We start from the raw sequence: 230,686 nt of genomic DNA on the forward strand, positions 1-230,686 counted from the left end.
AGTAGGTTATCGTCAGGCTTGTTATTCGCAGTAAGAGAAAAACCCGTCAAGCAATTGGCGGGTTTTTTTTCGTCTGGTGGTTTTGTGCCGGTGCTTGTCGGCTTACGCTGCGCTAAGCCGACCTACGCTGACCTACGCCGACGGACATCGGCCAGCATCAACCATACCGGGTAGGTCGGATTAGCGCGCAGCGCGTAATCCGACAACATTGTTGGTATGGTGGGAGATCAGCTACCGCGATAGGTCGAGTATGACCACGGCGACACCACCAGCGGCACGTGGTAGTTCTCATCCGTATGTGCAATGCCGAAGGACAGCGTCACCAGATCGATGAAGCGGGGCGAGGGCAATTCCACGCCTTGGGCGGCGAAATAATCGCCGGCATTGAATACCAGCTCATACTGGCCCGCTTTCATGCTGTCTCCTTCCAGCAAGGGGGAACTGCAGCGGCCGTCGCTATTGGTTATATCCATCTTCAATAACACTTTACCTTCCGGCGCGACCGAAAACAGGGCCACCTTGACGCCGGCTCCCGGCCTGCCGTGGGCGATATCGAGTACATGCGTGCTGAGTTTTCCCATTTGCTATCCTGTATATAGGGTGAGTGAATGTGCTTATCGTGCAAATCATATACCTGCGTCAGCACCTGGCTATATGATTGGGCGTATAACCAACATTGTCTCCTATAGGCGAGCCACCGCATGAGCACTTATGAAAATTATCCGCGCGACTTGATCGGCTATGGCCGCACGCCACCGCATCCTCAATGGCCGGGCAAGGCCCGCATCGCCCTGCAATTCGTTCTCAATTACGAGGAAGGGGCGGAAAACAGCGTGCTGCATGGCGATGCCGCCTCGGAAACGTTTTTGTCGGAAATGATCGGTGCGGCCGCTTTTCCTGCGCGCCACCTGAGCATGGAGTCGATTTATGAATACGGTTCGCGTGCCGGACTCTGGCGTTTGCTGCGCATGTTCGAGGAGCGGCGCCTGCCATTGACGGTGTTTGGCGTCTCGATGGCCCTGAAGCGCAACCCGGAGGCGGTAGCTGCCTTCCAGCAACTGGGGCATGAAATCGCCTGCCACGGCTTGCGCTGGATTTCCTACCAAAACATGGACGAAGCGACGGAGCGCGAACACATGCACGAAGCCGTGCAGATCATCCGCGAATTGACGGGTTCCTCCCCGCAAGGCTGGTACACGGGGCGCGACTCTCCGAATACGCGCAAACTGGTGGTCGAGCATGGCGGCTTCCGCTACGACGCCGATTATTACGGCGATGACCTGCCATTCTGGGAAAAGGTGGCGTACACGGACGCGGCCGGCATGCCGGCCATGCAGCCGCAGCTGATCGTGCCCTACACCCTGGATACGAACGACATGCGCTTTGCCGCCATGCAGGGCTTTAATTCGGGCACGCAGTTTTTCGATTACCTGAAGGATGCCTTCGACGTGCTGTACGCGGAAGGCGATCCGAACGGCTTGAACCAGCCGAAGATGCTGTCCATCGGCCTGCATTGCCGCCTGGTGGGGCGGCCGGGACGGGCCGCGGCGCTGGCGCGCTTCCTCGACTATATACAGCGCCATGAGCAGGTCTGGATCACGCGCCGCATCGATATCGCCGAACACTGGCATGCGACGCATCCCTGCACTATCTGATGCATATTGATATTGAGTGATAAGTAAAATCAGTCTTTGCATATAGTTGTCCCATATGCCGGTGTTAATCTCCTATACTGGGACTATACCGAGGCCAGCATGTCAGAACCGATCCGCTTTTACTACCGTGGTGCCGTACAGGAAGTACGCAACGCCGCCCCTACGCAGACTGTGTTGCAGCACCTGCGCGAGGATTTGCATTGCACGGGCACCAAGGAGGGTTGCGCCGAGGGCGATTGCGGCGCCTGCACCGTCGTCATCGGCAGCCTGGTGGATGGCCAGGTCGAGATGAAAGCCGTCAACGCCTGCATTCAGCTGACGCCCACGCTCGATGGCAAGGCCCTGTTTTCCGTGGAAGACTTGCAGCAGCCTGATGGCGCCTTGCATCCGGTGCAGCAGGCGATGGTCGAGTGCCACGGTTCCCAGTGCGGTTTTTGCACGCCCGGCTTCGTCATGTCCTTGTGGGGCATGTATCTGGAGAAAAGTGGCGCCACGCCCACGCGCTGCGAAATCGACGATACGCTGTCGGGCAATCTGTGCCGCTGCACCGGTTACAGGCCCATCATCGACGCCGCCAGGCGCATGGGGGAGTTGCCGCACGTCACGTTTGACCGCGATGCCTTGGCGCAGCAATTGCAGGCGCTGCAGCGCGTCAGCGTGAGTACCTATGAACATGGCGGCCAGCACTTCCACGCGCCGCGTACCATCGATGAACTGGTGGCGTTGCGCGCGGGAAAACCGCGGGCCTGCCTGCTGGCCGGTTCCACGGACGTGGGCTTGTGGGTCACCAAGCAACTGCGCGACCTGGGCGACATCATTTATCTGGGCAATGTGGCCGCGCTCAAAACCATCGGCATCGTTGACGGCAAGCTGCAGATTGGCGCCGGCGCCAGCCTGAACGATGCGTATGCGGCGCTGTGCCGGCATTATCCGGACGAATTGTCGGAACTGTGGCAGCGTTTTGCTTCCTTGCCGATCCGCAACGCGGGTACTTTGGGCGGCAATGTGGCGAATGGTTCCCCCATCGGCGACTCGATGCCGTGGCTGATTGCGCTGGGCAGCGATATCGTGCTGCGCGGCCCGGCCGGGCAGCGGATCATGCCGCTTGAAAAGTTCTATTTGGGCTATCAGAAGAAAGACTTGCAGCCCGGTGAATTCGTCGAAGCCGTGCGGGTGCCCTTACCCCGTGCCGATGTGTATTTCCGCACGTATAAACTGGCCAAGCGCTTCGACCAGGATATCTCGGCCGTGTGCGCCGCGTTCGCCTTCCAGCTCGACGGCGAGCGCATCGTCGATGCACGCATCGCCTTTGGCGGCATGGCAGCCACGCCGCAGCGTGCCGCGCAGACGGAAGCGTTTCTGCGGGGACAGGCGTGGAGTGAGGAAAATCTGACTATCGCCATGCGCCTGCTGGCTGACGATTACGCTCCCATGTCGGACATGCGTGCGTCGAACACCTACCGCATGACGACGGCGCAGAACCTGTTGCGCCGCTTCTGGCTGGAAACCCGTCCCGGTGCGCCTTTGCCCCCGACGTCCCTCAACGCCTACGCTTGCCGCGCCTGAAAGGACCAGCATGAATTATCCTGCCACGCCCGAACTGCAAGCGGCCGCCTGGGCCGCCGTGGGCAAGCCCAGCCCCCATGAATCGGCGCAACTGCATGTGCTGGGGCAAGCCACGTACACGGACGATATTGCCGAACTGCAGGGCACCTTGCACGCGGCGCTGGGCCTGTCGCAAAAGCCGCACGCGCGCATCACGGCCATGGATATCTCCGCCGTGCGCAGTGCGCAGGGGGTCGTCGCCGTCTACACGGCGCAGGACATTCCCGGCACCAATGATTGCGGCCCCATCATCCACGATGATCCCATCCTGGCTTTTGATCTGGTGCAATACGTGGGCCAGCCCATCTTTATTGTGGTGGCCGATACGCACGACCATGCGCGCCGCGCCGCCCGCCTGGCGCAAGTGTCGTATGACGAGTTGCCCGCGATCATGACGCCGCAGGCGGCCAAGGCGGCGCAATCGTATGTGCTGCCGCCCATGCAGCTGACACGCGGCAACTACCAGGCCGCATTCGAGGGCGCGCCGCATGTGGTCAAGGGCCAGCTGTATGTGGGCGGTCAGGAACAGTTTTATCTGGAAGGACAGATTTCCTACGCCATCCCGAAAGAGGCGCAGGGCATGCTGGTGCTGTGTTCTACCCAGCATCCGAGTGAGATGCAGCACGTGGTGGCGCATGCGCTGGGCGTGCATTCGCACAACATCACGGTCGAATGCCGGCGCATGGGGGGAGGTTTCGGCGGCAAGGAATCGCAGTCGGCCCTGTGGGCGGCGGCCGCGTCGATCGCGGCGGCCAAACTGAAGCGTCCCGTGAAACTGCGCGCCGACCGCGACGACGACATGCTGGTGACGGGCAAGCGCCACTGTTTTTACTATGAATACGAAGTGGGCTACGACGACGATGGCAAGATCCTGGCCGCCAAGGTCGACATGACCACGCGCGCCGGCTATTCGGCGGACTTGTCCGGCCCCGTCGCCACGCGCGCCGTCTGCCACTTCGATAACACCTATTATTTGTCCGACGTGGACATCCGCGCCGCCTGCGGCAAGACGAATACGCAGTCGAATACGGCTTTCCGGGGCTTCGGCGGGCCGCAGGGCGCCATCGCCATCGAGTACGTCATCGATGAAATCGCCCGCCATTTGCAACGCGATGCGCTCGATATCCGCCTGCTCAACTTCTATGGCCGCAACGATGCGGAAGGGCGCAACGTCACGCCGTACGGGCAAAAAATCGTCGACAACGTGATCCATGAACTCGTCGCGGAACTGGAAGAGAGCAGCGATTACCGGGCGCGCCGCCGCGCTATCGACGCCTTTAATGAGGCCAGTCCTGTCCTGAAGAAGGGGCTGGCATTCACGCCCTTGAAATTCGGCATCGCCTTCAACGTCACGCATCTGAACCAGGCCGGCGCCCTCGTCCACGTGTACGTGGATGGCTCCGTGCTGGTCAACCATGGCGGCACGGAAATGGGGCAGGGCATCAATACCAAGGTCATGCAGGTAGTGGCGCACGAGCTGGGACTGGACCTCGAATGCGTACGCGCCACGGCTACCGACACCAGCAAGGTGGCGAATACGTCGGCCACGGCGGCATCCACTGGCGCCGACTTGAACGGCAAGGCGGCGCAGGACGCGGCACGCCAGATCCGTGAACGCCTGGCCGATTACGCGGTCAAACTGTACGGCGGCGAATCCGCTGGCGTGCGCTTCTTCGACAAGCATATCCACGTCAATGGTCACGTCGTGCCGTTTGCCGAGCTGGTGCAGAAGGCGTATCTGGCCCGCGTGCAACTGTGGTCCGATGGTTTTTATGCCACGCCCGGGCTGTCGTGGGATGCGAAGACGATGACGGGCCATCCGTTTTCCTACTACGCGTATGGCGCGGCCGTGGCCGAAGTGGTGGTCGATACCTTGACGGGCGAATGGAAACTGCTGCGTGCCGATGCCTTGTACGACGCGGGCCAGTCATTGAATCCCGCGATTGATCTGGGTCAAGTGGAAGGCGCGTTTATCCAGGGCATGGGCTGGCTGACGACGGAGCAGCTGTGGTGGAATGGGGCAGGCAAGCTGATGACGCACGCGCCGTCGACGTACAAGATTCCCGGCATTTCCGATTGCCCGGAAGATTTCCGTGTGAAACTGTTCCAGAACAGCAATGTGGAAGACAGCATCCACCGTTCCAAAGCCGTGGGCGAGCCGCCGCTGCTGTTGCCGTTTTCCGTGTTCTTTGCCATCCGCGACGCCATTTCCAGCGTGGGCCATCACGCCGTGCAGCCACCGCTGAATGCACCGGCCACCAGCGAGGAAATCCTCAAGGCGGTCATGGCCGTCCAAGCGGCGCATGTCGACGCCTAGGAGCAGACGATGAGCGACTGGCTGACAGCAATCGAGAACGACACGCAGGCATCCGTGCTGGTGACGGTGGCCCTGGTGGAAGGTTCCGGGCCGCGCGAGGCGGGCGCGAAGATGCGCGTCACCCTCGAAGGCCAAGTGGACACCATCGGCGGCGGCCACCTGGAATTGCGCGCCGTGGAAATCGCCAAGACCATGCTGGCGACAAAAGACACGCATGCGCGGCTCGAGCGTTTTGCGCTGGGCCCCAGCCTGGGCCAATGCTGCGGAGGCGTTGTTTATCTTGCCTTTGAACCTGTCGATGCCAGCTTGAACGATGTATTGTCCGCCTTGCGCGAGCGCCGCCAGCAGGATAGCTGGCGCCTGACGGCGCTCGATGGCACTGCCGCGTCGGCCTTGTTCGATGTCGCCGGTAGCTTGATCGCCGGCACGCCAGGCCAGGCGCCCGATACGTTTTCACGCGAACGCAGTACCCATGTCGCGCAGGGGAGTGAAGGGCGGCGCTGGCTGGTCGACCCCTGCCTGGCGCCGCGCGCCCATCTGACCCTGTTCGGCGCTGGCCACGTGGGCGCGGCCATCGTGCGTGCGCTGGCCCACTTGCCCTGCAATGTCACCTGGGTCGATGAACGCGAAGACATGTTTCCCCTACAAATGCCAGATAATGTGCGCATCGCCGCCACCGACACGCCCGAAGAATTCGTCGCCATGGCGCCGCCAGGCGGCAGCTATCTGGTCATGACGCATAGCCATGCGCTGGATCAACGCTTGACGCAAGCCATCATGGCGCGCGAGGATGCGGGCTGGTTCGGGCTGATCGGTTCGCACACCAAGCGCAAGCAGTTCGAGCACCGGCTGCAGGCGCGTGGCGTGCCGGACGAGCGCATTGCGGCCATGGTGTGTCCGATCGGCATGCCCGGCATCCGCAACAAGGCACCGGCCGTGATCGCCGCCTCCGTTGCCTGTCAATTACTCATGGTGTGGGAGGAAGCCGCCAGCGCGGCCCTGGCCGCACCGCTGCGGCTGACGTCTGCCAGCACGCCACCGCGCCGCAAGCAGCGCGCGGTCAATCATCTTTTATAGAAAGAAGTCATGCCGATTGTTCCTGCCACTTTGCAAGCTTACCGTGCCAGCTTGCTGCACTTCCACGCCGATCCTGCTTTCAGCGAAGAGGCGCACGCCTGGCATGCGGACGGCTTGCTGATCGTGGCCGATGGCAAGGTGGTGGCAGCCGGTGATTACGCGCAGCTGCAAGCGACATTGCCGCCGATCACGCAGATCGTCGATTACCGGGGCAAGCTGATCGTGCCCGGCTTTATCGACACGCATGTGCATTTCCCGCAGACGGAAATGATCGCCTCGCCCGCGCCCGGTTTGCTGCCGTGGCTGGAAACGTATACTTTTCCTACCGAACGCGCGTTTGAGAACCCAGAGCATGCGCGCGATGTCGCCGAGTTCTTTCTCGATGAACTGCTGCGCTGCGGCACCACGACGGCGATGGTATATGGCAGCGTGCATCCGCAATCGGTCGATGCCTTTTTTGGCGCCAGCGAGGCGCGCGGCTTGCGCATGGTGGCGGGCAAGGTCATGATGGACCGCAACTGCCCCGAGTTCCTGCGCGACACGGCCGAGTCCGGCGCGCGCGACAGCGAGGAGCTGATCCGCCGCTGGCACAAGCGCGGCCGCTCGCTGTACGCGATCACGCCCCGTTTCGTGCCGACGTCCACGAATGAACAGATGCATCTGGCGGGCGAGCTGGCGCGCGCTTATCCGGATACGTACTTGCAGACCCACGTGTCGGAAAACGAGGATGAATGCCGCTGGGTGCGCGAACTGCACCCGCAGGCGCGCAGCTACCTCGATGTGTATGACCAGTACGGCATGCTGCGCCCGCGCGCCATGTTCGGCCACTGCATCTGGCTCGACGAGCGCGACCGCGCGCGCATGGCGGAAACGTCTTCGGCAGCCGCCATTTGTCCTACATCAAACCTGTTCCTCGGTAGCGGCTTGTTTGATTTCGAGCGGGCCGATGCGGCAAGAGTGCTGCTGTCACTGGCTACGGACGTGGGTGGCGGCACCTCGTTCTCGATGTTGCAAACAATGAACGAAGCCTATAAAGTAGCACGCTTGAAAGGCAGCTACCTGCCCGCCTTGCGCATGTTTTACCTGGCGACCCTGGGCGCCGCGCGCGCCATGCAGCTGGAAGGCACCCTGGGCAATTTCACTGCCGGCACGGAAGCGGACTTCATCGTGCTCGACAAGCAATCGACGCCGCTGCTCGAACGCCGCACGGCTGGCTGTCAAAGCCTGGAGGAATTGCTGTTTGCCTTCGCGCTGCTGGGCGACGACCGCGCCGTGGCCGCCACCTATTCAGGCGGGCAATGCGTGCATGTGCGGGGGCAGGGCTGACCTACCCGTTGTTCAACACGAATTATCCTGAGCGAGTACGCGAATGCACAAGAAACTCACTGGCCTGGCGCTTGGCGCCGCGCTGGCATTGACCGGAACGGCGCAGGCCGCCAAGGCGGTGGCCACCCCGTCTTCGAATGAGGCGGCCACCGCGCGCCATTTTGCCGCCCTGGTTGGCGGTGCGCAGCCGAAGACCGCCGAGTTGAACCTGTTCTTTTCCATGATGCCCAAGGGCGGTGATCTGCATCACCATTATTCGGGCGCCATTTACGCCGAGCAATTCCTCGACTGGGTCGACAAGGAAAACTATTGCGTCAACAAGACGACCTACCGCATCGAAAGCAACAAGGACGTCGTGGCGGCCGAGCGCGCCAAGCCGGCCGGACAGCGCAGCTGCCTGTCGTCCACGGAAGTGTTTGCCGACGCGGGCCTGTATGCGGAGTTGCTGCAGCGCTGGTCGACCAAGGATTTTTATAACCACGGCGCCGTCCAGACGCCACCGGACCGTACCTTCTTTGATACCTTCGGCTACTTCGGTCCCGTGGCATCGACGAATACGGCGGATGGCCTGAAAACCCTGAAGCAACGCGCCATCGCGGAAAACCTCAGCTACATCGAGACGATTTTCGAACTGTCGCCATTCGTGCAAAACGCGCAGTTCGACCAGCAGGTGCTGGCGCCGGGCTTGCCGCCGGCAGCGTTGCAAGCCGTGCTGGCCAAGTGGGCAGCCAGCCTGGAGCAGGATGCCAGCTTCCAGAAAAGCATCACCGCGTATAACGACAACGTGAACGCCAGCAGCGCCGGCATCGACGATGCGCACTTCACCATGCGCTACCAGGCGTATGTGCTGCGTTTCCTGTCGCCATCGCAAGTGTTCTCGTCCATGGTGGCCGCGTTCAAGGCAGCGAGCCTCAATCCGTTGCTGGTGGGCGTGAACATCGTGGGCCAGGAAAGCGTGAACGTGTCCATGCGCGATTACAGCCTGCACATGGAAATGTTCAAGTTCCTCAAGACGAAATATCCGAACGTCAAGATCGCCCTGCACGCGGGCGAGCTGGCGCTGGGCATGGTGCCGCCGGAAGGCATGGCGTTCCATATCGCTGAAGCCGTCGACGTGGCGGGCGCCGACCGTATCGGCCACGGCATGGATATCGCCTACGAGCACAATGCGCTGGCGACCATGCAGAAGATGCGCGAACGGGGCATCCCCGTGGAAGTGAACCTGACCAGCAACGATTACATCCTCGGCATCAAGGGCCAGGCCCATCCGGTTACCCTGTACCGCAAGTATGGCGTGCCATTCGTCATCTCCACCGACGACGCGGGCGTGTCGCGCAATACCCTGTCGAATGAATACGTGCTGTTTGCCAGCCAGTACAAGACCGATTATGCGGAAATCAAAAAGCTGTCGTATAACAGCTTGCGTTATTCCTTCCTGGCGGAGGCGGACAAACAGCGTTTGCTGAAAGCGCTCGATGCCCGTTTTACCCGTTTTGAAGCGCAAATTGCCGCGGCCGACAAGGCCGGCAAGAGCAGCAAACCGTAAGTTGCGCGACCTTCGCAACTGATACTCTCAGAGCGGCCGGATCTTCCGGCCGTTTTCCATTTCCCCCCTCCAATACCCGCAATGTTGTTTTGTTAATGTTGTGGCGGCCATGCGACACAATTGACGGCAGATACGCGACTTTATCCAATTTCCTGGATGAATCAATTTCAAGTACATATTGCTCATTTATAATCTCGCGCCATAAGCCCGAACGCTGTCAGCACGATATCAATCTCGCTCCTTACCCTATGCTATTTATATTTTAAATATATAAATATGTAAAAAAAATCGTATTTGTCATCCATTTTTTGATGATGCATAGTGGGATGAAGGTGATATTAAAAAGTCACAATTCATCTGGGCGATATCGTATGAAGCTGGGTATTTGCAGTAAATAAAGGTGAGATGCAGAGTGAAACAAACAGTCGCGCAGCTAAATGACGACATTCCTCTGTATTTTTCCGCCGTGTCACAGTCTTGAAATATTTAACAATTACACTCGCGGCTTGCCATGTTGGCCGGCTCAGCATGTCGGGTGAATGACACAGATGCTAGCGCGCTGTGTTGTACGGCCAGGAGACCTCGTTTTCCGTCGTTATTGCTTGAATTGCCAGGGGCTGTGATGTGTGGAGAGGCGTTTGTGATGGTCTTGTCAGGACCGCAGCCAGTCCAGCCGGCGTAACAGTTGCAGCATCGTAAAGAGGAGATCTTGTGTTTGTGTTGCTGTGCGGCGCAGCCGGACGGTGGGGCAATCCAGGATTTTCAAAAATAATAGTCTTTTCTGGGGTTAAAGATGATCAATCACAAGCGACTTCGGCTAACGCAAATCGCGTTCAGCCTGTCTATTGCACTGGCGGCGGCACCATCGTTCGCACAGAACACTACGTCGGCCATCAGCGGACGTATCTCGGCCAATGACGGCAAGCCTGCAGCTGGCGCGCAGGTCAATATCGTTCACGTTGAATCTGGCTCCGTCAGCAACGTGACCACCGATGCCGAAGGCCGTTATGTTGCACGTGGCTTGCGCGCAGGCGGTCCCTACACGATCACCATCACCAAGAATGGCGAAGTGGAAAAACGCGAAGGTGTCTTCATCCAACTGGCTGAAACGGCCAGCGTCGATGCGACCCTGGGTGCGCAGATGCAAGTGGTGAAAGTCAGCACGAATGCCATCCGCAATCAGGTATTTAACCGTAACAACATGGGCGCCGGCACCAATATCAGCCCGACAGAACTGGCAACCCAGGCATCGATTTCGCGCAGCTTGCAGGATTACGCCCGCGCCGACCCGCGCCTGTCGCAAACGGACAAGGAGCGCGGTGAAATTTCCGTCGCTGGCCAGAACTCGCGCTACAACTCGATGACGATCGACGGCGTGGCCGTGAATGACACCTTCGGCCTGGAAGCTTCCGGTACGGCTACCGGCAAGCAACCGATCTCGATCGAAGCGATCCAGTCGGTGCAAGTGAACGTCGCCAACTATGACGTGACGCAAAAAGGCTACACGGGCGCCAACATCAACGCCGTGACCAAATCCGGCACCAACAAGGTCAAGGGCAGCGTTTACTACGTGTTCCGCAATGACAGCACCGCTGGCGACCGCTATAACGATACGACGGGCGCGTACTACGCACCGCCAAAATCGAAGGACACCACCAAGGGCATCACCCTGGGCGGCCCGCTGATCGAAGACAAACTGTTCTTGTTTGCTAACTACGAAGAAACCAAGAGCTCGCGCGGCGCCCCGGCCTTCGGTCCGGTCGGCAGTGCACAGACCAACGTAGCGATCACCCAATCGGCCATCGATGGCGCCATCGCCATCGCCAAGGACAAGTATGGCATCCCTATCGGCAGCCTGGCGATCCCTGACGGTTCGGCATTCACGGCCAAGGAAAAGCTGCTGAAACTGGACTGGAACTTGACCGATACCCAACGCATCATGTTGCGTTACGCCAAGACCGAGCAAGCTGAACCTATCTACACGGGTTTCTCGCCGACCGGCCTGTCGCTGAGTTCTTACTGGTATAACCAGGAAAAGAACCTGGAAACGCTGGTTGGCCAATGGACGTCCGAGTGGACGCCGACGTTCTCGACAGAGGTCAAGGTATCGTCGCGCAAGTATGATAGCGTGCCGAAAAACAATGCTTACCTGCCATCCATGGGCTTGCAGTTCTCGGGTGCGCTGCCGGATGGCGCGCCAGCCAGCTTGGCTACCGGTAACCGCTTCCTGAACTTCGGTACGGAACAAAGCCGTCAGATGAACGTGCTGGGCACCAAGACCAAAGATTTCTATGCGGCCGGTACCTGGGCGCTGGGCGATCACGAAGTCAAGTTCGGCACGGACTACAGCAAGAACGATGTCTACAATGCATTCTTGCAAAACGTTAACGGTAACTACACCTTTGGCTGTATCAACAGCAGCACCAAGGTGACGTATTCGTTCGGTGCTATCGATTGCGGCAACAAGGCCACGACCGCGGCGCAGATCCAGGCCGCCGTACTGGAAAACTTCCGCCTGGGCCGACCAAGCTCGTACAGCTATCAGGTACCGCAGCCGGGCCGCACGCTGGCAGACGCCACTGCAACGTTCTCGCTGAAAAACATCGGTTTGTTCGTGCAAGATACCTGGGACGTCAGCAAGCAGCTGACCATCAGCGCGGGCTTGCGCATCGATGGTACCCGCATCGGCGAAAAGCCCATCTACAATCCGACCGCGGCGCTGCCAACGGTCGCACGTACCAGCCAGTTTGGTCGTCAAACGGGCGGTTTCGGTGTGGATAATACGCGTACCATCGACGGTGAAAACCTGTACCAGCCACGCGTCGGCTTCAACTACAAGTTTGACTCGGCACGTCCGACGCAAGTGCGCGGCGGCTTCGGCCTGTTCCAGGGCGCGGCAGCCAGTGTCTGGCTGGGCAATCCATACCAGAACACCGGCATGGCCACGCAAAACTACACCTGCTCGTCTTCGGCCGGTACTTGCCTGGATACGCCTGGCTTCTTCAATCCAGATCCAACCAAGCAGCCTACCAATCTGGGTCCTGTGATCCCGGCGATGAAAGTGGACTTGCTGAGCACTGATTTGGCGCAACCTTCGGTGTGGAAAGCCAACCTGGCATTCGAACATGAATTGCCATGGATGGGCCTGATCGTAGGTGCCGAATACCTGCGTCTGCAAACCAAGAACTCGATCTACTACCAGGAGCTGAATCTGGGTGCGCCAACGGCAACTGGTAGCGATGGCCGTCCTCTGTACTATGGCAAGAATGCTTATGACGCCACGTGCTGGAATGCTTCGGGTAGCTTGAAAGGTGGCGCATCTTGCAGCGCCTTGACCAAGGCGGGCAGCAATGCTGCGTTCGGTCAAGTCCTGATGGCCACGAATACCGACAAGGGCGCATCGAACGTGCTGACCCTGTCGCTGCGTAGCCCGCTGCGCGAAGGCCTGTCGTGGGGTTCGTCGTACACGTACAGCGATGCCACGGAAGTGTCGCCGCTGACGTCTTCGACCTCGAGCTCGAACTGGGGTGGCCGTGCTGTCTTCAATCCGAACGAGAATGTCGCGTCGAACTCGAACTACATGGTCAAGGACCGCTTCACGGCAAACGTCAACTGGCAAAAACGCTTCTTCGGCGAATACAAGACCACCTTCGGTCTGTTCTATGAAGGCCGTAGCGGCAAGCCATACAGCTGGACCATCAACAATGACTTGAACGGTGACGGTCTGGCCGGCAATGACTTGATGTACATTCCTAGCGCGCCAGGTTCGGGCGATGTGGTGTTTGCCGGCGCCACGGCGGCGGCAAAGGCTGCCAATGAGGCGGCGTTCTGGAAGGTCGTCAACGCGAATGGCGACCTGCGTAAAGCCAAGGGCGGCGTGATTGGCCGTAATGAAAGCTTTGCACCATGGACCAACAGCTTCGATGTGCGTCTGAGCCAGGAAGTACCAGGCCTCTTCAAGGGCCACAAGGGTATCTTTACTTTCGATATCTTGAACGTTGGCAACATGATCAACCGTAAATGGGGCCGCATCAATGAAGTGGCTTTCCAGTCGGCCGGCGGTCAGGTACGCAGCTTCGTCGACTACGTGGGTATGGAAAACGGCAAGTACGTCTATAACACCCGCCCTGTCGTGGAAGACCTGGAAACGCGCCAAGCCAAAGGCGAATCGCAATGGGCGCTGCAAGCAACGATCAAGTACGAGTTTTAATGTCGTAGTTGCCTCGTAGTTTGGCAAGATAAAAAACGGCTGGTGGCGACACCAGCCGTTTTTTTTATAGACCAGATGGTTTACTCTTTCCCCTTTTCAATACATATCATTCCATGGCTCACTTCCTACGCAATCCGGTCGCCAGCGCGGCCCTGATCCTCAGCCTGTCCGGCTGCAGTAATTTCGCTTCCGTGCCACAGCTTGCGCCCAGCGGCCCGATTGAAGTGAACCTGGTCGCCTTGAACGATTTTCACGGCAACCTCGAGCGCAGCAAATTTACCTATACGAGCGCTGGCGATGCCGGGCGCAAGACGGTGCAGGCCGGCGGCATCGACACCTTGTCCGGCGCATTGAAGGCGTGGCGGCGCGAAGATGCGCAGCTGATCTTTGTCGGCAATGGCGACCTGGTCGGCGCCAGCCCCGCCATGTCGGCGCTGTGGGCGGACGAACCGAGCATCGTCGCCATGAATATGCTGGGTATGAAGGCCAGTTCCGTCGGCAACCACGAATTTGACCAGGGCAAGGCGGAATTGCTGCGCCAGCAGCGCGGCGGCTGCGAATCCGCGCGCGCCGACAAGGCGTGCAAGTTCACGCCCGACTTCAAGGGCGCCAGCTATACCTATATGGCGGCCAATGTCATCGACACGCAAACGGGCAAGTCGCTGCTGCCCGCCTACCGCATCGAAGAGGCGCATGGCGTCAAGGTGGGCCTGATCGGCGCCGTGCTGAAAGATACACCGTCCGTGGTGACGGCCGCCGGCATTGCCGGCCTGCAGTTCGGCGATGAAGCGGACGCCATCAACGCCACCTTGCCGCAGTTGCGCGCGCAGGGAGTGGGGGTGTTCGTCGTGCTGCTGCACCAGGGCGGCGAGACGAAGGAAGCCGTCGACCAGCCCGATTGCAGTCACCTGAAGGGCGAAGTGGTCGACGTGGTGAAGCGCCTCGACCCGGCCATCCAGCTCGTCATCAGCGGCCATTCGCACCAGGGCTATCTGTGCCGCGTCGATGGCCGGCTGGTGACCCAGGCGCAGATGGGCGGACACATGCTGACGCGCATCAAGCTCAAGGTCGATCCCGTCAAGAATGCGCTGATCGATGCCAGCGCGCAAAACGTCGTCATGCTGCCAGGCATGTATGAGCCGGACCCGGCAGTGGCAGCCTACCTGGAATCGGTCAAGCAACGCAGTGCGGCCGAATTGTCGCGTCCCGTGGCCGCCATCGCCGTATCTAGCGTGGGCCGCAGCACCAAGGGCGGCGGCGCTTCCCCATTGGGTGACCTGGTGGCAGACAGCACCCTGTTCGGCGCGCGCGCTGCCGGCGCGCAAATCGGCTTGATGAACAATGGCGGCATCCGCAAGGACCTGGAAGCGGGTGCCGACCTGATGACGAACGTGGGTCAGAACCAGGCTGTGGTGCCGTTTGGCAATACATTGATCGTCGTCAGTCTTTCCGGCGCGCAAATCCGCACCTTGCTCGAACAGCAATGGCCGGGCGAAGAGGCCGGCGAAGGCAATTTGCTGCAAGTGTCCGAAGGTTTTACTTATCGCTGGGACAGCACGCGGCCCCAGGGGCAGCGCGTGCTGCCCGGCAGCATCATGCTGAATGGCAGCCCTATTGACGATAATCAACAATACCGTGTCGCCGCCAACAGTTTCCTCGCCGGCGGCGGCGACCGCTTCACCGTGCTGGCGGCCGGCACGCGCCGTCTGGATACGGGCGTGCGCGACATCGACGCCTTCAGCGATTACCTGATCGCCCGCGCGCGCGCCGGCAAGCCGGCCGGCAGCGCCACGTCGGCGGGCCGCATCGTGCGCGTCAAATAACATTACAAGGAATAACCATGCGTCGCTTATTTGTTTCCGTTCTTCTTTCCAGCCTGTTCGCGGGCACGGCCCACGCCGATTTCACGATACCCGGCTTTGAACTCGTGCACACCTCGCCCGTGGAAACCACGTTGACCAATCCCGACCTGCGCGAACCCGTCGCCGTGTGGAGCGAGCTGTTCGATGGTGCAAAAAAAGAGATCGTCATCGCCCAGTTCTATGCCGTCAGCAAGCCGGGCACGGCTTTTGAAAAGGTGCTGGCCAGCCTGACGGCCGCCGGCCAGCGCGGCGTGAAGATCCGCTTCCTGCTGGACCAGAAGGGCGTGGGCCTGTCGGAAGCGGCCACCATCGCGCAGATCAAGGCGATTCCCAACCTGGACTTGCGCCTCATCGATTTCAATAAAATCACGGGCAATGGCATCGTGCACGCAAAATACCTGGCCGTCGATGGCCAGGTCGCGTACATCGGCAGCCAGAACTTCGACTGGCGCTCGTTCGAGCACATCCATGAAACGGGCTTGCGAATCACGGAGCCAGGCATGGTCAGCCAGGTGCAAGCCATCTTCGAGCAGGATTGGCAAGCCCAGGCGCTGACGTCGCAAGGCAGCCGCGCCACGGTGCTCAACAGCAAGGTGGTGCCGGCCAATTACGCGCAAAATGCTTTCTTGCTGGCCAGCCCGAACGCCTACAACCCCGCTGGCGTGGGCGATTCGGAAACGGGCTTGCCCGCCTTGCTGGCGCAAGCGCAAAGCGAAGTGCGCATCCAGCTGCTCGATTACGCGCCCCTGTCCTACGGCCCTAACCGCACGCGTCCGTACTACGCCGTGATCGACAACGCCGTGCGCGCGGCCGCCCAGCGCGGCGTGAAGATCAAGCTGATGGTGTCAAGCTGGAACACGGAAGCGCCGGCCATCGTCTACCTGAAGAGTTTGGCCCTGGTGCCGAACGTGGAAATCCGCATCGTGACGATTCCCACGGCCTCGACGGGCTTCATCCCATTCGCGCGCGTGATCCACAGCAAGACCATGAGCATCGACGGCAAGCTGGCCTGGGTCGGCACGAGCAACTGGGCGGGCGGCTATTTCGATTTGTCGCGCAACCTGGAAGTGGTGCTGCGCAACGAGCAGATGGCGCAGCGCATCGCTGCGCTGCATGAGCAGACGTGGAGCTCGGCGTACGCGCAACCCATCGACATCAACAAGCAGTATCCGAAGCCGGCCAAGGCCGCGCCGCAAGGCAAGGAGTAATGGTGAGCATGAAAAAATTACTCTGCGTGCTGGCGCTGGGTGCCGCATTCGCTTCCGGCAATGTGCTGGCCTGGGGCAATGACGGCCACCGCGCCGTAGGCGCCATCGCCGATCAATTGCTCAAGGGCAGCGTGGCCCAGGCGCATATCTCCCAATTGCTGTTGCCGGGTGAAAGCCTGGAAAAGATCGCCAACTGGCCCGATTGCGTGAAGGGCACGTATTGCGGCCCCCAATCGCCGGAAATGTTGACGTATGTGGCGGCGAATCCCAAGCATGGCGAATACCACTACACGAATGTACCGTTCCAGAACGTGCACTACCACGACCATGGCGTGGGCACGGCCGACGACGATATCGTGCAAACCTTGAAACAAGCGATCCTGGTGTTGCAGGGCAAGGCCGATGCGGCCAGCAATCCGCACGGCTTCAGCCAGCGCGAAGCGCTGATCCTGATCACGCACCTGGTGGGTGATATCCACCAGCCGCTGCATGTGGGCAATGCGTTTCTCGGCAAGGATGGCCAGTTTTTCGTGCCTGCCACACAGGCGCAGATCGACGACGTCGCCGTTTTCAATGCGCGCGGCGGTAACGACTTGCTGCTCGACGATGCGAAGATGACGGCCCTGTCGGATGCCGTGATTCCCGCGCCGCTGCCGGCGGAAAACGGCACGGCCAAGCCTGCCAGCAGCTATCCGAAGTCGCCCACCAAGCCCCTGCATTCCTACTGGGATACGACCGTGGTCGATTACGCCATGCGCCGTTTGAGCACGCGCACGCCGCAGCAGTTCGCCAGCACCGTGATCGCCAGCGCGCCCGTGGTGAGCGCCAACAGCGGCGACCCCGTCACCTGGCCGTATCAGTGGGCCGATGCCGCGCTGGCGGCGTCCAAGATTGCCTTCACGGACGTGGTGGCCGGCCCGGCCACGCAGCAGACCAGCCGCAAGGGTGACGTCTATAACGTCTGGAGCTTGACGGTGCCGGACAACTATCCGGTACCGAGTTCTGCGCTGGCAAAGCAGCAGCTGATCGAGGGCGGCTATCACCTGGCTGCCGTGCTGCAGGCGATCTGGCCACAGTAAGGTGTCATGCGAAAGCGGCCTGCGGGCCGTTTTTTTCATGCCAGGGTGATGGCGATTCCCATCTCGCGGAAGGGCGCGACCAGGGCGTCTTCCACATCGCGGTGCACGATGATATCGTTGACCTGGCTCAAGGGCGCGATTTGGAACGGTGACGCCGTGTTGAACTTTTCCGGCGAGGCCAGCACGACGGTGCGGCTTGACGCCTCGCTCAACGCGCGCTTCACGCATGCTTCTTCGTAATCGCCCGTGGTGATGCCCGCTTGCGGATGCAGGCTGGATACGCCCATGAAATACAGGTCGGCGCGGATGCGGCCGATGGCTTCCACGGTCGCGGCGCCGACGCCCACGATCGAGTGCTTGTACAGGCGCCCGCCCAGCATCAGCACCTCGATGAACGGGTGATGCACCAACTCGACGGCAATCGACGGGCTGTGCGTGACGACGGTGGCGCGCAAATCGCGCGGCAGCTGGCGCGCCAGCTGCACGGCGGTCGTGCCGCCATCGAGAAACACCACTTGCCCCGTTTGTATCATGGCGCCCGCCGCGCGGCCGATGGCGGGCTTGGCTTCCGCGGAAATCTGTTCGCGCCCCGCAAACGGCGCCAGCGCGGGCGAACGGGGCAGCAGGGGCAGGGCGCCGCCATGCACGCGTTCCAATAGCCCTTCTTTCGCCAGCTCGCGCAGGTCGCGCCGTATCGTGTCTTCCGACAAGCCCAGGGCGTCGCTGACGGCCTTGGCGACGATTTGCCCTTCGCGCTGGAGCATGTCCAGCAGGTATTGTTTGCGTTGATGTGTCAGCATGGCTTTTCTTGAGTATTCTTGTATTTTCTTGATATTGCACGAGTTTGCATGATAAAGTCGTCGGACGCAAGCACAAGGAGACACTATGCGCGAAGAAAATAGCAAGCAGGAACGGGTCCGCATCCAGCAGGTGCAGACGCTCTCGCACGACTGGTACTTATTGCAGAAGACCACGTTCGATTACCTGCGTCACGATGGCCAGTGGCAGACGCAGACGCGGGAAACCTATGACCGCGGCGATGGCGCCACCATCCTGCTTTACAACAAGGTCAAGCGCACGGTGATCCTGATCCGCCAGTTCCGCTTCCCCACCTACCGCGAGGGCCACGATGGTTTTCTCATCGAGTCGGCGGCCGGCTTGCTGGAAGAGGCCAGCGCGGAGCAGCGCATCCGCGCCGAGGTGGAAGAGGAGACCGGTTACCGGGTGGGGCAGGTGCACAAGATATTTCAGGCCTTCATGAGTCCCGGCTCCGTGACGGAGCGTTTGCATTTCTTTGCCGCCGAATACGATCCCGCCAGCCGCATCGGCGACGGCGGCGGCCTGGCCCATGAAGGCGAGGATATCGAAGTGCTGGAACTGCCCCTGGCGCAAGCGATGCGGATGGTGGCGGACGGGCGCATCTGCGACGGCAAGACCATCATGCTGCTGCAGCATGCGCAGCTGTATTTGATGCCAGCCAAACGGGGGCTGCAGATTCTGATTGCCGGCCCCTACCGCTCGGGTACGGGCGACGATCCAGTCTTGATGGCGCGCAATGTGGCGGCCATGGAAGCCGTCTGCCTGCCGCTGTATGAAAAGGGCCACATGCCCGTGCTCGGTGAATGGCTGGCCTTGCCCATGCTGGCGCTGGCCGGTTCAACCGGGGTGGGCGATGCCGTGTATGAGGAACTGTTCCACGCGCATGCGACGCGTTTATTGAGCCATTGCGATGCCGTGCTGCGGCTTGGCGGCGCCTCCCAAGGGGCCGACCAGATGGTCGAAGTGGCGCGCGGCTTGGGGCTGGCCGTGTTTTTCTCGCTGGACGAGATTGCCCAGGCGTAAAAAAAGCGAAGCCTGCGGGCTTCGCTTTTTGTCATTTCAGGGAGCGCCTGAAAAATGCCCAGGGCTAGGCGTCTTGCCGAAGGCAGTACGAATGTACGACGAGGCAAGGCAACGACGCCATGGGTATTTTCTCAGGTGCTCTTAACGCGATTTTACAAAGGGGATACCGATAGCTTTCGGCGCGATGGATTTCGCCATCAAGCCCGCCAGCACGATCACGGTGACGACGTATGGCACCATCTGGATCAGCGAGCCGGGGATGCGGCCCACGACGGGCAAGTCCACGCCTTCAATCTGGATCTGGATGGCGGCGAAGAAGCCGAACATCAGGCAGCCGAGGAAGGTGTAGACGGGGCGCCAGTTGCCGAACACCATGGCCGTCAGGGCCAGGTAGCCGGCACCGGCCGACATGTCGCGCAGGAAGAAGCCGCTTTGCACGATGGCCAGATACGCGCCCGAGAACGAGCACAGGATGCCGGCCACCAGCATGGCCAGGTAGCGCGTCGCTTCCACGCTCACGCCGGCCGAGTCGGCCGCATGCGGGTTTTCGCCGCAGGCGCGCAGGCGCAGGCCGAAGCGCGTGTGGTACAGCAGCCAGTGCACGAGCGGAATCAAGAGGAAGGCTACGTAGACGAGGATGGAATGGCCGCCGATCAAGTGGGCATACACCCAGCCGATGAAGGGGATGTGTTCCACGTACTGCGTGCCCGGCAAGACCACGTCGAACAGCCGCGCCGAACCGAGGTCGGGCGTGCGGCCGCCTTGCTGGAAGAAAAATTGCGCCAGCACGAAGGTCAGGCCGCTCATGGCGATGTTGATCGCCATGCCGGCCACCAGCTGATTACCCTTTTGCGTGATGCTGACATACGCCTGCAGCAGGGCCAGGGCGACGCAGACGAGCATGCCGGCCGCCATGCCGTAATACGGGTTTTGCGTCGTGTAGGCCACGGCGGCGGAAGCGAAGGCGCTGGCCAGGATCTTGCCTTCCAGGCCGATGTCGATCATGCCGCTGCGTTCGGCGAACAGGCCGGCCATGGCGGCAAAGATCAGGACGGGCGCATTGCGCACGGTCGATACCAGGATGCTGGCGAATTGGAAGTCGTCGAGTGTCATGGTGTTAGCCTTTGGTGCGCTTGAGCAGGGCGGAAATGGCCGGTGCGTAGAAGTTTTCCATGGCGCCGCAGAACAGGATGATCAAGCCCTGGATGAAAATGAAGGTTTCCGTCGGGATATTCGGTTTTTCCAGCGACAGGTCGAAGCCGCCCTGAATCAGGGCGCCGAACAGCACGGCCGACAAAAAGATGCCGACCGGATGCTGGCGGCCCATCAGGGCGATGGCGATGCCGATGAAGCCGGCGCCGCCGACGAAGTTGAGCGACAGGTAATGGGTCGAGCCCATGATGGAATTGACGGAGCCGAGGCCCGCCAGCGCGCCCGAGATCAGCATGACGACGATGATCATCTTGCTGATCGACACGCCCGCATAGTGGGCCGCGTGCTTGTTGAGGCCCGTGGCGCGCAGCTTGAAGCCCCACGACGAACGCCAGACCATCACGCCGTAGATGACCAGCGCGGCGATCGCCAAAATAAAACTGATGTTCAGCGGCGTGTCGCCCAGCGACGGGAACCAGGTGGAGAGGCGCGGCATTTCGCCGCTTTCCGCAAACACGCGGCTGGCCGTGTTCTGCTCGCCCGGCGGAATCAGGTACTTTACGATAATAAAATTCATCAGACTGGCGGCGATGAAGTTGAACATGATGGTGGTCACCACGATGTGGCTGCCGCGCTTCGCCTGCAGATAGCCGGGCAAAAAGCCCCACAACGCGCCGAACAGGGCCGCGCCGATCATGGCGGCGGGAATCAGGAGCCAGGCGGGCAGGGTCTGGTCGAAGGCCAGCATGGCGACAGTCAAGCCCAGGCCGCCGATATACATCTGGCCTTCGGAACCGATATTGAACAGCCCGGCCTGCATCGCCACGGAAACCGACAGGCCCGTGAAGATGAAGGTGCTGGCGTAGAACAGGGTGTAGCTCAAGCCTTCCGGATTGAGGATGGCGCTGTGGACCAGGATCGACAGCGATTCGGCCGGGTCTTCGCCCAGCATATAGATCACCAGGGCGGCGACCAGCAAGGCCGACAGCAGGTTTAACATGGGCATGACAAAGGCTGTCGCCCAGCGTGGCAAGTCGTTATTCATGATTTATGCATTCCCCCCATCAACAGACCGATGCGGGTGGTATCGAATTCTTCAATTTTCAGTTCGCCGGTGATGCGCCCGCCGCACATGACGAGGATGCGGTCGGCCAGCGCCCGCACTTCTTCCAGTTCGACGGACACCAGCAGGATCGCCACGCCCGCGTCGCGCAGGGCCAGCAATTGCGTATGGATGCTTTCGATGGTGCCGATGTCGACGCCGCGCGTGGGCTGGCCCACCAGCATCAGTTTCGGCTTGGCCAGTACTTCGCGCGCGATCACCACCTTTTGCTGGTTACCGCCGGACAATAAGCCGATGCGCAGGTCCGGGTTGGCCGGGCGCACATCAAACGTCTTCAGCAGTTCCGCGCAGCGCGCGCCGATGGCCTTGAAGTTGAACAGGCCCCAGCGGTTCTTCAGGTGGTCCTGATAGCCGAGGATGGTGTTCTGCATGACGGAGAAATTTTTCACCACGCCATCGCGCAAGCGGTCTTCCGGAATGTGGGCGATGCCCAGCTCGCGGAAGGCCAGCGGCAAGCCGTCGGCATCGTGCCGCTTGGCAAACGGCAAGTCCTTGTCCAGGAAGCGCAGCGTGCCGGACGTGGGCAAGCGCATGCCCGAGAGGATTTCCAGCAGCTCGCTCTGGCCATTGCCCGAGACCCCCGCGATGGCGACGATTTCGCCGGCGCGCAAGTTGAAACCTATGTCGGCCAGCAATTTGACCTGCTGCTCGTCGGCCAATTGCAAATCAGCCACTTCCAGCACCGTGGCACCGGGATTGTACGGTGCACGGGGCAGGTGGCTCTGGATGGGGCGGCCCACCATCATGTTGGCCAGTTCCTCTTTCGAGGTGCCGGCGGTCGCCACGGCGCCCACCACCGTGCCGCCGCGCATGACGGTGACGTTGTCGGTGATTTCCAGGATCTCTTGCAGCTTGTGCGTGATCAGGATGATGGTCTTGCCTTGCTCCTTGAACAGGCGCAGGATTTCAAACAGCGATGCCGTTTCCTGTGCCGTCAGCACGGCCGTCGGCTCGTCGAGGATCAGGATATTGGCGCTGCGGTAAATCTGCTTGAGGATTTCCACGCGCTGCTGCGCGCCGACGGACAGGTCTTCGATCTTCGCCAGCGGGTCGACGTCGAGGCGGTAGCGCGCGCAAATCTCGCGCAATTTCGCTTCCGCTTCCGTGCGGTGGCTGGCCAGGCGAAAACCGCCTTCCGTGCCCAGCATGATATTGTCGAGGACGGTGAAGTTCTCGACCAGCATGAAGTGCTGGTGCACCATGCCGATGCCGAGGTTGATCGCTTCCTGGCTGTTGCGGATAGGCTGTACTTTACCGTCGAGCAAGATTTCTCCGCCGTCGGCACGGTAATACCCGTACAGGATGCTCATCAAGGTCGATTTGCCGGCGCCGTTCTCTCCCACCAGGCCGTGGATACTGCCCTTGGCGATGGAGAAGCTGACGTCGGCGTTCGCCTTCACATGTCCAAACTGCTTGGAAATGCTGCGAAATTCTACTGCTGGCTGCATAGGTTCATAACTGGATAGTTTCATGGAAACGCGCCGCGCGGAGACAGGCCCCGGCGGCGCGCTAAAAGATACGGAGAAAAATTAAACCGGGCAGCTGCTGCCGACGCGGTAATCGATCACTTTGATCTTGCCATCGATAATGTCCTTACGCGCACCCAACACGCGTTTTTCGATTTCCGGCGTGATCAGCTTGCGGTTGTTCGCGTCGAGCGCCCAATCCACGCCGCCTTCTTTCAAGCCTTTATAGCTGACGCCGCCCTTCCAGGTGCCGTTCTTGACTTGCATGAAGCTGTCGTAGACGGTGTTGTCGACGCGTTTGACCATCGAGGTCAGGATGCTGCCTGGATACAGATGGTTCTGGTTCGAATCGACGCCGATGGCCAGCTTGCCTTTTTCCTTGGCCATCTGCAGGGTGCCCATGCCGCTGCCGCCAGCGACGGCGAAGACGACGTCGACGCCGCGCTCGAATTGCGAGCGGGCCAGTTCGCCACCCTTGGCCGGGTCATTCCAGGCGCCGGACGTGGTGCCGACCATGTTTTGCGTGATTTCCGCCTTCGCGTTCACTGCCTTGACGCCTTGCGCGTAGCCGCAGGCGAAGTTGCGGATCAGGGGAATATCGATGCCGCCGATGAAGCCGACCTTCTTGCTCTTGCTGGCCATGGCCGCGGCCACGCCCACCAGGTAGGAACCTTCTTCTTCCTTGAAGACGACGGAATTGACGTTGCTGCCGGCGGCCTGGCCGTCGATCAGCACGAATTTCACGTTCGGGAATTCCTTGGCGACCTTTTGCACGGCTTGCGTTTGCGCAAAGCCGATGGCGGCGATCATGTCGAGTTTCTTGCGGGCCAGGCCGCGCATGACTTGCTCGGCCTGCGTATCGCTCGATGCCTGCACTTCGATGAAGGAAATGCCCGTGTCTTTTTTGAAGCGCGATGCGCCTTCGAAAGCGGATTGGTTGAACGACTTGTCGAACTTGCCGCCCGCGTCATACACGACACCCAGTTTTGGGGTAGCCGCGGACGCTTGAGCAGTCAGAAAAACGGCTGCGATCGTCAAACTAAATTGTGTAAGTTTCATGAATTGGCTCCTGGAAGATCGATATTGTATATTTTTTATAGGTGAAACATATAATTTGGGGCCGATTTAGCCTGTTTTTGATGCACGAGGTGATGATTCCTTATCAACATTGCACTGTATTGCACAAGATCATTGCTGGCCTCGTATGCTTTTATGTCGACAGTGTGATGCTCATGCAACAGTCGCGCCCCGTCTCTTTTATAGGTACAACATCGAATGGGGCGGCCGGAGCGGGCTGGGATGCGCCGTCAGTGGACGGGCAGGGCAAGCACGGGACCGGCGCCGCGATGGGCGTCCGAATCACTATGCATCATGCCAGATATGTATGACAAATACGTTTTTGTTTATGTATTTATATGCGGCGCATATAAATGGCCTGTCAGGCGGATGGGGGATTAATAATATTCAAGAAAGCCCGCACGACGGGAGCGTCGTCGAGCGTGGTGTAGCTGATGTACAGGTTGGCCGACGGCGGATTGGTTTTGATCGGTAGAAATACGACGCCGGGCCAGCCGATGCGGCTCGTCGTTTCCGGCACCAGGGTCACGCCCAGGCCCGCGCCCACCATGGCCAGCAGGGTTTGCGGTTCGCTCGCTTCCTGGAAGATCACGGGTTCGAAACCGGCGTTGATGCAGCATTGCACCAGGTAGCGGGGAAACGCGGATTTGTCGAGGTTGAGGGTCAGCATGGGCTCTTGGGCGATGTCGATCAGCTCGATGGCCGTGTTTTTCGCCAGCGGATGGTGTTCATTGACGGCCACGCACACGTTCTCGCGGAAGCACAGTTCCTGGCGCAGGTTGTCGTGGCGCAAGTCGTCGTCGTTGAGTTTGGGTTCGCGCCAGAAGCCCACGTCGATCTGCTTGGCGCGCAAGGCTTCGTATTGCACCGTGGGACCGAATTCATGGATGGTCCAGGTGACGCGGGGAAATTTGGTCTGGAATTCTTCCAGCAGGCTGGGGATGGGGCCCCACATGGCCGAGCCGACGATGCCCACGCGCAAGCGGCCCACTTCGCCCCGGTCGATCTGGCGGATGGTGTCGATGGTCATGCGCATCTTGGCCAGCAGTTCGGCCGCCTCGTTCATCAGCGCCTTGCCCGCCACGGTCAGCTCGAAGGTGCGCGTGGTGCGCGCAAACAGGCGCACGCCCAGTTCGCTTTCCAGTTTCATGATCTGCTGGCTCAGGGGCGGCTGCGAGATATGCAGGCGCTCGGCGGCGCGGCTGAAGCTTTTCTCCTCGGCAACGGCAAGAAAATACTTTAACTGTTTCAGATCGATGGACATGCTTTCCTTGGCGTTGCGTGGTGCTTGGCGATGGAACGGCGCGCGGACCGTGCAGGCGCGCGCGCTTTCTTTACAGCAGTCCTATTATCGTGCCACGACCGCCTGCATGGCAATGGCCAGCGCGGTGCCGACTTGCGCATTGTGCTTGACCAGGGCGATATTCGTCGCCAGGCTGCGGCCATCCGTCAGCTGCTTGATGCGCGACAACAGGAAAGGCGTGACTTGCTTGCCCTTCACGCCGCCCGCGTCCGCTTCCTGCAAGGCTTGCGTGGTGATCGCATCGATTTCTTCCTTGGGCATCGCTTGCGCGGCCGGTACGGGATTGCTGACGATCACGCCGCCTTTCAAGCCCAGCTGCCATTTCGTGCCGATGAAGGCGGCCTGCTCGGCTGCCGTATCGAGGCGGAAATCGGCCTTGAAGCCGCTTTCGCGCGTGAAGAAGGCAGGGAAACCTTCCTGGCCCACGCTGATGACGGGCACGCCATGGGTTTCCAGGTATTCCAGGGTCAGGCCGATGTCGAGGATGGATTTGACGCCCGCGCAGACGACGGCCACGGACGTGTGCGCCAATTCCTGCAAGTCGGCGGAAATGTCGAAGCTCGTTTCCGCGCCGCGGTGCACGCCGCCGATGCCGCCCGTGACGAACACGGCAATGCCGGCCAGTTCCGCGCAGATCATGGTGGCGGCCACGGTGGTGGCGCCCAGTTTGCCCTGCGACAGCACGAACGGCAGGTCGCGGCGGCTGACCTTCATGGCGTCGGGCGAGGTGCCCAGCAATTCCAGCTGCTCCGGCGACAGGCCCACGCAGATCTTGCCGCCGATGATGGCGATGGTGGCCGGCACGGCGCCGCCGTCGCGGATGATCTGTTCCACTTCGCGCGCCATCTCCACGTTTTGCGGATACGGCATGCCGTGCGAAATGATGGTCGATTCCAGTGCCACGATGGCCTTGCCGGCGGCGCGCGCGTCGAGGACTTCTTGCGAGAACGAGAGGAAGTTATTCAGTTGCGTCATGTGTCAATCCTGTTGAAAGAGGGTGGGGGGAGGCGGCGCCAGGTCGGCGTCGTCAATGTCGTCGAGGGCGCCGGCCGAGATCAGTGGCGAGACGGTGGCGTCGGATTCCAGGGTCATGGCGGCCAGCTTCAGGCCGCGCCGGCAAGCCAGTTTCAGGTCGCTGCTGTCGTGGTACAGCGACCAGCAGACGGCGGCGGAAAACGCGTCGCCGGCGCCCGTCACATCGACGGCGTCCACCTCGCGCGCGGCCAGGTGGACGATGGGCGCATCAAGATTGTCGCCATCGGTGAAGTACACGCCTTCGCCGCCGCAGGTGACGATCACCTGGCGCGCGCCCTGGCGCTGCACTTCGCGGCAGGCGGCGCGCACCTCGAATGCCGTCGGCAAGGCCCGCGCCACGCGCGTTTCCAGTTCGCCCCGGTTGAGGATCAGCAGGTGCAAGCCCGTCAGGTCTTGCGGCAGGTGCGCCATCTTCGGCTGCGAGACGGCGACGATGACGAGCGGCGTCGCGTGGGCCGCGTCCTGGCGCGCATCGGCCAGCAGCGCCTGCACGCTGTCGTGACCCAGGTTCAGGTCGCAGACGGTGAGGGCGGCGGCGGCGCGCTGCGGCTGGCGGCTGTGCAAAAAGGCCGGTGTCAGCTGTTCATAGAGTTGCATGTTGGCCATCGCCAGCAGCATTTCGCCATGTTCGTCGAGCACGGCCGTGTAGGTGCCGCTGCTGGTGTTGCTTAAATGCAGGCTGCCGCGCATGTCGATGCCCGCGTCTTCCGCGTGCGTCTGCAGCGCATGGCCGGCCGCGTCGTCGCCCAGCGCCGTCAGCAGGGCGACGGGAATCGACAATCGGGCCAGGTTTTCCGCGATGTTGCGGCCCACGCCGCCAAACACTTCTTCCGAGCGCACGGGATTCGAGGTGCCCATCTGCAAGGTCGCCAGCGTGCGCATCTTGCGGTCGAGGTTGGCGGCGCCTATGCACAGCACGGGGCGGCTGTCGGGCAGCACGTAGGCGCGTCCCAGCAGGCGTCGCTCGCGGATCAGCCCGGCGATGTGGCCGGCAACGGCCGAGCGCGACAAGCCCAGTTCGCTCGCCAGGTCTTGCTGCGAAATGAAGGGGTTGTTGCGGATCAGCGCATATAGCTGGTCTTTTTTATTGGTATCGGTCACAAGTTTTCGATGAAGGTTTAAACATTTGTCTGCGACTGTAAACATTTGTCTTGCAGGTGTCAAGCGGGTGTCAAGCGTGCATAAAAAACCTTCGTATGGAGCTTGTATGCATGCATTTCCAGGGCATGGCAGGCCTGGGCTAGCCTCGACTATAATATCGGCCATTTATATTTGAATTGTATAAATGGGCAAGAAAAATGGTATTTGCCATACATATTCCGTTTGATGCATAGTGGCGGCAAATAGAGGCAATACGCATCTGGATAGTCCAGCAACACCCATACATACCCGATACCTGGGCTGCGGCACCGTGCCGCTGCGCAGGCAGCAACCATCATCATTAGTCATTACGAGGATAACCATGTCGAACAACGCCCCTTTCCACGCCGCCGAAATCATCCGTGCCCGCGCTCCTGAAAATTTCAAGCCGCGCGTGGCGATGATCCTCGGCTCCGGCCTGGGTGTGTTGGCCGAGCAGATGACGGACGCCGTCAGCATCAGCTTTGACGAATTGCCAGGTTTCCCGATCAGCACCGTGCACGGCCATGCGGGCGAACTGGTGGTTGGCACCCTGTCGGGCGTCGCCGTCGTCTGCATGAAGGGCCGTGGCCACTTCTATGAAGGCTATGGCATGGGCGTGATGACGAGCGCCATCCGCACCTTGAAACTGCTGGGCTGCGAAATGCTGTTCGTTACCAACGCCGCCGGTTCCCTGCGCCCTGAAGTGGACGCCGGCAGCCTGGTGGCCATCAGCGACCATATCAACCTGCTGCCAGGCACGCCGATGGTCGGCCCGAACGACGACCGCTTCGGCCCGCGCTTCTTCAGCATGGCCAATGCCTACGATGCGGACCTGCGCAAGCTGGTCAAGGACACGGCCGCGTCGAACGGCATCACCCTGCACGAAGGCGTGTTCGTCGCCTACCCTGGCCCGAACTTCGAGACGGCCGCCGAAATCCGCATGATGGCCCGCCTGGGCGCCGACACGGTCGGCATGTCCGTGGTGCCTGAAGTGGTCTCGGCCCGCCATTGCGACCTGAAAGTGGTGGGTGTGTCCGTCATCACCAACCTGGCCGAAGGCATGTCGCCATTCGCCCTGTCGCACGAACAAACCCTGAAATACGCGGCCATCGGCGCGAAAGACCTGGTCAAGCTGATCCTGGCCTTCCTGGCGACCGTATCGGCTACGCCGCAAGCCTAAGTACTTTTTTACGCAGCAGCGGCGCGCCGGCCATCGGCGCCGCCGCGCGGCAGGCCGGGAAAATCCGGCCTACACTGTCCGCATCATCTTTGCATCATTCCATAAAGCGAGCCTTATCATGTCACGCGCATTTATCCTCCTGCTTGATTCCTTCGGCCTTGGCGCAACGCCAGACGCCGCCAAGTATGGCGACGCAGGTGCCAATACCTTTGGCCACATTGCCAGCACTGTCGCCAAAAGCGGCAAGACCTTGAAACTCCCGAACATGGAACGCCTGGGCCTGGGCGCCGCCGCGCACCTGGCCAGCGGCGAATGGGCCACCGGCTTCGACCAGCGCGACGGCTTCACCGGCGCCTACGGCGCGGCGCGCGAGCGCTCCACCGGCAAGGACACGCAGAGCGGCCACTGGGAAATCGCCGGCGTGCCCGTCGAATTCGACTGGGGCTACTTCCCACGCACCATGCCATCGTTCCCGGCCGACCTGACCGATAAATTGAAAGCCCTGTCCGGCGTGCCCGGCTTCCTCGGCGACTGTCATGCCTCGGGCACGGACATCATCAACAAGCATGGCGATGAACACGTCGCCACCGGCAAGCTGATTATCTATACCTCGGGCGACTCGGTGATGCAGATCGCCGCGCACGAAGAATCGTTCGGCCTCGAGCGCCTGTATCAGGTGTGCGAAATGGCCTTCAAGCTGGTCGAGCCGTACAACATCGGCCGCGTCATCGCCCGCCCGTTCACGGGCAGCAATGGCAACTACACGCGTACTTCCAACCGCCACGACTATGCGGTGGCGCCGCCAAGCAAGACCCTGCTCGACCACGTCAAGGATGCGGGCGGCGAAGTCGTCGGCCTGGGCAAGATCAGCGACATTTTCGCGACCCAGGGCATCTCGCGTGTCGTGAAGGGCGTCGACAACATGGCGCTGTTCGAAGCGCTGCTGAAGACGGCCGATGAAGTGCAGGACAAGTCGCTCACTTTCGTGAACTTCGTCGACTTCGACCAGGCGTTCGGCCACCGCCGCAACGTCGACGGCTATGCCGACGCGCTGCGCGAAATGGATGCGCGCCTGCCGGAATTCATGGCCAAGCTGAAGGAAGGCGACCTGGTCGTGATCACCGCCGACCATGGCTGCGACCCCACCTGGCACGGCTCCGACCACACCCGCGAACACATTCCGATGATCTTCTTCGGTCCCGGCGTCGCCCCGCGCGCACTGGGCATTTCCGAGACGTTCTCCGATATTGGCCAAACCCTCGCCAAGCACCTTGGCGTACCACCACTTGCTAATGGAACCAGCTTGTTATGACACTCATGCACCCCGAATTCAAGCGTAACGAGGCCGTCGGCCTCGACCTGGGCTGGATCAACCAGATCCGCGTCAACCGCGCCGCGACGGACCGCCGCGCGGCCAGCCTGGCGAACCGCCGTACCGTGAAAAAGGAATACCAGGCCGCCTGGCTGGTGAAAGCCATCCAGATGATCGACCTGACCACCCTGGGCGGCGACGATACGCCGGGCCGCGTGGAACGCCTGTGCATGAAGGCCATGCGCCCGCTGCGCGCCGACCTGATGGACGCGCTGGGCTTGACGCAGCTGAGCACCGGCGCCGTGTGCGTGTACCACGAGATGATCCAGCCGGCCGTGAAAGTCATCCAGGACCGCCTGCCCATCGCCGCCGTGTCGACGGGTTTCCCGGCCGGCCTGACGAGCATGGAAACGAAGCTGCGCGAGATCGAACTGTCGGTTGCCGCTGGTGCTTCCGAAATCGATATCGTCATCACGCGCCAGCATGTCCTGAACGGCAACTGGCAGGTGCTATACGACGAAATGCTGGCTTACCGCAAGGCGTGCGGCGAAGCGCACGTGAAGGCGATTCTCGCCACGGGCGACTTGCTGACCATGGAAAACGTGGCCAAGGCATCGTGGGTCTGCATGATGGCGGGCGCCGATTTCATCAAGACCTCCACCGGCAAGGAAGGCGTGAACGCCACCATTCCCGTGGCCCTGACGATGGTGCGCACGATCCGCGAATACCACGAGCAGACGGGCTTCCAGGTGGGCTTCAAGCCGGCCGGCGGCGTCAGCTCGGCCAAGAGCGCGCTGCAATACCTGACCCTGATGAAGGAAGAACTGGGTAACGAATGGCTGCAGCCGCACCTGTTCCGCATCGGCGCTTCCAGCCTGCTGACCGACATCGAGCGCCAGCTCGAGCACTACGTCACCGGCAGCTACTCGGCCAATCATCGTCACGCACAACCTTAAAGAACAATCGTCATGCCTACAATTAACGAGATTCTCACTACTATGGACTACGGCCCTGCTCCCGAAAGTCAAAAAGAAGCGCAGGCGTGGCTCGACGGCCACCAGCGCACATTCGGCCTGTTTATCGACAATGCATGGAGCGAGCCGGCCGAACTGTTCGCCTCGACCAATCCTGCCGACGGCACGCAGCTGGCCGAACTGACGCAAGCCACCGACGCCGACGTGGAACGCGCCGTGGAAGCGGCGCGCCGCGCGCTGCCCGTATGGCAAGGCATGGGCGGCCATGGCCGCGCGAAAGTCATGTACGCGCTGGCCCGCTTGCTGCAAAAGCATTCGCGCCTGTTCGCCGTGCTGGAAACCCTGGACAACGGCAAGACCATCCGCGAAACGCGCGATATCGATTTGCCGCTGGCCGCGCGCCACTTCTACCATCACGCAGGCTGGGCGCAGCTGCAGTCGGAAGAATTCGCCGACTACCGCGCCGTGGGCGTGGTGGGCCAGATCGTGCCGTGGAATTTCCCCCTGCTGATGCTGTCGTGGAAAATCGCCCCGGCACTGGCGGCCGGTAACACGGTCGTCTTCAAGCCGGCCGAATTCACGTCGCTGACCGCCATGCTGTTCGCCGAATTGTGCCTGCAGGCCGGCGTGCCTGCCGGCGTGGTCAACATCGTCACCGGCGACGGCCGCGTGGGCTCGGCCATCGTCAACCATCCTGGCGTCGACAAGATCGCCTTTACGGGTTCCACCGAAGTGGGCCGCCTCATTCGTGAAGCGACGGCCGGCAGCGGCAAGAAGCTGTCCCTCGAATTGGGCGGCAAGTCGCCGTTCATCGTCTTCGAAGACGCGGACCTGGACGGCGCCGTGGAAGGCCTGGTCGATTCGATCTGGTTCAACCAGGGGCAAGTGTGCTGCGCCGGTTCGCGCCTGCTGGTGCAGGAATCGGTTCAGGAGCGCTTCCTGAACAAGGTGCGCGCGCGCATGGAAAACCTGCGTCTCGGCTCACCGCTGGACAAATCGATGGACGTGGGCGCGCTGGTCGACCCCGTGCAGCGCCAGCGCATCGCCGCGCTCGTCGATTCGGCCCGCGCCGAAGGCTGCGACGTGTGGCAACCGGCGTGCGAACTGCCGGCTGACGGCTCGTGGTTCCCGCCCACCCTGATCACCGGTGCGTCGACCTCGGCCGCCGTGGCGCAGGCTGAAATCTTCGGCCCCGTGCTGGTGGCCATGAGCTTCCGCACGCCGCCTGAAGCGGTGCAGCTGGCCAACAACACGGTGTACGGCCTGGCCGCCAGCGTGTGGACCGAGTCGATCAGCCTGGCCCTCGATATCGCGCCCGCCATCAAGGCTGGCGTGGTGTGGATCAACAGCGCGAACCAGTTCGACGCCGCTTGCGGCTTCGGCGGCTACCGTGAATCGGGCTTCGGCCGCGAAGGCGGCCGCGAAGGCATGCTGGAATACATGACGGCCCTGGCCGAAGATGCACGTCCGGCCCTGCCGGTGGTGGAAGCGAAAACCAAGGCCAACGTGAAGCCGGCGGCAGCCGACCCGTTCGCCATCGACCGCACGGCCAAGATGTACATCGGCGGCAAGCAGGCACGCCCCGACAGCGCCTACAGCACTCCGGTGTTCGGCGCCAACGGCGCCCTGCTGGCCGAAGTGGGCGTGGGCAGCCGCAAGGACATCCGCAACGCCGTCGAGGCGGCGCACAAGGCGTCCGGCTGGACCAGCGCCACGGCGCACAACCGCGCGCAAGTGCTGTACTACATCGCTGAAAACCTGGCAGCGCGCGCCGACGAATTCGCCGCCCGCATCGCCGCCATGACGGGCAATAAAAATCCGGAGAAGGAAGTGCAGGCATCGATCGAACGCCTGTTCTACTACGCCGCCTGGGCCGACAAGTACGACGGCCTGGCGCACCAGCCGCCGACGAAGGGCATCACCGTGGCGCTGAACGAAGCGGTCGGCGTGATCGGCATCGTCTGCCCGAATGAAGCGCCTTTGCTCGGCTTCATCTCGCTGGTGGCGCCGGCCATCGCGCTGGGCAACCGCGTGGTGGTGGTGCCGTCGGAAGCGCATCCGCTGTCCGCACTGGACCTGTACCAGGTCTTCGACACGTCCGATCTGCCGGGCGGCGTCGTCAACATCATCAGCGGCAACGCCGATGAACTGGCGCGCACGCTGGCCACGCACGCCGATATCGACGCCGTCTGGCGCCATGACGGTTCCGCCGACGGTTGCGCCGAAGTCGAGCGCCTGTCTGCCGGCACCCTGAAACGCACCTGGGTCGGCGGCGCCAAGGGCCGCGACTGGTACAGCGCCGCCCAAAGCGGTGGCCGTGCCGTTCTGGCGCATGCGTCGCAAGTGAAAAACGTGTGGATTCCTTACGGCGTCTGATTGACAACTGGAGTTGCAAAGCTGGGGTCAGAACCGTAGGGACTGACCCCAGTCTATTATGATCGGAGTTAATTCATGTTTTTGACCCAGGAAATCATTCGCAAGAAGCGCGACAAGGGCGTCTTGAGCGCCGAGGAAATCCAGTTTTTCGTGCGCGGCATCACTGACGGCAGCGTCAGCGAAGGGCAGATCGCGGCGCTGGGCATGGCCGTCTATTTCAACGACATGAACATGGACGAGCGCGTGGCGTTCACCCTGGCCATGCGCGATTCCGGCCAGGTGCTGGACTGGCGCTCGCTGAACCTGCCGGGTCCCATCGTCGACAAGCATTCGACGGGCGGCGTGGGCGACGTCGTCTCCCTGCTGCTGGGGCCCATGGTCGCCGCGTGCGGCGGCTACGTGCCGATGATCTCGGGCCGCGGCCTGGGCCACACGGGCGGCACCCTGGACAAGTTCGACGCCATTCCAGGCTATTGCACGGTGCCGGACAATGAGCTGTTCCGCAAAGTCGTCAAGGAAGTTGGCGTGGCCATCATCGGCCAGACGGCGCAGCTGGCGCCGGCCGACAAGCGTTTCTACAGCATCCGCGACGTCACCGCCACGGTGGAATCGGTGGCGATGATCACCGGCTCCATCCTGTCGAAGAAACTGTCGGCCGGCCTGGACGCGCTGGTGATGGACGTGAAAGTGGGCACGGGCGCCTTCATGCCGAGCTACGACAAGTCGGTGGAACTGGCCGAGAGCATCGTCGCCGTGGGCAATGGCGCGGGCATGCAGACGTCGGCGATCCTGACGGACATGAACGAGTCGCTGGCGCCGTACGCCGGCAATGCGCTGGAAGTGCGCGGCGCCATGGATTATCTGACGGGCCGTTCGCGTCCCGCGCGCCTGCATGAAGTCACCCTGGCGCTGTGCGCCGAGATGCTGGTGCTGGGCGGCCTGGCCGCCACCGAAGAGGAAGCGCGCGTGAAATTGACGGCGGCCCTCGATTCGGGCGCGGCGGCCGAGCGCTTTGCGCGCATGGTGTCGGCCCTGGGCGGCCCGGCCGACCTGGTCGAGCATCCGGACAAGCACCTGGAACAGGCGCCGTTCGTCGTGCCGGCACCGGCGCTGTCGGCCGGCTACGCCAACGTGCGCGATTGCCGCGCCATCGGCCTGGCCGTGGTGGCATTGGGCGGTGGCCGCCGACGTCCGAGCGACAGCATCGATTTCGCCGTCGGCCTGACGGACCTCGTGGGCCTGGGCGAGCAGGTGGCGATCGGCCAGCCGCTGGCCATGGTCCACGCGCGCACGGAAGCGGCGGCGCAGCAAGCCGTCAGGGAAATCCAGGAAGCGTATGCCATCGGCGCCGTGGCGCTGGCGGGCAATCCGGTGATTTATCGTACCATTCGTCCATAATTTAAATCTGGGGTCAGACCCCCGTTTGCGATGGCGTAGAGCTATGTGTCAGCGGTGTTGAGGGTCTGACCCCGGTAGTTGTCTAGTGTAGAGAGAACAAATGAACAACCAAGAACTGATCGCCGAAGCCAACGCCGGCCGCGAACTGGCCTACGCGCCATACTCGCGTTTCAAGGTGGGCGCGGCATTGCTGTGCAAGGATGGCCGCGTCTTCCGCGGCTGTAACGTGGAAAACGCCGCGTATGGCCTGTGCAACTGCGCCGAACGCACGGCGTTTTTCAGCGCTATCGCGCATGGCTGCAAACCGGGCGACTTCGCCAAACTGGCCGTCACGGGCGACACGGCCGAGCCGATTTCGCCATGCGGCGCCTGCCGCCAGGTGATCTTCGAGATGGGCGGCGCCGACCTGCCGGTGATCCTGACGAACCTGAAAAACGACGTCATGGAAGTGACGGCGGGCTGGCTGCTGCCGCACGGCTTCGGCAATTCCGACCTGGACATGAAGTAACAGGACCCGCTTGAACAAGACGATCGACATCCAGGCCGCCGTGGCCATCGCCGCGGCCGAAGCCATGGCGGCCAAGACGCAGGGTACCTTTGGCGTGGGCGGCGTGCTGCTCGATGGCGCCGGCAACGTGCTGCAATCGATGCACAACAACGTCGTGCGCCAGGGCCTGGTGTTCGACCCCACCGCGCATGGCGAGCGCCAGCTGGTGGACTGGTATTTCGCCGAGCGGGCCAAGGGCACGCCCTTGCCGCCGCCGGGGGAACTGACCATCGTCACGTCGCTCGATCCCTGCTGCATGTGCACGGGCGCCATCCTGGCGGCCGGTTTCAACGTGGTGGTGGCCGCGCCCGACGTCAAGGCGGGCATCAATTACGATGGCAGCGCCACGTTTACGGCCTTGCCGGCGCCGCTGCAGGCGCAGGCGGGCCGCAGTTTTTGCTATCCGGCCGTGCGCGGCGCCACGGAGTATGCGCGCCTGCCGTCCGGCGCCGTGCCCAAATCTTTTTTCATCGGCAAGAGCATCCACGAGGCGACGCAGGCACTGTGCTCGCTCGTGTTCGAAGCAACATCGGCGCAGGTGATGCAGCTGCTGAACGCCGGCGACGACGTGCCCCTGCGTGATCCGGCCGCCTTGCCGTCCGAGCATGCGGTGGTGCGCGCCTTGCGGCGCCGCTATCCCGACGCCCTGACTTACCGCTGCGACCCGCACGCGCCCGATGCGGGCCTGGCGCCATTCCTGCAGGCGGCCATGGAGCAGGACCTGCGCGATGGCGGCCAGGGCGATGCGGCCGCCTTGCTCGATTCCTTCGGCAACCTGCTGCTGTGCATGCCGGGAAAGTTGAGCCAGTCGGCCATCCGCACGCCGTTCATGGAATGCACGCGCCAGTACGCGCAGCTGCGCTATGAATTGATGGCGAATGCGGCGCCGGCGCTGCAGGAGGAAATCAAAAGCTACCTGGGCCACCCCAAGCACGGTACCTTCGTGCTGGCCATCGGCCCGGACGACAGCGCCGCCAGTTTCATGACCCTGGGCGCCTACGGCTCCACCATGGAAGGGGCGCTGCCGGAGAATAATCCCGCACAGTTCCAGTACGTGCGCCCGGCCATGGCGCCAGACGCGCTGCTGGCGCTGTGCGGGACGATGCCGCCCCTGTACCGCAAGCTGATACGCATCCGGCCGCGCCAGGTGGCGGACCAGGCCCTGGTCCAGGCGCTAGGCTAGTTTAGGCGTCATCGTCGGGCAGGTTTTTCAGCAAGAAGTCGCGCACGTTCGCGCCGGCCACGCGGCGGATCTGCGCTTCCGACAGGCCAGCATCCAGCAGCGCCTGCGTCAAGCGCGGCAAGCCCGCCGCGTCGATGGCCGTGGTGACGGCGCCGTCGAAGTCCGAGCCATAGGCCACGTGTTCGGCGCCGATCAGCTTGACCGTATACTTGATGGCGCGCGCGATCGATGCCACGTCCTTGCCGCAGACGGCCGTATTCCAGAAACCGATGCCCACCAGGCCGCCCTGGGCGGCGATGCGTTTCAATTGGGCGTCGCTCAGGTTGCGCCCGTTGGCGCAGGTGCCGCGCACGCCCGTGTGCGAGACCATCACGGGGCGTTTCGCCAACGTCAGCACGTCGTCGATGGTGGCCGGCGAGGCGTGCGCCAGGTCGACGATCATCTTGCGCTGCTCCATGTCGCGCAGCCATTGCCGGCCCAGCGGCGTCAGGCCGCCTTTCTTCAGGCCGTGCTGGGAGCCGGACAGTTCCGTATCGAAGAAATGCGTGGGCGCGGCCATGCGGAAGCCGGCCTTGTACAAGGTATCGAGGTTGTCCAGCTTGCCTTCGAGCGCATGCGCGCCTTCCAGTGTCAGCCAGCCGGCCAGCAGGGCGGGGTCCTTTTCGCGCGCGGCGATGAAGCTGCGCAGCTGCGCGCGGCTGCCGATGACGCGCACCTTGCCATGGCTCTTGGCTGTTTGCTGGCGCAGCTCGTCGGCCTGGTAAGTAGCGCGCGCCAGCAGGCTGTTCCAGGTGGCGGGCGGCAAGCCTTGCGCCACCACCAGCGCCGTGATGTTGTCCGTGTCGCCGCCGTTGCGCGCGATATTCATCTTGCGCGGCGTCTTGGTGACGACGGAAAAGGCTTGCAGCGCCACGTTGGCCCGCTGCAGGCGGGGGAAGTCGACATGGCCGCGCTGGCTGTCGCGGTTCAGATTGCGTTGCCACAGCAGGCTGTCGGCGTGCAGGTCGGCGATCCACAGGCTCTGGTGCAGGGCCATGGCCGCTGGCGACGGCGTCTTGCCGGATGGTGCGTGGATGCGGTTGAGGTGCTCGTCGACGAGGACGGGAGCGGACAGGAAACCGCCGATCAGCGCAAGGCTGGCGGCGGTGAGGGTAGCGACAATCATTGTTCTCCGTTTTACCATGGATCGTAGGTGCCCAGGCTCCAGATGTGGCCTTCCGGGTCGCGGCAGGTAAAGCCCCGTCCGCCGTAATCTTCATCCTTGATGTCGAGCACGATCTCGGCGCCGGCTTCACGCGCGCTGCGGTAGACGGCATCGGCGTCGCTGACGACCAGGTAGCAGTTTTGCGTGTTGGCGCCGCCGACGTCGCTTGGCAGTTTCATCAGGCGGCCGTAGTCGCTGTCGAGGGCGGGCGCCACCATGACCATGCCGTTGCCAAAGCTGAGCTGGGCGTGCGCGACACCGCCTTCGCCATCGGGCACGATCAATTGCTTTTCAAAACCGAGCGCCTTGCACAGCCATTCGATGGCGGCGGGCGCGTCGCGGTAGCGCAGACAGGGGATGGTGGTCGCGGTTGTCGCTTTTGCTGTAATGGTCATCTGAAAACTCCTATGGCAGGTGGGGAGTAGCTTCGATCGTCCAGGATGCGCGGCGTTCCGCGTTCGCACCATCCATCGGGATGGTATTGACGCCTGTCAATGCTGCGCGCATCCATAGTGCCATAAAACAATCATGACACTCCTGCCACAACGCAAATTTTACTGCGGTGGCTGCTGAGCGCCCGCCGCCTTCGTGTCCGCGCCCGTATCGTCGCTGTTGCTCGCCCATCTGAGCAGCATGACGAGGGCAAACAGCATGATGGCCAGCGGCAAGATGGTGATCAGGAACGCCAGACCCAGGCAGCACGCCAGCAACATGGGCCAGGACATGGCGCGCATGGCGGCCATGCCCTGGCGCGCATAGGCGCACAGCTCGTTCCAGAAAGCGCTGAAGGAAGTGCTGCCCGGTGCCGGATTGATGTCTTTCATGCCGTTCTCCTGTCGTGTGGGTGCCGCTGCCGTATGCATGCTGGCGATGAAACCACTATAGGCAAATCCTTGCTGCCGGGCATTGCGTATGCGACGAATCGCAGGAATGGCGGACCGAACGGCGACAGGCCGGGACAAACGGTTAGTCGAATACCTTCAGTTTCAGCTGGAAACTGAGGGCGCCATACAGGCGGTCCTTGTAGGACGGCACGATGGCGATATTCACGCCCACGCGCTGGTATTCATAGCTGATGGTGGGGACCAGGGCCGGGAACCAGCCGCCGTCGCGCATCTTCGGATAGCCGCTGAAGCCGCCAACGACGGCGCCGATGCGCAGCGGGCCCACCTTGATCGGCTGGTAGTACACGCCCAGGTAGTTCGAGTAGGCGCGGTCGCTATTGTAGAAGCGGCCGGCCGTGACCGACGCGACCGTGGAAAAGCGGTATTCGGCGCCCAGGCCCGGATTGCTGTCGTTCAGGTTCTTGTCGCGCTGAAAGTGATACGAATAAAAGCCCGCGTTGAGCCAGGTTTCGCTGAGCGGCTGGTTGTCGATCATGTTAAACACATCGGCGTGCGCGCCGCAGGCATATGCCAGCATCAGTGCGCCTAGGGACAATCGTTTCATGCGTGCTTCATCCTTATGATTTCGTACTCTGTGGGCTGGCCTGGTCTGGCGCTGCCGCGATCGTATCACCAAGTTGGCTGCGCTTCTAAGCAATATTGAACGTGCAGAACAGACGGCTGTTTGCCCGTCTGTTCCAAGCGTCATCCGGATGCCTGGGGCGTTCTCCGGGCAGCGCGAGGAGAATGATTCTCATTGTGCAACTATGTTTTCATTATTGTTACAAAAGTTGTTGATTTGCGACATGTCAAACACGATGGATATGATATTCTGGCGTCAAGTTAATTTTCTTTTTGGAAATAAAATGTCAATCATGCTCAAATCATCATTCGTTCTCGTTCTGTCGACCGCGTTTGCCGCCGGCGCCGCGCAAGCCGGTGTTGTCGATTTGGGCATCGGTGGCGCCAATTTGTATTCCCTCAGTAACTTCAGCGCGTCCGGCAGCGATGTCGAAGGCGGCGTATTGGTTGCCGGTAACTTGACGGCATCGAACTATTCGGTCAATGACAAGAACAAGGATGCCTACGTCACGCATGGCAACACCGGTTATGCGCTGGTCGTTGGCGGCAACCTGAACTATAGCTCCGGCTCGATCAAGAACGGCAATTACTATGTGGGCGGCAGCACGACGACGAGCAGCGTGGGCCTGAACACGGCAAGCAAGACCACGGCCTCGCCCGTATCGTTCGCCGCGACGTCGGCCCAGCTGAAAAACACTTCGACCTCGCTGGCCAACGTGGCATCGACGGGCAGCAGCTCGGTGGCCTATGGCGGCATGACCCTGAAGGGCGGCACGGGCAATGTGCAAGTGTTCGACCTGACTTCCGCGGCGCTGGGCTCGGTGAACAACTTCAAGTTCAGCAACCTGCACACGAACGACACCCTGATCCTCAATATCAGCGGCACGAATGTGAATCTGTCCGGCGGCTACGGCGATTTCAGCAAATACAATGTGCTGTACAACTTCTATGAAGCGAAAACCATCACCTTGAACGGCGTGGGCCTGTACGGCAGCGTCCTTGCGCCGCTGGCGACCCTGGCCGGCGGCAATGGCCAGATCAACGGCAGCGTGGTGGTGGGGAACTGGGCCTCGAACATCCAGGTCAATGCGAACCATTATTTCAACGCCACCAATGTAGCCGGTTATGTGTCGGCCGTGCCGGAACCGGAAACCTATGCGATGCTGCTGGCAGGCCTGGGCCTGGTCGGCTTCATGGCGCGCCGCCGCAAGGGCAGGACGGCAGCGTAAGCGTTCGCGCCGTTCAGGAAACCGCCTGTCGAGGCGGTTTTTTTTCACCCGCTGGCGGCATGGCCACTGCCGCCAGCACCATGTGCGCGATCAGGGCTTCCGCATCCTCGTAATCCTTGCGCGTGAGCTGCTTGCGCTCCAGCACCAGGGCCATCTGCGCCGAAAAATCCGCATACGATTGCGTCATGGCCCAGATGGCGAACATCAGGTGCGTGGCGTTGACGGGCGCGATCTTGCCGGCCGCGATCCACGCTTCGAAGACGGCGATATCCTTGCGCAGCAGCGGCACGACCCTGTCGCGTATCTGCGCGCCGTACAGGGGCGCGCCATTGATCACTTCGAGCGCATACACGCGCGAGGCCCACGGCTGTTCGCGCGAAAAACGCAGCTTGGCGCCGATATACGCGCGCAGTACGTCGCGCGGCTCGTCGTCTTCATTGGCCAGCGATTCCATGCGCGCCAGCCAGTCGTCGAGCACGTCGTCGAGCACGCGCTGGTACAGCAGCTGCTTGGACGGGAAGTAATACATCAGGTTTTGCTTCGACAGGCCGGCCCGCTCGGCGATGCTGGCGATCGACGCGCCCTCATAGCCGCATTCCGCGAAGGCGCGCACGGCTTGCTCGAGGATGTCCGCTTCCAGGCGGTCGCGGTTTTGCAAACGCCGGCCGCCGGCATTTTTCACGGAGAGGGCAGGGGATTTGTCGCTGGCCATGGCGGATTCTCTAGCGTGGGCGTATCGATTGCAGGAAGGCCTGCAGCACGGGGGTATCGGTGTAGGCCACGTTGAAGCGGAACCATACCGTCTCGGGCGCGCGCAGCATGAAAAACTCGTTCGGCGACAGCAGGATGCCCGCCTTCAAGGCCATGTCGGCGATGATCTTGCCATTCCATTCCGGCGTTTGCACGTCGGGCCAGCCGGCGCTGACGAACATGCCGCCGCGCGGGCGCGCCACTGGCGCCATGCCCGCCTGCGCCAGGCAGTCGATGCTGCGCTCGCGGGCCGCTTCGAGTTGCGCCACCAGCCGCTCCACCATGCGCTTGTAGGGCCGCGCAGAGATGGCGTGGTAGACGGCGCGCTCGTTGATTTCCGACGTCGTCAACCCTGCCAGCATTTTGACGCGCACCAGTTCTGCCACCAGCGGCGGCGAGGCGCAAATCGATCCCACGCGCAGCACGGGCGACAGGGTCTTGGAAAAACTGCCCACGCGGATCACGCGGCGCAAGCCGTCCATCGCCGCCAGCGACGCTTCGCCGCGCGCCGCCAGTTCGCGGTAGATATCGTCTTCCACCAGCCAGAAATCGAATTGCTCGGCCAGCGCCAGCAGGCGGTGCGCCTGCGCCTGGCTCAAGGAAGTACCGAGCGGATTTTGCAGCACCGTGTTGACGAACATGAGTTTCGGCTGGGTGCGCGCGGCTTCAACGGCCAGCGCATCGAGATCGAGGCCCGCTTCGCCGCGCTGGACGCCCACTGGGATGCAGCCATGGTGGCGTATCAGCGACTGCAGGTTGCTGTAGCCGGGGTCTTCCACCAGCACCGTGTCGCCCGGCTTGGTCAGGCTGCGCAGGATCAGGTCGAAGGCATGCGTGGCGCCGTGCGTCAGCAAGACCTGGTCCGGCTCCACCTGGAACAGCTCTTCCGACAGGCATGTTGCCAGGTGTTGGCGCAGCGAAGGAAAACCCAGCGGGTGGCCATAGCCGCGCAGGCGGCTGGCGGGAATGCGCATGGCCTGGCGCACGGCGTCGAGCACCGTCGCTTCGCCATACATCTCGGGAGGCAGCCAGCCCGCCCCTACGGGCAGGGCGTCGGACACGCCCGAATACAGGTCCGGCGTGAGGGCGTCGATGGCGGTAGGACTCGCAAGGGTGTTGGCAATGAGGGCCGCCTGCGGCGAGGCGGCGATGTCGTGGCGCGCGACGAAATAGCCGGAGCCGCGCCGCGACGACAGCAAGCCCAGATTGACCAGGCGGTCATACGATTCGACGACGGTAAAGGTCGACACGCCATTGCAGCGGGCGAACTGGCGCACGGACGGCATGCGCGTGCCGATACGCAGGGCGCGGCTGCCCACCATGACGCTGATGGCGATGACGATCTGCTCGACGAGGCCGCCCTTCTTCTGGCGGTCGATGTCCAGCACGGGCCAGCCGCTGGCGTGACCTTCGCCCTCGTCCTGCTTCACGTTGTGTGTCACCGGTGGCTCCTTTGCTGCCTTGCACAAAACTGTAGTGGTTTTTCGACCTGTACGGTTGGGGTACTTTGCCGTTTGTGTATCTGTGCCATTGGGGATGGCCTGTCTATTATTACATCAGCTTTTTGCCAACTGGTAAATTATTTTACGCTTCGTCAAAAACGATCCTGGCCCCGCGCCAGCCCATCCCAAGGAGAAGGTCATGAACGAAACAAGGCCGGAATCGATGTCGGCATTCTGGATGCCGTTTACGAACAACCGCGATTTCAAGGCCCATCCGCGCTTGCTGGTGTCGGCCGAAGGCATGTACTACAAGGACGTCGATGGCAACGCCATCCTCGATGGCACGGCGGGCCTGTGGTGCGTGCCGTGCGGCCATGCGCAGCCGAAAATCGTCGGCGCCATCCGCGAGATGGTGGGCCAGCTCGACTTCGCCCCCACCTTCCAGATGGGCCATCCGGCCGCCTTCGATCTGGCGGAAAAACTGATGGATTACACGGGGCATAAATTTGGCCACGTGTTCTATACGAATTCCGGCTCCGAGGCCGTGGACACGGCGTTGAAGATCGCGCTGGCCTACCACCGGGCGCGCGGCGAGGGCGCGCGCACCCGCCTGATCGGCCGCGAACGCGGTTACCACGGCGTGGGCTTCGGCGGCATTTCCGTGGGCGGCATCGGCGGCAACCGCAAGACCTTCGGGCCCTTGCTGCCCGGCGTCGACCACCTGCCGCACACGCATAACCTGAACCAGAACGCCTACACGGTGGGCGAGCCCGAATACGGCACCCACCTGGCCGACGAGCTCGAGCGCATCGTCGCCCTGCACGACGCTTCGACGATCGCCGCCGTCATCGTCGAACCGGTGGCCGGCTCCACGGGCGTATTGATTCCGCCGAAAGGCTATCTGAAGCGCTTGCGCGAGCTGTGCACCAAGCATGGCATCCTGCTCATCTTCGATGAGGTGATCACGGGTTTCGGCCGCATGACGACGCCGTTCGCCGCCGACTATTTCGACGTCGAGCCGGACCTGATGACGACGGCCAAGGGTCTGACCAACGGCATGGTGCCGATGGGCGCCGTATTCAGCAAAAAGTATATCCACGATGCCTTCATGGATGCGCCGCCGGGCATCGAACTGTTCCACGGCTATACGTATTCCGGCCACCCGCTCGCTTGCGCCGCCTCGCTGGCCACCTTGCAGGTGTTCGAGGAACAGGACATCCTGGGCCACGCGAAAGCGATGCAGGCGTATTGGAGCGACGCCGTGCATTCCTTGAAAGGCTTGCCGCACGTGATCGACCTGCGCAGCATCGGCCTGATCGCCGGCATCGAGCTCGATCCCATCGCCGGCAAGCCGGGTACGCGCGCCTTCAACGCCTTCAAGCAGGCCTTCGCCGACGGCGTGCTGATACGCACGACGGGCGACATCATCGCGCTGTCGCCGCCGCTGGTGCTGGAGAAACAGCATGTCGACGAGCTGTTCGGCAAGCTGGCCACGGTGCTGAAGAACCTTGATTAAGCCCCGGGGGCAGACCCGCCGGGTCTGACCCCAGAATTTGCCCTTGGGGTAAAGAGAGGAAATAACGTGAACCAAATTAACACACAGCTCGACACCATCACCCACTACATCAACGGCGCCAAGGTCGACACCCAAAGCGGCCGCTACGGCGACGTCTATAACCCGGCCCTGGGCGAACCCGTCGCCAGGGTCGCGCTGGGCACCGTGGAAGACGTGGACGCGGCCGTGCAGGCGGCGGCCGCCGCCTTCCCCTCGTGGTCGGCCACGCCGCCGCTGACGCGCGCCAGGGTCCTGTTCCGCTACCTGCAGCTGTGCCAGCAGCACACGGATGAATTTGCCGCCATGCTCACGCGCGAGCATGGCAAGACCTTTGCCGATGCCCAGGGCGAAGTGGCGCGCGGCATCGAGATGGTGGAATTTGCCGTCGGCATACCGCAACTGTTGAAGGGTGAATTCACGGACCAGATTTCGCGCGGCATCGACGCCTGGTCCATGCGCCAGGCGCTCGGCGTGGTGGCCGGCATCACGCCATTCAATTTTCCCGTGATGGTGCCGATGTGGATGTTCCCGGTGGCGATTGCCTGCGGCAATACCTTCGTCTTGAAACCATCCGAGCGCGATCCGTCGGCCTCGCTGCTGCACGCGAAGCTGCTCAAGGATGCAGGCTTGCCCGACGGCGTTTTCAACGTGGTGCAGGGCGACAAGGTGACGGTCGACGCCTTGCTCGACCACCCCGTGGTGCAGGCGATCAGCTTTGTCGGCTCGACGCCGATCGCGGAATACATCTATGCGCGCGGCAGCGCCAGCGGCAAGCGCGTGCAGGCTTTGGGCGGCGCGAAGAACCACATGGTGGTGATGCCCGACGCGGACATGGACATGACGGTCGATGCGCTGATCGGCGCGGCCTACGGTTCGGCGGGCGAGCGCTGCATGGCCATCTCCGTCGTCGTGGCCGTGGGCGACGCGGGCGACAAATTGATCGATGCACTGGCAACGCGCACGGCCGCACTGAAAGTGCGCGACGGCATGGAAGATGGTGCGGAAATGGGACCGGTCGTATCGCTGGCAGCCAAGCAGCGTATCGAAAAACTCATCGCCTCGGGCGTGGAGCAGGGCGCGACTCTTGTCGTCGATGGACGCAACCATGTGGTGCCTGGCCGCGAGAACGGTTTCTTTGTCGGCGGCACCTTGTTCGACCATGTCACGCGCGACATGAGCATCTACAAGGAAGAGATTTTCGGCCCGGTGCTGTGCGTGCTGCGGTGTCCTGACGTGGTGCAGGCGGTGGAGCTGATCAACGCCAACGAGTATGGCAACGGCGTGGCCATCTACACGCGCGACGGCGGCGTGGCGCGCGAATTCGTGCGCCAGATCCAGGTCGGCATGGTGGGCGTCAACATCCCCTTGCCCGTGCCGATGGCCTTCAACAGTTTCGGCGGCTGGAAGCGCAGCATGTTCGGCGACCACCACGCGTATGGCCCCGAAGGCGTGCGCTTCTACACACGCCACAAGGCCGTGATGCAGCGCTGGCCGAACACGGCAAGCGCTGGTGTGGAATTTGCTTTTCCCCAGATGAAGTAAGGGTTTTAAGTCAAACATCGGCCGCACAAAAAAAGGAAACCGCGATGATCGAGTCCTTGAACTATTTACCGCATCCCGCCTTGCCCAACGAGGAATTGGCGGGCCATTTCACGGACCTGGCGCCGCCCCTGACGGCGCGCCAGGCCGCCATCGAAAGCGCCCGCTGCCTGTACTGCTACGACGCGCCGTGCAGCCGTATCTGTCCGTCGGAAATCGACGTGGCCAGCTTCATCCGCAATATCCACGACAAGAACATCAACGGCGCCGCCGCCGGCATCCTGAAACAGAACATCCTGGGCGGCAGCTGCGCCCGCGTCTGTCCCACGGAAATCCTGTGCGAAGACGTCTGCGTGCGCAATCACGACGCCGAAGGCCAGCCCGTCAGGATCGGCCTCTTGCAGCGTTACGCGGTCGACCACATGCACTTCACCAGCCACCCGTTCCGGCGCGCGGCCGCCACGGGCAAGACCGTCGCCATCGTCGGCGCGGGACCAGCCGGCCTGTCGTGCGCGCACCGCCTGGCCATGCTGGGCCACGATGTGGTGATCTTTGAAAAAGAGGACAAGGCCGGCGGCCTGAATGAATACGGCATCGCCAAGTACAAGCTGACGGACGATTTCGCGCAAAAGGAAATCGACTTCCTGCTGGGCATAGGCGGCATCACCATCCGATGTCGCCAGGCGCTGGGCGAAAACGTGCAGCTGCGCGACTTGCATGCGCAGTACGACGCCGTCTTCCTCGGCCTGGGTCTGGGCGCCAGCCGCAAGCTGGGCTTGACGGGCGAAGATGCGCCGGGTCTCCTGGCCGCCGTCGACTATATCAGCGCGCTGCGCCAGGCGGACGACCTGGCCGCGCTGCCCGTACCGAAACGCGCGCTTGTGATTGGCGCCGGCAATACGGCCATCGACATGGCCGTGCAAATCCAGCGTTTGGGCGCCGAGGAAGTCACGCTCGTCTACCGGCGCGGTTTCGACGCCATGACGGCCACGCACCACGAACAGGAGATCGCCAAGGCCAACCAGGTGCGCATGCTGACGTGGGCCCAGCCGCAGCAGGTGCTGCTCGATAGCGGAGGCAAGGTGGCCGGCATGCGCTTCGAAAAAACCGCCATGCGGGGCACGCGTCTGGCGGGCACGGGCGAAACCTTCGACGTGGCGGCCGACGCCATCTTCAAGGCCATCGGCCAGAGCCTCGATACGCAGGTGCTGCATGACCCGATGGCATCCCTGTTGCAGCGCGAAGGCGACAAGATCGCCGTCGATGCGGGTTTTCGCACGGTGCTGCCGGGGATCTATGCGGGCGGCGACTGCGTGGCGCCGGGGCAGGACCTGACGGTGCAGGCCGTCCAGCATGGCAAGCTGGCCGCACTGGCCATCCATTCCGATTTGTTGAATAAAGTGGAGGCTGCATAATGGCTGATCTCAGCATCGAATTTTGCGGCATCAAGGCGCCGAACCCCTTCTGGCTGGCGTCGGCACCGCCGACCGACAAGGCCTACAACGTGGTGCGCGCCTTCGAGGCGGGGTGGGGCGGCGTCGTGTGGAAGACGCTGGGCGAAGACCCTGCGGCCGTCAACGTCTCGTCGCGCTATTCCGCCCTGTACGGCAAGAACCGCGAAGTGGTTGGCTTCAATAACATCGAACTGATCACCGACCGCTCGCTGGAGATCAACTTGCGCGAAATCACGCAGGTGAAAAAGGACTGGCCCGACCGCGCCATGATCGTCTCCCTGATGCTGCCCTGCGAAGAGCACTACTGGGCCGACATCCTGCCCAAGGTCGAGGCGACGGGGGCGGACGGCATCGAACTCAATTTCGGCTGCCCGCACGGCATGCCGGAGCGGGGCATGGGCGCCGCCGTGGGCCAGGTGCCCGAGTACGTGCAGATGGTCACCGCCTGGTGCAAGAAGCACAGCAAGTTACCCGTCATCGTCAAGCTCACGCCCAACATCACGGACGTGCGCATGCCGGCGCGCGCGGCCAAGGCGGGCGGCGCGGACGCCGTCTCGCTGATCAACACCATCAATTCCATCACCTCGCTGGACCTGGACCGCATGGTGGCCTTGCCGATTGTCGGTGGCGCCAGCACGCACGGCGGCTATTGCGGTGCGGCCGTGAAACCGATCGCCCTGAACATGGTGGCGGAAATCGCGCGCGATCCGCAGACGCGCGGCTTGCCCATTTCCGGCATCGGCGGCATCGGCAACTGGCGCGACGCGGCCGAATTCCTCGCCCTCGGCGCCGGCTGCGTGCAGGTGTGCACGGCCGCCATGCTGCATGGTTTTCGTATCGTCGACGAGATGAAGGATGGCCTGTCGCGCTGGATGGACGAGAAGGGCTATGCACGCATCAGCGATTTTTCCGGCAAGGCCGTGGCCAACACGACGGACTGGAAATACCTGGACATGAATTACCAGGTGATCGCGCAGATCAACCAGGACGACTGCATCAAATGCGGCAAGTGCTACGTGGCTTGCGAAGATACCTCGCACCAGTCGATTGCGCAGCTGATCGACGCCGCCGGCACGCGCACGTATGAGGTGATCAAGGAGGAATGCGTGGGCTGCAACCTGTGCGAAATCACCTGTCCGGTGCAGGGCTGCATCACGATGGTGCCGCAAGCCACGGGCAAGCCGTACATGAACTGGACGCAGGATCCGCGCAACCCTCGGGCATTGGCGGAGTCGGTATAGGGCACGTTTTTTGCGTACATATATTTTATAAACAGTTGCCCAACTTTGCAGTAAGCTAGGCCGCAGCCGTTTTTAAAACGCCCAACCTCCCAACCGATGGAGCAACCCTGTGAACCACGACTATTCAGGCAACACGCAACTCTGGAATGAAGACCTGGCGCCCACCACGGCGGCGCAGCGCACCTGGCGCTGGTATCACTTTGCCGCGCTGTGGGTGGGCATGGTGATGTGCATTCCCGCCTACACCCTGTCGGCCAGCCTGATCGACAGCGGCATGTCCGGCTACCAGGCCGTGCTCACGGTATTTCTCGCCAACGCCATCGTGCTCTTGCCGATGCTGCTGATCGGCCATGCGGGCACCAAGTACGGCATCCCGTATGCCGTGCTGGCGCGCGCCTCGTTCGGCACCATGGGCGCGCGCCTGCCGGCCCTGATGCGCGCCATCGTCGCCTGCGGCTGGTACGGCATCCAGACCTGGTTCGGCGGACAGATGATCTACACGCTGATGGGCGTGCTGGTGGGGCATGAACTGGGCGGCGAAAAGATCGCGGGCCTGGGCATCAACGGCAGCCAGCTGCTGTGCTTCCTGGCCTTCTGGGCCATCCAGTTCTATTACATCCTGCATGGCATGGAATCGATCCGCAAACTGGAAACCTATACGGCGCCGCTGAAAATCCTGATTTGCTTCGTGCTGCTGTACTGGGTGCACAGCAAGGCCGGCGGCGTGGCCAGCCTGCTGGACCAGCCATCGCAATTCATCGCCGGCGGTAAAAAGGCTGGCCAGTTCTGGAGCGTCTTCTGGCCATCGTTGACGGCCATGGTGGGTTTCTGGGCCACCCTGGCCTTGAACATCCCCGACTTCACGCGCTTCGCCAAGACGCAGCGCGACCAGATCGTGGGGCAGTCGGTCGGCTTGCCCGTGCCCATGGGTTTGCTGGCCATGCTGGCCGTGATCGTTACCGCCGGTTCGGTCGTCATGTACGGCAAGGCCATCTGGGACCCCGTCGATCTGGCCAGCCGCATGACGGGCGCCGCCGTGCTGATCGCCCTGATCATCCTCCTGATCGACACGGTCAGCGTCAACCTGGCGGCCAACCTGGTGGGGCCGGCGTATGACTTTTCCTCGCTGGCGCCGAAGCAGATTTCGTACAAGATGGGCGGCTACATCACGGCCTTCATCGCCATCGTCATGATGCCGTGGAAGGTGCTCGAGTCGACGCAGGGCTATATCTTCACTTGGCTGATCGGCTACTCGGCCCTGCTGGGTCCCATCGCCGGCATCCTCATCGTCGACTATTACTTTGTGCGCAAGACGCAGCTCGACGTCAGGCAACTGTACCGCGACGACGGGGTCTACTCGTATGGCAACGGCTGGAACATGGCGGCGCTGATCGCCTTCATTATCGCCGTGCTGCCGAATATCCCGGGCTTTCTGAACGCGGCCTTTCCCACGGCGTTTCCCGGCGTGGGCGAAGGCTTCAAAACCATCTATACCTACGCCTGGTTCGTGGGCGTGGCCATCGCCGCCGTCGTCTACGGCGTCATGATGAAGGGCAAGGTAGCTGCGCGCGTACAGCAGGCGACGCAGTCCTGATCTTTTCGAGAAGGAGACAAGATGACTACACTGATACGTGGCGGTACCGTCGTCAACGCCGACCGCGCGTTTCGCGCCGATGTGCTGATCGAGGGCGACACGATTGCCGCCGTCGGCGAGAACCTGGCGCTGCCGGCCGGTGCCACCGTGATCGACGCGGGCGGCCTGTACGTGATGCCGGGCGGGATAGACACCCACACGCACATGAATTTGCCTTTCATGGGCACGGTGACGTCCGACGATTTTTTCACGGGCACGGCGGCGGGCCTGGCGGGCGGCACCACCACCATCATGGACTTCGTCATCCCCGCGCCGAAGCAGTCGCTGATCGAGGCATATCACCAGTGGCGCGAGTGGTCGGCCAAGGCGGCCGGCGACTATACCTTCCACGTGGCGATCACCTGGTGGAGCGAGCAGGTACATGAAGAGATGGGCACTCTCGTGCGCGAGCATGGCGTGAACAGCTTCAAGCACTTCATGGCCTATAAAAACGCCATCATGGCCGACGATGAAACCCTGGTGAAAAGCTTTACCCGCTCCTTGGAACTGGGGGCGCTGCCCACCGTGCATGCGGAGAATGGCGAGCTGGTTTTCCAGTTGCAGCAAGCCTTGCTCAAAAAAGGCATCACGGGGCCGCAGGCGCACCCGCTGTCGCGCCCACCGGCCGTGGAAGCGGAGGCGGCCAACCGCGCCATCGCGATCGCCAACGTTTTGAATACGCCCGTGTACATCGTGCACGTCTCGTGCGCGGAGTCGCTCGACGCCATCACGCGGGCGCGCGCCAACGGCCAGCGCGTGTATGGCGAAGCGCTGGCGGGCCACCTGGTGATCGACGACAGCGTCTACCAGAGCGATGATTTCGACTACGTGGCGGGCCACGTCATGAGCCCGCCGTTCCGCGGCAAGCACCATCAATCGGCATTGTGGCACGGCCTGCAAAGCGGCAACCTGCACACGACGGCCACCGATCACTGCACCTTCTGCGCCGAGCAGAAGGCGGCCGGCAAGAATGACTTTACGCGCATCCCGAACGGCTGCGGCGGCGTCGAGGAACGCATGGCCGTGGTGTGGGACGCAGGCGTCAATTCCGGCATGCTCACGCCCTCCGAATTCGTCAAGGTGTCGTCGGCCAATGCGGCGCAGATCTTCAATATGTATCCACGCAAGGGCGTCATCGCCGCAGGCAGCGATGCCGATATCGTGCTGTGGGACCCGCAAGGCACGCGCACCATTTCCGCCGCCACCCAGTTCGCCAAGGGAGGCTTCAATGTCTTCGAAGGGCGCACCGTGCGCGGCATCCCCCGCACCACGATTGCCGCCGGCAAGGTGGTGTTCCAGCAGGGCGAACTGATGGCCGTCGAAGGAGCGGGGCGCTATATCGAACGCCCCGCGTTTGCCGCCACCACCGCATAAGGAGTTGACGATGGATGCATTGCGTATCAATGGCGAGCGCCTGTGGGCGGCCCTGATGGAACTGGCGCGGATCGGCGCCACGCCCAAGGGCGGCGTCAAGCGCCTGGCCCTGACGGACCTCGACAAAGAAGGCCGCGACCTGGTCGTGCGCTGGGGCCGCGAGGCGGGCATGAGCATCACGATCGACCAGATCGGCAATGTCTTCATGCGCCGCGACGGCATGGACAATACCTTGCCGCCCGTGATGACGGGCAGCCATATCGACACCCAGCCCACGGGCGGCAAGTTCGACGGCAATTACGGCGTGCTGGCGGGCCTGGAAGTGGTGCGCACCCTGAACGATCTGAAGATCAAGACGCAGGCACCTATCGAAGTGGCCTTCTGGACCAACGAGGAAGGCTCGCGCTTCGTGCCCGTGATGATGGGCTCGGGCGTGTTTTGCGGCGCCTTCTCGCTCGAAACCGCGTATGCGGCCAAGGACATGGAAGGCAAGACCGTAGGCGAAGAACTGGCGCGCATCGGATACAAGGGCGAGCAGGTACCGGGCGACCATCCCATCGGCGCCTATTTTGAGACGCATATCGAACAGGGCCCTGTGCTGGAAGACGCGGACAAGGTTATCGGCGTGGTGCCGGCCGTGATGGGGCTGTCCTGGTACGACTGCGTGGTGACGGGCATGGAAGCGCATGCGGGTCCCACGCCCATGGGCTTGCGCAAGGATGCGCTGCAGGTGGCCACCACCATCATGCAGGAGGTGGTGGCGATTGCCAACCGCTACCCGCCGTACGGGCGGGGCACGGTGGGCATGGTGCAGGTCTTTCCGAACAGCCGCAACGTGATCCCCGGCGAGGTCAAGTTCAGCATCGACCTGCGCAACGTGAACGACGAGCTGCTCAACACCATGCACGGCGAGATCACGGCTTTCATCGATGCCACGCGCGAAAAAACAGGCTTGGGCATTTCACTGGAAAGAGTCTCCTACTACCCGCCATGTCCGTTCCACCCCGACTGCGTGGGCGCCGTGCGCAACGCCACGGCCAAACTCGGCTACTCCGTGATGGATGTGGTGTCCGGTGCCGGCCACGACGCCATCTACGCGGCCCGGCTGGCCCCGGCCGGCATGATCTTCGTGCCGTGCAAGGACGGCATCAGCCACAATGAAATCGAGGACGCCAAGCCCGAGCACCTGGAAGCGGGCTGCAATGTGCTGCTGCATGCGATGCTGGAGCGGGCCGTGGCCGTGTAACCACGACCGCTATCCCTGCGGCTTGGGCTGGAAGTTGCGCAAAAACGCCAGCAGCGCGCGCGCCGCGATGTCGGCGTCGTCGGCCGTCATGGTTTCCAGCGGGTTGTGGCTGATGCCGCCATTGCCGCAGCGGGTAAACAGCATGGCCACGTCGGTGATGGCGGCCATGGCCATGGCGTCGTGGCCGGCGCCCGACAGCAGCGCATACTGTGCGATGCCGACGGATTCCACGGCTTGCGCCAGCTGTGCCATCAGCCATGGCGCGCATGGCGCCGCGCGCGCCGACAACAGCAGTTCCAGCTGGTAGTCGATCTGGCGCCGCGCGCAGATGGCGGCGATGCCATCCAAAATATCGTCGACGGCAGCCTGGCGCACGCTATCGCTGGCCGCGCGGATATCGAGCGACAGGGTGCAGGCGCCGGCGATCACGTTGACGGAGCCGTTGGGCACCTGCAGCTGGCCCACGGTGCCCACCAGCGCTTCGCCGTGGCTGCAGCGCTGTTCCACCAGCAGGATGATTTCGGCGGCCGCGCTGGCCGCGTCCTTGCGCATGGACATGGGCGTGGTGCCCGCGTGGCTGGCCACGCCCCCAAGATTGACCAGGTAGCGCGAGCTGCCGGCGATCGCCGTGACGATCCCCAGCGGCAGGTCGCGCTCGAGCAGCACAGGGCCCTGTTCGATGTGCACTTCGACATAGCCGAGCAAGTCGGCCGGGTCGCGCGCGATGGCGCCGATGGCGCTCGCCTCGTGGCCGGCGGCGGTCAGCGCGTCGCGCATGCTCACGCCATCCGCATCCAGCTGCTCCAGCAACGACACGTCGAATTTGCCCGTGACGGCCGTGCTGCCCAAAAACGTGCTCTTGAAGCGTACGCCTTCCTCTTCGGCGAAGCCGACGACCTCGAAATGAAACGGCAGCTTTTCGCCCCGCTCATGCAGATGGCGCACGACGGCGATCGGCAGCACGATGCCCAGGCGGCCGTCGTACTTGCCGCCGTTGCGCACCGTGTCGTAGTGCGATCCCGTCATCAGGGTCTTCGCGCCGGGCGCGTCGGACAGATAGCGCCCGACGACATTGCCGACGGCGTCGATGTGCACCTGCATGCCCGCGTCCCGCATCCAGTCGGCCAGCTGCGCGGCCGTCTTGCGGTGCGCCGGCGTCAGGTAGGCGCAGGTCAGGTTGTAATCGCTGTCGCTCCAGCCGGCCAGGGTTTCCGCCTGCTGCATGATGGCGGGGCCGAAGTCCAGGCGCACGTCGAACAGGTCGTTCAGGCGCAGCTCGGCGATGCGCTTGATCTGCCGCAGCGATTCGGCCAGTTCATCGGCGCGCCGGTTCTTCAGGCGGCGCGCAAACGTGGCGATGATGTCCTGGCGCGTCAAGCCTTGGCCCGTCGGGCCCTTCACGGCCAGGATGAAGGGAAAGCCGAACTTGGCGTTGTATTCGCTGTTGAGGCGCTGCAGGGTGGCAAATTCCTCAGGGCTGCACAGGTTCAGGCCGGACTTGGCCTGTTCGCGCGTCGATTCCGCCGTCAGCTGCCCGGCGATGGCGGCCTTGCCGGCCAGTTCCGGGTGGGCGCGTATCAGTCCCAGTTGTTCTTCTGGCGAGGCTTGCGCCAGCACGCGCTGCAGCTCCGTCTTGAGTGCCGTCAGGCTGGCAAACGGCCGGGCGGCGGCCGCGCGCTGGGCGATCCAGGGCGAGTGTTCGTAGATGCCGTGCAGGTGGGCGATAAAATCGGCCTGGCTGCCGGCGTTCAGGTCTGAAAGGGTGGTCATGGTTTTCCGATCATGCAAGCGGTGATGATAGCGCCCCGTTCCTGCCTCCATTATATGCGCGTGCTGATAGCGGCTATCGCTGCACCAGCGCCTTGGCGGCCGCGCTGACCTGGTCGCGCAGCCATTTGTGTTCGGGCGCCTGGTGCACGCGCTGGTGCCACAGCTGGTAAAAGCGCATGGGCGGGAATTTCAAAGGCACGGTATATGTTTTCAGCGGCAGGGTCTTTTCATAGAAGCGCATGAATTGCCGGCCCGTGGTGAGCACCAGGTCCGTCTGCGTCAGCATGTAGGGGATCAGGCCGAAATACGCCGACTCCACCACCACGTTGCGCTGCAGGTTTTGCCGTTCGAGGAAGGAATCGATCACGCCGTGGTAGCCGGGCATCATCTGCGACGGCGCCACGTGGGGCAGGCTCAGATAATCGTCGAGCGTCATGGCGTCGCTGGCGGTGCGGCGCGCATAGGCGTTTTCCGCATGCATGGCGCAGATGATGGGGTCTTCGAACAGCTTCGAGATGTGCAGGTGGGCGGGCGGCTCGTCCCAGTTGGCGATCACCAGGTCCAGGCCACCGTCGGAGAGCTGGCGGATATGGTCGATGCCCGGCCCCAGGCTGTGCAGCACGACGCGGCTTTTCGGCGAACCGCGGCGCAGCAGGGCCACGACGTTGGGCAGGAACTGGCTGTCCAGGTAGTCGGGCGCGGCGATATGGAAGGTGCGCGCCTCTTCCTGCGCCACGAACGGCGTCTTCTTGACGAACAGGCTTTCCGTCTGGTCGAGGATGCGCTTGGCCGGATTGAGCAGGCTTTCGCCATGCTGGGTCGGCACCATGCCGCGCGCGCCGCGCACGAGCAGCGGGTCGCCCGTCAGTTCGCGCAGCTTGCGCAGGGAGGCGGAAATCGAGGGCTGCGGCTGATTGAGTTTCAGTGCCACGCGCGAGACATTCTTTTCCACCAGCAGCAGGTAGAGGATGCGGATCAGGTGCAGGTCGAGGTGTTGCGGCAGGCTGGACATGTGGCGGCGCCTCTGTTGTATATCGATTTGAATATGTCAAATATACGATATTTTTCATGTGATGGGCGGTAAATCCGTTTATCTTGTGTAGATTGGCACGAATATGGGTTCGGTCTGACTAGAGGAAATTTATGGAAGTATTTGCCTACCTGATTCCGTACGGCCTGGAGTGGCTGAACCTGATCGTCCGCTGGCTGCACGTCATCACGGGCATCGCCTGGATCGGTGCTTCCTTTTATTTCGTCTGGCTCGACAATTCAATACGTCCGCCCGCGTCCGGCTCCGAGCTGGCGAAGAAGGGCGTGTCGGGAGAATTGTGGGCCGTGCATGGCGGCGGCTTCTACAACCCGCAAAAATACCTGGTGGCGCCGGCCGAACTGCCGAAGGAGCTGCACTGGTTCAAGTGGGAAGCGTATTCCACCTGGCTGTCCGGTTTTGCGCTGCTGACCATCGCCTATTATTTCAATGCCCAGGCCATGATGATCGACAAGGCCGTGGCCGATATCTCCAGCGGCCAGGCCGTCGGCATCGGCATCGCCACCCTGGTCATCGGCTGGACCGTGTACGACCTGCTGTGCCGCTCGAAGCTTGCGCAATATGAACTGTGGTTCGGCGTGACGGTGTTCGCGCTGATCGTCGGCGCCGCGTACGTGCTCACGCATTTGCTCAGCGGGCGCGCCGCCTACATCCACGTGGGCGCCATGATCGGCACCATCATGGTGGCCAATGTACTGATGCTGATCATTCCCGGCCAGCGCAAGATGGTCGAGGCCATGGCTGCCGGCAAGCTGCCCGACCCGAAGCACGGACTGAAGGCCAAGCAGCGCAGCGTGCATAACAATTATTTTACCTTGCCCGTGCTGTTCATCATGATCAGCAACCACTACGCGATGACTTACCGCAACGACCACGCGTGGCTGGTGCTGGCGCTGATCATGGCGGCCGGCGTCTTCATCCGCCACTTCTTCAACCTGCGCCACAAGGGCCGCGTCGAGTGGCGCTACCCGGCGCTCGGCGTGGCCTTGCTGGTGGGCGTGGCCGTGGCCATCGCGCCGAAGGCGCCCGTGGCCAGCGCGCCCGTGGCGGACCCCGCCGCCCAGTTCGTGGCCGTGCATGCCATCATCGCCCAGCGCTGCGCCACCTGCCATTCGGCCCAGCCCACGCAGCCGGGCTTCGCCACGGCGCCGGCCGGCATGATGCTGGATAATGAAACGGAGATTCGCCAGCACGCGGCGCAAATCTACAAGCAGGCCATCGAGCTCAAAGCCATGCCGATCGGGAACCTGACCAATATGACGGAGGCCGAGCGCAGCGAATTGGGCGCCTGGCTGCAACAGACCATGCGAGGAGCAAAATGACGACGCACGCGGAAAAAATCACGGCCTGGATCGACGAGCACTTCGACGAGGAGATCGCCTTTTTACAGCAGGTGGTGCGGCAGCCGACGGATACGCCGCCCGGCAATAATGCGCCGCATGCGGAGCTGGTGGCGCAGCTGCTGCAGGCGTATGGCTGGAACGCCGAAAAGCACGCCGTGCCTGCCGATCAGGTGGCAGCCTACGGCATGCAGAGCATCACCAACCTGATCGTGCGCCGCCCGTATGCGGCAGGCGGGCCGACGGTGGCCCTGAATGCGCATGGCGACGTGGTGCCGCCCGGCGACAACTGGACGTATCCGCCATATGGCGGCCAGATCGACGGCGGCTATATCTACGGCCGCGCGACGGCCGTCTCGAAAGGCGATTTCGCCACCTATGTGTTTGCCGCGCGCGCGCTCGAAGCGCTGGGCATTCCATTGAAGGGGCAGCTGGAACTGCATTTTACCTACGACGAAGAATTCGGCGGCTTGCTGGGGCCGGGCTGGCTGCTGGAACAGCAATTGACGAAGCCCGATTTCGTCATCGCGGCCGGTTTCAGCTACGGCATCGTCACGGCGCACAACGCCTGCCTGCAGCTGGAAATCACCGTGCACGGCAAGTCGGGCCACGGCTCCATGCCGGAAACGGGCCACGATGCGCTGCAGGCGGCCAACAAGATCCTCAACGCCATCTATGGCCAGCTGCCGGAGCTGAAAAAGATCAAATCGAACGTGGCGGGCATCGACTCGCCCACCATGCTGGTGGGCCGCATCGACGGCGGCACGAATACGAATGTGGTGCCGGGCAAGGTCGTCATGAAGATGGACCGCCGCATGATTCCGGAGGAAGATCCGGTGGTGGTGGAAGCGCAGGTGCGCGCCCTGATCGAGGACGCCGTGCGCGGCGAGCCCGGCATCCGCATCGAGATCCGCCGCCTGCTGCTGTCGCATGCGCTGCGGCCCTTGCCCGGTTCCGGGCAGCTGGTCGGCAGCCTGCAAAAGAATGCGCAAGCCATCCTTGGCGAAACGATTCCCGCCGTCGGCACCCCTCTGTATGCGGATGCGCGCCTGTATGGCGAGCGGGGCATCCCGGCCGTGCTGTATGGCGCCGGCCCGCGCACGGTGCCCGAATCGAACGCGAAGAAGGCCGACGAACGCCTGGCGCTCGACGATTTGCGCAAGGCCAGCAAGATCGTCGCCCTGACCCTGCTCGACTTCCTGGCCGCCTGACTGGACCGCGACCATGCCGCTGGCATCCGGTAAGATGCATGCCTGGGAAATCGGGGAGGCAGCATGGATTTGACTGGCAAGAAGACGATAAGGGAACTGGCGGCCGACCTGGCCGCCGGCCGCATCACCAGCGTGGCACTGACGGAGCAGATGCTGGCGCGCGCCGAGGCGCACCGGGCGCAGGGCGGCCATGCCTATGTCAGTCTTGATGGCGAACAGGCGCTGATGGAAGCCCGCGCCAGCGACGCGGCGCGCGTCGCCGGCATCATTGCCTCGCCCCTGGCCGGCGTGCCCATTTCGATCAAGGACCTGTTCGACGTCAAGGGACAGGTCAGCAGCGCCGCCTCGCTGGCGCTGGCCGGCGCGCCGCCCGCCGTGGCCGATGCGCTTGCCGTGGCGCGCCTGCGCGCGGCCGGCGCCGTCCTGCTGGGGCGCACCAACATGAGCGAATTCGCGTTTTCCGGCCTGGGCTTGAATCCCCACTATGGCACGCCGCGCAATCCGCTGGACCGCGAACGGGTCGCGGGCGGCTCGACATCGGGCGGCGCCTTGACGGTGGCGCTGGACATGGCGGCCGGCGCGCTGGGCACGGATACGGGCGGCTCGATCCGCATTCCCTCCGCCTTTTGCGGCCTGACGGGCTTCAAGCCGACGGCCGCTTCCGTGTCGCTGGCCGGCACCGTGCCCCTGTCGCGCTCCCTCGATTCGGCCGGCCCCATCGCGCGCAGCGTCGATTGCTGCGCCATTTTGTACGCAGCGCTGTCGGGCCAAGACATTCGCGCGCAGGCGCCGGCACTGAAAGGCTTGCGCTTCGGCTTTACCCTTGACTATGTCGGTACGCACGTGGCGCCGCAGGTGCAGCGGGCGTTCGATGCCGCGCTGGACAAACTGCGGCAAGCCGGCGCCCTGGTGGAACGGTTCGATTTTCCCGAATTGCTGGAACTGCCAACAATCAATGGCGGCGGTGGCCTGGTGGCGGCGGAAGCCTGGCACTGGCACAGGGCGTTACTGGAAGAGAAGGGCGCGCAGTACGACCAGCGCGTGGCGGCGCGCATCCGCCGCGGCCAGCAGCAGGGCGCGTTTGACTACATCGACTTGCTCGACGCGCGTGCGCGCCTGATCGCCGTCGCCGGGCAGCGTCTGGCGCCGTTCGACGCCTGGCTGATGCCCAGCGTGGCTATCCTGGCGCCGCAGCTCGCGCCGCTGGAAGCGGACGACGCCACTTTTTTTGCCACGAACGGCCTGGTGCTGCGCAATGCCAGCGTGATCAACTTCCTCGACGGCTGCGCGCTGTCGCTGCCTTGCCATGCCGACGGCGAGCTGCCCGTGGGCCTGGGCATCTGCGGCCTGGCCGGCGCCGACGATACGGTGCTGCAAATCGGCCGCGCCGTGGAGGCGCTGCTACGGAGGAGTGCAAATGAATAGTGCTGTAGTGCAGGAAGATGCCAATTCTGTCATGATGGCTGGCATTGACATGGGATAGTCGCGCTTCCCCGCGCCGGCAAACTTCACACTGTGCACCGATACGACCTGATTAGCTGTCATGACTGCGGCGTGCTGTACCGCAAACGTCCGCTGCGTCCCCGCGAAAAGGCGCGCTGCATCCGTTGCCGCTCGGTGCTGTACCGGGGCGCCCACGCGCGCGGCGCATCGGCCGAATTGAGCAAGGTGGTGGCGCTCACCCTGGGCGCCGCCTTTGTCTTCCTGATCGCCCAGTTTTTCCCCATCGTCGAACTCGACGTCAATGGCCTCACTTCCAGCGCCACCTTGCTCGGTTCCATCCGCGTGCTGTGGTACGAGCAGATGCACATCGTGGCCACGATGGTCTTCCTGTTTACCATCCTCTTTCCCGCCATCGAACTCGGTTCGCTGCTGTATGTGGCACTGGGCTTGCGCGGCGGCGTCAAGGTGCCGGGCTTTAACCGGGTGCTGCGCGCCGTGCAGACGGCGCGCGAGTGGGGCATGACGGAGGTGCTGATGATCGGCATCCTGATCACCGTCGTCAAGATGACCAGCCTGGCCACGGTGCTGCCGCAACCTGGCCTGTTCGCATTTGGCGCGCTCACCGTGCTGCTGGCCATCGTCGTCTCGTTCGACCCGAAGGCCCTGTGGAACCTGGGCGACGACCTGACCCGGCAAGCGCTGCCCGGCATCCGTTACAAGGCCTTCGCGCCCGGTGAAAAGGTGGTGCCCTGCCATGCCTGCGGCCTGGTGGCGCCGCCCTTGGGCAAGGGCAGGCATCTGGCGTGCGTGCGCTGCGGCACGGCCCTGCACGTGCGCAAACCGGACAGCATCAACCGCACCTGGGCCTTGCTGATCGCCGCCATGATCCTCTACATTCCCGCCAACCTGCTGCCCGTGATGGTCACGCAATCGCTGTTCGGCGCGCAGGACGACACCATCATGAGCGGCGTGGTGCTGTTCTGGACCAGCGGCTCGAAGGGCCTGGCCATCATCATTTTCATCGCCAGCGTGGTCGTGCCGATGCTCAAGCTGGGCGTGCTGGCGCTGCTGGCGTTCACGGCGCAGCGGCGTTCGCGCTGGCGGCCGCGCCAGCGCACCATCTTGTACCGCATGGTCGAATTCATCGGCCGCTGGTCCATGCTCGACATCTTTGTCGTCACCCTGACGGTGGCGCTGGTGCGCTTCAAGTCGCTGGCCGTGATCACGGCCGGTCCCGGCGCGCTGGCCTTTGGCGCCGTGGTGGTGCTGACCATGCTGGCGGCGATGCAGTTCGACCCGCGCCTGATCTGGGATCCCGTCGACGGGCAGGTGCCTGGCGAGGAAGAACCCGTGGTGGTGGCAAATACCGGAAACAATACAGTGATTGGAGAACAGCATGTCTGACAAAGAAGCGGGCGGTCTTGCCGAAAAGGGCGGCCAGGGCGTCCCCCCGTTGCCGGAACCCGATGTGGAACAGGGCAGCCGCTGGCTGCCGTCGCTGGTGTGGCTCATTCCGCTGCTGGCCGCGCTGATCGGCGCCGGCCTGGCCGCCAAGTCCATCCTCGACCAGGGACCCACGGTGACGGTCAGCTTCAAGAGCGCCGAAGGCCTGGAGCCGGGCAAGACCAAGGTCAAGTACAAGGATGTCGACATCGGCCAGGTGCGCGCCATCACCCTGGGCGACGACTTGAGCAAGGTCCTCGTGACGATCGACATGAGCAAGGAAGCGCGCCGCTTCGCCACCGCCGATTCGCGCTTCTGGGTGGTGCGGCCGCAGATCGGCGCCAGCGGCGTGACGGGCCTGGGCACCTTGCTGTCGGGCGCCTACATCGGCGTCGACACGGGCAAGTCGGAACAGAAGAAGGAGAACTTCATCGGCATGGAGAGTCCGCCCGCCGTGGCAGGGGACCAGAAGGGCAAGCTGTACACGCTGCATGCGGACAGCCTCGGCTCCGTCGACGTGGGCTCGCCCCTGTTCTTCCACCGCCTGAGGGTGGGCAAGGTGGTCAGCTTCGCGCTGGACAAGGATGGCAACGGCATCACCATGTCGGTCTTCGTGAATGCGCCGTACGACCAGTTCGTCGGCAAGGATGCGCGCTGGTGGCATGCCAGCGGCGTCGACGTGCGCCTCGATTCCAACGGCTTCAAATTGAATACGCAATCGCTGGCCGCCATGCTGGTGGGCGGCATCGCCTTCGAGGCGGAAAACGGCCGCAAGCCCGTCGAACCGGCGCCGGCCGGCACCAATTACCGCCTGGCGGCCGACGAGGCGAGCGCCATGCGCGAGCCCGATGGCGAGGCCATCACCACCGTATTCTATTTCGACCAGTCCCTGCGCGGCTTGCAGCCCGGCGCCACGGTGGATTTCCGCGGCATCGTGCTGGGCGAGGTGCGCTCGGTCGGCATCGAGTTCGACCCCGTGAAGAAGAACTTCCGCATGCCCGTCACCGTCAATCTGTACCCGGCCCGCCTGGGCATGCGCTTCAAGGCGGCCGTCGACGATGAGGAAGGCTCGGCCGGCCACCAGCTGCTCGAACGCATGGTCAGCCGCGGCTTGCGCGCGCAGCTACGCACGGGCAACCTGCTGACCAGCCAGTTGTATATCGCGCTGGACTTCTTCCCGAAAGCGCCGAAAGTGGCGCTCGATTCGAACAGGTATCCGCTGGAAGTGCCGACCGTGCCGAACACCCTCGATGAATTGCAGACGCAGATCGCCAGCATCGCCCGCAAGCTCGATCAGGTACCGTATGCGGAGATCGGCAATAACCTCAACGCCACGATCAAGCAGGCCAATGTGCTGTTCAAGCAGCTCGACGGCCAGGTGGTGCCGGAAATGCGCGACACTCTGACGGCGGCGAAGCAGACCTTCGGCACGGCCGAACAGGTGCTGCAGAAGGATTCGCCGCTGCAGTCGGACGTGCGCCAGGCCTTGCAGCAGCTGACGCAAACCCTGCAATCGCTCAATGCCCTGTCGGATTACCTGGAACGCCACCCCGAGTCCCTGATCCGCGGTAAAAAAGGAGATGAAAAAAAATGATGAAGCCGATGTTTGCCGCGCTGCTGGCGGCCAGCCTGCTGGGCGCCTGCTCCACGCCCCAGCCCGAGCATTTCTATACGCTCAGCGGCGGCGCCGACGCGCAGCCGGCCAAGCCCGTGAAATACTATGTCGAGGTGCTGGCCGTCAGCGTGCCGCAGCAGGTGAGCCGCAACCAGTTTGTCGTGACGGCGCCGTCGGGGCGCATCGAATTGCTGGAGCAGCAGCGCTGGGCGGGGCCGCTGGCCGGCGAGATCGGCCAGGCCCTGTCGACGGCCGTGACGAACGACCTGGGAGCCATCGACGTGTTCCGCACGCCGCATCCGGACAATCTGCCCGTGTACCGCATCAGCACCAATGTGCAGCGTTTCGAGTCCGTGATGGGCCAGTATGCGCTGATCGATGCCGTGTGGAGCGTGCGCCAGCTAGCCAGCGGCAAGGTGGTCACTTGCCGCACGATCGCCAATGAAAAGGTGGGCGCCGGCTATGATGAACTGGTGCTCGGTCACCGCCGCGCCGTGAACCGCATCGCCGCCGATGCGGCCAGCGTCGTGCGTGCTTTTGACAACGGCAGCGCCGCCTGCCCGGCCGCCTGAGCCGCTTTCCGCTACCCAGTCCCGGCGGCCGCTGGTAAAATGCGGCCATGGGAATGACCTTGTTCACGCGCCGCTTTGCCGCCTGGATCGCCTGTTTCGCGATCCTGCTGGCGGCGCTCGCGCCGTCGATTTCCCAGACCGTCGCCAACGCCAAGCAGGAATCAGGCTCCGGCTGGGCGGAAATCTGCTCGGTGGCCGGCATCCGTTTTGTGCAGCTTGATCCAGCCGATGACGGCGCCGCCGATGGCAAGTCCGGCGGCAAGGCCATGCAGATGGAGCATTGCGCCTTCTGTTCCACGCATGCGGCTTCCGTTGGCCTGCCGCCCACTCCAGTGATGCCGCTGCTTGTGGCCAGCGGCACGGCTATCTTCCCGGCCCTGTACTACCAGTCACCCGCTCCGCTGTTCATCTGGTCCACCGCGCAGTCGCGCGCGCCGCCCGGTCTCATTTAAGTTTTTGCATTTTCAATGCTGGCGCTGTCCACCTTGCGGTGTGACGCGCCGCATCCGCACACTTAAACGAGAATCACATGAACAAGACATTATTGGTGCTGGCCGTCGCCATCGCCCTGGCCTATCCCTGCGCGCAGGCGCAGCAACTTGACCACGCCATCGACACCGTCGTCGTTTCCGGCTCGCGCGCGCAATCGTGGCTGTCCGAGACGCCGCAGGCGATCGGCGTCGTCAACGCCAAGACCCTGGAGCGCGACAAGCCCAGGACCATGGGCGATATCCTCAACCGCGTCGCCGGCGTGTACTGGAACGACCTGGGCAACGAGCAGCACAGCATGAGCATCCGCCAACCCATCGGCACGAATGCCGTCTACCAGTATCTGGAAGACGGCATTCCCATCCGCCCGCTGGGCGTCTTCAACCACAACTCGCTCAACGAGATGAACATGGCGGGCGCCAGCGGCGTGGAAGTGGTAAAGGGCGCCGCCTCGTCGCTGTACGGCAGCAATGCCGTCGGCGGCGCCGTGAATTTCCTCACGGCCGGCGCCAGCGCGACGCCGACGGCCAAGGTGGGCGTGCGGCGCGACAACGTGGGCGGCTTTACCCGCTACGACACATCCGCCAGCGATACCTGGGGGCCGCTGGGACTGCGTTTTTCCCATTACAGCTCGCGCCGCTCGCGCGACAACTGGCAAGAGTACAGCTATGGCGACAAGGATTCGTTCTCGCTGCGCGCCGACTATGCGCTCGGCCCCGCGTCGCAGCTGCGCGCCACCCTCGTGCACACGGATCTCGATGCGGCCATGACTGGCAGCCTGTTCGAGAACGATTACCGCAGCAATCCCGGCAAGAGTCTCAATACATTCACCTACCGCAAGGACAAGACCACGCGCATGAACCTGGCATGGGAGGGCGCGACGACGGCCAATGGCACGAGCACCGTCACCGTGTTTACACGCAAGAACGACCACGGGCAGCTTCCCGCGTATTCCATCGGCAGCTGCGCGGGCATGCTGTGCAAGGGCGTCATCAACAACAACCATGTCGATTCGCTGGGGCTGGACGTGAAACACCAGCAGGAATTCGCGTGGCTGCGTTCGCGCCTGGTCGCCGGCGTGTACGTGGACAGGAGCGACAATCCCTTCGTCAGCGACAATCTCTCCATCGTGCGCGACGTGGCCACGGGCCGCTATCTGCGATACACGCTGGCCAATGCCAGCAATCCGCAGGGCGTGCGCGACTACCAGACGGACATTTTGAACACGGCCGTCTTCGCGCAGTGGGAATGGTCTCCGCTGGCGGGCACGCGCGTGGTGCTGGGCGGACGCTCGGACGCCATCCGCTACGATTACCGCAACAATCTGGCGCCGGGCGGCAGCGTCAATTACGGCGCCCCCGACGAGTCGCGCAGTTTTTCGCACGCGAGCCCGAAGCTGGGCGCCACCTACGCCATCGGCCATGCGGGCAGCGCGTATGCGAACGTCAGCCAGGGCTTCACGCCGCCCGAAGTGAGCCAGCTGTATGGCAAGACGGGCATCGCCGACCTGCAGCCGTCCGTCTACAACAACTATGAACTGGGCCTGCGCTGGGCCTTTTTGCAGGGCCGCTTGAAACTCGACACGGCCCTGTACCGGCTCGACGGGCGCGACACCATCGTCAGCTACACGCTCTCGCCGGGCAACAGCGAAAACCGCAATGCGGGACGCACGCGCAGCGAAGGGCTGGAGCTTGGCCTGAACTACGACAGCGGCCCCTTCGACGCGCGCTTCGCCACGGCCATCGCGCGCCACCGCTACCTGCGCTATCAGGTCTCCAGTACCCTCGATTACAGCGGCCGGACCATGCCGCAGGCGCCGCGCGACATCACCTCTTTCGAGATCGGCTACAAGCCCGTGGCCGGCGCGCGTATCGCACTCGAAGCCGTGCACCAGGGCCGCTACTGGATGAACAATGCCAACACGGTGGAGTATGGCGGCCACGCGCTGCTGAACCTGCGCGCCAGCTATCAGCTCGCGCGCGGCCTGGAAGCGTGGGCACAGGTGCGCAACCTGGCCGATAAACGCTATGCCGATTCGGCCAGCAGCAGCTATGCGGGCACGGGCAGCTATGCGCCGAACAGCCAGAACCAGTACACGCCCGGCGCGCCGCGCAGCGTGATGCTGGGCCTGGCCTATACCTATGGCGGACTGTGAGGATGGCCATGGACGACGCAACTTTTCTTGTCGCACGGCGCAAGAGCCTGTACTGGCGCATCCACTTCTGGGCCGCGCTGATCGCCTCGCCGTTTGCCTTGCTGGCCACCCTGACGGGTATTTTGTACGTCTTCACGCCGCAGATCGAGGCACGGCTGTACCAGCACCTCGATCACGTGGCGCCGCAAGCGTCCATGCTGCCGCTGGACGCCGCCGTGGCGGCAGCGGAGCGGGCGGCCCCGCGTGGCTGGACGGTGCAGCACGTGGTGCCGCCGTTTCAGCAGGACGATGCGGTGCAGGTGGCGTTCGCGCCGCCCGGCGGCGCGCCCGATGAACATGCGGGCCATGGAGGACATGCCGCGCCGGTCAGGCCGGCATTCGGCCTGCCCGCGCAAGCCGTCATCGTCTACGTGAACCCTTACGATGCGCGCGTCTTGGGCCGCCTGGCCAGCGGCGAACGTTTCGGCAACTGGGCCAAGAAGCTGCATTCGCGCCTGCTGCAAAACGATGGCTGGCGCTGGATGATCGAGCTGGCCGCCAGCTGGCTGATGGTGATGCTGGTGACGGGCGTGGTGCTGTGGTGGCCGCGCGGCGCGCAAGCGGGTTTGCCGAAGCGGGGGGCGCGTGGGCGCAACGGCTGGCGCCAGTGGCATGCTTTTCTCGGCGTCGCGCTCGGCATTGTCAGCTTCGTGATCCTGACGACGGGCCTGACGTGGAGCCAGCAGGCGGGCGGGCGCATCCGCGCGCTGCGCGACGTCAGCGGCCAGGCGCCGCCGCCCGTGCCGCGCGGCCTGCATTCGCGCGAGGAGGGCGCTCCACTCGACTGGCAGGATGCGTGGCAAGTGGCGCGCAGCCATGCGCCCGCCATCGCCGTGCAACTGACGGCGCCGGCCAGCCAGGACGATGTGTGGCGCGCCACCATGGCCGACCGCAGCCAGCCCACCCTGCGCTTCGACCTGCAGTTCGACGCCTACAGCGGCAAGCCTTTGTACTATGCGGGCTGGGACGCGCAGACGGCGTTCGGCAAGGCCACCGCCATCGGCATCCCGTTCCACCGCGGCGAATTCGGCTGGTGGAACCAGGCCTTGCTGCTGCTGTTCGGCGCCAGCGTGCTGTTCTCGCTGGTATCGGGCTGGCTGATGTTCTTCAAGCGCCGCTTGCCAGGCTCGCTGGGCTTGCCCAAGTTGCTGCCCGGCGCCTGGACCTCGCCGTCCGCGCTGGCCTGGCTGGTGGCGGCCGGCATGTGCGCCCTGATGCCGCTGCTGCTCGTGTCGGGCTGTATGCTGATGCTGCTGGAACTGGGGCTGGCAAAATGTGGGCCGCGTGTCGGCCGGATGTGGCTGCGCTAGAATAGGGGGCGCGGCCAGGCTCGTTGCCAAGGGCCGCCCCTTTGCCTTGGCTGAACATGATATTCATCGACTTCCCCGCCCTGTCCACGCTGGCCGCCGCGTCGGCAGGCGTCACGCAAAAATGCAGCTGCTGCGCCGTCCCGCTCGATGCCTGGCAGCGTCTTCCCACCTCGCTGGAGCTGGACCGCTTTGAAGAAATCGGCACCCTGCGCGAAGACCCGTACGAGGAACCGACGTTTGCCGAATTCCACCCGCACGGCACGCGCTACGACAGCGCTGACGCGCCCATCGCGCCGCGCTATTATCCCGCGAACCTGAGCCAGGTGGCCCGCTGCCTGGACTGCGGCCGCCACTACCTGCGCTATAACGAGGCGGGCGGCTATTTCACGGAGCTGCGCATCCGCGCGCTGCGCCCGGCATTGCTGGCCGACGCGCCGCTGTCAGCGTGAGGGCGACAGGCTTTCCTTGACGTGCGCGATGCCGTGTTCATCGTAGATCGAATACACGGCGGCGAGGAGATTTTCCAGTTCCGGCGAGCGGTCCATATGCCGCATGCTGAATAAAATGGGCGAGAACGCATGCTTGTCGTCCAGCTTGCGGTACACGACGTTCCGGTGATGCATGGCTTGTACGCTTTCCGGCACGATGGAAATGCCCTGGCCGGCCGCCACCAGTCCCATGGAAATCTGCAGCTCCCGCACTTCCGTGACGGGACCGGGCGTGACATTGCCTTCGCTGAACATGGCCAGCACCTGGTCGGCAAAGCTGGGGCGGGGTGCTTTCGGATACACGAGCAGGGTTTCATGCACCAGCTCCGTCAGGCGCAATCCGCCTTCCCCCTTGGCCAGCCGGTGGCCGGGCGGGAGCGCGACCACCAGCCGCTCTTCGCGCAGCAGGATGCGGCGGATGCTGGGGTCTTCGCTTTTCAAGCGCCCGAAGCCCACGTCGATGCGGCCTTCCTTCAGGGCCTTCAACTGCTGCACCGTCGTCATTTCATGCAGGGTCACGTCGACCTCGGGATGGCACTCGCAAAAGCGGTGCACGATGTCGGGCAATTCGCCATACAGCGTCGAGGCGACGAAGCCGATCGACAGGGTGCGTTCCAGCTTGCCCACGCGCTGCGTCATCGCCTGCAGGTCGCGCACCTGGTCGAGCAGGGGCCGCGCATGGGCGAGGAAAAACTCGCCCGCTTCCGTCAGCCGCAGTGGCCGCGAGCCCTTTTCGATCAGCGCCACGCCCAGGGTTTCTTCCAGCTGCTGCATCTGGCGGCTCAGCGGCGGCTGCGCGATATGCAGGCGCGCGGCGGCCCGCGTGAAGTTCCTTTCCTCTGCGACCGCAACGAAGTAGCGCAAGTGCCGTAATTCCATCTTCATACCTTTCAGGTATAGGTTTGATACCAACTCGGTGTTGGACGTGGGGACATTCGGGGAATATCGTGTCACCACTCCACAGAATTATACGGAATAAATATGATTCAAAATATCGAGACCTACCTGGTCGATGTGCCAACCATCCGTCCGCACCGGATGTCCGTCGCCACCATGAATACGCAGACCCTGGTGCTGGTGCGGCTGCGCTGCGCCGACGGCATCACGGGCTGGGGCGAGGCGACCACCATCGGCGGCTTGGGCTACGGCGGCGAAAGCCCGGAAAGCATCAAGACGAATATCGATACCTATATCGCACCGCTGCTGGTCGGCATGGAAGCGAGCGAAGTGGCCAAGGCCATGGCCAGGGTGCGCAAGGCCATCCAGGGCAACCGCTTCGCCAAGTGCGCGATCGAGACGGCCCTGCTGGACGCCCAGGCGCGCCGCCTGAACGTGCCGCTGTCTGAATTGCTGGGCGGCCGCGTGCGCGATGCGCTGCCCGTGGCGTGGGTGCTGGCCAGCGGCGACACGGCGCGCGATATCGCCGAAGGGGAAAAGATGCTGGACCTGCGCCGACACCGCATCTTCAAGCTGAAGATCGGCCTGCGCGACGTGATGGACGACGTGGCACACGTGCTGGAAATCAAGCGGGCGCTGGGCGAGCGGGCCAGCGTGCGGGTCGACGTCAACCAGGCCTGGAGCGAGACGGACGCCGTGCGCGGCATCGCCGCGCTGGAAGCGGGCGGCATCGACCTGATCGAACAACCGGTGAAGGCGGGCAACCGCGCCGCGCTGGCGCGCCTGAAACAGCGCTTCGACGTGGCCATCATGGCCGATGAAGCCTTGCACGGCCCCGCCGATGCGCTGGCGCTGGCGCAGGCCGATGCGGCCGATGTGTTTGCCGTCAAAATCACCCAGTCGGGCGGCTTGCTGCCCGCGCTGGAAGTGGCGACCGTGGCGCGCCTGGCGGGCGTCGGCCTGTACGGCGGCACCATGCTCGAAGGCGGCGTCGGCACGGCCGCCACGGCCCACGTCTGCTCGACGTTTGCCGAACTGGCCTGGGGCACGGAACTGTTCGGCCCCTTGCTGCTGACGCAGGAAGTCTTGCGCGAGCCGCTCGTGTACCGCGACTTCATGCTGCAGGTGCCGACTGGCCCGGGCCTGGGCGTCGAGATCGACCTGGACAAGCTGCGTTCCATGCAACGCCAATAAGGAGAGACCATGTTATTCCATGTACGCATGAACGTGAACCTGCCGTTGAACATGCCCGCCGAGCAGGCGGCGCAGCTCAAGCAAACGGAAAAGGAACTGGCGCAGCGCCTGCAGCACGAGGGCAAATGGCGCCACCTGTGGCGCATCGCCGGCCAGTACGCCAACATCAGCGTCTTCGACGTGGACAGCGTGGACGAGCTGCATAATTTGCTGACCTCGCTGCCGCTGTTCCCTTACATGCAGATCGACGTGATGCCGCTGTGCCGCCATCCTTCGTCGGTGCGCGACGACGATTCCTGAGGAGACAGGCGATGACGCGTACAGGCAACGACACTGCCGGGAAAACGTGCGAGGTGGACGGTATCGGCCTGCATTACCGCACGGATGGCGAGCGCGGCAAGCCCTGCCTGGTCCTGTCGAATTCCCTCGGCACGGACCTGTCCATGTGGGAGGCGCAGGCGGCCGCGCTGGCCGGCGACTTTTTTGTCGTGCGCTACGACACGCGCGGCCATGGCCAGTCCGGCAGCGCCGGCGCGCCGTTCGGCATCGGGCGGCTGGGCCTGGATGTGGCGGCGCTGCTCGATCACCTCGATATCGCGCGCGCCGCCTTCTGCGGCATTTCCATGGGCGGCTTGATTGGCCAGTGGCTGGGCATACACCAGCCGCAGCGCCTGACGCAGCTCGTGCTGGCGAATACGGCGGCGCGCATCGGCGGCGCCGCGCCGTGGCAGCTGCGGGCGGAGCACGTGCGCCGCGACGGCATGGCCGCGGTGGCCGCGAGTGCCGCCACGCGCTGGTTCACGCCGCAGTTTATCGCGCGCGAGCCGGACACGGTGGCGCGCATGGTGGCCACCTTGCGCAGCCAGGATGCCGGCGGTTACGCGGCCTGCTGCGACGTGCTGGCCCAGGCGGACTTGCACGCCTGCGTCGGCACGATCAGCGTGCCGACCCTGATCATCGCGGGCGAGCACGATCCCGTGACCACCCTCGACGACGGCCGCTGGCTGCAGCGGCAGATCGCGGGCGCCCGCCTGGCAAGCCTGCCCGCCTCGCATATCTCGAACGTCGAGGCGGCGGACTTGTTTACGGCGCAGCTGCGGACCTTTTTGTTGTGAGGCTTGCTGTACCGTATCGGTATGGCAGGAATTTGACTTTCCCCTGAGCACCGCCACCGGCTCATCCGGCATGCGGCAGGGGAAGCTTTCTTGAAAAATAATAATAAGAAAAGCAGACTTGGAGTAGACGGATGGAAAACAGATTGATCATCATCGCGGCGATCACGGTGGGCTATTTCGCCCTCATGTCGTACATTACCTATAGCGTGCGCAAGCATGCCAACAGCGCCGAGGGCATGACGGCGGGCGGACGCAACTATCCCGCCTACCTGATCGGCGCGTTGTTATTGTCGGAATTCATCGGCAGTTCCGTCAGCATCGGCACGGCCCAGAAGGGTTATGAACTGGGCATTTCCGCCGCCTGGAATCTGGTGGCGCTGTCGCTGGGCTTCTTGCTGCTGGCCATCGTGCTGGTCAAGAAATACAAGGAAAGCGGGCAGTCGACGATTTCCGGCATCCTGGCGCAAACGTATGGCGAGCCCGTGCGTTATGCGGCGTCCATCCTCACCATCGTCGCGCTGAGCATCGTTGCCGTGGCCCTGTATGCGAGCGGCGGCGCCGTGCTGGCGGCAGTGCTGCACATCAACAAGACGGTGGCCATCTTGCTGGTGGGCGCCATTACCGTGATCTACGTCAGCCTGGGCGGCATGCGCTCGGTCGTGTACACGAATTTCGCCCACTCCATCGTCAAATACCTGGGCGTGATCCTGGCGCTGGCGTATGCGCTGGAAGCCTCCGGCGGCATCGGCGCGCTGCAGGCGCAATTGCCGGCCAAGATGTTCAACTGGGTCGAGATCGGCTGGGGCCAGATCGTCGCCTGGATGATCGGCGGCATCGGTTCCATCTTCGCCACGCAGTACGTGATCCAGGCCCTGGTCAGCACGGACAACCCGGCCGTGGCCAAGCGCGCCTGCTATTACGTGTCCTCGCTGATGATCCCGTTCGGCCTGATGGCGGCCCTGATCGGCATGTGCAGTGCCGTGCTGTATCCGGGCATGAAGTCGATCGACGCCTTTCCGACATTGATCGCGCACATGCCCGCGTTTTCCGCCAGCATCATGATCGTCGGCCTGGCCGGCGCCTTGTTCGGCGGCATTTCCGCCACCACCCTCGCATCGGCCACCCTGGCCATGAAGGATTTTTATGATCCCTGGTACAACAAGGCGAAGAATGACGCGAAATCGCTGATGTTCCTGCGCATCGCCATCGTCGTGGCCGGCCTGCTGCCGCTGGTGCTGGCGCTGTATGCGGAAAAACTGCTGATGATCGCCTTCCTCGGCAAGGCCCTGCGCGCCACCCTGGCCGTGCTGGTGCTGATGGCCTTCTACGCGCCGAAATTCGGCACGCCGCGCGGCGCCTTCGTCGGCGTGATCGTCTCCGTGATCGCCACCATCGGCTGGTTCCTGGCGGGCAATCCGTATGGCGTGGACAGCTCCTACCTGGCGCTGGCCGGCCCGCTGCTGACGATGGGCATCAGCCACTTGTTCAAGCCGGCGTTGGCGAAATCGTCCGTCTCGCTGCCTTGATTCAGACCAGCCCCGTCATGTAATAGATGGCAATGACGAGGAACACTGCCACCGTCTTGATGACGGTGATGCCGAAGATATCGCGGTAGGACTGGCGGTGCGTGAGGCCCGTGACGGCCAGCAGTGTGATCACGGCGCCATTGTGCGGCAAGGTATCCATGCCGCCGCTGGCCATGGCCACCACGCGGTGCATGACTTCGAGCGGAATATGGGCCTGTTGCGCGGCCTGGATAAAACTGTCCGACATGGCGGCCAGCGCGATGCTCATGCCGCCCGAGGCCGAGCCCGTGATGCCGGCCAGGGTCGTCACGGACACGGCCGCGTTGACGAGGGGATCGGGCACGCTGCGCAAGGTATTGCTGACGGCAAGGAAACCGGGCAGCGCCGCGATGACGCCGCCGAAGCCGTATTCGGACGCCGTATTCATGGCCGCCAGCAGCGCGCCCCCGACGGCCGCCTTGGTGCCTTCGGCAAAGGCGGCGCGGATGCGCCCGAAGGCGGTAATGCACACGAGCAAGATGCCCAGTAACAAGGCGCCTTCCACGGCCCAGATACCGGTCACGGAAGCGATCGACGTGGACACGGGCGCATGCAGGCCCGGCAGGGCCTCGGCGGTGAGCACGTAGCTGGCGCCATACCAGTGGGGAATCAGCTTGGTCAGCGCAAAGTTGGCCACGCCCACCAGCACCAGCGGCGCTACCGACAGCAGCGGATGGGGCAGGTCGCCCGCGTCGGCCGTGGCCTTTTCGGCCTCGGCCCCATAGCCTTCGCCCGTCGCCATGACGGAGCGGCGGCGCCATTCCAGGAAGGCCAGGCCCATGATCACCGTCAGCACGGCGCCGATGGTGCCCAGCCACGGCGCGGCCCAGCCGGTCGTATTGAAAAAAGTGGTGGGAATGATGTTCTGGATCTGCGGCGTACCAGGCAGGGTATCCATGGTGAACGAGAACGCGCCCAGGGCGATGGCGCCCGGCATCAGCCGCTTGGGGATATTGCTCTGGCGATACAGTTCGGCCGCGAACGGATACACGGCAAACACCACCACGAACAGCGACACGCCGCCATACGTGAGTGCGGCGCACACGGCGACGATCACGGCATTCGCGCGCGCGCTGCCGATGTAGCGGATGGCCGCCATGACGATGGACTGGGAAAAGCCGGACAGTTCAATCAGCTTGCCGAATACGGCGCCCAGCAAAAAGACGGGGAAATACAGCTTGATGAAGCCCACCATCTTTTCCATGAAGATACCGCTGAAGACGGCCGGCACGGCGGACGGATCGGTCAGCAGCACGGCGCCGAGCGCGGCCACAGGCGCAAACAGGATCACGCTGTAGCCGCGGTAGGCGGCCAGCATCAGGAAGGCCAGTGCGGCCAGAACTATCAGGAAAGACATCGGTCAGGCCCTTGCGCGAGAAGTGATCAGGATACTAATGATGCAATTAATATCATACTTCCCGGCAACACGCCAACGCGTGGGTCAAGGAGTGCGCAGTGCAGGCAGGGGGGAATGCTGGTCGGGGTGAGAGGATTCGAACCTCCGGCCTCTGCGTCCCGAACGAAAATACCTGCCGTAAAACCGTACTCAGATTGATTAGTTATTCATTATAAATCAAAGACTTACGTAAAATCAAATTCTCTCATTTCTTCGTCCTTGGTGGCAGGTAAGTTTGAAATTGCCACCTAATTGCCACCAGTTTTTCAAGCTGAGGACAATCGCGCGCTGGCGTCACAAAATTGCCACCATGCACTGTTAATTTCCTCTCTGACTTGAGTATGAGCGAACTTCCTGCGTGGCTAGTGCCCACTGACAGGCGGCGGCATTGCTGTCGGGACAGGGCGTCAATCGCGACCGACGTCCTGGTTGCGTTCTTTTTGCAGGTTGTAGAGTGTTGAGCGCGATACGCCCAGGTGCTCAGCGATTGACGCCACCGACATTTCCCGATTCTTCATCATGGCAAGTGCAATACGTTGCTCGCATGCTTTTAGGAGCGGTGGCCTACCGCCTTTGCGGCCGCGGGCTCTCGCTGCAACCAGGCCAGCTAGCGTTCGCTCCCTGACCAGCTCTCTCTCAAACTGGGCGAGCGCTGCAAACATGTGAAAGACGAGCTTGCCTGTGGGACCGGAGGTATCAATCGATTCGGTCAACGATTTGAATTTCACACCGCGCGCTTCGATGTCGGTGACGATTTGGACCAAGTCCTTGAGATTACGCCCAAGGCGGTCCAGGCGCCAAACCACCAGCGTATCGCCGTCGCGCAAAGCTTTGAGACAATGCGCTAGCTCGGGCCTGTCTGTCGACTTGCCGCTGGCCTTCTCTTCATACATGCACCCGACGCCGGCAGCGGTGAGCGCATCCCTCTGTAGGTCAAGTGTCTGTTCGACAGTGCTGACCCGAGCATATCCAATTACCGACATTTCATACCCTTTCATGGATGTAGATAGTTGAACTGAATGTTCGACATCTAAAGGGGTATAGACATGCACGGTGGCGTCGGGGTCAACACTGTCTAACAATTCATCGTTTGTTGGATAGTCGGGGCCTCCCATCGCGGCGGCAGGACGCAATGGGCCGCCGCCGCTCGCGCACGCCTCGACTTAGCGGTTTTCCTTGCTTAATGACGCTCTGCGTGAATTACTTTTCAATGATTCCGTCTTCGCTGGCGAACTCACCTGTTCTATTTTCGATAGCCCGTCTTGCATCTTTAACTAACCATTCGGCTGTTTCCTTGTCTCGAATGGCCGCCAATGCTATAGATTTAAAGTCTTCGAAGGATTTGGATTTTTCAAGTGCAGCTTCGATTGCGCACAGTCGAGAGCTTAGACTCTTAAGGTACTTTTGAGTCTGGTCTTCAAGTCTATGAATCATCACAGGTAGGGTGTCGAAGTTGGCGCTTCGCCATTCATTCAGCCTTCGCTCCTCGCCTAAAATTTCGTTCGTGGCGAAGTTGACGCTGTGCCTGTTATCAACTTCAGCCGACCATGCTCTGCTGAAGGACGAATCCGACGTACGGTGTTTGCGCCCCTGGTCTAAGTAGGCGTTATTGTCGGGGTTTGAGACATATGTTTTGAGCGCTTGAAGAGCCCACTCAGGACATGTTCTACTGCTAGGCTTATCTACATCCATTAGCCAGGCTTGGACCGTTCGATTAGAAACGGACTTTTTCGTGATATCGGAAAGTGTGTATGCAACCCAATGACGGTCCCCACCAAAATCTTGTTCTACTATGTTTCGCATTTCGGAACGAGTATGGCTTTGCATAATCACCATCCAAAGTTCACTTTTTAGTTTCGTTAAAATCTGGGGAGTAAATTTTGCTTTTGAGTCGACGGTAGGAGCGATTTCGATATCGTCCTCAGACTGCACATTGCGCCCAAACTTCACCGTAAAAGTTGTGTTCGTCGTCGTTTCCAAGGCTTTGCTGCTTGGGAATACGTATTGCCATGCCATATCATTAACCTTGAAATTAGTATCAATGCGCACATTGTGCGCGCACAATGTGCGTGCGTCAATACTGTCGTGCTGCGTTCGTCAAACCTTTTGCTTGAGTTGCCTGAGGGCGCAGCCTTCTCCACCAAAGCATAACGAACGCGTAGAATGATGCCCAATGGAATTTGTCTAATATGCATGACTTGAAAGCCTAAATGAATCATCAAGCACTCTCATCCTTCATCTGGTCCGTTGCGGACCTTCTTCGCGGCGATTACAAACAGTCTGACTACGGCAAGGTCATTTTGCCATTCACAATCTTACGGCGTCTTGACTGCGTGCTGGAAGCCACGAAACCGGCGGTGCTTGCTGAGTTTGATGCCAAGACCAAGGCGGGGCTTAACCCAGAGCCGTTTCTTGTGAAAAAAGCTGGGCAGTCCTTCTACAACACGTCATCGTTGGACCTTACAACGCTGCTGGGTGACCAAGACCATATTCGGCAGAACCTTTACGCTTACATACAGGCGTTCTCGCCAGCCGCGCGGGACATCTTTGAGCGGTTCGACTTCTACACCCAGATTGAGCGGTTGGCAAAGGCAGGCTTGCTTTACCTTGTAGTTGAGAAGTTCGCGACCATCGACCTGCACCCAAATGTCGTAGACAACGCCGATATGGGCCTGGTTTTTGAGGAGCTGATTCGCAAGTTCGCCGAGATTTCAAACGAGACTGCAGGGGAGCACTTCACCCCGCGCGAAGTCATTCGTCTGATGGTGAATTTGCTGTTCATCGAGGACGATGATGTGCTCACGCCAGGGAATGCTGTTGTGCGGACTATCTATGACCCGACGGCCGGTACTGGCGGTATGTTGTCGGTAGCAGGGGAGTACCTGTCTGAGCACAACCCGGACGCCCGATTGACCATGTTTGGGCAGGAATTGAATGACGAGTCATATGCCATCTGCAAAGCAGACATGCTTATCAAGGGCCAAGACGTTGGCAACATCGTCGTCGGTAATACGCTTTCCGAGGATGGCCACGGCGGCAAGAAGTTCGACTATATGCTCTCCAATCCTCCATTCGGTGTCGAGTGGAAGAAGGTCGAGAAGGAAATCCGCAAAGAGGCTGCGGAAAAGGGCTTCGATGGACGCTTCGGGCCGGGTCTGCCGCGCGTATCCGATGGCTCAATGCTGTTCCTACTGCACCTCATCGCCAAGATGCGTCCAGCCGTGGATGGCGGTAGTCGTATCGGCATCGTACTGAATGGCTCGCCGCTGTTTACCGGTGGTGCCGGCTCGGGTGAAAGTGAGATTCGTCGCTATGTGCTGGAGAACGACCTGGTCGAGGCCATCATTTGCCTGCCGACAGACATGTTCTACAACACCGGCATTTCGACTTACATCTGGATTCTTTCAAACAAGAAGCCTGATGACCGTAAAGGCTGGGTACAGCTTATTGACGCCAGTGGCTTCTGGCGGAAAATGCGCAAAAGCTTAGGTAGTAAGCGGAAAGAGCTATCGGACGAGCATATCGATGACGTCACGCGCTTGTTCGGTGATTTCAGCGAAGGTAATTTGTTCACTGTACTTGATGCAAAGGGCAACGAGGTGGAGCGCAAGCTATTGGCGCCGGGCGATAAAGTGCCGAAAGCTCCGGAAGGCGGTAAGGTTAAAGTCGTGCCGATATCGCGCGTGTTCAAGAATCACGAATTTGGCTACACCACCATCACCGTTGAGCGCCCGTTACGCGATGAGGAAGGAAACGTCATAGTTGGCTCGAAGGGCAAGCAAAAGGGCTTGCCGCAGGCTGATAGTTCGCTGCGTGACTCTGAAAACGTTCCTCTGAACGACGAGGTCCAGGCGTACTTTGAGCGAGAGGTATTGCCGCACGCGCCCGATGCTTGGATAGACCACGACAAGTCCAAGATTGGCTTCGAGATTCCATTTAATCGGCACTTCTATGTATTTGAGCCGCCACGTGACTTGCATACCATCGACGAAGAACTTAAGGGGGTCACAGCAACAATTATGAAGATGCTTGAGGAGTTGGCAGAATGAGTTTGCCACGCTATCTGACCCATAAAGACAGTGGAATTGATTGGCTTGGTCAATTGCCTAGTCATTGGGAAGTGAAACCCTTGAAGTATGCATGCGATGTCTTTCCGTCGAACGTGGATAAAAAGTCATATGATGATGAGGTTGGTGTTGCTCTATGCAATTACACCGACGTCTATTACAACGAGCGGATTACTAGCGATATTCAATTTATGGCCGCCACGGCAACGAAAGAGCAAATCGAGAAATTTTCTCTGAGGTCTGACGACGTCATTATTACGAAAGACTCAGAGACGGCTGATGATATCGCCATCGCTGCGTATGTGCCAAACGATTTACCGGGTGTGGTTTGCGGCTATCACCTTTCCATGGTCCGGGTCAAATCAGGCAATGACGGACTCTACATAAAGAGACTATTCGATAGTCATTATCTTAAATCAAAATTTGCAGTACTTGCTAATGGCTTAACTCGAGTTGGTCTATCCCAGTCTGCGTTGGATAATGTGACAATTCCTTTGCCGCCGGTTGAAGAGCAGCTGGCCATCGCTGCCTTTCTTGACCGAGAAACCGCCAAAATCGACAACCTGGTTTCCGAACAGGAAAAACTCATCACGTTGCTTACCGAAAAACGCCAAGCCACCATCTCCCATGCTGTGACCAAGGGATTGAATCCAAATGCGCCGATGAAGGACTCTGGCGTGGAGTGGTTAGGGGAGGTGCCGGGCCATTGGTTAGTAAAACCCTTGAAATTTCTCGTACGCGAGGCTATTTCCGGACCTTACGGTGCATCACTTACCAAGTCTATGTACTCGAGTTCTGGTTACCGTGTGTACGGGCAGCAGCAGGTAATTCCTGATGATTTTTCCATTGGTGACTACTACATCTCAGCCGAAAAATTCTCGGAGATGCGCCGCTACCAAGTAAGTTCAAAGGATATTCTGATTAGCGTCATGGGTACAATTGGAAGGGCTGCTTTAGTTCCGGAAAATGTTGAGCCTGGGATTATTAATCCTCGCTTGGTTTTATATCGAGCTAGGGAGGAAGTAATACATTCTAGGTATTTGCAGGAATTTATAAATAATCCGACTAGTCAAGCTTACTTTTCATTGGCGGCACAAGGAACCACTATGCAGGGGTTGAATATGACATCAATCGGAGCATTGTATGTTCCGACCCCGCCTCCTGATGAGCAGTTGCGGATATTAGAATTCATTGACGTAGAGACGAAAAAGGTCATGGGACTCGCTGCTGAAGTGATGCGAGGTATCGACCTATTAAAAGAACGCCGCTCCGTTCTCATATCCGCCGCCGTGACTGGCAAAATTGACGTCCGCCAAGCTGTCCAACAGGAGCAATCGATAGTGCAGGAAACCGTCTAATGTCTAGCCTGCACAAGGAGGTCCATTTTGAAGTCGCAATCTGCGAACACCTGCTGGCGAACGGTTGGCTTCATGCCGAAGGCGACGCTGCCAATTACGACAAGCAGAACGCGCTCTACATGCCGGACTTGTTGGCATGGGTCGAGAGCACCCAGCCAGAAAGCTTACAACGCCTGAACAAAACGCATGGGGTCGCGACCGGGAAGAACTTAGCTGAGCGCGTACGTAAGAACCTGAACGACCGCGGCACTCTAGACGTGCTGCGTCGTGGCGTTGAAATGCTTGGCTTGGCCAAACCGCTGTCCTTGGTACAGTTTAAGCCAGCTCTTGCCATCAACCCGGTCATCCAGCAGCACTATGCCGCGAACAGATTGCGCGTTGTGCGTCAAGTGCATCACTCGCTCAATAAAGGGCACGAGTCTATCGACCTGGTGTTGTTCGTGAACGGCATTGCAGTTGCTACTTTGGAACTGAAGTCTGACTTCACGCAAAGCGTAGAGGATGCCGTTGACCAGTACCGCTATGACCGCGACCCTGCGCCTAAAGGAGGAATGGTTGAGCCGCTGTTGTCGTTCCCAGGTGGTGCGCTGGTGCACTTCGCCGTTAGTCAGGCAGAAGTGCAGATGACGACCCGTCTCGCAGGTACTGCGACGCGGTTCCTGCCTTTCAATAAAGGCAATCATGGTGCCGCAGGTAATCCGCCTAACCCTGATGGCTACGCGACATCCTACCTTTGGGAAGAAGTCTTTTCTCGAGACAGCTGGTTGGAGATTCTTGGTCGTTACCTAATCGGGAAGCGCAACGACAAGAAGCAGATGACAAGCGTGATTTTTCCACGCTACCACCAGCTCGATGCTACGCGAAAATTGGTGGCCGATGTCCTTGCTAATGGTGAAGGTGAACGGTATCTTATTCAGCATTCCGCTGGCTCGGGCAAGACGAATTCGATTGCTTGGACTGCTCATTTTTTGGCGGACTTGCACGGCACGGACAACAGGAAATTGTTTGATAGCGTGCTGGTGGTTTCTGACCGTACGGTGCTCGACTCCCAGCTACAGGAGGCCATCTTCGACTTCGAGCGCACTACGGGCGTGGTCGAGAGCATCACCAACGAGAACGGCAGCAAGAGTGCTCAGTTGTCGCAAGCGCTGAAGAACGGCAAGAAGATTATCGTTTGTACGATACAAACTTTCCCGTTCGCGCTGAAGGCTGTTCAGGAGTTGTCCAGCACGGAAGGGAAAACGTTCGCGGTCATCGCTGATGAGGCTCATAGTTCACAAACAGGTGAGGCTGCATCAAAGCTGAAGCAGCTGCTGTCGGCTGAAGAGTTGGCTGAGTTGCAGGACGGTGGCGAAATAGGAACTGAGGATTTACTCGCGGCACAAATGGCCGCGCGCACCGGTGCTCATGGCTTGACCTATGTCGCCTTTACCGCCACCCCAAAATCGAAAACGATGGAGCTGTTTGGACGCCCAGGGCCAGATGGTTTGCCGCAACCGTTCCATGTTTACTCGATGCGCCAGGCAATAGAGGAAGGCTTCATTCTTGACGTCCTGAAGAACTACACGACTTACAAGCTCGCGTTCAAGTTGGCCAACGATGGAAAGGAATACGACGAAAAAGAAGTCGAAAAGAGTGAGGCGATGAAGGGCATTATGCAGTGGGTCAAACTGCATCCGTACAACATCGCTCAGAAGGTCAAAGTCGTAGTCGAGCATTTCCGTGAAAACGTTCAGCCGCTCCTGCAAGGGCGAGCCAAGGCCATGATAGTGGTCAGCAGCCGCAAGGAGGCTGTACGCTGGCAGAAAGAAATTGCTGGCTATATCCAAAAGCAGAACTATCCACTGGGTGTTCTGGTAGCGTTTTCGGGTGAGGTTGATGACCCGGCTAGCTTCCCTGAGCCGGTGAGTGAAGTTAGCAAGGACCTTAATCCTGGGTTGAAAGGCCGCGATATCCGCGAAGCGTTCAACGAGCAGAATTACCATTTGCTGTTAGTGGCCAACAAGTTCCAGACTGGCTTTGACCAACCGCTGCTGTGCGGCATGTATGTGGACAAGAAGCTGGGCGGCATCCAGGCCGTACAGACGCTGTCTCGCTTGAATCGCGCAGCGCCAGGCAAGGATACGACTTACATTCTCGACTTCGTGAACGATGCAGCAGAAGTGCTGGCTGCATTTAAGACCTACTATGAAACTGCTGAACTCGAGGCGACTACCGACCCACATATGGTGTACGACTTGCGTGCGAAGCTCGATAGCGCCGGTCACTATGACGATTTCGAGGTGGACCGCGTTGCTAAGGTCGCGACGGACCCGAAGGGTACCCAGAGCCAACTACTAGCTGCGATTTCGCCGGTGGCTGACCGACTGCTGAAGCGATTTACGTCGGCGCTGGCGCAGAAGGCGGCCGCAGAAGCGCAGAATGACGAGAAAAGCTTGCAGGCGGCAAAGGACACCATGGCAGCCCTGTTGTTGTTCAAGAATGACATGGGCGCGTTCGTCCGTTTGTATTCGTTCCTATCTCAGATTTTCGACTACGGTAACACTGATATCGAAAAGCGCTTCCTGTTCTACAAGCTGTTATTGCCATTGCTGGCGTTCGGCCGAGAGCGCGATACGGTCGATTTGTCCAAAGTGACACTGACGCACCACACCCTGAAGAATATCGGCAAACAGGCGCTTGCCTTGGGCCAAGGTGAGCAGCCCAAATTGCCGCCTATGGATGGTGCTGGTAGTGGTTCAGCCCAGGATAAGGAGAAGGGCTATCTTGACGAAATCATCGAAAAGGTAAATGGTCTATTTGAGGGCGAGCTGTCTGACAACGACCAACTCGTCTACGTGAACGGCGTGATTAAGTGTAAATTGCTTGAAAACGAAACCTTGATTCAGCAGGCCGCCAACAACAGCAAGGAGCAATTTGCAAACTCTCCTGACCTGTCGACTGCGCTGCTCAATGCCATCATGGATGCGCTTGACGCTCATACGAGCATGAGTATGCAGGCATTGGATTCTCAACGGGTACGTGAAGGATTAAAAGATACGTTACTTGGACCGGCGCAATTGTACGAAGCTCTTCGGGCGCGCTCCGTGGATATTCACCAAGGTCATCTGTAGGTATCCCTCTACAATATTCTTGAGAGCCGAATAAATGGGCTCTTTTAAAAAAATAAATAATATAACGAAAAATAGGACCGCGAACTTCCTTTATGAACCTTCAAATTCTCTCATCGTCAATATGGTCGGTCGCGGACATCCTTCGAGGGCACTTTAAACGCTCGGAGCACGGAAATTTTATATTGCCGTTTGCCGTACTTAGACGTCTTGATTGCTTATTGGAGGACAGTCGGTCGATGTCGCTTCTCGAATCGGGAGTCGAAGAACCTTTTCAGAAAAATGTGTCAGAGCGCCAGTATATTAGTATGGAAGATATTTTTTCTAATTCGTCCGCTGTTGATTTAATTTCTTTTTTGAAAAGTGAAGGCGATACTGAACAGGCAATTGATAATTACATTCAACAGTTTTCGCCGTCGATTATAGATATATTTGAACGACTTGAATTTAAATCCCAAGTCGAAAAATTGGTGAAAATTGGATTGCTGAGTTCGGTAGCATTTGAATTCTCCAAAATAGATTTGCATTTGGCGTCAGTCAGTCACGGAGAAATGGGTGATATTTTTGATATGCTCATTGGGAAATTTGCCGAAATTTCTAATGAAATCATCGGCGAATATTTCACACCTCGTGACATCGTAGCACTTATGGTTAACGTTCTGTTTTTCGATGAAAAAAAGGTAACTGCGGCAGAAGCGAAACAAGTCAGTGTGTACGACCCTACCGCTGGCACTGGTGGACTATTGTCCGCGTCGGTCAGCTACTTCGAAGAGAAGCATCCACGAGAATTTATTGCCGTTTTTGGTCAGGAATTGAATGATGAGTCGGCTGCTATTTGCAAAGCAAATATGTTATTCAGAGGGAAGGATGTTAAAAAAATCGTTGTGGGAAACACTCTGACCGACGATGCACATTCCGGGAGGAAATTTGATTATATAGTTTCTACCCCACCGTTTGGCGTTGAATGGAAGAGAGCTGAAAAAATCATTCGTCAAGAGTACGAAAAAAAAGGGTTTCAGGGGCGTTTTGGTCCTGGCCTACCCAGAATGAGCGATAGCAGCCTTTTATTTATATTAAATCAAATTGATAAGATGAAGCCTTCTTCCGAGGGAGGCAGTCGAATTTGCACAGTGGTAACCGGTAGTTCGCTACGGAGTGGTGGCGTTTCCTCTGGGGAAAGTGATATTAGGAAATGGATTGTTGAAAACGATTTATTAGAGGCGGTCATAGCATTGCCAAACAGTGTCTTTTTTAACGTTGCGATTCCTACATATATTCTTGTTATTAGTAATAAGCCGCGCTCAGGTGGTATTCGCCTAATCAATGCTTCCGGCTTGTGGGAGCCAATGAATGCATCAATAGGCCGTAAAAGTCGTTATATCTCTCCAGAATATATTGTTCAGATTTTATCAATTTACAAGAACGAAAACTCTGATTTGGTTCGAATGGTTTCGAAATCTGACTTGCTTTACCGGAACTTTACCAGTGACGTCGGCGGAAATCTTACTTCACGAAATGTTCCTTTAAGTAAAAACCATGCCGATTACCTTCGGCTTACTGAAAGCTTGGGAATTGCGGTAAAGATTGAAAAAAAACATGAAATAGGCTGTGAGATAGACTTCTTCTCTTTTTTCTCTAACCAAGAATTAACGTGGGCGTCAACATTACCGCTTTTTGCCTTAATCGAGGCTTGTGATAAAGATTCTAGCTGGGATATCGGCATCAAAGATTCTGGAATACTTTTTAAGCACTCTTGCGAAGGTGAAGTTGATGAGAAATCCATAAAATTTTTTAAAGTTAGAAAAGAGGTAGTCCTGCCGAAATTTTTGGAAATATATGTCGAGAAACGCTCAACTAGAGAGGATAGTCATCGCCATACGTTTCCATCTATCAGCGCGTATCTGGAAATAAGAATTGATTGCCCTTCCTTAAAAAAACAACAGGCAATTATTGATTTTTATAGTCAGAAGAGTGAATTTCTAATTCGCCTAGCCAGAATTGAACAGGAGCAGTGGGAGAATTCCACAGTCACTTCTATATTCAATAAGAGAATTGGTGAATACTCCGATGGTTCAGATTATTTGATGAAGATTTTACCTCATCCTCTAGCCTCTTTACTTTATAAAATTCAGTGTGAACGAAGTAAACGAGATGTACTTGAGGCGTATAGAGTATTCTTTGAATGTCTTGGGGCTGTTTTGTCCTCTATAGCTCTAGGGGTAATTTATGAGGATAAAGGGAAAAAAGAATGTTTTGAAGCCGTAGCCAATCGTGGAAGAATAACTCGACCGACTATGGGAAGCTATCAAAATATTCTCAGGAGGTGCCGTGAAAAATCTGTTGGGAGCGGTGGGTATGGGAGTTATGTTTTATCTTTGGTCGCTTCTAAAGAGGTCGAAGATTCTCTAGCTAACTGCACGGAAATTCGGAATGAAATTTCTCATCGAGGCTTGATAAAGCCTAGCGAACTTGGCGACTACATTGATAGATTTGAAAGTATTTTGAGTATAATGGCCGATGCAATAGGCGACTTCTTCGCGGAAAATTTCATTGCTAAACAATTGCATCAGAAATGGAATGGGCGTACATATGAAAATGATGTTTTATCGCTGACCGGAATTGCATCGTACCCGTTCGAACGTCGAATAAAGTATTCGGCTGAACCTTTAATATTTAATGAGTTGTATTTATTCCAGGGAATCGACGAAAAGAATGGTGCAAAAAATCAAATTCGTCTCTTTCATTTTATGAAGTGCGTCGAAATTATAGATGGAAGTGATAACGAGGGTTTCTACTTCCTAAATTCTATTGCTAGGGATGATTTGGATGAGAGAAATATATTTCATTTTTCGGCTTTTCAACCATTGATTGAATCGAAAAAAATTATCCCAAGCGAAATGCTTGATGAGATATCAGGTTTCAATAAGTGAGATTGACTGTCTATCCTGGATACCATTTTTGGTTGCTCTTCTCGGCGGTGTTGCGTTTAAGTTGTGGCACTGGGTTCTTGAAAATTCCTTTTCACCATTATCGGCATAATGGTGAACGTTACTTAGGTGCTGTTTGTTCGGTACCCTACCCGTAGCATCATTGAATAAAGGATGAAAATGCATATCGAAACCGACTCCAGCTATGTTACTCCTGCTCATGGAAATATCTTTGTTGACCTTGGTTTTTCTGCTGGAGAGGCGGAAAGGCTGAAAGAAAATTCCAATAGCGTAATTTTGATAGAGCGTCGAAATTCTGGGGTTGTCAAACCAGATGTAGACACGACAGCAGTCCGCCTGAACCAGCATAAAGACTAGATGGCCGTCCCCCAGCATTACGGACACTTCGATAGGTATGATGTCACTATCGGAGGTATTACATCGGACGTGAAAGGCGGTTGTTTTCTGAAGATTTTAAATTCGGAGCAGTCAAGCTGGTAGGCTATGTTCCTCAAGCCATCCTCGTGGTTGTGGACGCACTTGCCGACGTAAGTCCCGATGTTTATGTTATCTGACGCCCTTGGAACGGGTAGCAGATTTTATGGCGGCTGCACGCCGCCAGGTTGTTCAGGAATTCGAGTTCAGCCCGGAATAGGATGCCAGACCATGTTGTCGTCCATGGTTTCGATGCTCACGTGTTCCAGCGACATTGACCCGACGTGACCGAGCCAGTCGAACGGATTCGCTTTCATTTTTTTGCCGAATTTTTCTAATTTTCGCCACATCGTGCCGGACATTTTTGCTGCCTTGCGCAGTTCCTCGCCACGTTTGAGGACGGCTGTGGAGATGCCGAAGCGGACTAAGCCACCGCCCAGTTCGTGAAGTTCTTTGACAGTCAGCATCCGTACGACATTGCCATATTCGTCGCCGAGCGGCTTCAGTGCGGACGGCTCGTATTTCGAATGAGTGGAGAACCACAGAATTGGCAGTTCAGGAGGACGGATTCCGATGTCTGCCGGCAGAAGCAAGCCGCTTTGCTTGATGAGGTGGTATTTCTGTGCAGTCGTGTAGTGGTAAGCAATCATTTCAATCTCTTTTGTCCATAGGTTAGCGACTCGATGTGTAGTCAACATCGTCGCGGTCAAATGGAAAAAGAGAGAAAGGCTCGCTTTTAGGGTCTCGGGACTAAGCAATCCTCAAGCTGGGATTATTTTGCCATGCGGCAATGTTTTTCGCAAGTGGTGGGTTGAGAGGAGCTGTTGCGGCCGGGCGCTTTAATTATTGAAATGATAAAAAATGTCCTACTAGGACACTTTTCACGACGTTTTCGCTCCGGTGAGGGGATACTGCAATTGTGAGTACCCAGTCGCTAAACCGTATGAAAGATTGGCAAACAGCGCTGGCGCCCTGGTTGCCGAGAAAGTTTACTGCGCGGCTTCGATGTGGGACATGACGCGCATGCGGTCGGCTTCATTCAATCGGTGCCACGCCATAACCCACTCAGCCAGCTCGGGGCTCTCGCAGTAAAAATAGGCGGTGGGTACGTCTAATACCTTCGCAAGCAAGGCTGCCGTCCCAAAAGGAGGCTCATGCACTCCTGTCTCGTATCGACTAATCCGCGCGCTTGCCGTAGTCTCATCCAACCCGATGGCGACCCCGAGCTTGTCTTGTGGAATTTGAGCGCGCAAGCGGGCCTCCCGTAGCCGGGCCCCGAACAACGACTTACTCCACTCGAACTTACCTATCTTGCGCATTCTTCGATATTCGTAGAATACGCTTGCGATTTCTCTACGAAATACGTAGAATTTTCCTGCGAGAAATTTTTGTAACTAAATTCATAACTGCTTTGGTTGAGCAGTCTCATGCGGGGAGTTATATGCAACTGAAGAATTTGTTGAGCGTTTCAGCGGTGGCCGCAGCTCTGGCCGGCTGTGCGAGTGGACCTGACTTGACCAAGGTATCCGACCTAAAGGTCTATCCTGACAACCGTATTGGCTATACGTTGCTGAGTAACGGCACTCAGCCGGCCAGGGTTTGGTCGACAGGCGAGACGATTCTGGCTCTCCGGTTTGGTTCGCGGATTATCAACGCAAAGGATTTGGATTACGTCATCGCGCAGCGGACGAACAAGAAGTACGTACCGTTGCACATCACGGCCCAGTTGAAATCGGGGGAGGCCATGGTTGCCGATGTTTCCGATTGGGGGATGAGCGCCTATTCCGATATGACTGTGGAATGGTTGGCATGTGGTAAAGAAAAAAGTGCGTACCCCTCTTCCCTGGAGCTGGCTCTGTCAAATTCACTCGTCCAAGCAATTTCCTGGCGTTCTTTAGTGAAAACGGGTTTGAATCACTTCTCATGCCGGGCACCAAATTGCAGGACCTTGTAACCTACGAACATAGCAGGGCGTTGCCGCCCCATTCCGACTATCGGCTGAACTTTGTGGACGTGACCCAAGCCATGGACCTGAGCGCGGGCATCGAGGCCGCGCGAGTTAAAAAAGATAAGCTCGATAAATGTAATGCTGAAGCTGTCGCAACCAGGAACCGCGAGCGAAAGCTAACGGAAGAAAAAATCATCGCCACGACGCCGCCTGCGGATGTTCAGCGAAAGCTGGCCGAATGGCACGCCACCTTGCGCAACCAGACGTCGGATATGGTCGGCTGGGAAGCCGGATGTACCTCTCAATAGGAGCGGTGTCGGTATCCAACTGTGATGGTTCTGCACTGCCGGGCACCTGGCCGGGTTCGCATCGCTAGAAAGGAGACGATGAAACGAACTGGTCGCAGTATTCATCGCTTCAGTGTCTTTGAAGGCATCTTTTTGACTGATGACGGTGTCAGGTTCAGTGTCTCTCGCCACCTGTTCGAAGAGCCGCCGCATCTAGGCAAGGTCATTACTTAGTAGAACTGGCATAGGGAAATCAAACATGGCGCAGCTAGTCGTCACTGACATTGAACTGAACGGACTTTCCGCAGCAGGCGTAGTGGTATTGAAAGCCGTTGTAGCCTACGCCAGCGCGCGTAAAGATGTCAGAATCCATCGTTTATCGGTCGACGACTTCTGCACGATGGTTGGCATGGGAGCGCTTTCTGCTGAGGCAATACGATTGCTGCTCGACGATGTCCGGAAAGCGCGAGCAATTGTGGAGGTCATCGACACCGATAGCCGAAGCGGTGAGGCTGTTGCGCGAAAGACATCGCCAATGCTGGACTGGACATCGGTGAGTGATTCGGGGGTAGTCTTTGAGTTTTACGATTTTGTTCTTCTTCAACCCGTCGTGGACCAGGTGTTGAACTTGGCTTCGCCTCACCGACGATAACGAACGCGACCACCTCGCGGTCCTCAACAGCGACATTCCCGGCGTCCACGTTCGCGGCCTCAGCAACCGCGCCAGCGTGGTGCCGGCGCAGCCGACCATATAGTCCACAATGTCGAATTTGCCAACCTCAGTTCGAAAGCTGTTGACCGCACATACTCGCGGCTGCTACGGTCAGAAGGGGGGGGCTTCCTCTTGCCAATAGAATGCTCCTGGTTCCCCGTCAGGTTACAGAAGAAGTTGAAGGGGAGCACTTTTCTGATACTCATTGAAGAATGCCTTATGTCCGAACCTTCGAATTCAAGACCACGCCAGCTACACCCGGATTTTCCGAACGAGCCGATTATCGCCGCCGTGGGCGGCGCCCAACTCAAGCTGGCCCTTTGCCGCGGTGATGATGGCATGTATCGAAGCCCGCGCCGGTCGCCAGAAGAAGTCATGCATCGATTTGAAGTTGCTGACGACCTCGTAGACCAGCTCGTGACCTACTTCAAGCGCAAGAAGAGCGAATATCCGGAATGGACTGACGAGAAGAACTTTGAGCGGATTCGCCTCGCGTTGATAAACAAAGCCCGTGAGGGGAAGTGGCCTTTCACTGATGCCGAGCAAGCGTGGATTATGTGCCGCTTACGCGAGCGCAGCGTCGGACGTGAGTTACCGATTTTTTCGGCGTCTCAACTTCGTATTACCCCGCGGCGGACACCGGAAGATATCAGACGGGCAATGGAGGAAGGCCGATTTGCAGAGATGACCCCGGGCCAATCTGGATATGACGACGTTGAGAACTAAGCGTAATGCGAAGTGAGTATTTTAGCGTGCATATGGCCGACACTGCGCTGCCGGATAAGTGAGCATTGAATACGCTAGCGAGGCTGTTTCACAGCTTCAACTTGGTGAAATAAATTTCAAATTGGAGATTCAAACATGAAATTGGCTCATTATGCCGAGCGGGGATAATACGGGATAACGCTGGTTTTCACGCTATCCCATATAAGCACTGATTGCACGCAGAACAATTTGTTAGGAGTTGTACAAGGTCTTCGTGGCAACCACAGCCTAAGATACAAGTTACTGCCAATCGAGCTGGCCCGGTCGTGCTTATTTGATAATTTTAGTTTTATTCCAAGTGGAGCGTACAACCATTATTTTTTGATTATCGTCGCTGAAATGGTATGCGCTGAGTCGGCAGCACGCCGGCGTCTGTTCATCCTTAAGCTTTTCCAAGGCGCTGACCAGGCTAGCCTTGAAGTTGCGCCTGTTCGATACGTACCCGGACAGCCGATACAACCATTCCACGTCAAGGAACATTGCCGCCGAGTGTCCGGCGTAAAAGCTTGCTAGCCAGCCCTTCAACCCATCGTAGCCAACGGCGTCTTTGTCGACTGCGGTCCAGGCGCCAGGTCCGAAGAGTTCGGCAACAGATTCGGTTACCCGAAACGACAGCCGGTCACTGCCCTTAAATACGCCACTGATTGAACCATCTTCGAAGTTTGCGGTTAGGAGTTTCGGAACTTCTAAGCTCCACCCGCTATATCTAAGCCGAATCTTAGCAAAGTTCAATCTCAGTAGGCTGGCGCGAATGGCCTTATGAGGATTCAAGCCATAAGATAGCCCCATCCTCTTGGCAAATTCGTAGAACGATGCCGTTACGTACTGATGAGAGTCTTCCCGCGAGAGTGGCGTTTCCCGGTAATAGTCGAGGCAAGCTGCGTACACACGTCGGTCGAACTGACATAATTCATAACCGCTGAAGGTCAGCGTCACGCTCTTGATTGAGATGATTTCTTTACACGTCACTAGTGTGCTTTGGTCTCCAGCCAAAACCTTGTCGCTATTGGCCTGGACGTGTCGTCCCGTCGAAAATAGCGCGGACCTTAAAAGAGTATTCGGAAGCGCCAGAGCCATACCGCTCCAGCTGGGGAGAAACGTGTGTTTGCCGCGTCGAATTGCTTGACGCCGCCGCGCCTTTCGAACCTCTTCTTCGTTAGCGTCGGGTGGGAGGACGGCGACCGAGGGCTCGGCGGTCGCAGCCTTTGCTTTTCTTTCAATATTGGCGGCAATTTTGTCTAGCCGTTCGGCCCCGCGCAGCACTGCGTCCTGGTGCTCCAATGCAGTTGTCATTGCTGCATGCGAAAGTTGATTCGAAAGCGCGCGCAGATCTTCGGCGTTCTTAAGGTGCACGGCTGGGCGGAGTTGAACTTTTTCCATGGTCAGTTAAGGTTGATTGAGACCAGTGTGTATACGTGAATTCGTCATCCATGATTTCGTTGTGCCCCCCTGGCAGCACATGATTTGAGAAAACTCCCATTAAACCCGGACCAATATTTTTTGAGGAAGGAGCTTACTTACTTGACCTCCACATTGCTTCTGCTTGACGGCCATATCACTCTTACTTGACGTCTGTATCACCTGTACTTGACCTGCACCTCGCCCTGCCACCACCAGAGTTCAATAACTCCTAATGAACACAGGGTATTTTCGGAGGTGGAGGGCGTCCTTAGTATTTATAGACTCTGTAGTACCGGTAGCTGGGTTGGTCGGCTTGGGTGTTGGCGTGGCGGCAACTAATCATTGAGCTCTTCTTTCATATGCGCGGGCTTCAAGCCGCACTCCATGCGTGAGTCTCGACTTTTTCGTTTGTAAGATGCTATCTTGTGTATTCAAAGCAGAAGGCTGCTAGCCTGGCTGCCCGGTTAGAACGCATTACTTCGGAGTCGGACAATATAAGGAAAAAGAGGCTTCTCAGTTTCGAGGCATGGTGGCGAAACAACTATTGAGTTTGAGCCTTGGGCAGCCAGGGAAGGCTGTGTTGGAGTTCGCATGGATTACACTTAACCGTTCAGCATCAGCCTTTCTCCATGGCTAACCTTTTGAAGAAAAAAGAGGTGTGGGAGAGGTCCACTGTAGCCTCGCCGACGGGCCTCTTCACACAGCGACCAAGACTGTGTCCTCACTCCGCTGAAGCCTGGTTGCCGAGCGATACGCTCAAGTGTCTCCGCCATGGCTTTCTGTTGCTTGCGGTTGGCTTGGTGAGCCAGCAGCGCGTGCAACTCGCTCATCTCATCCCGCGGGCGCCGCCACGTCCAAGCCGCTCGTCCGCGTGAGCTCTGCCTGACCAGTTCATACCCCAGCCAGTTCAGCCGAGGTTTCTCATCGACGAGCAGCAGCCTCTCAGACTCAAGTCCTGTCCCGTGTGTCGCCAACAGCAGCCAGTGAACATCATCTACGCCTTCAGGCCAGTACAGTACCAAGAGTGCATTCGCGATGCCCTTTGATTTACGGGCAAGGCGCTGAGCTGGCGAACATGCGATGCCATACATGTCATGGAATTTATTCGCCAGCGCGACGGCTTTGGCAACCTTGACGGTTCCAAACATGTATCGCCAGTAGCCCTTGGGCACGCTATCGAGAATGCGGCTCAGAGCGGCGGTTTTGCTATGAGCAATTGGAGTAGAGGCAGGCATGAGGTTCCTTGTAAGAGTGATACCTCCGTATAGCAAAAAACGGCGTGAATGCGGTGTGATTGACGTTGCGAGTATGAGACGTAATGATGTTCCGAGCGAAGCTCGAAAGTTAGGCTATACGTATTCGTGGACAGAGGTGTTTTGAGGGCATGCAACCAGGCGAAAGCCTGGGTGTCTCGCATGCGCGGCGACCTGCCTTATGCGCCTTCCAGAGGACGTATAAGGCAGGCCGCCAACTGCAAACACATACACGTCGAAAGACACGCGAGGGGTCGCCAAACCCTTCATACACCGCCTTAGCTGCGTGCCGGTTAATCCTGGCTGGCGCGGCTGAAACGGGCGCTGGAAGCAGACATGCTTCCTTCGACCCAATCTGCTTGAAGCAGGTGTTGGGCGACACGGACACGGGACCTGCGGCAACGCAGACAAACCCTGTTGATTTGTGAACCGGTGGAAATCCGGGCTCTGGGACGTTCGGAACTGAACGGCGTGACAGAGACTGCGCGTGTGGGCTGCTGAGGGCGTAGAAATGCGTCAGGGCGCTGAGGGGAAACCTGGAGGCGTTGGCACCTCCCGTAATGGGGAGGGTCGCTGGATAGCTTAAGTACGTAAATAGGGGTGGGAGTCCCCTTTATCGCAGTAAGAGACCTTGGGTACGCCCTTTCGGGGGTGATTCGTTGAAGACAGTTCGAGCTGGGTAGGTGCCCGCTATGGAACATCGGGGTGCTGAAACCGGGAAACCGGGTAAGCGTATGCGATACCTTGAACTAGAGACGACGTATTCCGAAATCGTGGTTTTGACACAGTCAGCTAACGTGGGAACCTCTGACGGCCTTTTGACCAGGTTGGCACCTGGGACGGCACAAGAGGGGGAGCGGCGGATAGTAGAGTTTGAGCGAACTTCGAGACCTAATCAGTCAAGCGGGGAGCAAGCTGGGGAACCAGCACTCGAAAACTGCCAGCGGTGGAAATGTGTGTATGTCTTCCTTCTGGAAGGGGCTTGGCGGCCCGTTGTAGTGCGCCATCGTTCTCGCTTGGCGGCGTGAACGATGACTTCTGACCTTGGTCGGTTAGATAGCGAAAAAATGTATAAATCAAATCTGTTCTTTATACTCAAGACCGGGCGACACGCTCGTTGCCCGGTCTTCCTTCTTCATTATTAAATAGCGTAGACGTACATTAGCCTTACGCCTATGGAGTAATGGTGGAAGAAGAGCCACGCTAGATTTATCCGTTGCGTAGCGCGACTAATGCTTCGTCGAGAGTGACCACGGCGTGTACGACTGTACGGACAGTCACCCTATCGAAATCGTGGTCACGCTGAGAATCATGTGTGCCGGAGTTAAGGTACCCCCACTCAATTGAATTCCCGTTTACCCCTAGTAATGCATCCAATGCAGTCACAGCCCCAGCCACATTCGGATGTTGCGCCACCATCCGATTCAGTGCGCTCCGAAGTTTTAAACATTTATTATTCAGCTCCCAAGGTGAACGTGGGCCCGGTAGCTTGAGCTCTAGGCGGCCGTCACCCCGTCGGCCTAACCAAGTCCAGAGTTGGTCTGTCAGGGATTCGATGGCTGGCCGTGAGTGCCTCAGTGCATCGCGCTTTTCATCCCCTTCTAGCGCTTCGCGGGCCAAGAGAACGTAGTTCTTAGTTGGAGGTTCCGAATCTATTCTCAGTTCATGTCCGCCTGCGCGGGGTAGGAATTTGTAACGCTTTATCTTGCCAGCCCGGACGGCCCCCAGTTCCTGCTGAATTCGAAGTAAGAACTCTTCTGAGTGCGACGTCAAAATAACTTGTTTCTTTTCTAGTTGGCCATCTTCGAAGAACGTCCGCCAAATGCCATCCCGGTGTTCATCGTCGATGGCGTTTACCACGTCATCGAAAATGACCACAGGGCATTGTTGTTCAATATTTTTGGCCACTAAAATCGCCAATCCCAAACACCGGATATGGCCCTCACTTAGGATAACGAGCGCGTTATATCTAACTCCAGGGCTGCCTGCAAATTCCAACTCAATATTCTCGTTCGCCGTGATAGGAAGCCATAGCCCAGTTAGCTTTTCACTGTCGTGGTCGCTGCGGTTAAATGCGTTGTAGAGCTCCAAGGTACTGTTGGCCAGACCTTGAATTAGTTGAGCTGGTAACAACCCCAGATAATCCTGGAGCATTGGTAGAAATTGGTCGTAAGCCTTCTTGACGCGCTCGTTCAGCGCTGTGACTGTCTTCTCTTTTTCAACCTCTGCCATGAGTTCGCTGTTTGTTTCTTCGAACTGTTTAATTACCGATTGCGCGTTCTCATACGTTACCTGTAGCGCCCCCGCCACAGTGCGAAGGCGCTCGACCGAAAGGCGGTGTTCGTCCAGCTTGTTTCGCTCAGAGATGAGCTGCTCCCGTTCAGCCAAGGCGGACCGCGCAACGGCATCTTGCTGTTCAATCAGGCACACTAGGTAAAGTAGCATGGCCCAGGAATTTTGAGCTTCATCAACCCATTTGGCGAACCATTCTCCGGCATGCCCAGCGGGAAGCGCAGGTAACTGTGCGTCTGTGAACTCGGCTTGGTGGGATGTGCGAAGGGTGGCTATAACGTCGCCCATTCCGGCCCACAGGGCTCTCGATGCCTCGGTTAGGTTTTCTTTAGTATCCGCTTCCCGCTGCTGTAGTGTGGCCAGCTCTGCGAGTTCAAGTATGCCCGCTTGAGCGCGTTCAAAAGGGTTGTACTGAACATGCATTAGGCCGGTTCCACACGCTGGGCAGGAGTCTCTGCCGTCTGCCAACGCTAGGACCGCTTCGTATAGCCTTGTGTACGAAACCTCACCGGCGCGTCTAGCAAGTGTTGCTGTTACTGCTTTCCACTCCTGCACTGCGAGCTCGAATGCAGTGCGCAATTGCGCAAGCCAATCTACGGTGAAGCCTCGAATAGGCAAAGATGGGGCATCGAGTTGTGCCTGGATTATTGGCAGTCGGCCCGGCGCCTCCTGCGTCCCCAAAAGCCACGTGCAAACTTCGGCGTAGTTTTGACCAGGGCGGACTACGTCAGCCAGTGCCGCCTCGTCTTTGCTGTGGGCTTCCAGATGTTTGGGATACGTGCTAACAGTTTGTATCGAGACAGCAAGTTGTTCTCGTGCCAAACGCAGTTGCGTCGCCTTGGGCCCTACAAGTTGTAAGTTATCGTCCAACGACTGGTTGAAGCCTCGCACGAACTCGCTGAACTGGTCGATACCAAATAGTGTAGCGATGAGTTGTCGCTGGTCTGCAGGGGTTCGCGCGCTGATTCTCGCAAAATCGTCCAGTCTATTTTTTTCGATAAAGCAGAAACGGTGCAAAGCCTCATTAACCGTAAGCTGGCTTATCTTTCCATCGCCTGCCCGCACAGTCAGCATAGGCGCCGTGTGATGGCGGAGTCGCAAATTATTGCAGTAGTTGCGATGGTCGACGCGCTTAGCTTGCGCCTCGCTAATGTGTCCCAACATCGCTGTTTCGAGGGCCTCGCAAAAGCTGCTCTTGCCGGTCCCGTTCGCACCATACACCAACGTGATGTTATTGCCGAGGTCGAAGGTCTCGGGTGCCGTAAACCCCCTGAAAGGACCTACTACAAGTTCGTGAAGCCGAGGCTTGACTACTTGAGTCTGTATGGAAAGTGGGGGCGGGACGGAGATGTCAGGGTTGGTCGTTTCCAACTCCAACAACAAGAGGGGCCCCAACCGTGTTGAGCGAGCTCGTCGTGCAGAGCCAAACTCAGCCAGGTCGTTTAGGTTTGCCTTAACGCAGTTTGCAAGACGACAGACATCAGGCTCGACTTTTTTCTGATGAAGAAATTGCAGAAATCGTGTGTACTCAGCAGTGATACTCATCGTTTTTTTGTCCGTAAGTGTTGACTTGACACCTGCTCCCGTGACGCAACACATCACCCATATGAAAAGCGATAGGCGCCATTTACTGCCGGTACTTTTAATGACTGTAACTCATCTGGCGATGTCTGTCAGGCAATAAAGGAGAAGTGTTGGAACCGAGCTGGAGAACGGACCGGATGGCCGTGACGTCCTCATCCACCGGGCATCAACCAAGTCGCTCGTTATCTGCCCCCCTGTTAATCTGCTTGATTGTTAGATATGACCTTTGCGACCCGGCAGCAACTCACACGCGACCAGCTGTAGGGCCAGCGCGAGCATACTTCTGGCTCGCGGAATTACTGGCAGGGACTGAGGGCGGCGATTGAGTCCAATTGATGTTGACGACTGCGGATTTAGTTTTCTGCAACTGTGGAGTGCTACACTGGTCGGGTAGTTGCAAGTTTTATCATTAATCGAAAGGAACCGTGATGTCATTCAAAATGAATTTGGACGGGCTGGAAAAGCTCAAGCAGGGCCTGAAGAATTTGGAAGATACGCAGAGCGTTAAGGCGGGAGAATTAATGCCGCCTAGTTTCATTGCTGCGTGTTCGGAGTTTAAGGACATTCAGGCGCTTTTTGATGCTAGTCCATTTAAGGTCGATACTCTGGAAGATTTGAAGGTAATTCCTGATGCCGAGTGGGATGTTTACATTGCGGAAAAGACCACCTACTCGTCTTGGAATGAAATGCGGCATGCTGCCGTTGCAGATTGGACTAGAGGAAAACTTAACCTAGGCTAATTGTGAAAATGCCTGCACATAAGAAAAAGCCCACGGCAGTAGGCCTTTGTGTTCATACTGCGATTACACAGATTTTCCATGCACTTGCGAAGTGTCAGCTACAGAAATTTGTATATTCCTCCTATATGGGAAGGGGATATATAGGGGGGCGACCAGATGGTTTGTTTCATTTCTTTCACCGCTGGTCGCACCCTTAGTACTTTGTTCTCGCTTCCTCATGCGACCTTAGAACCGAAGTTCACATGGATGACATTGTTCGCGGGGGGCTCGTATTGTAGATGGATAATATCCGCCATCGTGATAGAAGCACCGCCCTTAAGGCGGCGACGTCCCCGATGCGTGTCAGACTCATCCGGAGAGGAAAATGCTGCGTCCAAGCGCTGCGCCAGACTTTTAGTACAAAGATGTGCATATCGCAGCAACATGCGCACGTCCCTATGTCCTGAAAAATGTTGTAGGTCAACCAGGCTAAAACCTCCGAGTGTATTGCTTCCCACTTCGGCAACGCGCGAGATTGCCTCATGTCGTAAGTCGTGCACGCGCAAATCATTTTCTCCTGTAAGGCCCGTCACGTCGCAAATTCGCTCCCAAGCCTTTCTTAATCGGATGGCGCCGAATGGAAAGACCAGTTCGCTATCTTGGGGTAAGTCTTTTAACATGTCCACGAGGTCTTTGCGAATGGCCAGTTTTCGAGGGCGTCCATTTTTCGTCTCCGGGAGGTAGGCGGTTTGCTCAATGAGGTCAAGATTCTTCCACGTTAGGGTCAAGGTTTCTGTGCGCCTAGCACCCGTCATCAGCTGGAACTGAACGAAAGTTTCAATATATGCAATGTGCTGATAGCTCGCTTCGGCTTCCTTGATGTAGTTTTTTCTTGCTCGCTTAATAATTTTTTTGTGTCGATACAAGGTTTTCGTCTCATTTGCTTCTGTCCGCTCTATAGACATCAGTTCCTCGAGCCTTTTTGATATTGATGTTTTACGGTCTTCGTTCCGTGCGGCTTCGAGCAGCTTTGTCTCCTCGGCAAGCGTTAGTCGCCGGTCTCTTTCGTTGTAATACTTCGGCCGCTCCACTCCATCCATGGGATTTTTCTCGATATGGATGCGCCATTTATCGATTGCGGTGGTACACACAGCAGAGAAAATATCGAACTCACGGTCCACCGTCGCGGGTGAAACGACTTCGCAGCGTTCGTCGGAGTACTCTTCGAAATCGCAGGGCAACACTTGAGCAAATGGCTTGCGTAGGAACTTGGTCGCCTCACATGACTGACTCATGCGTTTTCCGAGCGGCTTACGTAACTTCATCTCAGCCACTGTTTTATGTGGGGCCGGATGTGCTGCGACGACGGCGGCAAGGTCTTGGCGTTCGAGTCCGGCATCTTCGAGCATTGCATTGATTTTGTATGCAATTACTTCGAAACCTTTATGTCGGGGTGCAGTCTCTCGGAGGTAGCGAATCAGAAGGTCTGCAAAAGTAGTCTGGTAGCCTATCGCATAGTTGGTAAAAATGCTACGGCGATGTTCGCTTTCTAACCGACTCTTGATATCTTGTGCCTCGGCGATAGACGATGCGTTCAGTGTCTGTGTCTTGCGTGAAACGCTACGGTCTCGAACAATGAATGAATTGTCGAGCCGTGATAGTCGCGGCTTAAATTTTTGAGATTCAAGACTCCGACAGTATTCTTCCGCAGCTAGTTTCGCTGTGTGTGAAAAGGCTTTCGTTAAGTCCGCCCGATTCTTGACCGTAACTTCATAGTTGGACTTGTTTTCGATGGATGCCACCTGATGTACTCCAAAGTTGAGGAGTACGGTATACGTCGGCTGAGCGAGCATGTTTTCGCCTGGATGACCGTTGGTGGCAAATACTGCTAGAGACGCCGCCATATATTTTTTTTGGGGTCGCGTCAAAAATAAATTGCCACCATTCTGCCACCATCTGCCGCATAACTGAAACAATGGTTTAAATATAAGCCATTGTTTAATATGGTATTTTTTTGTCGGGGTGAGAGGATTCGAACCTCCGGCCTCTGCGTCCCGAACGCAGCGCTCTACCAGGCTGAGCCACACCCCGCTTTCCTTCATTACAGCAGATGGCGGAACGGGTTTCAAGCGGCTGCATCAAGGTCTATTTCTTTTCCTGTTGCGCCTTGTTGATGTCCGCTTCGCTGACCTTTTTCGCCGGTGCATTTGTGGCCGGCGAAGTGGGGGCCTTGCGCGTGGCGTTCGCTTGCGCCATGACGGCGGCGCAATCCGTGTCGGGGGCCTTGTCGACGTTGACCAGCGGCAGCAGGGCGGCCAGCGGCGTGACGACGGTGGCCAGGGCCACGGCGGCGCCGGCCTTTAATGCCAGCGGGCCTTTTTGCGGGCCCACATCCGGGTTCTTGAACGTGCCTTTCGCATACAGCGGCGTGCGCAGGGTGATGATGCGGGCGCCCTTGGTGCGGGGGCGCACGTCGAGGTTCAGGGTTTCGTTTGCCAGGTTGACGTTGCCCGTGATGTTCACCACGGCCGTGTCCGTGTCGAGCACGAAGCGGCGCACGTCGGCCTGGCCATTCGTGACGGCGAAATCGCTGGCCAGGCAGTTCAGGTGGACTTGCTTGTCGCCAAAGATTTTCACGAAGACGGCGTTGGCCAGGTTCAGGCCCGCCAGTTCCAGCATGAACTGGCTGACGGAGCCTTCGCTGACGGTGGCCGCCAGTTCGCCATTCGCGCTGGCCAGCATGGCGGAAATGGAATTGCCGTGGCCCGTCAGCGCCGCATCGCCATACACTTCGCCGAAGCTCGCTTGCATCGATTGCAGCTTGGGAAACAGTTCGCGTATCTTGAGGTGGCGCGCCGCCACCTTGGCTTGCGCCGCGATGGTCTTTTGACGGCCGTCGAGCGTGATGTTCGAGGTGATGTCGCCGCCGGCCATGCCGAAGTTGAGCGGCGTCAGACTCAGCACCTTGTCCTTCATGCGGATGTTGGCGACGATGTCGTTGAGCGGGATGTCATGCGTGCGCACCAGTTTCTTGCCCGTAAATTTCACGTCGGCGTCGAGCGCATCCCATTTCGCCGTGTTGAACTGTTCCACAGGCAAGGCTTTATTATCGGGTTGCACGGGCGCCTTGCCGCGCGCCTGTTTCTTCGCATTGCTGTCGGCGCCGATGGTGGGGCCCAGGTCTTCCAGACGCAGCTGCTGCGACGTCACTTCGCCGCGCAGCAAGGGGCGGGGCTGGCGCGGCAGGTATTGCAGGGTGCCGGCCAGGTCGCTCCGGCCCACCGTGCCCTTGAAGTTCTGGTAGGTCCAGTTCCAGCTGGCACCGTCTTTCTTGCCCAGCAGGCGTCCCGTGGTCGCGTAGTCCGGCGTTTCCGGCAGCAGCAGGCCCGTCAGCGGGTACAGATCGGCCATGCTGGCGCCGGCCAGGCTCAGCTGTAAATCGATGCCGGATAGCGAGCGCGGGTCGGTCAGGGTGCCATCGATGCTGGCCTTGTTCTTGCCCAGCACGGCATGCGCCTGCACGGGATAGACCGTGTTGTTGTCGGTCAGGGACAGCACGGCGCCCGCCTTGCCGCCGCCCGTCACGGGCGCATTGCGGTAGCTGCCGCCGAGGGTAAATTCGATGCCGTATTTCTGTACGGGAGCGTTGCCTGACGCATCGCCCGGCGTGGCGTCCGGTGCCGTCGAGCTGACCTTGGCGTGCACGTCCAGGGCGATGCCTTCGTCCAGGTAGCGGATGGCGCCGTCGGCGAAGGCCATGCGCTGGATTTCCACGTCCCATGCCGAGGGACCATTGTCTTTCAGAGTCCAGCTGTTGCTGCCGTCGGCGCGCCGCTGCAGGGCGATATTGGGCGCGTCGAGCGCCAGGTCCGTCAGCACCACGCGGTGCTGCAGCAGGGGCAACGGGTGAATGGCCGCGTCGATGCGTCTGGCGCTGGCCAGTTGCGGGCCGGCCGTGGCCCAGTCCGGGTTGCTCATGCGCACGTCGTGGGCGCTGATGACAGGCCGCGGCACGTAGCGGCGCCAGCCCGGTTCCGTTTTGAGGCCCTGCTTCCATGTCACCTGCAGGTCGCCGCCGATGACGAAGCTGCGGCCCGTGCTTTCCGATACCTTCTCGTTGATGTAGGGACGGGCGCGGTTCCAGTCGAAGGTCAGCACGAAGATGGCCACGATGGCGACCAAGGCGAGCAGGGCGGCCAGGCTCCAGCCGAGGATGTTGAGCGGGGTTGAGCGTGTCATGGTAAGCCAATCGCAATGATTTTTCATTAAGGTAGACCGATAGGCCACGACGGTCGGTGCGCTGGGTTACGTAAGACATCGCGCTTGAGATTATTCAATAATTCGACTATTATTGAAGTATGGAAAATGAAAAGACAATAGCGAACGGGGCGACACCGCTGACGAGTGCCTCCGCCATCGTGGCACTGGCCGCGCTGGCGCAGGAATCGCGGCTGGCCGTGTTCCGCCTGCTGGTGCAAGCGGGGCCGCAAGGCATGGCCGCGACGAAAATCGCCGACGCGCTGGCGATCGCGCCCTCGTCCCTGTCGTTTCACCTGAAAGAACTGGCGCACGCCAATCTGGTGACGGCGAGCAAGACGGGCCGTTCCATCATCTACGCGGCCAATTATGCGGGCATGAACGGCTTGCTGGCCTTCCTGACCGAGAACTGCTGCGCCGGCGCCCCTTGCTGCGTCAGCGAACCCAATGTAAAGGACATCACGACATGACGATCACGATCTATCACAACACGGCGTGCGGCACCTCGCGCAATACCCTGGCCCTGATCCGCAACACGGGCGTGGAGCCCGTCATCATCGATTACGTCAAGCATCCGCCGACGCGTGAGGAGCTGGTCGACCTGATCACCCGCGCGGGCCTGTCCGTGCGCGCCGTCATGCGCGACAAGGGCGCCCTGTACGACGAGCTGGGCCTGGCCAATCCTGACTTGCCAGACGCGGCCCTGCTGGACGCCATGCAAGCCCATCCTATTCTGATCAACCGCCCCATCGTCGTCACGGAACTGGGCGTGCGTCTGTGCCGGCCGTCGGAAAAGGTGCTGGAGATTTTGCCGCTGCCGCAGCAAGGGGCATTTGCCAAGGAAGACGGCCAGGCCGTGGTCGGCGCCGACGGCAAGCCGGTGAAATGAGCGGGACATAAAAAAAACGGCGCCAGTAGCGCCGTTTTGTATTGCATATAAGTACAACGCGATCAGTGATTGCGGTCCACGGCAAACGAGCACAGTTGCAGCATGGATTGCTTGTAGACGCTGTCGGGCCAGCCGGCGATGGCATCGGCGGCGCGCTGGCCGGCGATTTCCGCCTGCTTGCGCGTGTAGTCGAGGGCGCCACTATTGGTGATGGCGGCCAGGATGGCATCGAAATGCTGTTCGTCGCCTTGCTCGATGCAGCTGCGCACCAGTTCACGTTGCTCCGGGGTGCCGTTTTCCATCAGCCAGATCAGCGGCATGGTTGGTTTGCCTTCGCGCAAGTCGTCGCCCACGTTCTTGCCGATTTCGGCGGCGTCGCCTGCATAGTCGAGCACGTCGTCGATCAGCTGGAAAGCCGTGCCCAGCGAGCGGCCGTATTCGGCAGCCGCTTCGATATCGTCTTCGCTGGCGCCGGCGATCAGGGCGCCCAGTTGCGCCGACGCTTCGAACAGCTTGGCCGTCTTCGAGCGGATGACGTTCAGGTAGCTTTCCTGCGTCACGTCCGGATCGTGCATGTTCAACAACTGCAGCACTTCGCCTTCGGCGATCACGTTGGTGGCGTCGGAGAGGATTTGCATGACGCGCATATTATTCAGCGACACCATCAGCTGGAACGAGCGCGAGTGCAGGAAGTCGCCCACCAGCACCGAAGCGGCATTGCCGAACAGGGCGTTGGCCGTCTGGCGTCCGCGGCGCATCGACGATTCATCGACGACGTCATCGTGCAGCAGGGTGGCGGTATGGATGAATTCGACCACGGCGGCCAGTTCATGGTGCGCCGTGCCGCGATAGGCATGGGCATTGGCCACCAGCAAAATCAGCACGGGACGGATGCGTTTGCCGCCTGCGCTGATGATGTATTCCGCGATCTGGTTGATCAGAATCACATCGGAGTGCAACTTTTGGCGGATCACCGTATTGACTGCGTCCATATCGGCGGCAATCGTTTGCACGATGGTGTTTTGGTTAACGTGTTTGTTAGCGTCAGACAAGGCGAACCTGCATTAGATTGTGGGTGCCGCGATTATACGACAAGGCTTGCGCGTGCGTGACGTTTGCCTATGGCTGTAGAGCAATTGATTGATCTTGTTGGCACTGGCGCGCGTTTTCCTGTCCGCCTGGCGCAAGCCTGACATGATGGTCAGGTTGTCGACATACCACGATCGTCAAGCTTTGTGAATAGTTTTTGACGCAATTTCTCAGTCCGTGTATAATCGCTGGTTCCCCCTGTTGTGTACGGCTTGCTTTGCGTGACAGTGGGACAAATTCTTTCAACATTTGATGAGGTTTCAAATCATGTACGCGGTCATAAAAACCGGTGGCAAACAATACAAAGTTGTCGCTGGCGAAAAACTTAAAGTAGAACAGATACCGGCAGACATTGGTTCCGAAATCACCATCGATCAAGTGCTCGCAGTAGGCGCGGGCGACAGCATCAAGTTTGGTGCTCCATTGGTCGAAGGTGCAACGGTACTGGTTACGGTTGTGGCGCATGGTCGCCATGATAAGGTCAAAATTTTCAAGATGCGTCGTCGTAAGCACTACCAAAAGCATCAAGGCCATCGCCAGAATTTTACCGAAATCCAAATCGTTTCGATCAACGGCTAATCGCCGCTGTTTGACGCAGTTTGTCTACATAATCAGCTATCAAGGAGTCTTAAATGGCACATAAAAAAGGCGGCGGCACAACGCGAAACGGCCGTGATTCAGAATCAAAACGTCTGGGCGTTAAAGTCTACGGCGGCCAAGCTATCAATGCTGGCGGCATCATCATTCGTCAACGCGGCACCCCAGTGCGCGCCGGCGAAGGCGTAGGCATGGGCAAGGACCACACGTTGTTCGCGCTGATCGCGGGCAAAGTGAAGTTCGTTGTCAAAGGTGCCGGCTCGAAGCAATTCGTGACCGTTGTACCAAACGAAGCAGTACCAGCGTAATTCATCGCGGAGCGCCAGTTCGCTCCGCAATGATCGCATGATGTAAGGCGCAAGCCTTCAATCGAAAGGCTCTGCCCAAGGTAGAGCCTTTTTAGTTTTATGGCGGCAAAATTATGAAGTTTATCGACGAAGCAAAAATCGAAGTCATCGCGGGCGATGGCGGCAACGGCTGCGCATCTTTCTGCCGTGAAAAATTCCGGCCTTTCGGCGGTCCCGATGGCGGCGATGGCGGCAAGGGCGGGTCCATCTGGGCAGTCGCCGACCGCAATATCAACACGCTCGTCGATTTCCGTTTCTCCAAAATGCACAAGGCTCGCAATGGCGAGCCTGGCCGTGGCGCAGATTGCTATGGCAAGGGCGCCGATGACATCCACCTGCGCATGCCGGTCGGCACCTTGATCATCGACAACGCGAGCGGTGAAATCCTGGCCGATCTGACCGAACACGGCCAGATCGAACTGCTGGCCAAGGGCGGCGAAGGCGGCTGGGGCAATATCCACTTCAAGTCCTCGACCAACCGCGCACCGCGCCAAAAAGGCGAGGGCAAGGAAGGCGAACGCCGCGAACTGCGCCTGGAACTGAAGGTGCTGGCCGACGTGGGCCTGCTGGGCATGCCGAACGCCGGCAAGTCGACCTTCATTTCGGCCGTCTCGAACGCGCGTCCGAAGATCGCCGATTATCCGTTTACCACCCTGCACCCGAACCTGGGCGTGGTGCGCGTGTCGCACGAGAAGAGCTTTGTGATCGCCGATATTCCCGGCTTGATCGAAGGCGCTTCCGAAGGCGCGGGCCTGGGCCATCAATTCCTGCGCCACTTGCAGCGCACGGGTCTGCTGTTGCACATCGTCGACCTGGCGCCGTTCGAAACCAACGTCGATCCTGTCAAGGAAGCCAAGGCGCTGGTCAAGGAGCTGAAAAAGTACGACGAGTCGCTGGTCGACAAGCCGCGCTGGCTGGTGTTGAACAAGCTCGACATGGTGCCGGAAGAAGAGCGCAAGAAGATCGTCAAGGACTTCCTCAAGCGTTTCGCCTGGAAAGGTCCTGTTTTCGAGATTTCCGCGCTGAACCATCAGGGTTGCCCGGAACTGGTCAATGCCATCTACCAGCATCTGGAAGAGAAGAAACACAGCGAAAGCCGTGCCGAAGAAACGCAGATGACCGAAGAAGCACGCGGTATCTCGTCGATCGACCCGGATGATCCGCGTTTCAAGATCCTCGACTAAGCGCCTTACCCTGATGTCGGTACAGACGGTCGCTGCCGCGTCCGCACGCAAGCAAGCGTGGCAGCGCCGGGTATTGCATCTGATCGCGTATGCTTACGGGCTGAGCGCGGTCGCCTGTCTGCTGTTCGCCGATGAAATGGCGGCCGGCATGGGCATCTTCCTCAATGGCGTCGATGGCTACAGCCAGTTCTACGCTTCCCATGTCGGTGTCTGGGGCGCTACCGCGCTCCTGGCGCTGTTCGCGGCACGGCAGGGCGAACCGCCTGTCCTCGGCGATATCACTGCAATGTTGGTCCTGGCGCAGCCCGCCGGCCGTTTGTTTGCGGCCATCAGCTTCGGCTTGCCCCAGGGTTTTGTGTTGTTCATGTGCGCAATGGAGCTGACGGCGGGGCTGGCCTTGCTGCTGCTGCGTCCTGCGCGCTGACGTCTATTAAGTGAAGAGCGCCGCCCCATGGATTCCGTGATTCAAAAAGCTACCCGCATCATCATCAAAGTCGGCTCCTCGCTGGTCACCAACGATGGCCGCGGACTCGACCATGCCGCCATCGCCCGCTGGGCCGCGCAGATTTCCGGCTTGCGCGCCCTCGGCAAGGAAGTCGTGCTGGTGAGTTCCGGCGCCATCGCCGAAGGCATGCTGCGCCTCGGTTTCGAGCAGCGCCCCACCGATATCCACGAATTGCAGGCTTGCGCCGCCGTGGGCCAGATGGGCCTGGCGCAAATCTATGAAAGCAGCTTCCGCGCCCACAGCCTCGGCACGGCGCAAGTGCTGCTCACGCATGCCGACCTGGCCGACCGCGAACGCTACCTGAACGCCCGCTCCACCCTGACGACCCTGCTGCGCCTGGGCGTAGTGCCCATCATCAATGAAAACGACACGGTCGTCACCGATGAAATCAAGTTCGGCGACAACGATACCCTGGGCGCCCTGGTGGCCAACCTGATCGAGGCCGATGCGCTTGTCATCCTGACGGACCAGCACGGCCTGTTCTCGGCCGACCCGCGCAAGGACCCGAGTGCCTACCTGATCACGCAAGGCATCGCCGGCGATCCGGCCCTGGAAGCGATGGCGGGCGGCGCGGGCTCCAGCCTGGGGCGCGGCGGCATGCTGACGAAAATCCTCGCCGCCAAGCGCGCCGCCAAGTCCGGCGCCCACACCATCATCGCCTGGGGCCGCGACAGCGACGTGCTCAGCCGCCTCGCCCAGGGTGAAGCGATCGGCACGCAGTTGCGTGCACAAACGGGCCAATTGACGGCGCGTAAGCAGTGGATGGCCGATCATCTGCATACGGCCGGCGCCGTCGTGCTGGACGCGGGCGCCGTGCAAAAGCTGCGCCAGGAAGGCAAATCCTTGCTGCCGATCGGCGTGACGGGCGTGAACGGCGAATTTGGCCGCGGCGCCGTCATCACCTGCGTCGACGCGGATGGCGTGCCCGTGGCGCGCGGCCTGTCGAACTACACGAGCGGCGAAGCGCGCCGCATTATGCGCAAGCCGTCCACCGAGATCGAGTCCATCCTCGGCTACATGGAAGGCCATGAGCTGATCCACCGCGACAATATGGTCTTGCTGTAGGTCGGATTAGCGCGTCGCGCGTAATCCGACGCCACCACTCCATCGGCCCTATTCGGGCCGTTGCTTTACACCACGGCCGGCATCGGCGACTTGTCCTTGTAATCGCACAGGTCGGCGATCATGCAGTTCCAGCATTGCGGCTTGCGCGCCGTGCAGGTGTAGCGGCCGTGCAGGATGAGCCAGTGGTGGGCGTCGTGCAGGAATTCCTTGGGTATGAATTTCAGCAGTTTCTGTTCGACGATATCGACATTCTTGCCCGGTGCAATGCCCGTGCGGTTCGAGACGCGGAAGATATGCGTGTCGACGGCCATGGTCGGTTCGCCAAACGCCGTGTTCATGACCACGTTGGCCGTCTTGCGGCCCACGCCGGGCAAGGCTTCCAGCGAAGCGCGGTCGCGCGGCACTTCGCCGCCGTGCTGTTCCAGCAGGATCTGGCAGGTGGCGATGACGTTCTTCGCCTTGGTGCGGAACAGGCCGATGGTGCGGATGTAGCTGGCCAGCTCGTCGACGCCCAAGGCCAGTATCTTGGCCGGCGTATTGGCGACCGGATACAGCAGGCGCGTGGCCTTGTTGACGGACACGTCGGTTGCCTGCGCCGACAGCAGCACGGCGATCAGCAGCTCGAACGGCGTCGTGTATTCGAGTTCCGTTTTCGGGGAAGGGTTGGCGGCGCGAAAGCGCGTAAAGATTTCCAGGCGTTTGGCGGCGTTCATGCGTCTTTTTTCGGTGTCGTGGGGGCGGGCGGGGCGGTGTCCGTGCTGGCGGCGGCCTTGGCGCGCGCGCGCTCCATGGCGGCGGCGATGATGGCGCGCTTGCGCTCCTTCTCCGCCAGTTCATCTGGCGTGACGGGCACTTCCTGCGTCACTTCCTGCATCTTGGCGACGGCCTTGGCGGCCAGGCGCGCGTCGTTGGCCTCGGCTTCGCGGCGCAGCCGCTGCGTGCGGAAATCGTGGCGCGCGCGCGCGTCGTCGGCATCCATCTGGCTCCAGGCATCCCAGCCCGTGGCGTCGCCGCTGACGGGGTACATGACGATGCAGTCGACGGGGCACGGTGCCACGCACAGGTCGCAGCCCGTGCACAGGCTGGTGACCACCGTATGCATCTGCTTGGCGGCGCCGACGATGGCGTCCACGGGACAGGCCTGGATGCACAGGGTACAGCCGATACACAGCGATTCGTCGATATAGGCGACAGATCGCGGACGTTCGAGGCCGTTGACGGGATTGAGCGGAATGACTTTTTTGCCCAGCAAGCCGGCCAGGCGCACGATGCCCTGCGCGCCGCCCGGCGGGCACTGGTTGATGTCGGCATTGCCTGCGGCAATCGCTTCCGCATACGGGCGGCAGCCGTTGTAGCCGCATTTGGTGCATTGCGTTTGCGGCAGCAAGTCTTCGATCTGGTCGGCAAGTGAGGGAGGGGCAGGGTGCGGCACGGTCATCTTCCACGGTAAAACGCCATTATCGGCCATCCGGCGCGCGCACAAGTAAAAACCTGTTTTGTAGGAGGGGATAGCGGGTGCCAGGGCCGGCTGTTGCAGGCGCGCCGCAATCGTATTTTATTTCCCCTGGGAATGTCAAAGTGCAAATAAACAACTTTGCAATTTCTTTTTTTTGTGGGAGCATGATTTTTATCAAGGTAGTGATCAAAAAAAGCCGACCGCCAGTCCTGTTGCCGCGCCTGCATTGCAATGCGCGCCAGGCCATAGGAGCAAAACATGCGTTTCCTCCGGACAGTTGGTTTGCCCTTCTGTTTCTTCATGTCCTCTACACTTGCCCTTGCACACGGGCAGGCTGGTTCCCCCATGGCGGCGCCGGGCTCTGCCGGCTCGCGCATCGTCCGTTTCGCGGCGGAAGACTGGCCGCCCTTCATTTCCCGTAGCCTGCCTGCCGACGGCATGTCGGGCGCCATGGTCAGCGCCATCTTCGAACGCATGGGCTACGTCGTCAAATATGAGTATTTTCCATGGAAGCGCGCCATGCAGTTTGGCCTGGCCAGTCCCCGCTACGCCGGTTTTCTGGCCGTCTGGCGCACGCCCGAACGGGAAAAACTCTGCCATTTTTCTGTTCCGGTTGGCAACACGCAAGGTGTGCTGGCCTACCTGAAGGAAGATGGCGTGCCCGGTGCCACTCTGGCCGATCTGGGCCGGCTGCGCATCGGTACCGTGGCCGGCTATTCGAATGGGGAGCAATTCGATGGCATGGTGGCGCGCGGCGAGCTGAAGACGGAAGAGGGCTTGAACGACGCGACGAACCTGAAGAAACTGTTGATCAAGCGCTACCGCGTGATCGTCATCGAACGCCATGTCCTGCAGCACTTGCTGATGGGACGCAATTTCAGCAAGGCCGAACGGGAACGCATCGCCGTCATCGATACCGTCTTCAAGGAGCGCCCTGTGCACGTGTGCTTCCAGCGTGATGCCGAGGGGGCGGCGCGGCAAAAGCGCTTCAACGAGGCGGCGCGCGATATCGATACGGCCCGCCTCGAACGCGATTACTGGAAGCGGCTCGACCAGAGCCTGGCGACGGCCCCATCCTCCCCCTGACGCGCCGCGGCACTGTTGTTAGTTGCCAAAACGAAATATCTAAATACGAAACCATTCGTTCTTGTTTGTTTGTCCATCCTTTAGTCTGCAGCCACTGTGTTGACGACTTTGAAAGGATGTTTTCGTATGCCGGAATTGATTCACAAGCAAGAACCCGTTCCCCGTGTGCGGCAATTGGCGCACGCCGTCTCGCTGGCCGTGCTCGTGCTGGCTGCGCCTGGCGCGGCCCGTGCGCAAGCCACGCCGGACGGCGCTGGCGCGCTGGCTGGCGGGCCGCTGGACGCCGTTATCGTCACGGGCGCGCGCGGCACGGGCCGCACGGTAGCCAACAGTGCCGCGCCGATCGACGTGATCAGCGCGCAGCAATTGCAGGCGACCGGTAAACTGAACTTGCTCGACGCGCTCGATACGGCCTTGCCATCGTTTAACTTGCCTGCCCGCGTGCAGCCCGACCTGGGCAGCATCGTGCGCGCCGGCCAGCTGCGCAACCTCGACCCGTCGCATACCTTGGTGCTGGTCAACGGCAAGCGCCGGCATACGACGGCCATCGTCAATGAAGATGGCTTTCCCGGTTCCGTCGCCACCGACCTGGCCCTGATCCCCACAGGCGCCATCGCCCGCGTGGAAATCCTGCGCGACGGCGCCTCGGCCATCTACGGTTCCGACGCCATCGCCGGCGTCATCAACATCATCCTGAAAGCGGATGACAAGGGCAGCTTGAGCACGCAACTCGGCTCGACCTACGCGGGCGACGGCACGAACGGTTCCGCGCGCATCGATGGCGGCACGCGCCTGGGCGAACACGGCTTTGCCCACTTCGGCGCCGAAGTCCAGCGCCAGGGTATCGCCGTGCGCAATTTCGGCTTGAATCCCGGCTATCTGTCGTATCCGGCCGTGCGCAACAGCGATGGCCAGCTGATCAAACTGGGGCCGAACAACAGCTTGCCGGCCGGCGCGTCGCCGAACCCGGCCGACGCGACGCGCAACAGCAATCCGTGGCGCAATACGGGTGTGCCGCAAAGTACGACCGCCTCGCTCAGCGCCAATCTCGGCTATGACCTGTCGAACGAGGTGCAACTGTACGGTTTCGGCACCTACGCGCACCGCAATGCCCGCTCGGCGCAGAATTTCCGCTTGCCCAATACTATTTTCAATAACAACAAAGGCTTGCTGGCCGTGTATCCCGACGGCTTCACGCCATATGAAACGACGAGCGAAAACGACTTTTCCTTGACGGGCGGGATCAAGGGCGAGACGGCCGGCTGGAGCTGGGATATCAGCAGCACCTACGGACGCGACGATATCGACGTGGGCGTGGAGCACTCGGCCAACTACTCGCTGACTTATCCGGGCGGCAAGACGGATTTTGACATCGGCAATCAGCGCTACAGCCGCTCGACGACGAATGCGGACGCGCGCCGCCCCGTGCAGCTGGGCCTGAGCGAACCGGCCGACCTCAGCGTCGGTCTCGAGTACTCGCATGAAACGCAGCAGCGCAGCCCGGGTGAACCCGCTTCCTGGCAGGGCAGCGGGTCGTCGGCGCTGGCCGGCTACCTGCCCGTCGATGCGTCCGACACGGCGCGCCACAGCTATGCGGCGTATATCGGCCTGGGCGCCAAACTGACGCCGCAATGGCTGCTCGACACGGCCTTGCGTGCCGAAAAGTATTCCGATTTCGGCAGCAAGACGACGGGTCGTTTATCGGCCCGCTATGACCTCACGCCCACGGCCGCCGTGCGCGGCACCGTCAGCAACGGTTTCCATGCGCCTAGCCTGGTGACGCAATCGTATTCGAACACGTCCGACCATGCTGGCGTGCCCTACACCCTGGCGCAGCCCAATTCCGCTGCCGCGCGGGCCCTGGGTGCGCAAGCATTAAAACCGGAAAAATCGACGAATCTGTCGGCCGGGCTGACCTTCAATCCCACGCCGACCCTGCGCCTGGCCGTTGACGCGTATCAAATCAGGGTCAGCGACCGCCTGGGCGTATCGTCGAACATCGGCATCGATCGCAGCTCGGGCGTGGCGCTCGATGGCAGCGGCCGGCCGCTGACCGCGGCGCAAGCGACCGTCATTGAAAACCTGCTGCGTTCGGCGGGACTGACGGTGGGCAATGGCCTGGTCGCGCATTATTTTGCCAACGTGGGCGACACGCGCACGCGCGGCGTCGACTTGACGGCCGAGGATGTCTTGCGCGTGGCCGATGGCAAGCTGCGCTGGACGGCGGCCGCGAATCTCAACCATACGAGCCTGGTGGGCAAGGCGGAACTTCCCGCCGTGCTGCAAGGCTTGCCGAACATCGGCACCCTGAGCAAGTCGGCCGAGTACGACTTGCTGTACCGGGCCCCGCGCGACAAGGAAATCCTCACGCTGGCGTATGAAAAAGCCGGCTGGACATTCAATGTACGCGAAACGCGCTACGGCAAGCTCAAGCGTCTGAACGCCATCACGGGCGGCGATTACCAGCTGAAGGCGACCTTCGTGACGGATGTCAGCGTCGGCTACGACGTCAGCAAGCGCATCAACGTGACGGTGGGCGCCAACAATGTCTTCGACCAGAAACCGAGCCAGGTGCCACGCGAGGCGCGCAGCGCCGCGAATCTGGCGCAGTACACGGGCGCGTATGACAACTCGGGACCGCTGGGTGTGCTGGGCGGCTATTACTACGCCCGCGCCACCGTCTCGTTCTGATTTACCGCATCCCTCTACCGATCATCAAGAACAGGAAATCCTATGTCTGACAAAAATCAACACGCCGCCATCGATCTGGAATGGGCGAATCTCCTTTCTCCGCAACGCCGCACGGTCTTGCGCGGCGGCGGTCTGGTGGCAGCGCTGGCCGCCTCCGGCCTGGCGGGGACGGCCCTGGCACAGGAGGGCGCCGTCAAGCGCGCGAAACCGGCGCCCGGTAAAAGTCCATGGGGCGAGCATACGGATACGGCGCCCACGCCGCGTCCCGTCAGCGTGCGGCCCGGCGAGGAAACCTTGCCGTCGGCACCACGTGCCTATACGGATATCGAGAGCTATCACGCGCATATCTATTTTGACGAAGACAGTTACCAGAAGGCGGCGCTGATACGCAAGTGGGCGGCCGAGCGCTTTCGGATCGAGCTGGGCGACTGGAACCTGGAGCCGCGCGGCCCGCACGTGACGCCGTCGTTTTACTTTGGCTTTAGCAATGACCTGTTATCGGTGATCGTGCCATGGCTGCAGCTCAACAGCCTGGGACTGACGATATTGATCCACCCGAATACGGAAGATCCGCGCGCCGACCACCTGTATTACGCGCTGTGGGTGAACCGTTCGCAGCCCGTGAATGGCTATGCGATGAAGAAGCCGGGGCCGGGCGAGCCAAGGGTCGAGCAAATCTTTGTCAATACGCGCCCGACGGTGAAAATCGAGCGCGCGTGAGCGGGGTATAAAAAAACGCCACGCCAGTATGAACTGGCGTGGCGTTTCGATGGATATGCCGTGTATCAGCCGTGTTTTTGAATGAATTCGCCGATCTTCGGGCAAATGATCTCGCGCCAGCGGCGGCCCGAGAAGATGCCGTAATGGCCACATTTTGGCGCCACGAAATCTTGCTGCATGTCGGCAGGGATGCCGGAACACAGATCATGCGCCGCCTGCGTCTGGCCGGCGCCGGAAATATCGTCCAGCTCGCCTTCCACGGTGAACAGCGCCACGTTCGTGATGTCTTGCGGACGCACCAGCTGGCCTCCCACTTTCCACGTACCCTTCGGCAGGCTGAATTCCTGGAAAACCGTTTTAATGGTTTCCAGGTAGTACTCGGCCGGCATGTCCAGGACGGCGTTGTACTCGTTGTAGAACTGGCGGTGGCCTTCCGCTGGCTCGTCATCGCCCGTCACCAGGTGCATGTAGAACTCGCGGTGGCTTTGCGCGTGGCGGCCCGGGTTCATGGCGATGAAGCCGGCGTGCTGCAGGAAGCCCGGATACACCTTGCGGCCAAAGCCCGGGTAGTTCGGCGGCACCGCGTAGATCACGGTGTTTTCAAACCACGAGAATTTCTTTTCCGTCGCCAGGTTGTTCACTTGCGTAGGCGAGCGGCGCGGGTCGATCGGACCGCCCATCATCGTCATGGTTTTCGGCATGTGCGGATCTTTTGCCGTCGCCATCAGCGAGATGGCCGCCAGCACGGGCACGGTCGGTTGACAGACGGAAATCACGTGCAAATCAGGCGCCAGCAGGCGGATGAATTCCTGCACATAATAAATGTAGTCATCGAGGTGGAACGGGCCTTCCGTCAGCGGTACCATGCGCGCGTCCGTCCAGTCGGTGATGTAGACATCATGCTCGGCCAGCAAGCCGCGCACGGTGTCGCGCAGCAGGGTCGAGTGGTGACCGGACAGGGGGGCAACCAGCAAAACTTTGGGCTGTTGCAAGCCAGTGGCTTCTTTTTTGAAGTGAATCAGGCGGCAAAACGGTTTTGTCACGACAACGTGTTCGCGGATGTCGACGCTCTCGCCTTTGACGAGAACGGATTTGATATCGAATTGTGGTTTTTCGTAGTCTTTGCCAAGGCGGTACATCAGCTCGTAGCCGGCTGCGATGCGTTGCGAAAACGGGGTGTGGGCCAGTGGAGAAACCGGGTTGGTAAATAACTTGGAGGACATGTCTGCCCATTGCATCACCGGAGTGAGGAAAGAGCGTTGCAGTTCGTGCAGTTGGTAAAGCATATAGAGTCCTTGTTTGATTCCAAGCGCCAATATCGGCTCAAATATCATAATCCAATTTTACGATATTTGTTGAGGACAAAATGTGCTTTACCGCGCATAGGTCCACAGTTTGCGCATACTTGTGACAGCGCGCCACAGTAACGTGGATAGACCTGCAACGATGCTTTAAAAGCAAAAAAAGCAGCGTTTCCGCTGCTTTTTGTCTGTTCTTTGCCGCCACGCCCCTGCGGGGAAGAGTATCCATCCCCGCCGGAATTGCCGCCGCAGCTGCCGTGCGTTTAGCGCACCAGCATGTCGAGCTTGTCCTTGACGTCCTTGTATTGCTCGGCTTCCGGCAAGGCAGCCTTCGTCTTGGTGATCGAAGGCCAGTTACGGGCCAGATCGACGTTGATCTTGATGAAGGCTTGCTGGTCGCCCGGCACGTCCTCTTCCGCGAAAATCGCGTTCACCGGGCACTCTGCCACGCAGACGGCGCAGTCAATACATTCGTCCGGATCGATTGCCAGGAAGTTCGGGCCTTCCCGGAAACAATCTACCGGGCAGACATCGACGCAGTCGGTATAGCGACAGGCGATGCAGGATTCGGTGACAACGTGGGTCATAACAGTCCTATCAATTTGGGGGGAGGTGCTGTAGCGCCTGCAGGAACCTCGGCGGCGCATACTAAAGCAAAGCATTGTATTTTAAGGCAATTCGCTATTTCTCACAAATCCCGCTTATATACAATACATATAAGCAAATTCATTTTTTGGCAGTCGCATTGCCGCGCAGAGCGGGCAGTTCAGCGACTATCCGGGACGTTGCCATGAGGAACGCGGCAAGAACGCGACAGTCGCCCGATACTGCAGAGGGCAGGGCGGGTGACGTGCTGGCTTGCCGTGTGGTGTTTTTGTTTTACTCAAGTCAAGATCGGCACAAATAAGTGCCGCAACAATCAGGCGCTGGCGCGTATTTGCGCCAGCAATTGCTGCCACCGTGCATTTTCAGCACTGCCATCCTCGGCAAATGTGATGGTGCGGCGCGCGGTGGGCGCATCGACGGTGATCTGCCAGTGGGGAATATCGGCGCCCACCTGTTCATCCGTGGCCTGCGGATGCGTGAAAAAGCCGCTGCTGGCCAGCGCCGCTTCCAGCCTGGGGCCAGCGGGATGGGCTTGCGTATCGATCTCGTACTGTTCGCTCAGGCCGGCAAAGCCGCCGCTGCTGCGGGCTGAAATTTTCATGCTGCTCCTTGCTGTTGTGGGTGGTGTGGGCCGCGCCATGGCCTGCCGCTGCTGCGGCTGGCCTGAAGCGGACGCGCCGGTGCGCTGCCTTGTATGGGGCTGTTTACCGGGGACCGTAACTGCGGCACCAGGCCGCCAGCGCTTCGCGTTCCGCTTCGAGCAACTGGTCCGATTCGCTGTATTCCGCATGGTTCATGGTACCGCAGCAGGCGCGCCGGTCTTGCACGGCGCCGTCTTCGTCGACGATATCGGGGGCAAACGTCATTTGCCCATCCTCCGTCATGGCATTGGCCTTGAGCACTTCGCGCACGGTAAAGCTGTTGCGGATGAAATCGAGGTAGGCGCCATTGCCATCGGCCTGGGCGATCGTCAGCATGTGGCCGGCCACATCGGCATAGGTGGCGGCCTGGTCGGGCGATGCCACCAGGGCGCGCAGGACCAGACTGCGCAGGTAATCGCCGCAGCGGTGCAGCACGGCCGCGTCGTCTTCCAGCTGGGGCTGGCGTTCGTGGGCAAAGATGTCGGCCAGGATGTCGTAGATGGCGCCCGTAAATACTTGCGAGATGGCGTGCACTTCCGTGCCCGCTTCGGACAATTTGATGTCATTGTCGGCATTGCGCAAGCCATTCGGCCGGCCCAGCGCCAGACCGAACTGTTCCGCCAGGTCGGCCAGGAAGGTCTTGTCGTGCAGGTCGGATTTCGTTTGCGCGATCACCGCTTCCACCTGGTCCAGCTGCGACAGGGCCAGGAAGATGGCCGTCAGGTCGCCGAACGATTCGTGCAAGCCGCCCGTTTGCGGCGGATTGTTGCTGAGCAGCCAATTCGGCTTGAGCCCATCGAGCACGGCGTGCCCCGTTTCATGCGAGACGATGTCGAGCGAGCGGCAGGTGTAGACGCGCTCGGTGGCGCCGCTGGGGATGAAGTCGCCGAACTTGAGGGCCTTGTCGCTGCGGCTGTAATACGCATTCATGACGTTGGGCAAGCCATGCGGGAACACGCGCAGCGGTGCCGTATTGCTGGCGCTGTTCCATTGCCAGGGCAGGGGCGGCGCCGTGTCGTTGCTGGCCAGCGCGCGCTGGTACATGGTGAGCGTCATGCGCACGATGGCAAACGTGTGCACGGCGTCGAACTGGTCGGTGTTGGGCGAGACGATGAAGTCGCCGAAGGCGTTCGGACTGACCTGCGCGATGCCCGGTTCGCCAAACGTGATGCGCGCGTCGCGCGGGCCTTGCAGGATCAGGCCGGGCAAAAAGGCTTTACGGGTGCCCAGGTCGCTGACGGACGGATCTTGCTTCCAGATCAGCACGCGTGAACCGACGGGCACGGCGGCCAGGTTGCGCACCGTTGCCTCCGTCAGGCGTGGCGGGCCCGGCTGCAGGGTCAGTTGCGCATTCTTGCGGTGCTGGCGGTAGGGCGCCGAGGGGGTAGGGACATAGCCGACGGGCAGGGACACGCATTTGGTCAGTACGGCTTCGACCGGCACGATGACTTTCTGGTCCATGGTAGCTCTCCAAGACACGCGCAACTGGAACTGGAATAGTCATCCCGCTTCGGCGCGTCCGGTTTGATCGCGCGCAAACGACATGCGGGAAGGACGGGTTTTTTTAGCCGTCCGGCGCCCGCTGCGGTCGTGCCCGCCGCATGGCGGCTGGTATGATGCTGGCCGTATTGCCCCCGTTTTTATAATAAAAGGATCGTTTGATGGCGGATATAAATATAGTTCAGCAACATAAGCTGACAGCAGCAAAGGCGCGCGAAGCGGCGCAGCAAGTGGCCGACAAGCTGGCCCAGGAATATGACCTGGCGTGCGCCTGGGATGGTGATGTGCTGCGCTTCGAGCGCAGTGGCGTCGATGGTTCGCTGACCCTGGAAAAAGAGCAGGCGCAACTGCAAATCAAGCTGGGCTTCATGCTCAGCGCCTTCGCCTCCACGATTGAAGGCAAGATCGCCGAGAAGATGCGCAAGGTGTTTACCGAGTCAGCTTGACGGCGTTTCACCCGCTTGTCTGGCGCCCTGTTTGATGCTAGGGAGCGTGTCGCGGCGATGGGCGAAAAGACGATGACAACACGTCTCTTTTCGCCTTTTTTACGTCTGACTGTACGCTGGCGAACATTGCTAGCACATTTCTATTTGGAAAGCCATTGGACTTTGATGGCTTTTTGCGTTATACTTGAATCATATTTACAACAGCTACACCGCGTTTCACCTTCTGCTTCGCAGTACTCTCCGCTCGCTGAGTGGTGAATAATTCTTCGGGTTTTACACCCGCATCCAGTTTAATAGTAGCTTGGTCGATTTTTTTTCGGTCAAATACATTTGGTGCCATGTATTTGCATGGCGCTAGCGTTGTTAAAAGTCCTGAACCACAGCCTCTTTTAGCACGCACACGGCACCCCGGCACCGGCTTTGGCCATCCGCTGGTCACACGCGTGTCACCCCCTGTTTCCTGTCGCTCCCGTGCGCATTGCGCGCCGTGGCGTAGCCGACGCAACAGGGTTTGCTGATTCCCGCCGCAAGCTGGCAGCTTGCTGGGTTTCAATCCATTCGTCAAATCGAGGGAGAACCACATCGTGGCAAAACAAATCATTATCGACCATGTGTTCAAAGTGTTCGGCGACAAGCCAGAAGAAGCACTTGAACTCGTCCGTCAGGGCGCCAGCAAGCAGGACATCCTGGCCAAGACCGACTGCACCATCGGCGTATTCGACGCCACCTTTACCATTGAAGCGGGCGAGATCTTCGTCATCATGGGCCTGTCCGGTTCGGGCAAGTCGACCCTGGTGCGCATGCTGAACCGCCTGATTGAGCCCACCGCCGGCCGCATCCTGATCGACGGCAACGACATCAACACCCTGCCGGACGCCCAACTGCGGGCCCTGCGCCGCAAGGACATCAGCATGGTGTTCCAGTCGTTCGCGCTGCTGCCGCAAATTACCGTGCTCGACAACACTGCCTTCGGCATGGAACTGGCCGGCATGCCGAAAGCCGAGCGCCATGCGCTGGCCCAGCAAGCGCTGGAGCAGGTGGGTCTGGACGGCTACGGCGCCAGCTATCCCGACGAATTGTCGGGCGGCATGCAGCAGCGCGTGGGCCTTGCCCGTGCGCTGGCGTGCGATCCATCGATTCTGCTGATGGATGAAGCATTTTCCGCGCTCGATCCGATTATCCGTACGGAAATGCAATCGGAACTGCTGCGTTTGCAGCAAATCAAGCGCCGCACCATCGTCTTCATTTCGCATGACCTCGACGAAGCCATGCGCATCGGCGACCGCGTCGCCATCATGAAAGATGGTCACGTGGTGCAGGTGGGCACGCCGGAAGAAATCCTGCGCAAGCCGGCCAACGATTACGTGCGCAACTTCGTGCGCGGCGTCGATGCGGCGGCCGTCTTCAAGGCCAGCGACATCGCCCGCAAGAGCCAGATCGTCGTGTCCGAGTCGCCGAGCCGCGGCTCGCGCGCCGCGCTGTCGATGCTGGAAGAGCAGGATCGCGCGTTTGCGTATGTCGTCAATCCGCAGCGCAAGTTCCTCGGCGTCGTCTCGGCCGATTCGCTGCGCAATGCGCTCGACGGCCATGTGGGACCGCTGGGTCTGGCCCATGCCTATCTGCCCGACGTGCAGACCATCAATGCAGACGAGCCAGTCGCCGGCCTGTTCGGCCAGGTGGCGCAACTGCCTTACGCCGTCCCTGTGGTGGCCAATGACGGCAGCTTCCGCGGCGCCATCAGCAAGACGACCTTGCTGAAGTTTCTCGACCGCGACACGCCAGCCATTGCCGAACAACAACAGAAAGGACAAGCATGAACCCAAGCACCGTTTCCACAGTAGAACCTGTTGTTGAACAGGCCGTCCAGATCAATCCCTGGGCGCTGACGCCGCCCACCGACGCCAGCACCGCGTGGCTGGACGCCGCTGCGCCCGCCGTGCAGCCGGAACACGCGACCGGCTTTCACCTGACGCAGATTTTCGACGGCTCGCTGCCGCTGGAAAGCTGGATCAACCAGGGCCTGGGCTGGGTCGTGGCGCATTTCCGCCCCTTCTTCCAGGCCGTGCGCGCGCCGATCGACAGCGTGCTGTCCGGCGTGGAAGGTGTGCTGCTGGCCGCTCCGTCGCTGACGGTGATCGCCATCATCGGCTTGCTGGCGTGGCAATTCACGAGCCGCACCCTGGCCATCGGCACCGTGCTGGCGCTGCTGCTCGTGTCGATGCTGGGCATCTGGCCGGAAGCCATGACCACCCTGTCGCTGGTGTTGACGTCGCTGGCCTTCTGTCTGGCCATCGGTTTGCCGCTCGGTATTTTTCTTGCCAGCAGCGATCGCGCGCAGAATATCCTGCGCCCCTTGCTCGACGCCATGCAGACGACGCCCGCCTTCGTCTACCTGGTACCGGTGGTGATGCTGTTTGGTATCGGTAATGCGCCGGGCGTGATCGTGACGATCATCTTTGCCCTGCCGCCGCTGGTGCGTTTGACCAACCTCGGCATCCGCCAGGTGCGTCCGGACCTGATCGAAGCGGCCCGCGCCTACGGTGCCTCGCCGTGGCAGCTGCTGACCCGCGTGCAGTTTCCGCTGGCCATGCCGTCCATCATGGCCGGTATCAACCAGTCGCTGATGCTGTCGCTGTCGATGGTGGTGATCGCCTCGATGATCGCCGTGGGTGGCTTGGGCCAGATGGTATTGCGCGGCATCGGCCGCCTGGACATGGGCCTGGCAACCGTGGGCGGCCTGGGCATCGTGCTGCTGGCCATCACCCTGGACCGCTTGACGCAAGCGATGGGCCAGCCACGCCGCGGCGTGCGTCACTGGTACCAGACGGGTCCCGCCGGTTTCGTGCTGCGCCTGGTGCGCGGCAATACGGAAAAAAATAATGTTGAACAGCAAGCAACGCTGGCCAACGCACAATAAGAAAGGATTTACATGCATCAAATCGCACATTTTAAAGAGACGCAAAAATCGCAGCGCAAGTTCCAGCTGTTTTCCGCCCTGGCGATCGCCGCCATGGCCCTGACCACCAGCCTGGCCATGGCGCAGGCGCCGGCCGCCGACGTGCTGCCCGGCAAGGGCATCAAGGTGCAGCCGCTGCAAAGCTCGATTGCGGAAGAAACCTTCCAGACCATGCTGGTCGACAAGGCCCTGGAAAAGCTCGGCTACGAAGTGCAGCCGATCAAGGAAGTGGAATATCCGACCGCGCATATCGCCATCGCCAACGGTGACGCCACCTTCATGGCCGTGCACTGGGACCCGATGCACAAGGATTTCTATAACAATGCGGGCGGCGACGCCAAGCTGCTGCGCACGGGCCAGTATGCGGGTCCTGCCGCGCAAGGTTATCTGATCGACAAGGCGACTGCCGAGAAGTACAACATCACGAATATCGACCAGTTGCGCGATCCCACCCTGGCCAAGCTGTTCGACCACGATGGCGATGGCAAGGCCGATTTGACGGGTTGCAACCCGGGCTGGGGCTGCGAAGCGCTGATCGAGAACCACATGGATGCGTACAAACTGCGCGAGACGGTGACGCACGTGCAGGGCAGCTATGCGGCCCTGATCGCCGACACCCTGGGCCGCTACAAGCGTGGCGAACCGATCCTGTACTACACGTGGACGCCGTACTGGGTCAGCGGCGTGCTGGTGCCGGGCAAGGACGTGGTCTGGCTGAAAGTGCCGTTCTCGGCCAATCCCGACAAGGTGAACACCCGCCTCGACGATGGGAGCGACTACGGTTTTGCCGTCAACACGGCGCGCATCGTATCGAACAAGGCCTGGGCGGAGAAGAATCCGGCCGCGGCCAAGCTGTTCGAGGTGATGCAATTGCCCGTGGCGGACATCAATGCGCAGAACGAGCGCATGCGCCGCGGCGAAAACACGCAAGCCGATATCGCGCGCCATACGGCCGGCTGGATCAAGTATCACCAGCAAAAGTTTGACGGCTGGATCGCGCAAGCGCTGGCGGCGGCAAAAAAGTAAATTACGGCCGATACAGGCGTAAAAAAAGTGGCTACCGGTTTGGTAGCCACTTTTGCGTTAACGGCCTGTTTTGGTGGTTTTTGGTGAGTTTTCAGCCGTTTTCGGCCAGTTTCAGGTGCAAAATGGGGAAAGGCTTGCCAAAGGGGTCGCATTCCGAGCGGCTTTCCCCGATAAAACCCAGGTGGCGGTAAAAGCCGTGCGCTTGCGTGTTGTGCTCGTTGACGTCGACGGCCGTGGCGCCCAAGGCCGTGATGGCGTACCGGACCAGCGTGCGGCCGGCGCCGCTGCCGCGTTGATCGGGATGCACGAACAGCATCTCGATCTTGGCGTGCTCGACGCACAGGAAGGCGTACGGGACACTGTTGGCATCGCGTAGCACGTGAAGCAGATGGTCCGCCGTCACTCTGGCCAGCTCATCGCGAACATAGGGCATGAGGAAAGCGATATCGCTGTCGGCGAGGAAATCGTGGGTGGCGCGTACGGACAGGTGCCAGACGTCGAACAGACGGGGCAGGTCGGCGGCATGGGCCAGGGAAATCGGTGATGGTGTCATGCGGAAATAATAACATTGCCCCGGGCTGTGCCGGGGCAGGGGATGATCAGTCCTTCAAGTCTTCGATCAGGTCGATGTATTGCTGTTGCGCCTCTTCCTTCGAGGTGCCGGCCAGGGCCGCCCAGGCGTCGAACTTGGCGCGGTTGACGAAGTCGGTCATGCCGGGACGTTCGCCCGTGGCGTCGCCGCTCGATGCTTGCTTGAACAAGGCATAGATTTTCAGCAAGGTCATATTGTCCGGACGCTCGGACAGGGTCTTGGAATCGAGCTGCGCTTGGTCGAATTGCTCTTGTAAACTCATGATGGCTCCTGTGTGCTGATGGAATCGCTGGAAAAGTGCGGCAGGCCCGGCGGAGTGGCCACCGTGCGTGCTGCAGTGCCTGACATCATAGTGAAAAAAGCGTGCCGTGCATTAGAGGACACACTCAAAACAAAAAGCGCCGCCGCTGCTTGCACAGGGGCGGCGCCAGGCGCAATCGATGGATCGCGGCCTGCTCGGTTCTTATACGCCCAGCAGTTCGACGTCGAAAATCAGGGTGGCGTTCGGTGGAATCACGCCGCCGGCGCCGCGTGCGCCATAGCCCAGTGCCGCAGGGATGATCAGCTGGCGCTTGCCGCCCACTTTCATGCCTTGCACGCCTTCGTCCCAGCCCTGGATGACGCGGCCTGCGCCCAGCGGGAATTCGAATGGGTCGTTGCGGTCCTTGCTCGAGTCAAATTTCGAACCGGCGCTGCCGTCGTCGTTTTGCAGCCAGCCCGTGTAATGCACGACAACATTGTTGCCGGCTTGCGCTTCAGCGCCTTCGCCGACGACGGTGTCGATGTATTGCAGGCCGGAAGCGGTCGTGGTGGTGGTCATGATAATCCTTGTGTAGGCGATGAAAGCTACAGATTGTAGAGCAATGAGTTGCAAAGCGCCATTCCAGGCCCGGCGCAGGGGAAAATGGGGAAATGACGGCGAGTGTGGCTGCCGCTTGCATTTAAGGGGGGAATTCACACAATAAATACAGTGTTCCACGTAAAATGCATGTTTTGTATTTAACAGTGATTTCTTCCATGTTCCGCAGTCTACGCCGCCTTGTTTTTTCCTCGCTGTGCCTGGTTTCCGCAATATCGACGGCGCAAGCCGAAGTGGTGGTGGTACTCAATTCCCGTGATGCTACGGTGCAACTGCTGGACCAGAAAACCTACGCCCCCCTGTCCACCTTTGCCGTCGGCAAGGAACCGCATCATCTGATGGAGACGCCGGACGGCAAGTCGCTGATCGTCGCCAGTTCCGTCGGCAACGAACTGATCTTCCTCGACCCCGTGTCGGGCCAGATCCAGCGCCGCATCAGCAACATCCTCGACCCCTACCAGATCGGCTTTTCGCCGGATCAGAAGTGGTTCATCTCGAACTCGCTGCGCCTGGACCGCATCGACCTGTACCGCTATGACGGCAAGAACCTGACCCTGGCCAAGCGCATCCCGCTGCCGAAGCTGCCCAGCCACATGGCCTTCACGGCCGACAGCAGCATGGCGTTCATTACGCAGCAGGGCAGCAACCAGGTCAGCGCCATCGACCTGGCCACGCAGACGGTGAAATGGACCATGCCCGTCGGCCCGGCGCCGGCCGGCATCACGATGACGCCGGACGGTAAGTATTTGCTGGTCGGCATCATGGGCAGCGATTACGTGGAAGTGATCGACTGGCGCACGCAAAAGACCGTCAAGCGCATCAAGGCGGGCGCCGGCACACATAATTTCCGCGCGCTGGGTGACAATCGCATGACGTTCGTGTCGAACCGCGTGTCGAACACGATCAACATCATCGACCAGAAGACCCTGGAAAACGTGGGCACCATCAACGTGCCCGGTGGCCCGGACTGCATGGAAATCACGCCCGATGGCAAGACCATGTGGGTGACATTGCGCTGGATCAAGAAAGTGGCCGTGATCGATTTAACCACGCGCAAGGTGATCAAGACGATCCCCGTGGGCCGCTCGCCCCATGGCGTGTATTTCGCCACGCACTCGCCGCGCATGTGATGACGGGTGTGATGATGAAACGCCTGATTTCCGCGGGCCATGTGCCTGCCATGCTGCTGTGCGCCTGCGCCATGCTGCCGCCCGCGCATGCCGCCGCAGCTGCCGCAGCAGCAGTAGCAGCCGCATCTGCAGCACCTGCCGCCTGCAAGGGCACGATCTACATGACGTTCGACACGGGCAGCCAGTCGCAAGCGCAACTGATCGCCGACGTGCTGAACAAGCGCCATATCAAAGCCACGTTCTTCCTGGCCAATGAAAAGACGACGCGCGGCGACTATTCGCTCGATGCCTCGTGGGCGCCGTATTGGAAAGCCCGGGTCGCCGAAGGCCATGCGTTCGGCACGCATACGTTCGACCACGTGTACTGGAAGAAGGATCTGGCCAATGGCTTGATCCAGGTCAAGCCCCAGTTCGGCAAGGATGGCGGCAAGCTGGCGTCGGTGACGGATCAGCAGTTCTGCGAGGAATTGCGCCGCGTCGATACGCGCTTCCAGGAACTGACGGGCCGCAAGCTCGATCCGTTCTGGCGCGCGCCGGGCGGCTACACATCGCCGCGCACCCTGGCGGCCGGCAGCGCCTGCGGCTACCAGCATGCGGGCTGGGCGCCGGCAGGGTATTCCGGCGATGAACTACCCAGCGATAGGTATCCCAACGCCATGCTGCTGAAAAAGGCGCTGGCGAACTTGCGCAGCGGCGACATCTTCATTGCGCACATGGGCATCTGGTCGCGCAAGGAGCCGTGGGCGCCCGCCAACCTGGATGCCTTGATTTCCGGCCTGCAAGACAAGGGTTTCTGTTTTGCCACCCTGCGCGCGCATCCTGCCTACGCGCAGAAGAAGGGCCAACCATGATGGCCGCCGACATCGTCAGTTTCGTCACCCCGGCGATCGATGCCGTGGTCGATGCGTTTGGCGTGGCGCAAGGCTGGCTGTTCCAGACCATCGTCAACCCCCTTGTGTATCACCTGGGCTTTGGCGAATTCACGGAAGAGGCGTTCGAGGGCACGGAATGGCTGCTGATCGGCCTGTGCGAACTGGTGCTGCTGTTTCTCGTGCTGCGCCCGCTCGAAGCCTGGATTCCCGCACAAAAAATCACGGACCCGCGCGCCCGCTGGAACGACTTTATTTATACGGTGCTGCACCGCATCGGCCTGTTTTCCGTGCTGGTCTTCTTCACGCTCGATCCGTTGATGGATGCCTTGGCGGGCGCCTTGCGTTTCGACAATATCCATCCATTCAACCTGGAATCGCTGTTGCCCGACATCAGTCCCTTAGTCAGTTTTATCATTTATTTTGTGATACTGGACTTCGTCGACTATTGCTACCATCGGGCCTCGCATCATTTCGGCTGGTGGTGGGGCTTGCACAGCCTGCATCACAGCCAGCAAAACATGAACTTGTGGAGCGATGACCGCAACCACCTGCTCGACGACTTTTTGCGCGATGTGGTGATGGCGCTGGTGGCGCTCGGTATCGGCGTGCCGCCGGGCCAGTACGTGCTGCTGGTGTCGATTTCGCGCATCCTGCAAAGCTTGCAGCATGCGAATGTGAGGATACACTTCGGCCGCATCGGCGAGCGGCTGCTGATCTCGCCCCGTTTCCACCGCACGCACCACGCGATCGGCGTGGGGCACGAGTCGAAAGGCAAGGGCAGCCTGGGTGGTTGCAACTTCGGCGTGGTCTTGCCGATTTGGGATATGCTGCTGGGCACCGCGAATTTCTCGGCGGGCTATGCGCGCACGGGCGTGCGCGACCAGCTGGCCCGCATCGACAGCCAAGGCGTGGGCCGGCCGGGGCGCAACTATGGCCGCGGCTTCTGGCAGCAGCAATGGCTGGGCTTGCGCCGCATGGTGGAATTTGCAAGATTGAAACGAAAAGGACGCCGTTGATGCGTAATGTGCTGAATTCGTATGGCCGTGCCTTCCTGTCGCAATTGCACGGCAGGATATTGCTGTTGAGCATAGCACCGTTCATCCTGTCGCTGATCCTGTGGGGCGCCCTGCTGTACGTGGGCTTGCAGCCGCTGATCGACAGCCTGCATGCGCTGTTTACGCAGTATGACTTCTTCCGCACCAGCGGCCAGGTGCTGGCCACCTTCGGCCTGGGCATGCTGAAAGCCGTGATCGTGCCCCTGATCGCCATGTTCATGCTGCTGCCGCTGATGATCTTGACGGCGCTGATCTTCATGGGCCTGTTCGCCATGCCGGCCATCGGCCGCCATGTGGGCGGGCGGCATTTTCCGCAGCTGGAGAAGAAGCATGGCGGCAGTCTGCTGGGCAGTGTCGCCACTTCGCTGGTCACGTTCTTGCTGTTCATCATCGTCTGGGTGCTCATGCTGCCCCTGTACGCGTTTCCGCCGGCCGCGCTGGCGGGGCAAGCCGTGCTGTGGGGCTGGCTGACCTACCGCGTGATGGCGTATGACGCCATGGCCGATTACGCCAGCGCGGAAGAGCGCCACGCCATCATGCGCACGCAGCGCTGGCCCCTGCTGGCCATCGGCATGGTTTCCGGCGCGGCCGGCGCCGTGCCGGGCATGCTGTGGATGGGCGGCGTGATGTCGGTGGTGTTCTTCCCCTTCCTGGCGGCGTTCGCCATCTGGCTGTATGTGCTGATCTTTATCTTCACGGGTCTGTGGTTCCAGTATTACTGCCTGGAAGCATTGGCGCGTTTGCGGGGCGTAGGCGGCATGACCGACGTGGCGCCGGCGGACGCCTGACCATTTTTATTGCATTCTACGAGGAAGCTTCATGGCTATCGGATTGATCATCATCGGCGACGAAATCCTGTCGGGCAAGCGCACGGACCAGCATTTCCCGAAAGTCGTGAGCATGCTCAAGGCACGCGGCTTGCAACTGAGCTGGGCGGAATACGTGGGCGACGAACCGGCCCGTCTGGTCGCCTTGCTCAAGCGCAGCTTTGCCAGCGACGACATCGTCTTCAGCTTTGGCGGCATCGGCGCCACGCCGGACGACCATACGCGCCAGGCGGCCGCCGATGCACTGGGCTTGCCGCTGGTGCTGCATCCGCAGGGCAAGCTCAATATCCAGCAACGGATCACGGAAATGGGCGAGGAGGCGGGCGTGCCGGCCGATTTGAACTCGCCGGAAAACCTGCACCGCCTGAAAATGGCGGAATTTGTCGAAGGCGCCGAGCTGATTCCGAATCCGTACAACAAGATTGCCGGCTTTGCCGTGCGCGAACATTATTTCGTGCCGGGCTTTCCTGTCATGTCCTGGCCCATGATCGAATGGGTGCTCGACACGCATTACAGCCATTTGTTCAACCAGGTACCGCATGCGGAACATGCCTTGCTCGTGTACGAAACGGCCGAATCCCTGCTGACGCCGCTGATGGTGCGTCTGGAAGCGGAGTTTCCGCTGATCAAGGTATTCAGCCTGCCCAGCGTGGGCGATGCGCAGACGCGCCGGCATATCGAACTGGGCGTCAAGGGCGAGCCCGCGCAGGCGGCGGCCGCCTTTGCCGAGATGCGCGCCGCGCTCGATACCTTGCAGGCGGAATACACCACCATCTGACATGCCGCCAGCCCGGCGCCGGCGGCTTTTTCGCTGGCGTCCAGCCCGCCTTGCATCTATGTACGCAAGCGTACATTCCAAGACGTTGTTTTTTTGCGAAAATCTTCAATGAAGCAAGATTTTTGTGCGCGCTCGTCAGTCGTTCTCATGCCGATGTGGTGGAATGGTGAACAGGGGCCTTGCGTGTCGAACGCGGGGCCGCCTGCCTGTGCAGTAGCGCGTTTTTTGATTCACTGGTATGGACATCATGTTAAGCAAGCTTTGTTGTGACCGGCTCTTGCCGGCCCTCGTCTTATCCTGCGCGGAGCGGTATCGCTGCCGCCTTTTCCGCGCCGTCCAAACCCAACCTTACCCCAGCATCCCATGAAAGACACAGGCGTCAACCTGGCCGCGCAAGAGCGGCCCCCCTCTGATCCACTCTCCGACACGGGCGCCGAGGCGCCGCCGCCGGCGAGCCCGCCGAAGAGGCGCCGTTCGCGCATCTGGCCGATCTTTGCCATCATCGTGCTGGCGCTGATCGCCGGTGTGGCGTGGTTCGTCATGCGCGAAGTGCGCACCTCGGCCCTGCAGGCCGAGTTTTTCACACGCCTGGACCGCCAACTGGCGTTCAAGGTCGAGCCAGGCCCGGCACCGGCGGGCGCCATCCGCTATCCGCAGCACGGCCCGTATGACGAGCGGCTCGGCTATGCCAGCCTGCCCGACTTCATCGCCAAGCTGAATGCGCGCGACTATGCCGTTACGGCGCAGGCGCGCATGTCGCCGAAAATGGTGCAACTGGTCGACCGGGGCATCTTTGCCACGTATCACGAGAAAAACCGCGCCGGGCTGGCCATCCTCGATTGCCGCGCCGCGCCGCTGTTCGCGGCCAGCTATCCCGAGCGCATGTTCGACGGCTTTGCCGAAGCGCCGCCCGCGCTCGTGCAAAGCCTGCTGTTCATCGAAAACCGCGAATTGCTCGACCCGGGCACGCCCGAGCGCAATCCCGCCGTGGAATGGGACCGCCTGAGCAAGGCCATCCTCGACAAGGCGCTGAACTTGTTCGGCGGCCACCGCGGCGGCGGCGGCAGCACCCTGGCTACGCAGATCGAGAAATACCGCCATTCGGAAGACGGGCGCACCAGTTCCATGCAGGACAAGCTGCTGCAGATGATTTCGGCCAGCCTGCGCTCGTACCAGGATGGCGAAAACACCATGGAGGCGCGGCGCAAGATCGTCGTCAACTACCTCAATACCGTGCCGCTGTCGGCAAAGAGCGGCTTTGGCGAAGTCAACGGCATCGGCGACGGCATGTGGGTCTGGTATGGCCGTCCGTTTGCCGAAGTGAAGACATTGCTTAGCGGAAAAATGGACCAGCCGGGCAGCGCGCTGGCCTACAAGCAGGCGCTGAGCCTGCTGATCGCGCAGCGCCGTCCTTCGCATTATCTGGTGGCCGGCGGCGCCGACCTGGAAGAATTGACCAACAGCCACCTGCGCCTGCTGGCGCAGGCGGGCGTGATTTCGCCGCAACTGCGCGATACGGCCATCGCCGAGAAGCTGCGTCCATCGACGGCGTCCGGCGTGCAATCGGAAGCGTCGACCTCGTTCGTCACGCGCAAGGCGTCGAATGCCGTGCGCAACCACCTGGCCAGCATGCTGGGCGATCCGCGCTTGTACAACCTCGACCGCCTCGACCTGAAAGTGGTCAGCACGCTCGACGCGCAGGCGCAAAACGCCGTCACCAAGGTCTTGCGCGAGCTGCGCGACCCGGAAGTGGCGAAAGCGGCCGGCCTGACGGGCAAGGGCATGCTGGGCAATGGCGACCCCGCCAACGTGGTCTACAGTTTTACCTTGCTGCAAAAGGGAGAGCAGGCCAACTTGCTGCGCGTGCAAACGGATAACTTTGACCAGCCGCTCGACATCAATGAAGGCGCCAAGCTGGACCTCGGTTCCACGGCCAAGCTGCGCACCCTGGTGACGTATCTGGACATCATCGACCAGCTGCACCAGCGCTACAGCGGCATGGGCGCCGCCGAGCTGGGCAAGATCGCCGTCGATCCGAAGGACATGCTGTCGCAGTGGGCGATTGCCTACTTGAAACCTTTGCCGCTGGGCGAGGCGCGCAACTTGCCGGCCATGCTGGCGGCTGCCATGGAACGCAAATATTCGGGCAACCCGGGCGAAGGCTTCTTCACGGGCGGCGGCTTGCACCATTTCGGCAACTTCTCCAAGCTCGACGACAGCCGCATCATGACGGTGCAGCAGGCGCTGCGCCAGTCGACCAACCTGGCCTTCGTGCGCCTGATGCGCGACGTGGCCCGCTACTACATGTTCTCGCGCCCCGATTCCTCGGCCTCGCTGCTGGCGGACGCGGACGATCCGCGCCGTGCGCAGTACCTGAGCCGCTTTGCCGACAAGGAAGGGCGCGAATTCCTGCACCGCTTCTATCAGAAGTACCGCGGCAAGAGCGTCGATGAGCAGGAAAAGATTTTATTGGCCAGCATCCGCCCGACCCCCGTACGCCTGGCGAATATCTTCCGCACCGTCAATCCGAAGGGCACGGTGGCGGAATTCGGCGATTTTCTCAACGCCAACCTGCCGTCGCAAAACGAAGTGCCGCCCGAGCGGGTCGCCAAGATGTACCAGCAGTACGCGATGGAAAACTGGTCCTTGGCCGACCGCGGTTATCTGGCCAATGTGCATCCGCTGGAACTGTGGATGGTGGCGTATCTGCGCCAGCATGAAGGTTCCACCCTGACGCAGATGGTGGCGGCCAGCGAAAAGGAACGCCAGGAAGTGTATAAATGGCTGTTCAACACGCACCGCAAGCATGCGCAGGACCGCCGCATCGCCAACTTGCTGGAAGTGGAAGGCTTCCTGGAAATCCACCGCCAGTGGAAGAAGATGGGCTACCCCTTCGATTCGCTGGTGCCGTCGTATGCGACCACCCTGGGCGCGTCTGCCGACCGTCCCGCCGCGCTGGCCGAGTTGATGGGCATCATCATCAACGATGGCGTGCGCAAGCCGAGCGTGCGCATCGATTCCATGCATTTCGCCGCCAACACGCCGTATGACACCATGGTCAAGCGGGGCAGCAAGGTGGAGGCGGAGCAAGTGTTGTCGCCGGACGTGGCCAAGGCCGTCGCCAAGGCCATCCGCGAAGTCGTGTCCGACGGTACGGCAAAGCGGGCGAAGACGGCGTTTGTCGGCGCCGACGGGGTGCCGATCCCGATGGGCGGCAAGACGGGCACGGGCGACCAGCGCTTCGACGTGTATGGCGCCGGCGGCCGCCTGATCGAGTCGCGCTATGTGAACCGCTCGGCCACGTTCGTGTTCAATATCGGCGAGCGCTTCTACGGCAGCATGACGGCGTATGTGCGCGGACCGGAATCGAAAAACTACGATTTCACCAGCGCCTTGCCCGTTCAACTGCTGGTGTCGCTGGCGCCGAGCTTGCTGCCGCTGATCGAGCCGCCCGCGCCGGCCGAGGGCGTGGCGAAGCAGTGCACGAATTAAGGTCTTTTTGCAGCTAGCTGAAAGCCGGCCTTCACGGGCCGGTTTTTTTTGAGGGAGTGCAATTGGCCAAGACGCAGCAGATTTTTCAGCAATATCACCGCTTTGACGATGGCGCGCTCGTGTCCATCGAACAGCGGTATCAGCCCGGGGGCGTGCAGGCCGTGCGCATCGTCTTGTACGCAAGAAATCATGCGCTCGATGGCAATGTCTGGCGCAACGTCGCCATCACGGTGGGCGAAGTACGGGAAGTGCTGCTCAGGACGCCGGGCAACTTCATCAACCGCATCTGCTGCGGCGTGAAGCTGCTGCGTTTTGGCGACGTCTGGTGCGTCGACGTCGACGGCACCTATACGCGCGACGATCCGGCGACCCTGGACGAGGTGCGCCGCGATGGCGACTGTTATGTCATCGGCGGCACGGTCGAGGCCATCGAACTCGATTAGCCGGCAAACACGGCCGTTTTATCTTCCAGGCGCGCGTGATACGCGGCGATGGCCGGATATGCCGGGCGCTGCATGGGCGCCATCAGCCAGCGCTTGACGGACAGGCCCAGCACGATATCGGCCAGGGTGAACTGTTCGCCGCAGACGAAGGCGCCCGTGCGCTGCAGCTGCTGCTCCAGCACGCCCATCATCTTGTTCCACCCGGCAATACCGGCCGCCAGCTGCGCCGCATCCTGGTGCGCGGGGCTGTGGCGCACCAGCGACATGAAGGCGTAGCGCCAGCTGTTGTTCAAATCGCCCATTTGCCAATCCATCCATTTTTCCACTTCCGCGCGGGCGCGTGGCGTGCTTGGAAGCAAGTCGTCGCGGCCCGCCTGGGCGCACAGGTAGCGGCAGATCGTGTTCGATTCCCACAGCACCAGGTCGCCATCGAGCAGCACGGGCACCATGGCGTTCGGGTTCAGTGCCAGGAAGGCCGGGTCGTCGGTACTGCGAAAGCCGCTGCCCCAGTCTTCGCGTTCGTAGGGCAGGTCGAGTTCCTCGCACGTCCACAGGACTTTGCGGACATTGATCGAGGCGGCTTTTCCAAGAATTTTCAGCATGCGGGGCTCCAGAGGGCAGGTGATCGATCTGCCACTGTAGCGGAAATGGCCACGCCGCGCATGTGAAAGTGCCTTGCATAGTTGGGCTTTTCTTGGCATCGTAGCCACCCATGAAACCTATGCGCCACCACATGTCCAAAATCCTCGCGTTCAGCCGCTTTTCCGTGCGCGATTTCCTCGCCACCGCCGGTCCCACCTTGCTGCTCGTCGGCGCATTCTGCGCGCTTGCCTACTGGCTGGTCGACCCGGCGCCGCCGCGCCAGGTGAGCCTGTCGACGGGACAGGACAATAGCGCGTACGAAGAGTTCGGCAAGAAATACGCGGCCACCCTGGCCAAGCACGGCATCAAGGTGACCTTGCAGCCGTCGCTGGGTTCGCAGGATAACCTGCAGCGCCTGAACGCGGGCAAGACCGATATCGCCTTCGTGCAAAGCGGCTCGACCGAGCACGCCGATGCCGAACGGCATGGTCTCATCTCCCTGGGCAGCCTGTTTACGGAACCCGTCTGGCTGTTCTTGCGCGAAGACAAGGCGGTGACGGAATTGACGCAATTGAAGGGCATGAAGATCAACCTGGGGCCGGAAGGCACGGGCGTGCCCAGCCTGTTCCGGCAGTTGCTGTCCGTGAATGGCGTGGAAGCGAAGGAGCTGACGGTGAGCGACTTGCAAAATACGCCCGCCACGGTGGAGCTGCTGGAAGGGCGCATCGACGGCCTGGTGTTCAGCTCGGCGCCGGAAGCGCCGCTGATCCAGATGCTGCTGCAAACGCCGGGCATCAAGCTGTTTGATTTTTCGCAAGCGGAGGCGTACACGCGGCGATTGCCTTTCCTCACGCATGTCGTCTTGCCGCGCGGTATCGTCGACCTGGGCAAAAATATCCCGGCGCAGGATTATCATTTGATCGCGCCGACCGCCACCCTGGTCGCGCGCGAAGACTTGCATCCGGCCCTGGTCGATCTGTTCGTGCAGGCGGCGGCCGGCATCCATGGCGGCACGGGCTGGTTCCAGCAGCAGGGGCAGTTCCCGTCCGCACGCTACACGGAAATTCCCGTCGCGCCCGAAGCGCTGAAATTCTACAAGGATGGCGCGCCCGTGCTGCAGCGCTATATGAGTTTCTGGCTGGCTAATTTCTTCGACCGCATGTGGGTGCTGGTGGTGGCGCTCGGCGCCTTGATATTGCCCCTGTCGCGCGTGGTGCCGCCCCTGTACGTGTGGCGCATCCGCTCGCGCGTGTACCGCTGGTATGGCCAGTTGCGCACGGTGGAGCAGGCGCTGGAAGACGTGCCGCAGGAGCAGCGCGCGCAAGTGTATGCGGAGCAATTGAAGCGGCTGGACCAGATCGAGGACATGGTCAACCAGATCTCGATTCCCCTGTCGTTTGCCGATGGCCTGTATGGCTTGCGCAGCCATATCAATTTCGTGCGCAAGCGCATCTTGACCCTGATGGGCGAGCATCCAGAGGCAGGCGAAGCGGCCTGAACGCTTAACTCGCTTAAACGAGGGTGACCGACAGCTTGCGCCCAAGCAGCGCGGCGGCCCGCTCCAGGGTGGAGAGCGTCACGTCGCTGCCGGGGTCGAGCAGGCGGTCGAGCTGCGAGCGGCTCGTCTGCAGCAGGGCCGCCATGCGCGTCTTCGACAGCGATTGCTCCTGCATCGCCTGCGTCAGTTGCCAGGCGATCACTTCCTTGATGGCGCGGGTTTGCGTTTGCTCGAAGATGCCTTCCTCTTTTAAAAAGTCGTCGAGGCTGCTGCCGAGATGGGGAGCGGTGGCGTTCATGTCAGTTCCTTGTGGCGTTTGCGGGCCAGCGCCAGATCGTCTTCCGGCGTCGTCCGGGTTTTCTTGATAAAGCCGTGCAGCGCCACCAGGCAATCGCCGTGATGGCAGATCAGCATGCGCGCGATGCGGTTGCCGGGCAAGTTGCTGCGCACTTCCGACAGGCCGTGCCCGAGATGCCGGCACAGGGACATGCCCACGGGCCAGCGCCATTGCGCATGCATCAAGTCTTGCCCGATCACATGGCGTTCCTCGATGGGGAGCGACTTGAGCCAGTCGCGCACGGGTTCGCCGCCATTGCCGTTCGTGTAGAACAGCAGGGTAATCTGCCGCAGGCCGGAAGCATCCATGACGCACCTCTACGTTGTACTATATAAGGTACATATTCGCAAGGAGAATTTGCGCCGCAATGGAGGAAAACGGGCGCGCATGGATGGTTGTAGCCGATGACGGGCCATCGCGTGGCCCGCCAGATCAAACACTGTTCAGATAGTCAGGCGACCAGCGTCAGGCGCCCAGCCACGGCAGCCCGGCCTTGCACCAGCCGCCGATCTGTTTGCGGTGGCCGTCCGCATCCTTGTCGCCCTCAAACCCTTCAAGGATATCGAAGCAGTTGATATAGCCGTGCTCGGTGGCCAGCTTGGCGGCATGGCGCGAGCGCACGCCCGAGCGGCACAGGAACAGCAGCACCTCGTCCTTGCCGGCCTGGGCCGCCAGCTGCGCAAGAAAGTCGGGATTCGGCACGCCGCCCGGGTAGGTGGCCCACTGCACCGCACCATGCTGGGTATCTGCGATGTCGACCCGGCCGACCCAGTCGCGCTCGGCATTCGTGCGCACGTCGATGAGCTTGGCGGCTGCGTCCAGCTGCAGCAGCTCGTACGCTTCCTGCGGCGTGACGGCGCCGGCATACGGCGTACCTTCATTGGCCCGGCTGCGGGCGGTGGTCAGGATGTCGGCGGCGGTAGTCATGGCGTCCTCGATGAAAGTGGGATGGTGTGTACGATTATAGTGCGCCCTTCGCGCACCGCAAACGGGAAACCACGGTGCCCGGCGCATGCACCACAACGAGGCATTTTTCAAGAATGCGCACAAAATGCACGATAATGGTGCGTTATTTGTTTTTTGCACTTGCATAGTGCATTCTTGATTTGACGCAAACTCAGCAGGAAAATCGCGGGCACGAAAACTTTCACAGGGATGGCAGCCATTTTGCCGCCGGCGCCAGGCGGCTCCGGGAGCTGGCATGGAATCTGCTATGATCCTTATGAGTTTTGGTGGCACGCAATGTTTGCTTCGCTTCATCAGCCCAGACGCACTAAGGTCGGCTCACCCCACATTCATTTAGGAGATACGCATGGCAATGACAGCCGCAGAAGTCTTGAAGATGGTAGAAGAAAACGAAGTCAAATTCGTTGATTTCCGCTTTGCTGATACCCGTGGTAAAGAGCAGCACGTGACGGTTCCCGTGTCGCACTTCGATATGGACAAATTCGAGTCGGGCCACGCCTTTGACGGTTCTTCGATCGCTGGCTGGAAAGGTATCGAAGCGTCCGACATGATCTTGCTGCCGGATCCAAACACGGCCAATATCGACCCGTTCATGGAAGAAACGACCCTGTTCATGCAGTGCGACGTGATCGAACCGTCGGACGGCAAGGGCTACGACCGCGACCCGCGCTCGATCGCGAAACGCGCCGAAGCCTATCTGAAATCGTCGGGCATGGGCGACACCGCCTACTTCGGCCCTGAGCCGGAATTCTTCATCTTCGACAGCGTGCGCTGGAAGATCGACATGTCGGGCTGCTTCGTCAAGATCGGTTCGGACGAGGGTTCGTGGTCGACCGGCAAGGATATCGAAGGCGGCAACAGCGGCCACCGTCCTACCGTCAAGGGCGGCTACTTCCCCGTGCCACCAGTGGACAGCTTCCAGGACATGCGTTCGGAAATGTGCCTGATCCTGGAATCGCTGGGCATCCCGGTTGAGGTACATCATCACGAAGTGGCCGGCGCCGGCCAGAATGAAATCGGCACCAAGTTCTCGACCCTGGTCGAGCGCGCCGACTGGACGCAAAACCTGAAATACGTGGTGTGGAACGTGGCGCACAGCTATGGCAAGACCGCCACCTTCATGCCGAAACCTATCGTTGGCGACAACGGTTCGGGCATGCACGTGCATCAATCCGTATGGAAAGATGGCAAAAACCTGTTCGCTGGCGACGGCTATGCCGGCCTGTCCGATTTCGCCCTGTACTACATCGGCGGCATCATCAAGCACGCCAAGGCGCTGAACGCGATCACCAACCCGGGCACCAACTCGTACAAGCGTCTGGTACCAGGCTACGAAGCGCCGGTGAAACTGGCGTACTCGGCGAAAAACCGTTCCGCCTCGATCCGTATCCCGCACGTGGCCAATCCAAAAGGCCGCCGCGTCGAAGCGCGCTTCCCGGATCCACTGGCGAACCCGTACCTGTGCTTCGCCGCACTGCTGATGGCCGGCCTGGACGGCGTTGCCAACAAGATCCATCCGGGCGAAGCCGCCTCGAAAGATCTGTACCATCTGCCGCCGGAAGAAGACGCACTGATCCCTACCGTGTGCGCTTCGCTGGAAGAAGCACTGGAAGCCCTGGACAAGGACCGCGAGTTCCTGACCCGCGGCGGCGTGTTCAGCGATTCGATGATCGACGCGTACCTGGAACTGAAAATGCAGGACGTGCAGCGCATGCGCATGACCACGCATCCTGCCGAGTTCGACATGTACTACTCGCTGTAATGGCGCCACGCCGGCAACGTGCCGGTAGTGAATAAAAAACGCGGGTGAGGCGATGGTCTTGCCCGCGTTTTTTGTTATGGCGCCACAGTGCCTTGTTGTATAGTCGGCCCAGGAACGATGCGGCATGTGCCGACAGGAGTAGAGATTGACCAAGCATTACAGAATGGCGCTGATGGCAGGATTGCTGGGCGCGGCGGCACAGGCGCACGGGCAGTTGTATGTGTGCGCCGATGCGCAGGGACACAAGACGTACACGGACAAGCGGGCCGGCGCGCATTGCCAGCTGCTCGATTTGCCGGGCGCCATGACGGAGCCGCCCCGCAAGACGGCGTCGCTGGCCGGCGCGCCTGCCCGGCCGGCCACGCAGGCGGCGGCCACGGCGGCACCTGCCGCCGGCGCGTTTCCCAAGGTCGATGGCGCCGAGCAGCGCGCGCGCGACCTGGACCGGCGCCAGATCCTGCAGGACGAATTGCGCAGCGAAGAGCAGAAACTGGCGGCGCAGCGCCTGGAATTTAACGGTGGACAACCCGAGCGCCAGGGCAACGAGCGTAACTATGCGAAATATCAGGAACGGGTGGCGCAGCTGAAGGACAACCTCAGCCGCACGCAGCAAAATATAGACGCCCTGAAACGCGAGATCGCGAATATTCGGTAAAGCACATGACACTAGACAACCATTCCAGCCGTCCCGCCCACCTGGCAGGCCTTGATCTGCTCGCTTCAGCCGTGATCCTGCTCGACGGAGACGGCCGCATCAGCTATGCCAACGCGGCGGCGGAAAACCTGCTGGAAAGCTCATTAAAGGCGCTGTCGCGGCAAAAGCTGACGGCGCTGTTCCTCAACCCCGAGGAGCTGGCCGGCATCTGCGCGCAGGCGCTCGAACATAAATTTTCCGATTTGCGCCAGGACCTGAGCCTGGAACGCCTGGGGCGCGAGCCGCTGCGCGTGCACAGCATCGTCAGCGCCCTCGACGCACCGCGCGACGGCGTGCTGATCGAGCTGCGCGAAAACGTGCAGCAATTAAAACTCGACCGCGAGGAGCGCATCCTTGACCAGAGCCAGGTCAACAAGGAGCTGATCCGCAACCTGGCGCATGAAATCAAGAACCCGCTGGGCGGCATCCGCGGCGCGGCCCAGCTGCTGGAGCTGGAACTGCCGGCCCTGCATCTGAGCGAGCTGCGCGAATACACGCAAGTCATCATCAAGGAGGCGGACCGCCTGCAGACGCTGGTCGACCGCCTGCTGGCGCCGCACCGCCGCCCGCACATCGTGGGCGACGTGAATATCCATGAAGTGTGCGAACGGGTCCGCAGCCTGATCCTGGCCGAGTTTCCCAGCGGACTGACCATTTCGCGCGATTACGACGCCTCGATCCCCGAGTTTCGCGGCGACAAGGAGCAGCTGATACAGACCGTGCTCAACATCGCGCATAACGCGGCGCAAGCGCTGGCCGAGCGCATCGAGGCGGGCGATGCGGAGCTGATTTTCAAGACGCGCGTGGCGCGCCAGGTGACCCTGGCCAAGGTGCGCTACAACCTGGCATTAGACTTGCATATCATTGACAATGGACCGGGCATCGCACCCCAGATCCGCGACCGGATTTTCTACCCGCTGGTGTCGGGCAGGGAAGGCGGCAGCGGGCTGGGACTGACCTTGGCGCAAACCTTCGTGCAACAGCACCTGGGCGTGATCGAGTGCGAAAGCCGGCCTGGATACACCGATTTCAGGATCGTTCTCCCCTTGCCATAAGCGAGGCAGTATCCCACCCATGAAATCCATTGCGGGACGCACACACTAATGAAGCCAATCTGGATAGTTGACGACGACGAATCAATCCGCTGGGTGCTGGAAAAAGCCCTGGCGCGGGAAAATCTCGCCACCAAGAGTTTTGCCAATGCGCGCGACGCCATCGCCGCGCTGGAATTTGACACGCCGCAAGTGCTCGTGTCCGACATCCGCATGCCGGGCGCGTCCGGCCTGGAATTGCTGCAGACGGTCAAGTCGCGCTTTCCCGGCTTGCCGGTCATCATCATCACGGCCTTTTCCGACCTCGATTCGGCCGTCGCGGCCTTCCAGGGCGGCGCCTTCGAATACCTGGCCAAGCCCTTCGACATCGACAAGGCCGTCGAGCTGATCCGCCGCGCGCTGGAAGAGAGCCTGCGCGAGACCAGCGTCGAATCGGGCCCGTCGGAAACGCCGGAAATCCTCGGCCAGGCGCCGGCCATGCAGGAAGTCTTCCGCGCCATCGGCCGTTTGTCGCAATCGAATGTGACGGTGCTCATCACGGGCGAATCCGGTTCCGGCAAGGAACTCGTGGCGCGCGCGCTGCACAAGCACAGTCCGCGCGCGGCGCAGCCTTTCATCGCCCTGAACACGGCGGCGATCCCCAAGGATTTGCTGGAGTCCGAATTGTTCGGCCATGAACGCGGGGCGTTTACCGGTGCGCAGACGACGCGCCGGGGCCGCTTCGAGCAGGCCGAGAACGGCACTTTGTTCCTCGATGAAATCGGCGATATGCCGTTTGACCTGCAGACGCGCTTGCTGCGCGTGCTGTCCGACGGCCATTTCTACCGCGTCGGCGGACACCAGCCGATGAAGGCCAACGTGCGCGTCATTACCGCCACGCACCAGAACCTCGAGCAGCGCGTGCGCGACGGCCTGTTCCGCGAAGACTTGTATCACCGCCTGAATGTGATCCGCCTGCGCCTGCCCAGTTTGCGGGAGCGGCGCGAGGATATCCCCATCCTGGTGCGCCACTTCCTGGTGCAAAGCGCGCGCCAGCTGGGCGTGGAAGCCAAGCGCATGAGCGAGCCGACGATGCAGTTCTTGAGCAGCCTCGATTTGCCCGGCAATGTGCGCCAGCTGGAAAACCTGTGCAACTGGATCACCGTGATGGCGCCGGGCCAGACGGTGGAAATCAAGGACTTGCCGCTGGAATTGACGCAGGGGCAGGGCGATGGCGCGGCCGGCGCGGCGGCGGGCGAGACCGTACCCGCAGCCGTTGCCCATCCGCAGGGCGGCCAGGTCTTCGAAGCGGCCGCGCCCGCCAACGGCGCGCCGCCGGGATGGATCGGCTTGCTGGAATTGCAGGCGGCCGGCATGCTGGGCGCGGGACAGCAGGAAGTCATGGCCGTGCTGGGGCGCCAATTCGAGTCGGCCCTGATCAAGACGGCGCTCAAGCATACGCACGGGCGCAAGAACGACGCCGCCGTGCGCCTGGGCATCGGCCGCAACACCATCACCCGCAAGATCTCCGAACTGGGCATCGACGGCGCCAAGGACGACTGATTGCCGTCCGGACGGGGCCCCGCCCCGTCCGCTTCCCTTCCCGGCGTCCCTGGCACGCCACAACACCCACAACAATGGCTGGCGATAAGGTAAGCTGGCGCCTGCCGGACTGTTTCGTCCGGTCTTCATTTGATTGTGGAACTGTATGCTCATAAACTGCGTGGCCTACCAGGATGGCAAAAAACTGGCCGACTTGCCGATCGACGATATCAGCGATTACGTCGAGCGCCCCGATTGCTTCGTCTGGGTGGCCCTGCTCGACGCCACGCCGGACGAGCTGAAACAGATGCAGCATGAGTTTTGCCTGCACGAACTGGCGGTGGAAGACGCGCAGCGGGGCCACCAGCGCCCGAAGATCGAGGAATATGGCGATTCCCTGTTTGCCGTGGTGAAAACCGTGGAAATGGTCGAGAATGAACTGGTGCTGGGCGAAGTCGACATCTTTGTCGGCGCCAATTACGTGCTTTCGTCGCGCAGCAACAGCTCGCAAGGTTTCCTGGGCGTGCGCGCGCGTGCCGAGCGCGAACCGCACTTGCTGCGCCAGGGCTCGGCCTTCGTGCTGTACGCGCTGATGGACGCCGTCGTCGACCGTTACTTTCCCGTGCTCGACGCGCTGGAATCGGAGCTGGAACTGATCGAGGACCGCATCTTCGACCGGGGCACCGAGCGCGACAATATCGAGCGGCTGTATCAATTGAAACGCAAGGTCATGGTCTTGCGCCACGTGGTGGCGCCCCTGATGGAAGCGGTGGGCAAGCTGCACGGCGGGCGCGTGCCGCCGCTGTGCCACGATACCCAGGAGTATTTCCGCGACGTGCACGATCACCTGGCGCGCATCAACGGCACGCTCGACACCATCCGCGATACGATCAGCACGGCCATCCAGGTGAATCTGTCGATGGTGGCCATCGACGAGAGCGAAGTGAACAAGCAATTGGCGGCCTGGGCCGCCATCTTTGCCGTGTTTACCGCGTTTGCCGGCATCTGGGGCATGAACTTCAAGTTCATGCCGGAACTGGACTGGCATTATGGCTATCCGGCCGCCGTGGCAGTGATGAGCTGTGTCTGCGGTTATATGTATTACTTGTTCAAGCGTTCCGGCTGGCTATAAAAATTTCCTGTGTATCTGTATTATTAAACAATAGCCAGGGGTACAATCGCGGCAAGTCCGTTGACCCGGGCCTTTGCTGAGGATCGCCGCGCCGGCAGCTTTGCCTGCGCTTCCCGTGCCGCGCAGGAGCATTCATGAGTATTCCGTTGTTCGATGTGAATTCGCAAGAACCCCTGTTCGATCCCGAGCAGCGGCGCACCCTGGCGGAGGCGGCCCTGCGCTCGATCACTGCCTCGACGGCGCACGCCCGTGGCGACGACTTCCTGCGCATCCTCGTCAAGGACCTGGCCGAAGCGCTCGACGTGCACTATGTGATCGCCGGGCGGCTGGTGCGCATGGACGATGGCAGCGAAGGCATCCGCACCCTGGCCCTGTGGGGCGGCGACGGCTACCAGCCGAACATCGAATACAGCCTGCAGCACACGCCTTGCCAGGACGTGACCTGCCAGAGCATGTGTTTTCACGGCAGCGATATCCAGCGTCGCTTTCCACTCGATACCCTCCTGGTCGACATGCATGCGGAAAGCTATGTCGGCATGCCGTTGATCGATACCGATGGCAAGACCCTGGGCATCCTGTCGGCCATCGACACGCGTCCCATCGATGAAAACAAGCGCTTGCTGGCCCTGCTGCTGCTGTCGATCTTCTCGGCGCGCGGCGCGGCCGAGCTGCAGCACCAGGAGCGCACCCAGCAGCTGGAAGAAATCGTGCGCGTGCGCACCGAATCGCTGCTGGCGGCGCAGGCCAACCTGATCGAGCAGGAACAGATGGCGGCCCTCGGTTCGCTGGTGGCGGGCGTGTCGCACGAGGTCAACACGCCCATCGGCGTGGCGCTCACAGCCGCGTCGAGCATGGGCAGCTATGCCGACCAGCTGGTGCAGCTGCTGGGCGGCGCCAAGGTCAGCCGCACCGAACTGATCGACATTGCCGAATCCCTCAAAGGCGCGGCGGCATTGATTGAGCGTAACCTGGCGCGCGCCGCCGACCTGATCGGCAATTTCAAGCAGCTGGCCGTGGACCAGGTCAGCGAGTACGTGGCCGACCTGGCGCTGCACGACTACGTGCACGGCCTGGTGTCGGCGCACAGTCCGGAACTGCGCAAGGCGGCGCTGGGCGTGGAACTCGATATCGCGCCCGATTGCCAGGTGCGCCTGGCGGCCGGCAAGCTGTCGCAAATCCTCTCGAACCTGCTGATGAACAGCGCCCGCCACGGCTATCCGCAGGGCGGGCCGGGGCGCATCACGATACGTGCGCGCATCGAGGCGGACGAGGATGATGCGGCCTTGCGCTGGCTGCTGCTGGACTTTTCGGACGACGGCATCGGCCTGGCGCCGGCCGTGCGCGAACACATGTTTGAACCGTTTTTCACCACCAAGCGTGGCCAGGGCGGCTCCGGCCTGGGCATGCACATCGTCTACACCATCGTGCAGCAACTGGGCGGCCAGGTGTGCGCCATCGACTGCACTCCCGGCTGTCATATACAGATCAGGCTGCCGCTGGCCAGTTGATACCGCGCAACCTCCCGGCTAGCCGGGAGAAGCCACTCCATCCCTTTTTACCCTGCTTTTCATATGTTGTATGTACGCCATACGCATGCTGAGTTCTGTTGACACTCATATTCTTGCCGTGATTCTATGTAGTTGTCTAGTTGACTTTTAGTTGCCTAGTGCCATTTCTGTACACGTGTCCCAGCGGACTTCACGGTGTCTGATCGGGTGCCGTACGAGGCGTTTCCTTTAGATGAACGAGTGCAATCCGGGTAAAAAATCCGGAGTCATATATAACCGTACAAATGAAAAAGGGTTCACCATGCTTAAAGAAACCGTCATCTCTCGTGCAGTTCGCATCGTCTGCGCCGGTGGTGTAGTTGCCGCCATGTCCGTTGTTTCGCAGTCCGCGATCGCACAAGATGCGCAGGGCGCCGATACGCAGATCCAGCGTGTCGAAGTCACCGGCTCGTCGATCAAGCGTATCGCCGCCGAAGGCGCCTTGCCGGTCACCGTCCTGACCGCCGAAGCCATCCGCACATCGGGCGCCACCTCGGTCACCGATCTGGTCAAGAAGCTCTCTTCCGCCCAGGGGGCCACCAGCGAAAGTTCCTCGGTTGGCGGCAGCACCTTCGGTTTCTCCGGTATTTCCGTGCATAACGTGGGTGAGACGCGTACGCTCGTCTTGCTGAACGGCAAGCGCCTGGCCCAGTTCGGCGGCCAGACGCTGACCGGTTTCGCCGCTGGCTTCGACTTGAATTCGATCCCTATCTCGGCAATTGAACGCGTGGAATTGCTGACCGATGGCGCCTCCGCCCTGTACGGTGCCGATGCCATCGCCGGCGTGGTCAACTTCATTACCAAGCACGATACGACGATCGGTGATGTGTCCATCGGCTACTCCGCGCCAAAAAACGGTGCGCGTGAGAAACGCCTCAGCGCCACCAAGGGCTTTGGCAACCTGGACGAAGATGGCTACAACGTGGTGCTGACCTTTGGTCATGACGAGCGCGACAAGCTCGCTTCCGTCGACCGCAAGTTCGCCAGCACGGGCAAGGTGCAATTCTCGGCCAATGGCAAGCGCTACCAGAAGCAGCAGTTTTCGGCCAGCCCGATTCCCGCCAATGCCACCGATGACAATGGCCAGCTGATCAGCCCTTACCAGAAGGCCAACGGCTCCTGCCCGGAAAAGACGTTCCGCGTGATCGAACCGTACAACGATGGCAGCGGCCTGGCCGATGACTACTGCGGCTATGACTTCACCAAGGACCTGGAAATCTATCCGGAGCGCAAACGCGACAACTTCATGGCATCGGGCACCTTCAAGATCGCCGGCCAGGAAGTATATGCAGACGTCTTGCTGTCACGCACGAAACAAACTTCGCGTATCGCTCCGGTACCTGGCGCGATCGCCGTCGATGCGGGCACGCCGCTGCATGACAAGTATTTAGTGCCAGCTGGAATTACCGGCGACAGCACGGCGTTCTACCGCTTGTTCGACATGGGCCAGCGTACCTCGAAAGATACGGCGGATTTTGCCAGCGTGGTGGTCGGCACGCGCGGCGTTCTGGCCGGATGGGACTATAACGCTGCCTACAACTTCTCCGAAAGCCGCGTAAAAGGCAGTATTTCCGGTTATCCTGGCGCCATTGCTGTCAATAACCTCACGTCGAGCGGCTTGCTCGACCCCTTCGTCGGCCCGGGCAAGCAGTCTCCCGCGGCACAGGAAGCCATCAAGGCGGCCGCGTACTCCGGTTACTGGGACGGTGGCACTTCGCGCCTGCAAACGATTAACCTGAATGGCTCGACGGAACTGCGGCGACTGCCTGGCGGCGCGATGATGCTGGGCATGGGCGTGAACATCAACCGCGAGGAATTCTCTGCCAAGCCGAGTCCGTTTGCGCAAGGCATCCTGGCCGATCCCGTGAAGGGCACCTTGTGCGGCGGCACGACCGGACTGGAATGCGACCAGCGTTTCGGCGACGCGGCCAGCAGCCAGCCGTACAGCGCCAGCCGTACGTCGAAAGGCATTTTTGGCGAAGTCATCGCGCCTGTACTGAAAGAGCTGGAATTAGGCGCCGCCTTGCGTTTCGATGAATTCTCGGACTTTGGCGGTGCTACCACGGCCAAGGCCAGCTTCAAGTGGACGCCGGCACCCACCTTGCTGATCCGCGGTTCGGTCGGCAATGGTTTCCATGCGCCGACAGTGCCACAAGTCAACGCCTTGCAGCGCGGCTATGGCGTCACCAGCGACAAGTACACCTGCTCGCCAGCCTTGCAGGCGATCGCCACGCGTCTCAATGCGCAATGCCAGCCAGGTAACCGCCAGTACGACCAGCTGGCCGGCGGCAACCGCGAATTGCAGCCGGAGAAATCGAAACAGGCAACTATCGGCTTCCGTTACGAACCGATCAACGCCATCACCCTGGGTGCCGACCTGTGGCATGTGCAGATCCGCGATTCCTTCGGTCAGCTGACCGAACAGCTGGTATTCGCCAATCCGGCCAATTTCCCGAAATCCTGGGGCGTCAACAAGGACGTGGGCACGGGTACCACCTACCTGGCCTTCCTGGCTGACAACCAGAACTTGGGTAAATCGTTCGCCACCGGTGTCGACATCGATATCAGCGCCCGTTACCGCTCCGGCATCGGCCTGTTCACGTCGCAGCTGAACGCGACGCAAATGCTGCGCGAGGATGTGCAGCTGGAACGCAACGGCAGGTATTATTCGGCGCTGGGCAACTTTGCCGATCTGGGCACGGTGACTTTCCGCACGCGCGGCCAGTGGACGAATACCCTGAAAACGGGCAACTGGGCCAACTCGCTGACGGTCAACTTCCTGTCCGGCTACAAGGATCAGGAAACGTCGGTCGACGTGCTTGACGCTTCGGGTGCTGTGACGGGGCAGGAAAAGATCCGCATGCAGGCGGGCTTCTATTCGACCCTCGACTGGCAAACGGTGTGGACTCCAAGCAAGAGCTGGGTGCTGACCGTCGGCGTGCTGAACCTGACCGACAAGAGTCCGCCATTCGTGCCATCGACGTCCGGCGTGAACCGCGGCCAGCAATTCGGCTATGACGACCGCTACTACGATCCGCGCGGCCGTACTGGTTACCTGAATGCCTCGTACAAGTTTTAACGAGGTACGCAGGCATAAAAAAACCGGCCCGTGAATGTGCCGGTTTTTTTCATCCCGCCGCACGGCGGGGAGGGCACGGCCTAGCCGCGCGCCGCCATTGACAGGGCCACCGCCTCGGCCACCTTGATGCCGTCGACGGCCGCCGACAGGATGCCGCCCGCATAGCCGGCGCCTTCGCCGGCGGGGAACAGTCCCCGTGTATTCAGGCTTTGCAGGTCATCGTCGCGGCGCTTGATGCGGATCGGCGACGAGGTGCGCGTTTCCACGCCCGTCAGCACGGCGTCGGCCTTGTAGTAACCCTTGATCTGCTTGTTGAACGCCGGAAACGCCTCGCGCAGGGCCGTGATCGCGTATTCGGGCAGCGAGGGCGCCAGGTCCGTCAGGTGCACGGCCGGCTTGTAAGAAGGCACCACGCTGCCGAATTCCGTCGAGGCGCGGCCGGCCACGAAGTCGCCGACCAATTGTCCTGGCGCATCGTAGTTGCCGCCGCCGAGGGCGAACGCGCGCTCTTCCAGTTCGCGCTGCAGGGCCATGCCGGCCAGCGGGTCGCCCGGGTAGTCGGCGGGCGTGATGCCGACGACGATGGCGCTGTTGGCGTTGCGTTCATTGCGCGAATACTGGCTCATGCCGTTCGTTACCAGGCGGCCCGGTTCGGATGCGGCCGCCACCACCGTGCCGCCCGGGCACATGCAGAAGCTGTAGACGGAACGGCCATTGCTGGCGTGGTGCACCAGCTTGTAGTCGGCCGCGCCCAGGATCGGGTGACCGGCGCTGGGGCCGAAGCGGCAGCTGTCGATCAACGATTGCGGGTGTTCCACGCGGAAACCGATCGAGAACGGTTTCGCTTCGATGTACACGCCGCGCTTGTGCAGCATCTCGAAGGTGTCGCGCGCGCTGTGGCCGATGGCCAGCACGACGTGGTTGCTGGCGATGGTCTCGCCATTGTCCAGCACCACGCCGCGCACCTGGCCGCCGTCCGGGCCGGGCACGATGTCGAGATCGACCACTTTGCTGCTGAAACGGTATTCGCCGCCCAGCTGCTCGATATTGGCGCGCATTTCCTCCACCATCTTGACCAGGCGGAAGGTGCCGATGTGCGGCTTGCTCACGTACATGATTTCTTCGGGCGCGCCCGCCTTGACGAATTCCGTCAGCACCTTGCGGCCGTAGTGCTTGGGGTCCTTGATCTGGCTGTACAGCTTGCCGTCCGAGAAAGTGCCGGCGCCGCCTTCGCCGAACTGCACGTTCGATTCCGGGTTCAGTTCGCGCTTGCGCCAGAAGCCGAAGGTGTCGACGGTGCGCTCGCGTACCTGCTTGCCCCGTTCCAGGATGAGGGGGCGCAAGCCCATCTGCGCCAGGATCAGCGCCACGAACAGGCCGCAGGGGCCCGTGCCGATGACGATGGGGCGCGGTTCATTGGTATGGCCGGCCAGCTGTTCGCCGCCGGCGACGAATTTATAGTCGGTGTCGGGCGCGGGCATCAGGTGGATATCGTGGCCCAGGCGCGCCAGCACGGCCGCTTCATTCTTGACTTCCACATGCAGTGAGTAAATCAACACCACGGCGCTGCGCTTGCGCGCGTCGTAGCTGCGCTTGAAGACGGTGAAGCCGAGCAGTTCCTCCGCGGCTATGCCGAGGCGGGCCAGGATCGCGGCCGGCAGGGCTGCATCGTCGTGTTCGAGGGGGAGTTTTACTTCGTTGAGTCGCAACATGGTGTGTATTTTCAAAAATTGCCGGGCTCCGTATCTAGCGGAGAGTGTGTGGCGCCGTGTGAGGGCATCAAGGCGCTATTTTACCTCCACATCGTTCACCGCTTAGATTTACCCGGACTTTTTGGGGAGGGGCAACAGGCGGCAGTACCGTCTGTTCGCATTGTCGCCGCGGTGCCGTGGCGGGACCTGGAGGCGTTTTCTGGCTGCCACAAACTGGTGCGAGCCGGCGCGTTGCTGGTGCGTCCGCCGCCCCTTGTTGGGGCACGCAAATCCTGGGCTTATTTTTCAGGTAAATTTGTGTTGCTTTTTTGTTGTGGTCGCTTGATTTTGTTGACGCCTTGCCATTGCGTGTGATTTGATAGTGTTTTGTTTCTTACCGGCGCAATTCTGTATCTTTGGTCTGCTCGCATTCCAGGAAAAGAGCAGCGCTGTATCTCGTCGCTATCGCTTCTTCGATGGAGGGCGGGATTTTGTTTTGAGATTATGTCGAGGAATTTTTTTTATATAGATCCATTCATAAAAGGTCTGATCGATATATTGCGAAGTGGCTTCACATTTTATATGTCGCCTCCTCCCGTAAAGTAATGACGTCTTGCGCGTCATTTATTTTTCGGGTTATTGATATTCATCTTTTTTAGAACGGATTCTTCCGGTAATTTTCTAATTCCATTGGCGCAAAGCCACTGTTTTCAGGCATCCCAAGTAAGTTTTATTATCGTCCGCGAATGTTTTCATTTAGCCTGGATGCGTTTCTGCATGCCTATTTTCTGGATAAATCGAAGTGTTGCGCCAACAGAACAGTTTTCCTAATTTTATTGACCAGCCTGTTTCAATATGTTCCGATGTGTCCTTCTGTTTTATTTTGCGTATGCAAAGTGGACCGAGAGGATGTCTTGTGTGGCGGGATAGCAAGGCGATGAGAGTAGAAAGCGTTTAAAAACGCATAAGCGTAAGTGAAAAACTCCTTTACCAAAGCAGTAATACTGCGCTCATATAAATAATAGGGAATGACATGTTGAGAAAAACTGTAATAGCACGTGCATTAACGATCGCGTTCAGCGCATCGGTATTGAGCGTTGCGATTGTTCCAGCGGTAATGGCTCAGTCGAATGCCACGGGCAACATCATCGGCAAGATCGCGCCGGATGCCAGCGCATCGGTGCAGATCGTCGGTGCCGACAACGGCTTCAAGCGGACTATTTCACCCGATGCCAGCGGTACTTTCCGCATCACTTCCCTGCCAGTTGGTAACTACAAGGTCACGCTGCTGAAAGGTTCTTCCGTCGTCAGCACGCAGGACGTGGAAGTGCGCATCGGCCAGGAAAGCGAAGTGGCGCTGCAGCAGGTACAGACCGTGAACGTGACGAGCCGCCGCCGCGCGATCGATGTCACCAGTTCCAACTCCGGTTCGTCCTTCAATTCGCGCGAGCTGGCTACCCTGCCGCTGGCGCCAACGGTCGCCAACATTGTGCAATTGGCCGGCGGTACCACGCGCGCCGACTCGCGCTACGGCAACAACGCCGCCAGCTTCGGCGGCTCCAGCGCGTCGGAAAATGCGGCGTACATCAACGGTTTCCCTGTCACCAACAGCCTGTATCAGGTTGGTTACTCTTCCCTGCCTTTCGGCTCGATTGCTGAAGCGCAAATCATCACCGGCGGCTACGGCGCCGAATTCGGACGTTCGACGGGTGGCGTGGTCAATATCACCACCAAGAGCGGTACGAATAACTGGGAATTCGGCGCCGGCTTTACCTACGCGCCTGATTCGCTGCGCGGCAAGGCCAAGAACATCATGTTCCCGAATACGGGTGCCAATCCCAAGACGGATGGCAAGATCTACAACTACCGGGAAGGCGACAAGCTGACCGAGAAGGTCTACAACGCCTATGTCAGCGGCCCGCTGATCAAGGACAAGCTGTTCATCTATCTGGGTGGTGAATTTACCAGAATGGACCGCGAAACGGCACGTCTGGCATCGACCAGCACGGTGAACAATCAGACTGGCTGGCTGGTGCAGAAATCCGATGTGCCGCGCTATATCGCCAAGATCGACTGGAATATCACCGACAATAACCGCCTCGAATATACGCATATTTCGGACGAGTCGAAAGTTGACGATCAATACTACGGCTTCAACTACGATACCAAGCAGCGCGGCTATGTGCAGAACGGCGGCGCCAAATTCAAGAACTATTCGGCAGGTGTGCTGTTCCTCAACGCCACCGGCGCTGCGCTGGCGGCAGCCCAGGGTTCCAACATCGACATCCTCAAGCTGACCAGCTATGTGACCGACGATCTGACCGTGCAGGCCCTGATCGGCCAGGCGAAGACCCAGCGCGAGCAAAATCCGTTTGGCTACATTCCAGGCTTGCGTCCGGTCGTTGCTTCCCCGGACAACCAGGTACCAGGCGTGAATTACCAGCCTAGCCAGGTGCAAGGTTTCAGCTCGGCCCTGTTGCGCGACGGTGCACAAGACACCAACCGCGGCTATCGCCTGGATCTGGAATACAAACTGGCCAAGCAGCATACGATACGCGGCGGTCTTGACCACAACAAGATCAATGCCCTGAACGGCACGGAAGCGGCCGGCGGCGGTACCTGGACTTACCTGAAAACCAATCCGAACACCGTATTGTCTGGCCATAATATGTCGCCGGCAGCTGGCGGCGGTTACGGCACCCAAGGTTACTACGTGCGTGAAAACCTGCAGCGTGGCGGTTCCACTCCGTCCGTCGAGCAGTCGGCGCAGTACATCGAGGACCGCTATCAAGCCACCGAAAACCTGGTCGTGACCCTGGGCTTGCGCAATGAGTCGTTCAAGAACATGAACGGTATCGGCGAAACCTTCGTGGAACAGAAAAACATGCTGGCGCCGCGCCTGAATGCGGCCTGGAATGTGTATGGCGACGGTTCCCTGAAAGTCTTCGGTACGGCTGGCCGCTACTTCATGCAATTGCCGGCCAACATGGCCGTACGTTTTGCTGGCGCTTCGCTGAATACCGACCGCTTCTACACCTACACCGGCGTCAACCCGACCACGGGTGCACCGCTGGGCTTGAACCCGATCAGCAATGTCGTGTCGGCTAACAATGAATTTGGCCAGGAAAAACGCGCCAATGAATTGGCTTCGACCAACTTGAAGGCCCACTTCCAGGACGAGATCAACCTGGGCTTCGAGAAGGCGCTGACGCCTGATTTCAACGGCGGTATCAAGTTTACCTATCGCAAGCTGAAAAACACGATCGATGACTACTCGGATCCACGCGCCATTTCGGCCAAGCTGACGGGCGCTGAAAAAGAGTACTTCGATGACCATGGCTGGAACGGCGCCCTGTTCAATCCAGGCAAGGACAACACCTTCATGATCCCGGTGGGACCAAACGGTGCACAGCGTGCGGTGACGATTACGGCTGCCGATGCAGGCTTCCCGGAAAAAGCCAAGCGTACCTACACGGCGCTGGAATTCATGCTGGAACATCCGATGCGCAATGGCTGGTATGGCAAGATGAACTACACGTGGTCGCGCAGCGAAGGCAACCAGGAAGGCCAGACCAAGTCGGATAACGGCCAGGCCGACGTGGGCTTCAGCTCGGGTTGGGACTTCCCGGAAACGATGGTCAACGGCAGCGGCTTGTTGCCTAACAACCGTACGCACCAGTTGAAAACCTACGGCTACTATGAGTTCACGAGCCAGTTTGGCGTCGGTGGCAACTTGCTGGTGGCGACGGGCCGTCCAATGTCGCGTACTTGCAATATCCCAGCGTCCATGGATCAACAGGGCTTGGGCTTGTCGCAATACGGCTCGATCTTCTTCCTGTGCCCAACCGGTCCGAACGGCCGCGGCGCCTACGGTACGCTGCCAACAGAAATGCGCCTGGACTTGAACTTCATCTACAAGCCAGAGCAAATCAAAGGCATCGTGCTGAAAGTCGACGTGCTGAACGCAACCAACCGTCAAGTGGCGCAATCCATTGACGAGGCCTACAACACCAGCGCCGCCGGTACTGCCGTCAGCCCTACCGCCGGTATGGTCAATGCGTATTCGAACCCGCGCACCGTGCGCTTGTCGGCCCAGTACAGCCACAAGTTCTGATGTGATTTCCTCCTTGCCGGTTGACAGCCGTCAGCCGGCGGAGGCCGGGATGCACGGACGGTTATAGCAAGAGGCATGGTCAGTCATGCCAGTAACATGCCCCGTAAGCTGCGAAGCTTGCGGGGCATTTTTTTGGGTGGCGCGCTGGGTGCCAGTCCATCGTACGCCGCCTTACATGCCGCCCCACAAGGCGCCCAGGGTGGCCAGCGCCGTCAGGCCCGCCGTTTCCGTGCGCAGGATGCGCGGCCCCATGGACAGGCCGATGGCGCCGGCGGCCAGGGCCGCCTTTTCCTCCGCTTCCGAAAACCCGCCTTCCGGTCCCACCATCACGGTGATCGCCTGCGGCGGCTGATGACGCGCCCAGTCGGCCAGCGACTGCTGTGCGCGCGGCGTCAAAATGATGCGTTTATGTAAATCTTGCTGACTGCTCCAGCCGTTAAAATCCTGCAATGGGGCCAGCTGCGCCAGGCGGTTGCGCCCGCATTGTTCCGATGCGGACACGATGATCGCTTGCCAATGCGCGAGTTTCTTCTCGGCCCGCTCGGCGGACAGGCGCACGACGCAGCGCTGCGCCGCCAGCGGCACGATGCCGGCCGCGCCCAGTTCGATGGCTTTTTCGATGATCCAGTCCATTTTCGACGCTTCCGGCAACGCTTGCGCCAGGGTCACGGCATACGGCAGTTCCGCCTCGCGCGCCACCTGCGCCTGGATTTGCGCCGTCACGCTGCGCTTGGCGACCGCCACCAGGCTCGCTTGCACTTCGCCGCCTTCGCCATTGAACAGGGTGATGACGTCGCCCGGCACCAGGCGCACGACCTGGATATGGTGGGCGACAGCCTCCGGCAGGGAGACGGTGGCGCCGGCGACGAGCGGCTGGGGGCAGAAAAAACGCGGCATGCAAATCCTCAACGGGGGTAAGTGGGGTGGAAAGACGTCAAAGTATAGCCATTTGGCGGGCCAGTACGCCGCAATTCTAATTTGCGGTCCCCCAGTCTGGTAAAATAGTTGGCTACAGAAAGCAGCCGGCTTCCCTGTCCGCGCTGTTGCAAACGAATCCCAAACTCGCGACTGACCCATACCATCATGACAACTACGCTCCCGACTACCAAAATGGCCAATGCGATCCGCGCACTGGCAATGGACGCTGTACAAAAGGCCAACTCCGGCCATCCAGGCATGCCGATGGGCATGGCCGAGATCGCAGTTGCCCTGTGGAGTGGTCACTATCGCCACAATCCCGCGAACCCGAAATGGCAGAACCGCGACCGTTTCCTGTTGTCGAACGGCCACGGCTCGATGCTGCACTACGCGCTGCTGCACCTGACGGGCTACGACCTGTCGATGGATGACATCAAGGCCTTCCGCCAGATGCATTCGAAAACCCCGGGCCACCCGGAAGTCGATGTCACGCCCGGCGTGGAAACGACCACCGGCCCGCTGGGCCAGGGTATCGCCAACGCCGTCGGCATGGCCCTGTCGGAGCAATTGCTGGCCGCTGAATTCAACAAGCCTGGCCACGACATCGTCAACCACTACACCTACGCCTTCGTCGGCGATGGTTGCTTGATGGAAGGTATTTCGCACGAAGTGTGCGCGCTGGCCGGTACCCTGGGCCTGAATAAACTGATCGCCCTGTACGACGACAACGGCATTTCCATCGACGGTAAAGTGGAAGGCTGGTTCACGGACGACACCCCGGCGCGCTTCGAAGCCTACGGCTGGAACGTCATCCGCGCCGTCGACGGCCACGATGTGGCCGCCGTGGCTGCCGCCATCGCCGCCGCCAAGACCGCCAGCAAGCCAACCTTGATCTGCTGCAAGACCATCATCGGCAAGGGTTCGCCGAACCTGCAAGGCGGCGACAAGGTCCACGGCGCCGCGCTGGGCGACAAGGAAATCGCCGCCGTGCGCGAATACATCGGCTGGGATGCCGCACCGTTCGAGATGCCGTCCGACGTGTACGCGGCCTGGGATGCGAAAGAGCAGGGCGCCCTGCTGGAAAAAGACTGGAACGAGCGTTTCGCCGCCTACAGCCGTGAATTCCCGCAGCAAGCCGCTGAACTGACCCGCCGCATGCAGGGCGACTTGCCACAGGCATTCGAAGCGGCCCTGAGCGCCGCCATCGCTTCCTGCGTCGAAAAGAAAGAAAACATCGCTACCCGCAAGGCCAGCCAGAACGCCATCCAGGCGCTGGCGTCGTCGCTGCCGGAATTCCTGGGCGGCTCGGCCGACCTGACCGGTTCGAACCTGACCAACTGGAAAGAGTGCGTGGCCGTGCGTTCGGGCCAGCCTGGCAACCACATCAACTATGGCGTGCGCGAATTCGGCATGAGCGCCATCATGAACGGCATCACCCTGCACGGCGGCTACATCCCGTTCGGCGCCACCTTCCTGACGTTCTCCGATTACAGCCGCAACGCGCTGCGCATGGCTGCCCTGATGAAACTGCGTTCGATCTTCGTGTTTACCCACGATTCGATCGGCCTGGGCGAGGACGGCCCGACGCACCAGTCGGTCGAGCATGTCTCGTCGATGCGTTTGATCCCGAACCTGGACAACTGGCGTCCGTGCGACACCGTCGAGTCGGCTGCCGCCTGGGGCGCCGCCGTGCGCCGCAAGGATGGCCCGTCGACCCTGATCTTCTCGCGCCAGAACCTGCCGTACCAGGAGCGTAGCGCCGAACAGATCGAGAACATCTACCGCGGCGGCTATGTGCTGAACGACGTGGCCGACGCCAAGGCGATCCTGATCGCCACCGGTTCCGAAGTGGAACTGGCCGTCGCCGCCGCCAGCGCGCTGGCCTCGGAAGGCATCAATGTGCGCGTGGTGTCGATGCCGTCGACCGACGTGTACGACCGCCAGGACGCCGCCTACAAGGCCGGCGTGCTGACGAAGGGCGTGCCGCGCGTGGCCATCGAAGCGGGCGTGACCAGCTTCTGGTACAAATACGTGGGCCTGGAAGGCGCCGTGGTCGGTATCGACACGTTCGGCGAATCGGCCCCGGCCGGCGTGCTGTTCAAGCACTTCGGCTTCACGGTCGAGAACGTCGTCGCCAAGGTGAAAGCCGTTATCGCCGGCTAATATTGATTTTGAGCAGACCCCGGCAAGGTAGTGCCGGGGTGCTGTGCTGATACCTTTTTTTTAATCAGGAGCAGAGTATGACGATCAAAGTTGCAATCAACGGCTACGGCCGCATCGGCCGTAATGTGTTGCGCGCTTTCTACGAAGGCGGCAAGAAACAGGATATCCAGATCGTTGCCATCAACGACCTGGGCGATGCCAAATCGAACGCCCACCTGACCCGCTACGACACCGCGCACGGCAAGTTCCCGGGCACGGTGACCGTCGAAGGCGACAACATGATCGTCAATGGCGATCCGATCCGCGTATTCGCACAGCGCAATCCGGCTGAAATCCCATGGGGCGAGCTGGGCGTCGACGTCGTGCTGGAATGCACGGGCTTCTTCACCACCAAAGAGAAAGCTTCGGCTCACTTGAAGGGCGGCGCGAAAAAAGTCATCATTTCGGCCCCAGGCGGCAAGGACGTCGATGCGACCGTCGTGTTCGGCGTGAACCACTCGGTACTGAAATCGACGGACACCGTCATCTCGAACGCTTCGTGCACCACCAACTGCCTGGCACCGCTGGTCAAGCCGCTCAACGACGCCATCGGCATCGAAACGGGCCTGATGACCACCGTGCACGCCTACACCAACGACCAGGTACTGTCCGACGTGATGCATGAAGACCTGCGCCGCGCCCGTTCGGCCACCATGAGCATGATCCCGACCAAGACGGGCGCTGCCGCCGCCGTGGGCCTGGTGCTGCCTGAGCTGAATGGCAAGCTGGACGGCTTCGCCATCCGCGTGCCGACCATCAACGTGTCGCTGGTCGACCTGTCGTTCATCGCCAAGCGCGACACCACCGTGGAAGAAGTCAACGCGCTGATGAAAGCGGCGTCGGAAGGCGCCCTGGAAGGTATCCTGACGTACCAGACCGAACCGCTGGTCTCGATCGACTTCAACCACAACCCGGCGTCGTCGAACTTCGATTCGACCCTGACCAAGGTGTCGGGCCGCCTGGTGAAAGTATCCTCGTGGTACGACAACGAGTGGGGTTTCTCGAACCGCATGCTCGACACCACCGTAGCACTGATGTCGGCCAAGTAATTCATCAAAACACTGCAGTAAGCGCTCTCTGAGGGGCGCCGGGCCGCCCTGTCTGACAGGGCGGTTTTTTTTTGCGAGCACATTCTGTGCGCGCATTACTGGTGTGTTTCAGTCCCGGCGGCGTGCCATGCGCGACTACCATTAGTTACATTTGTCCGCCATGTGTGCTGGGCAAAAAAAACCATCCCATTCTGCCGCAGCATCCTGCTGCCGTGTCCCATCCCGCTTGCTTTACAGAACGGCATTGTCATTCTCAGTTGCAATAAAAACCGCTTGTCTTTAGCCTTACATGATTCTGACAAGAACGTAAACAGCAAACTGGAAACTATTTATACGGTTAAATTTAATTCTAATTTATGGAAATTTTACGAATTTATTATCGTGAAATTTTATATTGATGATTGAATATTCCGTTAAGTCGTTTTATAGCAACATAAACTAACATTTGTAACAAAATGAAAAAACATGCATGCATAATAAAGTTTCATGCAGACAACGCATAACCGCGTGTGGGATACGTATTGCCTGCTTGGAATATGTAACGTCGCTGGCTGCCTGAATCTGAGTTGCAATAACAAAATTGACTATATAAAAAAGCACAAAGGGAAGAGTAATGTTCATCAGAGAAAAAACTAGTGTGGTCTTGGTTCGCTTCGCGCTGGGCGTAATTGCCGGTACCAGTTTGTTGACTCAAGTAACTCATGCGCAGGACGCCAGCATGGGACCTCAGGCGGCGGCGCCGGCGAAGGCTGCGGCCGAGGCCGACGGCAGCGCCGTGCAAAAAGTGTACGTAACCGGCTCGAACGTGCGCCGCATTACGCTGGAATCGGCTTCGCCGGTGCAGATCATCACGCGTGATGAACTGACGCGCGGTGGCGCGACGTCGCTCAATGAAGTGCTGCGCACGATCTCGTCGAACGTCGGCGGTATCGACGAGAACCGCACCAATGGTTTCAGCGCTGGCGCCGCCGGCCTGAACCTGCGCGGTTTCGGCAGCCAGGCCACTCTGACCCTGATCAATGGCCGCCGCCTGGCGCCATACGCGCAGCCTGAATTCCAGACGACGTTTGTCGATTTGAACTCGATTCCCGTGGGCGCCGTGGAACGCATCGAAATCCTGAAAGATGGCGCATCGGCCATTTATGGTTCGGAAGCGATGGCCGGCGTGGTCAACATCATTCTGCGCGACAGCTTCGAAGGTCTGGAAGTGGGCGGCTCGCTGGGCCAGTCCAGCCGCAGCGATGGTGAGCAGAAGCGTGCGACCATCAGCTTTGGTACCGGCAGCCTGGTCAAGGACCATTTCAATGCCTACGCCACCCTGGACGTGCGCCAGCGCGATCCGATGTACCTGCGCAAGCGCGACGGCTACCTGAGCACGCAGGATCTGCGCGCGTATGGCTACAAGGACCGCCGTTCGCTGTACACCTACCCAGGCAATATCTACTGGACCGACAAGGCCACCGGCGCGCTGACGTCGCGCACGTTGGACAAGAATTGCCCGGCTGACCGTCTGGTGCCGGCCGACAGCGTACTGGGCGCAGGCGCCCTGGGCAATGCCTGCGTATTCGATGACTTCCAGGACAGCTCCATCAATTCCGCCGGCAAGACCGACCGTTTCGGCATCACCAGCCGCCTGACCTGGCAGCCGACCGCCAGCACCACGGTCTTCAGCGAACTGATGTTCAACCGCAACAAGGCCACCGTTACCGGCCTGCTGCACTGGGTTGCCGGCCAGACTGGCCAAGTGACGCCAGCCTTGCCGATTACGCATCCGCAGTATCCCAAAGAGCTGATTGGCCCGGACGGCAAGACCTTGGCGGGTGGCAACGGCACCGTGCGCGTGCGCGCTTCGCTGCGTGACTTCCCAGGCCAGGGCCAGGACAACACCACCGATTTCGGCCGCTACCTGGTCGGTGTCAAAGGTTATTACAAGAACTGGGACTGGGAAACGGCCCTGTTGCGTACGGATAGTAAAGTGACTTCACGCAATACCAGCGCGATCATGCTGACGCCTTTCGTCAATGCCTACAAGAACGGCACCTTCATCTTCGGCGGCGGTGCGGCCAATCAGGCCCTGTACGATTCGATCACGGCCAATTCGAAAAACATGTTCAAGTCCAGCCTGACGCAAATCGATGGCAAGATTTCCGGTGAATTGTTCAACTTACCTGCTGGCGCCGTCGGCCTGGCGGTCGGTACCGAGTTCCGTCGCGAAAGCCTGAGCACGTCGCCTGATCCGCTTGCCGTGGAAGGCGAGTTCTATCACCAGGCGCAATTGCCGCCAGGCTTTTCGAATGACCGTAACATTTCCTCGATCTATGCGGAATCGACGATTCCCCTGCTGAAATCGCTGGAAGCGCAAGTGGCAGTGCGTCACGACCATTACTCCGACTACGGCAATTCGACCACGCCGAAAGTGGGCTTGAAGTGGAGCGTGACGCCGGCGTTCATGGTGCGCGGCACCTATGCTGAAGGCTTCCGTGCACCGACCCTGGTGGAAAACTCCACCGACGTGCGCAATGCCTTTGTGTCGATTCGCGATCCCTACCGTTGCAACGCCCAATACAAGCTGGGCTGCTCCACTTCCAGCCCGTATCAAAGCGGCGCGAATCCGGAGCTGAAACCGGAAACGGCGAAGAGCTACACCCTGGGCCTGGCCTGGGAACCAAGCTCGTCGTTCCTGGCAACGATCGATCTGTGGCAGATCAAGCGCGTCAACGAAATCGGTACCTATGACTTGGACAAGGTCCTGTCCGATCCTAGCCGCTACGCTGGCGACCCGGCCGTTGCCATCACGCGTGATCCGCTGACCGCCGCCGACAAGCTCGCCGGTGCCACCGCCGGTGAAATCACCAATATCAAGATGTTGCTGACCAACGTGGCCGTGACGCAGATCCGTGGCGTGGACCTGAAGCTGACGGGCCGTATCAACCTGGGTGAGTACGGCAGCTTGCAGCCAACCCTGAACGTCAGCCACATGCAGTCGTTCAAGAACGCGCCGTCGCCAACCGACGACCTGATCGAGTATGCAGGCACCCGTGGCACGCCGTCGGTGCAAGCTACCCTGGGCCTGGCGTGGAAGAAAGCGGCCTACGCCTTGTCGGCAGATACGGTATTTATCAGCAAGATGGCATCGGTTGCCGACCGTACGCAAGATTGCGTACTTGAAACCGAAGGCTTCCCGGAGCTGTGCAAAGGGATTCCATCGTTCACCGTGGTTAATCTGGGCGGCAGCTACAGCGGCTTCAAGAACACCAAGCTGAGCTTTGCCATCCAGAATGCCTTCGACCGCAAACCGCCTTTCCATCCGAACGGCACGGCGAACTACTACTCGTCGCTGCATAGCGCGATGGGCCGTTATTTCCAGATCACGGCTGATTACAGCTTCAAGTAATCGCGCATGATGAAGAAGGCGCCGTGACCGTGAGGTAACGGCGTCTTTTTTTGTCCTGCTGGGCAAGCAGTGCGTGATTGCCTTAAGGAAATTAAAGTCATTGTTTTTATCGAGGAGACTGTCTTGAACCGACGCATCATTCCTGTCGTGCTTAGTACCTTGTTACTCAGTAGCGGCCTGTACAGCGCAAGCGTGCGCGCCGACGAATCCATTCCCATTGCCGAATTTTTCAAGAAAGCGGAGTTCAGCGGCCGCCCCATCCTGTCGCCCGATGGTCAAAGCATGGCGGTGTTGACGCCGCGCAATGGACGCTTCGTGCTGGCGGTCATCAATCTCGATACCAGGGCTTCGACCGTGGTGGCTTCCGATCCGGACTGGAACGTGGCCAACCCCATTTGGGTCAACAACAAGCGCCTGGTGTTCAGCATCAGCAAAGGCAGCGAAGAAGTACTGGAAAAACAGACCGGCGGTGGTTTGTTCGCCGTCAACAGCGACGGCAGCGGCTTTCGCAAGCTGGTGATCAGCGTGAAGGAATCGATGAGCTCGGGCATGCCGTACAAGCCCGTGTCCGTGCTGCAGCGTGTGGGCGGCGACAGCAACGACTTGATTGTCGTCAACAACGAGCGGGGCCGCGATGCCGACCTGGGCGCCAGCGACGTGTTCCGCCTCGATACGACGAACGGCCGCATGGCCTTGTTGACCTTTAATAATCCGGGCGCCGTCAGCGGCTGGGTGCTTGACCATAATAATGTGATCCGCGTGGCATCGGCCATGACGGTGGAAGACGGCAGCAAGCGTATCGTGCAAACCGTGTACCTGCGCGATGACGAGAAGGCGCCGTGGAAAGCGATTTACAAGGCGTATCTGGATGAAGGCAAGGAAATGAATCCGCTGGGATTTGATTTTGATAACAAGACCCTGTTCGTGGCCGGACGCTTCAATGGCCGCGACAAGGCCGGCGTGCATATCTGGAACAGCGCCACCAATACGGCGGGAGAGCTGATCGCCGAACATGCGGAAGCCGATATCGCGGGCGGCCTGATCTTTGATGAAGCGCGCAAGAAGGTGGTGGGCGTGGCCGTCAACGGCATGAAGCCGGAAATGTATTATTTTGACGAAGACTATGCGCGCCTGCAGGCTTCGCTCGACGCCAGCCTGCCTGGCGAGCACGTGGAATTCCAGTGGCGCGGCAACCGCGCCGTCGTTGTCACCACCGGCGTCAATAACGTGGGCAAGCTGTATTACTTCGATACCTTGAAGAAGACGCTGGAGCCGCTGTACAGTGTCAAGCCCTCACTGGACGGCAAGAAACTTTCCGAGCAGACGGTTATCCGCTACAAGGCGCGCGATGGCCTGACCATCCCGGCCTACCTGACCTTGCCGGAAGGCCGCACGCCCAAGGCCCTGCCGCTGGTGGCGTATATCCACGGTGGCCCGCATGCGCGCGACAGCTTTGGCTACGATCCGATCACGCAGATGCTCGCTTCACGCGGCTTTGCCGTGATGCAACCGCAATTTCGCATGTCGACCGGCCTGGGGTGGAAGCACCATACGGCGGGCTGGAAGCAATGGGGTCTGGCCATGCAGGATGACATCACGGACGGTATCGAGGAACTGGTCAAGCAGGGCGTGGTCGATCGCAACCGCGTCTGCATCATCGGCGCCAGCTATGGCGGCTATGCCACCATGTACGGCCTGGTGAAGAATCCCGACCTGTACAAATGCGGCATCAACTGGGTGGGCGTGACGGACGTGAAAATGTTGTTTACTGTCAACTGGTCCGATGTCTCCGGTCCTGTGATGGATAACATCGGCACGAAAATGCACGGTGATCCGAAGACCGACGACGTGTATTTCCGGAAGGTATCGGCGATCGATCATGCGGACAAGATCAAGGCGCCCGTGCTGATGGCCTATGGTAGCGAAGATCGCCGCGTGCCCCTGATTCACGGCGAAAAAATGCGCGACCAGTTGCTCAAACAAGGTAATACGGTTGAATGGATGGTGATGACGGGCGAGGGCCATGGCTGGTCCAAGGAAAGCAACAACATCAAGTGGGGAGAAGCCGTGTACAGCTTCATTAACCGCTATATTGGTCCGGCTGCCGGCAACAAGACCGCGCAGCAGTAATTCAGCATAGCAAGGTGATGCCGTTCAGATCTGGTCTGGACGGCATTTTTGTTTCCACAGCCGGCGCCGGTAAAAGCGCCACAAGACGCGCAAGTCGCGCAGCACGGGCACGCCCGACAGTAAAGTCAGCACGCCGGCGAGGATGATGGTGGCGGCCGGAAAGCCGACGTGCTTGAAGGCCAGTGCGCCGCTGACGCCGCCGATGAAGAAACAGCTGATCAGCAGGCTGTGCGTCCTCAGCTTGCCCCGGTTGACCTTCACCATCCGGTCCGGCAATTTCCTGCGGTTGTAGTACGCCATCTTGCCCAGCTCGATGCCGATGTCGGTGGACAGGCCCGTCACGTGCGTGGTGCGGATGACGGCGCCCGAAATCTTGGTGATGATGGCGTTCTGCAAGCCCATCACAAAGCACAGCAGCAAGATGGTGACGGGGCCCAGCACGTCGGGCATGGTGGCCAGGTAGTTGCCTGTCAGGCCGAACAGCAGCAACAGCGCCGCTTCCAGCAGCAGGCTGGCGGCAAACTGGCTGTGCAGCCGGCGCCGCTTGCCCCAGTTCACCATGATGGCCGTGACGGCCGCGCCGCTGACAAAGGCCAGCCAGGCGCCCAGCGCGGCCAGGGCTACCGTGACGTTGCCCAGCGCCAGGTCATCCGCCATGCCCGAGACGATGCCCGTCATGTGCGAGGTATAGCCGCCGATGGCGAGAAAGCCGCCCGCGTTCACGGCGCCGGCCACCAGCGCCAGCACGCAGCCCAGCTGCAGATTGGCTTGCGTATCGCGCGCCGATCCGCTCAGGCGGGACAGGTAATGGAGCGGCATGCCCGGCCCGGCCTCAGGCCGCGGCGCCGAAGATGGCTTGCCACAGGCGCATGACATTCTCCGCATGCACGCGCACCCGCTCCGGTTCCACGCGGGCCAGATCCTGCCCTTGCAGGCGCAACTGGTGCTGCAGCTTGCGCAGCGCGCGGTAGGCGTCGGCAACGAGGGTCGCCAGTTGCGCGTCGATCAGCCCCAGCTCGCCGCACAGGCGCAGCAGGGCGATATTGCCCGAGTTGGCCGTCAGCTGCGGATACTGCGCCGCATGCTGCAGCACCAGGTATTGCACCATGAATTCGATGTCGATCATGCCGCCCGGATCCTGCTTCAAGTCAAAGCTGCCGGGGCGGGGCGGATGCGCATCGAGCATTTTCTTGCGCATGGCCACCACTTCGCCCTTGAGCGGGCCGTTTTCCGGGCGCTCCTTGCGCAAGATCGTGTCGCGGATGCGTTCGAAATGCTTGCCGATGCTGACGTCGCCGGCGCAAAAGCGCGCGCGCGTGAGCGCCTGGTGTTCCCACACCCAGGCCGCGCTGCTCTGGTAGCGCTCGAACGCCTGCACGCTGGACACCAGCATGCCCGAGGCGCCGTCGGGGCGCAGGGCGATGTCGATGTCGAACAGGATGCCGGCCGAGGTGTGCGAGGTCATCCAGGTGATGAAACGCTGCGCCAGCTTGGCGTACAGGCCGGGCGCTTCCTGGTCGTCGTCGTCGAACAGGAAGATGACGTCGAGGTCCGAGACATAGCCCAGTTCCTTGCCGCCCAGCTTGCCATATGCGATGACGGCGAATTTCGGCACCTCGCGGTGGCGCGTGGGCAAGGTTTGCCACACGGCTTGCACGGTGGCGGCGACGATGATGTCGGCCAGCTGCGACAGGTAATCGGCCAGTTTTTCCACGCTCAGGTCGCCCGCCAGGTCTTGCGCCAGGCACTGGAACAGCTGCGCGTGGTGCATTTCACGCAGGATATCCATCTGCCGCTCCGTGTCGCCGGGGGCGTCGTCGAGCTGGCGTTGCAGGTCCAGCGCCAGCGCGGCCGGATCCGGCACCGTGTTGCGGATGCGCTCATCGAGCAACTCGTCGAGCAGGATCGGGTGCTGCGTGAGGAAGGTGGCGGCCCAGCCGCTGGCGCACACCATGCGCACCACACGCTCCAGGGTGTGCGGGTATTCCGTCAGCAGCGACAGATAGGCCGAGCGGCGCGCGATGGCTTCCAGGAAATCGAGCAGCCGGCCCAGGGTGGCCAGCTGGCTGGCGTTGCCGTTGGAAACGGAGCAGTCGGTGATCAGGGGCAGGGCGGAATTGACGAGGGCGACCAGACGCGTGCGGCTTGCCTCGGGCAAGGATTGCAGGCGCGGTGCTTGCCAGGTGGCCAGCAGGCGGCGCGCGCAGGCGGCCGGCTCATGGAAACCGAGGGCGGCAAAGCGCGCCTCGATGGCTTCCTGCTGGTCCGAGGCGGCGCAGTCGTTCGAGGTTTGCGGGTCGATGCCCGTGTCGGCCGGCGGCGTGCCGCTGCTCTTGTCGCTGAACATTTCGTCGAATTGACCGGCGACAAACACGCGGTGCACTTCCAGCTGGGCCAGCAGGGTGGGCGTGTCGGGCAAACCCATCATCTGCGCCACGCTCAGGCGGTCGGCGTCATTCGCGGGCAGGGTGTGTGTCTGTGCATCGTCAAGATACTGCAGCCGGTGTTCGAGGTTGCGCAAGAAAGTGTAGGAACCGAGCAACTGTTCCACGATGGCCGGTTCCAGCAAGCCCTTGTCCGCCACCGTGCGCAGGGTTGCGCGCGTGGAGCGCTCGCGCAGTTCGGCGTCGCGCCCGCCCCGTATCAATTGGAATACTTGCGCGAGGAATTCGATTTCGCGGATGCCGCCACGGCCCAGCTTGACGTTGTTGCTGCGGTCCGGGTGCAGCCGCTCCTGGCGGTTGACCTCGGCGCGGATCTGGCCGTGCATGGTGCGGATGGCGTCGATGACGCCGAAATCGAGGTAGCGGCGAAAGACGAAGGGGCGCACGATGGCGTCGAGCGCGGCGATGTCTTCGGGCTTGCCCGTCACGGCGCGTGCCTTGACCCAGGCGTAGCGCTCCCATTCGCGGCCCTGCACGATCAGGTATTGTTCCACCATGCTCAGGCTGGCGGCCAGCGGTCCCGAATTGCCATTCGGGCGCAAGGCCATGTCCACGCGGAAAGTAAAACCATCCTGCGTGATCTCGGCCAGGGCGGCGATCAGCTTCTTGCCCATGCGAATGAAAAACTCGTGATTCGACAGGCTGCGCTGGCCCGGCTGGGTCGCTTGCGTGTCGCCATCTTCCGGATACACAAAGATCAGGTCGATGTCCGACGAGACGTTCAGCTCGCCGCCGCCCTGCTTGCCCATCGCCAGCACCATCAAGGCCTGTTCCTCGCCCGATTCCTCGCCGACGGGCATGCCGTGCAGGGTCACCATCTCGGCCATGATGGCATCCACATGCGTGCGGATGGCGAAATCGGCAAAGCCCGTCATGGCCGTGACGACTTCGTTCAAGTCCGCCTGGCCGCCAAGATCGCGCACGATCAGGCCGCATACCAGCAGGTTGCGCAGGCGGCGCATGGCCCGCTCGGGCGGCAGCGGCGGCGTGGCCGCGTTCGCCTGCTCGGCCAGCGCGGCGGCAAAGTCGAGCCCGTCCAGCGGCGCGCGCACCAGTTGCGCTACCTGTGCGGCGCGCTCGGGGGCGGCGTCCAGCCAGCGCTGGTAGAAACGGGAGGCGGAAATCAAAGGCTGTGTGCTCATGGTATCGGTAAGGGTCTCGTGGATGCTGCGTGCATGTTCTTGTTTAACTTGGCTGCGAACGGCGGGGGATGCGGTAAAATTGTGCCGCTGGCGCTAAGCCGCCGGCAGTGCGTGCTCTTCCGGACGATGGTAAGGGAGGCTTTGCTCAGACGCAAGCGCAAGGATGCAGGCGCGCACCACGAATGCAGACGATTTTTGCCATTATTTGACGCCGGGCCCGTTTATTAGCTTATTGATGCAAAAACCGCCAGAAGCAAGCGTGACAGAACATGTGCCATTGGCCCTGCGCTGGCAGCGGCTGCGTGCCGCCTATCGCATGGCCAACCTGGCCACCCACCATGTGCTGGGTTTTACCGTCAAACTGGTGCTGCTCGCATATTTTGCCTTCGCCGTGCTGTTTCTGTTCCTGCGCTACGCGATCTTGCCGAATATCGATTACTACAAAGGCGATATCGAGCGGGCGGCCAGCCGCGCGCTGGGCAACCCCGTCAGTATCGCGCGTATTTATGCCTCCTGGCACGGCCTGCGGCCGAATCTCTTCCTCGGCGACGTGACCTTGCGCGACCAGGCGGGCCGCCAGGCGCTGAGCCTGCCGAGCATCTCGGCCACCGTATCGTGGTGGAGCGTGCTCGGTTCCGTGCGCTTCACTACCCTGGAAATCACGCGGCCCGATCTGGACGTGCGGCGCAGCAAGGATGGCAATCTGTACGTGGCCGGGGTATTGATCGACAGCACGCAAGGCAGCGATGGCAAGGGCGCCGACTGGCTGCTGTCGCAGCATGACGTCATCATCCGCGACGGCAAGGTGCGCTGGACGGACGAAGCGCGCGGCACGCCGGAGCTGGCTTTGTCCCAGGTCAATCTGCTGCTGCGCAACCGCTGGCGCAGCCACCGGCTGGGCTTGCAGGCCACGCCGCCCGCCAGCCTGGCCGCCCCCATCGATGTGCGCGCTCACTTCACGCATCCCCCTTTCAGCACGCGCATCTCCGATGTATCGATGTGGAAGGGCGAGCTGTATGCGGACCTGAAAAACGCCGATCTGGCCGCCTGGCGCCGCTATCTCGATTACCCGTTCGAGCTGAGCCAGGGCAAGGGCGCCCTGCGCGCCTGGTTGAGCCTGGACCACGCGCGTCTGGCCGGCTTCACGGCCGACGTGGGCTTGACGGATGTGCAGGCGCAGCTGGGCGAGCATATCGCGCCGCTCGACTTGCTGTCGGTCAGCGGACGCATTTCGGCAAAAGAAGAGCTGTCGGCGCAGGTGCCTGACGGTAAGCCGACCTTCGGCGCGAACGGCCATCAGGTGGAATTGACGAACTTCGCGGTGGAAACACGCGACGGCCTCAGCCTGCCGCCCACGACCTTGTCCGAGCGTTTCATCGCTGCCACGAAGCGCAAGCCGGCGCGCACGGAAATCACGGCCAAGTCGCTCGATTTGCAAACCCTGGCCGCGCTGGCCGACAAATTGCCGCTGGGCGAGCAGCAGCGCCAGCGCCTCGACGCCCTGGCGCCGCGCGGGCGTTTGCAGGATTTTTCGGCGCAATGGGAAGGCGAGATGGCCGCGCCCGCCAGCTACCGTCTGCGCGGCAAACTCATCGACCTGGGCCTGGATGCGCAGCCGGCGCGCCTGGCCGTGGCGAAGACGGCGACCAGCCCCGCGCAGGCCGCCGCGCCCGCCATTCCCGGCTTCGATAAACTCAGCGGCAGCATCGACGCCAGCGACAAGGGCGGCACCATTGCCATCGACGCGCAGGACCTGGTGCTGCAATTGCCCACGTACTTGAGCGAACCGGCCTTGCCGTTCGAACAATTCGCGATGCAGGCGCGCTGGACGTTTGAAGCGGCCAATATGCTGCAGGTCGAGCTGGACAAGCTGGATTTCAATCAGCAAGGCTTGCGCGTCGCCCTGCAAGGCACGCACCGCCTGCCGCTCGACGGCAAGAACCTGGGGCAGGTCGACTTGACGGGCACGATCGACAATTTCCAGATCAATACCATCGGCCGCTATCTGCCGCTGCAAACGCCCGAGCACCTGCGCCATTGGCTGACGGGCGCGCTGGAAGGCGGCATGGCGCACGATGTCAGCCTGCGTCTGCGCGGCGAGCTCGAACATTTCCCCTTCAAGGCCGACACGCCAGCCCAGCGCAACCGGGGCGACTTCCGCGTAGCCGGCAAGATCGAGAACGGCACCTTGAACTATGCGCCCGGCGAATTTGCGGAAAGCGGTCCGCTGGCGGGCAAGGCGCCCTTGTGGCCGCAGGCGGAAAAGATCAAGGGCAGCTTTGTGTTCGAGCGGGCGCGCATGGAAATTCGCGGCGACACGGCCACCACGGGCGGCGTGGCATTGACGAACGTCAAAGCCGTGATCCCCGACCTGACCGTGTTCGACACCTTGCTCGATATCGACGGCAACGCGGCCGGCCCGATGCAGGAATTCCTCAAGTACGTGACGGCCAGCCCCGTGCTGGGCTGGATCGAGCATTTCACGGATGAAACGACGGCGACGGGCAACGCCAGGCTGGCCCTCAAATTGCATTTGCCGATCGAGCGCATGCTCGAGTCGACCGTGCAGGGCAGCTTGCAGCTGGCGGGTAACGACGTGGTGCTGTTCCACGACATGCCGCCCGTGCTGGGCACGCAGGGCAAGATCGAATTCAACGAAAAGGGCGTCAACCTGAATGGCTTGAACGGCAGCCTGCTGGGCGGGCCGCTGGCCATTTCGGGCGGCACGCAGGCGGACAGTTCCATTCAGGTGAAACTCGCCGGCAACATGACCATCGATGGCTTGCGCAAGACGTATCCGGCGCCCGTGCTGCAGCGCCTGGCGAAACATTTGAACGGCGGCGCGCGCTACAGCGGCCTGATCACGGCGCGCGACCACCAGGTGGTGGTCAATGTGGAGTCGCCCTTGACGGGTCTGGGCCTGGATTTTCCCGCCCCGCTGAAAAAACCGGCCGGCGACAGCCTGCCCGTGAAATTCACCCTGACGGGCAATGCGGCCAACGGGGCCGGGCTGCGCACGGACGATATCCGCATCGCGCTCGGCTCCGGCATTGCCGCACGCTACCAGCGCCAGAAGCAGGGCAAGGATGCCTGGCGCCTGGTGCGCGGCGGCATCGGCGTGAACGTGCCGGCGCCGGAACCGGACAGCGGCATGATGCTCAACGTGAATATGAAAACCCTGGACGTGGATAGCTGGATCGCCGCCGGCAGCGAGATCGCCGGCGGCGCCGCGGCGCCAGCCGATGCGGGCGGCAGCGCGGACGACGCGCCTGATATCGCGCAATACGTGGTGCCGGACATGATGGCGGCCCGGGCCAGCGAACTGATGCTGGGCGAGCGCAAGCTGGAAAACGTGGTGGTCGGCGCCACGCACCAGAAGGATGTGTGGCAAGCCAATATTGACGCGAAACAAGTGTCCGGCTATGTGACGTGGCTGGAAACGCCGTCCGGTCTGGGCAAGATGACGGCGCGCCTGTCGTCGCTGATCATTCCGGAGTCGGCCGCCAACGACGTGAAGAATTTGCTGGAAGGGAAAAGCGGCGCCCAGTCGATCCCCTCGCTCGATATCGTTGCCGAGCAATTTGAACTGTTCAACAAGAAGATCGGCCGGCTGGAGTTGCAGGCCTATAACACCATGGCGGCGGGCGGGCGCGAGTGGCGCGTGGGCAAGCTGCAATTGTCGAATCCCGATGGCGCGCTGAGCGGCAGTGGCAAATGGGTCATCAAGGACGGACAAAGCACGACCAGCCTGCGTTTCGGCCTCGATATCGTCGATGCGGGCAAGCTGCTCGACCGCTTCGGCTTTGCCGACACATTGCGTCGCGGCAAGGGGCGCCTGAGCGGCGACATCGCCTGGAACGGCTTGCCGTATTCGCTCGACATTCCCACCCTGTCGGGGCAGATCGAGATGAACGTGGAATCGGGCCAGTTCCTCAAGCAGGATCCGGGCGCGGCCAAGCTGTTGGGCGTACTCAGCCTGCAAGCCTTGCCCCGCTTGCTGAAACTCGATTTCCACGACGTGTTTTCCGAAGGCCTGGCCTTCGACGGCATCACGGCCAACGCCAGCATCAAGCGGGGCGTGGTGACCACCGACAACCTCAAGATGCATGGCGTGGCGGCCACCGTGCTGATGGATGGCACGGCCGATATCGCCAATGAAACGACGAACCTGCACGTGGTGGTGATTCCGGAATTTAACCTGGGCACGGGGCCGCTCGTGTACGCGCTGGCCGTCAATCCCGTCATCGGCCTGGGCAGCTTCCTGGCGCAGCTGTTCCTGCGCGCCCCCGTGATGAAGGCGCTCACTTACCACATGCAGATCGCCGGCCCGTGGAAAGCGCCCGTCGTGACCAAGCTCGATGGTGGTAAATTGGAACCTGTCGCCGCTCCTGCCGCCGCAGCCGTGGAGGCTGTGGCGAAATAGGCGCGGCGTTCGAATGGAGAAGAGGTGGCAATGATGCATACAGTTGCAGCAGTACAAATGATTTCCTCGCCTTGCGTGGAAGACAATCTGGCGACGGCGCACCGCCTGGTGGCGCAGGCCGCCGCCGCTGGCGCGCAGCTGGTGGTGCTGCCCGAATACTGGGCCATCATGGGCAAGCAGGAAACGGACAAGCTGGCTCATGCGGAACAGCCCGGCCACGGGCCGATCCAGGATGGCATGGCGCAGATGGCGCGCCAGCATGGCATCTGGCTGATCGGCGGCACCTTGCCCCTGATCTCCGGCCAGGAGGGCAAGGTCTTGAACACCACGCTGGTGTACGACCCGCAAGGCGAGCCGGCCGGCCGCTACGACAAGATCCACCTGTTCGGCTTTACGCGCGGCGCCGAGTCATACAACGAATCGCGCACCATCGTGCCCGGTGCGCAGGTGCGCTCGATCGAGACGCCGTTTGGCCGGGTCGGCCTGTCCATCTGCTATGACCTGCGTTTCCCGGAACTGTACCGGGCCATGGGCGATTGCGCGCTGATCGTCGTGCCGGCCGCGTTTACCCACACGACGGGCAGCGCCCACTGGGAAGTGCTGCTGCGCGCGCGCGCCATCGAAAACCAGTGCTATGTGCTGGCCTCGGCGCAGGGCGGCTTGCATCCGAACGGCCGGCGGACCTGGGGCCACAGCATGCTGATCGACCCGTGGGGCGAAGTGATCGCCGTGCTGCCCGAAGGCGAGGGCGTGGTCAGCGGCGAGATCGACCTGGTGTTTTTGGCCGGCGTGCGCGAGTCCTTGCCGGCACTCACTCACCGGACGATGTAAATTGAATGTTGAGAAAGAGCTATGATCCCATTTGAACCCAATCTATCGAATCTGGCCGTGGCGCGCGATATCCTGCTCACGCCCTTCGGCCTGGACGAAGACAAGCTGTTGAAAGCCCTGGGCACGATGTTTACGCACAAGGTCGACTATGCCGACCTGTATTTCCAGTCGACCAAGAGCGAAGGCTGGAGCCTGGAAGAGGGCATCGTCAAGACGGGCAGTTTTTCCATCGACCAGGGCGTGGGCGTGCGCGCCGTGTCCGGCGACAAGACGGCGTTTGCGTATTCCGACGACATTTCCGAGCGGGCCCTGCTGGAAGCGGCGGCGGCCACGCGCACCATCGCGCGCGCGGGCGCCGGCAGGGTCAAGATCGCGGGCCGGATGCAGCCGCAGGGCGGGCGCTCGCTGTACCTGCCCAACGATCCGCTCGCCTCGCTGGACGCCACGGCCAAGGTGCAGCTGCTCGAGCGTGTGGAAAAGATGGCGCGCGCGAAAGATCCCAGGGTGGTGCAAGTGATGGCGGGCCTGGCCGGCGAGTACGACGTGGTGCTGGTGCTGCGCAGCGACGGCGTGCTGGCGGCCGACATCCGTCCGCTGGTGCGCGTGTCGCTGACCGTGATTGCGGAACAGAATGGCCGCCGCGAAACGGGCTCGGCCGGTGGTGGCGGGCGTTTCAGCTATGACTATTTCAGCGATGCCGTGCTGGAACAGTACGCTGCCGACGCCGTCAAGTCGGCCCTGGTGAACCTGGAAGCGCGCCCGGCGCCCGCCGGCCCCATGACCATCGTGCTGGGACCGGGCTGGCCCGGCATCCTGCTGCACGAGGCGATCGGCCATGGCCTGGAAGGCGATTTCAACCGCAAGGGCTCATCCGCGTTTTCGGGGCGCATCGGCGAGCGCGTGGCCGCCAAGGGCGTCACCGTGGTCGATGACGGTACCCTGGCTGGCCGGCGCGGTTCGCTCAATATCGACGACGAGGGCAACCCGACGCAGTGCACCACCCTGATCGAGGACGGCATCCTGAAGGGTTACATTCAGGACACCATGAATGCGCGCCTGATGAAGATGCCCGTGACGGGCAATGCGCGCCGCGAATCGTTCGCCCACCTGCCCATGCCGCGCATGACGAACACGTATATGCTGGGCGGCGACAAGGATCCGGGCGAGATCCTCGCTTCCGTGAAAAACGGCTTGTATGCCGTTAACTTCGGCGGCGGCCAGGTCGACATCACGAACGGCAAGTTCGTCTTCTCGGCCAGCGAAGCGTACATGATCGAAAACGGCAAGCTCAGCTACCCGGTGAAGGGCGCGACCCTGATCGGCAACGGCCCGGACGTGCTCAACCGTGTTTCCATGATCGGCAACGACATGTGCCTGGACTCGGGCGTGGGTATCTGCGGCAAGGAGGGGCAAAGCGTGCCCGTGGGCGTGGGACAGCCGACCCTGCGTCTCGATGGCATCACGGTCGGCGGCACTGCCTGATTTTTTTGACACGGCGCGGCCAACGTCGGATGACGCGTGGCTGCGCCCCGCCAATCCGACCTTTCTCTGACATGGCGCTCGCGTAGGTCGGGTTAGCGCAAAGCGCGTAACCCGACACCACCATCACGCCAACATGATCGGCCGTGCCAACACGGCTGCTGGATCTCTCAGAATTTGTATTTCACCCCCGCACTGATGAATCGCCCTGCCGCGCCCGCATAGTCGAGCGGGTTGTAGCCGGTCGCGCCATAGGTCAGCGGATCGAGCGGGGCGATCTTGTCGAACAGGTTTTGCACCGTGGCAAACACCTCCAGCTTGGGCGTGGCCAGCCAGCGGGCCGTCAGATCCACCGTGGTGAACGAGGCGATGCGGCAGCCGCGTGGCGCATCCGTGCCGTCGGCGAAATGCGTGGCGCAGCCGTCCGGGTCGTTCTTGAACAGCACGTTGTCGAGCGGCGCGCGGTAGTTGACGTTGGCCGTGACCCGCCAGTTCTGGCGTTCCCAGGTGGCGCCCAGGTTGATGCGGTCGTCCGGCGTGCCCATGCAGTTGGATACATCGCAATTGCCATGCGTACCGGCAAAATCGCGCTGCGTGCCATCCTGTTCCGTGCGCAGCCATTTGTACAGATGCGTCCACTTCAGGTCGAAGGTCAGGCTGCCGTAGCCGCCGTCCAGGTTGAAGCGCTGGCGGGCGTCGATGTCGATGCCGCGCACCGTCGTTTGCGCCGAATTCACATAGTTGGCCAGCACGGCCGTGATGGCGCCGGGATCGCCGGGAATGCCCGTGGCCGTGGACGGGTCGCGCGCCACCTTGCCGGCGGCAATGGCCGCATCCGTCTGCTCCTGGTTGATTTCATTCTTGCGGCGGATTTGCCACAGGTCCACGGAAATGCTGCTGCGCGGCAGCGGGTCCCATACGGCGCCCACGGAATAGCTGCGCGAACGTTCCGGCGACAGGTCCGGATTGGGCGAGGTGATGACGGCGATCGCCGCGGGATCGCACGCCACTTCGACGCCCAGCGCGCAGCGCAGCGGATCGCTGGCAGTGGAGAACGCGGCCAGGCCGCCGACGCCGTTTTCCGCCGCGCTGGGCGCACGGAAGCCCTTGGCGAAGGTGCCGCGCAGGGCCAGTTCGCGTACGGGCGTCCATTTCACGCCCACTTTCGGCGTATAGGAATTGCCCACGTCCGTGAAATGGTCGGCGCGCAGGGCGCCTGACAGCTCCACGGTTTTCAGCACGGGCGCCAGCACTTCGGCATAGATGGCCGAGGCGTTGCGGCTGCCCTTGTAGGCGGAATAGCCGAGACCGATGATATTGCCCCGTTCCGTGCCCGTGGTGGGCTTGAGTTCCGTCGATTCGTGGCGGAATTCCGCGCCCACGGCCACGCCCAGGCCGCCGCCGTCGAGCTTGGCTACCTCGCGGCTGGCCTTGAAGTCGATCTGCGCGATATGCGTCTTGGCGTCGTTCGAGATGCGCGGCGACAGGGCCGCGTACAGCTCGGGCGAATTGAGGCCCGCGTTTTCCGCGATGCGCCACAGGCTGCCGGCAGGCAGGGCCGCGTACGCGGGATTCAGGCTGGCCGCCGCCACATTGGCGGCAGTCGGGTTGAGCAGGGCGAAGGCGACGTCGCGCTGCAGGTAGCCGTTCAGGTCGTTCGACACCTTGTTCTGCGAGTACAGCAAGGCGCTGTCGATATCCCAGCCCGCCACGCTACCCTTGATGCCGGCCACGAAGCGCGTGAAGGTGGAGTCGACTTCCGACAGGCGCGGCCCCACGTCGGCCGCCAGGTAGCGCAGCCGCGCCGCCGTGCCGTAATACGGGTTGTCCGGGTGGGCCGCACCGAGCGACACGCCCGCATTGCTGACGGGGCCGCCCGGGTAGCCGACCGAGCCGCTGACCGTCGACGGCGTGGTGGCCGAATGCGATTCGCTGTGATACAGGTTCAGTTCGGCATACGTTTGCAAGGCCGGTGTCAGTTGCCAGGCGGCGCGGCCGAAGAAATTGATGTTCTTTTGCTTGGGCTGGATCTGGCCATATTGCTGCGTGGCATCGGTGAGGCAGCCGCCGCCCGGGTCGCCCTGCGGATGCGTGGTGAAGTTGCCGCAGGCGGCGCCGGGGAAGGTCCGCGTAAAACCCACGCCGGCCAGGTTGCCGCGGTTGTAGTAGTCGAGCGTGTCGGGATTGCGCACATTGCCGTTGACGGCGCTGCCGGCCGCGTTGTTGGTGGTGATGGCGCCCGCGCCGCTGAGGGTTTCCTGCGCGCTGAAGCCCAGGTCGCGCAAGTCGCTGCGGCCCACGGCGCCCCGTCCGGCCCGGTCGCGGTTCCAGATGGCGGCCTTTTCGCTGTACTCGAGGTTCAGCAGCACGTTGTAGCGGTCGCTGTCGATGTCGCCGAAGCCGTGCGTGATGGCGGCACGGGCGTCGCGCCCGTCCCACTCCTTCGTCTTGCCGTAATTGCCCTTGATGGCCGTGCCCTGGTAGTCGCGCCGCAGGATCACGTTGACCACGCCCGCGATGGCGTCCGAACCGTAGATGGCCGAGGCGCCATCCTTGAGGATTTCCACCCGTTCCACCGCTTCCAGGGGAATGATGTTCAGGTCGGCGAACACTTTCTGGCCATCGTCGGCCAGGCCATACGGCGCCACGCGGCGTCCGTTCAGCAGCACCAGGGTCGAGGCCGTGCCCAGGCCCCGCAGCGAAACGCCGGAAGCGCCGGCGGCAAAGCCGTTGCCGAAGGTGGTGGGCACGGAGCCCTGGTTGTCGACGGCCAGGGTTTGCAGCAGTTCGGCCACGCTGGACTTGCCCGATTTTTCAATGTCGGCCGCGTTCAGGGTTTGGACGGCCGATGCCGTTTCCGCCTGCGCGCGGCGGATGTTCGAGCCGGTGATTTCCACGCGGGCGATGGGGGCCGCTTCCTGTGCCAGGACGGGCAGGGCGAGCAGGGCGCTGGCCAGGGCCAGGCCCATGCGTGGTGGTGAAAGCAACGGTGGATGGACGGATGTTTTGTAGATCATGCGATTCTCCGGAAGGTCAGACAGGAAAAGGTGAGGTGCACCTTGAAGTCTTGGCCGTGCGGCCCGGCCGGGATTCGATCTACATCAGTAGTGCGCCGATTACCATGGTCAAAACGGATTGGCGTGGTGTGCGTGCCACGGCGGCCACAGCGTTGTCAGGGCGGTGATGCCAGTTCGCGGCGCGCAACTTTTTATGCTTTTTGACGTATTTTTCAGTGTAAAACGGCTGCGGCATGCGGCTTTGCCGACAAATACGCTTGCCAACCCTTGTAATTTAGGTTTATAGTCATTCATCACTTATGGATGAACCGCATGTTTGCTCGCCACTTTTTTACCGCTTATTTTTACTTTAGCAATTCCAACCCAAAAGGCGGTGGAGTAGCGGTCGGTTCACGTAGCAGCAAAAAACGAGATCCCAGCAAATTCTAAAAAACCGCCACTGATGGCGGTTTTTTTTTACCCGGATGTTTTACCCTTCCTTAAATTTTGGAGAAAATGATGCCCCGCACTGATGATCTGCGAATTCGCGAAATGAAGGAATTGACCCCGCCGTCCCACCTGATCCGCGAATTCGCCTGCTCGGAGCAAGCCGGACTGACCGCCGCCAGCGCCCGTATCGCCTTGCACCGTATTTTGCACGGCCAGGATGACCGCCTGATGGTGGTGATCGGGCCTTGCTCCATCCACGACACCAAGGCGGCGATGGAATATGCGCGCCTGCTGGTCAAGGAACGCGCGCGGTTCGCGGGCGAACTGGAAATCGTCATGCGCGTCTACTTCGAGAAGCCGCGCACCACGGTGGGCTGGAAGGGCCTGATCAACGACCCGTACATGGACAACAGCTTCCGCATCAACGACGGCTTGCGCATGGCGCGCGAACTGTTGCGCGATATCAATGAGCTGGGCTTGCCAGCTGGCACCGAGTTCCTCGACGTGATCAGTCCGCAATACATCGCCGACCTGATCAGCTGGGGCGCCATCGGCGCGCGCACGACGGAATCGCAGGTGCACCGCGAGCTGGCGTCGGGACTGTCGTGCCCGGTCGGCTTCAAGAATGGCACGGATGGCAATGTGAAAATCGCCGTGGAAGCCATCAAGGCCGCCTCGCAACCGCACCATTTTCTGTCCGTCACGAAGGGCGGCCACTCGGCCATCGTCTCGACCAACGGCAACGAGGATTGTCACATCATCTTGCGTGGCGGAAAAACCCCGAACTATGACGCAAGCAGCGTGGACGACGCTTGCAAGGCCATCGCCGCGCAGGGACTGGCGGCGCGCCTGATGATCGACGCCTCGCATGCGAACAGCTCGAAAAAACCGGAAAACCAGATCCCCGTGTGCGCCGACATCGCCAGCCAGGTGGCCGCCGGCGATGGCCGCATCGTCGGCGTGATGGTGGAGTCGCACCTGGTGGCGGGGCGCCAGGATTTGATCCCTGGCAAGGAATTGATCTACGGCCAATCCGTCACGGACGGCTGCATCGACTGGAGCACCAGCGTGGCCGTGCTGGAAAACCTGGCGGCGGCCGTGAAGCAGCGCCGCTTGCAGGGCGACGCGGAATAACATGGCGCGCAGCATGAAAAAAAGCCCGGAAAGCTAAGCTTTCCGGGCTTTTCAGTTTTGAGCTGGTATCAGTTGCGCAGCAGCTTAAAACTTGTACGTGGCGCGCACGTAGAAAGTACGGCCCAGCGGATCGGCGTAACGCGGATCGTAGCCGGACTGGAAGGTGCCGATCTGGTTACTGAACGGTGGATCTTCGTTCAGCAGGTTTTTCACGCCCACGGTGACTTCGGTGTTCTTGAAGCCCGAGTACGCGCCCGACAGCGACCATACCGAGTAAGCCTTGACGCTTTGCTCGAATTGCGGATCGACATAGTTCTGGTCGCGGTAGCCGCTCATGTACTTGTTCGACAGCGTGGCGTTCCATTTGTCCAGATTCCATTGCAGGGAGGCATTATGTCTCCAGCGGAATACCGGTGCATTGTCGCCATACACGCCCACGTTTTGCACGAATTCGCCGCCGCGTTCGTTCTGGTATTCATACTTCTGCACCCAGGTGCCGTCGAAGTTGAACGTGAAGTTGCCATACTGGCTGCGTGGCAATTTCCAGTTCAGGCCCAGGTCGATGCCCGAGGTGTGCATTTCGCCCAGGTTGCCCAGGGTGGCCAGCACGTAGTCGAGCTTGCCGTCAGCGGTATAGATGAAGTTGCTTTGATACTTGGCGTAGTTGTCGAACAGGGTCTGTTCGGCCACGGTGCCGATCTTGTCGCGCAGCTTGATCTGGAAGTAATCGAGCGAGACGGTCAGCGACTTGGTCGGCTCGATGACGATACCGGCGCTGAAGGTCTTCGATTTTTCCGGGCCGACGTCCGGATTGCCGCCCGAACGGATGTACTGCTGCGCGCCGCAGGCCACATTGCTGTTGGCGCCAGGGATCGGTACGCCGCCTGGGCACAGGCGTGGATCGTCGTACTTGTTGGCCGTGAAGGTCTTGGTTTGCGGACCATGCAGGTCATACAGTGTTGGCGCGCGGAAACCTGTGTTGTAGGAGCTGCGCAGCAGCACCTGGCTCGTTGGCTGCCAGCGTACGCCGACTTTCGGGTTGAAGCTGCCGCCGACGTCGTTGTAGTGGTCATAACGGGCTGCCAGCGACAGTTCCAGGTCTTTTACGACAGGAATGCTCAGTTCCGAGAAGATGGCGGAGATGTTGCGGCTGCCCGACTGGTTCTGCGCTTCGGCGTAGCCGGAACTCGATGCCTGGCCGGCCAGGTCGCGGTTCACATTGTATTCGGCCTTGTCGTTGCGGAATTCCGTACCGACGGCGAAACCGACTGCGCCAGCCGGCAAGTTGAACAGCTCGCGGCTGATCTTCGCATCGACCGCGGTGCTGGTCATCTTCGCGCTCAGGTATTCGCCTTTCAGGACGGAATCCTTCAGGTACGCGGTGCCAGCGGCGCTCTGCTCGCCGAACGGATTCAGGATGCCATTGCCGATGCCGTCGATGATGCGCTGGTCATTCAGGTAGCCGCCCGTGAAGGCACTGGTGGCCTTGCTGACGGAGTAGCTCAGGCCGACGTTGTAGTCCCACGCGCCCAGAACGCCTTCGGAAGCCAGTACCAGGCGGTCCGAGGTGCTGGTGTCGAAGCCGCTGCGCTGGCCCGACGCCACTGGACGCCAGCTGATGTCCAGCGGCTCGCCCGACAGGCCAGCCACGGCTGGCACGCCGCCGCTGCCGCCTGGGTAGTACGGCGAGCTGGACGACATGAGGATGCCGATGTTCGACATCGGCGGCGGCGAGATGCGTGCTTCGTTGGTGCTGCGCGAGTGCAGGTACTCGATGGTGGCCAGGTGATCCTGGTTCAGCTTGAAGCTGGCCTTGCCCAGGAAGGATTCCTGCTGGGTTTTCGGAATGGCCTGGATGAATGGCGTGACATCCATGGCGCACGTGCTCTTGCCCGAGGTATTCTTGTACAGGTTCTCACCTACGCAACCGCCGGCGAAGGCCGGGTTGCCGATCAGGCCATTGCCCGTATCGTAGAAGTTGGCGGGGAAGGTGGTGCCGCTCAGGTTATCCACGCCCTTGCTCGGGATGTAGCCGCTCTTCGAGAAGGAACGGTCGGCCGTGCTCAGCGCCGACTGGCGATGCACGTCGACAACGCCGAAGACGTTGAAGCCATCCTTGTTCAGGTCGCCATAGCCGCCGGACAGGTTCAGGCGCGACTCGTCGCCGCCGCCCGCTTTCTGTGGCTCGTAATGTTCGACCGTGACGGAGCCGCCTTTGACGGAGCGTTTGGTGATGAAGTTGATCACGCCGCCGATGGCATCGGTACCGTAGATCGCGGAGGCGCCGTCACGCAGCACTTCGACACGTTCCAGGGCAGAAATAGGGATGATGTTCAGGTCGACGGACGAACCGTTGAACGGGTGGCTGGCGATACGGCGGCCGTTCAGCAGGACCAGGGTCTTGTCGCCGCCGATGCCGCGCAGGTCGGCGACGGACTGGCCGCCCGTGCCGGAACCGACGGATTGCGAGCTGCTTTGCGAGCTCTGATTCATGGAAATGGTGGACAGGACTTCCTGCGCCGTCGTCAAGCCTTGCTTGGCGAAATCGTCAGCCTTGATCGAGGTGATCGGCAACGCTGTCTCCGATGCCAGGCGCTTGATGCTCGAACCCGTGACTTCCACGCGTTGCATGGCGCCATCTGTTGTTTCTTGTGCGTACGCGGCGTGCATGCTCAGGGCCATGCCGCCTGCAAACATCAGGCGCAGCGACCGCGATATTACATTTTCTATCATCATCTGAAATTCCTTGTTATTGTGATAAAGGCGGCAATTATTTTGAAATAACTTGTTGCTCACCAACAATTTATTTGCCTTTTTGAAAATCCACCAATGAAAATTCTGTAAATTTTCTGGGCCCTCATCAAAACATTCACGATTCAGATTGTCAATTTCGCGCGGAGTTTTTGGACGAAATGCAACATTTCCCTGTTTTTTTTGTAATCCTTCAGCAATAAAGTATCGTGAGCCCTTGTCAGCCTTGCTCAGATGCGTAAAATAAAACGGCGCACATCATCGCTGATGGCGCCGCTTTTCTGTTGCTGGCACGCTGTTGCCAGCGCTGCCTGCTTTATCACTTGATCTGAAAATTTCCCTTAAAACGTATAGCTGCCGCGCAAGTACCAGGCGCGTCCGAGCGGGTCCGTGTAGCGCGGATCGTAGCCTTTCTGGAACAGGGTGCCCTGGTTCGAGAACGGTGGTTCCTTGTCGAACAGGTTTTTCACGCCGGCCGTCAGCAGCAAGCCTTTCCACGCGTAGCTGCCCGACACGTTCAGCAGGCTGTACGACGGCACATCGTGGCGGAACTGCGGATCCACCTGGTTCTGGTCCGTGTAGCCGGACTTGAACGATTGCGACACGGTGGCGCCCCAGTTGCCCATGCGCCAGTTCAGGGCCGCCGTATGTTTCCAGCGGAACACGGGATTGTTGTCCGCATAGCGGCCCACGTTGGCGATGAAGGCCCCGCCGCGCTCGTTCTGATAGTCGTACTTGTGGGTCCACGTGCCATCGACCGACACGCTGAAATCGCCATACGCGCCACGGCCCAGGCGTGCATTCAGGCTGACGTCGATGCCGTCGGTTTTCACTTCGCCGAGGTTGTCGTTCAAGTCCAGGATGGCGTAGGGCGAACCATCGGGATTGCGCAGGAACAAGGCCTTGTATTTTTCGTAGTTGCCGAAGATCGATTGCTCGGGCAAGGACGAAATCTTGTCCTTCAGGTGGATGTTCCAGTAATCGATGGCAAGCGTGACTTCCTTGACGGGTTCGAGCACGAGGCCGAAGGCGAAGGTGGTGGATTTCTCCGGTTTCAGCTTTTCATTCCCGCCTTGCAGCTTGAATTGTTGCAAGTCGCAATCGCGCAGGGGATTGGCGCCCGGCTGCGGCACGCCGCCCGGGCAAAGGATAGGGTCGTCGTAGGAATCGTTGGTATCGTTCTTCGACGGCGGCGCATTCTTTTCAAACAGGGTGGGCGCGCGGAAACCCGTGCTGGCCGAGCCGCGCAGCACCAGCGCGCTGCTGGCCTGGTAGCGCAGGGCCAGCTTTGGATTGGTGGTGCTGCCCACGTCGCTGTAATGGTCGAAGCGGGCGGCCAGCTGCACTTCCAGGTCCTTGATCAGCGGCAAGTTGACTTCGCCGAAGACAGCTTCGATGGTACGCGAACCGCTCTTCGACAGCGAGCCCGACAGACCGGAACTGGCGGCCTGACCGGCGATATCGCGGTTGACGTTGAAGTCGGCCTTTTCGCGCCGCACCTCGCCGCCCAGCGCGATGGCCAGCGGACCGCCGGCCAGCTGCATCAGTTCGCGGCTGCCCTTGATGTCGAAGCCCGTGGTGGTGACCTTGGCACTCTGCACCTCGCCGCGCAGGGCCGTGCTGTCCAGGTAAGCCTTGCCGGCCGCATCCTGCTCGCCGAAGGGATTGAGGATGCCGTTCAGCACGCCGGCGGCAAAGCCCGCATCCTGCACATAGCCGTTCGTGAATTTTTCCGACGACTTGCTGATGGCATGGCTCAGGCCCGTCTTGTAGTCCCAGCCGGCCAGCTCGCCTTCGAGGGCCAGCACCAAGCGGTCGGCCTTGCCGTCCGAATCGATCTGCCGCTGGCCCGCCTCGACGGGGCGCCAGTTGACGCTCAGCGGCTGGCCCGACAAGCCCGGCTGGGCCGGCACGCCGCCCGCATTGCCCGGATAATATTTGCTACTGATGGGCAGAATCAGGCCCGTTTGCGGCGGCGGCGCCGTGCGTGCCTTCACCTTGTTTTCCGAATGCAGGTATTCCACCGTGGCCAGGTGGCCGCCGCCCAGCTTGAAGGCGCCCTTGCCGAAGAAGGCTATTTGCTGCTGTGCGGGCAAGTTGTCGATCTGGCGCGTGTAATCCTGGCGGCAGGTGCCGTTCGCCGGCACGGCCGGCACCGACAGCGGCGGCAGGCAGCCGCTGGCCGCGTAGGGGTTGCCGGCCAGACCATTGCCGCCGTTGGCCGCCGCGTCGAAGTAGTTGCCGGGGAAGGTGGTGCCGCTGGTCAGCGACAGGCCCCGCTCGGGAATGATGCCCGTCCTGGAAAAATCGCGGTCCTGCGAGGTGAGCACATTTTGCTTGTGGTAGTCGAGTACGCCGAAGATATTGTAGCCGTCGGTGTCGAGCTTGCCGAAACCCGTCGACAGGTTGATGCGGTGCTCGCCGCCGCCCTTGTGTTCGGGCGAGACGACTTCGGCGGTGATATTCGTGACGTTGACGGAGCGCTTGGTGATGAAGTTGATCACGCCGCCGATGGCGTCCGTGCCGTAGATGGCCGAGGCGCCGTCGCGCAGCACTTCGACTCTTTCCAGGGCCGCGATGGGGATGATGTTCAGGTCGACGCTGGCGCCGTCATACGGATGGTTGGCGATGCGCCTGCCGTTGAGCAGGACCAGGGTCTTGTCGCCGCCCAGGCCACGCAAGTCGGCGCTGGCCTGGCCGCCCGTGGGCAAGCCGCTGGTATTGCCGCCGACGGCATTGCCGCTGCCCATACTGGAGGAATTCGAGGGTATCTTGCTGAGCACTTCCTGGGCCGTCGTCAAGCCCTGTTTGGCGAAATCCTCGGCCTTGAAGATGGACAGCGGCGTGGCCGTTTCCGAGACGAGGCGCTTGATGGAGGACCCGGTGACTTCGACGCGCTGCATGGCGGGCGGCTCGCCGGCGGCGCCGGTGTCCTGCGCCATGGCCGCATGGCCATACGCGCCGATCAAGGCTGCGCACAGCAGGCGCAAGGTAGGGGAGGGACTGCGGGTTTGCGTCATCTGACACTCCTGTGGCTTGGTCATGGGCCAAGTGGCCTGCACGGGAGTTTTACAGGCGCGCAGCAGGTAAGGTTTGCGCTGGCGCAATAGGCATGTGGATGAGTGAACTGGCGCCACAGCCGCGGACGAAAAAAAGGCGGTGATTGCTCACCGCCTCGCGTCAGGGGGCCTTGTGTCAGCTTAGAAGAACTTGTAGCTGGCGCCCAGTTTGAAGTAGCGGCCGATGGCGCCGCTCGCATCCATCGGGTTGTAGCTCATGCCGCCATAGGTCAACGGGTCGAGCGGGGCGATCTTGTCGGTCACGTTGTTGATCGAGGCAAACAGTTGCAGCTGTTTGTTGACGTTCCAGCGGCTCGACAGGTCGAGCGTGGTGAATGATGCGAGCTTGCAACCGTTCGGCGCGGACGTGCCGTCGGCCAGCTTGGACGCGCATGGCTTGCCTTCAAACAAGATATTCTTCATGTCCGAACGGTAGTTCAGCACGCCGCTGACGTTCCAGTTGCCCAGGTCCCACGAGCCGGTCAGATTGATCTTGTCCTTCGGCGTGCCGGCGCAGTTGGACGTGTCGCAATTGCCATGCGTGCCGGCGAACTGGTAGCGCACGGTGGCCGACTCGGCCCGTACCCATGAGGCGATGTGGGTCCAGGTCAGGCCGAACGTGGCGCGGCCGTAGTCGCCCAGACGCACGCGCTGCTTGACGTCCAGGTCGATCCCCTTGATCTCCGTGAAGCTGGAGTTGCGGTACGGCGCCTTGGTGATCAGCAAGGTGCCCGTGTTCGGCACCACCACGCCATTGATGGTCAGGTTGTTGTCGGCGCGGACGGCCGTCGGCAGGGCGGCCGCTTCGTTGTACGGCAGCGGGTTGATCTCGTTTTCGCGCTTGATCTTCCAGGCATCGAGCGACAGGCTGGTATCGTTGAACGGATCCCACACGAGGCCCAGGGTGTAGCCCTTGGACTTTTCCGGCTTCAGGCTGGGGTCGCCAATCTTGACGGCCGCCACCTGCAGTTCGCAATCGCTGGCATTGGCGCCCGGCAAACGGGTGCCGCCCGGGCAGCGCACGGGATCGCTGACGGTCGAGGTGCCCGTCGATTGCGAGTTGGCATTGCTTTCCGCCGGGCCCGGCGCGCGGAAGCCTTCCGAATACGTGCCGCGCACGGCGAAGGTCTTCAGCGGCGTCCACTTGGCGCCCAGTTTCGGCGTGGTCGACGAGAAACGGTCATATTTGTCGTAACGCAAGGCGCCCGACAGTTCCACCGTCTTGATGACGGGCGCCAGCACTTCGAGGAACACGGCCGAGACCTTGCTGTCGCCCTTGGCCGCCACATAGCTGGAGTTGATGGAACCGTCCTGCGTGCCGGACAGCGATGGATTGTCGAGCTTGTCGCGGCGGTGTTCCGCGCCCACGGCTAGGCCCATGGCGCCGCCCGGCAACTGCATCAGTTCGCGCGATGCCTTGAAGTCGATGATGTCGAGCTTGGTGGTGGAATCGGAAGTGGCGTTCGTCACCATGGCCGCGTACAGCGAGGCGGGATTCTTGTTCGCCTGCGCGCCGATGTAGTAGGGGAAATACTTGCTGTTCGGATTGCCCAACGCATCCTTGACGACGGCCATGTTCAGCATATTGCTGTAATCGAGGTGCAGCTTCGATTCCGAATGCGTGTAGCCGGCATCGTAGTCCCAGCCCATGGCGTTGCCCTTGACGCCGAGCACGATGCGGTTGAATTCGTTGTTCGCCTGGCGCGTGCTGGCGCCCACGTCGAAGGCCTGGTAGCGCACGCGCACGGGCACGCCATACGGATTCTGCGGATGGTTGGCGGCCAGCACAATGGTGGTGCCGGCGCCGGAACCGTAGTTGACGACGCCAGTCGGGCTGGTGGCGTTCGGCGGGAAGGCGATGGTCGGCGTGATCGATGGCGGGATCAGGGTGAAGGCCGTATCGCGCTTCGAGTAGCCCGCTTCCGCATACACCTGGGTATCGGCATTGACTTGCCAGGTGCCGCGCGTGTACAGGTTGATCGATTCGATCTTCGGCTGCATCGAGCGGAACTGGTCGTGGTGCCACAGGCAGCCGCCCTTCGGATCTTGCGGCGAGGAAACGGACAAGCTGGAGCAGCCGGGCAGGGACACGTAATTGTTGGTGACGGGATCGCGGATCAGGCCCGTCGGCGCGGCATTCGCATCGTTGTTGCCATTGATGTAGCCGCCGGCGAACTGGGTGTTGATCGCATAGCCGTATGGGCGCAGGTCGGCCTTGCCTATCCATTTGCGTCCCGCGCGGTCATTGTTCATCAGCATGTCCGATTTGCTGTACTCGGCATTGAGGACGAAGTTGAATTTGTCCGTATCCAGGTTGCCCTTGCCGAAGGTCAGCGAGGCGCGGTGCTGCTTGGCGTCGCTGTCGCCGGAGATGCCCGTGTCGCCTTTCAGGGTCAGGCCTTCGAAGTCCTTGCGCAGGATGATGTTGACCACGCCGGCGATGGCGTCCGCGCCGTAGGTCGACGATGCGCCATCCTTGAGGATTTCGATGCGCTCGACGATCTGCATCGGCACGGTGGACAGGTCGGTAAAGCTCTTCTGGCCGTCATCGGCGCGCGCGAACGGCGCCATGCGGCGGCCATTCAGCAAGACGAGGGTCGAGGTGGCGCCCAGGCCGCGCAGCGAGATGGCCGTGGAACCGGCGGCAAAGCCGTTGCCGAAGCCCGTCGGCAGGGAGCCGGCGCCATCGGCGGTCAGGGTTTGCAGGTATTCGGCGACGGTGGCCTTGCCCGATTTCATCAAGTCGTCGCGGGTGATGACCTGCACCGGCGATGCGGTCTCGGCCGTGGCCCGTTTGATGCTCGACCCCGTAATTTCCACACGTTGTACATTGGCGTCTTGCGCCATTGCCGGCGCAGCCATCATGCCCAGGCTGAGCGCTGCTACGCTGCCCGAAAAAATCAGGCGTACGGAGCGGGACATCACTGTTTCCATCATCATTCTCAGAACTCCGAAAGTGTGCTCGGCCGGCCCTTGTAAGGCACAGCTTTGCCAGGGTGATAAAGATTGCTGCGTCGGCAATCGCTGTGGGTCAAAACGGCATACTGTCAGTTGCCGTGAGTGATAAGACCATTTGCCGAGAAACCTTGTCAACGCGCACGCATGTACTTTCATCATGGAAACAACAGTGTTTTTTATAATGTTGACGTGTTTCAATATTTGCAATTATCTTGATGTTGCATTGCGATGCGTATTTTCCGTACTGCGATAAAAACGGTTGTCATTCGAGGCCGTAAGGGTTACTGCCAGGCCGGTTTTTCATGGTGGCGCCTTGTCTTTGTTGCGCTGCGGAAGATTCGCTCCGCAAGGCGGGTGGCCATGGCGGCGCGCCACGCCCCTGCTGCGGCTTTTCGCCCGGCGAACGGAATATGCGTTATCGTTACGCCTTTTTCCAGCTCGCCTGCCTGCGGGCGCGGCTGGGGATGAACAAGGCATAGATCTTGCGAGGATGGACTGGTTTTGGCGGTGGAATCCTGTATCCCAGGGGGAAGCCAGTACAAGCGCACCAATACGGTGCGACAGATAATCGAGATGAAGGGTATTACATGAAGTCACCATGGATGCGGCGCGTGGCGCTGCTCGCCTGCTTGGCCACCCTGCCGCTGGCCGCCGTTGCTGCGGATGCCACCCCTGCCGCCGCGGCCGCGCCGGTGAAAACCTTGCGCTATATCCTGCCGGCCGCCGAGACGGGCTTCGATCCGGCCACCGCGCGCGACCTGTATTCGAACCACATCACGCAGGCCGTCTTCGACACCCTGTACACCTATGACTATCTGGCGCGCCCCGTCAAGGTGGTGCCCGGCGCGGCGGCCGCCATGCCGGAAGTGTCGGCCGACGGCAAGACCTACACCATCCGCCTGAAAAAAGGCATCCTGTACACACCCGACGCTGCGTTCGGCGGCAAGCGCCGCGAACTGACGATGGCCGACTACGTGTATTCGTGGAAGCGCCTGTTCGACCCGCGCCTGGCGTCGCCGCACAGCTGGCTGTTCGAAGGCAAGGTGGTGGGCCTGGACGACCTGGCGAAGGACGCGGCCAAGTCGAACAAGCTCGATTACAGCAAGAAGGTGGCGGGACTGGAAATCCTCGACCCGTACACCTTGCGCATCTCGCTGACCAAGACCGATTTCAATTTCCCCATGATCCTCGCCTACGTGCCGACGGCCGCCGTGGCGCGCGAAGTGGTGGAAAAATACGGCGACGTGAAGGGCGAAGTGGGTTCGAATCCCGTCGGCACCGGCTATTACACCCTGGGCGAATGGACGCGCGGCAACCGCATTGTCCTCAATCGCAACCCGCAGCACTTGCCGGAAACGTGGAATTTCATGGCCGGCGACGACCCGGACGACCAGCGCATCGTGCGCCAGATGCAGGGCAAGCGCATTCCCGCCATCGACCGCATCGAAATTTCCGTGATGATCGAAGACCAGTCGCGCTGGCTGTCGTTCCAGAGCGGCGGCACGGACGTGTTCTGGCTCGACGGCCCGCTGGCACCGAAGGCATTGCTGAACGGCAAGCTGCGTCCCGAGCTGGCGGAGAAGGGCGTGCAACTGTCACGTTTGCTGGACCCGGAAATCAGCTATTACTACTGGAACATGGAAGACCCGACCCTCGGCGGCTTCAGCAAGGAAAAGATCGCCCTGCGCCGCGCCATTGCCATGGCACACAATATCGACGAGGAAATCCGCATCATCTGGAATGGCCAGGCCAAGCGCCTCGACTATCCGATACCGCCCGGTGTCGTCGGCTACGATCCGCACTATAAATCCCTGCTGCAATACGATCCCGTGCTGGCGAATAAGCTGCTGGATAAATTCGGCTACAAGAAGGGCGCCGACGGCTGGCGCACCTTGCCGGACGGCAAACCACTCTTGATCCGCTACGCTTCGCGCAACGAAGCCAACGGCGTGCTGCAGGCGGAAATGTGGCGCAAGACGTATAACTCGCTGGGCATCCGCATGGAAAACGACCGCATGATCTTTTCCGACATTCTAAAAACGGAAAAGCAGTGCAAGATGCAGACGCGCACGGCGCCATGGTTGGCCGACTATCCGGATGGCGACAACTTCATGCAGCTGTTCTACGGCCCCAACACGCACCAGAACAACAATGGCTGCTACCAGGATCCCGAGTACGATAAATGGTACGCGGCCAGCCAGGCCATGCCGGCCAGTCCCGAGCGCGACGAGCTGTTCCACAAGATGGCGCGCCGCCTGGAAGTCAATGCGGGCGCCCTGATCGGCTATGCGCGCTACCGCAACATGCTGGCGCAAAAGTCGGTGCTGGGCTACAAGAAGCACCCGATCCTGTTCCAGGAATGGGCGTACATGGATATCGACAGCACGGGCGCGCCAGCGGCGCCAGCCCCTGCGGCCTCGGCCAATAAATAAGCGACGCTTATAACAACAAGGAATCATTATGTTTGCTTATATCCTGCGCCGCTTGTGGCAGATGCTGCCCACCATGCTGGGCGTGGTCCTGCTGGTGTTTATATTGTTTAACTGGGTGGGCGGCGATCCCGCCTACATCCTGGCCGGCAAGATGTCTAGTGCGGAAAGCATCGCCAACATCCGCCGCCAACTGGGCGTCGACCAGCCGTATTACGTGCAACTGTGGATCTTCATCAAGCAGATCGTCACCTTTGATTTCGGTCAAAGCTGGGCCACGGGCGAAACCGTGTCGCACATCATCACTTCGCGCCTGGGCCCGTCGATGATGGTCTTGATCCCGCTGACCGTGCTGGAAACCTTCTTCGGCGTGGCGCTGGCGCTGGCCATCGCTTTCGTGCGCGGTTCGCTGACGGACCGCGCCGTCATGATCGCCTGCACGGTGGGCATGTCGATTTCCATCCTCGTCTACATCATCGTCTTCCAGTACGGCTTCGCGTATAAACTGGGCCTGTTCCCCGTGCAGGGCTGGGGCGACAGCTTCTGGGAAAACCTGCTGCGCTATTCCACCCTGCCTATTTTGATCGGCCTGGCCGTGTCCATCGCGCCGACGCTGCGCCTGTTCCGCACCTTCGTGCTGGACGAGGCCAACCAGGATTACGTGCGCACGGCGCGCGCCAAGGGCCTCAAGGAAGGCCGCATCATGTGGGTCCACGTGCTGCGCAACGCCGGCATTCCCATCATTACCTATGTGATGTCGAACTTGCCGGCCCTGCTGATCGGCGCTTTCCTGCTCGAGCGCTTCTTCGGCATCCCCGGCATCGGGCGTGAAGTGATCCTGGCCGTCGAGCGCAGCGACTTTCCGGTGATCAAGGCGATCACCGTGTACGTTGCCGCCGCCACCATGCTCTTCAACCTGCTCACCGACCTGCTGTACCAGGCGGTCGATCCTCGCGTACAACTGAAGTAGAAAGAGACGATGTCGAAACCTCATACATCGCCCGGCCTGTGGGCCCTGGCGTGGCGCCGTTTGCGCGGCGACAAGATTGCAATGGTATCGCTGGCCGTGGTCGGCGCATTTTTCCTGCTGGTGCTGGCCTCCGCCAGCGGCCTGGTGGCGGCGAACTGGGAAGACGAAGTGGCCGTCAGCTATGCGCCGCCCACGTTTGTGGGGGCCGACAAGGATGTGGCCGGCGCCGGCGACGGCGCCATTCCCCATGCCGACGAGCGTAGCGCGCCGACACCCGTCAACGTGCTCGACCCGCTGGCCGACGACATCGCCGAACTGCGCGCCCAGATGGGCAGCAACCCATCGGCCGGCGTCGAGATGTACGGCGTGACGGACCCTCTGGCCGACGACTTGACGGCCTTGCGCGCCGGCATGGGCAAGACGAAAAAGCTGATCGCGCACAAGGCGGCAACCTTGCCGTTCGGCGCCGACAAGTGGGGCCACGACATCCTGCAGAAAACCATCAAGGGCGGCGAGACGTCGATCGTCGTTGGCCTGGTGGCGGCCTTGCTGGCCGTCGTGCTGGGGACGATCTTTGGCGCCGTGTCCGGCTACTTCGGCGGCATCGTCGATGACTTTTTCAATTGGTTCTACAGCATCTTCACCTCGATTCCGTCGATCCTGATGATCTTGACGGTGGCGGCCGTGCTGCAGCAGAAGGGCGTGCTGACCATCGTGCTGATCCTCGGTTTGACGGGCTGGACGGGGCCATACCGCCTGATCCGCGCCGAATACATCAAGCACAAGGCGCGCGAATACGTGATGGCGGCCGACGCCATCGGCGCCTCGCACTGGCGCAAGATGTTCTCGCACATCTTCCCGAACGTGAGTCACGTGGCGCTGGTGCAAATGTCGATTCTCGTGGTGGGCTTCATCAAGGCGGAAGTGATCTTGAGTTTCCTCGGCTTTGGCGTGCCGGTGGGCACCGTCTCGTGGGGCAGCATGCTCAACGAGGCACAAAATGAACTGATCCTGGGCAAATGGTGGCAGCTGACGGCCGCCGCCACGGCGATGGCCGTGCTGGTGACGGCGTTCTCGCTGTTTACCGATGCCTTGCGCGATGCGCTCGACCCCAAAGTGAAATAGGAGTTGCTCATGGACCAGAATAACCTGTTGGAAGTGCGCGACCTGCGCGTCACCTTCCGCCTGGACAAGAAGACCACGTTCGAAGCCGTCAAGGGCATCTCGTTCAACGTGCCGCGCAACAGCACCGTGGCCCTGGTGGGCGAGTCGGGCAGCGGCAAGTCCGTCAGCTCCCTGGCCGTGATGGGCCTGCTGCCGCCTGACAGCACCATCATCGATCCGCAATCGCGCATCCACTTCGGCGGGCGCGACCTGCTGCAACTGTCGATCGCCGAGCGGCGCACCATGTGCGGCAAGGATATCTCGATGATCTTCCAGGAGCCGATGTCGTCGCTGAACCCCGTCTTCACCGTCGGCTTCCAGATCGCGGAGGTGTTGCGCCAGCACATGGGCATGAACCGCAGGCAGGCGCGCGCGCGCACGCTGGCATTGCTCGAGGAAGTGGGCATACCCGATCCAGCCACCAAGATCGACGCCTACCCGAGCCAGATGTCGGGCGGCCAGCAGCAGCGCGTGATGATCGCCATGGCGATCGCCTGCGAACCGAAACTGCTGATCGCGGACGAACCGACGACGGCGCTGGACGTGACGATCCAGAAGCAGATCATGGACCTGATCGCGGCGCTGCAAAAGAAACACCAGATGTCCGTGCTCTTCATTACGCACGACCTGGGCCTGGTGGGGGAGATCGCCGACCAGGTGATCGTCATGCGCCACGGCGAAGTGCGCGAGACGGGCGAGGTACGCCAGGTATTCGAGGCGCCGCAAGACAGTTATACGAAAGCCCTGCTGCATTGCCGCCCCTCGCTGGACGAGCGCCCGTGGCGCCTGCCCGTCATTGCCGATTATATGGAAGGCAAGGCCGGCCCCGGCGTCGAGGTGAAACAGCGCACGCGCGGCTACACGCCGGGCGACGAGCCGGTGCTGGTGGTGAATAATCTCAGTAAAAGCTTTTATACGCGCGAGGGCCTGTTCGGCAAGCGCGAATTCCAGGCCGTCAAGGATGTGTCGTTTACTTTGCCGCGCGGAAAAACCCTGGGTGTGGTGGGCGAATCCGGCTCCGGCAAGACGACGGTGGGCCTGACCTTGCTGCGCCTGCACCAGGCGACGGGCGGCACGGCCATGTTCCACGGCAAGGATCTGATTGCCATGCCGAACAAGGAGTATTTGCCCTATAAACGCCGCATCCAGATCATCTTCCAGAATCCGTATGCCTCGCTCAATCCCCGCTTCACGGTGGGGCAGATCTTGCTGGAACCCATGCGCATCCACAAGATCGGCGCCGATGACAAGGAACGCATCGCCAAGGCTTACTGGCTGCTCGATAAAGTCGGCCTGCCGGAGCAGGCCTTCCACCGCTATCCGCACGAGTTCTCGGGCGGCCAGCGCCAGCGCATCGCCATTGCCCGCTGCCTGACCATGCAGCCGGAAATTCTGGTGTGCGACGAATCCGTCTCGGCGCTGGACGTGTCCGTGCAGGCGCAGGTGCTCAATCTGCTGCAGGACTTGCAGGATGAATTCGGCCTGTCCTACATCTTCATCTCGCACGACTTATCGGTGGTGAAATACATCGCCGACCAGGTGATGGTGATGCACAAGGGGCAAGTGGTGGAGCTGGCCGATTCGGACGAGCTGTACCGCAATCCCGTGCATCCGTACACGCGCACCCTGCTCAGCGCCATACCGAAGGGCGTGCAGTTGTAGGGGGCTTTTTACGGTAAGATAGCGGCCATGCCCAACCTCATTTATCTGCTCGAACATTACGGTGTCCTGATTGTCTTTGGCATCGTGCTGGTGGAGCAGCTCGGCCTGCCGATTCCCGCCTTTCCCATCCTTGTGGTGGCGGGCGCGCTGGCCGTCGATGGCGACATGAATGGAGGCTTGGTGCTGGCCGCCGCGCTGGGCGCCTGCCTGATCAGCGACTTCACGTGGTTCCGCGCGGGCCGCCATTTCGGCAAGCGCATCCTGCGCCTGCTGTGCCGCATCTCGCTGTCGCCCGATTATTGCGTCAGCCAGACGGAAGACAAATTCAAGCGCTGGGGCCCGAAAGCCCTGATCGTCTCCAAGTTTGTGCCGGGATTCAATACCGTGGCCGCGCCGATGTCGGGCGCGCTGGGCACGCCGCCGCGCCTGTTCTTCCTGTACGCGGGTCTGGGCGCCTTGCTGTGGAGCGGCACGGGCATCGTCGTCGGCGTGATCTTCCACGCCAGCGTGCAGCAGGTGCTCGATTTGCTCAGCACCATGGGCAGTACGGCCTTGCTGATGCTGGCCACCTTGCTGGGCCTGTTCCTGCTGTATAAATACCTGGAGCGCCGGCGTTTCCGCCAGGCCTTGCAGATCGAGCGCATCGGCATCGATGAATTGCTGGAACTCATAGAGCAGGGCGAGGAGCCGCTGATGGTCGACGCGCGCAGCGCCACGGCGCAGGCGCTGGAACCGGCCGTGCCGGGCGCCTTGTTCTTCAATGGCAAGGAGCCCGTGCCCGCCATGATCGCCATGGACAAGGACCGCCACATCATCGTGTATTGCAGCTGTCCCAACGATGTGACGGCCGCGCAAGTGGCCAAGCTGCTGCACCAGCACGGCTTTCACCGGGCCAAGCCCCTGCATGGCGGCCTCGATGCGTGGAACGCGGCCTACCGCTCGGACCAGCCGGCGCCCGCCAGTCTGCTGGGCGAAGGCTTGCCTTCCTGATCAGTAAAAACCGGTAGTAATAATACGAAAACACCGTCGCCGGGCCACCGGGACGGCAGCGCCACGCCTGCGCCGCCCCATACAAAGCGGCTTTGCGCAAACTGCGGCATACTCTTGTTTTCAGGCGATTCCTGCTGCTGTGCAACATGATTTTCGTGCGCCCGCCGAGTGCAAGTACTTACTATAAATCATTGTTTGCGAGCAACTTTAGCCTTGCCTGTTGCATTTGGAGTGGAACTACCAATAAAGGCTTGTTTTGATGTACTTAAACTACAAACTTTGCTTGCCTCCGGGCGCATTCATCCTTTAAGCTTGGCGTCCCATGCGTCCCACTTCATCATTTAAAATCATGAGCGCTTCGTCTTCCCCCGTATTGCCGACTTCCGCCTTTGCCGATGGACCGCGCCTGCTGGCCGACGTGGGCGGCACCAATGCCCGTTTCGCCCTGGAAGTGGCCGCCGGCCACATCACCCTGGTGGAAGTGCTGCCCTGTGCCGATTACCCGAGCCTGTCCGCCGCCCTGCAAGCCTACCTGGCCCTGCCGCACATCGCCGCAGCAGGCGGGCAAGCCGTGCGCCATGCCGTGATCGCCATTGCCAACCCCGTCGACGGCGACTTCCTCAGCATGACGAACCACCATTGGTCGTTCTCGATCCGCGCCATGCGCGAAGAGTGCGGTTTCACGACCCTGGACGTGGTCAACGATTTCACGGCCCTGGCGCGTTCCTTACCGCAGCTGTCGAGCGAACAGAAGCACCAGGTGGGCGCGGGTACGGCCCGACCGAACACGGCCATCGGCCTGATCGGCGCCGGCACGGGCCTGGGCGTGTCGGGCCTGATTCCTTCGCACGGCGGCTGGATCGCCCTGCAAAGCGAAGGCGGCCACGTCAGCTTTGCGCCGTTCAATGAAACGGAAGTGAGCATCCTGCAATTTGCCTGGCGTGAATACGAGCACGTCTCGGCCGAGCGCCTGATTTCCGGCGACGGCCTGGAACTGATCTACCGCGCCCTGGCCGACCGCGCCGGCGTGCCGGCCGAAGCCTTGCCGGCGGCGGAAATCACGCGCCGCGCGCTGGCCGGCGAATCCCAGTTGTGCGACGACGTCATCGAAGCGTTCTGCTGCATGCTGGGCACCGTGGCGGGCAACGTCGCCGTCACTCTGGGCGCGTTGGGCGGCATCTATATCGGCGGCGGCATCGTGCCGCGCCTGGGGGCGCGTTTCGACCGCTCCGGTTTCCGCGCCCGCTTCGAGCGCAAGGGCCGCTTCGCCAACTACGTGTCGCAAGTGCCGACCTTCGTCATCACGGCGCAGTACCCAGCTTTCCTGGGTGCATCGGCCATTCTCTCGGAGAAACTCGCCTCCCTGTGATGCGGGCAGCGGGCGATGTGTCGTGCCAGGACCGGGTAAAACGCGTGTTTTGCCCGGTTTTGCGCTTTTCCGCTTTTTATCAGGTACAATTGGCATCGTTGGATGAAACGACGACTGTCGCTTTCCCGTCTGGCTGGTTCGCCGCCACAGGAAAGCAGCTGCTCCGGAGATCGTTTCATTGCTGGTTACTTAGTGAAGGTTAATTAAGGCCAGCACCATGGATGGCAGGACTTTCACTGCATCCGCTTTAATCCCGCTTTGCGCGCATCGGCCAAGGCGTCGGAAAAACAGCCTCAACTAGTAACCCAGCACGGCGTCATCATCGATGTCTGCCCTCTGTTACGTTGAAATGAACGTTTTTGATTTCTTTCTCTGCATACGAATTGCAACACACATCCGCACAGAATTGCTATGAATACAATTGAGGCTAAAAAAGTCCTCGAAACCGCGTTGCTGTGCGCTCGTGAATCGCTGACGATCCACAGCTTGAAGAAGCTGTTCGTCGATGCGGACGAGAATGGTCGCGTGCGCGGCGTCGGCGTCGGCGCCGACACGATCAAGCAATTGCTGGAAGAATTGCGCGATGAGTGGGAAGGGCGCGGCATCGAGATCGTCAGTCTGGCTTCAGGCTGGCGCTTTCAAAGCCGCCCGGAAATGAAGATGTATCTGGACCGTTTGACGCCCGAGCGGCCGCCCAAGTATTCGCGGGCGACCCTGGAAACCCTCGCCATCATCGCCTACCGCCAGCCGGTGACGCGCGGCGATATCGAGGAGATTCGCGGCGTTGCCGTCAATTCGCAGACGATCAAGATGCTGGAAGACCGTGGCTGGGTCGATGCCATCGGTTACCGCGACGTGGTGGGACGGCCGGCCTTGCTGGCCACCACCAAGCAGTTTTTGGACGACCTGGGTTTGCAATCGCTGTCCCAGCTGCCGCCTTTGCAGCAAATCAGCGAGATGCAGGGCAATGGGCTCGAAGCCCTGGAAGCGGCCCTGCAGGAAAATTTTGACAAGGCAAGCAATGAGCTTGTCCCCCAGCTTGGTGCAGGTAGCAATACGGCTGTGACAGATGTAGATGTGACAGCAAGCCTTGATGCCGGCCCCGATGCTTCGCCCACGGACGAAGCCTATACTCACGACCCTGCGCCAGAACTAACGGTTGACGCTGCGCCAGGTCAGCACAGCCAAGAAACGAAGAATGAATAATCCGAACACACCCGAGACAGTCACCGCCAGCGACGAAGCCATCGTTGCCAAGCCCAAGCGCCGCACCAAGGCCCAGATCGAAGCCGATGCGGCTGCTGCTGCCGTTGCCGGCGACAGCGCCGCCGCCAAGCCGAAGCGCCGCGCGAAAGCCGACGTGGCCGCCGACTCAGTTGCTGAATCCTCCGTCGTCGTCGCTGCTGAAACTGAAGCTGCGCCAGCGGCCAAGAAAACCCGCGCCAAGCCGGCCCTGAAGGCCGTTGCCGACGCCGCCGAAGCGGCTGCCGAGGCGGTTGCCGCCCCGGCACCGCGTCCGCCGCGCGCCCGCGCCGCCGCCAAGGCCGCTGCCGCTGTCGCTGAGGTAGCACCGGAAGCCGTCGCCGACAAGCCGGCCGAAGCACGCCCGACCCGCGGTCCGCGCCAGATGCGCGGCGTGCAGGCCGAACGCGCATTGCGCCAGCCGCCGCGCGCCGAAGCGCCGCAGGCCGCCGATGCCGCACCTGCCGCAGCGCCGGCTGCGGCGCCTGTCGCCGACGTGTTCGATGCCGAAGGCAACCTCGTTTCCGCGCCACGCGCACCGCGCGGTCCGCGCAACGACGTGCCGGGCGCCGGCAAGAATGCGGGCAAGAGCCGTAAAAAGGGCAAGGGCCGCCAGGCTGCGCCGGGCAAGCTCAGCGACGCTGATGCCGTGTTCTCGTTCGTCACCTCCGACGCGTTCGACAGCGAAGAGGGTGGCACGGGCCGCATGCAGAAAGCGGTTGTGCGCCGCGACCTGACGTCCGACGACGACGCGCCGAAGCTGCACAAGGTGCTGGCCGAAGCCGGTCTCGGTTCGCGCCGCGACATGGAAGACCTGATCATTTCGGGCCGCGTGTCCGTGAATGGCGAACCGGCCCACATCGGCCAGCGCATCCTGCCGAGCGACCACGTGCGCATCAACGGCAAGTTGATCCAGCGCCGCGTCAGCAAGAAGCCGCCGCGTGTGCTCGTGTACCACAAGCCGGCCGGCGAAATCGTCAGCCACAATGACCCGGACGGCCGTCCATCCGTCTTCGACCGCCTGCCGACCATGAAGGCCGGCAAGTGGCTGGCCGTTGGCCGCCTTGACTTCAACACGGAAGGCCTGCTGCTGTTTACCACCTCCGGTGATCTGGCCAACCGCCTGATGCACCCGCGCTACGGCATCGACCGCGAGTACGCCGTGCGTACCCTGGGCGAGCTGGAAGAGGGCATGCGCCAGAAGCTGCTGGCCGGCGTCGAGCTGGAAGACGGCATGGCGCAGTTCTCGAAGATCGCCGATGGCGGCGGCGAAGGCATCAACAAGTGGTACCGCGTGGTGATCGGCGAAGGCCGCAACCGCGAAGTGCGCCGCATGTTCGAAGCCATCGGCCTGACCGTGTCGCGCCTGATCCGTACCCGCTACGGCGCCATGACCCTGCCGAGCGGCCTGAAGCGCGGCCGCTGGGAAGAGATGGATGAAAACACCGTGCGCGACCTGCTGGCCGCCTACGGCATCGAAAAGAAAATGCCGCCTTCGGGCGATCCCCGTGCCGCCGGCGCCGCCAAGGGCCGCGAAGCGCGCAAGGCCAGCCGCGATGACGAGCCGAATGGCAACCGCATCGATGTGAGCAACCGCAACGCCGATCCGTTCCCCGTCGCGCCGCGCCGTGGCCAGCCTGCCGGCCAGTTTGCCCGTCCGCAAGGCCAGGGCCGCCCAGGCGGCGCCGGCCGTCCAGGCGACGCGCGTGGTCCTGGCCGCGGCCAGCCGCAAGGTCCGTTCCAGGGCGGCCAGCCCCGTTCGTCGGCATCGTTCGAAGGCGCGCAAGGCCAAGGCCAGGGCCGTCCGCCGCGTGCGGCAGGCCAGGGCCAGGGCCGTCCGGGTGGCGAAGGCCGCGCGCCGCAGCGCGGTCCGCGTCAGCCCGATCCGCTGCAAACGGCCTTCGGCTTCGCCAACACGGGGCCGCGCCGCAATGCTGGCGGTGGTGCCGGTGGGCAAGCGCGTTCCGGCGGCCAGCCGCGTGGGGGCATGGATCGTGGCGGCATGGACGGCATGCCGCGCCGCCGCAGCAAAGGTTAATCGGGAAGAGTTTCTTCTTGCGCGCCCGCCGATCTGCGGCGGGTGCGCGCTCTTGTAACTGTTGTAAGCCGGGCCGCTCCTCGTGTGCGGCATTGCGGCGAAGTTAATAAGAGGTTATAATCTGCAGCCTAATAAAAGTTCTCCGCAGGGTTGTTTGGTGGGGAGTGCTTTCATCTGGTTGGGGAAATACAAGAAGATGGGCAGATGCCCATTTTTTTTTTGTTGAACCGTTTGTGATGGCGCCGGCAAGGCGCCATATATGACTTGTGCGTGTTTTTTTGCATGCCGCCGGCCCTGTTTCAGTGCCGCGATGCCGAAAACAGGCCTTTTTCTGGAGAATTTCTTGCAGCAGTTGGGATTAATTGAAAAGACAGTCACTGGTCTGGGCTATGAGCTCGTTGATGTCGAACGTGCCGAGCGCGGGCTGCTGCGCGTCTTTATTGATTTCAGCGCCGCCGATGCCGCTGAAAAAGGTCCGATCACGGTCGAAGACTGTGCCACGGTGAGTCACCAGTTATCGCATGTGTTGACGGTAGAGAACGTTCCTTACGAGCGTCTCGAGATTTCTTCCCCGGGTCTCGATCGTCCGGTGCGCAAGCTGGAAGACTTTGTCCGTTTCGCAGGCCAGGAAATCATCGTCAAGCTGATGGTGGCGATGCCGGGTACGAACAACCGGAAATCGTTCCAGGGGATCTTGCAAGAACCCGTGGGCGATAAATTGTCGTTGGAATTTGAAGGTAAGGATGGTCCGGCGATGTTGGAGTTTACGCTCGCCGATGTGGATAAGGCACGCTTGGTGCCGCAGGTGGTTTTTAAGGGACGCAAAGCATGAGCCGCGAAGTTTTATTATTGGTTGACGCGCTGGCGCGCGAAAAAAACGTCGATAAAGATGTCGTCTTCGGCGCCCTCGAATTCGCGTTGGCGCAAGCCACGAAGAAACGGTATGAGGGTGAAGTAGACATCCGCGTTTCAATCGACCGCGAAACGGGCGAATTCGAATCGTTCCGCCGCTGGCACGTGGTGCCCGATGAAGCGGGCCTGCAATTGCCGGATCAGGAGATCCTGCATTTCGAGGCAAAAGAACAGATTCCCGATATCGAAGTCGATGATCACATCGAAGAACCGATCGAATCCGTCGAATTCGGTCGCCGCTTCGCCCAGGATACCAAACAGGTCGTCCTGCAGCGCGTGCGTGACGCCGAACGCGAACAGATCCTGGTCGACTTCCTGGAACGCGGCGACTCGCTCGTCACCGGCACCATCAAGCGCATGGAACGCGGCGACGCCATCGTCGAATCGGGCAAGATCGAAGCACGTTTGCCACGCGACCAGATGATCCCGAAAGAGAATCTGCGTATCGGCGACCGTGTGCGTGCCTACATCTTGCGCATCGACCGCAACATGCGCGGCCCGCAGGTGATCCTGTCGCGCACCGCGCCAGAATTCATCATGAAGCTGTTCGAGCTGGAAGTGCCGGAAATTGAGCAAGGCATGCTGGAAATTAAATCCGCAGCCCGCGATGCCGGCGTGCGCGCCAAGATCGCCGTCTACACGGCCGACAAGCGCATCGACCCGATCGGTACCTGCGTCGGCATGCGCGGTTCGCGCGTGCAGGCCGTCACCGGCGAGTTGGGCGGCGAACGCGTCGACATCGTGCTGTGGTCGGAAGATCCGGCGCAGTTCGTCATCGGCGCCCTGGCGCCGGCGAACGTGTCGTCGATCATGGTCGATGAAGAAAAACACGCGATGGATGTCGTCGTCGATGAAGAAAACCTGGCAATCGCGATCGGCCGTTCCGGCCAGAACGTGCGCCTGGCCTCGGACCTGACCGGCTGGAAGATCAACATCATGACGGCCGAAGAATCGGCTGACAAAGCTGCCCAGGAAACGGCTGCCGTGCGCATCCTGTTCATGGAAAAGCTCGATGTCGACCAGGAAGTGGCCGATATTCTGGTGGAAGAAGGTTTCGCCAGTCTGGAAGAAATCGCTTACGTGCCAATTTCCGAAATGCTGGAAATCGAATCGTTTGACGAAGATACCGTCAATGAACTCCGTACCCGTGCGCGTGATGCGCTCGTGACCGAAGCGATTGCTTCGGAAGAGGGTCTGGAAGGCATGGACGAGGCGTTGGTGAATCTGGAAGGCATGGATCGCATCACCGCCGGCAAGCTGGGTCTGGCTGGTATCAAGACCGTTGAAGCATTTGCAGCACTGGCATACGACGAATTTGGCGCAATCCTGGCCTTGTCTGCGGACCGTGCGCGTGAACTGATTACAAGTGAATTTAAAGATGTGACCGACGATGAGATGAAGTTGGTTGACTCGAAATACGACGATCGTGCCAAGGCGTTGCAAGCCAAGGCATGGAGTCTGGCCGAATCCGCAAAGGCTTAATTTGAGTATCTTTATCATCTCCGCGACACATAGAAAAGAGGACTGAATGGCGAGTAACAACGTAGCCCAATTTGCCACCGAACTGAAGATGCCTGCAGATTTGCTGCTGACGCAGCTGCGTTCTGCCGGCGTCGAGAAAAGTTCGACGTCAGATCCATTGTCGAAAGATGATAAGGACAAGCTTTTGGATCATCTGCGCCGCACACACGGCGCAGCGGCTGACACAGAAAAGAAAAAAATCACCGTGACCCGCAAGGAAACGACTGAGATCAAGCAAGCAGACGCCACCGGCAAATCGCGCACGATCCAGGTGGAAGTGCGCAAGAAACGCACTTTCGTCCAGCGTGACGAAGCTGCGCCGGTCGCGGCAGAACCGGCCGCGCCTGCCGCACCGGTGATCGATCCCGCCGACGTGGCGCGCCGTGAAGAAGAAGCCCGTAAACAGGCTGAACTGATCGCCCGCCAGGAAGCCGATCTGCGCGAAAAGCAGGAACGTCTGGCCAAACTCGACGCGGAAAAAGAAGCCCAGGCGAAAGCCACGCAACAGGCTGAATTGGCTGCGAAGAAAGAAGCTGAAGCGGAAGCGAAGAAAGCGGCCGCCAAGGCTGCCGCCGCGCCTGCTGTCAGCGCCGCTGCGCCTGTCGTTGACGACGCCGCCGCCGAAGCGAAAAAAGCCGCCGCCGCCGAAGAAGCGAAGAAGAAAGCCGCCGCCGCTGCTGTTGCCGCCAAGGAAGCCGCCGATAAAGCGGAAGCCACCGAGCGCGCACGCAAGGCCGTTGCCGACGAAGTCGCCCAGATCAAGGCCATGATGAACGCGCCACGCCGCGCCATCAAGGCACCGGAACCCGTACCGGTTCCCGTCAAGCCGAAGGCGCCGGAAGGCACCCTGCATAAGCCTGCTGACAAGAAACCTGGCGACAAGCCGGGCGACAAGAAGCCTGCTGTCGCAGACAAGAAATCCATCAAGTCGGCCAATGTGTCGTCCACCTGGTCCGATGACGCGAAAAAACGCGGCACCACCGGTGGTCCTAAGCCACGCGGCAACAGCGGCCCAGGCGGCCGTGACAGCTGGCGCGGTGGCGCGAAGGGCCGTCGCCCGACGCACCATGACGACCGTGAATCGAACTTCCAGGCACCGACGGAAGCCGTCGTCAAGGACGTGCACGTACCGGAAACGATCACCGTGGCCGAACTGGCACACAAGATGTCCGTCAAGGCATCCGAAGTCATCAAGCATTTGATGAAACTGGGCCAGATGTGCACGATCAACCAGGTGCTGGACCAGGAAACCGCCATGATTCTGGTGGAAGAAATGGGCCACAAGGCGTTCGCCGCCGAACTGGACGATCCGGAAGCGCTGCTGGCCGACGTGGGCGAACACGCGCACTTCGAAACCAAGCCACGCGCACCGGTGGTCACCGTCATGGGTCACGTCGACCACGGCAAGACCTCGCTGCTCGATTACATCCGTCGCGCCAAGGTGGCATCCGGCGAAGCGGGCGGCATTACGCAGCACATCGGCGCTTACCACGTCGATACGCCACGCGGCATGATCACCTTCCTCGACACCCCGGGCCACGAAGCGTTTACCGCGATGCGTGCCCGTGGCGCCAAGGCAACCGACATCGTGATTCTGGTGGTGGCCGCCGACGATGGCGTGATGCCGCAAACGAAAGAAGCGATTGCCCATGCGAAAGCAGCTGGCGTACCGCTGGTGGTGGCGATCAACAAGGTCGACAAACCAGGCGGCAACGTTGACCGCGTGACGCAGGAACTGGTCGCCGAACAAGTCGTGCCGGAAGAATACGGTGGCGAATCGCCATTCGTGCCGGTCTCGGCCAAAACGGGCCAGGGTATCGACGACTTGCTGGAGCAAGTGCTGCTGCAAGCCGAAGTGCTGGAACTGACGGCGCCGGTCGATGCGCCAGCGCGCGGCCTGGTGGTCGAGGCGCGTCTGGACAAGGGCCGTGGTCCTGTCGCGACGATCCTGGTGCAGTCGGGTACCTTGCGCCGCGGCGACGTGATCTTGGCGGGCTCTTCGTATGGTCGCGTTCGCGCCATGCTGGACGAGAACGGCAAAGCCATCGCTGAAGCGGGTCCTTCGATTCCGGTCGAAATCCAGGGTCTGACGGAAGTGCCGGTCGCCGGTGAAGAAGTCGTCGTCATGGCTGACGAGCGCAAGGCGCGTGAAATCGGTCTGTTCCGTCAAGGCAAGTTCCGCGACGTGAAACTGGCGAAACAGCAAGCCGCGAAACTGGAAAACATGTTCGACCAGATGGCCGAAGGCGAAGTGAAAAACTTGCCATTGATCATCAAGACCGACGTGCAAGGTTCGCAGGAAGCGCTGGTTGGCTCGCTGCAGAAACTGTCGACCTCCGAAGTGCGCGTACAAGTGGTTCATGCCGCTGTCGGCGGCATCACGGAATCGGACGTCAACCTGGCAGTCGCCTCGAAAGCGGTCATCATCGGCTTTAACGCCCGTGCTGATGCCCAGGCACGCAAGCTGGCCGAGTCGAATGGCGTGGACATTCGCTACTACAACATCATTTACGATGCGATCGACGAGATCAAATCGGCGTTGTCGGGCATGTTGGCACCAGAGAAACGCGAAACCGTCATCGGCCAGGTCGAGATCCGCCAGGTTATCCTGGTCTCGAAGGTTGGTGCGATTGCCGGCTGTCTGGTCACCGATGGCGTGGTCAAGCGTGCTTCCTCCGTCCGCCTGTTGCGCAACAACATCGTGGTGTGGAGCGGCGAGATCGACTCCCTGAAACGCTTCAAGGACGATGCGAAAGAAGTTCGCGCCGGTCTGGAGTGCGGCCTGTCGCTGAAGAACTACAACGACATTCAGGTTGGCGACACCCTGGAAGTGTTCGAAGTCCAGGAAATCGCTCGTACCCTGTAATCACAGAAGTAATGGCGCGGACATATCGTTGTCCGCGCAAACACGTGGGGCGCATTGGTCAACGGGCAACCGTTTGACCCATGCGCCCTGCGGCACTTAGGACAGCACTTATATCATGGCTAAACATAGCAAAACCATGCCGGCGCGCGGCTTGCGCGTGGCTGACCAGATCCAGCGCGATCTGGCCGAAATCATCGCCTACGAATTGAAGGACCCGCGCGTGGGCACGATGATCACCATCACCGAAGTACAGATCACCCCCGATTATGCGCACGCCAAGGTGTTTTTCACGATGTTGAAAGACAGCAAGGAAGCCATCAAGAACACCACCGAAGGCCTGATGGCCGCGGCTGGCTTCATCCGTGGCTTGCTGGGCAAGCGCCTGCACATCCACACCCTGCCGATGCTGCATTTCGTGCACGACAGCTCGACCTCGCGCGGCATGGAAATGTCGCTCCTGATCGACAAGGCCAACGCCACGCGCGCGGCCGACGCCGAGCCGGATGTCAAACCAGAAGCGGACGAGCAATAACAGTGGCGGGTCCGAAGAAACAGCCCGGCATCAAGCGGGTGCGCGACCTGGTCGACGGCGTCTTGCTGCTCGATAAGCCTGTGGGCTGGTCCAGCAATGATGCCCTGATCAAGGCCAAGCGCGTCCTGAACGCGAAAAAAGCGGGCCATACGGGCACCCTGGATCCGTTCGCCACGGGCTTGCTGCCGCTGTGCTTTGGCGAGGCGACCAAGTTCTCGCAGGACTTGCTGGAAGCCGACAAGACCTACGAAACCCTGGTGCACCTGGGGCAGACGACGGATACGGGCGACACGGAAGGCGCAGTGCTGGAAACGCGCGACGTGAATGTGACGCCGGAGCAGATCGAAGCCGTGCTGGCGCGGTTCCGCGGGCCGATCCTGCAGACGCCGCCCATGTACTCGGCCTTGAAAAGGGACGGCAAGCCCTTATATGAGTATGCAAGGGCGGGCATCACCCTGGAGCGCGAAGCGCGCCCGGTGACCATCCACAAGCTCGAGTTCCTCGGCTACGAAGCCCCGTTCCTGAAATTGTCCGTGATGTGCAGCAAGGGCACGTATATCCGCGTGCTGGGCGAAGACATCGGCCAGGCCCTCGGTTGCGGCGGTCATCTGAACGCCTTGCGCCGCACGCAGGTGGGCAGCCTGACCTTGGACGGCGTCGTCACCTTGGACGAGCTGACGGCGCATGCCGCGCCTCTGAGTCTGCTGGCACCCGTCGATGCATTATTGTCGAGCTTCCCCGCCGTCCAGCTGACGGAAGAATTGGCCAAGCGTTTCCTGCACGGCCAGCGCATCGCGCTGGGCAAGGAAGACGTCGCCGTGCCGGCCGAGCCGGGCAGGGTGCGCGTGTATCACGACGCCAAATTGCTGGGCACGGGCCAGTTGCAGGAATACAGCATCCTGGCGCCGGAACGACTGATCGCCACGGCGCATCAATAAGCCCAGAGCAAATACCGGGGTCGGACCCTCAGGGGCCGACCCCAGCTTTGTTTAGGGCGGCCATAAGTCATCTTAACGTCACATTACCCAGCGACACTTTCCAAACAGTGTCGCTTTTTTAAACAATCCGTCCCCGACTGCGGGAGCCGCCAGCATTTTTAGATAGCGTTGCAACGCAACATGCTATACTACGCGGTTCCGGAAATAGATTAGCATTCGGGTATCTCGTACATCTTGTACGCACTCCGCAGTTTTTCAGTAACTACTACGACCATGTCAAATACAAAACGCGCAATTCGTAATATCGCCATTATCGCCCACGTTGACCACGGCAAAACCACGCTGGTGGATCAGCTGCTGCGCCAGTCCGGCACCTTCCGTGAAAACCAAGCGGTCGACACCCGAGTCATGGACTCGAACGACCTGGAAAAGGAGCGCGGCATTACGATTCTGTCGAAGAACTGCGCTGTTGAGTACGAAGGCACCCACATCAATATCGTCGACACCCCAGGCCACGCCGACTTCGGCGGCGAAGTGGAACGTGTTCTGTCGATGGTGGACTCGGTTCTGCTGCTGATCGATGCACAGGAAGGCCCGATGCCGCAAACCCGTTTCGTCACGCGCAAGGCGCTGGCACTGGGTCTGAAGCCTATCGTGATCGTCAACAAGATCGACCGTCCAGGCGCGCGCCCGGACTGGGCCATCAACCAGACGTTCGAACTGTTCGACAAGCTGGGCGCAACCGACGAGCAACTGGATTTCCCTATCGTTTACGCTTCGGGCCTGAACGGCTATGCCGGCCTGACCGAAGACGTGCGCGGCGGCGACATGAAGCCGATGTTCGACGCCATCCTGGAACACGTTCCAGTACGTGACGACAATCCGGAAGGCCCGCTGCAAATGCAGATCACCTCGCTGGACTACTCGTCGTACGTGGGCAAGATCGGCATTGGCCGCGTCAACCGCGGTACCGTTAAAGTTGGTCAAGACGTGCTGGTCATCAATGGCCCAGGCGCAACCCCGATCAAGGGCCGCATCAACCAGGTGCTGAACTTCAAGGGCCTGGAGCGCGTGCTGGTGGACGAAGCCGTTGCCGGCGACATCTGCCTGATCAACGGTATCGACGAAATCGGCATCGGTTCGACCCTGTGCGCCGTGGACACGCCTGAAGCGCTGCCGATGCTGACCGTCGACGAGCCGACCCTGACGATGAACTTCATGGTCAACAACTCGCCACTGGCTGGCCGCGAAGGCAAGTTCGTGACCTCGCGCCAACTGCGTGACCGTCTGGAAAAAGAATTGAAAGCCAACGTTGCTCTGCGCGTGGCGCCGACCGACGACGACACGATCTTCGAAGTGTCGGGCCGCGGTGAGCTGCACCTGACGATCCTGATCGAAAACATGCGTCGCGAAGGCTTCGAGCTGGCCGTATCGCGTCCACGCGTGGTGTTCAAGATGGTCGATGGCGTGCGCCACGAGCCGTTTGAAAACCTGTCGGTCGACGTGGAAGAAGCCAACCAGGGCGGCGTCATGGAAGAACTGGGCCGTCGTCGCGGCGACCTGCAAAACATGGAATCGGATGGCAAGGGCCGCGTGCGTCTCGAGTATTTGATCCCTGCGCGTGGCCTGATCGGCTTCCAGGGTGAATTCATGACCCTGACCCGCGGTACCGGCCTGATGAGCCACGTGTTCCATGAATACGCACCGGTCGACAACACCCGTGGCGAAATGGCTGGCCGTCGTAACGGCGTGCTGATCTCGCAAGATGACGGCGCCGCCGTTGCCTACGCGATCTGGAAACTGCAAGACCGCGGCCGCATGTTCGTGTCGCACAATGACCCGGTCTACGAAGGCATGGTCATCGGTATCCACTCGCGCGACAACGACCTGGTCGTCAACCCGATCAAGGGCAAGCAGCTGACCAACGTGCGTTCGTCGGGTACCGACGAAGCGGTGCGCCTGGTGCCGCCAATTCAGATGTCGCTGGAATACGCGGTCGAATTCATCGAGGACGATGAACTGGTGGAAATCACGCCGAAATCGATCCGTCTGCGCAAGCGCTTCCTGAAAGAGCACGAGCGTAAAAAAGCGTCGCGTGAATCGTAATCTGTTGTAGAGCATGGCCTGCGGGCCATGCCGCGCTCAAGCCCGTTGCTCCGCCTTTCCGTCACCGGTGAGGCGCGCAGCGGGTTTGTCATTTGCAGCTTCTGTTTTTTTGTAGACACCATGACTTCCTCTTCTTTGCCTTCCCGCCGCCTGTCCGTCGCCCCGATGATGGACTGGACCGACCGCCATTGCCGCAAGTTCCACCGCGAAATCACGCGTCACACCTGGCTCTACACAGAGATGGTGACGACGGGCGCGCTCGTGTACGGCGACGTGGAGCGCCATCTGCGCTTCAACGAGGAAGAGCACCCGGTGGCCCTGCAGCTGGGCGGCAGCGATCCGGCAGACCTGGCCACCAGCGCGAAGTTGGGCCAGCAGTGGGGCTACGACGAGGTCAACCTGAACTGCGGCTGCCCGTCCGAGCGCGTGCAGAAAGGCGCGTTCGGCGCCTGCCTGATGGCCGAACCGCAACTGGTGGCCGACTGTGTGAAAGCCATGCGCGACGTGGTCGACATCGACGTCACGGTCAAGCACCGCATCGGCATCGACGACAGCGAATCGTACGACTTCGTGCGCGACTTCGTCGGTACCGTGGCCGATGCCGGCTGCAAGACGTTTATCGTGCATGCGCGTAACGCCATCCTGAAAGGCCTGAGCCCGAAGGAAAACCGCGAAGTGCCGCCCCTGAAATACGATTACGCCTATCGTCTGAAGCGTGATTTTCCCCAGTTCGAGTTCATCATCAATGGCGGCATCAAGACCCTGGACGAGATCGACCTGCATTTGCAGCATCTGGACGGCGTGATGCTGGGCCGCGAGGCCTACCACAACCCCTACGTGATGGCGCAGTTCGACCAGCGCTACTACGGCGATGACGCGCCCGTGAAAACGCGCGCGCAGGTGCTCGAGGCGATGATTCCGTACATCAGCGCGCAGCTGGAGAAGGAAGCGGGGCGCTTGAAACTGAACAGCGTCACGCGCCACATGCTGGGCCTGATGCAAAACCTGCCCGGTGCGCGCGGTTTCCGCCAGACCCTGTCCGACTCGAAGAAGCTGGCCTCGGGCGACCCCCGCTTGCTGCTGGAAGCGGCGGCGCGCCTGTCGCTGCCTGCCTGATGAGCGGCGACTGCCACGGCCTTGCGCGCGTGATCGAAGGCTACTTGCTGGCCGTCGGCGCCCTGAAGGATGACGGCAGCTTGTTTCTTTGCGAGTACCTGGGACCCGTTGCGCCGCAGGCCTCGCTCGACGCGCTGTGCCGCGTGCTGCGGATCGCGCCGGAGGGCTTGTCCTTGCAGCCGCTCGAGAGCGTGGTGTGCCGCGGCATCGCCTGCACGCCACGCCAGTGGCTGCTGGAACGGTTTCGTCCCATGAGCGAGGCCGACCGCCAGCCGCTCGATGCGCGTTTATATGACGGTTTCGAGCGCGAACTGGCCGAACTGCTGGGCGGCGAGCCCCGCTGGTATCAACTGGTATTGTCCAGCCAGCGCAGCCTGGGCGGACAATTGGGCGCCATCTGGAGCGTCTTTGTCTTCGGCACAGAGTGCCACGCCTATGTGATGCATTGCAGCTGGGACAGCTGATCCAACTTGTCTATACCGGTGCCCCTGCGTACTGGTATTGTCCGTCCTCCCCCTTCCTCTGAGCACCTCTTCCAAAACGATGCAATATGGCTACGCCATGTGTTGTAAATGCGCTGTTTCGGCGCACGCCCGCACTGCGATGGGGCATTTCTAAGAGGCAAGAATCGGCGTTGTTGCCATTTCCCCGAAGAAAGTTAATCTGCCATTTATTCAGGTACTTATTGCTTGCTTTGAGGCAAAATTTACACCTATAATTGATTATAGACAAATATTTCTCATATGAATGTTTGATGTTGATCTCATATCATCAGTGTCAAAAATTCAGCGTGTGGAGCAAGTTTGCATTCGCAGTCACTGGCAGTTTCAGGACTGGCGAAGGACCAGGAAGTACCCCAGGCTGCGTGCGGCCGGATACCGCCAGCATACCAATGGGTAAGGGCGGATACCGGTGTACCGCAGCCTTCGTCTTGTCGTGCCGGGCAAAAATCCTTATCAATAGTTTCATTTACGAAGAGCCGAAATGAATTTAGCAAAAATGAAGGTTGGTACCCGCCTGGGCCTGGGTTTCGCCCTGGTACTGGTTCTGCTGGTGGCCGTGACCGTCCTCGGCATCGCGCGCATGGCGCAAATCCAGGAACGTCTCGATCACGTGATCAATGTCAACAACGTCGTCACCCGCCTGGTGATCGATATGCGTGGCAACGTCAGCGACCGCATCACCTCGCTGCGCATCCTTACCCTGATGACCGACGCGAGCGATATGGAGCCGGAAATGGCGCGTATCAAGACGCAGACCAGCACCTATCAGGAAACGCAGAAGAAGCTCGAGGAGAAATTCGCCATCGAGTCGACTGCCGAAGAAAAGACCCTGCTCGCTTCGATCAAGGAATACGAAGCGGCCGCCATGCCGGCCATCGCCAAGGCATCCGCACTGTGGATGGCCAACGATGCGGAAGGCGCCACGCGCGTGATGATCAAGGAAATCCGCCCGGTACAGAAAAAATGGATGGAAGCGCTGGAGCAGCTGGCCGTGCTGGAAGACAAGCTCAATGAACAGATGCAATCGGATGCCCGCAAGGCCTTCGACAGCGCGCGTTTGTTCATGATCATCCTCGGCGTGCTGGCCGTGGCGATGGGCGTGGCGGCGGCACTGGTGATCACGCGCGGCCTGCTGAAACAGCTGGGCGGCGAGCCGGACTACACGGCATCGATCGCCGGCAGCATCGCCAATGGCGACCTGTCGATCGGCATCCACACCCAGCCATCGGACAATTCCAGCCTGCTGGCGGAAATGAAGGAAATGCGCAACAGCCTGGTGGGCATCGTCGGCCAGGTGCGCGTCGGTACGGAAACCATCGGCACGGCCTCGCGTGAAATTGCCGACGGCAATATCGACCTGTCGTCGCGCACGGAAATGCAGGCCAGCGCGCTGGAAAAAACGGCGTCCGCGATGGAAGAGCTGACCTCGACCGTGAAACAGAATGCGGACAATGCACGCGAAGCCAACAAGCTGGCCGCCACCGCATCGGACGTGGCCCTGAAGGGCGGCTCCGTGGTGTCGCAAGTGGTTGACACCATGAGTTCGATCAACGAGTCGGCCAAGAAAATCGTCGACATCATCGGCGTGATCGACGGCATCGCCTTCCAGACGAATATTCTGGCGCTGAACGCGGCCGTGGAAGCGGCGCGTGCCGGCGAACAAGGCCGCGGCTTTGCCGTGGTGGCGTCCGAAGTGCGCAACCTGGCCCAGCGCTCCGCTGGCGCCGCGAAGGAAATCAAGATCCTCATCGACGATTCAGCCGAGAAGACGGAACGCGGCACGCGTCTGGTGGGCCAGGCTGGCGTGACGATGGGCGAAGTGGTCGACAGCGTGCGCCGCGTCACCGACATCATGAGCGAGATCGCCAGTGCCAGCCAGGAACAGAGCGCCGGCATCGAACAGGTCAACCTGTCGATCATCGAGATGGATGGCATGACGCAGCAAAATGCGGCCCTGGTGGAGCAGGCGGCCGCCGCGGCGCAAAGCCTGCAGGACCAGGCGGCCGAACTGGCCCACGTCGTCAGCATCTTCAAACTGGTCGAGGGCGAAGAGAAGCCGGCGGCATATGTGCCGGCCCCCGTCGCCACCGCCACCGCCACCGCCACCGCCACCGCCCCCGTTGCCGTACGCAAGCCGGCGCCCGCATTGCGCCCGGTCAAGTCGCTGACCCGCAAGGTGGAAGCGGCCGCACCCGCGGCCGCCGCGGCGCCGCGCAAGGCGGCGGCAGCGAGCAGCAATGACGAATGGGAAGAGTTTTAAGCGCGGTCAACAGCGCACAGGGAATTGTAATTACCGTATCTGATAATCATGGGGAAGCACATGTTTGAGAATAAACGTTTGATGAGTGTTGCAGCAGCCTTGCTGGTGTCCGTTTCTTCCGCCGCCTTCGCGGCTGAGGTGCCGGCGTCGTTCGATGCCAAGAACTGCAAGGCCGACTATCCGAAAGCCTCGCTGATGAACGAAGAGCAGGGCACCGTCTCGATGTCCTTCCTGGTCAATGCCGACGGTAGCGTTGCCGATTCGAAAATCGAGAAGAGCAGCGGCTTCAAGAACCTGGACAAGGCCGCCATCAAGGCTTTGTCTGCATGCAAGTTCAAGCCGGGCACCAAGGATGGTGCCGCTGCGCAAACCTGGACCAAGGTCGATTACGCCTGGAAGCTGGACTGATCCACGCATTGCCGGGAGCCTGGCTCCCGCAATCGCCTGTCCGCTACGGGCGGCGCCTGCGAGGGTGCCGCCCGTATTGTTATGTGCGCCAGCCAACGGCGCTGTCGCCCCCGATTCTGTTACCCTCGAAACATACCTTCGGGATCTCTCACCACAAGAGGCTTATCATGCAGCGCATCCTGACACTTTCCTCCCTGGCGGCCACCGGCTTGCTGCTTTCCGCCTGCGCTACACTGGGCACGCCTGTGGGCTTGCAGGCGGGGCAGACCGTCGCCGTCGTCAACAGCTTGAGCTGGGACAATCCGCTGACGGGCAAGCGCGACGGCGTGCGCACCAGCTGGCCTATCAAGGATGGCAAGATTGCCCCTGAATATTTCCCGCTGGCGCAATTGAAGCAATGCGAGGCCGGCGGCAAACCTTGCGCCTGGGGCGTGATGCGTGCGCAGCGCGGCGCGCCGACGCTGAGCTATGCGGACGGCGGCGTGGACCTGGCCGTGAGCGTGGCCATCGACGTGGCGCGGCGCCAGGATGCGCGCCAGGGCGAGACGCAGACGGCGATGGCGATACCGCAGGACGTGGCGGCACTGGCGGGCAAGCAGCGCGTGCAGCCCAGCTGGAAATTGAAGTATGGCAAGGTCGAGCAGGTCGAGCTCGATTATGGCGTGCGCTACCAGGTGTGCGTGCAGCGCTACGATGTGGCCGGCAAGGCCATCGACAGCTGCGACATTCCATTTATCTGAGGAAATATGCCGCGCGGGCCGCTTGTGGCGCCATTGCCACATTTCATGTTGCGGCGTGCGTCGGGGTGTAACAATCGGTAAAAGCGCAGCAAAGCACGGCGTAATTTCTTATAGTACTTAATTAAGGTAGTACACATTAGGAGAATTGCGATGAAAACCCTGTTGGCAGTAATCTCGCTGGCCGCCCTGGGTGGCTGCGCCGTGGCGCCGCCCGGGCCCGCGTATTACGGTTCGCGCGCGCCACAGGGGGCCTACAATCCCTATGAATGGCATACGGTCTCGTCCGAGCCGGTGCAGCCGGGTCGCGTGATGAGCGCGCCGCGCGTGGAGTACACGAATGAACCCGTCTACGTGCAGCAGCAGCCGGTGTACGTGCAGCAGCCCGTGTATGTGCCGGCGCCCGTCTACGCACCGCAACCGTATTACTATAATCCGCCCGTATCGATCGGGCTCGATTTCGTGTTCGGCTTTGGACGCTACGGTGGACACCGCGGCGGCTGGGGCGGGCATGGACGTTACCATGGCCGCCGCTAGACGCGGGGCGTAGTCTTTCTGGCGTGAGAAAGCGCGCCGTGCTTCATAAAGCACGGCGCGCTTTCTCATTGGCGATGACAAGCAGCGCCGCGCAGCGGAATCAGTGGAAATATACCGAACTCTGGTGCAGCACGTCCGCCGAGCACAGGATATACATCGCCGCCGCTGCCAGACCTATTTGCAAGGCGCCAAAGCTGATCGGGATGAGGCGGGACATGTCGTACTCCTGAGTGGTGTGAGGTGGGTGGTCAGGCTTTCATCATAGGTTGAGTTGATGCTTTTGGGCATCGGATGAATGTCCGCCACGATGTAGGACAACACCTCGTGCCTGGCACCCTGCCTCGCTCTCCGGCCGCCGGAGTAACCCTCAATAAATTATTGCGATTTCTGACTTCCATAACCGGCGCTCTGCGGCGTTGCCCACTGCTAGCAGTGCTCGCACTGCGTCGCAGTGGGCGCCTTGCATAGCATCCGGTTCTGTTCGTCATAACTTCACAATAATTTCCTGAGGATTACTTAGCGGTTTTTCCAGCGCAGCACCGGCTCTTCCGGCGCCGTGTCCGGCACGTTCGAGATCGCCAGCCAGTGCGTCAGGCGTTCCGGATGCTTGAGATTGATGCCCATGCCGTCGATGATGCCCACCTGTTCCAGCATGCGCGCGTCGATCTTCGCCTTCGACACCGTGGGCGCGCCCATGACCATGCGGTCATACGCCTTGCGCGCCTTGTGTTCCCACTTGTGCAGATTGCTTTCGTCGAAGCGGTTCGCTTCGAAATATACGGTCAGGGTGCCATCGAGGTTGCCGAAGCCGACAATGCCCGCGCCCTTGCGGATGGTGGTGGTGTTATCGATGTCAAATTCCGCCGTGGGCACGAAAATGCCGGCGCGGCCATCGACGTCGGGACGTCCCACGGGCGTTTCCTTGCCGTAGGAACTGGTTTCAGTAATGGTTTTTTCTGCGGACATGGTGCGTGTGTGGTGGCCGTGCCGGGAGCGCAATCGGGCCCGGCAGCGCCAGTCATCCTGTTCAAAAAATGCGTGCTGATGATCAGGGCGGGGTAGGGGCCCTGGCGGAGCGATGCTTGGCATTGCTTGATACCCTGCTATTGTAGCGCTAATTTAATTCTCCTTGGCAACACTTGCTGGGATAATGCAACAGTTTTTCCATGAAAAAGCCGCCCGGCCAGGTGGCGGGGCGGCTGTTGCGCGGCGACTATCCGGGCTCAGGCGGCTGTCTTACGGCGTGCCATGAAACCCAGCAAGCCCAGGCCCAGCAGCAGCATGGTGTAGGTTTCCGGCTCCGGTACGGCAGCCATCACCGAGACGTTGTCCAGGTAGGAACCATAGGTCGGTACGGAGACGGGACCGATCGATTCGAAGCGCAGCAGGCTCGACGAGCCGAGCGCGGTCACGTTCTGGCTGTAGGTTTGCCACACGCCGCTCGTATTGCCGACCAGTGCCGTTGGCGTCAGCAGGGTCGAACCCCAGTAGACATTCATCAGGCTGTTCGCGCCGCCAGCCGTGTCGGGACGGCCCGAGTAGGCGAACGACAGTGCATAGGTGCTGCCGGCCGTGGTGGCGATGGCTTGCGATACGGAGGTCAGCCGGTCGGTATTGAGTTCCAGGTATTGCGTGCCGCTGGCGGCGACGGGATTGAATCCGCCCTGGCCGCCTTGCGTGGCGCCTTTCTGGATTTCAAAGGCCGAATTGCCGCTGGCCGAGGAAGTCCAGCCGGTGACGCTGCTGAGCGGGGCCCAGGCCGAAGCGATGACATTGTTTTCGAAACTGCCGTTGACCACCAGTTCGGTCGCGGCGTTGGCAGCGCCAGCGGTGACCAGGGTGGCCAGTGCGGCGATCTTCAGGAGGGTGGCTGGCGTTTTCATGGGTTCTCGTTTGGTTAGTTAAAAGATAATTTGATTTCTTAAATGACATTTAAAGAATATCACCAAAACTCACACGCAGAACAAGCGCTCGCTAAAAATATTTGCAATTGTGAAATCATTTATGTCCACATAGAAACTAATTTCCATGGTGAATGAATTGCTGTGAAGCTCCAAGGCGAACGCGAACTTGAAGTTACTTGCGTCACGGTATTTTTGTGACATCGGGACGTAAAAAAACCTGCATCGTAACAACAACGATGCAGGTTTTTTTCAGGTAGCTGCCGTGCGCAGCGGCATATCGATTCGATAGGCACCCGCGCGCGCAGGCATCAGAACGCCAGGCGGCCCTGCAGGTAGAGCATGCGCGGCGCGCCCACCAGTTTGCCCAGGTTGCCGTCCGAGGTGCGCGTGAAGTAGCGCTTGTCGGCCAGGTTGTTGACGCCGGCTACCAGTTCCAGGCCCTTCTGGCCCGGCACTGTCCATTTCACTTGCGTATTCCAGGTACGGAAGCCGGGTATCACGCCCAGGCTGCCGGCCGCGTTTTCCGTCACGGTATTGGCTTCGTCGGCGAACTGGCGGCTCTGGTGGCTGCTCGACAAATCAACACCCCAGGCGCCCAGCTGGTAGTGGGCGCCGACGGTATCCGTGTTGCGCGAGTAGAAGGGCACGTCGTTGCCCGCATTCGCGCCATCCTGCAAGGTCGCTTTGGTATAGGTGTAGGTGGCGTAGGCGTTCAAGCCGGCCAGCGGGCCGGACTTGTCGAAGCGGTAGTCGATGGCCGATTCCAGGCCACGGTGATGCGTGGCGCCCACGTTGTAGAAGACGACGTTCTCGCCGCTGCCCACGGACTGGATCTGGTTGTCGAACTTGATGTTGAACAAGGTCGCTTCGGCCGACAGCTGGCCGCTCTTCCAGCGCGCGCCCAGCTCGGCTGTTTTCGCCAGTTCCGGCTGCAGCGGGTTCTTGCTCGACTGCGCATTGAGCTGCGTATTTTGCACGGCGCCAAACGAGCTGTTGTAGTTGCCGAACAGGGTCACGTTGTTATTGAGCAAGTAGGCCACGTTCAGCGACGGCAGGGCCTTGTTGTTGAGCAACTCGATCTTCTGGTCGACCGGCAAGTGGTTGAAGCGTTCCGTCTTGATGTGTTCATAGCGCACGCCCGGCGTGATGCGCCAGGCGTCGATGGCGATCTTGTCGTCGATATACACGGCTTGCGCATCGGTGGCATTGTCGGCGAAGCGCGTCGGCGCCTGCCGCACGCCGCTGGCGATGACGACGTTATAGATGGCCTCGTCGGCCCGCTCGGCCAGGTAGCGGTAACCGACGGTGACGTCCTGTGTGACCTTGCCGGTAATAAAGCGCTGCGTGTAGCGCGGCTCGATGGCCGTCGTTTCATAGTTGCGCGGCTGGTGGCCCAGGCCCGTGCGGCCGGCGTTGATCAAGGTGCTTTCGCGCGAGCTCTTGTTGTAATAGGCGCGCACCTCGAATTCCTGCGTGTCGGACAGGGCATTCAGGTAGCCGATGTCGAAGGCCTTGCGCTCGCCGCTCCAGAAATCGGTTGGGCGCGTGTTCTGGAACGGGTCCTGCTTGTATTGCGCGGCGGTCAGGCCGCCCGGCGTGCGCGACGTCACGTCGTAGTAGGACAGCTTGCCGTACACCTCGGCCGTCGGGCTCAGATCGTAGCGGAACTTCAGGGCGAAATCGTTGACCTTCTCATCGCTGCCCACGCGCCAGTCGCTGCCGCGGATGCCGGAATACAGCACCGCCAGGCCCAGGCCGCTGTCGAGCTGGGTGCCGGCAAACACGCTGGCCTGCGTGTTGTGGCCCACTTCGCTGTACGCGTTGTAGCGCACGCTGGCGTCGCCCGTGATGCCTTGTGTGGTGGGTACGCGGCGCGTCTTGAAATTGATGATGCCGCCCACGTTTTGCGGGCCGAAGCGCACGGCACCGCCGCCGCGCACCACGTCGACCGTCTCGACATTGGCCAGGCTGACGGGCGCGAACGACAGCTGCGGCTGGCCGTAGGGCGCCACCGACATCGGAATGCCGTCGAGCAATACCGTGCTGCGCGGCGAATAGCGCCCGGCCAGTCCGCGCACGCCGATATTGAGCGAGATGGCGCTGCCGGCGCTGCCCGAGTTGTCGCTGATCTGCACGCCGGGAATGCGGCGCATCACGTCGCTCAGGCTGGTCGCGCCCGAGTTCTCGATGTCATCCTTCTGCACCACGGTGCGCGCGCCCGCGAAATTCTTCGTGCTGGCCGCCATGCTGGTGCCCAGCAGGTTGCTGCTGACCTGGATCGACTCCAGGATGGGACCGGCATTCTCGGCGCTGTTGGCGTCCTGCGCCTGCGCGGCAAGCGGGGCGCCCAGGCAGGCGAGGGCGATGGCCAGCGCGCACGGGCGCAGCGAAAAGGGCAGTGTGACAGGTGTGGCAGCCATGCATGGATCTCCGTAATGACAATGGTTGCGCGGGCAATCGGGCGGCGCGACAACATCGTGGCGTGGATATCCGGCGCAAGGGGATAAGAATGATAATGATTCTCATTTTATCCGTCAATTGGGCAAACTGCGTAGGATAGGCTTTGCCCGGAGAAAGGCGGGAAGTGTTGCTGGCGCGGTACAGCGAAGCTTCTGGATTGCCGCATGGCACCATTGCTCGGGTGCGGCGGCATTCTGCGTGCTTCTTGTATACTGCCGCTTTTGCAGCCGTCAGACGTGAACGTACAATGAGCCAGACAACTGAAACGACACCAGGCAGTTCCTCCGTGGAACGCCGCCAGGGCGACCAGCCGGCAAGTGCTGCGCGCAAATTGAATCTGCTGGTGGTCGACGACAACCAGGAAGTGGGCGAATCGCTGGCCATGCTGCTTGAAGCGCTGGGCCACCACGCGGTGGTGGTGCGCAACTGGCAGATGGCCGTCGAGCAAGTCAAGCTGTGCGTGCCCGACGCCGTCTACCTCGACATCGAGATGCCCGGCATCAGCGGCATCGAAATCGGCCGCCGCCTGCACCACAATCCTGAAACGGCCAACGCCGTGCTGATCGCCGTCACGGGCCACAGCCTGCCCATGTACATGGACGACGCGCTGGCCGTGGGCTTCCGCCACTTCCTCGTCAAGCCCGTGCGCCTGGACGACCTGGCGACGACGGTGCAGTCGGTGCTGGCGGGGTAGCCTTTCCGCTACCCCGGCTGATGGCTGCTCAAGTGTTCAGCGCCGCGGCGCGAAATTGCAAGCCGAGTGCATGCGTCACCTTCAAAATGGTGTCGAAGCTCGGGTTGCCTTCGCCGGACAGCGCCTTGTACAAACTTTCCCGTCCCAGTCCCGTGTCTTTGGCAAGTTGTGTCATGCCGCGTGCCTTGGCAATATTGCCTAGCGCTTTGGCGATGAAGGATGCATCGTCGCCAGCTTCTTCCAGGCAAGCTTCAAAGTAGGCGACGATATCCTCTTCGGTTTTGAGGTGCTGTGCGCTATCCCATTTGTTGAGTTTTTGTACCATCAGACCTCCTGGAGTGCTTGCGCGAGCTGCTGCGCCGTTTTGATATCTTTCGCCTGCGTTGACTTGTCGCCGCCAGCGAGCAGGATAATGATTTCCATGCCGCACTGAGTAAAATAAACGCGATAGCCGGGACCACAGTCAATTCGCATTTCCGAAACACCGCCACCGACAGGCTTGCAATCACCGAAGTTGCCATCTTCGGCACGATCAATACGTGCCTGAATGCGGAAAAAAACTTTCCGATCCTTCAGCTTGCTGAACCAGTCATCGAACGTGGCGGTGGTATGGATGCTTTTCACATATACCAGTGTATTCTTTGGGATACGGAAAATCAAGCGTATGCATCAAGTTTGACTGCCGCGCGCAGGCTGGCTTTGTTAGCCGATGCGTTTGCCTGGCCTGCTGCGCAGGCGAGGGCTGCAGCTGCCTCATGCACGAGCGCGGAAATGAAAAAAGGGTTACAAGCCGAAGCATGTAACCCTTTTATTTACCGCTAATTCTATGGGGTGGCTGATGGGGCTCGAACCCACGACAACAGGAATCACAATCCTGGACTCTACCAACTGAGCTACAGCCACCACTGTCTTACTTACCTGTTTAGCTGTTTTGCTGAACAGGTGCCGAATTATACAAAGAACTCGGCAAAGTGGCAAATCTAAATGCAGTCTTTTTTATAGAATCGAAAGATTGCATGAAAACGCCTGTTTTCGCTCACACGGACAGGTGCGCGACGGGCGGCTGCAAGTCCAGCAAACCGGAGAAGGCTTGCGCCAGGGACTCGACCTTGGCCGTCGTGTAACCTTGCAGCTGGGGCGCATCGTTGCCGGTGCGGCGCAGGCTGGCCGCGTCGAGCAAACGGGCCAGCTGGCGCGCCACGGCGTCGCCCGTGTCGACCAGGGTGATCGTTTCCTGCGTGTGCGCGCGTACCGTGCGCACGATGGCGTCCTGCACGAAGGGGTAGTGCGTGCAGCCGAGCACCAGGGTGTCGACACCTTGTTCCAGCATGGGGGCGATGTAGCGTTCCAGCATGGCGCTGGTGGCATCCAACGGGCCGTGGCCCAGTTCGCACTGCTCGATGCGGTCGGCCAGGCCTATGCAGGGCTGCAAGATGAACGTGGCGCCCGTGGCGGCGCTCACCTGCTCGCGCAGGGCCAGCAGCTTGTCGCCGCGCAAGGCGCGTTCCGTTGCCAGCACGGCGATCTTGCCGTTGCGGCTGATGCTGGCCGCCGGTTTCAAGCCTGGTTCGACGCCGACGATGGGCAGGTCGGGATAGCGCGCGCGCAGGGCCTTGATGGCGGCGATGGTGGCCGTGTTGCACGCCACCACCAGTGCCTTGGCGCCTTGCTGCAATAGAAAGGCGGTGATCGCCAGCGAACGGTCGACCACCTGCTGTTCCGTCTTGTCGCCATACGGGGCGTAGGCGGAATCGGCAAAGTAAATCAAATCTTCCTGCGGCAGCTGCGCGCGGATATGGCGCAGCACCGACAGGCCGCCCACGCCGGAGTCAAAAATGCCGATGGGCGCGTCTGGACGGGCAGTGCTTGCAATAGAAGTCATATAAAGCCGAAGAAGATAAAAAAACGCCGCGCTGGTGTTGCCGCGCGGCGTCTATGGTAGAGCTTGTTTAAGCAACCGTCACGGGAATCTTGCTGACGCTATTGAGTTGCTCGATCTTCGCCTGCCATTCTTTCGGGCCCGTGTTGTGCACCGATGTACCCTTCGCATCGACGGCCACCGTCACCGGCATATCGACCACGTCGAATTCGTAGATCGCTTCCATGCCCATGTCGGCAAAGCCCAGCACCTTGGCGTGCTTGATGGCTTTCGACACCAGGTAGGCGGCGCCGCCCACGGCCATCAAATAGGCCGACTGGTGCTTCTGGATCGATTCGATGGCGACCGGGCCACGTTCGGCCTTGCCGATCATGGCGATCAGGCCCGTCTTTTCCAGCATCATGTCGGTGAACTTGTCCATGCGCGTGGCGGTCGTCGGACCGGCCGGGCCGACGGCTTCGTCGCGCACCGGGTCGACGGGACCGACGTAGTAGATCACGCGGTTTTTAAAATCGACCGGCAATTCTTCGCCCTTGGCCAGCATGTCCTGGATGCGCTTGTGCGCGGCGTCGCGGCCCGTCAGCATCTTGCCGTTCAACAGCAAGGTCTGGCCCGGCGTCCACGAAGCGACTTCTTCCTTCGTCAGGGTGTTCAGGTCGACGCGCTTGGATTTTTCCGTGTCCGGCGTCCAGTGCACTTCCGGCCACGACGACAGCGATGGCGGCGTCATGTAGGCCGGGCCGGAGCCATCCAGCACGAAGTGGCCGTGGCGCGTGGCGGCGCAGTTCGGGATCATGGCGACCGGCTTCGACGCGGCGTGCGTCGGGTGCATCATGATTTTCACGTCGAGCACGGTCGTCAGGCCACCCAGGCCTTGCGCGCCGATACCCAGCGAGTTGATCTTGTCGCACAGCTCGATGCGCAATTCTTCCAGTTTATTTTGCGGGCCGCGTTGTTTCAGCTCAAACATGTCGATGTCTTCCATCAACACTTCCTTGGCCATCAGCATGGCTTTTTCGGCCGTGCCGCCGATGCCGATGCCCAGCATGCCAGGCGGGCACCAGCCGGCGCCCATGGTCGGCACCGTCTTCATGACCCAGTCCACCAGCGAATCGGACGGGTTCATCATGATCATCTTGGATTTGTTTTCCGAGCCGCCGCCCTTGGCTGCCACTTTCACGTCGACGGTATTGCCTTCGACCAGTTCCATGTGCACGACGGCTGGCGTGTTGTCCTTGGTGTTCTTGCGGTCGAAATGCGGGTCGGCCACGATGGAGGCGCGCAGCTTGTTGTCGTCGAAGTTGTACGCGCGGCGCACGCCTTCGTTGACGGCGTCGGTGACCGTGCCGGAGAAGCCTTCGAAGCGCACGCCCATGCCGATTTTCAGGAAGACGTTGACGATACCCGTGTCCTGGCAGATAGGACGCTTGCCTTCCGCGCACATGCGCGAGTTGGTCAGGATTTGCGCGATCGCATCTTTTGCCGCCGGGCTTTGCTCGGCCGCGTAGGCGCGCGCCAGGTGCTCGATGTAATCAGCAGGGTGGTAGTAGCTAATGTACTGCAACGCTGCGGCGACGGATTCGATCAGGTCTTCTTGCTTTATGACAGTCATGGTGTTCTCGCGGTGGATAAGAAGGGTAAGACTTTTACTAATTAATAGTTACTGGTTGCGGCATCGAAAATGACAAAGCCCATGGCCGCCGCTGGCAGTCATGGGCTTCTTTCTTTAGTGTGGCGCTCTTGCTTGATTCTGGGTCACGGTCATGATGCGGTCGGTGTACGCAATGGCCATGGCCGAAATGATGAAGACCATGTGGATCACCGTTTGCGCAATGATCACTTCCATCTTGTAGGAATTGGCATTGATAAATGTCTTCAACAGGTGGATCGACGAGATGCCGATGATGGCCATCGCCAATTTCGTCTTCAGCACGGAAGCATTCACATGCGACAACCATTCCGGCTGGTCTGGGTGGTCATCGAGGTGCATGCGCGAAACGAAGGTTTCGTAGCCGCCAATAATGACCATGATCAGCAGGTTCGAAATCATGACCACGTCGATCAGGCCTAATACCACCAGCATGATGGTGGCTTCATTGAGCTTGGTCGGCAGGGCGCTACCCGGTACGGCGACGGCCGTCAGCACGTGCTGCAGGGCCGCGTCATTGCCGAACACGGCACCGATCAGGTCGGACAATTCCACCCAGAAATGGAAGACATACACGCATTGTGCGAGGATCAGGCCCAAGTATAGCGGCAACTGCAGCCAGCGCGACATGAAGATGAAGGAGGACAGCGGGTGCAGCTTGGTATGTTTGGATGACGGTGGTAGGTGGTCGATCATGTGGGGTTTCCTGGGGGAGTAAATACCAATTTTTGGTATGCCCGACATTTTACACTTGCTGCTGATTACTGCGCATGGCCTTGCTCCTGATTATTAGGTTTGATGAAACATGAAGTGGTATTGAACCTTCGGTGCAGCATGCATTTTCCCAGTGAAAATACTGTACGGCGTCCCCTTGACTCCCATTGCCGAAGGCGCTTATGGTTAGCCTTGATAGGGGTAAAACGCTGCATAAACGCGACATGTAAGGCGTCCGTAAGACACGGGGTCTATCGTGTTGGCAAACAATTACTACACTGGAGACAAGCATGAGCGCTACAGAAAACCAAGGGCAGGGCACGGAACAGCAGGGACCGGAGGAGTCGCGCGTATTTGAACCGTCGGCAGCGTTTGCCGCACAGGCAACGATTTCCGGCATGGACGCCTACCGCGCCATGGTGGCCGACGCCGAACGCGACTACGAAGGCTTCTGGGCCAAGCTGGCGCGCGAGAACCTGAGCTGGAAAAAGCCGTTCACCCGCACCTTGAATGAAGACAACGCCCCGTTCTACAAATGGTTCGAAGACGGCCAACTGAACGTGTCCTACAACTGCCTGGACCGCAACATCGAAAATGGCCTGGGCGACAAGACGGCCATCATCTTCGAAGCGGACGACGGCACCGTTACCAAGGCAACCTATAAAGAACTGCACGAAAAAGTCTGCAAGTTCGCCAACGGCCTGAAAGCCAAGGGCATCGCCAAGGGCGACCGCGTCATCATCTACATGTCGATGTCCGTCGAAGGCGTGGCCGCCATGCAAGCCTGCGCGCGCATCGGCGCCACCCACTCCGTCGTGTTCGGCGGCTTCTCGGCAAAATCCTTGCAGGAACGCATCATCGACGCGGGCGCCGTGGCCGTCATCACGGGCGACGAGCAATTGCGTGGCGGCAAGAAGCTGCCATTGAAATCCATCGTCGACGAAGCGCTGGCGCTGGGCGGCTGCGACTCCGTGAAAAACGTCATCGTGTATCAACGCACGGGCAGCGACCTGCCGATGGTGGCCGGCCGCGACACGTGGCTGCACGACCTGGTCGAAGGCCAGAGCACGCAATGCGAGCCGGAATGGGTCGATGCCGAGCATCCACTGTTCATCCTCTACACCTCGGGTTCCACCGGCACCCCGAAGGGCGTGCAGCATTCGAGCGGCGGCTACCTGCTGTGGGCCGCGCTGACGATGAAATGGAGTTTCGACATCAAGCCCGACGACGTGTTCTGGTGCACGGCCGACATCGGCTGGGTGACGGGCCACAGCTACATCGCGTACGGCCCGATGGCCGTGGGTGCCACGCAAGTGGTGTTTGAAGGCATCCCGACCTACCCGAACGCGGGCCGTTTCTGGGAAACCATCAAGAAGCACAAGGTCAGCATCTTCTACACGGCGCCTACGGCCATCCGTTCACTGATCAAGGCGGCCGACGTCGACCCGAAAGTGCATCCAAGCAACTACGACCTGACGAGCTTGCGCCTGCTGGGCACGGTCGGCGAACCGATCAATCCGGAAGCGTGGATGTGGTACTACAAAAATATTGGCGGCGAGAAGTGCCCGATCGTCGACACCTTCTGGCAAACGGAAACGGGCGGCCACATGATCACCCCGTTGCCGGGCGCCACGCCGATGGTGCCCGGTTCCTGCACCCTGCCATTGCCAGGCATCATGGCCGCCATCGTCGACGAGGCGGGCCAGGACGTGCCGAACGGCCAGGGCGGTATTTTGGTCGTAAAACGCCCATGGCCATCGATGATCCGCACGATCTGGAACAACCCCGAGCGCTTCAAGTCCAGCTATTTCCCGGAAGAACTGGGCGGCAAGATGTACCTGGCAGGCGACGGTGCCATCCGCAACAAGGACACCGGCTACTTCACCATCACGGGCCGCATCGATGACGTCTTGAACGTATCGGGCCACCGCATGGGCACGATGGAAATCGAATCGGCCCTGGTGGCCAACCCGCTGGTGGCCGAAGCGGCGGTAGTCGGCCGTCCGGACGACACGACAGGCGAATCGATCTGCGCCTTCGTGGTGCTGAAGCAAGCGCGTCCGACAGGCGAGGAAGCGAAGAAACTGGCCCTGGAGCTGCGCAACTGGGTCGGCAAGGAAATCGGCCCGATTGCGAAACCGAAGGAAATCCGTTTCGGCGACAACCTGCCAAAAACCCGCTCCGGCAAAATCATGCGCCGCCTGCTGCGCGTGCTGGCCAAGGGCGAGACGATCACGCAAGATGTCTCGACCTTGGAAAACCCGGCGATTCTGGATCAGCTGAAGGAAGCGTCGTAATGAAAGGTCGGTTCCTACGGGGGCCGACCACGGCCTTTGTTGGGCTGCTGCTTGTCGTTGCCAGCTTTAACTTTTACCCCACGGTAAATAACTTTGGCAGTCCGTAGAATCTTTGCTATAATCTGCGGCTTCGCGACAAGCGAGAAATAGTACGCAAATGCGAGCAAGTCGACGCATTGCCTGCAGGAGAGGTGGATGAGTGGTTGAAGTCGCACGCCTGGAAAGCGTGTATAGGTTCATAGCCTATCGGGGGTTCGAATCCCCCTCTCTCCGCCATAGACACAAAAGCAAAAGGCCACCTTCGGGTGGCCTTTTTGTTTTTGTGCCCGGCGGAGAGAAGCACGCCCCCTGCGGGGCGTGCGCGGGGGATTCGAAGGGTCGGGCCTACCGGCCCGGCCCTCTCCGAATCGACCAACTGCTGCCGCTGCGCGGCAGCCCCGCGCGCCTGCGGCGCGCGTTCGTGGCTCTAATTAAAGTTTCGACTGAGCCAGCTTCTACGGCGCCCAATGCATAAGTCCGTGTCCAAAATAGCGGACCTGCCCCTGCCCCCCTCTCATCTGACTCGATCACACCAAGTTTGATTTTGGGAGCATGCGATGCGCGATTTAAACTATCAACTCAAGCAGCTTTGCGACCGCAATCGCGATGGTAGCTATGCACAAAAATCGTCATCAAAAACGCAGTGACGGCAGGTTGGCTAATGTCAAGGATTTTTGCAGGTCTGTGCGCAGAAAACTTAACTTATGTGTTAAGATCGATTCCAATCTATGAAAGCAGCCAAACTTACTCATCAGCGGGCCTTCGAAATGGTGGCCAAGATCCCTCCAGGGACGAAGCTCATTTCTCCGTCAGTGCAGAAGTGGGATGTTGCTATTGTGGTAAAGGATTGCGGGCAACTTAATGGCCGATATCCTAAGAGCATTGAAAAACAGCTTGATCATGTAAGCAAGAAATCTGCTGTTCTCCGAGCGCTTGGTGAGTTGTACCCAGCGGTTTGTGAAGAGGACTATCAAGCAGTGTTCGACCAAAACGGAGTTGGTTGTAAGATCGCACATTCGTTCCTATATGAAGGTAACACGTACAAGGTCTGGGAGTTGAAGCCTAACAACAAAGACCGGTTGTACTTTTTCCCGTTAAAGGAGGGGTTGCCAAATGGAAGAAAAACTATATTTTTATTAACAGTTTGCCATAAAAAAGATCAGAAGACGCCGAAGGAAATAATCGATGTTTGTGTTGATGACATCAAGGCGATTCTTCAATCTCGTGGAAAATTTGAAATTTGTGAGGAAAAAAATGTCACCAAATAATGAGATCGTTGCAGAAGAAGTTGCGGAAAGAAAAGGCCTGTGGGCTGGAGTTCGCCGAGCTGAGCCGATCCAACAGGTGCGAAAATTGATGCGACAAAACCAATTGCTCAATCGAGATATGGCCATTCGGATGGGAATTTCAGAAGCGGGAATTTCTCGGCTTTTGAATGGAAATCAAAATATCCAAATTGATACGTTGTACATGTTGGCCGATGCTTTGGGTGCTCCTTTGTCTATTGATTTTGGGGAAAGGGAATCGAGTTTCTCATATGTTTTTGATGAAGATATGGTTTCTAGCTATTTTGTAGATGCAGAAGACATTGGAGCAGGAGGCTCCAATGTCGTGCAGCTTAGTAGTTTTAGGAAGGGTGTGAATAGAAGGACTAACTATCCTAAAACATCAGGAGTTTTTGAACCTATTTGTGTAAATGCTTGAGTACATTATGAATCCTAGTGTCTTTTTACTCTCACGTCTTGAGTTTCGTCGGTTTGATATCGAAATCAATCCTGATTTTGTCTTGAGTAAAGATGAAAATTTTTTCCCTCAGATTGATTTCGATTTCAATAAAGTAAAGTTTGAGCTTGGGACCGACCTTATTTATCCTGACGATGAGTTGAACGATCCCCGACACTTTACATTATTTTTGAAAGTGTCGATTCGACAATCTAAACAAGTCGATGATGTCATCTTGCCATATTCGCTTACCATTGAAGGTGCCGCATACTTGCACTTTAGGGGGAAAGACGAAGGTTTGAGGCGTTTTCAAGTAGTGCGAGGAACTGGTTATGGAATGCTTTATAGCGCATTTCGTGAACATATTGCGAATTTTACAGCCAGAAGTGCTTATGGGCTTTGGTTTTTGCCAACGCCCAACTTTAATAGCCGGGTTGAAGTTGATGCTCCGAAAGACTTTGAAAAATGGGAGGCTGCAGTAAATTCTGCTGCCAAAGTATTGGAGTCGAGTCGTACTAAAAAAGCACCCAAAAGAATTACTAAAGCAAAAAATGCTCTGTAGCAATATTAATGGTTATTTCTCTTGGGATATGATGCACATTACTTCGTTGCGGAGTCGAGTAATTTTACGTAGCGGAAAGGAAACGGAACCGAGCTCAGGAACCAATTAGTTCTGTTGGTATGTGTGTTGGCACTTTTCACCTATTTTGTACCAACATTTTATAGGTGATTCGATTCCGGCAAGGTGGCTGAAGTTGTCGAGATTGGTGTGGGATCGATATCGCGGATCACTATTTGTTGTATTAATACCACTTTTAAGGCCGCGTTTGCGATCCCAACGTGCAAATACATAGCATTTATAAGGGTCTAAGACCGATTCGAATCCCCCCTCTCCCATAGACACAAAAGCAAAAGGCGACCTTCGTGTGGTCTTTTTTTTGTGTCCGGCGGAGAGGAGCACCTCGTTCCGCAGGCGCGAGCAGTGTCCTGCGAATTCCCTGCCTCACCCTGCGCGGTGCATTCGAAGGGTCGAGCCTACCGGCCCGGCTCTTCCCGAATTGACCAACTGCTGCCGCTGCGCAGCAGCCCCGCGCGTCTGCGGCGCGCATTCGTGGTTCTAATCAGCTTTGCAAAGGAGCATGCTTCTACGATGCCTAGCGCATCAGTTCGTGTCCAACTGGCGGACCCGCACGCCGCCGACACGCCGCTTTCTGATTTCATACTAAAGCGCCCAACTTCCGCCACGGCAATCCGCAAAGTCTCCCTAACCAGCCAATACCGCCGAAACAATCGACCGGCGCAGCACCGTCCTTCCGGCATCGATGCCACGCTGTGAAAACGCCGGCGGCAACGCGACATCATCCGTAGCAGTGTTGTCTGGCGCAGCCGTTTCCTTTACCAGCATGTTGGCGCTATTCTCGACCTCGAAGTACTCGTCCCAATGCACTGGAACTTGATGGGAGCGGCCATCTCCACCTCTCACGGAGACGTAGTGGGTTCGCGCGACGCTGCGGAAGCCGCTGGCCGTTACCTGCACTTTCTGCGATCCGTCGGCCTCCTGTTGCATGGAGGTCTTCAGGATACTTCGCGTGACGCACTCGGGATGCTTGAACATCGCCTCGCCGTGGTAATTGGCAATCGCTTCATGCTCCCAGAAACAGGGTTTGTGCGAATACGTGTCTTGATAGATGTCCGAGTGCGGGCGATGCTGTTGGTACAAGGGGATGGCAAGCAGCGGGGCGATCCCAAAGTAGAACGACTTGAAGAAATCGTTGTGATAGGCGTTGAAAAACAGGCGCGCCTGGGCAAGTTCGTAGGCAAAGAATTTCTCCGGGGCGCCGCTGATATCGGTCGCGCGCATATGTCCCGACTCCAGCACGTTGATCATGCGGGTTTTTTCGAATACGAACGTGTCGCCAAAACCTGTCTGACTATCCTTGAGCAGCTTGAGCATTTCCTGTTGCGCCAACGGCGTGAACAACAGCCGGAACTGTACTTCATGGTTGCGGTCCGTGGCATCGAACAAGGCGTCGAATTCGCGGTTGGCCATCACCGTAAAAGTATTCCCCTCGTCGACATCGCGCGACTTTTCTTCCAGCTTCTTGATGGCGCGATTCTTCCGCCATTTGTCGAAGAAGCCGTCCTCCAGACTGGAGAGTTTTGACGGGTGGCGGCTGAACACGAGATCCGGCGCCGCTTCGTTGCCGTAGACGATAAATGTCTGGTTCTCGTACTCGGGCATCGGACGTTCGATCGAGGCCCGCAGAGTTTCGTGGCGGGTTCTGGTTTCCGTTTTGCCTTGTGAATTGCGGTACTGTTCCGTCCAGCTGATAGCCAGCGAGCCATGGTATGTCTTGCTGCCCATCGAGTGTGACAAGGTGCGCGCAAGAATGAACGGGTTGCCGTTCAGTACGCCGCTGTGCGAGAACACGATCGAGTTGTCGTCACCAAGATTGCCATACCAGCCAAAGCTGGTGCGCAGCTCTTCCATGCGGCCGTTGCTGAAATACGGGTCGAATGCGATGCGAGGCACTGTTTGTTGCATCAGCTTCGTCACGATATCCCAGTCGTACAGGCGGTTCAGCGGCACCATCTGGCCCCAGGCCACGGCACGCTTCTCGTCGCAGGCTTCCTGCAGCCGCTTTAATTGCGCGTCGGAATCGTTGATGATGCGGTTGAGCGTATGAATCGCGACGGCAAGCGCAATCGCTGGAACCGTGAGCCATGGCCATGCGTAATGGGTGTAGAGATAGAGTGCCGCCAGTAGCGCGGCGACGATGCTGGCGCCGCGCAGGATACGCCACCATTTGTTGCTGGAACCGGCGCCCGCGGCCTGCTTTTCGAGCACGCGTAGTTCCTGCACCGTCGCGATGTTGGCGTTCTCGTCCACGCCGGAACGGCGCACGAGGTCTTCGAAAAAGTCCGACGTATTGCTGGCGTGAGCATTTCTGAAATGGGAAGAATACTGCTCCAATGGTTCATGGACGTCGTTGATCAAAAGAAGACGCTCCGGGCGGCAGCCTTGGTTTCGGCGGAGGCAGTGAAAGGAATGCGCGTGGTATAACCTTGCCGCGCCGCAACGATTTGCTTGGTCGGCCAGGCAAAGACGTCCTGGTTCCACATGCCGACGGTATCGTTATACAGCGTGCGCGCGGCGGTCACTTCCTTTTGCAGATAACTGTTCTGGCGCATGGCATCGGCAATGACGGCATGTGCCTTCAGATCCGGGTAGGCTTCGAACGCCAGGTTAATGCGGGAAAAAATCCCGTCGATTTTCTGGGATGCCTGATTGCGTTCGGCGTCGGCGTTGTGTCCGCTCCGGTAAGCCGCTACCGATTTCATCACGTCCTTGTCGAGGTCGATCGCTTTTGCGACCAGGCCAACCACGTTGTTCAGGACGACGACGCGCTGTTCCAGATAATTGTCGATCTGTGACGCATCGGCCTGGATTTTCTGCTGCAGCTTGCGCAGATACGCCAGGGCGGAGATCTTCATGAACAGGAAGACCAGGCCTGGCAGTGCCCCCAGCACCAGGAGTCCCAAGCTGTACGTTTGCGGCAACGTACCGGTCAGCAGCGCCAAGCCGCCGATCAACGGAAGGACCGCCCACAGGGCGATTTCAAATATGAGCGACCCGGTGCCGACTTGGACGGAGATTTGCTTGCTGATGACGTTGATGTCGCGCCCTTGCTCATTTATCGGGCCAGTTACTTCGTCCAAATCATTTGCCATGCTTGAAAATCCTTTGTATTGAGTGTTTCTGATTGAGCGACTCTCGCTCGGTTGCAAAATATTTCGCTGTAGCTTTTGAAGTGCGGGAGCAAAATGTCGGTGGATTGTGTAAGTTTCCCAAAATTAATTTTTTTGCCATCATATCTTGAAGGAGGAGAGCCAATCAAGGGCGGTCAAGCCGATATTTCATGTTAAATTTCGGGAAAAAACTTGGACACTTTCCGATGCGGCGAGTTTTCAGTCAAGCGCTTGCATCAGTCCGGCGGCAGGGAGGCGGAACACGGGATAACGGACGCCAGCTTCCAGCCGGCCACAGCCTTCCAATAAATTTCTTCCGAGCCTGTAACCGATCCCCGCCCGCCACCGAATCTTCGGCTGTGCCAGACCAGACTTTGCGGAGAAATAAATGATCAAGAATTTATTAAGGCTCTGCCATCGTCAAATAGAGGAAATGCAGGAAGTGGCTGCAATACAGTGACGGTGTGCATGGTGATACTTCTGCCATTCCGAGGGCCAGGGTCAGGTCCGCCATTCGCCTGCTGCATCTTGCCTGTGTTTGCGCAGGCTGCGATGCCCGCCGCTGATGCCTGCCCGGAGAGCGTGCCGGCGACTTCAATCAAACTGGATGCCGTGCCAGCTGGCTGGACGTCGTATATCGGCAGCCCGCTCTACCTGAGTGCCGCGGCGCCGATCGATGGCGCGCCGCAGCGCAGGGGGCAGCTGGTGCCCAGCGGGAAGCGCAGGAAGAAAGGGGAGACGACGCTCAGCTATCGCCTGGAAGGTCGCTATCCAGACGGCAAGTGGTAGCAATGCAGTTACGGCGTGCATGGTGAGGTAACGCTGTCGAGGAGAATGGACGACAGTGTCAGCCTTTGCGAATTTACCTACAGGAAAGGCAGCAAGGTCGGGCAGAATGAGATCGATATCGATTGCCGGTAAGTGAGTTGGTATCAGCGGTATCGCTGGGGGGATCGCAGGCCGCAAAGCCCGATGCGCCTGAGCGAGCCGTTCATCAAGCGGCTCGCTCCAGCGATCAGAACCGGTATTTGAGCGTTGCCGTCACCGCACGCTCGGCGCCCAGGTAACATTCGCCGTGGTAGCAGATGGTGTAGTAACGCTTGTTGAGCATGTTGCTGGCGTTGAGCCTGAGCTGCCAGCGTACCGTCTCGTATTTCAGCATGCCGGTGAAGAGCGTATAGCCGCCTGCCAGCGACGTGTTTGCCTCGTCGTTCTGGCGCGGGCCGACGTAGTTGACGCCGCCGCCGATGCCGAAGCCCTTGGCCAGCGTCTGGTCCAGCCAGAGCGAGGCCATCTGCTGCGGTTCCGTGGCGGGTACCTTGCCGGCCTCGGTGCGGTCGGCGCTTTCCAGCACCCTCAGGTTCATCTTGGTCAGCGACGCCGTCAGGTTCAGGTCGCGGGTCAGCTCGGCCTTGGTTTCCAGCTCGATGCCGCGCGAGCGTTGCTTGCCGATCTGGCGGGTATCGCCGCTGATGTTGTCATAGGTGACGACGTTGGTCTTGCGCAAGTCGAACAGGGCGGCGCCAAAGAAGATGCGCGAATTGTCAGGCTGGTATTTCACACCGGTCTCCAGCTGTTTGCCGCGGCTGGGTTTCAACGGATCGTTGTTGTAGTCGACGCCGTTGTTGGAAAGGAAGGATTGCGTGTAGCCAGCGTAGCTTGCCCAACCATTTCCGAACAGATAGTTCAGCCCGGCGCGGCCGCTGAAGACGCTGTCGCTCTGGACGGTGTGGCTGGCGTCGAGCCGGTCGTCGGTGACGCTGCGTGCGTAATCCTGGCGGCCGCCCAGAGTCACTATCCAGCGGTCGAACAGCTTGATCTGGTCTTGCCCATACAAGCCGGTCTGTTCAGCCGTCTGGGTGTAGTTCGCCCATGGCTTCGTCGGCATGGCGATGGGCTGGTTGTAGACCGGGTTGAGCAAGTCAAGATCCAGTGTTGGGCCGATGAAGCGGTTGGCGACACCCCTGGAGCGATTCCAGTCGATGCCAAACAGCAGGGTTTGCTTGATGTCGCCGCCGTGCAGCTTACCCAGCAATTGCGTATCGAGCCCCGTGTGGTGGTGCTGGTCGTCCCAGGTGCGCGCGATGCGCGTATAGGTGCGCTCGTCGGCTTGCAGCTCGTCCACCCAGATAACGCGGCGCTTCACGCGGTTATCCGTGTAGCGGAAGTGTTGACGCAGGCTCCAGTCGTCGCTGAACGCGTGTTCGAAGCGGTAGCCGATGGAATTCTGGTCCTGCCTGATGCGGCTGAACGCGGGGTCGCCCATCTTCACCCGCGTCAGGCTTTTGTCCGCGGCGATCGCGTAGTAGGGATCTTCGCCGGATGCATTGCGCAGGAACTCCGCCTGTAGCGTCAACGAGGTCGTCGCGTTGGGCGCCCAGCGCAGCGAGGGTGCCAGGGCGAAGCGCTTGCGGTTGATGCGCTGGCCGGTCGGATAACGGTCCTGGTCATCGCTGCCTAGTGCCATGCCCGTCAGGC

At 60.5% G+C, this 230,686-nt stretch carries 174 protein-coding genes, 3 tRNA genes and 2 pseudogenes (1 of these 179 cut by a window edge); 115 read left to right on the top strand and 64 right to left on the bottom strand.

Translation table 11 applies throughout. From position 1 onward, the window contains the following. Nucleotides 1-227 precede the first annotated feature (227 nt). The gene (gene uraH, locus AC07VH_RS14370; protein ID WP_086145089.1) at nt 228-581 is read right to left on the bottom strand and encodes a hydroxyisourate hydrolase; all 354 of its coding nucleotides are present in this window, start codon (nt 579-581) and stop codon (nt 228-230) included. Nucleotides 582-701: 120 nt separating this feature from the next. Here uraH and puuE point away from each other — a divergent pair, with 120 nt between their 5' ends. From puuE to AC07VH_RS14420, 10 genes are all read left to right on the top strand, one after another. Further along, nucleotides 702-1,655 carry an allantoinase PuuE gene (gene puuE, locus AC07VH_RS14375; protein ID WP_494788479.1) on the top strand — a complete coding sequence of 318 codons (954 nt, stop codon included), beginning with the start codon at nt 702-704 and terminating at the stop codon, nt 1,653-1,655. Nucleotides 1,656-1,754: 99 nt separating this feature from the next. Then, the gene (gene xdhA / locus AC07VH_RS14380; protein ID WP_494788478.1) at nt 1,755-3,221 is read left to right on the top strand and encodes a xanthine dehydrogenase small subunit; all 1,467 of its coding nucleotides are present in this window, start codon (nt 1,755-1,757) and stop codon (nt 3,219-3,221) included. A gap of 10 nt (nt 3,222-3,231) precedes the next feature. Further along, nucleotides 3,232-5,577 carry a xanthine dehydrogenase molybdopterin binding subunit gene (gene xdhB, locus AC07VH_RS14385; RefSeq protein WP_494788477.1) on the top strand — a complete coding sequence of 782 codons (2,346 nt, stop codon included), beginning with the start codon at nt 3,232-3,234 and terminating at the stop codon, nt 5,575-5,577. Nucleotides 5,578-5,586: 9 nt separating this feature from the next. Next, nucleotides 5,587-6,654 carry a xanthine dehydrogenase accessory protein XdhC gene (gene xdhC / locus AC07VH_RS14390; protein WP_494788476.1) on the top strand — a complete coding sequence of 356 codons (1,068 nt, stop codon included), beginning with the start codon at nt 5,587-5,589 and terminating at the stop codon, nt 6,652-6,654. Between the two features lie 9 nt (nt 6,655-6,663). After that, entirely contained in the window at nt 6,664-7,980 is a 1,317-nt protein-coding gene (gene guaD, locus AC07VH_RS14395; RefSeq protein WP_494788475.1) for a guanine deaminase, read from the top strand. A 43-nt stretch (nt 7,981-8,023) separates the two neighbouring features. Continuing rightward, nucleotides 8,024-9,526: an adenosine deaminase family protein gene (locus AC07VH_RS14400; RefSeq protein WP_494788474.1), complete on the top strand. Its 1,503-nt coding sequence runs from the start codon at nt 8,024-8,026 to the stop codon at nt 9,524-9,526. Between the two features lie 793 nt (nt 9,527-10,319). Beyond that, a complete protein-coding gene (locus AC07VH_RS14405) occupies nt 10,320-13,736 on the top strand; it encodes a TonB-dependent receptor (RefSeq protein WP_475414090.1) in 3,417 nt (1,138 codons plus the stop codon). A 113-nt stretch (nt 13,737-13,849) separates the two neighbouring features. Beyond that, a complete protein-coding gene (locus AC07VH_RS14410; protein ID WP_494788473.1) occupies nt 13,850-15,559 on the top strand; it encodes a bifunctional metallophosphatase/5'-nucleotidase in 1,710 nt (569 codons plus the stop codon). 17 nt (nt 15,560-15,576) lie between these two features. Beyond that, nucleotides 15,577-16,806, top strand: coding sequence for a phospholipase D-like domain-containing protein (locus AC07VH_RS14415; protein ID WP_494788472.1), 1,230 nt, complete (start codon nt 15,577-15,579; stop codon nt 16,804-16,806). Nucleotides 16,807-16,814: 8 nt separating this feature from the next. Continuing rightward, nucleotides 16,815-17,885: a S1/P1 nuclease gene (locus AC07VH_RS14420; protein WP_494788471.1), complete on the top strand. Its 1,071-nt coding sequence runs from the start codon at nt 16,815-16,817 to the stop codon at nt 17,883-17,885. 35 nt (nt 17,886-17,920) lie between these two features. On the opposite strand, the gene AC07VH_RS14425 is transcribed toward AC07VH_RS14420, so the two are convergent. Then, complete coding sequence (locus tag AC07VH_RS14425) at nt 17,921-18,685, bottom strand: DeoR/GlpR family DNA-binding transcription regulator (protein ID WP_494788470.1); 765 nt, start codon at nt 18,683-18,685, stop codon at nt 17,921-17,923. Between the two features lie 85 nt (nt 18,686-18,770). Between AC07VH_RS14425 and AC07VH_RS14430 the strand changes: the two are divergent. Then, nucleotides 18,771-19,361: pseudogene (locus AC07VH_RS14430) on the top strand (NUDIX domain-containing protein); the annotation flags it as partial. Nucleotides 19,362-19,868: 507 nt separating this feature from the next. On the opposite strand, the gene AC07VH_RS14435 reads toward AC07VH_RS14430, so the two are convergent. The 7 genes from AC07VH_RS14435 to AC07VH_RS14465 form a co-directional block, all read right to left on the bottom strand. After that, nucleotides 19,869-20,840, bottom strand: coding sequence for an ABC transporter permease (locus AC07VH_RS14435; RefSeq protein ID WP_034754516.1), 972 nt, complete (start codon nt 20,838-20,840; stop codon nt 19,869-19,871). 4 nt (nt 20,841-20,844) lie between these two features. Beyond that, nucleotides 20,845-21,924: an ABC transporter permease gene (locus tag AC07VH_RS14440; protein ID WP_070219324.1), complete on the bottom strand. Its 1,080-nt coding sequence runs from the start codon at nt 21,922-21,924 to the stop codon at nt 20,845-20,847. Beyond that, nucleotides 21,921-23,450 carry an ABC transporter ATP-binding protein gene (locus AC07VH_RS14445; RefSeq protein ID WP_475414085.1) on the bottom strand — a complete coding sequence of 510 codons (1,530 nt, stop codon included), beginning with the start codon at nt 23,448-23,450 and terminating at the stop codon, nt 21,921-21,923. Before AC07VH_RS14445 ends, AC07VH_RS14440 begins: the two co-directional genes overlap by 4 nt. Before the next feature lie 81 nt (nt 23,451-23,531). Continuing rightward, nucleotides 23,532-24,527: a BMP family lipoprotein gene (locus AC07VH_RS14450; RefSeq protein ID WP_475414084.1), complete on the bottom strand. Its 996-nt coding sequence runs from the start codon at nt 24,525-24,527 to the stop codon at nt 23,532-23,534. A 379-nt stretch (nt 24,528-24,906) separates the two neighbouring features. Next, nucleotides 24,907-25,809, bottom strand: coding sequence for a LysR family transcriptional regulator (locus AC07VH_RS14455; RefSeq protein ID WP_475414083.1), 903 nt, complete (start codon nt 25,807-25,809; stop codon nt 24,907-24,909). 84 nt (nt 25,810-25,893) lie between these two features. Next, entirely contained in the window at nt 25,894-26,823 is a 930-nt protein-coding gene (locus AC07VH_RS14460) for a pseudouridine-5'-phosphate glycosidase (RefSeq protein WP_409027184.1), read from the bottom strand. Between the two features lie 3 nt (nt 26,824-26,826). Beyond that, nucleotides 26,827-27,984 carry a carbohydrate kinase gene (locus tag AC07VH_RS14465; RefSeq protein ID WP_494788469.1) on the bottom strand — a complete coding sequence of 386 codons (1,158 nt, stop codon included), beginning with the start codon at nt 27,982-27,984 and terminating at the stop codon, nt 26,827-26,829. Between the two features lie 361 nt (nt 27,985-28,345). Here AC07VH_RS14465 and xapA point away from each other — a divergent pair, with 361 nt between their 5' ends. The 7 genes from xapA to AC07VH_RS14500 all read left to right on the top strand — a co-directional run bounded on the left by xapA (nt 28,346) and on the right by AC07VH_RS14500 (nt 36,975). Then, nucleotides 28,346-29,185 carry a xanthosine phosphorylase gene (xapA, locus tag AC07VH_RS14470; RefSeq protein ID WP_092798101.1) on the top strand — a complete coding sequence of 280 codons (840 nt, stop codon included), beginning with the start codon at nt 28,346-28,348 and terminating at the stop codon, nt 29,183-29,185. 118 nt (nt 29,186-29,303) lie between these two features. Beyond that, nucleotides 29,304-30,497: a phosphopentomutase gene (locus AC07VH_RS14475; protein ID WP_494788468.1), complete on the top strand. Its 1,194-nt coding sequence runs from the start codon at nt 29,304-29,306 to the stop codon at nt 30,495-30,497. After that, the gene (gene deoC / locus AC07VH_RS14480; RefSeq protein WP_494788467.1) at nt 30,494-31,453 is read left to right on the top strand and encodes a deoxyribose-phosphate aldolase; all 960 of its coding nucleotides are present in this window, start codon (nt 30,494-30,496) and stop codon (nt 31,451-31,453) included. Before AC07VH_RS14475 ends, deoC begins: the two co-directional genes overlap by 4 nt. 12 nt (nt 31,454-31,465) lie before the next feature. Continuing rightward, a complete protein-coding gene (locus AC07VH_RS14485) occupies nt 31,466-33,847 on the top strand; it encodes an aldehyde dehydrogenase family protein (protein WP_494788466.1) in 2,382 nt (793 codons plus the stop codon). Nucleotides 33,848-33,922: 75 nt separating this feature from the next. After that, on the top strand, nt 33,923-35,245 hold the full coding sequence (gene deoA, locus AC07VH_RS14490) for a thymidine phosphorylase (protein WP_494788465.1): 1,323 nt from the start codon (nt 33,923-33,925) through the stop codon (nt 35,243-35,245). A 100-nt stretch (nt 35,246-35,345) separates the two neighbouring features. Further along, nucleotides 35,346-35,753, top strand: a complete 408-nt coding sequence (locus AC07VH_RS14495; RefSeq protein ID WP_034754695.1) for a cytidine deaminase — start codon at nt 35,346-35,348, stop codon at nt 35,751-35,753. 10 nt (nt 35,754-35,763) lie between these two features. Further along, complete coding sequence (locus AC07VH_RS14500; protein WP_494788464.1) at nt 35,764-36,975, top strand: nucleoside deaminase; 1,212 nt, start codon at nt 35,764-35,766, stop codon at nt 36,973-36,975. Between the two features lies 1 nt (nt 36,976). Here AC07VH_RS14500 and AC07VH_RS14505 read toward each other — a convergent pair whose 3' ends face one another. From AC07VH_RS14505 to AC07VH_RS14520, 4 genes are all read right to left on the bottom strand, one after another. Then, nucleotides 36,977-38,140, bottom strand: coding sequence for a dipeptidase (locus AC07VH_RS14505; RefSeq protein WP_494788463.1), 1,164 nt, complete (start codon nt 38,138-38,140; stop codon nt 36,977-36,979). A gap of 11 nt (nt 38,141-38,151) precedes the next feature. Beyond that, nucleotides 38,152-38,574 (bottom strand): VOC family protein, encoded by a 423-nt coding sequence (locus AC07VH_RS14510; RefSeq protein ID WP_494788462.1) that lies wholly within the window; start codon nt 38,572-38,574, stop codon nt 38,152-38,154. A gap of 159 nt (nt 38,575-38,733) precedes the next feature. Beyond that, nucleotides 38,734-39,003: a hypothetical protein gene (locus AC07VH_RS14515; protein WP_475414076.1), complete on the bottom strand. Its 270-nt coding sequence runs from the start codon at nt 39,001-39,003 to the stop codon at nt 38,734-38,736. Nucleotides 39,004-39,145: 142 nt separating this feature from the next. Then, nucleotides 39,146-39,628, bottom strand: coding sequence for a hypothetical protein (locus AC07VH_RS14520; protein WP_139090112.1), 483 nt, complete (start codon nt 39,626-39,628; stop codon nt 39,146-39,148). A gap of 301 nt (nt 39,629-39,929) precedes the next feature. On the opposite strand from AC07VH_RS14520, the gene AC07VH_RS14525 reads away from it, so the two are divergent. Next, entirely contained in the window at nt 39,930-40,874 is a 945-nt protein-coding gene (locus AC07VH_RS14525) for a choice-of-anchor A family protein (RefSeq protein ID WP_494788461.1), read from the top strand. Nucleotides 40,875-40,887: 13 nt separating this feature from the next. On the opposite strand, the gene AC07VH_RS14530 is transcribed toward AC07VH_RS14525, so the two are convergent. Beyond that, on the bottom strand, nt 40,888-41,586 hold the full coding sequence (locus tag AC07VH_RS14530; protein ID WP_494788460.1) for a TetR family transcriptional regulator C-terminal domain-containing protein: 699 nt from the start codon (nt 41,584-41,586) through the stop codon (nt 40,888-40,890). A 10-nt stretch (nt 41,587-41,596) separates the two neighbouring features. Further along, nucleotides 41,597-43,066, bottom strand: a complete 1,470-nt coding sequence (locus AC07VH_RS14535; RefSeq protein WP_494788459.1) for an aminotransferase-like domain-containing protein — start codon at nt 43,064-43,066, stop codon at nt 41,597-41,599. Nucleotides 43,067-43,265: 199 nt separating this feature from the next. Between AC07VH_RS14535 and aptA the strand changes: the two genes are divergently transcribed. From aptA to AC07VH_RS14570, 7 genes are all read left to right on the top strand, one after another. Then, nucleotides 43,266-44,582, top strand: coding sequence for an omega-aminotransferase AptA (gene aptA, locus AC07VH_RS14540; RefSeq protein ID WP_475414072.1), 1,317 nt, complete (start codon nt 43,266-43,268; stop codon nt 44,580-44,582). 75 nt (nt 44,583-44,657) lie between these two features. After that, nucleotides 44,658-46,163 (top strand): CoA-acylating methylmalonate-semialdehyde dehydrogenase, encoded by a 1,506-nt coding sequence (locus AC07VH_RS14545; RefSeq protein ID WP_494788486.1) that lies wholly within the window; start codon nt 44,658-44,660, stop codon nt 46,161-46,163. 44 nt (nt 46,164-46,207) lie between these two features. Next, nucleotides 46,208-47,575, top strand: coding sequence for an NAD(P)-dependent oxidoreductase (locus AC07VH_RS14550; protein WP_494788458.1), 1,368 nt, complete (start codon nt 46,208-46,210; stop codon nt 47,573-47,575). After that, entirely contained in the window at nt 47,575-48,855 is a 1,281-nt protein-coding gene (gene preA, locus AC07VH_RS14555; protein ID WP_475414070.1) for an NAD-dependent dihydropyrimidine dehydrogenase subunit PreA, read from the top strand. Before AC07VH_RS14550 ends, preA begins: the two co-directional genes overlap by 1 nt. A gap of 109 nt (nt 48,856-48,964) precedes the next feature. Then, the gene (locus tag AC07VH_RS14560; RefSeq protein WP_489628764.1) at nt 48,965-50,449 is read left to right on the top strand and encodes an NCS1 family nucleobase:cation symporter-1; all 1,485 of its coding nucleotides are present in this window, start codon (nt 48,965-48,967) and stop codon (nt 50,447-50,449) included. Nucleotides 50,450-50,470: 21 nt separating this feature from the next. Further along, nucleotides 50,471-51,862, top strand: a complete 1,392-nt coding sequence (gene hydA, locus AC07VH_RS14565; protein WP_494788457.1) for a dihydropyrimidinase — start codon at nt 50,471-50,473, stop codon at nt 51,860-51,862. Nucleotides 51,863-51,872: 10 nt separating this feature from the next. After that, a complete protein-coding gene (locus AC07VH_RS14570; RefSeq protein ID WP_494788456.1) occupies nt 51,873-53,108 on the top strand; it encodes a Zn-dependent hydrolase in 1,236 nt (411 codons plus the stop codon). A 9-nt stretch (nt 53,109-53,117) separates the two neighbouring features. Here the strand turns inward: AC07VH_RS14570 and AC07VH_RS14575 are convergent, their stop codons facing one another. Continuing rightward, the gene (locus AC07VH_RS14575) at nt 53,118-54,878 is read right to left on the bottom strand and encodes an allantoate amidohydrolase (protein ID WP_494788455.1); all 1,761 of its coding nucleotides are present in this window, start codon (nt 54,876-54,878) and stop codon (nt 53,118-53,120) included. A 73-nt stretch (nt 54,879-54,951) separates the two neighbouring features. Continuing rightward, nucleotides 54,952-55,890 (bottom strand): LysR family transcriptional regulator, encoded by a 939-nt coding sequence (locus AC07VH_RS14580; RefSeq protein WP_034754583.1) that lies wholly within the window; start codon nt 55,888-55,890, stop codon nt 54,952-54,954. A 131-nt stretch (nt 55,891-56,021) separates the two neighbouring features. On the opposite strand from AC07VH_RS14580, the gene AC07VH_RS14585 reads away from it, so the two are divergent. The 10 genes from AC07VH_RS14585 (at nt 56,022) to AC07VH_RS14630 (ending at nt 67,992) form a co-directional block, all read left to right on the top strand. Continuing rightward, nucleotides 56,022-57,248 (top strand): urate hydroxylase PuuD, encoded by a 1,227-nt coding sequence (locus AC07VH_RS14585; RefSeq protein ID WP_494788454.1) that lies wholly within the window; start codon nt 56,022-56,024, stop codon nt 57,246-57,248. Beyond that, the gene (locus AC07VH_RS14590; RefSeq protein WP_494788453.1) at nt 57,245-58,477 is read left to right on the top strand and encodes a M20/M25/M40 family metallo-hydrolase; all 1,233 of its coding nucleotides are present in this window, start codon (nt 57,245-57,247) and stop codon (nt 58,475-58,477) included. Before AC07VH_RS14585 ends, AC07VH_RS14590 begins: the two co-directional genes overlap by 4 nt. A gap of 63 nt (nt 58,478-58,540) precedes the next feature. After that, nucleotides 58,541-59,902: an amidase gene (locus AC07VH_RS14595; RefSeq protein WP_494788452.1), complete on the top strand. Its 1,362-nt coding sequence runs from the start codon at nt 58,541-58,543 to the stop codon at nt 59,900-59,902. A gap of 129 nt (nt 59,903-60,031) precedes the next feature. Continuing rightward, nucleotides 60,032-61,324, top strand: coding sequence for a paraquat-inducible protein A (locus tag AC07VH_RS14600; RefSeq protein ID WP_475414421.1), 1,293 nt, complete (start codon nt 60,032-60,034; stop codon nt 61,322-61,324). Next, complete coding sequence (locus tag AC07VH_RS14605; RefSeq protein WP_494788451.1) at nt 61,317-62,957, top strand: PqiB family protein; 1,641 nt, start codon at nt 61,317-61,319, stop codon at nt 62,955-62,957. The genes AC07VH_RS14600 and AC07VH_RS14605 overlap by 8 nt, the downstream gene beginning before the upstream one ends. Next, nucleotides 62,954-63,550, top strand: a complete 597-nt coding sequence (locus tag AC07VH_RS14610; protein ID WP_230538778.1) for a PqiC family protein — start codon at nt 62,954-62,956, stop codon at nt 63,548-63,550. The genes AC07VH_RS14605 and AC07VH_RS14610 overlap by 4 nt, the downstream gene beginning before the upstream one ends. A 47-nt stretch (nt 63,551-63,597) precedes the next feature. Further along, complete coding sequence (locus AC07VH_RS14615; RefSeq protein ID WP_494788450.1) at nt 63,598-64,002, top strand: DUF2946 domain-containing protein; 405 nt, start codon at nt 63,598-63,600, stop codon at nt 64,000-64,002. A 77-nt stretch (nt 64,003-64,079) separates the two neighbouring features. After that, nucleotides 64,080-66,194: a TonB-dependent receptor family protein gene (locus AC07VH_RS14620; protein WP_494788449.1), complete on the top strand. Its 2,115-nt coding sequence runs from the start codon at nt 64,080-64,082 to the stop codon at nt 66,192-66,194. A gap of 8 nt (nt 66,195-66,202) precedes the next feature. After that, on the top strand, nt 66,203-67,543 hold the full coding sequence (locus tag AC07VH_RS14625) for a PepSY-associated TM helix domain-containing protein (RefSeq protein WP_494788448.1): 1,341 nt from the start codon (nt 66,203-66,205) through the stop codon (nt 67,541-67,543). Nucleotides 67,544-67,599: 56 nt separating this feature from the next. Continuing rightward, the gene (locus tag AC07VH_RS14630; protein ID WP_475414416.1) at nt 67,600-67,992 is read left to right on the top strand and encodes a hypothetical protein; all 393 of its coding nucleotides are present in this window, start codon (nt 67,600-67,602) and stop codon (nt 67,990-67,992) included. Here AC07VH_RS14630 and AC07VH_RS14635 read toward each other — a convergent pair. Further along, nucleotides 67,984-68,910, bottom strand: a complete 927-nt coding sequence (locus AC07VH_RS14635) for a LysR family transcriptional regulator (RefSeq protein ID WP_494788447.1) — start codon at nt 68,908-68,910, stop codon at nt 67,984-67,986. The genes AC07VH_RS14630 and AC07VH_RS14635 overlap by 9 nt on opposite strands. A gap of 102 nt (nt 68,911-69,012) precedes the next feature. On the opposite strand from AC07VH_RS14635, the gene AC07VH_RS14640 reads away from it, so the two are divergent. From AC07VH_RS14640 to AC07VH_RS14655, 4 genes are all read left to right on the top strand, one after another. Next, on the top strand, nt 69,013-70,122 hold the full coding sequence (locus tag AC07VH_RS14640) for a muconate/chloromuconate family cycloisomerase (RefSeq protein ID WP_494788446.1): 1,110 nt from the start codon (nt 69,013-69,015) through the stop codon (nt 70,120-70,122). Nucleotides 70,123-70,131: 9 nt separating this feature from the next. Next, nucleotides 70,132-70,422, top strand: a complete 291-nt coding sequence (catC, locus tag AC07VH_RS14645; RefSeq protein WP_489628752.1) for a muconolactone Delta-isomerase — start codon at nt 70,132-70,134, stop codon at nt 70,420-70,422. 11 nt (nt 70,423-70,433) lie between these two features. After that, nucleotides 70,434-71,237, top strand: a complete 804-nt coding sequence (pcaD, locus tag AC07VH_RS14650) for a 3-oxoadipate enol-lactonase (protein WP_489628751.1) — start codon at nt 70,434-70,436, stop codon at nt 71,235-71,237. A 131-nt stretch (nt 71,238-71,368) separates the two neighbouring features. Next, entirely contained in the window at nt 71,369-72,763 is a 1,395-nt protein-coding gene (locus tag AC07VH_RS14655; RefSeq protein WP_475414411.1) for a sodium:solute symporter family protein, read from the top strand. Nucleotide 72,764: 1 nt separating this feature from the next. Here AC07VH_RS14655 and AC07VH_RS14660 read toward each other — a convergent pair whose 3' ends face one another. From AC07VH_RS14660 to AC07VH_RS14670, 3 genes are all read right to left on the bottom strand, one after another. Then, nucleotides 72,765-74,159: a GntP family permease gene (locus AC07VH_RS14660; RefSeq protein ID WP_474294940.1), complete on the bottom strand. Its 1,395-nt coding sequence runs from the start codon at nt 74,157-74,159 to the stop codon at nt 72,765-72,767. A gap of 446 nt (nt 74,160-74,605) precedes the next feature. Then, nucleotides 74,606-75,181 (bottom strand): recombinase family protein, encoded by a 576-nt coding sequence (locus AC07VH_RS14665; protein ID WP_494788485.1) that lies wholly within the window; start codon nt 75,179-75,181, stop codon nt 74,606-74,608. Between the two features lie 217 nt (nt 75,182-75,398). Next, on the bottom strand, nt 75,399-76,214 hold the full coding sequence (locus tag AC07VH_RS14670; protein ID WP_494788445.1) for a hypothetical protein: 816 nt from the start codon (nt 76,212-76,214) through the stop codon (nt 75,399-75,401). Between the two features lie 194 nt (nt 76,215-76,408). Here AC07VH_RS14670 and AC07VH_RS14675 point away from each other — a divergent pair, with 194 nt between their 5' ends. The 5 genes from AC07VH_RS14675 to AC07VH_RS14695 all read left to right on the top strand — a co-directional run bounded on the left by AC07VH_RS14675 (nt 76,409) and on the right by AC07VH_RS14695 (nt 86,038). Then, on the top strand, nt 76,409-78,247 hold the full coding sequence (locus AC07VH_RS14675; protein WP_494788444.1) for a type I restriction-modification system subunit M: 1,839 nt from the start codon (nt 76,409-76,411) through the stop codon (nt 78,245-78,247). Continuing rightward, nucleotides 78,244-79,623 carry a restriction endonuclease subunit S gene (locus tag AC07VH_RS14680; protein WP_494788443.1) on the top strand — a complete coding sequence of 460 codons (1,380 nt, stop codon included), beginning with the start codon at nt 78,244-78,246 and terminating at the stop codon, nt 79,621-79,623. The genes AC07VH_RS14675 and AC07VH_RS14680 overlap by 4 nt, the downstream gene beginning before the upstream one ends. Beyond that, entirely contained in the window at nt 79,623-82,736 is a 3,114-nt protein-coding gene (locus tag AC07VH_RS14685) for a type I restriction endonuclease subunit R (protein WP_494788442.1), read from the top strand. The genes AC07VH_RS14680 and AC07VH_RS14685 overlap by 1 nt, the downstream gene beginning before the upstream one ends. 92 nt (nt 82,737-82,828) lie before the next feature. Then, entirely contained in the window at nt 82,829-85,663 is a 2,835-nt protein-coding gene (locus tag AC07VH_RS14690; protein WP_494788441.1) for a class I SAM-dependent DNA methyltransferase, read from the top strand. A gap of 177 nt (nt 85,664-85,840) precedes the next feature. Further along, entirely contained in the window at nt 85,841-86,038 is a 198-nt protein-coding gene (locus AC07VH_RS14695; RefSeq protein WP_494788440.1) for a hypothetical protein, read from the top strand. A 263-nt stretch (nt 86,039-86,301) separates the two neighbouring features. Here the strand turns inward: AC07VH_RS14695 and AC07VH_RS14700 are convergent, their stop codons facing one another. Together AC07VH_RS14700 and AC07VH_RS14705 are read right to left on the bottom strand one after the other, a co-directional pair. Further along, nucleotides 86,302-86,745 carry a hypothetical protein gene (locus AC07VH_RS14700; protein ID WP_494788439.1) on the bottom strand — a complete coding sequence of 148 codons (444 nt, stop codon included), beginning with the start codon at nt 86,743-86,745 and terminating at the stop codon, nt 86,302-86,304. A 339-nt stretch (nt 86,746-87,084) separates the two neighbouring features. Next, a complete protein-coding gene (locus AC07VH_RS14705; RefSeq protein WP_494788438.1) occupies nt 87,085-87,414 on the bottom strand; it encodes a helix-turn-helix domain-containing protein in 330 nt (109 codons plus the stop codon). 122 nt (nt 87,415-87,536) lie between these two features. Here AC07VH_RS14705 and AC07VH_RS14710 point away from each other — a divergent pair, with 122 nt between their 5' ends. From AC07VH_RS14710 to AC07VH_RS14725, 4 genes are all read left to right on the top strand, one after another. Then, the gene (locus tag AC07VH_RS14710; RefSeq protein ID WP_494788437.1) at nt 87,537-88,049 is read left to right on the top strand and encodes a hypothetical protein; all 513 of its coding nucleotides are present in this window, start codon (nt 87,537-87,539) and stop codon (nt 88,047-88,049) included. Continuing rightward, nucleotides 88,019-88,351, top strand: coding sequence for a hypothetical protein (locus AC07VH_RS14715; RefSeq protein WP_494788436.1), 333 nt, complete (start codon nt 88,019-88,021; stop codon nt 88,349-88,351). The genes AC07VH_RS14710 and AC07VH_RS14715 overlap by 31 nt, the downstream gene beginning before the upstream one ends. A 238-nt stretch (nt 88,352-88,589) precedes the next feature. After that, entirely contained in the window at nt 88,590-88,982 is a 393-nt protein-coding gene (locus AC07VH_RS14720; RefSeq protein WP_494788435.1) for a hypothetical protein, read from the top strand. Nucleotides 88,983-89,261: 279 nt separating this feature from the next. Continuing rightward, a complete protein-coding gene (locus AC07VH_RS14725; RefSeq protein ID WP_494788434.1) occupies nt 89,262-89,768 on the top strand; it encodes a hypothetical protein in 507 nt (168 codons plus the stop codon). A gap of 309 nt (nt 89,769-90,077) precedes the next feature. On the opposite strand, the gene AC07VH_RS14730 is transcribed toward AC07VH_RS14725, so the two are convergent. The 3 genes from AC07VH_RS14730 to AC07VH_RS14740 form a co-directional block, all read right to left on the bottom strand. Continuing rightward, nucleotides 90,078-91,187, bottom strand: coding sequence for a plasmid replication initiator TrfA (locus AC07VH_RS14730; RefSeq protein WP_494788433.1), 1,110 nt, complete (start codon nt 91,185-91,187; stop codon nt 90,078-90,080). A gap of 623 nt (nt 91,188-91,810) precedes the next feature. Continuing rightward, nucleotides 91,811-92,443, bottom strand: a complete 633-nt coding sequence (locus tag AC07VH_RS14735; protein WP_494788432.1) for a hypothetical protein — start codon at nt 92,441-92,443, stop codon at nt 91,811-91,813. A gap of 1,227 nt (nt 92,444-93,670) precedes the next feature. Beyond that, nucleotides 93,671-96,298, bottom strand: coding sequence for an AAA family ATPase (locus tag AC07VH_RS14740; protein WP_494788431.1), 2,628 nt, complete (start codon nt 96,296-96,298; stop codon nt 93,671-93,673). 467 nt (nt 96,299-96,765) lie between these two features. On the opposite strand from AC07VH_RS14740, the gene AC07VH_RS14745 reads away from it, so the two are divergent. Further along, nucleotides 96,766-97,077 carry a hypothetical protein gene (locus tag AC07VH_RS14745; protein ID WP_494788430.1) on the top strand — a complete coding sequence of 104 codons (312 nt, stop codon included), beginning with the start codon at nt 96,766-96,768 and terminating at the stop codon, nt 97,075-97,077. 215 nt (nt 97,078-97,292) lie between these two features. On the opposite strand, the gene AC07VH_RS14750 is transcribed toward AC07VH_RS14745, so the two are convergent. The 3 genes from AC07VH_RS14750 to AC07VH_RS14760 all read right to left on the bottom strand — a co-directional run bounded on the left by AC07VH_RS14750 (nt 97,293) and on the right by AC07VH_RS14760 (nt 101,295). Further along, nucleotides 97,293-98,984: a site-specific integrase gene (locus tag AC07VH_RS14750; protein WP_494788429.1), complete on the bottom strand. Its 1,692-nt coding sequence runs from the start codon at nt 98,982-98,984 to the stop codon at nt 97,293-97,295. An 89-nt stretch (nt 98,985-99,073) separates the two neighbouring features. Beyond that, nucleotides 99,074-99,147, bottom strand: a tRNA-Pro gene (locus AC07VH_RS14755). 54 nt (nt 99,148-99,201) lie between these two features. Then, nucleotides 99,202-101,295, bottom strand: coding sequence for an AsmA family protein (locus AC07VH_RS14760; protein ID WP_489628749.1), 2,094 nt, complete (start codon nt 101,293-101,295; stop codon nt 99,202-99,204). Between the two features lie 119 nt (nt 101,296-101,414). Here AC07VH_RS14760 and AC07VH_RS14765 point away from each other — a divergent pair, with 119 nt between their 5' ends. Further along, nucleotides 101,415-101,783 carry an ArsR/SmtB family transcription factor gene (locus AC07VH_RS14765; protein ID WP_475414408.1) on the top strand — a complete coding sequence of 123 codons (369 nt, stop codon included), beginning with the start codon at nt 101,415-101,417 and terminating at the stop codon, nt 101,781-101,783. After that, a complete protein-coding gene (gene arsC / locus AC07VH_RS14770; RefSeq protein WP_475414407.1) occupies nt 101,780-102,202 on the top strand; it encodes an arsenate reductase (glutaredoxin) in 423 nt (140 codons plus the stop codon). Before AC07VH_RS14765 ends, arsC begins: the two co-directional genes overlap by 4 nt. A 62-nt stretch (nt 102,203-102,264) precedes the next feature. Here arsC and ispB read toward each other — a convergent pair whose 3' ends face one another. Then, nucleotides 102,265-103,254: an octaprenyl diphosphate synthase gene (gene ispB / locus AC07VH_RS14775; protein WP_322427377.1), complete on the bottom strand. Its 990-nt coding sequence runs from the start codon at nt 103,252-103,254 to the stop codon at nt 102,265-102,267. A gap of 304 nt (nt 103,255-103,558) precedes the next feature. Here ispB and rplU point away from each other — a divergent pair, with 304 nt between their 5' ends. The 5 genes from rplU to proB all read left to right on the top strand — a co-directional run bounded on the left by rplU (nt 103,559) and on the right by proB (nt 106,989). Beyond that, nucleotides 103,559-103,870 (top strand): 50S ribosomal protein L21, encoded by a 312-nt coding sequence (gene rplU / locus AC07VH_RS14780; RefSeq protein ID WP_034754730.1) that lies wholly within the window; start codon nt 103,559-103,561, stop codon nt 103,868-103,870. Between the two features lie 53 nt (nt 103,871-103,923). Further along, entirely contained in the window at nt 103,924-104,196 is a 273-nt protein-coding gene (rpmA, locus tag AC07VH_RS14785) for a 50S ribosomal protein L27 (protein WP_070219281.1), read from the top strand. Between the two features lie 113 nt (nt 104,197-104,309). Further along, on the top strand, nt 104,310-105,419 hold the full coding sequence (gene obgE / locus AC07VH_RS14790; RefSeq protein WP_071325171.1) for a GTPase ObgE: 1,110 nt from the start codon (nt 104,310-104,312) through the stop codon (nt 105,417-105,419). A 13-nt stretch (nt 105,420-105,432) separates the two neighbouring features. Continuing rightward, nucleotides 105,433-105,843: a hypothetical protein gene (locus AC07VH_RS14795; protein ID WP_475414405.1), complete on the top strand. Its 411-nt coding sequence runs from the start codon at nt 105,433-105,435 to the stop codon at nt 105,841-105,843. A 27-nt stretch (nt 105,844-105,870) separates the two neighbouring features. After that, a complete protein-coding gene (gene proB / locus AC07VH_RS14800; RefSeq protein ID WP_494788428.1) occupies nt 105,871-106,989 on the top strand; it encodes a glutamate 5-kinase in 1,119 nt (372 codons plus the stop codon). Between the two features lie 65 nt (nt 106,990-107,054). On the opposite strand, the gene nth is transcribed toward proB, so the two are convergent. Together nth and rsxB are read right to left on the bottom strand one after the other, a co-directional pair. Further along, complete coding sequence (gene nth, locus AC07VH_RS14805; RefSeq protein WP_219133028.1) at nt 107,055-107,702, bottom strand: endonuclease III; 648 nt, start codon at nt 107,700-107,702, stop codon at nt 107,055-107,057. Continuing rightward, nucleotides 107,699-108,427, bottom strand: coding sequence for an electron transport complex subunit RsxB (rsxB, locus tag AC07VH_RS14810; protein ID WP_475414403.1), 729 nt, complete (start codon nt 108,425-108,427; stop codon nt 107,699-107,701). Before rsxB ends, nth begins: the two co-directional genes overlap by 4 nt. A 363-nt stretch (nt 108,428-108,790) precedes the next feature. Between rsxB and AC07VH_RS14815 the strand changes: the two genes are divergently transcribed. The 3 genes from AC07VH_RS14815 (at nt 108,791) to AC07VH_RS14825 (ending at nt 112,942) form a co-directional block, all read left to right on the top strand. Further along, the gene (locus AC07VH_RS14815; RefSeq protein WP_494788427.1) at nt 108,791-109,531 is read left to right on the top strand and encodes a substrate-binding periplasmic protein; all 741 of its coding nucleotides are present in this window, start codon (nt 108,791-108,793) and stop codon (nt 109,529-109,531) included. A 126-nt stretch (nt 109,532-109,657) separates the two neighbouring features. Further along, the gene (locus AC07VH_RS14820; protein ID WP_494788426.1) at nt 109,658-112,222 is read left to right on the top strand and encodes a TonB-dependent receptor plug domain-containing protein; all 2,565 of its coding nucleotides are present in this window, start codon (nt 109,658-109,660) and stop codon (nt 112,220-112,222) included. A gap of 42 nt (nt 112,223-112,264) precedes the next feature. Next, on the top strand, nt 112,265-112,942 hold the full coding sequence (locus AC07VH_RS14825) for a DOPA 4,5-dioxygenase family protein (RefSeq protein WP_489628744.1): 678 nt from the start codon (nt 112,265-112,267) through the stop codon (nt 112,940-112,942). A 65-nt stretch (nt 112,943-113,007) separates the two neighbouring features. Here AC07VH_RS14825 and AC07VH_RS14830 read toward each other — a convergent pair whose 3' ends face one another. From AC07VH_RS14830 to AC07VH_RS14845, 4 genes are all read right to left on the bottom strand, one after another. Beyond that, nucleotides 113,008-114,228, bottom strand: a complete 1,221-nt coding sequence (locus AC07VH_RS14830) for a polyhydroxyalkanoate depolymerase (RefSeq protein ID WP_489628743.1) — start codon at nt 114,226-114,228, stop codon at nt 113,008-113,010. A gap of 278 nt (nt 114,229-114,506) precedes the next feature. Continuing rightward, nucleotides 114,507-114,830, bottom strand: a complete 324-nt coding sequence (gene fdxA / locus AC07VH_RS14835; protein ID WP_010395176.1) for a ferredoxin FdxA — start codon at nt 114,828-114,830, stop codon at nt 114,507-114,509. A gap of 332 nt (nt 114,831-115,162) precedes the next feature. Beyond that, nucleotides 115,163-115,450: a protealysin inhibitor emfourin gene (locus AC07VH_RS14840; protein WP_494788425.1), complete on the bottom strand. Its 288-nt coding sequence runs from the start codon at nt 115,448-115,450 to the stop codon at nt 115,163-115,165. A 103-nt stretch (nt 115,451-115,553) separates the two neighbouring features. Next, nucleotides 115,554-116,951, bottom strand: coding sequence for a gluzincin family metallopeptidase (locus AC07VH_RS14845; protein ID WP_099410296.1), 1,398 nt, complete (start codon nt 116,949-116,951; stop codon nt 115,554-115,556). A gap of 200 nt (nt 116,952-117,151) precedes the next feature. Here AC07VH_RS14845 and AC07VH_RS14850 point away from each other — a divergent pair, with 200 nt between their 5' ends. Further along, nucleotides 117,152-117,436, top strand: coding sequence for a polyhydroxyalkanoic acid system family protein (locus AC07VH_RS14850; RefSeq protein WP_475414398.1), 285 nt, complete (start codon nt 117,152-117,154; stop codon nt 117,434-117,436). Nucleotides 117,437-117,614: 178 nt separating this feature from the next. Here the strand turns inward: AC07VH_RS14850 and AC07VH_RS14855 are convergent, their stop codons facing one another. Continuing rightward, nucleotides 117,615-117,776 (bottom strand): hypothetical protein, encoded by a 162-nt coding sequence (locus AC07VH_RS14855; RefSeq protein WP_494788424.1) that lies wholly within the window; start codon nt 117,774-117,776, stop codon nt 117,615-117,617. Between the two features lie 244 nt (nt 117,777-118,020). Between AC07VH_RS14855 and proV the strand changes: the two genes are divergently transcribed. From proV to proX, 3 genes are read left to right on the top strand one after another with little or no spacing between them, the layout of a single operon-like run. Continuing rightward, nucleotides 118,021-119,253 (top strand): glycine betaine/L-proline ABC transporter ATP-binding protein ProV, encoded by a 1,233-nt coding sequence (proV, locus tag AC07VH_RS14860; protein ID WP_076569217.1) that lies wholly within the window; start codon nt 118,021-118,023, stop codon nt 119,251-119,253. Then, nucleotides 119,250-120,353 carry a glycine betaine/L-proline ABC transporter permease ProW gene (proW, locus tag AC07VH_RS14865; protein WP_475414397.1) on the top strand — a complete coding sequence of 368 codons (1,104 nt, stop codon included), beginning with the start codon at nt 119,250-119,252 and terminating at the stop codon, nt 120,351-120,353. The genes proV and proW overlap by 4 nt, the downstream gene beginning before the upstream one ends. A gap of 12 nt (nt 120,354-120,365) precedes the next feature. Then, nucleotides 120,366-121,418: a glycine betaine/L-proline ABC transporter substrate-binding protein ProX gene (gene proX / locus AC07VH_RS14870; RefSeq protein ID WP_494788423.1), complete on the top strand. Its 1,053-nt coding sequence runs from the start codon at nt 120,366-120,368 to the stop codon at nt 121,416-121,418. A 91-nt stretch (nt 121,419-121,509) separates the two neighbouring features. On the opposite strand, the gene AC07VH_RS14875 is transcribed toward proX, so the two are convergent. The 3 genes from AC07VH_RS14875 to AC07VH_RS14885 all read right to left on the bottom strand — a co-directional run bounded on the left by AC07VH_RS14875 (nt 121,510) and on the right by AC07VH_RS14885 (nt 122,830). Beyond that, nucleotides 121,510-121,971, bottom strand: a complete 462-nt coding sequence (locus AC07VH_RS14875; protein ID WP_494788422.1) for a GNAT family N-acetyltransferase — start codon at nt 121,969-121,971, stop codon at nt 121,510-121,512. A 46-nt stretch (nt 121,972-122,017) separates the two neighbouring features. Continuing rightward, nucleotides 122,018-122,272 (bottom strand): acyl-CoA-binding protein, encoded by a 255-nt coding sequence (locus tag AC07VH_RS14880; RefSeq protein ID WP_071325159.1) that lies wholly within the window; start codon nt 122,270-122,272, stop codon nt 122,018-122,020. Nucleotides 122,273-122,473: 201 nt separating this feature from the next. Next, nucleotides 122,474-122,830: an FKBP-type peptidyl-prolyl cis-trans isomerase gene (locus AC07VH_RS14885; protein ID WP_034760263.1), complete on the bottom strand. Its 357-nt coding sequence runs from the start codon at nt 122,828-122,830 to the stop codon at nt 122,474-122,476. Nucleotides 122,831-123,027: 197 nt separating this feature from the next. Here AC07VH_RS14885 and AC07VH_RS14890 point away from each other — a divergent pair, with 197 nt between their 5' ends. The 7 genes from AC07VH_RS14890 (at nt 123,028) to AC07VH_RS14920 (ending at nt 131,466) form a co-directional block, all read left to right on the top strand. After that, on the top strand, nt 123,028-123,999 hold the full coding sequence (locus AC07VH_RS14890) for a YVTN family beta-propeller repeat protein (RefSeq protein WP_494788421.1): 972 nt from the start codon (nt 123,028-123,030) through the stop codon (nt 123,997-123,999). Nucleotides 124,000-124,049: 50 nt separating this feature from the next. Next, nucleotides 124,050-124,850 (top strand): polysaccharide deacetylase family protein, encoded by an 801-nt coding sequence (locus AC07VH_RS14895; RefSeq protein ID WP_494788484.1) that lies wholly within the window; start codon nt 124,050-124,052, stop codon nt 124,848-124,850. Further along, entirely contained in the window at nt 124,847-125,887 is a 1,041-nt protein-coding gene (locus tag AC07VH_RS14900; protein WP_494788420.1) for a sterol desaturase family protein, read from the top strand. Before AC07VH_RS14895 ends, AC07VH_RS14900 begins: the two co-directional genes overlap by 4 nt. Beyond that, a complete protein-coding gene (locus AC07VH_RS14905) occupies nt 125,887-126,714 on the top strand; it encodes an EI24 domain-containing protein (protein ID WP_494788419.1) in 828 nt (275 codons plus the stop codon). The genes AC07VH_RS14900 and AC07VH_RS14905 overlap by 1 nt, the downstream gene beginning before the upstream one ends. A 31-nt stretch (nt 126,715-126,745) precedes the next feature. Then, complete coding sequence (locus tag AC07VH_RS14910) at nt 126,746-127,531, top strand: competence/damage-inducible protein A (RefSeq protein ID WP_494788418.1); 786 nt, start codon at nt 126,746-126,748, stop codon at nt 127,529-127,531. Between the two features lie 363 nt (nt 127,532-127,894). Beyond that, nucleotides 127,895-131,023 (top strand): transglycosylase domain-containing protein, encoded by a 3,129-nt coding sequence (locus tag AC07VH_RS14915; RefSeq protein ID WP_494788417.1) that lies wholly within the window; start codon nt 127,895-127,897, stop codon nt 131,021-131,023. A 62-nt stretch (nt 131,024-131,085) separates the two neighbouring features. Next, a complete protein-coding gene (locus AC07VH_RS14920) occupies nt 131,086-131,466 on the top strand; it encodes a hypothetical protein (protein WP_494788416.1) in 381 nt (126 codons plus the stop codon). Here AC07VH_RS14920 and AC07VH_RS14925 read toward each other — a convergent pair. Continuing rightward, nucleotides 131,463-132,068, bottom strand: a complete 606-nt coding sequence (locus AC07VH_RS14925; protein WP_494788415.1) for a glutathione S-transferase family protein — start codon at nt 132,066-132,068, stop codon at nt 131,463-131,465. The genes AC07VH_RS14920 and AC07VH_RS14925 overlap by 4 nt on opposite strands. Before the next feature lie 131 nt (nt 132,069-132,199). On the opposite strand from AC07VH_RS14925, the gene AC07VH_RS14930 reads away from it, so the two are divergent. Beyond that, the gene (locus tag AC07VH_RS14930; RefSeq protein WP_494788414.1) at nt 132,200-133,546 is read left to right on the top strand and encodes a TAXI family TRAP transporter solute-binding subunit; all 1,347 of its coding nucleotides are present in this window, start codon (nt 132,200-132,202) and stop codon (nt 133,544-133,546) included. A 13-nt stretch (nt 133,547-133,559) separates the two neighbouring features. On the opposite strand, the gene AC07VH_RS14935 is transcribed toward AC07VH_RS14930, so the two are convergent. The 3 genes from AC07VH_RS14935 to AC07VH_RS14945 all read right to left on the bottom strand — a co-directional run bounded on the left by AC07VH_RS14935 (nt 133,560) and on the right by AC07VH_RS14945 (nt 134,810). Further along, nucleotides 133,560-133,844, bottom strand: a complete 285-nt coding sequence (locus AC07VH_RS14935; RefSeq protein ID WP_086137536.1) for a helix-turn-helix domain-containing protein — start codon at nt 133,842-133,844, stop codon at nt 133,560-133,562. After that, nucleotides 133,841-134,191: a type II toxin-antitoxin system RelE/ParE family toxin gene (locus AC07VH_RS14940; RefSeq protein WP_494788413.1), complete on the bottom strand. Its 351-nt coding sequence runs from the start codon at nt 134,189-134,191 to the stop codon at nt 133,841-133,843. Before AC07VH_RS14940 ends, AC07VH_RS14935 begins: the two co-directional genes overlap by 4 nt. Before the next feature lie 157 nt (nt 134,192-134,348). Then, nucleotides 134,349-134,810, bottom strand: coding sequence for a rhodanese-like domain-containing protein (locus tag AC07VH_RS14945; protein ID WP_099410353.1), 462 nt, complete (start codon nt 134,808-134,810; stop codon nt 134,349-134,351). 385 nt (nt 134,811-135,195) lie between these two features. Here AC07VH_RS14945 and glnA point away from each other — a divergent pair, with 385 nt between their 5' ends. The 7 genes from glnA to AC07VH_RS14980 all read left to right on the top strand — a co-directional run bounded on the left by glnA (nt 135,196) and on the right by AC07VH_RS14980 (nt 145,636). Then, nucleotides 135,196-136,611, top strand: a complete 1,416-nt coding sequence (gene glnA / locus AC07VH_RS14950; RefSeq protein WP_070219258.1) for a type I glutamate--ammonia ligase — start codon at nt 135,196-135,198, stop codon at nt 136,609-136,611. 172 nt (nt 136,612-136,783) lie between these two features. Further along, nucleotides 136,784-137,266 (top strand): DUF4124 domain-containing protein, encoded by a 483-nt coding sequence (locus AC07VH_RS14955; protein WP_494788483.1) that lies wholly within the window; start codon nt 136,784-136,786, stop codon nt 137,264-137,266. Nucleotides 137,267-137,271: 5 nt separating this feature from the next. Next, nucleotides 137,272-138,360 (top strand): nitrogen regulation protein NR(II), encoded by a 1,089-nt coding sequence (glnL, locus tag AC07VH_RS14960; protein ID WP_070291140.1) that lies wholly within the window; start codon nt 137,272-137,274, stop codon nt 138,358-138,360. Nucleotides 138,361-138,408: 48 nt separating this feature from the next. After that, entirely contained in the window at nt 138,409-139,899 is a 1,491-nt protein-coding gene (ntrC, locus tag AC07VH_RS14965) for a nitrogen regulation protein NR(I) (RefSeq protein ID WP_489628728.1), read from the top strand. Nucleotides 139,900-140,044: 145 nt separating this feature from the next. Continuing rightward, complete coding sequence (gene corA, locus AC07VH_RS14970) at nt 140,045-141,010, top strand: magnesium/cobalt transporter CorA (RefSeq protein ID WP_034760218.1); 966 nt, start codon at nt 140,045-140,047, stop codon at nt 141,008-141,010. A gap of 134 nt (nt 141,011-141,144) precedes the next feature. Then, nucleotides 141,145-142,518, top strand: a complete 1,374-nt coding sequence (locus AC07VH_RS14975) for an ATP-binding protein (protein WP_494788412.1) — start codon at nt 141,145-141,147, stop codon at nt 142,516-142,518. A 301-nt stretch (nt 142,519-142,819) separates the two neighbouring features. After that, complete coding sequence (locus AC07VH_RS14980) at nt 142,820-145,636, top strand: TonB-dependent receptor plug domain-containing protein (protein WP_475417428.1); 2,817 nt, start codon at nt 142,820-142,822, stop codon at nt 145,634-145,636. An 80-nt stretch (nt 145,637-145,716) separates the two neighbouring features. On the opposite strand, the gene AC07VH_RS14985 is transcribed toward AC07VH_RS14980, so the two are convergent. Further along, a complete protein-coding gene (locus AC07VH_RS14985) occupies nt 145,717-147,348 on the bottom strand; it encodes an NAD(P)/FAD-dependent oxidoreductase (protein WP_475417427.1) in 1,632 nt (543 codons plus the stop codon). Nucleotides 147,349-148,444: 1,096 nt separating this feature from the next. On the opposite strand from AC07VH_RS14985, the gene AC07VH_RS14990 reads away from it, so the two are divergent. Further along, nucleotides 148,445-151,441, top strand: coding sequence for a TonB-dependent receptor (locus tag AC07VH_RS14990; protein ID WP_475417426.1), 2,997 nt, complete (start codon nt 148,445-148,447; stop codon nt 151,439-151,441). Nucleotides 151,442-151,612: 171 nt separating this feature from the next. On the opposite strand, the gene AC07VH_RS14995 is transcribed toward AC07VH_RS14990, so the two are convergent. Then, a complete protein-coding gene (locus AC07VH_RS14995; protein ID WP_494788411.1) occupies nt 151,613-152,338 on the bottom strand; it encodes a 16S rRNA (uracil(1498)-N(3))-methyltransferase in 726 nt (241 codons plus the stop codon). Between the two features lie 186 nt (nt 152,339-152,524). Here AC07VH_RS14995 and tkt point away from each other — a divergent pair, with 186 nt between their 5' ends. The 4 genes from tkt to AC07VH_RS15015 all read left to right on the top strand — a co-directional run bounded on the left by tkt (nt 152,525) and on the right by AC07VH_RS15015 (nt 161,134). Next, nucleotides 152,525-154,522 carry a transketolase gene (gene tkt, locus AC07VH_RS15000; RefSeq protein WP_475417424.1) on the top strand — a complete coding sequence of 666 codons (1,998 nt, stop codon included), beginning with the start codon at nt 152,525-152,527 and terminating at the stop codon, nt 154,520-154,522. Between the two features lie 77 nt (nt 154,523-154,599). Then, nucleotides 154,600-155,610, top strand: a complete 1,011-nt coding sequence (gene gap / locus AC07VH_RS15005) for a type I glyceraldehyde-3-phosphate dehydrogenase (protein ID WP_010395244.1) — start codon at nt 154,600-154,602, stop codon at nt 155,608-155,610. A gap of 685 nt (nt 155,611-156,295) precedes the next feature. Next, nucleotides 156,296-159,004, top strand: a complete 2,709-nt coding sequence (locus AC07VH_RS15010) for a TonB-dependent receptor (protein WP_494803993.1) — start codon at nt 156,296-156,298, stop codon at nt 159,002-159,004. Between the two features lie 123 nt (nt 159,005-159,127). Then, on the top strand, nt 159,128-161,134 hold the full coding sequence (locus AC07VH_RS15015; protein WP_475416416.1) for a S9 family peptidase: 2,007 nt from the start codon (nt 159,128-159,130) through the stop codon (nt 161,132-161,134). Between the two features lie 24 nt (nt 161,135-161,158). Here the strand turns inward: AC07VH_RS15015 and AC07VH_RS15020 are convergent, their stop codons facing one another. Both AC07VH_RS15020 and glnE read right to left on the bottom strand, forming a co-directional pair. Further along, nucleotides 161,159-161,953 carry a YoaK family protein gene (locus tag AC07VH_RS15020; protein WP_494788409.1) on the bottom strand — a complete coding sequence of 265 codons (795 nt, stop codon included), beginning with the start codon at nt 161,951-161,953 and terminating at the stop codon, nt 161,159-161,161. A gap of 13 nt (nt 161,954-161,966) precedes the next feature. Beyond that, nucleotides 161,967-164,720: a bifunctional [glutamate--ammonia ligase]-adenylyl-L-tyrosine phosphorylase/[glutamate--ammonia-ligase] adenylyltransferase gene (gene glnE, locus AC07VH_RS15025; protein WP_494788408.1), complete on the bottom strand. Its 2,754-nt coding sequence runs from the start codon at nt 164,718-164,720 to the stop codon at nt 161,967-161,969. Between the two features lie 259 nt (nt 164,721-164,979). Here glnE and AC07VH_RS15030 point away from each other — a divergent pair, with 259 nt between their 5' ends. The 3 genes from AC07VH_RS15030 to tldD are packed head-to-tail and all read left to right on the top strand — an operon-like array spanning nt 164,980 to nt 171,456. Next, nucleotides 164,980-169,143, top strand: a complete 4,164-nt coding sequence (locus AC07VH_RS15030) for a YhdP family protein (protein WP_494788407.1) — start codon at nt 164,980-164,982, stop codon at nt 169,141-169,143. Between the two features lie 30 nt (nt 169,144-169,173). Then, complete coding sequence (locus AC07VH_RS15035) at nt 169,174-169,974, top strand: carbon-nitrogen hydrolase family protein (RefSeq protein WP_475416412.1); 801 nt, start codon at nt 169,174-169,176, stop codon at nt 169,972-169,974. A 21-nt stretch (nt 169,975-169,995) separates the two neighbouring features. Continuing rightward, entirely contained in the window at nt 169,996-171,456 is a 1,461-nt protein-coding gene (tldD, locus tag AC07VH_RS15040) for a metalloprotease TldD (protein WP_475416411.1), read from the top strand. Between the two features lie 167 nt (nt 171,457-171,623). On the opposite strand, the gene AC07VH_RS15045 is transcribed toward tldD, so the two are convergent. After that, nucleotides 171,624-174,470, bottom strand: a complete 2,847-nt coding sequence (locus tag AC07VH_RS15045; RefSeq protein ID WP_494788406.1) for a TonB-dependent receptor — start codon at nt 174,468-174,470, stop codon at nt 171,624-171,626. A gap of 498 nt (nt 174,471-174,968) precedes the next feature. On the opposite strand from AC07VH_RS15045, the gene aroG reads away from it, so the two are divergent. Then, entirely contained in the window at nt 174,969-176,033 is a 1,065-nt protein-coding gene (gene aroG, locus AC07VH_RS15050) for a 3-deoxy-7-phosphoheptulonate synthase AroG (protein ID WP_494788482.1), read from the top strand. An 84-nt stretch (nt 176,034-176,117) separates the two neighbouring features. Here aroG and AC07VH_RS15055 read toward each other — a convergent pair whose 3' ends face one another. The 3 genes from AC07VH_RS15055 to AC07VH_RS15065 all read right to left on the bottom strand — a co-directional run bounded on the left by AC07VH_RS15055 (nt 176,118) and on the right by AC07VH_RS15065 (nt 184,765). Then, nucleotides 176,118-178,769 (bottom strand): TonB-dependent receptor, encoded by a 2,652-nt coding sequence (locus tag AC07VH_RS15055; RefSeq protein ID WP_475416409.1) that lies wholly within the window; start codon nt 178,767-178,769, stop codon nt 176,118-176,120. 356 nt (nt 178,770-179,125) lie between these two features. Further along, nucleotides 179,126-181,804 carry a TonB-dependent receptor gene (locus tag AC07VH_RS15060; RefSeq protein WP_494788405.1) on the bottom strand — a complete coding sequence of 893 codons (2,679 nt, stop codon included), beginning with the start codon at nt 181,802-181,804 and terminating at the stop codon, nt 179,126-179,128. Between the two features lie 180 nt (nt 181,805-181,984). After that, nucleotides 181,985-184,765: a TonB-dependent receptor gene (locus AC07VH_RS15065; RefSeq protein WP_494788404.1), complete on the bottom strand. Its 2,781-nt coding sequence runs from the start codon at nt 184,763-184,765 to the stop codon at nt 181,985-181,987. Nucleotides 184,766-185,388: 623 nt separating this feature from the next. Between AC07VH_RS15065 and AC07VH_RS15070 the strand changes: the two genes are divergently transcribed. The 20 genes from AC07VH_RS15070 to AC07VH_RS15165 all read left to right on the top strand — a co-directional run bounded on the left by AC07VH_RS15070 (nt 185,389) and on the right by AC07VH_RS15165 (nt 211,101). Then, nucleotides 185,389-187,233, top strand: a complete 1,845-nt coding sequence (locus AC07VH_RS15070) for an ABC transporter substrate-binding protein (protein ID WP_494788403.1) — start codon at nt 185,389-185,391, stop codon at nt 187,231-187,233. A 28-nt stretch (nt 187,234-187,261) separates the two neighbouring features. Then, nucleotides 187,262-188,200, top strand: coding sequence for an ABC transporter permease (locus AC07VH_RS15075; RefSeq protein WP_071079183.1), 939 nt, complete (start codon nt 187,262-187,264; stop codon nt 188,198-188,200). Nucleotides 188,201-188,209: 9 nt separating this feature from the next. Beyond that, nucleotides 188,210-189,325: an ABC transporter permease gene (locus AC07VH_RS15080; protein ID WP_475416405.1), complete on the top strand. Its 1,116-nt coding sequence runs from the start codon at nt 188,210-188,212 to the stop codon at nt 189,323-189,325. A gap of 9 nt (nt 189,326-189,334) precedes the next feature. Continuing rightward, nucleotides 189,335-191,026, top strand: a complete 1,692-nt coding sequence (locus AC07VH_RS15085) for an ABC transporter ATP-binding protein (protein ID WP_475416404.1) — start codon at nt 189,335-189,337, stop codon at nt 191,024-191,026. Nucleotides 191,027-191,053: 27 nt separating this feature from the next. Then, on the top strand, nt 191,054-192,016 hold the full coding sequence (locus tag AC07VH_RS15090; RefSeq protein ID WP_076569123.1) for a VTT domain-containing protein: 963 nt from the start codon (nt 191,054-191,056) through the stop codon (nt 192,014-192,016). A gap of 349 nt (nt 192,017-192,365) precedes the next feature. After that, nucleotides 192,366-193,385: a glucokinase gene (locus AC07VH_RS15095; RefSeq protein ID WP_070219236.1), complete on the top strand. Its 1,020-nt coding sequence runs from the start codon at nt 192,366-192,368 to the stop codon at nt 193,383-193,385. A 411-nt stretch (nt 193,386-193,796) separates the two neighbouring features. Beyond that, nucleotides 193,797-194,591: an SMC-Scp complex subunit ScpB gene (scpB, locus tag AC07VH_RS15100; RefSeq protein ID WP_034760153.1), complete on the top strand. Its 795-nt coding sequence runs from the start codon at nt 193,797-193,799 to the stop codon at nt 194,589-194,591. Continuing rightward, nucleotides 194,584-196,665, top strand: coding sequence for a 23S rRNA pseudouridine(2605) synthase RluB (rluB, locus tag AC07VH_RS15105; protein WP_489628712.1), 2,082 nt, complete (start codon nt 194,584-194,586; stop codon nt 196,663-196,665). Before scpB ends, rluB begins: the two co-directional genes overlap by 8 nt. A 343-nt stretch (nt 196,666-197,008) precedes the next feature. Then, nucleotides 197,009-197,497, top strand: a complete 489-nt coding sequence (gene rimP, locus AC07VH_RS15110) for a ribosome maturation factor RimP (RefSeq protein WP_035828693.1) — start codon at nt 197,009-197,011, stop codon at nt 197,495-197,497. After that, on the top strand, nt 197,494-199,059 hold the full coding sequence (gene nusA, locus AC07VH_RS15115; RefSeq protein ID WP_070222358.1) for a transcription termination factor NusA: 1,566 nt from the start codon (nt 197,494-197,496) through the stop codon (nt 199,057-199,059). The genes rimP and nusA overlap by 4 nt, the downstream gene beginning before the upstream one ends. A 46-nt stretch (nt 199,060-199,105) precedes the next feature. Beyond that, entirely contained in the window at nt 199,106-201,964 is a 2,859-nt protein-coding gene (infB, locus tag AC07VH_RS15120; RefSeq protein ID WP_475416402.1) for a translation initiation factor IF-2, read from the top strand. A 115-nt stretch (nt 201,965-202,079) separates the two neighbouring features. Continuing rightward, nucleotides 202,080-202,496: a 30S ribosome-binding factor RbfA gene (gene rbfA / locus AC07VH_RS15125; protein ID WP_076569135.1), complete on the top strand. Its 417-nt coding sequence runs from the start codon at nt 202,080-202,082 to the stop codon at nt 202,494-202,496. A gap of 2 nt (nt 202,497-202,498) precedes the next feature. Beyond that, complete coding sequence (truB, locus tag AC07VH_RS15130; protein WP_494788402.1) at nt 202,499-203,434, top strand: tRNA pseudouridine(55) synthase TruB; 936 nt, start codon at nt 202,499-202,501, stop codon at nt 203,432-203,434. Nucleotides 203,435-203,707: 273 nt separating this feature from the next. After that, entirely contained in the window at nt 203,708-205,540 is a 1,833-nt protein-coding gene (gene typA / locus AC07VH_RS15135) for a translational GTPase TypA (protein WP_475416400.1), read from the top strand. Nucleotides 205,541-205,660: 120 nt separating this feature from the next. Continuing rightward, nucleotides 205,661-206,656, top strand: a complete 996-nt coding sequence (dusA, locus tag AC07VH_RS15140; protein WP_494788401.1) for a tRNA dihydrouridine(20/20a) synthase DusA — start codon at nt 205,661-205,663, stop codon at nt 206,654-206,656. Further along, nucleotides 206,656-207,120 (top strand): hypothetical protein, encoded by a 465-nt coding sequence (locus AC07VH_RS15145; protein ID WP_494788400.1) that lies wholly within the window; start codon nt 206,656-206,658, stop codon nt 207,118-207,120. The genes dusA and AC07VH_RS15145 overlap by 1 nt, the downstream gene beginning before the upstream one ends. A gap of 535 nt (nt 207,121-207,655) precedes the next feature. Next, nucleotides 207,656-209,419, top strand: a complete 1,764-nt coding sequence (locus tag AC07VH_RS15150; RefSeq protein WP_494788481.1) for a methyl-accepting chemotaxis protein — start codon at nt 207,656-207,658, stop codon at nt 209,417-209,419. A 60-nt stretch (nt 209,420-209,479) separates the two neighbouring features. Next, the gene (locus AC07VH_RS15155; RefSeq protein ID WP_230538705.1) at nt 209,480-209,827 is read left to right on the top strand and encodes an energy transducer TonB; all 348 of its coding nucleotides are present in this window, start codon (nt 209,480-209,482) and stop codon (nt 209,825-209,827) included. A gap of 167 nt (nt 209,828-209,994) precedes the next feature. Next, nucleotides 209,995-210,567, top strand: coding sequence for a hypothetical protein (locus AC07VH_RS15160; protein ID WP_489628709.1), 573 nt, complete (start codon nt 209,995-209,997; stop codon nt 210,565-210,567). A gap of 150 nt (nt 210,568-210,717) precedes the next feature. Beyond that, a complete protein-coding gene (locus AC07VH_RS15165; RefSeq protein WP_489628708.1) occupies nt 210,718-211,101 on the top strand; it encodes a hypothetical protein in 384 nt (127 codons plus the stop codon). Between the two features lie 516 nt (nt 211,102-211,617). Here the strand turns inward: AC07VH_RS15165 and AC07VH_RS15170 are convergent. The 3 genes from AC07VH_RS15170 to AC07VH_RS15180 all read right to left on the bottom strand — a co-directional run bounded on the left by AC07VH_RS15170 (nt 211,618) and on the right by AC07VH_RS15180 (nt 215,425). Continuing rightward, nucleotides 211,618-212,067, bottom strand: a complete 450-nt coding sequence (locus AC07VH_RS15170; RefSeq protein ID WP_475416395.1) for a hypothetical protein — start codon at nt 212,065-212,067, stop codon at nt 211,618-211,620. A gap of 257 nt (nt 212,068-212,324) precedes the next feature. After that, complete coding sequence (locus AC07VH_RS15175) at nt 212,325-212,984, bottom strand: FxDxF family PEP-CTERM protein (RefSeq protein WP_494788399.1); 660 nt, start codon at nt 212,982-212,984, stop codon at nt 212,325-212,327. Between the two features lie 329 nt (nt 212,985-213,313). Further along, complete coding sequence (locus AC07VH_RS15180) at nt 213,314-215,425, bottom strand: TonB-dependent receptor family protein (RefSeq protein ID WP_489628706.1); 2,112 nt, start codon at nt 215,423-215,425, stop codon at nt 213,314-213,316. A gap of 287 nt (nt 215,426-215,712) precedes the next feature. Here AC07VH_RS15180 and AC07VH_RS15185 point away from each other — a divergent pair, with 287 nt between their 5' ends. Then, nucleotides 215,713-216,159 (top strand): response regulator, encoded by a 447-nt coding sequence (locus AC07VH_RS15185; protein WP_219133084.1) that lies wholly within the window; start codon nt 215,713-215,715, stop codon nt 216,157-216,159. Nucleotides 216,160-216,187: 28 nt separating this feature from the next. Here AC07VH_RS15185 and AC07VH_RS15190 read toward each other — a convergent pair whose 3' ends face one another. The 6 genes from AC07VH_RS15190 to AC07VH_RS15215 all read right to left on the bottom strand — a co-directional run bounded on the left by AC07VH_RS15190 (nt 216,188) and on the right by AC07VH_RS15215 (nt 220,382). Continuing rightward, nucleotides 216,188-216,484: an addiction module antidote protein gene (locus tag AC07VH_RS15190; protein WP_116743337.1), complete on the bottom strand. Its 297-nt coding sequence runs from the start codon at nt 216,482-216,484 to the stop codon at nt 216,188-216,190. After that, the gene (locus AC07VH_RS15195) at nt 216,484-216,819 is read right to left on the bottom strand and encodes a type II toxin-antitoxin system RelE/ParE family toxin (protein ID WP_494788398.1); all 336 of its coding nucleotides are present in this window, start codon (nt 216,817-216,819) and stop codon (nt 216,484-216,486) included. Before AC07VH_RS15195 ends, AC07VH_RS15190 begins: the two co-directional genes overlap by 1 nt. Before the next feature lie 167 nt (nt 216,820-216,986). After that, nucleotides 216,987-217,062 (bottom strand) — tRNA-His (locus tag AC07VH_RS15200). Nucleotides 217,063-217,195: 133 nt separating this feature from the next. Further along, nucleotides 217,196-218,041 carry a glutamate racemase gene (gene murI / locus AC07VH_RS15205; protein WP_489628693.1) on the bottom strand — a complete coding sequence of 282 codons (846 nt, stop codon included), beginning with the start codon at nt 218,039-218,041 and terminating at the stop codon, nt 217,196-217,198. A gap of 67 nt (nt 218,042-218,108) precedes the next feature. Further along, nucleotides 218,109-219,650 (bottom strand): fumarate hydratase, encoded by a 1,542-nt coding sequence (locus AC07VH_RS15210; protein ID WP_086144995.1) that lies wholly within the window; start codon nt 219,648-219,650, stop codon nt 218,109-218,111. A 114-nt stretch (nt 219,651-219,764) separates the two neighbouring features. Further along, a complete protein-coding gene (locus AC07VH_RS15215; RefSeq protein WP_035825234.1) occupies nt 219,765-220,382 on the bottom strand; it encodes a YqhA family protein in 618 nt (205 codons plus the stop codon). 308 nt (nt 220,383-220,690) lie between these two features. Between AC07VH_RS15215 and acs the strand changes: the two genes are divergently transcribed. The 5 genes from acs to AC07VH_RS15240 all read left to right on the top strand — a co-directional run bounded on the left by acs (nt 220,691) and on the right by AC07VH_RS15240 (nt 225,020). Next, complete coding sequence (gene acs, locus AC07VH_RS15220) at nt 220,691-222,697, top strand: acetate--CoA ligase (protein WP_494788397.1); 2,007 nt, start codon at nt 220,691-220,693, stop codon at nt 222,695-222,697. Nucleotides 222,698-222,882: 185 nt separating this feature from the next. Next, nucleotides 222,883-222,973 (top strand) — tRNA-Ser (locus AC07VH_RS15225). 491 nt (nt 222,974-223,464) lie between these two features. Next, the gene (locus AC07VH_RS15230) at nt 223,465-224,004 is read left to right on the top strand and encodes a hypothetical protein (protein ID WP_489628680.1); all 540 of its coding nucleotides are present in this window, start codon (nt 223,465-223,467) and stop codon (nt 224,002-224,004) included. Next, nucleotides 223,991-224,440 (top strand): XRE family transcriptional regulator, encoded by a 450-nt coding sequence (locus AC07VH_RS15235; RefSeq protein WP_489628679.1) that lies wholly within the window; start codon nt 223,991-223,993, stop codon nt 224,438-224,440. The genes AC07VH_RS15230 and AC07VH_RS15235 overlap by 14 nt, the downstream gene beginning before the upstream one ends. A 7-nt stretch (nt 224,441-224,447) precedes the next feature. Then, complete coding sequence (locus AC07VH_RS15240) at nt 224,448-225,020, top strand: hypothetical protein (RefSeq protein ID WP_489628678.1); 573 nt, start codon at nt 224,448-224,450, stop codon at nt 225,018-225,020. 702 nt (nt 225,021-225,722) lie between these two features. Here AC07VH_RS15240 and AC07VH_RS15245 read toward each other — a convergent pair. Both AC07VH_RS15245 and AC07VH_RS15250 read right to left on the bottom strand, forming a co-directional pair. Next, the gene (locus AC07VH_RS15245) at nt 225,723-227,456 is read right to left on the bottom strand and encodes an MAG1210 family protein (protein WP_494788396.1); all 1,734 of its coding nucleotides are present in this window, start codon (nt 227,454-227,456) and stop codon (nt 225,723-225,725) included. Further along, on the bottom strand, nt 227,453-228,190 hold the full coding sequence (locus tag AC07VH_RS15250) for a LemA family protein (protein ID WP_494788395.1): 738 nt from the start codon (nt 228,188-228,190) through the stop codon (nt 227,453-227,455). Before AC07VH_RS15250 ends, AC07VH_RS15245 begins: the two co-directional genes overlap by 4 nt. A 486-nt stretch (nt 228,191-228,676) precedes the next feature. Between AC07VH_RS15250 and AC07VH_RS15255 the strand changes: the two are divergent. Further along, nucleotides 228,677-229,129 (top strand): annotated as a pseudogene (locus AC07VH_RS15255) (STY0301 family protein). Between the two features lie 94 nt (nt 229,130-229,223). On the opposite strand, the gene AC07VH_RS15260 reads toward AC07VH_RS15255, so the two are convergent. Continuing rightward, nucleotides 229,224-230,686: the 3' portion of a TonB-dependent siderophore receptor gene (locus AC07VH_RS15260; RefSeq protein ID WP_494788394.1), read on the bottom strand. 955 nt of this gene lie beyond the right edge of the window; only the last 1,463 of its 2,418 coding nucleotides appear in the window; its start codon lies off the right edge, out of view — the gene reads right to left on this strand; it ends in the stop codon at nt 229,224-229,226.

This window comes from Janthinobacterium sp. GW821-FHT03C10, from assembly GCF_059420865.1.

What these genes read in the sequence shown, in the direction of transcription:
- rsxB (WP_475414403.1), bottom strand. Translation starts at nt 108,427, where the DNA reads ATGACCGTGCCGCACCCTGCCCCTCCCTCACTTGCCGACCAGATCGAA.
- AC07VH_RS14890 (WP_494788421.1), top strand. Translation starts at nt 123,028, where the DNA reads ATGTTCCGCAGTCTACGCCGCCTTGTTTTTTCCTCGCTGTGCCTGGTT.
- glnE (WP_494788408.1), bottom strand. Translation starts at nt 164,720, where the DNA reads ATGAGCACACAGCCTTTGATTTCCGCCTCCCGTTTCTACCAGCGCTGG.
- AC07VH_RS14720 (WP_494788435.1), top strand. Translation starts at nt 88,590, where the DNA reads ATGGCGCAGCTAGTCGTCACTGACATTGAACTGAACGGACTTTCCGCA.
- AC07VH_RS14510 (WP_494788462.1), bottom strand. Translation starts at nt 38,574, where the DNA reads ATGACCATTACAGCAAAAGCGACAACCGCGACCACCATCCCCTGTCTG.
- deoC (WP_494788467.1), top strand. Translation starts at nt 30,494, where the DNA reads ATGACACTCATGCACCCCGAATTCAAGCGTAACGAGGCCGTCGGCCTC.
- AC07VH_RS15240 (WP_489628678.1), top strand. Translation starts at nt 224,448, where the DNA reads ATGAATCCTAGTGTCTTTTTACTCTCACGTCTTGAGTTTCGTCGGTTT.
- AC07VH_RS15075 (WP_071079183.1), top strand. Translation starts at nt 187,262, where the DNA reads ATGTTTGCTTATATCCTGCGCCGCTTGTGGCAGATGCTGCCCACCATG.
- AC07VH_RS15180 (WP_489628706.1), bottom strand. Translation starts at nt 215,425, where the DNA reads ATGGCTGCCACACCTGTCACACTGCCCTTTTCGCTGCGCCCGTGCGCG.
- AC07VH_RS14455 (WP_475414083.1), bottom strand. Translation starts at nt 25,809, where the DNA reads ATGTCCATCGATCTGAAACAGTTAAAGTATTTTCTTGCCGTTGCCGAG.
- AC07VH_RS14760 (WP_489628749.1), bottom strand. Translation starts at nt 101,295, where the DNA reads ATGACACGCTCAACCCCGCTCAACATCCTCGGCTGGAGCCTGGCCGCC.
- AC07VH_RS14980 (WP_475417428.1), top strand. Translation starts at nt 142,820, where the DNA reads ATGCTTAAAGAAACCGTCATCTCTCGTGCAGTTCGCATCGTCTGCGCC.
- AC07VH_RS15085 (WP_475416404.1), top strand. Translation starts at nt 189,335, where the DNA reads ATGGACCAGAATAACCTGTTGGAAGTGCGCGACCTGCGCGTCACCTTC.
- glnL (WP_070291140.1), top strand. Translation starts at nt 137,272, where the DNA reads ATGACACTAGACAACCATTCCAGCCGTCCCGCCCACCTGGCAGGCCTT.
- AC07VH_RS14730 (WP_494788433.1), bottom strand. Translation starts at nt 91,187, where the DNA reads ATGGAAAAAGTTCAACTCCGCCCAGCCGTGCACCTTAAGAACGCCGAA.
- catC (WP_489628752.1), top strand. Translation starts at nt 70,132, where the DNA reads ATGTTATTCCATGTACGCATGAACGTGAACCTGCCGTTGAACATGCCC.
- AC07VH_RS14705 (WP_494788438.1), bottom strand. Translation starts at nt 87,414, where the DNA reads ATGCGCAAGATAGGTAAGTTCGAGTGGAGTAAGTCGTTGTTCGGGGCC.
- AC07VH_RS14630 (WP_475414416.1), top strand. Translation starts at nt 67,600, where the DNA reads ATGATATTCATCGACTTCCCCGCCCTGTCCACGCTGGCCGCCGCGTCG.
- AC07VH_RS14670 (WP_494788445.1), bottom strand. Translation starts at nt 76,214, where the DNA reads ATGGCATGGCAATACGTATTCCCAAGCAGCAAAGCCTTGGAAACGACG.
- AC07VH_RS14735 (WP_494788432.1), bottom strand. Translation starts at nt 92,443, where the DNA reads ATGCCTGCCTCTACTCCAATTGCTCATAGCAAAACCGCCGCTCTGAGC.
- AC07VH_RS14690 (WP_494788441.1), top strand. Translation starts at nt 82,829, where the DNA reads ATGAACCTTCAAATTCTCTCATCGTCAATATGGTCGGTCGCGGACATC.
- typA (WP_475416400.1), top strand. Translation starts at nt 203,708, where the DNA reads ATGTCAAATACAAAACGCGCAATTCGTAATATCGCCATTATCGCCCAC.
- puuE (WP_494788479.1), top strand. Translation starts at nt 702, where the DNA reads ATGAGCACTTATGAAAATTATCCGCGCGACTTGATCGGCTATGGCCGC.
- rplU (WP_034754730.1), top strand. Translation starts at nt 103,559, where the DNA reads ATGTACGCGGTCATAAAAACCGGTGGCAAACAATACAAAGTTGTCGCT.
- AC07VH_RS14915 (WP_494788417.1), top strand. Translation starts at nt 127,895, where the DNA reads ATGAAAGACACAGGCGTCAACCTGGCCGCGCAAGAGCGGCCCCCCTCT.
- AC07VH_RS15185 (WP_219133084.1), top strand. Translation starts at nt 215,713, where the DNA reads ATGAGCCAGACAACTGAAACGACACCAGGCAGTTCCTCCGTGGAACGC.
- AC07VH_RS15060 (WP_494788405.1), bottom strand. Translation starts at nt 181,804, where the DNA reads ATGACGCAAACCCGCAGTCCCTCCCCTACCTTGCGCCTGCTGTGCGCA.
- AC07VH_RS15055 (WP_475416409.1), bottom strand. Translation starts at nt 178,769, where the DNA reads ATGATGATAGAAAATGTAATATCGCGGTCGCTGCGCCTGATGTTTGCA.
- AC07VH_RS14550 (WP_494788458.1), top strand. Translation starts at nt 46,208, where the DNA reads ATGATCGAGTCCTTGAACTATTTACCGCATCCCGCCTTGCCCAACGAG.
- AC07VH_RS14840 (WP_494788425.1), bottom strand. Translation starts at nt 115,450, where the DNA reads ATGAAAATTTCAGCCCGCAGCAGCGGCGGCTTTGCCGGCCTGAGCGAA.
- AC07VH_RS15080 (WP_475416405.1), top strand. Translation starts at nt 188,210, where the DNA reads ATGTCGAAACCTCATACATCGCCCGGCCTGTGGGCCCTGGCGTGGCGC.
- nusA (WP_070222358.1), top strand. Translation starts at nt 197,494, where the DNA reads ATGAGCCGCGAAGTTTTATTATTGGTTGACGCGCTGGCGCGCGAAAAA.
- murI (WP_489628693.1), bottom strand. Translation starts at nt 218,041, where the DNA reads ATGACTTCTATTGCAAGCACTGCCCGTCCAGACGCGCCCATCGGCATT.
- AC07VH_RS14655 (WP_475414411.1), top strand. Translation starts at nt 71,369, where the DNA reads ATGGAAAACAGATTGATCATCATCGCGGCGATCACGGTGGGCTATTTC.
- AC07VH_RS14460 (WP_409027184.1), bottom strand. Translation starts at nt 26,823, where the DNA reads ATGACGCAACTGAATAACTTCCTCTCGTTCTCGCAAGAAGTCCTCGAC.
- AC07VH_RS15235 (WP_489628679.1), top strand. Translation starts at nt 223,991, where the DNA reads ATGTCACCAAATAATGAGATCGTTGCAGAAGAAGTTGCGGAAAGAAAA.
- fdxA (WP_010395176.1), bottom strand. Translation starts at nt 114,830, where the DNA reads ATGACCCACGTTGTCACCGAATCCTGCATCGCCTGTCGCTATACCGAC.
- AC07VH_RS14590 (WP_494788453.1), top strand. Translation starts at nt 57,245, where the DNA reads ATGACGACGCACGCGGAAAAAATCACGGCCTGGATCGACGAGCACTTC.
- AC07VH_RS14575 (WP_494788455.1), bottom strand. Translation starts at nt 54,878, where the DNA reads ATGACCACCCTTTCAGACCTGAACGCCGGCAGCCAGGCCGATTTTATC.
- tldD (WP_475416411.1), top strand. Translation starts at nt 169,996, where the DNA reads ATGATCCCATTTGAACCCAATCTATCGAATCTGGCCGTGGCGCGCGAT.
- AC07VH_RS14700 (WP_494788439.1), bottom strand. Translation starts at nt 86,745, where the DNA reads ATGATTGCTTACCACTACACGACTGCACAGAAATACCACCTCATCAAG.
- AC07VH_RS14505 (WP_494788463.1), bottom strand. Translation starts at nt 38,140, where the DNA reads ATGATTGTCGCTACCCTCACCGCCGCCAGCCTTGCGCTGATCGGCGGT.
- rbfA (WP_076569135.1), top strand. Translation starts at nt 202,080, where the DNA reads ATGGCTAAACATAGCAAAACCATGCCGGCGCGCGGCTTGCGCGTGGCT.
- AC07VH_RS14715 (WP_494788436.1), top strand. Translation starts at nt 88,019, where the DNA reads ATGCCGGGCACCAAATTGCAGGACCTTGTAACCTACGAACATAGCAGG.
- AC07VH_RS14940 (WP_494788413.1), bottom strand. Translation starts at nt 134,191, where the DNA reads ATGGATGCTTCCGGCCTGCGGCAGATTACCCTGCTGTTCTACACGAAC.
- AC07VH_RS14885 (WP_034760263.1), bottom strand. Translation starts at nt 122,830, where the DNA reads ATGACCACCACCACGACCGCTTCCGGCCTGCAATACATCGACACCGTC.
- AC07VH_RS14615 (WP_494788450.1), top strand. Translation starts at nt 63,598, where the DNA reads ATGGGAATGACCTTGTTCACGCGCCGCTTTGCCGCCTGGATCGCCTGT.
- guaD (WP_494788475.1), top strand. Translation starts at nt 6,664, where the DNA reads ATGCCGATTGTTCCTGCCACTTTGCAAGCTTACCGTGCCAGCTTGCTG.
- AC07VH_RS15070 (WP_494788403.1), top strand. Translation starts at nt 185,389, where the DNA reads ATGAAGTCACCATGGATGCGGCGCGTGGCGCTGCTCGCCTGCTTGGCC.
- AC07VH_RS14435 (WP_034754516.1), bottom strand. Translation starts at nt 20,840, where the DNA reads ATGACACTCGACGACTTCCAATTCGCCAGCATCCTGGTATCGACCGTG.
- AC07VH_RS14900 (WP_494788420.1), top strand. Translation starts at nt 124,847, where the DNA reads ATGATGGCCGCCGACATCGTCAGTTTCGTCACCCCGGCGATCGATGCC.
- AC07VH_RS14685 (WP_494788442.1), top strand. Translation starts at nt 79,623, where the DNA reads ATGTCTAGCCTGCACAAGGAGGTCCATTTTGAAGTCGCAATCTGCGAA.
- AC07VH_RS14695 (WP_494788440.1), top strand. Translation starts at nt 85,841, where the DNA reads ATGCATATCGAAACCGACTCCAGCTATGTTACTCCTGCTCATGGAAAT.
- AC07VH_RS14910 (WP_494788418.1), top strand. Translation starts at nt 126,746, where the DNA reads ATGGCTATCGGATTGATCATCATCGGCGACGAAATCCTGTCGGGCAAG.
- AC07VH_RS14515 (WP_475414076.1), bottom strand. Translation starts at nt 39,003, where the DNA reads ATGAAAGACATCAATCCGGCACCGGGCAGCACTTCCTTCAGCGCTTTC.
- AC07VH_RS14905 (WP_494788419.1), top strand. Translation starts at nt 125,887, where the DNA reads ATGCGTAATGTGCTGAATTCGTATGGCCGTGCCTTCCTGTCGCAATTG.
- AC07VH_RS14640 (WP_494788446.1), top strand. Translation starts at nt 69,013, where the DNA reads ATGATTCAAAATATCGAGACCTACCTGGTCGATGTGCCAACCATCCGT.
- AC07VH_RS14895 (WP_494788484.1), top strand. Translation starts at nt 124,050, where the DNA reads ATGCTGCTGTGCGCCTGCGCCATGCTGCCGCCCGCGCATGCCGCCGCA.
- AC07VH_RS14665 (WP_494788485.1), bottom strand. Translation starts at nt 75,181, where the DNA reads ATGTCGGTAATTGGATATGCTCGGGTCAGCACTGTCGAACAGACACTT.
- AC07VH_RS14475 (WP_494788468.1), top strand. Translation starts at nt 29,304, where the DNA reads ATGTCACGCGCATTTATCCTCCTGCTTGATTCCTTCGGCCTTGGCGCA.
- proB (WP_494788428.1), top strand. Translation starts at nt 105,871, where the DNA reads ATGGATTCCGTGATTCAAAAAGCTACCCGCATCATCATCAAAGTCGGC.
- gap (WP_010395244.1), top strand. Translation starts at nt 154,600, where the DNA reads ATGACGATCAAAGTTGCAATCAACGGCTACGGCCGCATCGGCCGTAAT.
- AC07VH_RS14530 (WP_494788460.1), bottom strand. Translation starts at nt 41,586, where the DNA reads ATGGCCAGCGACAAATCCCCTGCCCTCTCCGTGAAAAATGCCGGCGGC.
- AC07VH_RS15020 (WP_494788409.1), bottom strand. Translation starts at nt 161,953, where the DNA reads ATGCCGCTCCATTACCTGTCCCGCCTGAGCGGATCGGCGCGCGATACG.
- AC07VH_RS14495 (WP_034754695.1), top strand. Translation starts at nt 35,346, where the DNA reads ATGAACAACCAAGAACTGATCGCCGAAGCCAACGCCGGCCGCGAACTG.
- AC07VH_RS14675 (WP_494788444.1), top strand. Translation starts at nt 76,409, where the DNA reads ATGAATCATCAAGCACTCTCATCCTTCATCTGGTCCGTTGCGGACCTT.
- AC07VH_RS14415 (WP_494788472.1), top strand. Translation starts at nt 15,577, where the DNA reads ATGCGTCGCTTATTTGTTTCCGTTCTTCTTTCCAGCCTGTTCGCGGGC.
- hydA (WP_494788457.1), top strand. Translation starts at nt 50,471, where the DNA reads ATGACTACACTGATACGTGGCGGTACCGTCGTCAACGCCGACCGCGCG.
- AC07VH_RS14745 (WP_494788430.1), top strand. Translation starts at nt 96,766, where the DNA reads ATGTCATTCAAAATGAATTTGGACGGGCTGGAAAAGCTCAAGCAGGGC.
- AC07VH_RS14795 (WP_475414405.1), top strand. Translation starts at nt 105,433, where the DNA reads ATGTCGGTACAGACGGTCGCTGCCGCGTCCGCACGCAAGCAAGCGTGG.
- tkt (WP_475417424.1), top strand. Translation starts at nt 152,525, where the DNA reads ATGACAACTACGCTCCCGACTACCAAAATGGCCAATGCGATCCGCGCA.
- AC07VH_RS15035 (WP_475416412.1), top strand. Translation starts at nt 169,174, where the DNA reads ATGATGCATACAGTTGCAGCAGTACAAATGATTTCCTCGCCTTGCGTG.
- rluB (WP_489628712.1), top strand. Translation starts at nt 194,584, where the DNA reads ATGAATAATCCGAACACACCCGAGACAGTCACCGCCAGCGACGAAGCC.
- AC07VH_RS14570 (WP_494788456.1), top strand. Translation starts at nt 51,873, where the DNA reads ATGGATGCATTGCGTATCAATGGCGAGCGCCTGTGGGCGGCCCTGATG.
- AC07VH_RS14485 (WP_494788466.1), top strand. Translation starts at nt 31,466, where the DNA reads ATGCCTACAATTAACGAGATTCTCACTACTATGGACTACGGCCCTGCT.
- AC07VH_RS15215 (WP_035825234.1), bottom strand. Translation starts at nt 220,382, where the DNA reads ATGATCGACCACCTACCACCGTCATCCAAACATACCAAGCTGCACCCG.
- AC07VH_RS14740 (WP_494788431.1), bottom strand. Translation starts at nt 96,298, where the DNA reads ATGAGTATCACTGCTGAGTACACACGATTTCTGCAATTTCTTCATCAG.
- obgE (WP_071325171.1), top strand. Translation starts at nt 104,310, where the DNA reads ATGAAGTTTATCGACGAAGCAAAAATCGAAGTCATCGCGGGCGATGGC.
- dusA (WP_494788401.1), top strand. Translation starts at nt 205,661, where the DNA reads ATGACTTCCTCTTCTTTGCCTTCCCGCCGCCTGTCCGTCGCCCCGATG.
- AC07VH_RS14850 (WP_475414398.1), top strand. Translation starts at nt 117,152, where the DNA reads ATGGCGGATATAAATATAGTTCAGCAACATAAGCTGACAGCAGCAAAG.
- AC07VH_RS15165 (WP_489628708.1), top strand. Translation starts at nt 210,718, where the DNA reads ATGAAAACCCTGTTGGCAGTAATCTCGCTGGCCGCCCTGGGTGGCTGC.
- AC07VH_RS14945 (WP_099410353.1), bottom strand. Translation starts at nt 134,810, where the DNA reads ATGACTACCGCCGCCGACATCCTGACCACCGCCCGCAGCCGGGCCAAT.
- AC07VH_RS14620 (WP_494788449.1), top strand. Translation starts at nt 64,080, where the DNA reads ATGAACAAGACATTATTGGTGCTGGCCGTCGCCATCGCCCTGGCCTAT.
- AC07VH_RS14410 (WP_494788473.1), top strand. Translation starts at nt 13,850, where the DNA reads ATGGCTCACTTCCTACGCAATCCGGTCGCCAGCGCGGCCCTGATCCTC.
- AC07VH_RS15095 (WP_070219236.1), top strand. Translation starts at nt 192,366, where the DNA reads ATGAGCGCTTCGTCTTCCCCCGTATTGCCGACTTCCGCCTTTGCCGAT.
- AC07VH_RS14405 (WP_475414090.1), top strand. Translation starts at nt 10,320, where the DNA reads ATGATCAATCACAAGCGACTTCGGCTAACGCAAATCGCGTTCAGCCTG.
- AC07VH_RS15160 (WP_489628709.1), top strand. Translation starts at nt 209,995, where the DNA reads ATGCAGCGCATCCTGACACTTTCCTCCCTGGCGGCCACCGGCTTGCTG.
- AC07VH_RS14625 (WP_494788448.1), top strand. Translation starts at nt 66,203, where the DNA reads ATGGACGACGCAACTTTTCTTGTCGCACGGCGCAAGAGCCTGTACTGG.
- AC07VH_RS14680 (WP_494788443.1), top strand. Translation starts at nt 78,244, where the DNA reads ATGAGTTTGCCACGCTATCTGACCCATAAAGACAGTGGAATTGATTGG.
- AC07VH_RS14985 (WP_475417427.1), bottom strand. Translation starts at nt 147,348, where the DNA reads ATGTTGCGACTCAACGAAGTAAAACTCCCCCTCGAACACGACGATGCA.
- AC07VH_RS15090 (WP_076569123.1), top strand. Translation starts at nt 191,054, where the DNA reads ATGCCCAACCTCATTTATCTGCTCGAACATTACGGTGTCCTGATTGTC.
- AC07VH_RS15210 (WP_086144995.1), bottom strand. Translation starts at nt 219,650, where the DNA reads ATGACTGTCATAAAGCAAGAAGACCTGATCGAATCCGTCGCCGCAGCG.
- glnA (WP_070219258.1), top strand. Translation starts at nt 135,196, where the DNA reads ATGGCAATGACAGCCGCAGAAGTCTTGAAGATGGTAGAAGAAAACGAA.
- AC07VH_RS14935 (WP_086137536.1), bottom strand. Translation starts at nt 133,844, where the DNA reads ATGAACGCCACCGCTCCCCATCTCGGCAGCAGCCTCGACGACTTTTTA.
- AC07VH_RS14710 (WP_494788437.1), top strand. Translation starts at nt 87,537, where the DNA reads ATGCAACTGAAGAATTTGTTGAGCGTTTCAGCGGTGGCCGCAGCTCTG.
- rpmA (WP_070219281.1), top strand. Translation starts at nt 103,924, where the DNA reads ATGGCACATAAAAAAGGCGGCGGCACAACGCGAAACGGCCGTGATTCA.
- AC07VH_RS14880 (WP_071325159.1), bottom strand. Translation starts at nt 122,272, where the DNA reads ATGAGTTTACAAGAGCAATTCGACCAAGCGCAGCTCGATTCCAAGACC.
- AC07VH_RS14990 (WP_475417426.1), top strand. Translation starts at nt 148,445, where the DNA reads ATGGCTCAGTCGAATGCCACGGGCAACATCATCGGCAAGATCGCGCCG.
- AC07VH_RS14425 (WP_494788470.1), bottom strand. Translation starts at nt 18,685, where the DNA reads ATGCTGACACATCAACGCAAACAATACCTGCTGGACATGCTCCAGCGC.
- AC07VH_RS14820 (WP_494788426.1), top strand. Translation starts at nt 109,658, where the DNA reads ATGCCGGAATTGATTCACAAGCAAGAACCCGTTCCCCGTGTGCGGCAA.
- ntrC (WP_489628728.1), top strand. Translation starts at nt 138,409, where the DNA reads ATGAAGCCAATCTGGATAGTTGACGACGACGAATCAATCCGCTGGGTG.
- AC07VH_RS14830 (WP_489628743.1), bottom strand. Translation starts at nt 114,228, where the DNA reads ATGCTTTACCAACTGCACGAACTGCAACGCTCTTTCCTCACTCCGGTG.
- AC07VH_RS14930 (WP_494788414.1), top strand. Translation starts at nt 132,200, where the DNA reads ATGTCCAAAATCCTCGCGTTCAGCCGCTTTTCCGTGCGCGATTTCCTC.
- AC07VH_RS15175 (WP_494788399.1), bottom strand. Translation starts at nt 212,984, where the DNA reads ATGAAAACGCCAGCCACCCTCCTGAAGATCGCCGCACTGGCCACCCTG.
- corA (WP_034760218.1), top strand. Translation starts at nt 140,045, where the DNA reads ATGCTCATAAACTGCGTGGCCTACCAGGATGGCAAAAAACTGGCCGAC.
- AC07VH_RS15250 (WP_494788395.1), bottom strand. Translation starts at nt 228,190, where the DNA reads ATGGCAAATGATTTGGACGAAGTAACTGGCCCGATAAATGAGCAAGGG.
- AC07VH_RS15190 (WP_116743337.1), bottom strand. Translation starts at nt 216,484, where the DNA reads ATGGTACAAAAACTCAACAAATGGGATAGCGCACAGCACCTCAAAACC.
- xdhB (WP_494788477.1), top strand. Translation starts at nt 3,232, where the DNA reads ATGAATTATCCTGCCACGCCCGAACTGCAAGCGGCCGCCTGGGCCGCC.
- deoA (WP_494788465.1), top strand. Translation starts at nt 33,923, where the DNA reads ATGTTTTTGACCCAGGAAATCATTCGCAAGAAGCGCGACAAGGGCGTC.
- AC07VH_RS14660 (WP_474294940.1), bottom strand. Translation starts at nt 74,159, where the DNA reads ATGTCTTTCCTGATAGTTCTGGCCGCACTGGCCTTCCTGATGCTGGCC.
- AC07VH_RS14585 (WP_494788454.1), top strand. Translation starts at nt 56,022, where the DNA reads ATGGAAGTATTTGCCTACCTGATTCCGTACGGCCTGGAGTGGCTGAAC.
- AC07VH_RS14525 (WP_494788461.1), top strand. Translation starts at nt 39,930, where the DNA reads ATGTCAATCATGCTCAAATCATCATTCGTTCTCGTTCTGTCGACCGCG.
- xapA (WP_092798101.1), top strand. Translation starts at nt 28,346, where the DNA reads ATGTCGAACAACGCCCCTTTCCACGCCGCCGAAATCATCCGTGCCCGC.
- uraH (WP_086145089.1), bottom strand. Translation starts at nt 581, where the DNA reads ATGGGAAAACTCAGCACGCATGTACTCGATATCGCCCACGGCAGGCCG.
- AC07VH_RS14725 (WP_494788434.1), top strand. Translation starts at nt 89,262, where the DNA reads ATGTCCGAACCTTCGAATTCAAGACCACGCCAGCTACACCCGGATTTT.
- preA (WP_475414070.1), top strand. Translation starts at nt 47,575, where the DNA reads ATGGCTGATCTCAGCATCGAATTTTGCGGCATCAAGGCGCCGAACCCC.
- infB (WP_475416402.1), top strand. Translation starts at nt 199,106, where the DNA reads ATGGCGAGTAACAACGTAGCCCAATTTGCCACCGAACTGAAGATGCCT.
- AC07VH_RS14605 (WP_494788451.1), top strand. Translation starts at nt 61,317, where the DNA reads ATGTCTGACAAAGAAGCGGGCGGTCTTGCCGAAAAGGGCGGCCAGGGC.
- AC07VH_RS15230 (WP_489628680.1), top strand. Translation starts at nt 223,465, where the DNA reads ATGAAAGCAGCCAAACTTACTCATCAGCGGGCCTTCGAAATGGTGGCC.
- AC07VH_RS14875 (WP_494788422.1), bottom strand. Translation starts at nt 121,971, where the DNA reads ATGACACCATCACCGATTTCCCTGGCCCATGCCGCCGACCTGCCCCGT.
- acs (WP_494788397.1), top strand. Translation starts at nt 220,691, where the DNA reads ATGAGCGCTACAGAAAACCAAGGGCAGGGCACGGAACAGCAGGGACCG.
- AC07VH_RS15150 (WP_494788481.1), top strand. Translation starts at nt 207,656, where the DNA reads ATGAAGGTTGGTACCCGCCTGGGCCTGGGTTTCGCCCTGGTACTGGTT.
- xdhA (WP_494788478.1), top strand. Translation starts at nt 1,755, where the DNA reads ATGTCAGAACCGATCCGCTTTTACTACCGTGGTGCCGTACAGGAAGTA.
- proW (WP_475414397.1), top strand. Translation starts at nt 119,250, where the DNA reads ATGAACCCAAGCACCGTTTCCACAGTAGAACCTGTTGTTGAACAGGCC.
- AC07VH_RS14845 (WP_099410296.1), bottom strand. Translation starts at nt 116,951, where the DNA reads ATGGACCAGAAAGTCATCGTGCCGGTCGAAGCCGTACTGACCAAATGC.
- AC07VH_RS14815 (WP_494788427.1), top strand. Translation starts at nt 108,791, where the DNA reads ATGGCGGCGCCGGGCTCTGCCGGCTCGCGCATCGTCCGTTTCGCGGCG.
- AC07VH_RS14400 (WP_494788474.1), top strand. Translation starts at nt 8,024, where the DNA reads ATGCACAAGAAACTCACTGGCCTGGCGCTTGGCGCCGCGCTGGCATTG.
- AC07VH_RS14925 (WP_494788415.1), bottom strand. Translation starts at nt 132,068, where the DNA reads ATGCTGAAAATTCTTGGAAAAGCCGCCTCGATCAATGTCCGCAAAGTC.
- AC07VH_RS14595 (WP_494788452.1), top strand. Translation starts at nt 58,541, where the DNA reads ATGGATTTGACTGGCAAGAAGACGATAAGGGAACTGGCGGCCGACCTG.
- AC07VH_RS14635 (WP_494788447.1), bottom strand. Translation starts at nt 68,910, where the DNA reads ATGGAATTACGGCACTTGCGCTACTTCGTTGCGGTCGCAGAGGAAAGG.
- AC07VH_RS14765 (WP_475414408.1), top strand. Translation starts at nt 101,415, where the DNA reads ATGGAAAATGAAAAGACAATAGCGAACGGGGCGACACCGCTGACGAGT.
- xdhC (WP_494788476.1), top strand. Translation starts at nt 5,587, where the DNA reads ATGAGCGACTGGCTGACAGCAATCGAGAACGACACGCAGGCATCCGTG.
- AC07VH_RS14610 (WP_230538778.1), top strand. Translation starts at nt 62,954, where the DNA reads ATGATGAAGCCGATGTTTGCCGCGCTGCTGGCGGCCAGCCTGCTGGGC.
- AC07VH_RS15145 (WP_494788400.1), top strand. Translation starts at nt 206,656, where the DNA reads ATGAGCGGCGACTGCCACGGCCTTGCGCGCGTGATCGAAGGCTACTTG.
- AC07VH_RS14855 (WP_494788424.1), bottom strand. Translation starts at nt 117,776, where the DNA reads ATGGCACCAAATGTATTTGACCGAAAAAAAATCGACCAAGCTACTATT.
- AC07VH_RS14580 (WP_034754583.1), bottom strand. Translation starts at nt 55,890, where the DNA reads ATGTCCAGCCTGCCGCAACACCTCGACCTGCACCTGATCCGCATCCTC.
- AC07VH_RS15155 (WP_230538705.1), top strand. Translation starts at nt 209,480, where the DNA reads ATGTTTGAGAATAAACGTTTGATGAGTGTTGCAGCAGCCTTGCTGGTG.
- proX (WP_494788423.1), top strand. Translation starts at nt 120,366, where the DNA reads ATGCATCAAATCGCACATTTTAAAGAGACGCAAAAATCGCAGCGCAAG.
- scpB (WP_034760153.1), top strand. Translation starts at nt 193,797, where the DNA reads ATGAATACAATTGAGGCTAAAAAAGTCCTCGAAACCGCGTTGCTGTGC.
- AC07VH_RS14445 (WP_475414085.1), bottom strand. Translation starts at nt 23,450, where the DNA reads ATGCAGCCAGCAGTAGAATTTCGCAGCATTTCCAAGCAGTTTGGACAT.
- AC07VH_RS14420 (WP_494788471.1), top strand. Translation starts at nt 16,815, where the DNA reads ATGAAAAAATTACTCTGCGTGCTGGCGCTGGGTGCCGCATTCGCTTCC.
- aptA (WP_475414072.1), top strand. Translation starts at nt 43,266, where the DNA reads ATGAACGAAACAAGGCCGGAATCGATGTCGGCATTCTGGATGCCGTTT.
- AC07VH_RS14955 (WP_494788483.1), top strand. Translation starts at nt 136,784, where the DNA reads ATGGCAGGATTGCTGGGCGCGGCGGCACAGGCGCACGGGCAGTTGTAT.
- aroG (WP_494788482.1), top strand. Translation starts at nt 174,969, where the DNA reads ATGCCCCGCACTGATGATCTGCGAATTCGCGAAATGAAGGAATTGACC.
- AC07VH_RS14450 (WP_475414084.1), bottom strand. Translation starts at nt 24,527, where the DNA reads ATGAAACTTACACAATTTAGTTTGACGATCGCAGCCGTTTTTCTGACT.
- AC07VH_RS14975 (WP_494788412.1), top strand. Translation starts at nt 141,145, where the DNA reads ATGAGTATTCCGTTGTTCGATGTGAATTCGCAAGAACCCCTGTTCGAT.
- arsC (WP_475414407.1), top strand. Translation starts at nt 101,780, where the DNA reads ATGACGATCACGATCTATCACAACACGGCGTGCGGCACCTCGCGCAAT.
- nth (WP_219133028.1), bottom strand. Translation starts at nt 107,702, where the DNA reads ATGAACGCCGCCAAACGCCTGGAAATCTTTACGCGCTTTCGCGCCGCC.
- AC07VH_RS14995 (WP_494788411.1), bottom strand. Translation starts at nt 152,338, where the DNA reads ATGCCGCGTTTTTTCTGCCCCCAGCCGCTCGTCGCCGGCGCCACCGTC.
- AC07VH_RS15170 (WP_475416395.1), bottom strand. Translation starts at nt 212,067, where the DNA reads ATGTCCGCAGAAAAAACCATTACTGAAACCAGTTCCTACGGCAAGGAA.
- AC07VH_RS14825 (WP_489628744.1), top strand. Translation starts at nt 112,265, where the DNA reads ATGTCTGACAAAAATCAACACGCCGCCATCGATCTGGAATGGGCGAAT.
- AC07VH_RS15065 (WP_494788404.1), bottom strand. Translation starts at nt 184,765, where the DNA reads ATGTCCCGCTCCGTACGCCTGATTTTTTCGGGCAGCGTAGCAGCGCTC.
- AC07VH_RS14440 (WP_070219324.1), bottom strand. Translation starts at nt 21,924, where the DNA reads ATGAATAACGACTTGCCACGCTGGGCGACAGCCTTTGTCATGCCCATG.
- AC07VH_RS15045 (WP_494788406.1), bottom strand. Translation starts at nt 174,470, where the DNA reads ATGATCTACAAAACATCCGTCCATCCACCGTTGCTTTCACCACCACGC.
- pcaD (WP_489628751.1), top strand. Translation starts at nt 70,434, where the DNA reads ATGACGCGTACAGGCAACGACACTGCCGGGAAAACGTGCGAGGTGGAC.
- AC07VH_RS14520 (WP_139090112.1), bottom strand. Translation starts at nt 39,628, where the DNA reads ATGAAACGATTGTCCCTAGGCGCACTGATGCTGGCATATGCCTGCGGC.